Source organism: Pseudomonas sp. GW821-FHT07F01 (genome assembly GCF_059418825.1).
On sequence record NZ_JBWKQO010000004.1, the window covers coordinates 468,629 to 690,631 of the forward strand.

Below are 222,003 nucleotides of genomic sequence, written 5' to 3' on the forward strand. Positions count from 1 at the left end.
TCGGGGAGCCCTCTTACAAGGGCGATGACGGTACCGCCGAATTTGAATTCAACGGCATCAAGGGGACCTGGCAATGAGTCAACCAATCAAGCTGCAGGTGCCTATCGAAGCGCACGGTGAAACGCTGGTCGAGCTGACCCTGCGCCGCCCGACGGTGCAGGAGGTGCGGGCCATCAAGGCGCTGCCCTACAAGATCGACAAAAGCGAAGAGGTCGGTCTCGACATGGATGTCGCCGCCAAATACATCGCGGTGTGTGCAGGCATCCCGCCTTCGTCGGTCAACCAGTTGGATCTGGTCGATCTCAACGCTCTGAGCTGGGCGGTGGCCGGTTTTTTCATGACTGCGGCGTCCGCGCCATCGACGACCTGATCGCGCTGGCCTACGACCTGGCCTGGTTCTGGAAGATCGACCCCGAACAGATGATGGCCAGGCCTCTGGACCTCATTCTTGAATCGCTGAGCCACGCCCAGCGGATAAATCAATCCCAGCAGGTGCAGTGATGGCGGATAAGTTCCAGCTCAAGGCGTTGATCACGGGCGTTGACAAGCTGTCGCCAACGCTCACCGGGATCCGCAAGAACGTCGCGGGCTTTCGCAAACAGATGGAAAGCTCCGGCCTGGGCAAGATTGGTTTCCGGGATCTGCTGCAGGGCGGGGCATTCGCCGCGCCCTTTGTCGCTGGAGCGAAGGCGGCCATCGACTTTGAGTCGTCCATGGCGGACGTGCGCAAGGTGGTGGATTTCGACACCCCGGAACAGTTCAAACAGATGGGCCAGGATGTGCTCGGGATGTCTGAGCAGATGCCGATGGCGGCGAGCGGCATTGCCGCGATTGTTGCTGCGGGCGGTCAGGCGGGCTTTGCTCGGGAAGAGCTGAAGCAATTCGCTGAAGACGCGGTAAAGATGGGGGTTGCCTTTGATCAGACCGCCGACCAATCCGGCGACATGATGGCCAAGTGGCGAACCTCTTTCAAAATGACCCAGCCGGAAGTGGTCGCGCTGGCGGACAAGATCAACTATCTGAGCAACACCGGGCCTTCATCAGCGCAGCAGGTCGCGGACATCGTGACCCGCATCGGCGCGTTGGGTGGCATCGCTGGGCTTTCCTCGGGGCAGATCGCGGCCATGGGGGCCACCCTGGCGGGAGTGGGCGTGCCGAGCGAAGTCGCTGCAACAGGGATGAAGAACTTCATGCTCGCCCTGACCAAAGGCGGCGCGGCAACCAAGCAGCAATCACAGGCGTTCAAGTCGTTGCGACTCGACGTGAAGCAGGTAGCCAAGAGCATGCAGCAAGACGCTCAGGGCACGATTAAGGACGTTCTTGATCGCATCGCGAAGGTTGACCCAGCAAAGCAGGCAGGCTTGCTCACACAGCTTTTCGGCACTGAGTCGGTCTCGGCAATTGCCCCCATGCTGACCAACTTGGACCTGCTGAAAACCAGCTTTGCCGCGGTAGGCAAAGAGGGCAAGTTCGCCGGTTCGATGCAGCTTGAGTATGAGACGCGATCCAAGACGACGGCCAACGCCCTACAGCTGATGCAAAACAAGGTGACACGGTTGGGCATTGAGATTGGCAGCGTACTGTTGCCGCCGCTCAATGATGTCCTGACCACCCTCGGCCCGCTGATTTCTCAAGTGTCCGCTCTGGCAGCGGAGCATCCCGAGGTGATCAAGGGCGTTCTCGGGGCGGGTATTGCCTTTGGCGTCCTTCGCTTGGCGGTGTTGGCCAGTACGGTGGCCATGAAGGTGTTCGGCGCCGTGACGTCCATTTCTCCCGTGGGGCTGATTGTGCGGGGGATCGCGTTGGCGGCGGGGTTGTTGATCGCCAACTGGTCCACCGTCGGGCCTTATTTCCAGGCGCTGTGGGAGAAGATCAAGGGACCGGCAATGGTGTTGTGGGGCTGGTTTAAACAAGCCTTCGCCTTCACTCCGCTGGGCTTGGTGATCGAAAACTGGGGGCCGCTGACTGAGTTCTTCAAGGCCATCTGGGGTGTGTTGGTTGCGATCTCTGGCCCGGCCTGGGATCTCATAAAGCACATGTTTGATTGGTCACCGTTGGGGATCATCATCCAGAACTGGGAGCCGATCACCGCATGGTTCAAGGGGTTGTGGGAAAAAATCAAACCCATCATTGAGCCGATCCTGAACTTCATGGGCGCCGGGGAGGGTGGTGACGGAATCATCAAGACCGCGACCGACAAGGCCAACGCTTTCGCTGAAGAACAGCGCAAGCGCAATGCAGGCGAGGGCGGCGGTACCGGTGACTTCCTACGCTCGGACGCTGCGAAGGTCATGCAAGAGCGGCAATCGTTCTTGAACAAGACCCAGGGCGGGGCCAGTGCCGGCGATCTGTTGCGGGCGCCGGGCCAGGTGCCGCCACCAGGTAGCCTGCTGCAGCAGACTGCCGCAGCCAACGCCCAAAGCCTGAAGGGCCAGATCGATATCAACCTCAACGGGGCGCCGCCCGGATCCACGGTCGAAGAGTCGAAAACCAACCAGCGCGGCCTGAACATCAAGCCGAACGTTGGGCGGCGCACTGTCGGTGCAGAGAGGTAGCAGAATGGAAAGGACATGGCGCGACGAACTGCTGCCGGCGTCATTCAAGGGCATCAGCTTTCTGGTTGACCGGGCCGCGGTGCCGGTGGGCATGAAAGGCCAGCTGCATGAATTCCCCCAGCGTGATGAACCGTACTTTGAGCAGTTGGGCCGGCAGTCGCAGGTTCACGCCCTGACGGTGTGGATCATCGGTGACGACTGTTTCGAGCGGCGGGATAAGTTTCTTGAGGCAGTCCAGACCCGCGGCGCTGGTGAGCTGGTGCACCCCTGGCTTGGGCGAATGCAGGTCAAGGCCGGCGAATGTGAGATGAACCACAGCCGGCGCGAGGGTGGCCTGGTCGCCTTCGACGTGGTGTTTTATCCAGATAAGCCGCTGCAATTCCCGGCGGCCCGGGTCAACACCCAGCAGCAGGTGGTCAAGTCGTCGGAAGGTTTGCTGGACTCCGCGCTGGCCCGGTACAAGGCGGCAATGGCGAAAGTTGATCAGGCCCGCCTGGGCATCATCGGTTTGCGCAATAGCTTGTCGAGCGTTTACAGCGTGATTCAGCAGCAGTTCGCGCCGCTGGTGGGCCTGTTCACGAACCTCAGTGGTTTTGTGCAGTCGCTGATCAATTCGCCCGGTGCGCTGGGGGCGCTGTTCTCCAGCTACTTCAGCGACTTCACCGGCCTAGACTTCTCAAGCCCTGGATCCAGTTATCGCGGTTCCATTGCTTCAGCGACACAGCACAGCGAGGCGGTGACGGGCATCAACACAGTGAGCCAGGCTGCAGGGGCTGACACGAACGCAGCCGCACAGGCTACGGCTGACCTGGTGCAGGACGCACTGCTGGTGCAGGTGGCGCTGATCGTCAGCGAGATGCCGGTGGCGAGTCAGCCGATATCGAACGACTCCACACCATCAGTTGATCAGCAGGCTGTGCAGCCGGTTGAACGGCCCGAGGTGCCCGTGGCGGATGATGTCATTGAGCTGCGGGACAGCCTGAGCGAGGCGATCTATGAGGCCTCCCTCAAAGCGGACCCGCGGCACTATCAGGCCCTGACCAACCTTCGCCAGACGCTGGTGAAGCACCTGACCGCCGTCGCCCAGTCTGGCGTGCGGCTGGTGGAGATCACCCCCGCCGAAGCGCTGCCGGCCCTGGTGCTGGCTTACCGGCGCTTCGGCGACGCCACGCGGGCGGGGGAGGTGGTGCAGCGCAACCGCATTCAGCACCCCGGCTTTGTGCCGCCGGTCCCGCTCAAGATCGCTCGGGAGTAACCCATGCTCGATACACAGAACGTCGTCAGCCTCACGGTTGATGGTGTGGATTACAGCGGCTGGAAATCAGTGGAAATCTCGGCAGGGCTGGAGCGCCAGGCCCGGGACTTCAACCTCGGTATTACATGGAAGTGGGGCGATCAGAAGGTCGAGGTGCCGATAAAGCAGGGCGCAAAGTGTCAGGTTCGGATCGGTGATGACCTGGTGCTGACTGGCTGGGTGTTCGGTACGCCGATCAGCTATGACGACAAGCAGATCACTCGGTCGGTCACCGGGCGGTCGCTGCCGGCGGATCTGGTGGACTGCGCCGCGGTGAACAAGCCGGGGCAGTGGAACAGCCAGGGTGTGCTGTCGATCGTCAAGGCGCTGGCTGCGCCCTACAAGATCGCCGTGCGCAGCGAAATCCCTGAAAGCTCAAAGCTGTCCGACCACACCATTGAGCCCGGCGAGTCGGCGTTTGAGTCCATTGACCGACTACTGACGCTGTTCCGGGTGTTCTCTACGGATGACGCCCGCGGTAGGGCGGTGCTCGCCAAACCGGGCAGCGAGGGGCGGGCCTTCGATGCGCTGGCAGTGGGGCGGAACATCAAAGCCGGCGATGCTCCGCTCGACTTCTCTGGGGTGTATTCGGAGTACCAGGTGCTGGGACAAAAGACCGGTACCGATGAAGAGTTCGGCGAAGCAGCGGCGGAAGTGTCTGCCGAGGTTACGGACGAACGAACGACCCGACGGCGCGTGAAGATCATTCAGGAGTCTGGACAGGTCACCCAGGAGCTGGCCCAGGCCCGGGCCAACTGGGAGCGCAGCACACGGATGGGCAAGGCGCTTTCCGCGACCTATACGGTGCAGGGCTGGCGGCAGTCGAACGGCCAGCTGTGGAAGCACAACATGATCGTGCGTGTAGTGGATCCGATCATTGGCTTCGACCGCGACATGCTGATCGCCGAGATCACCTACAGCCTTAGCGACCAGGGCATGACCACGAAAATGCTGGTCGGCCCGCCGGATGGTTTCGAGCCCGAGCCGGACGACTCCCACAAGAACCGCAAGCTGAAGAAGGGCGGCAAGGGCGACAACTTCGAATACCTGATTCCCGCTGACTACGAGCCTAAAAAATGAGCCTGATGAAGATGCTTGCCCGCGGCACGGTGGTTCTGGCCGACGCGGCGAAGAAGCTGCAAACCCTGCAGGTGCGGCTGACGGCTGGAGAAGTGAAGGACAAGGTTGAACACTTCGAACCCTATGGCCTCACCAGCCACCCGCTGGCGGGCGCTGAGGTATTGACGGCGTTCCTCGGTGGGGATCGGTCCCATGGGGTGGTACTGGTGGCTTCAGATCGCCGGTACCGCGTGCAGGAGTTGAAGCCCGGCGAGGTCGCTATCTACAGCGACGAAGGCGACAAGGTGCACCTCAAGCGCGGACGGGTGATCGAGGTGGTCACCGAGACGCTGAACATCACCGCCAGTAGCGCCGTGAACATCGATACACCGCTGCTCACACAGACAGGGAAGATCGTTTCACAGGGGGACCAGATTGCCGGCGGGGTCAGCCAGATCAATCACGTTCACGGTGGAGTCATGCCTGGCCCGGGCCAGACAACCGCGCCTGTTCCAGGGGGCTGACGATGATCATATCGGGAACCCTTGAAACCTCGCTTGTTCGGGCGGTGGTGATCAGCCTGTTTACCTGGCGCCGCGCCGCGACCGATGACCCGATTGACGATGAAGAGCGCTTCGGCTGGTGGGGCGATAGCTTTCCGGCGGTGGTCGATGATCGGATCGGCTCCCGCCTCTGGTTGTTGCGCCGGGTAAAGCTCACCCGAGAAACCCAGCTCGATGCCGAGTTCTATGCCCGGGAGGCCCTGCAATGGCTGCTCGACGACGGCGAGGTCATTCGCATCGAGATCCGCAGTGAGCGGGCCACGGACAGCCGCCTGAACCTCGGTGTGATTCTGACCATCTCCACAGGCGAACGCCTGGAGATCCACCCAACAGAGCTATGGCAGGTGATATATGCCGTTTGAAACCCCCACGCTTCCCGTGTTGGTTAATCGCACGCAAAGCGACCTTGCCGGCGATGCATTGCGGCGCTCCGATGCTCAGGTGTTGGCCCGAACGCTGAGCGGTGCTGCCTTCGGCCTGTACGGTTACCTGGGCTGGATCGCCGAGCAGATTCTGCCGGACACGGCTGAAGTCGAAACGCTGGAGCGGATCGCCTCCCTTCGCCTCAATCAGCCAAGGAAAGCTGCTCAGCCGGCCCAAGGTATGGCCAGCTTTACCGCAGCTGCAGGCGCTGTGCTGGACGCTGACACCGTATTACAGGCCAGTGATGGCCGGGCCTACCGCGTCACTGCAGGGGTGACGACGGTTGCCGGTACCAACACGGCGGGGCTTGAGGCGGTGGACGCTGGAGCGCTGGGCAACGCGGACGCCGGCCTGGTGCTAAACCTCGTTCAGCCGGTCCAGGGAGTGGCGGACTCGTTCACTGTCCTGGCTCCCGGCCTGCTGGGCGGTGTGGCTCAGGAAAGCGTTGAGTCATTGCGGGCCCGAGTCATTCAGTCCTATCGCGTGATACCTCATGGCGGCTCGGCGGATGACTATGAAACCTGGGCGTTGGAATGCCCCGGCATTACCCGGGCCTGGACCAGGCGGCTGTACCTGGGGCCGGGCACCGTGGCGGTGTTTGTGATGCGCGATGACGATGCCGACCCGGTGCCAACGGTTGAACAGCTGGCCGAGGTGAAGCAGTACATCGAACCCCGGCGACCGGTAACGGCTGAGGTATATGTCTTGGCCCCCACGCGCAAATCGGTTGTGTACAGCATCCGGCTGAACCCGGATACCTCTGCAGTTAGGGCGGCCGTCGAGGCGCAGTTGCGTGACCTGCATGCGCGAGAGGCGGCCCTGGGTGAGCCCCTTTTGCTGACTCACATCGCCGAGGCCATCAGTGGATCCGCTGGTGAGTGGGACCACCAACTGGTGGCGCCGGTTACTGATGTAGCAGCCGAGCCTAACGAGCTGCTGACGTATGGGGGCTGCCTATGGCTGGCTTAAGAACGGCGCAGCAGTACCGTGCCCAACTCAGGGCGTTGCTCCCCGCGGGCCCGGCCTGGGAGCCTGAGCGCGTCCCCGAGTTGGCGTTAGTGCTGACCGGCTTGTCGCAGGAGCTGGCGCGCATCGAAGCCCGGGCCTTCGCCTTGCTGAATGAGATGGATGCCGGCGGCGTGAATGAACTGGTGCCTGACTGGGAGCGGGTGATGGGGCTTCCGGATCCCTGCATTGGGCTTGAACCGGTATTTGAGGACCGCCGTCTGGCAGTGCGCCAACGGCTGACGGCAGTCGGCGGGCAATCCTGTAGCTACTTCGTCGAGATCGCAGTGCGCCTCGGTTATCCCGAGGCCACCATCACGGAGCGCAGGGCTCCACGGTTTGGCCGCTCCCGATTTGGCTCCGCCCACTTCGGTACCTGGTCCGCTCAGTTTATGTGGACGCTCAACACGGGGCCGCGCCGCCGCCTGGGTCGGCGCTTCGGTGCCAGCTATTGGGGTGAGCGCTTCGGGGTCAACCCGAGCGGCGCCCTGGAGTGCGTCATTCGTCGCAGCGCCCCGGCGCATGCACTGGAATCAATCAATTATGGGGTGGGTGTGTAGATGGACTATCCGAAAAGCGTACCGAACGTGGGGCTGGTCAACGGCAAGTTTGTTGACGAGAACACCGCGACCGGGCAAGTCGGCTCGCTGATCCCGTCGAGCTGGGGCAATGCGGTAACTGATGAGCTGCTGAACGTCATTCAGGCCGGTGGTGAGCAGCCAGCAGAGAACGACAATGACCAGCTGTTGGCCGCGATCAAAGTCATTGTGCGGGACTCAATACCGCCGGAGAAGATCCGCACGACGCTTGCTGAGTACGGCATTACCGACGCTTATACCAAGTCGGTGACGTACACGAAAGCCGAGATCGAGGCGCTGTTGAAGAACATGTCAGCGCTGCCTGTGGGGGCGATGGTCCCGTTTCCAAAGGGGACTGTGCCGGCGGGCTTTCTGGAGGTTGATGGCAGCGTGCAGAGCGCGGCGACCTATCCCGACCTGGCGGCGTACCTGGGGACCACATTCAACCAGGGTAACGAAGGGACGGGGAACTTTCGGTTGCCTGATTCCCGGGGTGAGTTCCTGCGCGGCTGGGACCATGGGCGTGGGGTTGATGCCGGTCGGGGGCTTGGCAGCAAGCAGCTTGACGCGATGGAAATCATTACAGGTAACGTCGGGGGAGTGCGCAATGACACCGCTTCTGTAACTCCGAGCGGACCGTTTTTCACTGTCAGCGAAGCGGGCAATTTCGCGACCGGTCCTGGCCGCCTTACAAGTGTTGTGTTCGATTCCTCAAAAGTTGTTAGAACGGCAACCGAAACTCGACCGCGCAATCTGGCGGTTATGTGGTGCATCAAGGCGTGGAACGCCCCGATCAATCAAGGAAGCATCGATATTGCAGCTCTTGCCCCGTTGGCGGCTCAGGCTACTGAGATCAATCAGGGCACAGCAAAAGTCGCAACTACCGCGCAGATGCTTGATAGCGCGAACGACTTGGTCATGCCGACACCAAAGAAACTGCGGTGGGGGCTTTCCGTCAGTCTTGCTTCCAATGGGTACATTGCAGCGCCTTTCTGGCTTGGCGGCTGGGTTATTCAGTGGGGGACCACGGGCGCTGTAAGCCCTACTCCAGCAGTTGTGTCGTTTCCGATGGCGTTTCCCTCCGAAGCTTATGTCGCGTTGGCCATCGGATATCTCGGACAAACGAACGTCGGCGCGAATCAGGACGCGATCTACTCATTCGGGCTGTCAAAAAATGGTGTCAGCTTTAAGACATATGGTAGCTCCGTTGCAAACGGCGCCAAATACATCGCAATTGGAAGCTGAGGGAGTGCCGCATGCGCTTTTATAGCCAGACAACTCAAACGACTTATCTGCGTGGAATGCACGCGTCCATGCCTGCCGATGCAGTCGAAATCACTGATGAGCTTTACATGACGGTGATCGGGAACCCTCCGCCTGGAAAGGTCCGTGCCCACGATGATCAGGGCTTGCCGTATCTGATCGATGCGCCCGAAGTGGTGCTGGACCCGGCGACTCAGGAACGCGGGTGGCGCGATGCAGAGTTGGCATCTGTCATGTGGCTGCGCGAGCGGCACCGGGATCAACTTGAGATCGAGGCGCCGACGAGCATTGACGGCGAGCAGTTCAAGGAGCTGCTTGTGTACATGCAGGCCCTGCGCGACTGGCCGCAGTCGACGGACTTTCCTGATGTTCAGCACCGCCCTGCAGCGCCGCCCTGGATCGCTGAACAACTCGAGTAAACGCCCCGCACTGTCGGGGCGTTTTCATTTCTGACCAATGAGGTTTTCCTTATGCCCATCACAACGCAGCAGCTGCTACAGATCCTCCCCAACGCCGGCGCTAAAGCCGGCGTTTTTGTTCCTGCTCTCAACGCTGCAATGAGTAAGTACGCGATCATCACCCGCTTGCGCATGGCGGCGTTCATCGCGCAGATAGGCCACGAGTCCGGCCAACTGCTTTACGTGCGCGAGCTGGGCAGCGATCAGTACCTGAGCAAGTACGACACCGGCACCCTGGCCAAGCGCCTGGGCAACACCCTCGAAGCGGACGGCGACGGCCAGAAGTACCGAGGCAGGGGGCTGATCCAGATCACCGGCCGGGCCAACTATGAAGCCTGTAGCGAAGCTCTGTTCAGTGATGCTCGATTGCTCAACACCCCTGAGCTACTGGAAACCCCAGTCTATGCCGCGCTGTCGGCGGGTTGGTTCTGGCAGCGTGCGGGCCTGAACACCCTGGCCGACAGGGGCGATTTTCTCACGATCACCAAGCGCATAAACGGCGGAACCAACGGCCTGGCGGATCGCGAGGCGCTGTATGAGCGTGCATTGAAGGTGCTGGCGTGAGCGCCTGGCTGTTACGTGGCGGCCTGCTGGTGCTAGCACTTGCCTCTTACTGGGGGATTTATCAGCACGGACGGTCGATCGAGAGCGCAGAGTGGCAGGCGCGCTGGAATGCGCGTGACGCCGGTGATAAGCAGGCTTGGGCCATCGATGAGCGCGCAGAGCGCGACAAAGAACAGGATCGGCAGAACTCAATCAACAAGGCGGTGCAGGATGGACAACGGAAAATCGATAGTGCAATCGCTGACGCTGTTACCGCTCGCGCTGCTGCTGGGAGCCTGCAGCGGACCGTCGACGATCTCACCGAGCACCTCAAGCGTACGGCCAGCAGCAATTCCTGCACTGCCGCCGCAAGCGCGGCAGCAACCCGCACGGCCCTGGTGCTTGCCGACCTGTTCAAGCGCGCTGACAAACGAGCGGGAGATCTGGCAGCAGATGCTGATCAAAGCCGGACCAGGGGAGTGACGTGTGAACAGGCTTATGACGGCATTGCCAAGGGCTTGATCAGCCCTGGGCAATGACCGTCCTTAGATCTTCAGCACCTTCCATTCTTCGAGTCCGCGATCATCGTTGTATTCGTCAGTCATCGATTGTCTTGAGTGCCCGAGCAGGGTCATCGTGTCGACCCCTTGCTGACGATAGAGCCGCTCCGACAATGATCGGATTTCATGAAATGACGGTGGTTTTCGTTTCTCGCCCCAGTCCTTCCCGGGAAAGCACGTCCGTAATCCTTCTTTGAATGTATTGCTTAGATGTCCTGGGCAATAGCCTTTGCCGTCCTTCCTGCGCAATAGCGTGAGGCCAGGGGCGCCGCACTTTGCCATCCGCTCAAGCACACTTCCGAGCTGGAGGTCTGCTTTCTCTAGATAGAGACCTAGGGGGAGCGCGATACGCCTTCCTGTTTTTTGCTGACACACGCGGAGATGGTGGCCCACCACATCGGCGTGGCAGAGCCGGACGATATCTGCTCTGCGCTGGCTGCTCACCAGTGCCAGCTCAAGGGCAAGAGCGAACCAGGCCATGTTTGTGGCTCTGGCCCAGGCATGTATTGCCTGCCAGTGCTCAAGAGTGAGCCGCGATCGCGCCGGTCGCGTTTTCCAGAGCGAAATAGCCGCCGCCGGGTTGAAGTTGGTTTTACGCGCGATGATTCCTTCATTGAAGAGCTGAATTGCCTCAATTCGGACCCTCCGGCGCATGTACGGTTTTCCCGCATTCTCGAGCCCGCGAAGAATTAAAATTAGATCCAGCGGCTCGACGTCAGTTAATTGCTTGCTGCTCAGTGATAAACGGATATGGCGGATGTAGTTGATCCGGTTGCTGATGGTGATTTGTTTTAGGGGGAGGGCGCGAATTATGCGTTCGTATTCGTCGCACCATTCGCCAACAGTCAGCGGGCGTGCAGGTTCTTTCATCAGAAAGTCCAGTTAGACGGCGCGGGATGCGCTTAGAGCTGCCTGTTCGGCAGTAAGGTCTAGAGTGACACCGGTACTTTCTAAGCTACTTATTCAGTAGTCGGGCTGTTGCAGTGATTTTTTAAGCGGTAGACGGCTTGCGTGTCAACCACGCAGGGATTGTATCTCCAGCCTGTGAAGCAACAAGTGCCACATTGCGAAACTGATGTTTTGGCGCGTCGATGCCCCATCAGCAGCAGTGTACTTTCTGAAGTTCTGCGGGGTTACACCGACCAGCGCGGCAGCTTTCGCCCCGGATACGCCGGTTAAGCTACCTTCTCCCACAACGTGCCGCAGCTCCCAACTGCTAGGGGCGCGCCATTCGCTCGGATCATTTGTTAGCACTTCGTCAGGCAGAAGGCCGCAGATCCAAGAGCGCGCCGGAGCCTGGTGCTTTGCAATGATGACTGGGAAATCTGCGAGGAAGATATCGCGAGAGCGTCGGCGGTCTGAGCTTTGCAGCCAGAACTTAGAGCGATCATCGATCACGCCAGGGGTTAGCCCAAGATCGCCGACTACCGTAACTGACGCGACAGATTCTCCGCTGTCAAAGTCAACCAGGTGCACAACCGTAGGCGCGTGCTCGGATTCCATTTCGCGAGCGAACCGCTCGATGTCACCTTCGAACCGCTCGCGGACTTGGGCCTGGGTTGCAATGGCAGGCGCTGTGCGTTCGCCGATGTAGGCATGGCTGTAGTTCAATTCCCAGAGTGTGCATGGGGTACCGGCGAGATTGAGTTGCCGGCGCGGGAAGAAGGTAAAAGGGCCAGATTGAAACTCTGTGGAAGCCATGATTATTTGGCCTCGGCGATATAAGCGTTTACGTACGTGATTTTGTTCTGTACGTACTCTTTGCCAAGCCCGGTAACAACATAGCCAGCATCAACCTTTACCCACTGCTCGGGACGCTTGCCGCGACCTGGATTGTCGATGCTTTTAAAGCCGATCAGTTTATCGCCCTCTGAGCATTGGCCAGGACGTACAGCAATATGTAATTTGCCGCTCTCTGTTTCCTTGATGGTGCCCCACACTTCGCCATCATCTGCTTTGCGGGAATCGTACGAGTAAATAGTGGTAGTCATGATCGTCTCCGGTGGAGGTACAGCGCTAGCCTAATTGCCGTGCTGATAGCTCTACTATACATAGCGCGAATCGCGCTATCAATGGAGGCGGCGACCGTTCATCGGCTCGATCAAATCCGCACCGCGATTCCTGACGTTGCCGACGGCGGTGCTTACCCTAAACCATTCGAAGGCCTCGGCGGGCTCGCCCTGGTGCAATGCCATCTGTTCGGCGCGTTCCTTGGGCGTTGCAGGATCGAGCCATTCCCGGGCCAGGTCCGGGGCCAGGACCACCGGCCGGCGGTCGTGAATATCGACCATGCCGCCCTGTGCGTCGGCGGTGATGATCACAAAGCCGTCGTGCTCCCCGTGACCTTCGTCTGGATCCGGCAGTTGTCCAATTGAGGCGCAGAGGATGGGGGAGCGGTCCCGGTGCCGGATGAGGTAGGGCTGCTTCTTCGGTCCGCCTTCATCTACCCACTCAAACCAGTTATCGATCGGACATACGGCCCGGTGCGGCCAGATCTGGCGGAAGAACGGCCCGTGAGCCACTTTCTCGACTCTGGCATTGATCGGCGCGGCGCGGTCGGTGGCCCAGTGCGGCCGCCACCCCCAGCGCACGGCGTCGGCGTGTAGTTTGTCTTCGGCGACGTGGAAGAGGGCGAGCTGCATCGTCGGCGCGGCGTTGTAGCGCCCCAGGGGCTGATCACCGACGCTATTGATCAGGGCTCCGGGCATGTTCAGGGCTGCGACAAAGTCGTGAATGCCGCGGTACTGCGAAAGTCGTCCGCACATATGAGCGCCCTGGTGATCGGCCTGCGATCTCTAAACTGTAGACCGGTCCCCATCTCTGGCAACAAACCCGCGGCCATCGCAGACGGCGCAGTCTTCCCGCATCACGAACCGGTCAAGACAGGCTGAGCACTTCCTGAATGCCGCAGCGAGCAGAAGAGGGCGAGCGCGGCGGTAGGTTTCGAAGTCGTGATTCTCCAGGGCAATCAACGCTTGGTCCGCGAGGGTTCGGTATGCGTCCGGGTCCTCGATGTTCGCGTACTCGCGTCCGTTGATGCGTTGGCCAGTGATCTCCAGGTCATAAAGGCTGCCGTCGGCCGTTGTGATCGTCAGGCCGTCCATTGACCACACATCCGAATTGATTCGGAACACGAGCCGACGACTTTCTTTCTCATCGATCACCTGGGCTGCCCATTCCTCCGAGCCTTCCGGGTAATAGGTCCTTCCCCAGAGCTTACCCAACCGCGGCCCGCCGCCCCGAGGAACCAGGTCGTAGAAGGCGGACGATATGAATTCAGGTTCGCAATCGATCAGCGTCTCAACGGCGTGCCAGTACGCAGCGTTTGCGAGCTCATCCAGTTCGAACTTCTGAGCCTGATCGATGACCTCAGCATCGACCATGTCTTTGCTGATGGCCAGGCAGCCTTGACGGTAAGCCTCGGGGTAACTCATGCGGAGTTCGTGGTCGTCCAGGTGGCGGCGCCAGTGGGCAAGCCACTCAGCTTTAGGGGGGATACTCATGAGATCAGACTGCTATAACTGATGCTGTATATGCATACAGTAATTGACGTGTGTCTGTTGTGCGAATCGGGCCGACGAGCTGCTGATTGTTGGTCGTAGTTTAGGGCAAATTTAGGGCATAACCGGGGCCGCATTAGGCCGCAATGGGCCTATCAATGCTTTAGGTTTTGCCGTAATTGTTGGCCTAAAGCGGCCTGCAGTCCGATAGGAAGGGGTTCGAATCCCTATCTCTCCGCCATACAAATGAAAGCCCCGGAAATCATCGATTTCCGGGGCTTTTTTGTTGCTCGCAATCGGCCGCCCCGGGCCGTGCGCCCCCCTCGTTTTCCAGCAACGCCTTCTGCCGAACTGTTAGCGCCGGCGGAATCAGTGCGTCCTGCGTCCTGCGCCCGGTCGATTCGGCGTCGCGTGGCCAAATATCAATAGTCCACAATACTTTATGCTGTTATCGGCTATTGGATTGATATTCCAGGAAGTTGTTATTAGCGAATAACTTTAGTTTGTCTGTTGTTTAAGTTGGTTTCCCATTCCGAGAAATTTCCTGTTTCTCTGCGGGAGCATTCCCGGAAATCATGCTGTAGTGATCTTGATCCAAATAAATCGACTCTTCTATATGCTTGGTCGCTGCTGGCAGACCCGATCCGAACTTGTAGTTCAAGCCGGCCGGGATGCCGGGAACAAGCAGCATTAATTAACTTTTATAAGGTCAGGCAAATCCGTTCTTCCAGGCAGACGGCAGTATTATTGTCGGTTGCTTTCGGAGGGAAGTGTTTTGTTGTTGCTTCCTTATAATCATTTGGAAAAGGAAATCAGATGAAACGCAAGACTCTCTTGTCCATGGCAACTTCCGGGTTGATGCTGGCAGCATTGATTCCATCCTTTGCCCAGGCTACCGATGGCGTGGTGAAGTTCAGTGGCAGCATCTCTGACACCACCTGCGATATCAACGGCAAGGCCCCGGGCGAAGGTAACGAGACTAACGTTGAACTCGGTACTATCAAGCCTACTGTGTTTGACAAGATCGGTGCGAGGTCTCCACTGGTGCCGTTCGTACTGCAACTCTCGGGTGCCAACTGCACCGCTGGTAAGAAGGTCTCCATCGAGTTCGACCAACTCGGCAACGTCGACCCAGCCTCCGGCAACCTCAAGCTGATCGGTAGCAAGCCTGCAACGGGCGTGCAGATCGAGGTCTATAACGACCATGACACCACCCCGCAGAAAATCGTCCTGGGCCAAGCCGAGGCATCCCCGCAGATCGCTACGATCTCCACCGACAAGGAAGCAACCCTGAAGTACAAGGCCGCTTACGTATCTACTGAAGCCACCGTCGGTGCAGGTTCGGGCGTGTCCTACATTCGCTACACCCTTGCGTACCAATAACAGCAGTTAGTTATTAAGGGGCAGGTCATGACGCCGACAGCGCGTTTTGTTCATTCTCTCGTTATCGGTGTCATGTTCCTGGGGATACTGTCGGGGGGCGCGCATGCCGGGATAGTACTGGAAGGTACGCGCCTGGTTTATCCAGCAGAGGCTCGTGAAGTTACATTGAAGTTGAGTAACACCGGCTCTGTGGCCTTGTTGGCGCAAAGTTGGATCGACGAAGGCGATGCCAACAAGTCTCCTGAGGAAATCAAGGTTCCCTTTCTTCTGGCCCCAGCAGTCAGCCGGGTGGAAGCGGGAGGCTCGGCAATATTGCGTGTGTCTTATTCAAAAGAGCCCTTGGCAAAAGATCGCGAGTCATTGTTCTGGCTGAATGTACTGGAAACGCCACCACGGCGAAAACAGGACGAGAACGTATTGCAGTTTGCATTCAGGACTCGGATCAAGATTTTCTTCCGTCCTGAAAACTTGATTGGCAATGTGGGCATGGCTGGCGAAAAGCTCAAGTGGGAATTAAGTCGAGCAGGCGCTTCGCAAGTTCCGGTTATCAAAGTGTTCAACCCAACACCTTATTACGTGTCCTTCGGACGCATGGAAGTTGCTGTGTCAGGCCGTCGATTCGATTTGAAGCCAGGCATGGTCGCACCCTTCGGATATGAGTCTTTCCCCTGGCCGGCGAGCGCTCCGTCACAGCCGGCCAAGGCATCAATCGAATATGAGGTGATCGATGATTTCGGCGGCCGAGGCCAGCTGAAAAAGTCGCTTCTTTGACGGGGTGGCCTCATCACTTCTGCGGGCTTTTCAGTGGCTTGGTTTTCTTGAGGGGCAGGGGCTTCGTTATGTCGCGTATTCCGTGCCATCGGCATTTGCGTGCGAGCTGTTCTGGGCCTTCATCCGGCCGCAGACGGGTTCCGGCGACGCAGTCACTGTGTCTGGCGGCGATGCTGATGAGCAATTCCATGGTGCTGGTGGCCGACCAGGACGGCATTGCGCCGGCGACGGCAGAGGCCGCGGATACGGGCTCCAGCCAGGATGTGTTGTTCGACAGCCAGATGCTATTTCAAGGTAAGGGCACTCCCATCGATACCTCGCGCTTTCAACAACTGGGCTATGTCGCGCCCGGCACGTACTTGCTTGATGTGCTGGTGAGCAGTCAGTGGCGAGCGTTGCAGGAAATCCAGTTCCGCGCCAGCGATGACCCACAGGGCAGCCAGCCGTGCTACGACCGTTCGTTGTTGCAGCAGTTGGGTATCGACTTGAAAAAGACCGATGCGAGCCTGGGCACCCATTCCTCTCACCCTCTCATGGGCGATGGGCTGTTTTGCGGCGACCTTGGCAGCTACATCCCTGGCGCGACCACCCGCGTCAAAATTGCGGAACAGAAGATCGAGTTGTCGGTGCCGCAGCTTTTCCTGCAGCAGAACCTGTCGAAAACCTATGTCGATCCGGCGAGCTGGGATTACGGCGTGTCCGCGGCCACGCTCAACTACAACACCAGCCTGTTCAGTTCCCAGAGCAATGGGCGAAGCCAGACCGATGGCTATGCCGGGCTCAACCTGGGGCTCAACCTGGGTGACTGGCGTCTGCGTCACAGCGGTACCGCCACCTGGTCGCCGGAGGTGGGCGGCCATTATCAGCGCGGTTACATCTATGCCCAGACCGACCTGCCGGCCTGGCACTCGCAGTTGCTGGTGGGAGAGAGCGTGACCGAAGCCGATCTGTTCGACTCGGTATCGTTTCGCGGTGTCCGGCTGGCCAGCGACCCGCGCATGTTGCCCGAGAGCCAGCGCTACTACGCACCGCAGATCCGCGGCACGGCCAGCACCAATGCCAAGGTCTCGGTCTATCAGCGCGGCTACATGATCTATGAAACCTCCGTTGCACCGGGGCCGTTCGAGATTTCCGATCTGCAAGCGGCAAGCTTTGGTGGTGATCTGGACGTGACGGTCACCGAGGCCAACGGCCAGACCAGCCGCTTTACCGTACCTTTTGCCACCACCGTGCAAACCCTGCGCCCCGGCACCTCACGCTACAGCCTGACGGCGGGCAAGGTGGCGAACCCCGGGCTCGGTGGCAGCGAGCAATATGTGGCCCAGGGCACCCTGCACTACGGCCTGGATAACCAATTGACCGGTTATGCCGGCACGGCACTCACCGGCAGCTACATGTCGGCGTTGATCGGCAGCGCACTGAATACTTCCCTCGGGGCTTTTGGCCTGGACCTGACCCAGGCCCGAACCGAGCTGCCCCGGGGCGGCAGCATGCAGGGCCAAAGCGTGCGCCTGTCCTACAGCAAGAACCTGCCCAACAGCGGGACCAACTTCTCATTGCTGGCCTACCGCTATTCCACCAGCGGTTACCTGGGCCTGCATGACGCCATCAGCCTGCAGGACCACGTCAACCAGGGCGAGAGCGTCGACTCGTTCGCCCGGGTCCGTGACCGCCTGGATATCAACATCAACCAGCAACTGGGCGACGGCGCAGGGCAGCTCTATGCCACGGGCTCCAGCCTCCAGTACTGGAATCGCCAGGGCCAGACCCTGAACTTCGCCATGGGCTACAGCAACCAGTGGCGCGGTAACAGCTACTCCTTCATGGCTCAGCGCATGCGTGCTTCCAGCAGTGGTTCGCGGGCAGGCGCGGGGGCGGACAACACGTTTTTCAGCTTCAGCCTGTCGATTCCCCTGGGGCGGGAAGGGCGCCGGGGTACCACGATCAACAGCTACGCCAGCCACGACAAGCGTTCTGGCGCGCACTACACCAGCGGCATTTCCGGCGTACTGGACAAGGATGGCGACGCCACCTATGCGTTGTCCGCCGCCCATGACCAGCGCCAGGGCGAAACCTCGACCAACGCCAGCCTCAACTATTTCCTGCCCGAGGTTTCCCTGAGTTCGAGCTTTTCCCAGGGCCGCGACTATCGCCAGCAGTCTCTGGGGGCTTCCGGGGGCATGGTGCTGCATTCGGGTGGCTTGACCTTCGCCCAGACCCTGAGTGAAACCACGGGCCTGGTGCATGCTCCCGATGCCAAGGGCGCCCGGGTCGGCTATGCCGATACGCGGGTGGATGGAAGCGGCTATGCCGTGGTCTCCAGCCTGAGCCCCTATCAATTGAACACCGTGGACATCGACCCCACTGGCGTTGCCGACGACGTCGAGCTGCTGCTCAGCTCGCGCCATGTGGCGCCGGTGGCGGGGGCGGTGGTGATGCTTTCGTACCCGACCCGCAGGGCTCGTGCGGTGCTGATCGACAGCCAGCAGCCCGATGGCCAGCAGTTGCCGTTTGCTGCCGTGGCCGTCGATGCCCAGGACGGTGCCGAGCTGGGGGCGGTGGGCCAGGGCAGCCGCCTGGTGCTGCGTACCGAGCAGGACCAGGGCACGATTCGCGTGGAATGGGGCCAGGAGCCGGATCAGCAGTGCCTGATCGACTACCAGTTGCCGCCCCGCGATACGGCCTCCGCCACGGGCTATGTGGTGCTTCAGCGTCCCTGCCGGGCGATGCCGGCAGGTTCCGTAGAGGAGCGGCCTTGATGGGCCATCAAGGCGGATATCGCCGTCTTTGCTCCCTGCGTGGTTGCCGGTGGCTGCTGGGGCTGCTGGCCTTGTCCAGCGGCTGGGCCCAGGCCGACCTGTCGATTGTCGGCACACGGTTCATCTATTCCGCCGACAAGCCGGCCATCAGCATCCGGGTCGGCAATAGCGGCCGTGCGCCGATCCTGTTGCAGGCCTGGCTGGACAAGGGCGACGCCGAGGTCGACCCCAGCGCCCTGGTGGTGCCGTTCGTGCTGTCGCCACCCATCTCCCGGCTTGAGCCAAGGCAGAACGCAGCCCTGGTTCTGCGCTACAGCGGCGAGCCATTGCCCGGCGATCGGGAGTCGGTGTTCTGGATCAACTTTCTCGAAGTACCGCCCCTGGCGGCCGCGAAGGACGACTTGCTGCGGCTGGCATCGCGCATGCGCATGAAGCTGCTGTACCGCCCCCAGGGCTTGTCCGGCAAGGCTGACGAAGCGGTCCGCCAGTTGCGCTGGAGCCTTGTGGCGCCGGGGCAGGCTGGCGCTGCGCTGCTGGCCGGCAACCCGACCCCGTACTACGTGTCCTTCGCTGAGGTGGCGCTGGGCAGCGGCAATCGATCAATCACATTGCAGGGGATCACCGTGGAGCCCTTCGGCTCGGCGCGGATCGCCCTGCCCGATATGCAGGGAATTACCCCGGATCAGGCGGTGGTTCATTACCAAGTGGCAACTGACAGCGGGGAGACGCTGAGTGGAAGTGCGCGGATACAAGACTGAAGTTGCCTTGGGCAAGTCATCGAACAGCCTGCTTGCGGGGGGCCTTGAACGGCGCTGGCAGCGATTGTCCGGGGGCTGCCTGGGCTTGCTGCTGATGTTGCCCGCAGTGGCGGCTGCCGCGGTGTATGTGCCCAACGCCGGGCAGGCGATGCGCGACATCCAGGCCACGCAACCGGCCTTGCCGGAGCAGCCGGCACCGGAGCTGGACCTGCCGGCGAAGCCGCCGAGCGCCCCTGCCCAGGCTCCGGACACCTCCGGCATCCGCTTGCAGGTCAACGACTTCGTGATCGTCGGCAACCAGGTGTTCAGCAACGAGACGCTGCAAGCCCTGCTGGCGGACCTCAAGGGCCAGGAGCTGGACCTGAACCAGCTGCGCGCGGCCGCCGAGCGCCTGACGACCTATTACCAGAACCAGGGCTACATGCTGGCCCGGGCCTTCCTGCCGGCCCAGGACATCGAGGACGGCGTGGTGCGTATCGAGCTCATGGAAGGTCGCTACGGTCGTATTCAAGTAAACAACCAGTCCCGGGCCCTGAACTCGGTGATCACAGGCCCGCTGTCGTCACTGCACAGCGATACCGCGGTCCGCAGTGAAGATCTTGAACGCAGCCTGCTGCTGTTGAGCGACCTTCCCGGGGTCCGGGTCAAGGGCACTCTCAGTGCCGGCGAGCAGCGCGGCACCACCGACCTGCTGGTCAATGCGCAGCCCGGGCCCTGGGCCAGCGGCACCCTGGAAGCCGACAACTTCGGCGGCTACTACACCGGCGAATACCGCCTCGGGGGCAGCCTCAACCTCAACAACCCCTTGCGCCTGGGCGATCAGTTCAACCTGCGCCTGCTCGGCAGCGACGAGGACCAGCGCTACTACCGCGCCGCCTACAAGCTTCCCCTGGGCCCCTGGTCCACCAGTGTGGGCGTGGCCTATTCGCGGATGAACTACGAGTTGAGCCGGGACTTCGAGGTGCTGGAGGCCCACGGCCAGGCGAGCATCGGCAGTGTCTTCATCACTCAGCCGCTGATCCGCAGCCGCACCTTCGATCTCAGCGCCCAGTTGCAGTACGAGGACAAGCGCCTGCGCGACGACATCGACCTGTTCGAAGTCAGCAGCCAGAAGCATGTGGAACTGTGGAGCCTGAGCCTCAACGGCAACTCCCAGGACAGCCTGCTCGGCGGCGGGCAGAACTTCTTCTACCTCACCTACGGCAGTGGCCGGTTGAGCATCGACGACCCGATGGACCAGTGGCGCGACCATTTCACGGCCGGCACCAACGGTGGCTTTCAGAAGCTCAACCTCAATGCCGCGCGCCTGCAGTACCTGAGCCCGCGCTTTCAGCTCTATGGCCAGTTCAACGGCCAATGGTCCTCGACCAACCTGGACAGCTCGGAAAAATTCGGCATCGGCGGCCCCTTCGATGTGCGCGCCTATCCCCAGGGGACCAGCAGTGGCGACCAGGGCTGGCAGGCCAGCCTGGAACTGCGCTTTCTCCTGGCCCCGCGCTGGCAGCTCAAGGCGTTTGTCGATCACGGCGCGGTGCAGGTCAACAAGAGCCCCTGGATCCACGACGAGAACCGCCGCCAGTTGTCGGGCGCCGGTGTGGGTGCCAGTTGGAGCGGCCCATCGCAACAGATCAGCGTGACCAGTGCCTGGGCCCTGGACAACAACCAGGAGGGCAGCGGGCCCGAGCGCACGCCGCGGATCTGGGCCAGCGCGACACAGTATTTCTGAAGGCCGGCGTGTGCTTCGGAGGTGGTGCCGTCCTGCATAGGTTGCAGGGCGTTTATGAGTAGATAAGGAGTCAACGTGAATAAGGTTTATGCATTGGTGTGGAATCAGGCCCAGGGCTGCTGGAGTGTGACCGACGAGGGCGCACGCCGTCGTCGCCGCTCCGGAACACGCAAGGGCCTGGTGGTGATGGTGGCCGGGCTGCTGGGCATTGGTGTTCTGCCTGTGGCCTTCGCGTTGCCGACTGGAGGCACGGTGGTCTCCGGCACGGCGGACATCCTGACGTTCGACAATGGCAAGCAGATGTCGATCAACCAGCACACTGACAAGCTGATCACCAACTGGAACGACTTCAGCGTGAACCGTGGCCAGACGGTGACCTTCAGCCAGCCGACCAAGACCTCGGTGGCCCTGAACCGGGTGATTGGCGTCAATGGCAGTAACATCCAGGGGCAGATCAATGCCAACGGCCAGGTGTTCCTGATCAACCCCAACGGGGTGGTATTCGGCAACAACGCCCAGGTCAACGTCGGTGGCCTGGTGGCCTCGACCCAGAACATCACCGATGCCAACTTCACCGCCGGCAACTACAAGTTCGCCGGGACCTCGCAGGCTGAAGTCGTCAACAACGGCATGATTACCGCCACCGATGGCGGCAGCGTGGCGCTGATCGGCAAGACCGTGCGCAACGAAGGTGACATCAAGGCGCAGAAGGGCAGCGTGGCCCTGGGTGGCGGCAACGAGTTCACCGTCAGCTTCGACAGCAACAACCTGCTGGACCTGAAAGTCGATGCCGCGGCGATCGATGCGCTGGTCAGCAACGGCGGGCTGCTCAAGGCCGACGGCGGGCAGGTATTGATGACCGCCAAGAGCGCAGGCTCGATGCTGCAGACCGTGGTCAACAACCAGGGCGCCATCGAAGCCAACACCCTGTCGCGCAAGGCCGGCAAGATCACCCTGGACGGCGGTGACGTCGGCGTGGTCAACGTCGGCGGCTCGCTGAGCGCCAACGCACTGACTTCGATCGGTGATGGGGGCGTGGTGGAGACCAAGGGCGCCAACACCAAGGTGCAACTGGCCGCCCGGGTCAACACCCTGGCCACCAACGGCAGGGCCGGTACCTGGAAGATCAGTTCCACCGATGTCAATGTCAGCCCAACCTCCACTCCCGGCAGCAACAATGTCTATGCCGATACCCTGTCGCATAACCTGTCGACCACCAACGTCGAGTTGAGCAGCAAGTCCGGCAACGTTTCGATCGACGGTGACATCAACTGGACCAGCGGCAATCAATTGAGCGTCGTGTCGGCCCAGGACATCAATCTCAACAAAAAACTGACGGCTACTGGTGCAGGCGCCCGTATCGAGCTTCAGGCCGACCGGGACATCAAGCTCGACGGCGCGATAGCACTGACCGGTACCAACAGCAGCCTCGGCCTGGACTACGGCAACAGCTATGCCCTGGGCAAGAACGGCCAGGTCACCCTGTCCGGCAGCGGCGCCTCGTTCGATGTCAATAGTGACTTGTACACAGTGATCCAGAACGCTACGCAGTTGCAGGCGATCGGCACCAACCTCGGTGGCCTGTATGTACTGGGCAATGACATCAAGGGCACCGGCATCATCAAGACCATTGGTGGCAACAAACAGTTCAGCGGAATCTTCGAGGGCCTGGGCAACACCATCAGTGGTTTCACCGTCAATACCGATGGGCCTTACGGTGGTCTGTTCGGCCGATCATCCGGCAGTATCAGCAACCTCAAGCTGGCGTCGATGAGAATCAACGGCACCACCTCCAGCTCCGGCTTCGGAAAAATTGGTGGCTTGGTGGGCGAGAACACCGGCCTCATCGAAAACGTCAGTGGCATCAACCTGGCTGTGAACGCCAACAGTAATCAGACCAACTCTGTCGGTGGCCTGGTCGGCGTCAACGCTGGCGGCTCCATCAACCGTGGATCGGTGACCGGTACGGTGACAGGTAACGGCAACACCTTGGCCATGGGCGGCCTGGTAGGCGAAAACAATGTCGGTCGCGCTGGTGTGGGGACCATTACCAATAGCTCCACCGATGTGCAGGTGTTGGGCACCGTACAGCTCAGTGAAGTGGGTGGCATGGGCGGCCTGGTGGGGGTCAACAAGGGCGGGGAAATCAAGGGTTCTTCGAGTGCCGGCACGATCGGAACTGGTTTCCGCCCACCCGTTAACCCACCCGTTCGCCCACCTTACATAGACCCGAACCTGGGTGGGCTGGTGGGTTACAACCAAGGCGGCCAGATTGAGAACACCAGTTCCTCGGTCAATGTCTGGGGTTATGCCGCCAGCCGCATCGGTGGCCTGGTGGGGACCAACAGAAATGGCACCATCATCGACTCCAGCGCCAGTGGTGCGGTTACGGGGGCAACGTCCATGGCCGCAGGTGGCTTGGTGGGCTGGAACCAGAACAGCACGCTGACGAACGTCAAGGCCACTGGCACGGTCACTGACTCCACCGGCACCAACATTGGCGGGCTGGTGGGCAAGAACGAGGATAGCCGGATCGACACGGCGGAAACGAGCGGCAATGTGATCGGTGGCGCCAACAGCAATGTCGGCGGCCTTATCGGACACAACTTTGGTGGCAGCACTGAATATGTCGTGGCTCGTGGCAATGTCAGCGGCGGCAATATCAGTAATGTCGGCGGGTTGGTGGGTTACAACGACGGCGACCTGAGTTCGGCCGAGGCCAGCGGTAACGTCAGCGGCGGCGTCAACAGCAACGTTGGCGGTCTGGTGGGTACCAATGGCGATCTTGTCGATCACCGCATTAATAGCACATCGGCCAAAGGCGACGTGGTGGGCGGTAATCAGAGTTCGGTTGGCGGCCTGGTCGGTCAGAACAATTCGTACATCACCAACTCCCTGGCCGATGGTCAGGTGAGCGGTGGCGTCTCTGCCCGCCTGGGCGGATTGGTCGGCTTGAACATGGGCGACCTGCGTAGCTCCGTGGCCACCGGCAAGATCAACTTCGTTCCGCGCAACAATCAGACCTACGGTGGCCTGGTCGGGGTCAACTACGGAGACATGCGTTACAACGAGGCGCTGGAGCTGGCGAGCCAGGTACCAGCGGTTGGCCTGAATGAGGGCGATATCCGCAACTGATGACCGGTACCTGCTGATCTGAGGAATGGCAGTTCCTCCGGTGTGCCTGGCTGATGCCTGGCGCACCGGGTTCTGGCTGCTGACGGGCACCTGCTTGTCTCGTTCCTTGATGAGTTTTTAAGGGGGGCCGGAAGCCGCCGGCCACTTTTGGGTAATCCATCTCGTTTGTGCAGAACGCTGCTCTTGTCATGGGCGGCATCACCAAGGCGCAGACAGGGAGAAAGACAGATGATTCGCCAATGGCTGAGGCTTGTAGCCGATTGCAGACCGCTGCCCCTGTGGGTTCATGGCGTCATGCTCGCAGGGGTGCTTTGCGGCTGGGGCAGCGCGGATGCGCGAGCAGCTCTGTTGAACGGTTATGCCAGGGACTGCAGGGTCACCAGTGACACCAGTTCGCAATGGAGGCTGATCAACCCGTTGAACAGCAATACCCCGGTGGGCACCGTGTTGTGGGAACGTACGATCACCTTGCATACCAGTTTCAATCTTGCCATCTCCGGGAGTCCGCGAGAGCTTGTGACTGCCGGACATTGGAGCGGCGGTACGCCGCAGCCTTATGACGCCGCTCCTACCAATATCCAAGGCATAGGCCTTCGATTGGATGCTTTTCCGCGAGGAGGCAAGAGCATAAGAGTGGCTCAAGTCACCTTTCCCATAGCGCTGGAAAAAAATGACGACCTGGTCTACGAGAGCGGCTCAACCTCTCAGACCATGGTCACCCAGATTACTCAATCGCTGATCCTGACCGTGCCGCCGGATCAGTTGCCCACGGGCACCCTCAAAGTTACCCAGGTAGCAGGCTCGTCCTACCTGCAGTTGTATGCGTACGACCTGAAAAAAAACGAGTCGACCCTGGGGTCCCAATTGAGCGATCTCAGCGCACCGCTGACCGGCAGCTGCCGCAAGAGCCTGGTCATGGGCGGCCTGGACTTCAACATGGACATCGAGCTGCCCAAGACCTGTGTGGTGGAAGCCTACAAGGAGATCGGCGTGCGCCTGGGGCGCTTCTCCCTGGCGGACTTTCCCCAGGTCAATGCCACCTCGCCCGAGGTTCCCTTCAGCATCGGGTTGAGCCGCTGTTCGATGCAGGCCCGGCCTCGCATCAGCTTTATCGACAAGTCAGGGGGCTCTGCGGTCAAGGGCGTGCTGGGCCTGATCGACTCCACCACCCGCGGGTTCGGCATTGTCATGACCAATGGGCTGACCTCGGAGCGCATCGAGTACAGCGGCCAGAGCTACGAGATGCAGCGCATCGGCGATGGCGCAAGCATTCCCCTGCGAGCCAGCTACATCCGCATCGGCAATGACCAGGAGGTTCACGCCGGAGGGGCTGCCAACGGGGCTGCAGAGTTCACTTTTACCTTCCCATGATCGCGACCGCTCATTGAGCCGGGCCGTCCGTGGGCAAGTTCTACCCAACACCGTCGTCCAGTTTGAAGGCCTAGCGAGCGCTTCAGCGGCAGTGCCGTGCTGCAAAGGTTTGCAGTACGTAGATAAATCGATATGGAGTTTTCATGAACAAGATCTATGCATTGGTATGGAACCAGGCCCAGGGCTGCTGGAACGTCACTCACGAAGGCGCCCGGCGTCGGCGTGCCGGCTCCGGCAAGGGCCTGGTGGTGGCAGTTGCCAGTCTGTTGGCATTGACCGGGTTGCCTTCGGCGTTTGCCTTGCCCACGGGAGGGGAGGTGGTGTCCGGCAGTGCCGATTTCCATACCCAGGGCCAGCACATGTCCATCAATCAGCAGACGGACAAGCTGGTCACTCAGTGGAAGGATTTCAACGTGCAGAACGGTCAGTCGGTGACCTTCAACCAGCCCACCAGCACTTCGATCGCCCTGAACCGGGTCGTGGGTGTCAATGGCAGCCAGATTCACGGGCAGATCAATGCCAATGGCCGGGTGTTCCTGATCAACCCCAACGGCGTGGTGTTCGGCCAGGGCGCTCAGGTGAATGTCGGTGGCCTGGTGGCTTCGACCCGGGATATCAGCGATGCCGATTTCAAGGCCGGCAACTACAAGTTCGCCGGCACCTCGGCAGCCGAGGTGGTCAACCAGGGCTCCATCACTGCCGCTGACGGCGGTGGCGTGGCGCTGCTCGGGGCCAGGGTGACCAACCAGGGCACCATCAAGGCGCAGAACGGCCGTGTGGCGTTGGCCGCAGGCGATGGCTTCACCGTCAGCTTCGATGACAACCAACTGCTGGACCTGCATGTCGACAGCGCAGCGCTCGACGCGCTGGTGCACAACACCGGCACCGGCCTGCTCAAGGCCGATGGCGGGCAGGTGCTGATGACCGCCAAGAGCGCGGGCTCCGTGCTGCAGACGGTGGTCAATAACCAGGGGACCATTGAAGCCAATACCTTGTCGCAAAAAGCCGGTCGGATCACCCTGGACGGTGGTGATGTAGGGGTGGTCAGTGTCGATGGTTCGTTGCAGGCCAGCGCGCTAGGCGGCAAGGGCAATGGCGGGTTGATCGAGACCCGGGGCGCAACCACCCGCGTACTGCTACCGACCAAGGTCAGCACTCAGTCCCGGGATGGCCGGACAGGCACCTGGAAGATCACCAGCAACGAAGTCAAGGTGGGCTCCTTCTTCTCCGCCAACAGCAACACCGTCCATGCCGACACCGTGTCGCGCAATCTGGCCAAGACCAATATTGAACTGGCTAGTGGCAAAGGCGATGTAGCGGTGGAGAACGGGCTGCGCTGGTCCAGCGGTAACCAGTTGACCCTCTCCTCGGCCCAAGAAATCCGCCTGGATGATCGCCTGTCTGCCAGTGGTGCCAATGCCCGGGTGGAACTCAACGCCCAGGGGGACATCAAGCTCAATCGTCAGCTGACGCTGAGCGGCAGCAACAGCAGCCTCGGGCTGAACCATGGCGGCAACTTTGCGCTGGGCCAGAATGGCGGCGTCACCCTGTCCGGCAACGGCGCCCGCTTCGATGCCAACGGCGAAGCCTACAGCGTCATTCAAAACGCCACGCAGTTGCAGGCGATCGACCAGGATCTGGCGGGCCGCTACGTGCTGGGCAACTCCATCGACAGCAGCGCCCGCCTGAACTCCATCGGTGGGCAGCAAACCTTCAGCGGCGTCTTCGAGGGCCTGGGCAACACCCTCAGCGGTTTGACGGTCAACAGCAACGGCACCGACGGCGGGCTGTTCGCCAGTTCGTCCGGCAGCATCGGCAACCTCAAGCTGGCCTCGATGACCATCAACGGCGCCACGTCCACCACCGGTAGCAGTGCCGTCGGTGGCCTGGTGGGGCGCAACAGCGGGAAAATTGCCAACGTCAGTGCCAGCAAGCTGCAGGTGAATGCCAAGGGCGGGCAGGACAACATGGTCGGCGGGCTGGTGGGCAGCAACGCCGGCGGCTCCATCGATACTGCGTCAGTCACCGGTGTGGTGCTTGGCAACACCTTAACTTCGGCAGCCGGTGGCCTGGTGGGCCTGAACACGGGCTCAGTGATCCAGAGCAGTGCCGGTGTCGATGTCAGGGGCACCATGAACAGCCATGCTCTGGTGGGTATAGGCGGGTTGGTGGGTATCAACCAGAGCGGCTCGATCACTGACTCTTCAAGTTCGGGAGAGATTGGGTTGGGTGGCAGTCGTGACTACGCCTACCGGAACCTGGGTGGCCTGGTGGGTATCAACCAGGACGGCACCATAGTGGGCTCCCACGCCTCGGGCATGGTATTTGGGGGCGCTGGCAACAACGTGGGGGGGTTGGTCGGTTTCAACAACTCCAGCCGGATCACTGACTCGTCAGCCAGCGGATTGGTGATTGGTCTAGTGCTGAACACCTCTGGGGGGCTGGTGGGGCTCAATCAGAACAGCGTTCTGCACAACGTCAAGGCCAGCGGTGAGAACTATGGACAAAAGAGCTTTAACGTCGGCGGCCTGGTCGGAAAGAACGTGGACAGTGAAATCAGCGGTGCCGAAGCCTCGGGCATGGTAGCTGCCGTGGATTCCACCCATGTTGGCGGACTCATTGGGCACAACACTGGCGGTATCACCCAATACGCCGAGGCACAAGGCGATGTATACGGCGGCTCCAACAGCCATGTTGGCGGTCTGGTCGGCTACAACGCGGGTGATCTGCGCTCGGTCTCGGCCAGCGGAAGCGTCCGGGGCGAGAGTAACAGTGCTGTCGGCGGTCTGGTGGGTACTCATGCCAGTGGTCTCATCGATACTGCATCGGCCAAAGGGAGCGTCTATGGCGGCGTGCGTAGCAAGGTGGGTGGCCTGGTTGGAGAAAACCAATCCCGGGTCGTCAACTCCATCACCAGCAGCCACGTAAGTGGTGGTAGCTATGCGGTCCTTGGTGGTTTGGCGGGGGGCGACGGGGGAGAAATACGTCTGTCTTCCTCCTACGGCAACATCAAGAGCGTGGCGGGCAACTGATTAGGAGTCCCCGCTAGTACCGAGTATGTGCAGGTTCCAGGAGCGTCAGACCCATCCCCGACTTCCCTGGCATCTGCAGCTTCAACGCTGTTATCGACCAACAGGCCCCGCCCTGTTCAAGTAATAACGCCGCTTTCTCTGTACGAGAAAGCGGCGTGGCGTTCTTTATCCTGTTCTCTTTTTCTGGCGGCTGGCGGCAGTCAGCCGTTGCTGCTGACGGCTGATACGAGAGCTTGCAGACTGCGGATACACCTTGCCAACACAGTGTGTACCCGTAACTTCTAAATCGACAGAAGGTCGTGCGTCAGGACGCCGTCGGTTTGCCGGAGCTCAGGGGGGGGGCTCCCTGTCCTGACGCTTTTGATGAAAAAAACCTGCATCCATCGCGGATCAGGGGTTTTTTATGGCCTGCCTCAGACGCCCAGGCTTTCCAGGTCCCGTGCCAGCATCACCAGTTGGTGGGCCAGGGAGCTTTCGAGTTTTTCGCTGGACAGCTGGAAGCTCGGGGCGCCGCAGGTCAGGGCCATGATGCTGCCGTCGGCCAGGCGCAGTGGCACGCCGGCACCGTTGACGTTGCGGTCCCACTCGCCCAGTGACAGGCAGAAGCCGAACTCTTCGTATTCACGGAAGGAGTCTTCCAGGGATTTTTCCAGGGCAGGCCATTCATCCCCGAGTTTTTTCGCCACTTCCCCCAACAGGTGGTCACGCTCGATTTTCGGCGTGGCGGCCAGGTAGGCGCGCCCGGCGGCGCTGGTGGCCAGGGGCAGGCGCAGCCCGGGCTCCATGCGCAGGCTGGCGACTTCCGGCGGGCGGCTGCTGTCGACGTGGATCATCGACAGGCGATCGCGGCAAGTCAGGCTGACGGTGGTGTTGGTGCGGCGCGAGAACTCGTCCATGAACGGCTTGCCCAGCTGGCGCACCCGCAGGCTGGCGGAGTAAGCGTAGCCCAGGGCCAGTACCGCTGAATCCAGCTGGTACTTCTCCAGGTCCTGGTTGTACTTGAGGTAGCCCAGCTGCGTCAGGGTGTAGGTCAGGCGCGACACCGTGGGCTTGGGCAGGCCGGTGATACGCGCGATGTCCTGGTTGCCGCGTACCGCGTGACCGTGGGTAAAGGCCCGCAGGACTTCCAGGCCTCGGGCCAGGGCTTCGACGAACTTACGGTCTTTGGGCGCTTGTTCCGGGGAGTCGTTCGGGTCTTGCATGGGGTCTTCCGGTAGGGGCTGGTGCCGGGCGCAATGCCGGTTGACCACGCAGCGGATTCGTGGAAACAAAGGAAAAATGTTATCCCGGAACCGCCGCAATTGAAATCTGCGATTCCCTGACGAAACCCAATTCCGTTCCTGACGCCATCACCGGCCAATCAAGGGCACGCCATAACCTCAGTGGCTGCCGCGCGCAGGCGGCCGCGCTTGAACACCCCTTCGGCGCTGGCCAGCAGGCGGTCCTGGGCATCCAGCAGGTCGCAGCTGGCCATGAAGATCTTGGCCCCGCCGCCGCGCAGGCGGGCCACGGCCCGGACCTCGGTGGCCGGTGGGATCGCGGCCATGTAGTTGATGTTCAGGGACAGGGTCAGGGCCAGCCGCCACTGGGCGGGGTCGGCATGCCAGGTGCCGCTCATGCCCATGGCGGTGTCGGCCAGGGAGGCGATGACACCGCCGTGCAGATTGCCGGCCTGGTTGAGGTGATGAGGTTGGACGGTGACCGCGATGACGGTTTGCGCCTGCTGGTATTCCCGCAGGTTCAACCCGAGATGGGCCGCGAATCCGCTGAACAGGCCTTGCAGCATCGAAACTTCGGGTACGGCACTCATGGGCGATGGCTCTTGGGTCAGTCCCGGTCGGGTGTCCTGGAGGGCAGGTGTTCCCCGTGGCCAGGCAGCAGTGATTGTTCTGATTGTGTTTCGCAGGGCAAATGGCTCGTTGAAATGCAGGATGTCAGCGAATATTCTACTGGTCAATATGGAATGTTATTTCGCACAGCGGAATATAAGTGGTTGAAAATCACGCCCTGCATGGGGCAGGATCGACCCGGGGCGGTGGCCCATCAACGTGCGGCCTGGCTGGCCAGCCGGCACCGGATGACGCTGTCCATGGCTGTTCCCTCGATCATTCCCGGGCTTGAAGGAGTCTTCCATGTCCACCGCTCGTACCCAGCGCCCCCATCACCGTGTCTGGCCCAAGCGCCTGCCCCTGGCCTTGTCGGTGCCGGCCACCTCGCTCTGGTTCAACCTGGAGGTGGCGGCCCGGCGTTACCCGGACAAGGTCGCCTACCGGTTTTTCGGCCACACGCTGAGCTTTGCCCAGTTGCAGGCCGAGGCCCTGGCGCTGGCCGGCTGGTTGCAGGGCGAAGGGGTCGAGCCCGGTGACCGGGTGGCGCTGTACCTGCAGAACTGCCCGCAATTCATCGTCGCCTGCTACGCCATCCTGCGGGCCAATGCGGTGCTGGTGCCGATCAACCCGATGAACAAGGTGCAAGAGCTGAGCTACCAGCTCGGCAATGCCCAGGCGCGGGTACTGATCTGCGCCGCGGACCTGGCGCCCATCGCCCAGGCGGCGAATGCCAGCCTCGACCCCGAGCAGCGACTGCACCGGGTCCTGGTGACCCGCTACAGCGATGCCATGCCGGCGCCGGCGGACATGCACCCGGCGGAGGTCGCCAGCGCCGAGATCGATGCCTGGCTGCGCAGCGAGCCACCTCTGCCCGAGGGCTATCAGCGCTGGAACCAGGCCCTGGCCCAGGCACGTTGCCCCGGCCCGCACACTGCCCAGGCCGATGACCTGGCGCTGCTGCAATACACCTCGGGCACCACCGGCCATCCCAAGGGCTGCATGCACACCCATCGCAGCCTGATGAGCAACGCGGTCAGCGGCAGCTGGACCCAATCCACCGTGGAGTCGGTGGGCCTTGGGGTCGTGCCGTTCTTCCACATCACCGGCCTGGTGTGCTTTGTCCTGCGGGCGGTGTTCGACGCCACCAGTACGGTGATCATGCCGCGCTGGGATCGGGAACTGGCCGGGCGGCTGATCTCGCGGTACCGGGTGACCCACTGGACCTGCATCCCGACCATGGTCATCGACCTGTTCGCCAGCCCCCATTACCAGGACTTCGAACTGTCGAGCCTGGTGCATATCAACGGTGGCGGGGCGGCGATGCCCGAGGCGGTGGCGCAGCGCCTGCGCCAGGAGTTCGGCCTGACTTTTCTCGAAGGCTACGGCCTCACCGAAACCGCCGCCGCCAGCCATGGCAACCCCCCTGAGCGGGCCAAGCTGCAATGCCTGGGCATGCCGTTCTTTGGTGTCGATTCACGGGTCGTGGACCCGCGCACCCTGGAGGAACTTGCACCCGGCGAGGTGGGGGAAATCATCACCTCTGGCCCGATGCTGTTCAAAGGCTACTGGCGCAACCCTGAAGCTACCGAGGCGGCGTTCGTCGAGTTCGAGGGCAAGCGTTTCCTGCGCACCGGCGATCTGGGGCACATGGATGAGGAGGGCTATTTCTTTCTCACCGACCGCCTCAAGCGAATGATCAACAGCAGCGGCTTCAAGGTCTGGCCGGCGGAAGTGGAGGCGCTGCTGTTCAAGCACCCGGCGGTGCACGAAGCCTGTGTCATCGCCACCCGGGACGCCTACCGCGGGGAAAGCGTCAAGGCCCTGGTGGTGCTGCGCAGCGAGGCCCGGGGCCGCACCACCAGCGAAGAGATCATCGCCTGGGCGCGCGAGCACATGGCCGCCTACAAGGTGCCGCGGGTGCTGGAGTTCGTCGACAGCCTGCCCAAGTCCGGCTCCGGCAAGGTGATGTGGCGCGTGCTCCAGGATCGCGAGGCGACCCATAGCTGAAGAGTGATTTCCCAGGCGGGCCAACCCGCGACTGCGTCGGAGACGACAATGACTACAACAACAATAACGGTCCAGGATCCCCACGCCTCACCCGATCATGCCCGGCAGCTCGACACGCTGTACGCCAGGATCCGCTGGCGCCTGCTGCCGCTGTTGATGCTGTGCTACATGGTGGCCTTTCTGGACCGGGTGAACATCGGCTACGCCCAGTTGCAGATGAAGCAGACCCTGCCGTTCGGCGATGCGGTGTATGGCCTGGGGGCGGGGATCTTCTTCATCGGCTACTTCATCTTCGAGGTGCCCAGCAACCTGATGCTCAAGCGCAGCGGCGTGCGCAAGACCCTGTTAAGGATCATGTTCTGCTGGGGCCTGGTGGCCGCGGCGATGATGTTCGTCAGCACCCCGATGCAGTTCTACGTTCTGCGTTTTCTTTTGGGGGCCTTCGAGGCCGGGTTCTTCCCCGGGGTGATCCTGTATTTCACCTACTGGTTCCCGGCGCCGCGCCGGGGGCAGGTGATCGCCATCTTCATGACCGCCGCCGCGGTCGCCGGGCTGATTGCCGGGCCGGTCTCGGGCAGCATCCTCAAGTACCTGGACGGCGCGGTCGGCCTGCACGGCTGGCAATGGATGTTCATGATCCAGGGGCTGCCGGCCAGTGTCCTGGGGGTGGTGGCCTTTCTCTATCTGCAGGACAGCCCGGCCCGGGCCCGCTGGCTCAGCCCCGGGGAAAAGCGCCTGCTGGACGCCGACATGGCCCGGGATCTGGCGAACGCCCGGGACAAATCCCAGGACAGCCTGGCGCAGATGTTTCGCGACCCCAGGATCTACCTGCTGTCCACAGCCTATTTCATGTTCCTGGGCGCCACCTACATGCTGGTGTTCTGGATGCCGAGCCTGATCCAGGGCTGGGGCAGCAAGGACCTGTTGCAGGTCGGGCTGATCACCGCGATCCCCAATATCGTCGGGATCGTCGGCATGGTGCTGATCGGGCAGCACTCCGACAAGCACCGGGAGCGGCGCTGGCACTTCGTCGGCTGCATGGCCATCGCGGTGTTCGGCCTGGCGGTCACCACCTTGCTCAACGGCCACCTGCTGCTGTCGGTTACGGCCCTGGGTTTTGCCTACGTGGGGATCAAGGCCGGCACGCCGATCTTCTTCGCCCTGGTCAGCGAGTACCTGTCGGTGGCGGCCACCGCCGGGGGCATTGCCTTCATCAGCAGCCTGGGCAACCTCGGCCCGGCGGTCACACCCTGGCTCAACGGGGTGATCAACAGCCATACCGGCGGCCACGTGTCGAGCATGTACCTGGGGATTGTCATGTACCTGCTGGCGGGCGGGCTGGTACTGGTGACCGCGCGCATCGCCCGGGTGCCCAAGGTCGCTGCGGTCGTCGCCGAATCATGAACTACCCATTGGATTGCCCAGGAGCCCGAACATGAGCCTGCCGAAGATTCTCACCCAGCATTTGCGCCTGCCAGTGGTGGCCGCGCCGCTGTTCATCATTTCCACTCCCGAGCTGGTGATCGCCCAGTGCAAGGCCGGGATCGTCGGTTCCTTTCCGGCGTTGAACGCACGGCCGGCCGAGCGCCTGGGGGAGTGGATCGAGCAGATCACCCAGGCCCTGGCCGAGCACGACCGGCTGCACCCGCAGCGGCCCGCCGCGCCGTTTGCGGTGAACCAGATCGTCCACCGCTCCAATGACCGGCTGGAGCAGGACATGGCGGTCTGCGTGCAGCACAAGGTGCCGATCATCATCACCTCCCTGGGCGCGCGCCCCGAGATCAACCAGGCGGTGCACAGCTACGGCGGCATCGTGCTGCACGACGTGATCAACAACCGTTTCGCGCGCAAGGCCATCGACAAGGGCGCCGACGGCCTGATTGCCGTGGCGGCCGGCGCCGGAGGGCATGCGGGCACCCAGTCGCCGTTTGCCCTGGTGCAGGAAATCCGCCAATGGTTCGATGGCCCGCTGCTGCTTTCCGGGGCCATTGCCTCGGGGCGTTCGATCCTCGCGGCCCAGGCCCTGGGGGCGGACCTGGCCTACATCGGCTCGGCCTTTATCGCCACCCAGGAGGCCAACGCGGTGGCGGGCTACAAGCAGATGATCAGCCAGTCGACGGCCGAGGATATCGTCTACACCAACCTGATCACCGGGGTGCACGGCAATTACCTGAAGGCCTCGCTGGTGGCCGCGGGGCTGGACCCCGATGACCTGCCCAGCAGCGATCCCTCGCAAATGAACTTCGGCGCAGACAGGCACAAGCCCAAGGCCTGGAAGGAGATCTGGGGCTGCGGCCAGGGGATTGGCGTGGTTGACGGCGTACCGAGCGCCGGAGACTTGGTGGCGCGCCTGGGCAGGGAGTATCAGCAGGCCTGCCAGGAGCTGCGCACCCGGTTGCTGTAACGCGCAAGTGGGAAGGGGAGGCTGCCGGCAATGGCCGGCAGCGTCGTTTTCGCGATCTACCAGATCTTGTGGATGAGGCTCAGGGCGTGGCCGCGGTAGGCCAGGCTCTCCATGATCTCCAGGTAGCGGTTGTCGACCTCGGCCACGCCCTTGCCTGGCGCCGCGCTGATGCGGCGCCAGGCTTGGCTTGGGTTCAGCAGGGGGATTGAGCGCAGCGTCGGGCAAGGAAGGCGGCGACACCTGCTGCCCTTGCGACAGGCCCAGGTGGCCGCCCGGACCGCGATTCATGGGGCCTATTGCTTGCCCAGGGCGATGTAGCGTTGCAGGTGGTGATCCTCGTCCCCCAACTGATGGTCGATCATCACCAGCCGCTTGGCGTAATGGGCCAGAGGCAGCTCCCAGGTCATGCCGATGCCGCCGTGCAACTGGATGCATTCTTGCGCCACCAGGGTGCCGATGCGGCCGATGCTGACCTTGGCCGCTGACAGCGCGCGCTCGCGGTCCAGGCGATCGGCCTCCAGGGCCGAGGCGGCATTGATCACCGCCGAGCGCGCTTGTTCGATCTCCAGCAGCAGCACCGCCATGCGATGTTGCAGTGCCTGGAAACTGCCGATCGGGCGGCCGAACTGCTGGCGGGTGCGCAGGTAATCCAGGGTCGCCACTTTGGCCACTTCCATGGCGCCCAGGGCTTCGGCGCACAACGCCAGTACGCCGCGGCCAATGGCCCGCTCCAGGGTGGCATGGCCCTGGTGCAGGGTGCCCAGCAGGGCAGAGCCCGGCACAAGCAGCTGGTTCAGGCGCACCTGCGCCACGGGGCCGCCATCGAGGGTGGCGCTGCCGCGGATCTCCAGGCCCGGGGTGTCCCTGGGCACCAGGAACAGCGAAATGCCCTGGCTGTCGTCAATGGCCCCGGCGGTGCGGGCCGACACCACCAGCAACCCGGCCTGCTCGCCGTGCAGCACCAGGCTCTTGGTGCCATCCAGGCGCCAGCCGTCGGCCTGGGGTTCGGCGCGGCAGGCGACCCGGTTGAGTTCGTAGTGGCTGTCGGGTTCGTCATGGGCCAGGGCGGCGATCAGGCTGCCGTCGATGATCTGCGCCAGCTCGATCTTCTGCGTTTCGCTACCGGCGCTGGCGATGGCGTCCCCGGCCAGCACCGCGCTGCCCAGCAGCGGTTCCACCAGCAGCCCGCGGCCCACGGCCTCGAAGACCAGGGCCAGGTCGAAGCCACCGCCGCCGTAGCCACCGTCGGCTTCGCTGAACAGGGCGCCGATCACCCCCATCTCTGCCAACTGCTGCCAGATCCCGGAGTTGAAACCCTGGCCTGACTGCAGGCTCTGCTGGCGTTTTTCCAGGTTGTAGTGCTGGGCGATAAAGCGGTTCAAGCTGTCGCCGAGCATGCGCCGTTCTGCGCTGTGTTCGAAGTTCATGTGCGCACCCTCAGAGCCCGAGAATCATTTTCGAAATGATGTTTTTCTGGATTTCATTGGAGCCGCCGAAGATCGACAGCTTGCGATTGTTGAAGTACTGCGCCGCCGCGCTACTGGCGAAGGCCTGGCCCAGGTCCATCGCCCCAGTGTCGCCTTCGTCCTGCATGACCCGGGCGGCGGGGCCCATGGCCCGGCGCAGCAGAGCGGTGAGCTCCTGGCGGATTTCCGTGCCGCAGATCTTCAGCATCGAGCTTTCCGCGCCGGGCGCGCCGCCGCCGGCCACCGCTGCGATCACCCGCAGGTTGGTGGTCTTCATGTTCTCAAGGTCGATCTCGACCCGGGCCAGGCGTGCAGCGAACTGCGGGTCTTCCAGCAGCGGCCGGCCATTGCGGGTGCGCTGTGCTGCCACGCGCTTGAGGCGTTGCAGCGCGGCCATGGACAAGCCGACCCCGGCAATGTTGGTGCGCTCGTAGGTCAACAGGTACTTGGCACAGGTCCAGCCCTTGTTTTCCTCGCCCACCAGGTTGGCCACCGGCACCCGCACGTCGGTGAAAAACACCTCGTTGATCTCGTGGTCGCCTTCCAGGGTGATGATCGGACGCACCTCGACCCCGGGGCTGGCCATGTCGATCAGCAGGAAGCTGATGCCTTCCTGGGGCTTGGCCTCGCGGTCGGTGCGCACCAGGCAGAAAATCATGTTGGCGTGCTGGCCCAGGGTGGTCCAGGTCTTCTGGCCGTTGACCACATAGTGATCGCCGTCGCGCACCGCCGTGGTCTTGACCGCCGCCAGGTCCGAGCCGGCACCGGGTTCCGAATAGCCCTGGCACCACCAGTGGCGGCCGTCGAGGATGCGCGGCAGCCAGTAGTCCTGCTGCTGTGGGGTGCCGTACTTGATCAGCACCGGGCCCAGCATGTTGACCCCGAACGGCACGATGCGCGGCGCGTTGGCCAGGCCGCATTCGAGTTCGAAGATGAATTTCTCCACGGCGCTCCAGCCCGGCCCGCCAAAGGCCTCGGGCCAGTGGTTGGCCAGCCAGCCGCGGGTGTTGAGGGTCGAATGCCAATGCTCCATGTCGGCCTTGGACAGGCGTTCGCCATTGGCCACCTTGTCACTCAGTTCGCTGGGCAAGTGTTCGGCGAGGAAGGCCTGCACCTGATTGCGGAAGGCTTCTTCTTGGGGGGTGAAACTCAGGTCCATGTCGGCGTCCTCAATAGATTTCGAACAGCGCGGCGGCGCCCATGCCGCCGGCAATGCACATGCTGACCACGGCGTACTTGACCCCGCGGCGCCGACCTTCGAGCAGCACATGGCCGGCCAGGCGCGCACCGGTCATGCCGAACGGGTGGCCGAGGGCGATGGCCCCGCCGTTGACGTTCAGGCATTCATCGGCGATGCCCAGCCGCTGCTGGCAATAGAGCGCCTGGGAGGCGAAGGCTTCGTTGAGTTCCCAGAGGCCGATGTCGTCCACCTTGAGGCCGTGCCGGGCCAGCAGCCGGGGTACGGCGAACACCGGGCCGATGCCCATTTCGTCGGGTTCGCAACCGGCCACCGCCATGCCACGGAACACGCCCAGCGGTTGCAGGTTGGCGCGGGCCGCTTCACGGGCCTCCATCAGTACGCAAGCCGAGGCGCCGTCGGACAGTTGCGAGGCGTTGCCGGCGCTGATGAAGCGCTGCGGGCCCAGCACCGGTTCCAGTTTGGCCAGGGCCTCGTAAGTGCTCCCCGGGCGGTTGCAGGTGTCGGCGTCCACCGTGACCTGGTGCTGGCTGACCTCGCCGCTCTGCTTGTCGGTCACGGCCATGGTGGTGGTGCAGGGAATGATTTCCTCGCGGTAGTGCCCGGCCCGTTGCGCCGCTTCGGTCTTGTGCTGGCTGCGCAGCGAGAAACGGTCCTGGGCCTCGCGGCTGATGCCGTAGCGCGCGGCGACGATGTCCGCGGTCTCGATCATCGGCAGGAACAGCTCCGGCTTGTGCTGCACAAGCCAGGGATCGAGATCCGGGTCGTCGCTGCCGCGGCCGCGGATCTGCGAGATGCTTTCCACGCCACCGGCAATGATGGCGGGGGCGCCATCGACCACGATACGTCCGGCGGCCATGGCGATGGCCTGCAAGCCGGAGGCGCAGAAGCGGTTCACCGTGGTGCCGGCGATGCCGATGGGCAGGCCGGCGCGGACCACCGCCAGGCGCGCGACATTGCGCCCGGTGGTGCCTTCGCCGTAGCCACAACCGAGGATGGCGTCCTCGATCAGCCCCGGGTCGATGCCGGCCCGTTCCACGGCGGCGCGTACCGCGAAAGCGGCGAGGGTCGGGCCGGGAGTGATGTTGAATTCGCCGCGGTGGGCCTTGGTCAGGGGCGTGCGTGCGGTGGATACGATGACGGCTTCGCGCATGGCGCGTGCTCCTTGAGTCAATGGCTGTGGTTGAGGCTGTCGAAGTTCTCGCCGCGCTCCACCAACTGCTCCAGCAGTGGCGAGGCTTTCCAGAACAGCGGGTCTTGTTCGGCGAATTCGCGGATGTCCGCCAGCACCTGGGGCAGGCCGTACTGGTCGGCGTACTTGAGCGGGCCACCGCGATAGCGCGGGAAGCCGTAGCCATGGATAAAGGTGATGTCCACATCCAGGGGGCGCAGGGCGATGCCTTCGTGCACCACGTTGGCGCCTTCGTTGATCATCGCCGCCATGTAGCGCCGCAGGATCTCCGGGTTGCCGAAGGGGCGGGGCGTGATGCCGGCCCGGGCCCGCTCGGCCTCGATGACGGCCAGGACTTCCGGGTCCTGGGTGGCGCTGCGCGGGCCCTGGGCATAGAGGTAGTAGCCACGGCCGGTCTTTTGTCCGAACCAGCCGCGCTCGCACAGGCGGTCGGCAATCTGCACGTAGCGCGCGTTGGGATTGCGGGTGGCGGCCTTGCGTTTGCGCGTCGCCCAGCCGATGTCGCCGCCGGCCAGGTCGGCCACCTGGAAGGGCCCCATGGGGAAGCCGAAGTCGCGCAGGGCCTGGTCGATCTGATAGGGCGAAGCGCCGTCTTCCATCATGTAGTCCGCCGCCTGGCGGTAGACCGCGAGGATCCGGTTGCCGATGAAACCATCGCAGACCCCGGCACGCACCGGCACCTTGCGCAGTTTCTTCGCCAGTTCGAAGGCCGTGGTCACCACGTCCGGTGCGACCTTGGCCGGGACCACGATCTCCAGCAGCTTCATGATGTTGGCGGGGGAGAAGAAGTGCAGCCCGATGACATCGGCAGGCCGCGAGACGCTGTCGGCGATGGCGTTGAGGTCCAGGTAGGAGGTGTTGCTGGCCAGTACCGCGCCAGGTTTGCACACCCGGTCCAGTTCCTTGAACACCGCCTGCTTGGCGGCCATGTCCTCGAACACCGCTTCGATCACCAGGTCGGCCCGGGCCAGGTCCTGGTAGTCCAGGCTGGCGCGGAAGCGGGCCAGGGTCGCGGCCTTGCCGGCGGCATCCAGGCGGCCTTTTTCGATCAGCCCGTCATAGACCTTCTCGACGTTGCCCCGGCCGCGGTCCAGGGCCTGCTGGTCGCGCTCGATCATGGTGACCTGCAGGCCGGCGTCGAGGGCCGAGACAGCGATGCCGGCGCCCATGGTGCCGCCGCCGACCACGGCCACCTGTTCGATGGGGCGAGGCTGGGCGATGCGGGTTTCCGGGGCCTTGAGCACCTCGCGCTCGGCGAAAAAGGCATGTACCAGCCCGGCACGCTGCGGGCTGTCGAGGCATTCCTGGAACAGCCGGCGTTCTTCCTCCAGGCCTTGATCGAAGGGCCGGTCAAGGGCCGCCTCGACCGCACGAATGATGTTCTGCGGCGACAGCAGGCCCTTGGCCTTGTGCGTGAGCTGTTCGCGGGCGGCGTTGATCTGTTCGCGTTGCAGATGCTGATCGCCCAGGGCCCGGGCGTCCCGGGTGCGCCGCACGCCGGCATGGCTGTCCACCAGCTCGCGGGCATAGGCCAGGCCGGCAGCCAGGGCATCCTCACCCTCCGCCAGGCGGTCCACCACCCCCAGGTCGAGGGCCTCCCGGGCATTCAGGTGACGGCCGCTGAGCATCAGTTCCAGGGCCGCCCGGGCACCGATCAGGCGTGGCAGGCGCTGAGTGCCACCGGCCCCGGGCAGCAGGCCGAGCAGCACTTCCGGCAGGCCGAGGCGGGCGCTGCCCAGGGCCAGGCGGTAGTGGGCCGCCAGGGCCACTTCCAGGCCGCCTCCCAGTGCCACTCCCTGGATGGCCGCCACCACCGGTTTGGCGCTGTCCTCGATGCGCTTGACCACCGCTGGCAATGCCGGGGCCTGGGGCGTCTGGCCGAATTCGCGAATATCGGCGCCGCCACAGAAGTGGCGCCCGGCGCCGACCAGCAGGATGGCGGCCACCGTCGGATCGTCGGCGGCGCTGTCCATGGCGGCCAGCAGCCCGCGCCTGACCTCCACGCCAAGGGCGTTCACCGGCGGGTTGTCGAGGGTAAGGACCAGGATGTTGCCGTGCAGGGCGGATGCCACAGAGGGCTGGGCGGTGTCGCGACTCATTGCAGCAGTCTCCCGAGGAAAGGGCAGCGTGAGGCCGATGGTTGCCCAGGGGCTCCGGGCGCTGAACGGAAATCAGGATTGGATTCCGCTGTTTGAATCGGCTGGTGAAAATAATCCTGTCATCAATAAATTAGTGGGTCAATACGGAATTGTGTTTCGCAGTGCGGAATAAAAAGATTCTTTTTACTTGATTTAAGCCCTTGACTGCTTCAGAGACGTGAGGATGAATATTTGACATATTTGATTTGTGATCACATATTGCTGCCCACAAGAATCACAACACAGGTGTCACCCCCATGTCCGAAGGTCCTATCCCCCTGCCTACCTTGCGTCAGGTTTCTCGCGATACCTTGCAGGAACAGGTGTATCGACAGATTCGCGAAGCCTTGATGAGTGGCCGATTCCAGCCCGGCCAGAAACTGACCATTCGTGGCCTGGCCGAAGCCCTGGGTTCCAGCCCGATGCCGGTGCGCGAAGCCCTGCAGCGCTTGAGTGCGGAAAATGCCTTCGAGGTCACGGAAACCTCCCGCCTGCGGGTACGCATGATGACGGTGGAGCGCCTGCGGGAAATCCGTGATGCACGGGTGGCCCTGGAGGGGCTGCTGGCGGAAAAGGCCGTGCAGCATCTGCACAAGGCCGATATGCAGGAGATCGCCGATCTCTGCCGGCAGATGCAGAAGGCCGCCGACCAGGTGGATGTCTCCCGCTACCTGTGGACCAACTTCGCTTTCCACCGGCGCATCTATGCGGTGGCCCGGGCCGAACTGACCATGGCCGCCGTGGAGAACTTCTGGCTGCACATGGGCCCCTGCTTCGCCCTGGTGGCGCCGGACAAGGCCCACCTGCAACGTTCCATGGAAGCCCACAACCGAATCGTCGAGGCCCTGGTCGCCGGCGATGGCCCGGCGGCGCGAGCAGCGGTCACCGACGACATCATGCAGGCGGCGGATTCCCTGGGCCGCCTGCTGGCCAAGAGCGACGGTGCAGCCCTGCGCAAAGGAGGCCGGGCATGAGCATCCTTCAGCGTTTGCAGCCTTATCCGGGCTTGCGGGTGATGATTTCCGGTGGCGCGGCGGGCATCGGTGAAGTGCTGGCCGCTGCCTACCTTGAAGCCGGCGCCCAGGTGCATGTGTGCGATGTCAGCGAAGCGGCCCTGGCGGCCTTTCGCGATCGCTACCCCGAGGCCCTGGCAACCCGTACCGATGTCGCCGACCCGGCGCAGATCGAAGCCTTGTTCAAGCTTCAGGTGCAGCACTTCGGTGGCCTCGATGTGCTGGTCAACAACGCCGGCATTGCCGGGCCGACCGCGGGCATCGATGCCGTCAGCGATGCCGACTGGCAGCGCACCATCGATATCAACCTGACCGCGCAATACCGCTTCGCCCACCACGCGGTGCCCCTGCTCAAGGCCTCGGACAAGGCCCACCTGCTGCACATCGCCTCCGTGGCCGGGCGCCTGGGCTACGCCTGGCGCACGCCCTATGCCGCTACCAAATGGGCGATTGTCGGGTTGATGAAGTCTTTGGCGGCGGAGCTGGGTGCCAGCGATATCCGGGTCAACGCGCTGTTGCCGGGGATAGTCGAGGGGCCGCGGATGGAGGCGGTGATCCAGGCCCGGGCCGAACAGACCGGGGTACCGGTGGCGCAGATGCGCGAGCAGTACCTGGAGAAGATCTCCCTCAAGCGCATGGTCAGTGCCGAAGACGTGGCGGCCATGGCGCTGTTCCTCTGTTCGCCGGCGGCATGCAACGTCACTGGCCAGGCGATCAGCGTCGACGGCAACGTCGAATACCTCTAGCTCCCGCCGGCTGGCCGCGCCGGCGAGGACCGCCGGCGCTGAAACCTGTAGCGACACCCTGGGATTTTTTTCATCAAGAATAAAAGTCGGAGTACCGTCATGCCTGGAAAAACACCCGTCATCATCACTTGCGCCGTTACCGGTGCCATTCATACCCCGTCCATGTCGCCCCACCTGCCGGTCACGGCCGGGGAGATCGCCGCCGAGGCCATCGCCGCCGCGGAGGCCGGGGCGGCCATCGTCCACCTGCACGCCCGGGACCCGGAGGACGGCCGGCCGAGCCAGGACCCCGAGCTGTTCCGGCGCTTCCTGCCGCAGATCAAGGCCGCCTGCGACGTGGTGATCAACCTCACCACCGGCGGCGCGCCGACCATGGGTGTCGAGGAGCGCCTGCAACCGGTGCTGGAGTTCAAGCCGGAACTGGCCTCGCTGAACATGGGCTCGATGAACTTCGGCCTGTACGAAATGCTCAACCGCTTCACCGAGTTCAAGCACGACTGGGAGCGGCCGTACCTGGAGGAAAGCGACGACCGGATTTTCCGCAATACCTTCCGCGATATCGCCCATATCCTCAGCGCCTGTGCCGAGAACCGCACGCGCTTCGAGATCGAGTGCTACGACATCGGCCACCTCTACACCGCTGCGCATTTCCTGGAGCGCGGCCTGCTCAAGGCGCCGCTGTTCATCCAGTCGGTGTTCGGCCTGCGGGGCGGCATCGGCGGCCACCCCGAGGACCTGGCACACATGCGCCGCACCGCTGACCGGCTGTTCGGCGATGCCTATCACTGGTCGATCCTCGGCGCCGGGCGCAACCAGATTCCCCTGGCGACCATGGGCCTGGCCATGGGCAGCCATGCCCGGGTCGGCCTGGAGGACTCGCTGTGGGACGGCCCCGGCAAGCTGGCGGCGAGCAACGCCGACCAGGTACGACGCATCCGCAGCGTCATCGAGGCCCTGGGCGGCCGGGTGGCGACGGCGGACGAAGCCCGCACCCTGCTCGGGCTCAAGGGACGCGACCAGGTCGCCTTCTAAGCCCCGCAGGCCCGCTGCCGGCGCCTTCCGGGCGCTGGCGATCCCGCATAACAATTACAAAGGGATATGCCCATGAACACTGCAACCGCCGCGCCGCCCCGGGACCCGCAACAACTGACCCGGCTGATGTTCCTCAAGCTGATGCCGCTGCTGATCGCGGCCTATGTCCTGAGTTTTCTCGACCGCACCAATATCGCCCTGGCCAAGCATCAGCTGGATGTGGACCTGGGGATTTCCGCCGCGGCCTACGGGCTGGGGGCCGGACTGTTCTTCCTCACCTATGCGCTGTCCGAAGTGCCGAGCAACCTGATCATGCACAAGGTCGGCGCGCGCTTCTGGATCGCCCGGATCATGGTGACCTGGGGGCTGATCTCCGCCGCCATGGCTTTCGTCCAGGGCGAGACCTCCTTCTATGTGCTGCGCCTGCTGCTGGGGATCGCCGAGGCCGGGCTGTTTCCCGGGGTCATGCTGTACCTGACCTACTGGTTCGACCGCCAGCAGCGGGCCCGGGCCACCGGCTATTTCCTGCTGGGGGTGTGCCTGGCCAATATCATTGGCGGCCCGCTGGGCGCGGCGCTGATGAAGATGGACGGCCTTTTGGGCTGGCACGGCTGGCAGTGGATGTTCCTGCTCGAAGGCCTGCCGGCGGTGTTCTTCGCCTGGGTGGTATGGCGGCGCCTGCCGGACCGCCCGAGCCGTGCTCCCTGGCTGAGCGCCGAGGAAGCGGCGGCCATCGAACAGCGCCTGGCCCGGGAAGCCGACGAGGGCGCGAGGCAGGGCGGGCACTCGTTCCGGCAATGCTTCACGCCACAGATCCTGCTGGCGATCTTTGTCTACTTCTGCCATCAGATCACCATCTACACCGTGATCTTTTTCCTCCCCAGCATCATCGGCAAGTACGGCAACCTGAGCATCATGAGCGTTGGCCTTTTGACCTCGCTGCCCTGGATCGCCGCAGCCGTCGGGGCTATCGCCTTGCCCCGGCTGGCCAACAGCCCGCAACGCTCGCGGCGCCTGCTGGTCTGTGGCTTGCTGGTGATGGCGGCGGGGCTGTCGATCGCGGCGTTTTCCGGGCCGGTATTCAGCCTGCTGGGGTTCTGCGTGGCGGCGCTGATGTTCTTCGTGGTGCAGTCGATCATCTTCCTGTACCCGGCTTCACGGCTCAAAGGCGCGGCGTTGGCGGGTGGCCTGGGCTTCGTCAATTCCTGCGGGCTGCTGGGCGGTTTTGTCGGCCCTTCGGTGATGGGCGCGATCGAGATGAGCACCGGCAATGCCATGAATGGCCTCAAGGTGATTGCCCTGGTGCTGCTGGTGGCGGCATTGGCGGCACTGCGTTTGCGCCAGGGCCAGGAGGACCGCTGTGAGCAAAGGGCGAGTGGGCTGGCGAGAAACTCCGCCTGAGGTCTGCCCGGGGTTGGCGTCGCTTGGCAGATCTTGCCTGGACGCCAGCCCTCCGGCCTTTCTACACTGCTTCCCGTCTGGGGACCGGGGGCAACATCAATGAATCGCAATGAACTGCGCAAGGCCGATATCAACCTGATGGTGGTGTTCGAGGCGCTGATGCTTGAGCGCAATGTCACCCGGGTGGCGGAGAAGCTGTTCCTCGGCCAGCCCACCATCAGTTCCGCGCTCAACCGCCTGCGGGCGATGTTCAACGACCCGCTGTTCATTCGCGTCGGCCATCGCATGGAGCCCACGGCCCGTGCCGAGCAGATCATCCAGCACCTGTCGCCGGCCCTGGACGCACTGTCCTCGGCCCTGAGCCTGACCCACGATTTCGATCCCGCCAGCAGCACCATGACCTTTCGCATCGGCCTGTCCGACGACGTCGAGTTCGGCCTGCTGCCCCCCCTGCTGCGGGCTCTGCGCCAGGAAGCGCCGCAAGTGGTGGTCGTGGTGCAGCACGTGGACTACTGGCGGATTCCCGACCTGCTGGCGTCCGGCGATATCACCGTGGGCATCAGCCAGACCCGCGGCCTGCCGGCCAACGCCAAGCGCAAGCTGCTGCGGCATATCCAGCCCAGCGTGCTGCGGGCCGATGCCAGCGACACACCGCTGACCCTCGACGAGTACTGCGCGCGGCCCCATGTGCTGGTGTCCCACACCGCCAATGTCGCCGGCTTCGCCGATGAGTGGCTGGCGGAGATCGGCCGCACCCGCCAGGTCGTGTTGTCGGTGCCCCAGTACAGCTCGCTGCCGGCCCTGCTCGCCGGTACCAAGCTGATTGCCAGCCTGCCCGACTATGCCGCCGCCGCCATGGCCGCCTCGGGGCAGCTGTACTGCGAGCCGTTTCCGTTCAAGACCCCGACCCTGGACCTGTCCATGGTCTGGCTCAGCCATGTGGACACCGACCCCGCCGAACGCTGGCTGCGCTCGCGGCTGGAAGCCTTCATGAGCGAGCGGGCGCCCCTCGCGAGCTAATCGTGCCTTGCAGCCGCTGCCGCAGGCTGCGATGGACCGCGCAGCGGGCCCCAAACCTGCCCATGCGGTATGCCTGGCGGATCGGGTGGGCGGCCTTGCCAGTCCTGCGGACCGGGTCGCAGCCTGCGGCAGCGGCGACAGCGGCGCAGTGAACGGAGGCCGCCAGCTTGGCATAGGCACAGGGGGCTGCTTTGCTGTGTGGATCGTCTGTTGAAACATTGATCGGTGGAGTGTGCCCATGAGTCGTTCCCGTTCCCTGTTGCGTGGGCGTGGCAGCCACGACAGCGGCAAGGTTGGCATGGTCGAGCTGTTCTTCGACCTGGTGTTCGTGTTTGCCGTGACCCAACTGTCCCACTCCCTGCTGGCTCATCTGTCCCTGGGCGGAGCGCTGCAGGTGGCGTTGCTGATGGTGGCGGTGTGGTGGGTGTGGATCTTCACCTCGTGGATCACCAACTGGCTGGACCCGGAAGCCCTGCCGATCCGCCTCGGCCTGTTCGTGCTGATGGTGGCCGGGTTGCTGCTGTCCTCGTCGATTCCCCAGGCCTTCGGCGAGCGTGGGCTGCTGTTCGCCGGCGCCTATGTGTTCATGCAGGTGGGGCGCACCGCCTATTCACTGTGGGCAGTGCGCGGCGAGCCGCTGAACATGACCCGCAACTTCCAGCGGATCCTCTTGTGGCTGATGTTCTCGGGCGTTTTCTGGATCACCGGTGGCCTGCTCGAAGGCCCGCAGCGCCTGGCGTGCTGGGGGCTGGCCCTGGCCATCGAGGTGCTGTCGCCGTCGCTGTATTTCTGGGTGCCGGGGCTCGGCCGCTCGACCCTGGAAGACTGGAATGTCGAAGGCAACCACATGGCCGAGCGCTGCGCTCTGTTCGTGATCATCGCCCTGGGTGAATCCCTGCTGGTCACCGGCGCCACCTTCGCCGAGCTGGCCACCAGTGCCGAAGGGGTACTGGCTTTCGTGGTGGCGGTGCTGGGCAGCATTGCCATGTGGTGGGTGTATTTCGACAGCGGCGCCGAGCGTGCCCACCACCGCATCGCCCACTCCAGCGACCCGGGGCGCCAGGCGCGTATTGCCTACACCTACCTGCATGTGCTGATCGTCGCCGGGATCATCGTCAGTGCGGTGGCCGACGAACTGGTGCTGGTGCACCCGCAGCATGCCAGCCAGGCCGCGGTGCTGGTGATCGTCGGCGGGCCCTGGCTGTTCCTGCTCGGTTGCGCGCTGTTCAAGTGGGTGATGAACGAGCGGCCGTTGCCGCCGCTGTCGCACCTGGCCGGGCTCGCGGCCTTGCTGCTGTTGTTGCCCGCGGCCTGGAACCAGTGGTTTTCCGCCCTGGCGCTGGGCAGCCTGACCACCCTGGTGATGCTGCTGGTGGCGGCCTGGGAAACCCTGGCCCTGCGGGAAAGGGCGGCGTCCAGGCAATGAGGCTAACGGCTACTGCGGCGGCGTGGGGCGGGTTGTGTAGTATGGAGCGCCTTTTTACCCCTGACTGACCGGGAGCTTTGCCATGCCGCACCTGCATATGGAATACACCGCCAACCTGCCGCAACTGGACGTCGACAAGGCGCTGCTGCGACTCAATCATGGGCTGGTGGCGTCCGGGCAGTTCTCCGACGAGTTCGACATCAAGAGCCGCGCAGTCAAGGTCGAAGCGTTCCGGGTCGGCACCGGGATTGGCGAGCGCGGCTTTGTCCACGTCAAGCTGGCCTTGCTCAGCGGCCGCTCGCCAGAGATCAAGAAGCAGTTGTCCGAGAGCCTGCTGGCGGTGTTGCAGGATCTGGCGCCATGGCCGGCGGATGTCCAGGTGCAACTGTGCGTGGAGATCGTCGATATCGACCGCGCGTCCTACAGCAAGGCCGCCGTCGGCCGCTGAGGATCAGGCCAGCCCCTGCTCGGCGCAGACCTTGACTATCTGTTCACGGAACCAGGTCTGCGCGCTGTCCTGATCGGTGTGCTGGCTCCACTGCATGTCCAGGCTGAATCCCGGCAGGCCGCTGGGGGCCTCGCAATGGTTGAACACTGCCTCGTTGGCCAGCAGTGCCTGGATGCGCCGGGGCAGGGTGAGGAGGAAGTCGGTGCCGGTGATCATCTTCAGCGCTGCGCTGTAGCTGTTGGAGCGGGCGACGATCTGCCGCTTGTGGGCCTGGCGCGCCAGCCAGCCGTCCACCATGTTGCTGTCCGACGTCCAGGGCGTGGGAAACACGTGCCGCCGCTCGACGAACGACTGCAGGCTGAAGCGCGGTTCCCTGGGCGGGGTCGCACGCTTGTCGAAGACACACACCAGGTCGTCCTCCAGCAGCATCTGCGACTTGAAGTCGGCGTGGCGGCGATGGAAGTCGGGCCCGAAACAGATCACCAGGTCGACGCTGCCATCGCGCAGGTCCTCGGCGGGAATATCACTTTCCAGCTTCTGCACGTTGACTGTCACCGGCAGGTCGGCGTAGTCGAAGCCCTTGAGCAGGCGCGGCAGGATCAGCAGCTCGAAGTATTCCGGGGCACAGAGGTTGAAGGTCACGGCCTGGCGGGTCGGGTCGAAGGCCGGCACACCGCTGTGGCACAGGTTGATGCTCTCCAGGATCCTCAGCACGTGGTTGTACATGCTGGTGGCCTTGTAGGTCGGGCGCATGCCGGTGCGGGTGTTGATGAACAGTTCATCCTCGAAGCCGTTGCGCAGTTTCTTCAGGCAGTAGCTGACGGTCGACTGGCTGACGCAGAGGGTTTCCGAAACCCCGGTGACACTGCTTTGCTCGTACACCGCGATAAAGACCATGAGGTCCTGCATGTCGAGTTTTCTGAGCACATTGCTGATGAGCATCCGTTCCATCCCGCTGAGCACCTGGCGCCGGTGGCGCGCAAACCGGATCGATGCTAGCGGAACGATCGTCCTAATTAAATGCCCGGGGCGGGGATTCGCGGACAGCATCGGGACATAAATGTCCGATAACACGACCTGCGCAGTTTCGCGCACTGCAATGGTGCTTGTCCCGGGTAGATTTCAGGCCGCCGCGGCTGTCGGGCGGCTGCCGCGCACCAGGCCGAGCATGCCCAGGGCCACCAGCAGGGCGCCGAGCATTTCTGTCAACTGTGGCCCCTGGCCCAGCCACAACCAGTGGAACAGCGTGAGGAACAGGGTGCTCAGGTAGATGTAGGAAATCACCGTGGACGGGGCGATGACGCCGATGGCCCGATGCAGCAGCCAGAAGGTTGCCAGGGTGGCGAACAGCGCCAGGTACAGCAGCCACAGCAGGTCGTTGCCGCGCAGTAGCGCGGCACTGCGCCAGCCGCCACTGGCCAGGCTGGCGACAAACAGGAACAGCGATCCGAACAGCATGTTCCAGAAGGTCATGGCCGCCGGGCTGCGCCCTTGCAGGCTGCCGGCCTTGAAGCGCTGGCTCAGCGGCGAGTAGGCGGCCATGGCCAGGCAGCCCAGGGCGTAGATACCCATGGCGTACAGCGACGGCAATTGCCCTGGCGCGCCGCCCTTGAGGATCAGCAGCAGCGCCCCGGCCCCCGCCACCAGCATCGGCAGCAGGCGGCGCCGCTGGCCGCTGCCAGGCAGCAACCAGGCTTCGAACACCAGGGTCAGGAGCGGCACCAGGGTGAACAGGGTCCCGGTGTTGACCGCCGAGGTATAGCGCAGGGCTTCGAACAGCGAACCGAAATACAGCGCCAGCAGCAGGCCCAACAGCCCGTGGGCGCGCAAGCCGGCCAGGGTCATGGGCGCCGAACCCTTGAGCCACAACAGAGGCACGAACATCAGCGCCGAGAACAACAGGCGCAGGGCAGTCAGCAGCACCGGGTCGATGGCCTGGCTGACCTCGGCGGCGGCAAAGAACGAAGCGGCAATCAGCACCGCCCACAGCAGCATGCCGAGGTTGGCCTGGGTGAAGTTCACCGGGTTCATGATGGCCTCTCCCGGCTCAGCGGATGTGCTGGCGGTAATGCTTCGGATCGAAGCGCAGCGCCATGAGGATCATCACCAGCATCACCGCGGCCAGTGACCACCAGGCCCATTCGAAGCTGCCCAGCTGGTCGCGGATCATGCCCGCCAGCAACGGCGACAGCCCGGCAATCAGGTAGCCGATGCCCTGCACGAAAGCGGTCAGGCCACCGGCGCGGCGCGGGTCGCTGAGGTGGTCCAGGGAGACGATCAGGCTCATGGGAAACAGCCCGCCAATTCCCAGGCCCAGCAGGCACGGCCACAGCAGGCTGAGGTGTTTGGGGCTGAGGATCAGGCCGCAGAAGCCGGCGATGATCAGTACCAGCAGGGCCACCAGCACCAGGCGCCGGTCCTGGCTGCGGTTGGCGATGGCCGGGGTGACCAGCCCGGAAATCACCTCCATGGCGGTGAGAAAGCCCAGTAACAGGCCCGCGTTCTGCTCGCTCCAGCCGTTCTCCACGTAGTAGGGCGCCAGCCATGCCAGCACGCAGGTGTAGGAAGCGGTGCCGAGGCCGAAGAACACCGCCAGCAGCCAGGCCCGGCGATTACCGGCAAAGGACTCCCGTGCTCCACCTTTGCCCGGCAGCCTGGGCAGGGCCGCGCGCTGGGCGTACCAGAACACCAGGGCCAGCAGCGCCAGGGCGGCCCAGATCGCCAGGGCCAGGCGCCAACTGCCACTGTGGTTCATCACCAGGGGCGAGAACGACGCGGCCAGCGCTGCACCGCCCATGATCGAGGTGACGTACAGGCCCATGAACAACGAGACATTGTCGGCAAAGCGCGACTTGATCAGCGCCGGCAGCAGTGCCTGGATCAGGGCGATGCCGATGCCGGCCAGCACCGCGCTGAGAATCAGCTCGGCCGCCGAATCCATGAACAGCCGCGAGACCGTGGCCAGGCCGATGACCAGCAGCGACAGGACCACGGTGCGGTGCTCGCCCAGGCGCTGGCTGATGCCCATGCCGAAGAACATCGCCAGGCCCATGGCCATGACCGGCAGCATGGTCAGCAGGGAAGCCAGGCTGAAGCTCAAGGGGATATCGCCACGAATGCCCGACAGCAGCGGGCCGACGGCGGCCATCGACGGACGCAGATTGAGCGCCACCAGAATCACACTGACCATCAGCCAGAGTGCGGGGCGGGAAGTTGCACGAACGTTTTCCATGGTCGGACCTTCAACAAACAAGGACCCGATTAGGCGGCTCGGTCTGGAGTGGGGGCAAATCAGAAAGTCCGCGGTGTTATTTAAAAACTAAATAACACCGCGGACCTGTAGCCGCTGCCGCAGGCTGCGATCCGGGCCGCAGGGCCGCAAACCGGACGATACGCACGCCCGGCAGGCACCTACCGCTGGAGCAACCTGCAACCCGGGGTCAGAACGGCTTGGTCGGCAGGTACTTGCCGTCCAGGGTGATCACTGCGCGGGAACCGCCTTCCGGATCTTCGACCTTCTTGATGTCCAGCTTGAAGTTGATGGCGCTGATGATGCCGTCGCCGAACTGCTCGTGGACCAGGGCCTTGAGGGTCGAACCGTAGACCTGGAGCATTTCATAGAAGCGATACACGGTCGGGTCGGTGGGGATGCCGCCGGCGATGCTGCCGCGCAGGGGAATGCTCTGCAGCAGGCGGCTGGCGTCCTGGTCCAGGCCCAGCTTGTCGCACACCAGGTCGGCGGCGGTGGCCGGCAGGGCGTGCTGGCCCAGCAGGGCGGCGGTGACGAAAGCCAGGCTCAGCCCGGTGCCGTCGGTGAGGTCCTGCCACGACAGGTTCTTGCGCGCCTTGGCGTCGATGATGGTGTCGGCCAGGGCCAGGCGTGGAGCTTGGGCGAATTGGGATTGCAGCATGGGGTGACTCCTCTTGAGTGACGAAACGGGGGCTGCTCAGGCAGCGCTGGAAGCTTGGCTGGCCAGGGCACAGGTGTGCGGGTACTCGGCCAGGGAGACGAAACGCTGGGTGTTGCCGTCGAGGGCGACGATGGCGCCGCTCTCGATGTCATAGACCCAGCCATGCAGGTTGAGCCGGCCCTGCTCCAGGGCCAGGGCCACCGAAGGATGAGTCTTGAGGTTGGCCAGTTGGGCGATCACGTTGTCGCGCACCAGGGCGTCCAGGTGCTCGGCGGGCGAGGCGTGCTGGCGGGCGGCATTGATCACCTTGGCCGACTCGGCATGGCGCAGCCAGTTGGCTACGGCGGGCAGGTGGTCGAGGCACTTGCAGGTGGAAATGGCGGTCATCGCGCCGCAGTCGGAGTGGCCGCAGATGACGATGTCGCTCACGCCCAGCACTGCCACCGCGTATTCCACGGTGGCCGATACGCCGCCCGGCTCGGGGCCGTAGCTGGGCACGATGTTGCCGGCGTTGCGGATCACGAACAGGTCGCCGGGCTCTTGCTGGGTCAGCAGTTCGGGCACCACCCGGCTGTCGGAGCAGGTGACGAACAGGGTGCCGGGGTTCTGGGTGCTGGCCAGTTGCTTGAACAGTTCACTGCGTTGGGGAAAGGCTTCGCGCTGGAACTTGAGGAAGCCGTCGATGATGTTCTGCATGGGGTTTTCCTTGCGTCGCTGATGGGGCAAGGATGGAAGTTTTCAGCTATAGCGTCCAAGACCGGCTTGTTATGCTTTCCATAAGTACAGCCTATAGTTGGAATTCCCCATGCTGTTGCGTCACATCCGTTACCTGCTGGCCGTGGCCGAGCATTGCAACTTCACCCGGGCTGCCGAGGCGCTGCATGTGTCCCAGCCGACCCTGTCGCAACAGATCAAGCAGTTGGAGGAGGGCCTGGGGGCGCCGCTGTTCGACCGTTCCGGGCGCAGCGTGCGCCTCACCGATGCCGGCCAGGCCTATGTCGCCTATGCCCGCCGCGCCCTGCAGGACCTGGAGGCGGCCAGGCGGGCGATCCACGATGTGCAGGACCTGAGCCGCGGCTCGCTGCGCCTGGCACTGACCCCGACCTTTACCGCCTACCTGGCCGGGCCCTTGCTCAGCCGCTTTTACCGGCAGCACCCGGGAATCGGCCTGAGCATCGAGGAAATGACCCAGGACCGCCTGGAAGCGGCCCTGGCCGAAGACCGCCTGGACCTGGGTATCGCCTTCGCCGGCGAGCACTTGGCGGAGATCGAGAGTCAGGCGCTGTTCATCGAGACCCTGAGCCTGATGGTCGGCCCGCAGTATCCGCAGCCCGAGCGCCTGCCCTTGAGTGCCGAGGCCCTGGGCCGCCAGCCCCTGGTGCTGCTCAGCGCCGACTTCGCCACCCGCCGGCACATCGACCTGTATTGCCGGCAGCAGGGCATTGCCCCGCCCATCGCCGCCGAGGCCAATTCGGTCAGTGCGATTGTCGAGATGGTCCGGCGCGGGCAACTGGCGACCATCCTGCCCAGCTCCATTGCCCGGGAGCAGCCGGGGCTGCGCACCCTGGCCTTGCAGTCACCACCGGCGCCGCGCAGCGTGGTGCTGCTGGGGCGCAAGGGCGCCTATCGCAGCGCCGCCTGCCAGGCTTTCCGGCAGCTGCTGCTGGATCAGGACGAGGGCGCGGCCAGCCACTGATTGACCACCCGGTCGTAGGCGCCGGTGGCCTTGCTCAGGTGCAGCCATTGGTCGACGTAGCTTTTCCAGGCCACATCGTCCCGGGGCAGGAGAAAGGCCTTCTCGCTGTATTGCAGGTAGCGCTCGGGGTTGACTGCGCACAGCCCCGGCTTGTGCCGTTGCTGGAAGCGCGCCTCCGAGGCGTCGGTGATCATCACGTCGGCGCGGTGGGTCAGCAACTGATCGAAGATCGTCACGTTGTCGGCGAACAGGGTCAGGCTGGCCTTGGGCAGGTGGGCCCGGGCGAAGATTTCGTTGGTGCCGCCCGGTGGCTCGATCAGGCGCACCTCGGGCTGGTTGATCTGCTCCAGGGTCTGGTAGCGCTTGAGATCCTGGCAGCGCACCAGGGGGATCTTGCCGTCGATGCCCAGGGGCTGGCTGAAGAAGGCTTTTTTCTGCCGCTCCAGTGACACCGAAATACCGCCGACGGCGATGTCGCACTGTTGGCTCTGGAAGTCCGCCATCAGGCCTTTCCAGGTGGTGTTGACCCACTTCACCCGCACCCCGAGGCTCTCGGCCAGGGATTCGGCCAGGCTGATGTCGATGCCTTCGTAGTGGCCGTCGTCGCGCAGGTAGCTGTAGGGCTTGTAGTCGCCGGTGGTGCAGACCGTCAGGTGGCCGCGCTCGATCACCTGGTCCAGGTGCGAGGAGGGCTCCTGGGCGAAGCTCAGGGCTGGGGCGCTGAGGCCCAGCAGGGTACACAACAGCAGGCGCGGGAGCATGGAATCGTTCCTTGAGGGGCAGGGGGGGCGGAGCATTATTGGCGCCAGCCGCCGGCCAGGCAAGGCAAGTACCGGTGCTGGAAGGCGATGCGGGCTTTCGACCTTTTTTTCACGAATGGCACGTTAACCTGTGGCCCCTGGATTCCAAAAAGAGTTCGCCGTTCATGTCGTCCCATCCCCCACCGTCCATCGAACTTGAGTTCGCTCGGCGCTACGACCAGGAGCACGCGCGCGTCTGCCGCGAGCCCCGGCCAGCCGGGATCGGCGCGCGCCTGGCCGCCTGGCGCACGGCGCGCCTGGTACGTCACGCCCTGAAGGAAGCCGGCGAGCCGGGGCTGATCCTGGATGTGGCCTGTGGCGCCGGGCGCTACTGGCCGGTGCTGGGCGAGCACGGCAACCGGGTGATTCTGGCGGCGGACCCTTCCCAGGACATGTTGAACCATGCCCAGACCCACCACCCGGCCAGCCTGCTGAAACGGGTCAAGACCTTTCACAGCTCGGCGTTCAATATCGGCCTGTCGGCCAATGCGGTGGACTGCATCATCTGCATGCAACTCTTTGCCCACGTGACCCGGGGTGAGGATCGCCTGGCCCTGCTGCGCGAGTTCTTCCGGGTCAGCCGGGACACGGTGATCCTGGCCACGCGGATCGAACCGCTGTTGCAGATCGCCCGACCCGCTTCTGCCAGCTCCGGCATGCTGCCGCTGGCCAGCAAGGTGCAGCTGGAAGCGGAGTTCCGCGAAGCCGGTTTTGAAGTGCTCGACCATCGGGACCTGCTGCCCGGTTGGGCGCCTACGCGGGTCTATGTGCTGAGAAAACAGGGTTAGCCCAGAGTCTCGGACTATTCTTGCCCTCCGGCAGATGGTTTCTCACTTGCTCTTGTCGGGTGAATGCTCGGAAATCGCCGGAGGCGATATATACTGCGCGCCATTCTTCAAGGGAGAGCCGTGTGGCCATCGATATACATTGGATTCGCGACAACGATAGCCTCGGTCAGCTTTGCGCCCAGTGGCAGCAGTTGCCATTCGTCGCCCTCGACACCGAATTCATGCGGGTCGACACTTTCTATCCCATTGCCGCCCTGTTGCAGATTGGCGATGGGCAGCGCGCCTACCTGATTGACCCTTTGACCATCGACAACTGGCAACCACTGGCGGCCCTGCTGGAGAATCCGGCAGTGGTCAAGGTGGTGCACGCCTGCAGCGAGGACCTTGAAGTCCTGCTGCGCCTGACTGGCAGCCTGCCGGCGCCGTTGTTCGACACGCAACTGGCGGCCGCCTACCTGAACCTGGGTTTCTCCATGGGCTATTCGCGCCTGGTGCAGGAAGTCCTGGGCATCGACCTGCCCAAGGGCGAGACCCGTTCCGACTGGCTGCAGCGCCCGCTGTCGGAAACCCAGGTCAGCTACGCCGCCGAAGACGCCGTGCACCTGGCCCAGGTGTTCACCGAACTGCGGCCCAGGTTGTCCGAGGACAAGTACCGCTGGGTGCTGGAAGACGGCGCCGAGCTGGTGGCCAACCTGCGCCGCGAAGTGGACCCCTACGAGGTCTACCGCGAAGCCAAGCTGGCCTGGAAACTGTCCCGCGCCCAGCTGGCGGTCTTGCGTGAACTGTGTGCCTGGCGCGAGCGCGAGGCCCGTGCCCGCAACCTGCCGCGCAACCGTATCGTGCGCGAGCATGCCCTGTGGCCCCTGGCCAAGACCCAGCCGGACAACCTGTCGGCGCTGGCCAAGATCGAAGACATGCACCCGCGTACCGTGCGCCAGGACGGCGAGTTCCTCCTCGACCTGATCAAGCGCACCGCCAGCGTCGGCCCGGATCAATGGCCGCCGGCCGTGCCCGAACCCCTGCCGATCGAAGCCGCGGCCCTGCTCAAGCGCCTCAAGGCCGTGGGCCAGGCCCAGGCCGAGCGCCTGGGGATCGCCCCGGAAGTGATGCTGCGCAAGAAAACCCTGGAGAGCCTGCTCAAGAGCGGCTTCCCCAACGGGCCTTACCAATTGCCTGATTCGTTGCGTGGCTGGCGCCGCGAATTGATGGGCCAGGCGCTGCTGGACAGCCTGGCCACCGCCGGAGAACAGCCTTGAAACGTATCTGCTCCATCTACAAAAGCCCGCGCAAGAACGAGATGTACCTCTACGTGCTCAAAAGCGAGGCTCTGGAACGCGTGCCGGAAAACCTGCTGCTGGCCTTCGGCAAGCCGCAACATGCCTTCGACCTGGTGCTGAGCCCGGAGCGCAAGCTGTCCCGCGAGGACATCCACCAGGTGCTGGAAAACCTCGACAAGCAGGGCTACCACCTGCAGATGCCACCGGCAGAAGACGAGTACATCGAGCACTTGCCCGAAGAGCTGCTGCGTCGCAATGATCCGGTCTGACCTGTAGGCGCCCGGTCCCGGGCGTCCTTGTAAGTGCAACTGACTGACCTGGCAGCCGCCTTGATCGATGGAGCGATTCTCCGTCGGCGGCTGCCTGCACCGTTTTTTAAGGTTTGAGCCATGCGCGTTCTGATTGCCGAACACGATCACGCTGTTTATGCCCGCCTGTTGCGTCAGGCGGCCCCGGAGCTGGAAGTGCTGACCAGTGGCGACTCCGCCGAGCTGGCACGGTTGGCGGCGGATTGCCCGGTCTGGCTGGGGCAGCCGGACCTGCTGGCCACCCTGCTGCGCCAGGGGCACCAGCCCCAGTGGCTGCAGTCCACCTGGGCCGGCATTACCCCGCTGCTGGCCGACGGCCTGCCGCGGCACTACCGCCTGACCCGGGCCGTGGGCATCTTCGGCCAGGTGATGGCCGAGTACGTGCTGACCTACATCCTGGGCCATGAGCGCGAGGTGCTGGCGCGCCTGGTGAGCCAGGTCGAGCGCAAGTGGGACAACCGCCTGGGCCAGAGCCTGGTGGGGCGCAAGGTGCTGATCGTCGGCACCGGCGACATCGGCCAGAGCGTGGCGCAGTTCCTCCTGCCGTTTGGCGTGAAGCTGTACGGCATCGCCAGCCAGCCCCGGGAGCAGGCGCCCTTTATCGAAGTGGCCGGCCTGCAAGACCTGGGGCGCCTGGTGGGGGAGGTGGACTACGTGGTCAACCTGCTGCCCAACACCCCGAGCACCCACGACCTGTACGACGCGGCGCTGTTCAAGCAGTTCAAGCCCACGGGGTTGTTCATCAATGTTGGCCGGGGCGTGGCGGTGGTCGATGCGGACCTGGTGCAGGCCCTCAAGGATGGACATCTGGCGGGGGCGGTGATCGATGTCTGCCGCCAGGAGCCCTTGCCGCAACGGCATCCGTTCTGGACCGCCTGGGGCTTGCTGCTGACGGGCCACAGTTCGGCGCCGACCTCGCCGGAATTGATGGTGCAGTTGTTCGTCGACAACCTGCGGGCTTATCAGGCTGGGCAGGCCCTGCGCGGCGAAGTGGATTTCGCCCGGGGCTATTGAAACGTGCCTGAACGCAGGAGCGAGCTTGCTCGCGAAAGCCGCGCTTGCCAGGCATGCGCGGCAGCCTTCAGGGCTTCGCGAGCAAGCTCGCTCCTACAGAGGCGATCGCGGCTTTAGAGGCTGAAATCGCCTTCGGCCACGGTTTCGCTCAGGGGGCGACGCGGGCTTGGCTCTTCCCGGGCCTGGAGGTAGTCGGCCAGGGTCGACTTGTCTCCCAGCTTGCCCACGGCCACGGCGGCGTGCACGGCATAGCCTTCGGGGATCTTCAGTTCCTTGCGGGTCAGTTCCTGGTCGAAACCGGCCATGCCGTGGGTGTGCCAGCCACTGAGGCTGGCTTGCAGGGCCAGGTGGCCCCAGGCCGAACCGGTGTCGAAGGTGTGCCACAGGGCCGGGGTTTCCTCGCTGGCGCCGGGCACGGTGAAGGTGGTCTTGGAAATCACGATCACCAGGGCCGAAGCGTGTTGCGCCCAGCCACGGTTGAATTCGTTGAGCAGGCCGAGGAAGCGTTCCCAGTTCGGCGTGTCGCGGCGGGCATAGAGGAAGCGCCAGGGCTGCGAGTTGTAGGCCGAAGGCGCCCAGCGTGCGGCTTCGAAGAAGCTCAGCAGGGTTTCTTCGGGGATGCTTTCGCCGGTGAAGGCCCGGGGCGACCAGCGCTGGGTGAACTGCGGGTGGATGGCGTAGTCGGCAACGCGAGTGTTGGCGCTCATGGAAAAACTCCTGGCAGCATGTGAGATGAGTGGAATAAACCGGCAAGCGCAGATGAGCTGAGCGAAGGGGTATTCCTGACCCCGTGCGGTTTGCCGGGTGCAACGCGGTCAAGCGTTAATGGCACACGGACGCGGGTCGGTCCGAGGGGCAAAGCTACTGTGCCCATGGCCCGCTGACAAGTCCCGGCCTACCGACAGTCGCCAGCGCTTGGCCCGCCGGTTCTTCGGCACTAGACTGGCGGCCTTTTCACCCTCGGATATTGATGCTTGAGCCATGGCCGCCAAAGTCGAACCTTTCTGGATACGCAAAACCCTCGAACAACTCGACCAGGACGAATGGGAGTCGTTGTGCGATGGCTGCGGTCTGTGCTGCCTGCAAAAGCTTGAAGACGAGGACGACAACAGCGTCTATTACACGCGCATCGCCTGCAAGCTTTTGGACCTCAAGACCTGCCAGTGCAGCGATTACCCCAACCGCCGCGACTCGGTGCCCGACTGCATCCAGCTGACCCCGGGCAAGGCCGACGAATTCAAGTGGCTGCCCCCCACCTGCGGCTACCGCCTGGTGAGCGAGGGCAAGGACCTGCCCCTGTGGCACCACCTGGTGTGCGGCGACCGCGATGCGGTGCACCACGAACGTATTTCCCAGTCCGGCCGCATGCTCGCCGAAGGCAGCGTGGCGGAAGAGGATTGGGAGGATCATCTGATTTTCCGCGCAGGCTGAGGGTTCGCCGCGCCGGCTTCAAGGTTTCAATAGCAAGGAGAGGGTATGAGGGTGGGGGCGAAGCTGGCGCTGGCCGCTGCGATGCTGGCATTGAGCGCATCGGCGTTTGCGGCGAAGAAGGTCGATCTGGATTATCACGTGCGCTTCCTGCCCCAGAGCGATCAGGCCGAAGTGCGCCTGACCCTGGCCGACGGCGCGGCGCTGCGCAGCCTGGATTTCGATCTGGGCTCGACCGGCGACTACAGCGACTTCAAGGCCGACGGCCAATGGCAGGCCGCCCCCGCCGGTGCCGGCGGTCAGCGTGGGGTCTGGCGCCCGGCCAGCGGCAAGGCCAGCCTGAGCTACCGGGTACGCCTGAACCACAGCATCAAGAAGGGCAGCTATGACAGCCGCAGTACTGCCAACTGGGCCCTGATGCGCGGTGAAACCCTGGTGCCGCCGGCGCACCTGGACCAGCAGGACGGCATCGAGCTGGTGGCGCGCCTGGATTTCGAACTGCCCGCCGGGTGGAAGAGCATCGAGACCGCCTGGCCGCGGATCGGCAAGCACCGTTTTCGCATCGACAACCCCTCGCGGCTGTTCGACCGTCCCGCCGGCTGGATGCTCGCCGGCACCCTGGGCAGCCGCCGCACGCGCCTGGGGGAAACCGACGTCAGCGTGGTTTCGCCACTGGGCCAGGGCATGCGGCGCATGGATGTGCTGACCCTGCTGACCTTTGTCTGGCCGCAGGTGCAGGCGGTGTTTCCCCGCCAGCCGAGCAAGCTGTTGATCGTCGGCGCGGCCGATCCGATGTGGCGCGGCAGCCTGGCCGGGCGCGATTCACTGTTCCTGCACAGCCGCCTGCCGCTGGTCAGCGAGAGCGGCGCCAGCCCCTTGCTGCGGGAGCTGGTGCAATCTCTGGCACGGATCAACGACAGCCAGCGCAGCGACTGGATCAGTGAAGGGCTGGCGCAGTACTACGCCATCGAGCTGCTGCGCCGTGCCGGTGGCATCAGCGATGAACGTTACCAGGTGCTGGAGAAGCGCCTGGCCCGGGACGGCCACAAGGTCACCAGCCTGCGCGGCGAACAGGTGGACAGCGCCACAGTGGCCAAGGCGGTGTTGCTATTGCAGGAGCTGGATCGGGAGATTCGCCTCAAGACCCGCAACAAGCGCTCCCTGGACGATGTCCTGCAAGCGGCGATGCGCCTGGAACGCGTCAGCACCGCCGAATTCATCCAGCTCAGTGAAAGCGTGCTGGGCGAGTCCTCCAGGGTCCTCGACACCAGCCTGCTGCGCTGACCCGGCGCGGTTGGCCCCAGGCGTCCATGAGGACGCCCCGGCTTCAGGCCTTGGGCACCTTCACTTCATCATTGCTGGCGGCCTTGGCGTTGCGGCCGGCGGCTTCGGCATCGGCTTTCAGGTTGCGCAGCTCTTCTGCAGCGCGTTCGATCTTGTTGCGCACGTTGTTCATGTCCTGGCGGCTTTTCTCCAGCAGGCTTTTCGCCGAGCTGTGCCCGGTGATGCCCCGGGCCAGGGCCACGCCGCCGATGGCTACCTGGATCAGGCCGAATACGCCGCCACGGCGCAGGCCCTTGCCCATCATCACCACGCCGCCGGCCAGCGAGCCGATGCGCTCCCAGCCCTGGACATTCTGGGTAGGCTGGCTCTGGAACGGGGTCGATTCGATGGTTTGCAGCTGTTTGCGCTCGCTCATGATCTGTCTCCAAGGGCGGTAAGGGATACAAGGCTGACTGCACGAAGGCGTCACAGGTTCCCGGACAATGACCGGCGTGTGCTCAGAACTTGGGACCGGAGCGGGTGTTGTTGCCCTTGGCCAGGCGATCGTAGAGCACCACGTTGACTGTCGCTGCCAGGTTCATGCAACCGGTGGTGGGGATGTACACCACGTCCTCGCACCAGTCGCGGATCTCCTTGTCGAGGGAGCCGTCTTCCGGGCCGAAGATGTACAGGGCGCGATCCGGGTGGGTGTATTCGGGCAGTGGGCGGGCACCCTCGACCAGTTCCACGGCCACCGGTATGCAGCCCAGGGGGAGGATTTTCTTCAGGTCGTCGATGCCGATCAGCGGAATGTCCTGGTGGACCTTCTTGGTGTCGGTGACGAAGTCGCGGGCCCGCTCATAGCGCTTGCCGGTGTAGAACACCGAGGCGACGCCATAGCAGCCGGCGGCGCGCATCACCGAACCGACGTTCTCCGGTGACTTGGGGTTATACAAACCGATGCAACTGTACCTTTTGTTTGCCACGAACAAAGCGCCTTGGGGGAAAAGAGCGCGATTATACGGGGATTGCCCACGGCTCGGTGGTTTGTTGTGGCGAGGGAGCTTGCTCCCGACGCCGGCCAATGCAGTGTAGCGGGCCGGCCGGGGACACAGGGTTTACGGCTGCCTTGCCGCCGAACGGGAGCACGCTCGCTCGCCACAATATGCCCGGCGGCTGGTGCTTACTCCGGGTCTTTCTTCATCAACCCGGCCAGGGCGGCGAACGGGTTGTGGGTCGCCTTGGCGACTTTCGGGGTGCTCAGGGAGCCTTCGCCGAAGTACTGCTGGTCGGTGTAGCGCGAGTGCTCGTTATCGTGGCAGTACAGGCACAAGAGTTCCCAGTTGGAACCGTCCTGGGGGTTGTTGTCGTGGTTGTGATCGCGGTGGTGCACGGTCAACTCGCTCAGGCGCTTGCCGGAGAACTCCCGGGCGCAGCGGCCGCAGACATGGGGGTACATTTTCAGTGCCTTGTCGCGGTAGCCCATTTCCCGGTCGCGCTGGGCGTCGGCAAGGATACGGTCCAGCTTGGCGGTGTTGGACGGGGGAGTGGACGAACTCATGGGTTCACCTTTGTAGAAGGACTAATGACGGTAATGGACAAAGTTTAGCTCAGGCCTTGAGCTTCTCGGCAATCCAGATGGTGTGCCGGGTGCCGCGATTGCCATGGGCGAAGACCTGTACTTCCTCGGCCTTGAAGCCGGCCTTGCGCAGGCGCTCGGAGAACTGCCGGTCGGCGCTGGCCGACCACACCGCAAGAATGCCCTTGGGCCGCAGGGCCCGGGCGCAGGCGGCCAGGCCGGCGCTGGAGTAGAGCCAGCTGTTGGCTTTCTGGGTCAGGCCTTCGGGGCCGTTGTCGACGTCGAGCATGATCGCGTCGAAGCCCTGGGGCTCGGCCTGCAGGACCTTGGCCACGTCTTCCAGGCGGATCACCGTGCGCGGGTCCAGCAGCGGCCGGCCGGACTTTTCGCCGAGCGGGCCACGGTTCCATTCCACCACCCCGGGCACCAGCTCGGCGACCACCACCTCGGCGCTCTTGCCCAGGTGCTTGAGAGCCGCGGCCAGGGTGAAGCCCATGCCCAGGCCGCCGATCAGCACCCGCGAGTTCGGGCGCCCGGCGACCTTGCTGCAAGGGATCTGCGCCAGGGCGTCCTCGGAACCGTGCATGCGTGTGTTCATCAACTGGCCGCCGTCGCCGCCCTGGATCTTGATGACGAAATCCTCACCGTATTCGAACAGGCACAAGGCACCGCCGTTTTCAGGAATCGCAGTAGTGTCCAGCAGTACGAAACGTTTCATGGAGATCTCATTGAGGAAGGCAAAACGCCCCGGTTGGGAGTAGCCTGACGCCAGACAATAGCAATGGAGCCATTGATGAAGCGCACTATTCTAACGGTGATTGCCCAAGCGGCGCTCGCCCTCACCGCAGCCCTGGCGCTTGGTGCCGGCCCGGCTTTGGCCGACGAGCCGCAAAGCGCCCCGGTGGTGACCCCGGCGCCGACCCTCGGCACCCCGGGTACCGCGACCCCTACGCCTTATCCGCAAGTCACCCCGCCCAGCACGCCGAAAGCCGGCAGCAGTGGCAGCGCGCCCCTGCTGCCGCCGATCGACATGCCCAAGCCGCCCAAGGACCAGACCCTGCCGGGGCTGGAGCAGAACGACAGCAAACCCAAGGTTCAGGGTTGATGGATGTAGTGGGCGAGGGTACCCCGGGGCTCAGATCTGCTGCGCGAGCAACTGGCCGTCGGCCATGCGCAGCCGCTTTGACAGCGACACGGCCAGGGCGCGGATGATCTTGGCGGCGATCTTTGGCGCATCGTTGAGCATCTTCTCCAGGGAGTCCTTGCCCAGGTTGAGCAACTGGCAATGGCTGGCGGCCACGCAGGTAGCCGAACGTCGCTCGCCATCGAGCACCGCCATTTCGCCAAAGGCCCGGCCGCTGCGCAGGGTCGCGATGGTCAGGGGCTGGCCGTCGTGGTTGCGCTTTTGCACAGCTACCTGGCCGCTGTGGATGATGCACATGAAGCTGCCGGCATCGCCCTCATGAAAGATCGCTTCGCCCTCGGCGATGCTGCTGATGCTGAAGTAGCCGGCCGCAGCGTTGAAGTCGGCGGGCAACAACTGGTCGAACAGGCCGCAGTCCATCAGCCAGTCGCGGATCTCGTTGTTCAGTAAGGTGGGTTCGGACATGGGATCACGGTCTTTTTCTTGTGTCTGTTACACGGGCGCAGGCCCGGTCCGGCGGTTGCCGGCGGCGTTCTGGGTTAAGACAGGTACGCCGCCGGGAGTTCCTCAGGTCAGGCCCAGAATGTTCAGGATAAAGGCGTATTCGAGGGCTACGTCACGTAATCCCTGGTAACGCCCGCTCATGCCGCCATGGCCGGCCCCCAGCTCGGTCTTGAGCAGCAGCGGGTTGCCGTCGGTCCTGGTGGCCCGCAACCTGGCCACCCATTTGGCCGCTTCCCAGTACTGCACGCGGCTGTCGTTGTAGCCAGCGATCACCAGGAGCGCAGGGTAGGCCTGGGCGCGCACGTTCTCGTAGGGCGCGTAGGCCTTGATCCGTGCGTAGACCTCGGGCTCCTCGGGGTTGCCCCATTCGTCGTATTCGGTGACGGTCAGCGGCAGTTCCGGGTCGAGCATGGTGTTGAGCACATCGACGAAGGGCACTTCGGCGATGGCGACCTTGAACAGCTCGGGGCGCTGGTTGAGTACCGCGCCGATCAGCAGGCCGCCGGCGCTGCCGCCACTGATGGCCAACTGCTGGGCGCTGGTCAGGCCCTGGGCGATCAAGTGTTCGGCGCAGGCGATGAAGTCGCTGAAGGTGTTCTGCTTGTGTTCCTGCTTGCCGGCGCGGTACCAGGCCTCACCCAGCTCGCCGCCGCCGCGCACGTGGGCGATGGCAAAGGCCACGCCGCGATCGAGCAGGCTCAGGCGGGCGTGGGAGAACCAGGGGTCCAGGCTTTCGCCGTAGGCACCGTAGCCGTAGAGGTACAGCGGCGTCGGCTGGCCCAGGCAGTCGCGCTTGACCACCAGGCTGATGGGCACTTGGGTGCCGTCGGCGGCGGTGGCCCAGAGGCGCTGGCTGACGTAGGCCTCGGGGTCGAACGGGCCCAGTACCGGGGTTTCCTTCAGCACCTGCTGCTGGCCGTCGGCCAGTTGCAGCTGGCGCACCTGGGCCGGGCGGTTCAGGGCCTCGTAGCGCAGGCGGATGCGCTCGCTGGAAAACTCCAGGCTGTTCTGCACGTGCAGGCTGTAGGCCGCATCCGGCAGTTGCACGCGGTACACCGGCAGGTCCCGGGGGTGCACTTCGATGATCGGCAGGCCGCCTTCGCGCAGGCTCAGGGTCATGGCTGCGGCGTTGAGGGTCACGCCGTCGAGCATTACCTCGGGGTTGTGCGGCACCAGCAGTTGCCAGTCGTCCTGCTCGGGGATCGCGCCGTTGTCTTCTGCCTGGTAAAGGGCGAAGTTGATGCCGTCGCGGTTGCTGCGGATGAACCAGGTCCATTGGCCGTCCAGCAGGCCGTGGTCGACATCGTATTCATGGCCTTCGACCCGCGGCGCCAGGCAAGTGAACGGCAGCTGTGGCTGCGTGGCGTCCAGGGCCCAGGTCTCGCCGGTGGTCTTGCTGCCCAGGGACAGCAGCAGTTGGCGTTCGGAGCTGGAACGGTAGCAATGCAGGAAGAAGCGTCCGTCCGGCTCGTGGAACACTTCCTCGGCGGCGGTGCCATCCAGCCGGTAGCGCAACAGCTTGTGCGGGCGGTGGGTATCGTCCAGCTCGCCGAAGAACAGGGTCAGGCTGTCGTTGGCCCAGGTCATGCTGCCGTCGCAGTTGTCGAAGGACAGCTCGCTGACTTTGTCGCTGGCCAGCTCCTTGACGAACAGGGTGTAGATTTCCTCCCCAGTGGTGTCGAGGCTGTAGGCCAGGCGCTGGTGGTCGGGGCTGATACTGAAGGCCCCGAGGGAGAAGAAGCCGCCATTGGCCAGGGCGTTGGGGTCCAGCAGCAGTTGCTCGCGGCTTTCGTCCACCGTCAGGCTGTCGTCCGCCGGGCGCGGGCAGCGGTAGTGGCGGGCGTATTCGTCGCCGGCGGTGGTGCGGGTGTAGTACAGGTACGGGCCCCAGGGCGAGGGCAGGGACAGGTCGGTTTCGAGGATCCGCCCCTTGATCTCCTGGAACAGCGTTTCACGCAGGGGCCCCTGATGCGCCAACTGGGCGTCCAGGTAGCTGTTTTCAGCCTTCAGGTAATCGAGCACCGCGTCGGTGTCGCGTTCCTGCAGCCAGGCATACGGGTCAGCGCCTTCGGCCTTGTGGGCAATCGGGGCGCTGCTGTCGTTGGCGGTTAAGGGCATGGGTGGCTCTCGGGCGATGACAAATGAGGGCTGGGCAGACGGCGGTGCAGCCTGACACGGCAAAAGTCGTTATCATAAGCGCCTCTTTGCCTGCCTTGCCATGGACACCATGACCGAGAACGACTATCTGATCGCCTGGGGGCTCTATGCCTTCGCCGCCTTGGGCTGCCTGCTGGTGTGGATGCGCCTGACCCGCTGGATGTGGCGCTGGCTGCGCGAGCCGCTGCGAGTGCTGGTGGCGGTGCTGCTGTTCAGCCCGACCATCATCGACCCGGTCAAGGAAAAATTTGCCCCGGCCGTGGCCATCACCGCCCTGGATATAGCCTTCAAGGTCGGCAACAACGCCTGGCGTGCGGTATCCGACCTGTTCATGTACGGCATGATCGCCTTTGGCGTCTACCTGCTGTTCGTGCTGATCCGCTGGCCCATCGAGCGCGCGGCCAGGGAGCGCCGGGAACGCAACGAAGCGGCGAAAGCTGCCGCCAAGGCTGCCGAAGTGGAGGATGACCAGCCCTTCGGTGGCGCCGGCAATGACCGTTACGGCCGCCAGCCTGCAGCCGGAACCCCCCTGAATACGCGGGTCGAACCGCGTTTGTAACGCTGCCCCCGGCATTGAAGCGAGAGTCCGAGCATGTGTGAGTTGTTGGGCATGAGCGCCAATGTACCGACCGATATCGTCTTCAGCTTTACCGGGCTGATGCAGCGCGGCGGCCGCACCGGCCCCCATCGCGACGGCTGGGGCATCGCTTTCTATGAAGGCCGCGGCCTGCGCCTGTTCCAGGACCCGGCGGCCAGCAGCGAGTCGGAAGTGGCCAACCTGGTTCAGCGTTACCCGATCAAGAGCGAAGTGGTGATCGGCCATATCCGCCAGGCCAACGTCGGCAAGGTCTGCCTGGCCAACACTCATCCTTTTGTCCGCGAGCTGTGGGGCCGCAACTGGTGCTTTGCGCACAATGGCCAGTTGGCGGATTTCCAGCCCCAGGCCAGCTTCTACCGCCCGGTGGGCGATACCGACAGCGAAGCGGCTTTCTGTGACCTGCTGAACCGGGTGCGGGCGGCCTTTCCCGAGCCGGTGGAAATCGAGGAACTGCTGCCGACCCTGATCCAGGCCTGCAGCGAATACCGCAGCAAGGGCGTGTTCAACGGCCTGCTCAGCGACGGTGACTGGCTGTTCTGCTATTGCTCGACCAAACTGGCGCAGATCACCCGGCGCGCCCCATTCGGCCCGGCGCGGCTGAAGGATGTGGATGTGATCGTCGACTTCCAGGCCGAAACCACGCCCAACGACGTGGTCACGGTGATCGCCACTGAACCCTTGACCGAAAACGAAACCTGGACCCGCTACCAGCCGGGCCAGTGGAGCCTGTGGCGGCGCGGTGAATGCGTCAGCCATGGCCAGACCGAATAAGGACATCCCTATGTTGCTCAGTTATCTGCGGCTGGTGCTGTTCGCCGCCGGCCTGTTGATCGGTGTGCAAGTGCCGGGTTTCATCAGTGATTACGCCAAGCGCGTCGAGGCGCATCTGATCGAGTCGCAGCACAGCCTGCAGGGCTTCCAGGGCACCGCGCAGCAGTTCTTCAAGGGCGACATGAACGCCCTGGTGGCCCATTACCGGGCCAGCGACGATCCGGTGTTTCGCAGCGATGCCGAGAGCCTGAGCGGCTTGCTCAGCCGCCAGCTGGCCCTGGACAAGCAATACCAGGCGATGCAGGGGCCCTGGTACATCCGCCTGCTGCAAGTGGCCCTGGCCCCCGACCCGGAAATCCGCAAGGAAACCTGGGACGGCTACAGCTACCAGATCCTGCTGACCCCGGAAGCCATGATCTGGGGTATCAGTGGCGCCTTGCTGCTGTCCTTCGGCCTGGAATGCCTGTACCGGCTGATCGACTGGGTAGTGCTGGGCGGCAAGCGCCTGCGCCAGAGCCGCCCGATTGAAGAGCGCGACCTCAAAGGCCTCTGACCCCCTGTAGGAGCCGGCTTGCCGGCGAAGGGGGCCGCGTGGCTTGTGCCTGACTGAAGATCGCCTTCGCTGGCAAGCCAGCTCCTACGAGGGGGGCGATGGCGATGTTCACTGGGGTTCGCTGAGCACCAGGTAATCCGCGCCGACCTTCTGCCCATAGCGCTGCACCACGCGCTGGCACAGCTCGACTATGTCCTCCACCAATTCCACTCCCACCCGCCACGACACCACCACTTGCAGGTTCGGCGGGCGCTGTTCGATGGCCAGCAGGGTCAGTTCGCCCCGGGCCAGTTCCTCGCGCACCAGCACCGGCGGCAGGGCGCCGATGCCAAAGCCGTCCCGCAGCAGGCGGGTGATGGCCGACACCGAGTTGACGCAGTTGAGCCGCGGCGCCAGCACGCCGTTGGCCTGCATCAGGCTCAGCACCTGCTGGTGGGGCAGGGAGTTCTTCGAGTAGGTGACGATCCGTTCCCGGGCCAGCTCGGCGACGTTGGCGTAGTCGCGGTTGTAGATCGAGTTGCTGGCGGCGATCCAGCCCATGGGATAGCTGGCCAGTTCCAGGCTGCGGATGCTTTCCTGGCGCAGCAGGTCGGTTTGCAGCACCAGGTCCAGAAAGCCCTTTTGCAACTGTTCGCACAGGTTCAGCGACGTGTCGGCCACCAGCTCGATTTCCACCTGCGGGTAGTGGTCCATCATCTCCGCCACCAGGGGGCTGAGCCAGGTGTGGATCACCGTATCCATGACCCCGATGCGAACCCGCCCGACCTTGCTCGACGGCGCTTGGATGGACTGTTTCAGCACCTGCAGGGTGTCGAGCATCTGCTCGGCGTGCTCCAGCACCTTGACGCCTTCCGGGGTCAGGCTGACGCCCCGGGAGTCGCGCAGGAACAGCTTCACGCCCAGCTCGCCCTCCAGCACCGCGATGCGGCTGGAGATCGCCGCCTGGGTGGTAAAGAGTTTTTCCGCGGTGTGGCTGAAGCTCTTCAGCCGCGCGACCCAGACGAAGGTTTCGAGGAACTTGAGGTTCATGGGATCAACTTTTCTTATGCATAAGGGCAGTTTTTATTAGTTGGACGCAGTTGGCGCTCGAGCCGAAGAATGCGCCAACCCACGATATGCGTCGTCGGGGCCCAGAACAACACCAATAAATTACCCTGGAGATCGCCATGAGTGCGCCCGAAACACTGGCCGCCAAGGCCCCGCGCCGCGCCGGCCCGTTTGACTGGTACCGGGACATCAACCAGCAGGAGCGCCGGACATTCTGGAGCTGCAAGCTCGGTTATGGCCTGGATGGCATGGACACGCAGATGCTCAGTTTCGTGATCCCGACCCTGATCGCACTGTGGGGCATCACCTCCGCCGAAGCCGGGCTGATCCATACCAGTACCTTGCTGGCCTCCGCCCTGGGTGGCTGGATCGCCGGGATCCTCTCCGACCGCATTGGCCGGGTACGCACGTTGCAACTCACGGTCCTGTGGTTCGCATTCTTTACCTTTTTGTGTGGCCTGGCGCAGAACTACGAGCAGTTGCTGATCGCCCGGACCCTGATGGGCTTCGGCTTCGGTGGCGAGTGGACCGCCGGGGCGGTACTGATCGGCGAGGTGATCCGTGCCAAGAACCGTGGCAAAGCGGTGGGCATGGTGCAGTCCGGCTGGGCCCTGGGCTGGGGCATAACGGCGTTGCTATATGCGCTGCTGTTCTCCCTGCTGCCGCCGGAAGACGCCTGGCGCGGGCTGTTCCTGCTGGGCATCCTGCCGGCGATCTTCGTGATTTTCGTCCGCCGCCTGGTCAAGGACCCTGAGGTCTATCGCCAAACCCGGGCCCGGGAAGAGCCCAGCAACCCGGCCCGGTTCTACGAGATCTTCGCCCCGGGGATCCTCAGCACCACCCTGCGCGCATCGCTGTTGGCGGCGGGGGCCCAGGGCGGCTACTACGCCATCACTTTCTGGCTGCCGACCTTCCTCAAGACCGAGCGTGGCCTGAGCGTGCTGAGCACCGGCGGCTACCTGGCCATGGTGATCTTCGGCTCCTACATGGGCTATGTGATCAGCGCCTACCTGACCGATATTCTCGGGCGCAAGAAGAATTTCGTACTGTTCGCCGCCGGCTCTTTCACCATCGTCCTGCTCTATACGCAAATGCCGGTGAGCAACGCGGTGATGCTCTGGCTGGGCTTTCCCCTGGGCTTTTTCGCCTCGGGCATCTTCAGCGGCATGGGAGCGTTCCTCACCGAACTGTTCCCCACCCGCATCCGCGGTTCCGGCCAGGGATTCTGCTACAACAGCGGCCGGGCGCTGGCGGCGCTGTTCCCCCTGCTGATCGGCCTGCTCAGCCAGCATGTGCCACTGGGCGTGGCCATCGGCACCTTTGCCGCGGTGTCCTACGGCGTGGTGGTGCTGGCAGCCTTGAGCCTGCCGGAAACCCGCGGCAAGGAACTTGAGGCACGCTAACTGATAATCTGCGGGGCATTGCCAGCGCTGCCCCGCAGCGGACCCCTTATAAAAAACACAGGAACACTGACCATGAGCCGCCTGTTATTGAATTGCGACATCGGCGAAAGCTTTGGCAACTGGACCCTGGGCCTGGATGCCGAAGTCATGCCCTTTATCGACTGCGCCAACATCGCCTGCGGCTTCCATGCCGGCGACCCGGGCATCATGCGCAAGACCGTGGCCCTGGCCCTGGCCAATGGCGTGCGCATCGGTGCGCACCCGGCCTACCAGGACCTGGCCGGCTTCGGCCGCCGCTCCATGAGCTACTCGCCCGAGGAGATCCAGGACCTGCTGCACTACCAGGTCGGAGCACTGGACGGCATCTGCCGGGCCCAGGGTGGCCGGGTCGAGTACGTCAAACCCCATGGCGCGATGTACAACGACATGATGGCCAAGCCTGCGCAACTGCGGGCGGTGATCCAGGCCGTAGCAGCCTACGACCCGCAACTGCCGCTGATGCTCATGGCCACCCGCGACAACAGCGCGGCCCAGGCCCTGGGCGATGAGTACGGCGTGACCCTGTGGTTCGAAGCCTTTGCCGACCGCGCCTACGACAACGCCGGGCATCTGGTGTCGCGGCAGTTGCCGGGGGCGGTGCACCATGACGCGCAAACCATCCTCCAGCAGGCCCTGACCATCGCCCGCGGCGAGCCCCTGGCCGCCAGCGACGGCAGCGCCTTGCTGCTGCACGCCAACACACTGTGCGTGCATGGCGACAACGCCAGTTCGGTGGCGGCGGTGCAGCGCATTCGCGAGGCCCTGAACCAGCAGTCCGGCCTATGAAGCCACAGGTTGAAGTAGTTGCCATCGACTGCCTGATGGTGCGGCTGTTCGAGGTGATCGCCGAGGACAACATGCCCTGGATGCTGGCCGCCGCCGAAGGGCTGCGGCGGGCCTTCGGCGAGTCTCTGGTCGATCTGGTGCCGTCCTATACCACGCTGATGGTGCATTACGATTTGCTGGCCCTGAGCCCGTCCGAGGCCCGGCAGCGGATCGAGGTCGCCTTGACCGACCTGACGCCCGGCACCACCCAGGCCGGGCGCGAGCACGTGCTGCCGGTGTGGTACGACCTCAGTGTCGGGCCGGAACTGGTGCTGTTGTCCCGGCGCAGCGGGCTGTCGGTGGCCGAGGTGATCGAGCGTCACAGCCAGCGTGAGTATCAAGTGTTTGCCCTGGGCTTCGCTCCCGGGTTTGCCTTCATGGGGCTGGTGGAGGAGGCGCTCGCGGCGCCGCGGCTGAACACCCCGCGCAAGCGGGTGGCGGCGGGCAGTGTGGGGATCGCCGAACGGCAGACCGCGGCTTACCCGGTGGTATCACCCGGGGGCTGGAACCTGATCGGCCGCACCCCGAGCCGGTTGTTCGACCGCGAGCGCGACGGCTACAGCCTGATGCAACCGGGGGACCGGGTGCGCTTTGCCCCAGTGGAGCGGGCCGAGTTCCTGCGCCTGGGGGGCGATGACACGCCACTGGAGGTGCCGGCATGAGCCGACTGACGATCGAGGCCAGCACCCCGCTGTGCCTGCTGCAGGATGCCGGGCGCTTTGGCGTGCGCCACCTGGGCGTGACCCAGGGCGGGGCGCTGGACTGGGTGTCGATGTCCTGGGCCAACTGGCTGCTGGGCAATGCCCTGGATGCGCCGGTGGTGGAAATCACCCTGGGCGGTTTCACCCTGCAGGCCGAGGACTATTGCCTGCTGGCTTTGGCCGGGGCTGATCTTGGGGCCTATGTGGATGAGCGGCCTTTGACCCCGGGGCGCAGTTTCATCCTGCAAAAGGGCCAGCGGCTGCGATTCACCCAGCCATTTTCTGGGGCCCGGGCCTATCTGGCCGCCCCTGGCGGTTTCGACGCGCCCAAGGTGTTGGGCAGTTGCGCCAGTGTGTTGCGTGAAGCCCTGGGTGGCCCCGATGGTTATGGCCGCGCCCTGAGCGAGGGTGGGGTGTTGAGTTATTCGGGAGCTGGCGGTGCGCTCAAGAGCCTGTCGGCGGAGCAACTGCCGGATTGGCAATCCGCTGCACCGCTGGAGGTGATCCTGGGGGCGCAGATCGGCCAGTTCAGCGGTTTGAGCCTGTTCGATGCCTTCAATAGCAGTTGGAGCCTGGACAGCCGGGCCGACCGCATGGGCGCGCGCTTGCTCGGGCCGCCATTGCAGTACCAAGGCCGGCCGATGATTTCCGAGGGCATTCCCCTGGGGGCGATCCAGGTGCCGCCGGACGGCCAGCCGATCGTCCTGCTCAATGACCGGCAGACCATTGGCGGCTATCCGCGATTGGGAGCGTTGACGCCGCTATCACTGGCGCGGTTGGCGCAGTGCCTGCCGGGCAGCGAAGTGCGCCTGGCGCCGGTGGTGCAGGAAACGGCGCATCGGCAGCAGGTGGCGTTCCTGCGCCGGTTCGGGTGAGGGGCTGAAAGCTTCGCCGGCAAGCCGGCTCCTACATCGCCCTGTAGGAGCCAGCTTGCTGGCGAACGGGTTTATTTGGACAGGAAGCGCATGCCTTCTTCCAGGCCACGCAGGGTCAGGGGGTACATCTGGTCTTCGATCAACTCGCGAACGATATTGGTCGAAGCGGTATAGCCCCAGGTGTCCTTGGGATAGGGGTTGATCCAGATGAGCTTCTTGTACTTCTCCATGAAGCGCTGCATCCACACGTAGCCGGCTTCTTCGTTCCAGTGCTCCACGCTGCCGCCGGCCTGGGTGATTTCATAGGGCGCCATGGCGGCATCGCCGACGAAGATCACTTTGTAGTCGGCGCCGTACTTGTGCAGCAGGTCCTGGGTCGAGGTGCGCTCGGAGCCGCGGCGCATGTTGTTCTTCCACACCGACTCATAGATGAAGTTGTGGAAGTAGTAGTACTCCAGGTGCTTGAACTCGGTCTTGCAGGCCGAGAACAGTTCCTCACAGATCTTCACGTGGGCATCCATGGAACCGCCGATGTCGAACAGCAACAGCAACTTGATGCTGTTGCGCCGTTCCGGGCGCATCTGGATGTTCAGCAGCCCGGCATCCCGGGCGGTGTGGTCGATGGTGCCGTCGATGTCCAGCTCCTCCGCCGCACCCTGGCGCGCGAACTTGCGCAGCCGGCGCAGGGCCACCTTGATGTTGCGGGTGCCCAGTTCCACCGAGTCGTCGAGGTTCTTGTACTCGCGCTGGTCCCAGACTTTCACCGCCTTGCCCTGGCGCTTGCCGGCATCGCCGACGCGGATGCCTTCCGGGTTGAAGCCACCGGAGCCGAACGGGCTGGTGCCGCCGGTGCCGATCCACTTGTTGCCGCCGGCATGGCGTTCCTTCTGTTCTTCCAGGCGTTTCTTGAACTCTTCGATGAGTTTGTCCAGGCCGCCCAGGGACTGGATCTGCGCCCGCTCTTCATCCGTCAGCGAGCGCTCGAACTCCTTGCGCAGCCAATCCTCGGGGATCAGCGCCTGCAGGTGGTCGTCGAGTTTTTCCAGGCCGTTGAAGTAGGCGCCGAAGGCCCGGTCGAACTTGTCGAAATGCCGTTCGTCCTTCACCAGGATCGCCCGGGCGAGGTAGTAGAACTCGTCCATGTCGGCGAAGGTCACGCGCTGCTTGAGCGCGTTGATCAGGTCCAGCAGCTCGCGCACCGACACCGGCACCTTGGCCGCGCGCATTTCATTGAACAGGTTGAGCAGCATGGCATCAGCCTCTTAACGACTACCGCGACGGCTCATGAACGCCAGGCGTTCGAGCAATTGCACATCCTGCTCGTTCTTCACCAGGGCGCCGGCCAGGGGCGGGATGGCCTTGGTCGGATCGCGCTCGCGCAGCACCGCTTCGCCGATGTTGTCCGCCATCAGCAGCTTGAGCCAGTCCACCAGTTCCGAGGTCGAGGGCTTCTTCTTCAGGCCCGGCACTTTGCGCACATCGAAGAACACGTCCAGGGCTTCGCTGACCAGGTCCTTCTTGATGTCCGGGTAGTGCACATCGACGATCTTCTGCAGGGTGGTGCGGTCGGGGAAGGCGATGTAGTGGAAGAAGCAGCGACGCAGGAAGGCGTCCGGCAGCTCTTTCTCGTTGTTGGAGGTAATGATGATGATCGGCCGCTGCTTGGCCTTGATGGTCTCGTCGATCTCGTAGACGTAGAACTCCATCTTGTCGAGTTCCTGCAGCAGGTCGTTGGGGAACTCGATGTCGGCCTTGTCGATCTCGTCGATCAGCAGGATCACCCGCTCCTCGGATTCGAAGGCTTCCCACAGCTTGCCCTTCTTCAGGTAGTTGCGGATGTCGTGCACCTTGTCCACGCCCAGTTGCGAATCGCGCAGGCGGCTGACCGCGTCGTACTCGTACAGGCCCTGGTGGGCCTTGGTGGTGGACTTGATGTGCCAGGTGATCAGCTTGGCGCCGAAGGATTCGGCCAGTTGCTCGGCAAGCATGGTCTTGCCGGTGCCGGGTTCGCCCTTGACCAGCAGCGGACGCTCCAGGGTGATGGCGGCGTTGACTGCCAGCTTCAGGTCATCGGTGGCGACGTATGCGCTGGTGCCTTCGAACTTCATCTGCAATTCCTCGAACGGTGACGGCGAGCTGCCCGGGGCAGGTCGATTGAATGGAGAGTGATGGCGCGACTATAACGCGCTGCCCGGTCGACTGTGAACGTGGACGCCCCATTCAGTCTCTGAATGGAGCGTCACGGGGTGACTCAGTCAGGCGAGGGCTTGGGTTGTTCGTAACGGGCATTGAAGGCCTGGATGAAACCGTTGCGCAAGATCTGCAAAAACGCCTGGAATGCGCTGATATCTTGCTGGTGCACACTGCCGCTGAGTTCGACCCGGGTGGCGAACTGGTTCTTGCGCTGGTTCTTCAGGAGGTTTTCCCCGGCGCCCACCAGGGCCTCCCACACCGAGCGGAAAATGCTCTTGTTGCGGTTCTCCACGTCCTGCTGCCAGTTGAAGACTTCCACGTCCCGCAACAGCGGCTTGATATAGCCGTGCAACTGGCCCTTCTCGGCCTGGGCTTCGATCACCACGTCACCGTGCCCGGCATTGAAGTCGAACTTGCCGTAGGCCGAGGCGAAGTCGTTGAAGCGCTTGAGCTCGATATCCCGGGCCCGCAGGCGGAACTCGAAGTTCTCGAAGTTGCTCAAGGGGTCGAAGGTGGCGGTGCTTTCCATGGGCGCCTGGCCCTGGAGCAGGGCCTTGCCGTCGAAGCGCGCATCGCGCTTGCCCTGGGTGTCCACCACGTTGGTCAGGTTGTAGAAGCTGGCGTTGACCTGGGTCGCGCCGATGTTCACCGGCGGCTTGGAGCTGAAGTTGCGAAAGTGGATCTTGCCGTCATCGATCCGCACTTCGTCGAGGGTGATGGGCAGCAGCTTGCCCAGTTGGGCTCGCCAGTCGGTGCCCTCACCGGTCTGCGATGCCTGCTTGTCGGCCCCGCCGTCGACGAAGTTCAGCTCCGGCTGGATGAACTGCACCTTGGCCACTACCGCGTGGTCGTACCACAGCGAATGCCAGCTCACCGAGAGGTCGATCAGCGGCGCCTTGACGAAGGGCACCGGCACCTTGCCGCTGACCTTGACGATCTCCAGGCCATTGATGCGGTAGGCGCCGCGCCACAGGGCCAGGTCGATGTCGCTGATGCGTCCGCGGTAGTCGCCCATGTCCGCCAGCTTGTCGTTCAAGTAGTCGCGCACCAGGTAGGGCAGGGCGATATGCAGGGCCACCAGCAGCACCACCAGGCTTGCCAGGACCCACAGGGGCCAACGGTAACGAGCTTTCATGATCAGCAGCCTCCAGCCGTATACAGGCATTGACTGCGTCCGTTGGCAGACGTTCGAGTCAATGTTCCCGGGGTGGCCTGGGGCGCAGGTTCGGGGAACGCAGGAGCCGGGCCATGAACTCGGCGTCGCTGATGTGTCTCTTGCATAGGCACGACTGGCCCGGCTGGCCCGGGTGTTGCGCGACTGGACGCTCAAGGGCGCCAGGCATACCCTTGGGGACTTCTTCACTGCTGCATAAGGACCCAGCCATGAGCCGAATTTTTGCTGATAACGCCCATTCCATCGGCAATACGCCCTTGGTGCAGATCAACCGCATCGCCCCGCGCGGGGTGACCATCCTGGCCAAGATCGAAGGGCGCAACCCGGGCTATTCGGTGAAGTGCCGGATCGGCGCGAACATGATCTGGGACGCCGAAAGCAGCGGCAAGCTCAAGCCGGGCATGACCATCGTCGAGCCCACGTCGGGCAACACCGGGATCGGCCTGGCCTTCGTCGCCGCCGCCCGTGGCTACAAGCTGATGCTGACCATGCCGGCGTCCATGAGCATCGAGCGGCGCAAGGTGCTCAAGGCCCTGGGCGCCGAGCTGGTGCTCACCGAGCCGGCCAAGGGCATGAAGGGGGCGATCGAAAAGGCGGCGGAAATCGTTGCCAGCGACCCGGCCAGGTACTTCATGCCGCAGCAGTTCGATAACCCGGCCAACCCGGCGATCCACGAAAAGACCACCGGTCCGGAAATCTGGAACGATACCGACGGCGCTGTGGACGTGCTGGTGGCCGGGGTTGGCACAGGGGGCACCATCAGCGGTGTGTCGCGCTACATCAAGAAGACCCAGGGCAAGCCGATTCTCTCGGTGGCGGTGGAGCCGGCGACTTCTCCGGTGATCACCCAGAAACTCGCCGGTGAAGAGATCAAGCCCAGCCCCCACAAGATCCAGGGCATCGGCGCCGGTTTCGTGCCCGGGAACCTGGACCTGGCGATGGTCGACCGGGTGGAGCTGGTGACCGATGAAGAGTCCAAGGCCATGGCCCTGCGGCTGATGCAGGAAGAGGGCATCCTCTGCGGCATCTCCTGCGGCGCGGCGATGGCGGTGGCGGTACGCCTGGCGGAAACCCCGGAAATGCAGGGCAAGACCATCGTGGTGATCCTGCCGGACTCCGGTGAGCGCTACCTGTCGAGCATGCTTTTCAGCGACCTGTTCACCGAGCAGGAAAACCAGCAGTAAGCACGGATCAGGCATTCGCCCGCAGGAGCCGGCTTGCCGGCGAATGCTGACCCATATCAGGCCAGGGCCTGGCTGCTTATGCTACTTAACGCCTTTGTTGCATAACCGTTAACGCTGAATGTTGGGTTGTGCGGGTTTTTCCAGGGCCCAGGAGTGTTTATCATTGCCGGCTGCCAGGTCGGGTGAACGCTCCCCCTACAGGTGCCTATTTCCAAGGAGTCGTTGCATGAGCTTTTCCTTTACCGCCAAGGTCGCGGTGTTGTCGCTGTTCGTCGGCAGCATTCTCTACGTGCACCTGCGCGGCAAGGCGCGTCTGCCGGTACTGCGCCAGTTCGTCAACCATTCGGCGCTGTTCGCCCCCTATAACGCCCTGATGTACCTGTTCTCCGGGGTGCCTTCCAAGCCGTACCTGGACCGCAGCAAGTTTCCCGAGCTGGACATCCTGCGGGACAACTGGGAAGTGATCCGCGAAGAGGCCATGCACCTGTTCGACGAGGGTTACATCCGCGCCGCCGAGAAGAACAACGATGCCGGCTTCGGCTCGTTCTTCAAGAAGGGCTGGAAGCGCTTCTACCTCAAGTGGTACGACAAGCCGCTGCCCTCGGCCGAGGCCCTGTGCCCGAAGACCGTCGAGCTGGTGAGCGCGATCCCCAACGTCAAGGGCGCGATGTTCGCGCTGTTGCCCGGTGGCAGCCACCTCAACCCGCACCGCGATCCCTTCGCCGGTTCGCTGCGTTATCACCTGGGCCTGTCGACCCCCAACTCCGACGCCTGCCGGATCTTCGTCGATGGCCAGGAGTACGCCTGGCGCGACGGTGAAGACGTGATGTTCGACGAGACCTACGTGCATTGGGTGAAGAACGAAACCGAGATCACCCGGGTGATCCTGTTCTGCGACATCGAGCGTCCGCTGAGCAGCCGCCTGATGACCCGCATCAACCGTTGGGTCAGCGCCCAACTGGGCCGCGCCACCGCGCCGCAGAACCTGGACGACGAGCGTGTCGGCGGGATCAACCAGGCCTACGCCTGGAGCAAGCGCTTCAGCGACAGCTTCAGTGGCGTGGTCAAGCAGTGGAAGCGCCGCCATCCCAAGCTGTACCGCATCCTGCGCCCGGTGCTGGCAGTGGTGGTGCTGGTAGTTCTGTGGAAGTGGCTGTTCGGATAAATCTTGCAATGAATATCGGGCGCTGGTTATATTCGGCGTCCGATGAGTCCAGCGACTCAGGTTTTTCCTCTCTCGAGAACCATCAGTACATGGCCTTTTCCCTTCTCAACGCGGTAGTGGTTTCAGCGGTCAACGCTGGCGTCGTGCCGTGCGGGAATCAGCAGCCTGTGCAGATCGGTCATTACCCCCCACCTGTCAGTAGCACGCCGGTGTACGCAGTCGTATCACCGCCGGGCGTTGGCTTCTCGGGCTGATCAGCAACCGCTGCTGTTCCCTGCGCCCGCCTGAAAAAAACACTACTGAACTTCAGCCTCGGCTGAATTGGCTTCTTGCCTGATTACAGGTGGTTTTCATGTTGCTCATTTCAAAAAAGTCCGCGCTCGCGGCCGCTTCCACGAGCCTGTTCGTCCTGCTCTGGAGCAGTGGCGCCATCTTCTCCAAATGGGGCCTGGCCCACGCTTCACCCTTTGCCTTCCTGCTGTTGCGCTTCGTCATTGCCCTGATCGGCCTGATGCTGCTGGCGCCCCTGCTCAAGCTCAGGTTGCCCCGTGGGCGCCGGGCCATGGGCTTTGCCGTGGCCACCGGCCTGGTGCTGCTGGGGGCCTACCAGATCTTCTACATCCTGGCCCTGGACCTGAAGGTGACCCCCGGGGTCATGGCCACCATCATGGGGGTGCAGCCGATCCTCACGGTGGTGCTGATGGAGCGCCAGCGCTCCTGGAGCCGGCTGTTTGGCCTGAGCCTGGGGCTGGCCGGGCTGGTGATGGTGGTCTACCAGAGCATCGGCCTGGCGGGGATGTCCATCACCGGCATGCTGTGCGGGCTGCTGGCCCTGGTCAGCATGACCGCCGGTTCGATCATGCAGAAACGCATCACCGACAATCCCCTGGGCACGCTGCCGGTGCAGTACCTGGCAGGGCTGCTGCTGTGCGCGCTGTTCGTGCCGTTCCAGCCGTTTCACTTCGAGCACAGTGCAGGTTTCGTGATTCCACTGCTGTGGATGGGGCTGGTGGTGTCGGTGCTGGCCACGCTGTTGCTGTATCGGCTGATTGCCCAGGGCAACCTGGTGAATGTCACCAGCCTGTTCTACCTGGTGCCCGCGGTGACCGCGCTGATGGACTACCTGTTCTTCGGCAACCGCCTGGGGCTGCTGAGCCTGTTGGGCATGGGCCTGATCATCGTCGGGCTGGTGTTCGTGTTCCGCAAGCAGCCTTGACCGCCCTGGGCGGCGTGAGCTCTGCGCGCCGTCGCTGACGACACCGGCCGGGTGCAATGCCCGGTCGGTTGTTTTCCCTATTTATGGCATGAAGGGTCGACTTTTATGTCGAATGGTGGCCATATGGCATCATTGTCGAAAAGGTACTCGCCAACTGCATTGGGATAGGGCTTCAGCGCCGCGTGGGGCAGCTCGAAGAGTCGCCTGAGCAACGCTTGCAGGTGATTTTGATAACCAGTTGATTGGACTTCTTTTCTAATGCTTCCAAACAGTCCATCAGACTTTTCTCAAAATCTAAAGCCCGTACCTAGACTGACGATACAGTCCTTACACACAAGGAGAGTCAGGATGAACGTAGCGCTTGCTTCCACTGCTTTGAGTCTGTTCCTTGGGCTATCGGGCAGTTGCCTTGCCGCCACTCCCTCAGGGCAAGGCATCATCCGTTTTTACGGCAAGATCGTAGAGTCCAACTGCACCTCCAATGCTGCCAGCGATGGGCTGAACTTGCGGCAGTGCCCTCAGGGCTCGCGCGGGGGATCCATTGACGTTCGGCGGGTCGGCCCGCTGGCCAGCGCCAGCGGCCCGGGAAACTCCGTAGTCAAGGTCAAGCTCCTGGCCGACAGCGGGCGCGAGGGGCGCTATTACGACCAGCACTATGCCGTTATCGACCAGGCAGGCAAGGCCGTGACCTCGGGCGCCTACCTGATCACCCTGAGTGTTCCTTGAAGCCTGTTGGCCGCTCAAGGCACGGGCCTCAAGCCGTTACCTTCACCGCCGGCCTGAGCACCAGCCACAGCGCGGCGGCAATCAACGCGCCGCCATACAGGTGGGCCATGGACAGCGGCTCGTCCAGCAGCAACGCGCCCCACAGTACGCCGAATGGCGGGATCATGAAGGTCACGGTCATCGAACGCACCGGGCCGATGGCGCTGAGCAGGCGGAAATACAGCACGTAGGCAAACGCGGTGCAGCCCAGCCCCAGCCCCAAAAGCGATAGCCATACGCTCCAGCCACCCCAGCTGGGGGGCGGCTGGCTGATGGCGTTGTAGGCGAACAGCGGCAACAGCAGCAGGGTCGCTCCCAGCATGCTGCCCAGGGCCGACAGGCGGCTGTCCAGGCCGCCGGCCTGGTCCAGCCAGCGTCGGGCGAGGAACCCGGCGAAGCCGTAGCAGGTGGTGGCCATCAAGCAGGACAGGGCGCCCAGCAGCAGGTCTCGGTCGAAGGCCACGGGGCCGGCGCGGGTCAGGATGCCGACGCCGAGCAGGCCCAGGCAGACCCCGGCGAATTTGCTCGGGGTCAGGCGTTCATGGAAAAACAGGCCGCCGATCAACACCCCCATCAACGGCGTGGTGGCATTGAAGATCGCCGAGTAGCCGGCGGGCAGCACCTGGGCCGCCACCGAGTACATCGTCGCGGGTATCCCGGAGTTGATCACCCCGAGCAGCAGCACGGTCTTGAGCTTGCCGCGGAAGTTCCAGTCGACCCGCATCAACGCCAGCATCACCAGCAGCCCGATCGCGGCGATGGACACCCGGAAGAAGGCCGTGGGCACGCTGCCCAGTACCGGGGCGATGATGCGCATGAACAAGAAGCTCGCGCCCCAGATGGCGGCCAGCGACAGCAGGCGCAGCAGATCGACAGGTTTCACAGGAGGTTCCTTGGGTTCGGGGCGAGGGATCTTGCCCAGCGTGGCCGGGCATGGCAAACCTTATTGGCGCACGGGGCAAAGAAAACCCGCACCCCGATTGTTGCGTTCAATCCTGCGTTGCAGAGGCCTGGAGACAGAGCGACCGCCGGGTCATTTTTCGGCGTACGTCCCAACACAAAAATACGCTTCTCTTCACCTCGTTTCACTGGCTAAGCTCTGGCATCGTAAATTCCCGCAGAGGTCTCTTTATGTCGCAGTCATGGCCCGCCGCCGATATCGCTCGAATGATCCTCGATGGCTTCGACGACTACCGCGAGCACTTTCGCCAGATCACCGACGGTGCCCGGCAACGCTTCGAGCAGGCGCAGTGGCAGCAAGCGCAAAAGGCCTCGGCAGCGCGGATCAACCTGTATGAAGAGAAGGTGGGCGAGACCGTGGCGCGCCTGCACCAGGCCTTCAGCTCCGAGTCGCTGATGGATGTCAGCCAGTGGCCACTGGTGAAAAGCGCCTACATCAGCCTGATCGACCTGCGCTTTGACGATGAGCTGTCCGAGACCTGGTACAACTCGATCTTCTGCGGCCTGTTCAGCCACGACCTGATCAGCGACGGCTGCATGTTCATCCACACTACCCGGCCCAGCCTGCGCCGGGCCCGGGCCGCGCAGACCCGCAGCTACAAGCCCCAGGGCGAACTGGCGACGATGCTCGAACAGGTGTTCGCCGACTACCGCTTCAGCGAGGACTACGCCGACCTGCCGGGGGACCTGCGGCGCCTGGAGGCGCAATTGCGGGAGAACCTGCCGGACTGGGTGTGCAAGGACCCGGAACTGACCCTGGAACTGTTTTCCTCGGTGCTCTACCGCAACAAGGGTGCCTACCTGGTGGGGCGCATCTTCACCCATGAAGAACAGTGGCCGCTGGTGATCCCGCTGCTGCACCGCGAAGGTCGGGGGATCCAGATCGACGCGCTGATCACCGACGAGGCGGACGTCTCGATCATCTTTTCCTTCACCCGTTCCTACTTCATGGTGGACGTGCCGGTGCCGGCGGAATTCATCGGCTTCCTCAAGCGCATCCTGCCGGGCAAGCACATCGCCGAGCTGTACACCTCCATCGGTTTCTACAAGCACGGCAAGTCGGAGTTCTACCGTGCCCTGATCAACCACCTGGCCAGCACCGACGATCGCTTCATCATGGCCCCCGGGGTGCGCGGCATGGTCATGAGCGTGTTCACCCTGCCGGGCTTCAACACCGTGTTCAAGATCATCAAGGACCGCTTCTCGCCGTCGAAGAACGTCGACCGGGCCACGGTGATCGAGAAATACCGGCTGGTGAAAAGCGTGGATCGGGTGGGCCGCATGGCCGATACCCAGGAGTTCGCCGACTTCCGCTTCCCCCTGAGCAAGTTCGACCCGGCGTGCCTTGAGGAACTGCTGGAAGTGGCGCCCTCCACGGTGGCGGTGGAAGGCCAGACGGTACTGATCCGCCACTGCTGGACCGAGCGGCGCATGACCCCGCTCAACCTCTACCTGGAGCATGCCAACGAAGCCCAGGTGCGCGAGGCCCTGGAGGACTACGGCCTGGCGATCAAGCAGCTGGCGGCGGCCAACATCTTCCCCGGCGACATGCTGCTGAAGAACTTCGGCGTCACCCGCCATGGCCGGGTGGTGTTCTATGACTACGATGAAATCTGCTTCCTCACCGAAGCCAACTTCCGCCACATTCCGGCCCCCCGTACCCCGGAAGATGAAATGGCTTCCGAACCCTGGTATTCCATCGGCCCCCACGACGTGTTTCCCGAGGAGTTCCCGCCGTTCCTGTTCGCCGATGCCGGCCAGCGCAAGCTGTTCGACCAGCTGCACGGCGAGCTGTACAACGCCGATTACTGGAAGGGCCTGCAGGAGGCCATCCGCGCCGGCAAGGTGATCGATGTCTTCCCTTACCGGCGCCAAGGCCTGGAAGACGAATAAATAGACGTGCAGGAGCCGGTTTGCCGGCGAGGGCGCCCTCACTGGCCCCTTCGCCGACAAGCCGGCTCCTACGTATTGCATGGACTTTTCTGCGACAATCGCGCCCTGCCTAAATAGACGACCCTTGCGTACCTGATGACTGACGAATCGCCTGCAATCGACCAACTGCTGAAAAACCTCGATCAAGCCATGCTCGGCGACCGTCACCGGTTGCGCCGGCAGTTGCTCGAACTGCGCAAGAAGCCCGACGAGGCCAAGCTCGCCCAGTGGCTGGAGCGCATGCAGGCTTCCTGCAACCTGGTGACGGCGCGTCGCCAGAGCGTGCCGCAGATCCGCTATGACGACAGCCTGCCGATTGCCGCCAAGCGCGACGAGATCAAGGAGGCGCTGCTCAAGCATCAGGTGCTGATCATTGCCGGCGAGACCGGCTCGGGCAAGACCACCCAGTTGCCGAAGATCTGCCTGGAAATCGGTCGTGGCCAGCATGGCCTGATCGGCCATACCCAGCCCCGGCGGATTGCCGCCCGCAGCGTGGCCAGCCGGGTCGCCGAAGAGCTGGCCACGCCCCTGGGCTCGCTGGTGGGCTACCAGGTGCGCTTCGAGGACCAGAGCGATTCCAGCACCCTGATCAAGCTGATGACCGACGGCATCCTGCTGGCGGAAACCCAGAACGATCGCTACCTGGAACGCTACGACACGATCATCGTCGACGAGGCCCACGAGCGCAGCCTGAACATCGACTTCCTCCTCGGCTACCTCAAGACCCTGCTGCCGCGGCGCCCGGACCTGAAGGTCATCATCACCTCGGCGACCATCGACCTTGAGCGCTTCTCCAAGCACTTCGATAACGCGCCGATCGTCGAGGTCTCCGGCCGTACCTTCCCGGTGGAAACCTGGTATCGCCCGTTGACCCTGGAACAGGACGAGGAGGGCAACCGGGTCGAGGACGACCTCACGGTGGACCAGGCGATCCTCGCCACCCTGGATGAAATCGCCGCCCATGAACGCAGTGAAAGGCGCAGCCCCGGGGATGTGCTGGTGTTCCTGCCCGGCGAGCGGGAGATCCGCGACGCCGCGGAGATGCTGCGCAAGGCCCAGCTCAAGCACACCGAGATCCTGCCGCTGTACGCGCGCCTGTCGCCGGCCGAACAGCAGCGCATCTTCCAGTCCCACCCGGGCCGCCGCGTGGTGCTGGCCACCAACGTCGCCGAAACCTCGCTGACCGTGCCGGGCATCCGCTACGTGATCGACAGCGGCACTGCGCGCATCAGCCGCTACAGCTACCGGGCCAAGGTCCAGCGCCTGCCCATCGAGGCGATTTCCCAGGCCAGCGCCAACCAGCGCAAGGGCCGTTGCGGCCGGGTCGAACCGGGGATCTGCGTACGCCTGTACAGCGAGGAAGATTTCCTCGGCCGGCCGGAATTCACCGACCCGGAGATCCTGCGTACCAACCTGGCGGCGGTGATCCTGCAGATGCTGCACCTGCGCCTGGGGGAAATCACCGCCTTCCCGTTTATCGAGCCGCCGGATGGCAAGGCCATCAGCGACGGTTTCAACCTGCTGCAGGAACTCTCGGCAGTCGACCGCAACAGCCAGCTGACACCACTGGGCCGGCAACTGGCGCGCCTGCCGGTGGATCCGCGCATGGGCCGCATGCTGCTGGAAGCGGCCAAGCTCGGCAGCCTCCAGGAAGTGCTGATCGTCGCCAGCGCCATGTCGATCCAGGACCCCCGCGAGCGTCCGCCGGAGCGCCAGCAGGCCGCCGACCAGGCCCACGCCCAGTGGAAGGACGTGGATTCGGACTTCGCCGGGCTGGTCAACCTGTGGCGCGGCTTCGAAGAACAGCGCCAGGCCCTCACCGCCAGCCCGCTGCGCAACTGGTGCCGCAAGAATTTCCTGAACTACCTGCGCCTGCGCGAGTGGCGTGATTCGCACCGGCAATTGAGCCTGATCTGCCGCGACCTGCAACTGAGCCTGAACAAGGAGCCGGCGGACTACCCGAAACTGCACAAGGCGGTGCTGGTAGGCCTGCTCAGCCAGATCGGCCAGAAGACCGAAGACGGCGACTACCTGGGGGCCCGCCAGCGGCGCTTCTGGATCCACCCGTCCTCGGGCCTGGGCAAGAAGCGCCCGCAATGGCTGATGACCGCCGAGCTGGTGGAAACCACCAAGCTCTATGCGCGCATGGTGGCCAGGATCGAGCCGGACTGGATCGAGCCCCTGGCCGGCCATCTGGTGAAGAAGAACCACTTCGAGCCCCATTGGGAGAAGAAGCGCGGCCAGGTAGTGGCCTACGAGCAGATCACCCTGTTCGGCCTGATCGTGGTCGGCCGCCGGCCAGTGCATTACGGCCCGGTGGACCCGGTGGTGTCCCGCGAGCTGTTCATCCGCGAGGCCCTGGTGCGTGGCGAAATCCAGTCCAAGGCCAAGTGCCTGAGCGCCAACACCCAGTTGCTGGAACAGCTCGATGCGCTGGAGGCCAAGGCCCGGCGCCGCGACATCCTGGCCGACGAGGAAACCCTGTTCGCCTTCTACGACGCGCGCCTGCCAGCGGAGATCCACCAGACCGCGACCTTCGACAGTTGGTACCGGGTGCACAGCCAGAAGAACCCGCAGTTGTTGATCATGCGCGAGGAAGACGTGCTGGCCCGCGAGGCCAGCGAGGTCACCGCCAAGCAGTACCCGGACACCCTGCATATCGGCGACCTGGAACTGGCCCTGAGTTACCACTTCGAACCCAACCATCCCCGGGACGGCGTGACCCTGCGGGTGCCGGCGCCGCTGCTGCCGGCACTGCCCGCCGAACGCCTGGAATGGCTGGTGCCGGGGCTGATCGAGGCCAAGTGCATCGCCCTGGTGCGCAACCTGCCCAAGGCCCTGCGCAAGAACTTCGTGCCGGTGCCGGACTTCGTCAAGGCCGCCCTGCAGCGCATGGTCTTCGCCGAGGGCTCCTTGCCCCAGGCCCTGGGCCGCGAGCTGCTGCGCATGACCGGTGCCCGGGTCAGCGACGAGGCCTGGAGCGAAGCCGAACAACAGGTGGAAAGCCACCTGCGGATGAACCTGGAAATCGTCGACGCCCAGGGCAAGTTCCTCGGCGAAGGCCGCGACCTGGCCGAACTGACCGCGCGTTTCGCCGAAGCCAGCCAGGCTGCCCTGGCGGTGCCGCAGACTGCCAAGAGCCAGCAACCGGTGCAAGCCAAGGTATTTGCCGCGGTGGCGGAAAAGACCCAGCAGAAGATCGCCGGGCTGTCGATGACGGTGTACCCGGCCCTGGTGGAGGAGGCGGGTACGGTCAAGGAAGGGCGCTTCTCCACCGCTGCCGAGGCCGAGTTCCAGCATCGCCGGGCCTTGCAGCGCCTGCTGTTGCAGCAACTGGCCGAGCCGGCCAAGTTCCTGCGGGGCAAGTTGCCGGGCCTTACCGAGCTGGGCCTGCTGTACCGCGAACTGGGCCGGGTCGATGCGCTGGTGGAGGACATTCTCCTGGCCAGCCTCGACAGTTGCATTCTTGAAGGCGAGGCCGTGCTGCCTCGGGATGGCGCGGGCCTGGCCTCCCTGGCCGAGCGCAAGCGTGGTGCCTGGACCGAGCACGCCGAGCGCCTGGCACGCCTGACCCTGGAGATCCTCAAGCTCTGGCACGGCCTGCAAAAGCGCTTCAAGGGCAAGATCGACCTGGCCCAGGCCGTGGCCCTCAACGACATCAAGGCCCAGCTGGCGAACCTGGTGTACCCGGGCTTTGTCCGGGAAACCCCGGCCCTGTGGCTCAAGGAACTGCCGCGTTACCTCAAGGCCGTGGAACTGCGCTTCGAGAAACTCGGCAGCCAGGTGCAGAAGGACCGGGTCTGGAGCAGCGAGCTCACGGGCCTGTGGAGCCAGTACCAGACCCGGGCCCAGAAGCATGCCCAGGAAGGCAAGCGCGACCCGCAGCTGGAGCTGTACCGCTGGTGGCTGGAGGAGTACCGGGTGTCCCTGTTCGCCCAGCAGTTGGGGACCAAGGTGCCGATTTCCGACAAGCGCCTGAGCAAGCAGTGGAGCCTGGTCGACGCCTGATCTAAAGCCCTTCGCAGGCGCTGGCGTGCCAGCGAAAGCGCCGCCAGGGGCGGCACAGGGTTGACTCCGTCGATCTTGCAGTTGCGGCGAAATGGCGGAGGTTATGGCAAACTCCGCCGTCATAAATGCCGGCCCCGGCTTTCTGCATCGCAGGCAGCCTGGGCGGATCGGAATAAAGCGATGCCAGAAACGGCTCCCTTGGCGGGAGTCGTCCCTTTACGGTTTGGCACGTGAGTGCCAATACCTTCTGCCTCAACACATTAGAGGAACGACCGTGCACAACGTCGTCATCAGCGGCACCGGCCTGTTTACCCCGGCCAACAGCATCTCCAACGAAGAGCTGGTGGAATCGTTCAATACCTACGTCCACCAGTTCAACAGTGACAACGCTGCCGCCATCGAGCGCGGCGAAGTGCAGGCCCTGACCGAATCCAACGCTGCCTTCATCGAAAAGGCCTCGGGCATCAAGAGCCGCTTCGTCATGGACAAGGACGGCATCCTCGACCCGCAGCGCATGGCTCCACGCCTGCCGGAACGCTCCAACGACGAATGGTCGGTACTCTGCCAGATGGCCGTGGCCGCCGCCGAGCAAGCCCTGCAGCGGGCCGGCAAGACTGCCGCCGACATCGACGGGGTGATCGTCGCCTGCTCCAACCTGCAGCGCGCCTACCCGGCCATCGCCATCGAAGTCCAGGCCGCACTGGGCATCCAGGGTTTTGGCTTCGACATGAACGTGGCCTGCTCCTCGGCGACCTTCGGCATCCAGGCGGCCTGCAACAGCGTGCAACTGGGCCAGGCCCGGGCGATCCTGATGGTCAACCCGGAAGTCTGCACCGGGCACCTGAACTTCCGTGACCGCGACAGCCACTTCATCTTCGGCGACGCCGCCACTGCGGTGGTCATCGAGCGAGCCGACCTGGCCACCTCCGAGCACCAGTTCGACATCGTCAGCACCAAGCTGCTGACCCAGTTCTCCAACAACATCCGCAACAACTTCGGCTTCCTCAACCGCGCCGCGGAAGAGGGTATCGGTGCCCGCGACAAGCTGTTCGTCCAGGAAGGCCGCAAGGTATTTCGCGATGTATGCCCGATGGTGGCCGAGCTGATCGCTGCACACCTGGAAGAAAACCAGCTCAACGTCAGCGACGTGAAGCGCTTCTGGCTGCACCAGGCCAACCTCAGCATGAACCACCTGATCGTCAAGAAACTCCTGGGCCGCGAAGCCTCGGTGGAAGAAGCGCCGGTGATTCTCGACACCTACGCCAACACCAGTTCGGCGGGTTCGGTGATTGCCTTCCACAAGTACCAGGACGACCTGGCCAGCGGTTCCCTGGCCGTGCTCAGCTCCTTTGGCGCCGGTTATTCGATCGGTAGCGTGTTGCTGCGCAAGCGTTGATCCAGGGTTGGGGTGTGGCGTCGGGCGGGATTGGCGCGTCACACCCCCTCAAACCTGCATGATTGAACGAGGCACGAATGGCCGCTGCTGATGACACGCAACTGCTAGAGCGCCTGTTGGCGGGCGAACAAAAGGCTTACAAGGAACTGGTCGGCACCTACCAGAGCGCCATGCGCGCCGTGGCCTACGCCATTGTCGGCAACCGCCACGCCGACGAAGTGGTACAGGACGCCTGGCTGTCGGTGGTGCGCAACCTGGCGGGTTTCCAGGGGCGTTCCAGCCTCAAGACCTGGCTGCTGACCATCACCGCCAACGCGGCCAAGAGCCGCTACAAGCAGAACCGCCGGGAAGTGTTGCTCGACGATCTGCCGGCGCCCCATGGCACCGTGGGTGATGAGCGTTTCTCCTCCAGCGATGGTCACTGGCTGGTGGCGCCTTTCGCCTGGCACGAAGACACCCCGGAAGCCCTGCTGACCGAGTCCGAACTGCGTGACTGCCTGGAGCACACCTTGCTCAGCCTGTCGGAGTTGCAGAGCAGTGTCCTGCTGTTGCGCGAACGCCAGGGCCTGGAGCTGGAAGAGATCTGTAACCTTTTGGGGCTCACGCTCTCCAATGTCCGGGTACTGCTGCACCGGGCGCGTCTGAAGGTCTTCGCCACCGTGGAGCATTTTGAGGAAACCGGCCAATGCTGACCTGCAAGGAACAAGTGGCACGATCCAGCGATTATCTCGATGGCCAGTTGAGCTTTCGCGAGCGCTTGATGGTGCGCCATCATCTGTTGTTCTGCCCCAACTGCCGGCGTTTCATTCGCCAGATGCGCCTGCTCCAGGCCACCTTGCGGGTGCTTCCGGAGCCGCCCCTGGAGGGTCTCGACGAACTGGCCGAGCGTCTGGCCGCCGAGCGCCAGAACCACCGCTGATCCTGCCTCCCCCCATGGCTCGGTAGCCGCTGTCGAGCCCCGGCGAGGCTGCGAAAAGGCCCGCAGGGCCTTGCTTGACGGTCTCCCGTCGAACCTCCAGCGCCCTCAGGACCGCGGCGTCTCCTACGGAGCCGTTCTCCGCCTCGCCGGGGCTCGACGACTACAGACACCACATGAAACTGTCATCCGATCAAAGGTGACAGTGTTCTGGTGTCCCCCTATTCCCCCGCAAAACCCAGGGCAAAGGCTCTAGTACAGGCTTTTTGCCTTATTTCATTTCGAAGTAAAAAAGTTCCCCTGTAATCAAATCTTTATCTATCAGCAACCCGGCTGAAATAACCCCTCGCCAAGATTCCCACCCAACACCAGCGGGCCAACCCCGCGTGTTTTCCAACGCTACAGACCACCAATTAGGGGAACTCTTCGATGATCCGTAAGCACTTCGCCGGTTTTGCCGCCAGCGCCCTGGCCTTGGCAGTAACCGCCCAGGCTTTCGCTGGCACCGTCACCACCGACGGCGCCGATATCGTAGTCAAAACCAAGGGCGGCCTTGAGGTTGCTACCACCGACTCCGCGTTCAGCTTCAAGCTGGGCGGTCGTCTGCAAGCCGACTATGGCCGTTTCGACGGGTTCTACACCAAGAATGGTGACAGCGGCGACGGCGCGTACTTCCGCCGCGCCTATCTGGAATTGGGCGGCACCGCCTACAAGGATTGGAAATACCAGATCAACTACGACTTCTCCCACAACTCGGGCACCGCCGATGACGGTTACTTCGACGAGGCGTCCATCTCCTACGTCGGCTTCAAGCCGGTGACCCTGCGCGCCGGCCGCTTCGACGAAGACTTCGGCCTGGAGAAGGCCACCAGTTCCAAGTGGGTTACCGCCATGGAGCGTAACGCCGCCTACGAGCTGGCCGACTGGGTCAACTCCCACGAGAACGGCATGGGCCTGCAGGCCAGCTCGGTGGTCGCCGACATGGCCTACCTGTCCGGCAGCGTGGCGGCCAAGGACATCAACGACAAGGACGGCGACAGCGTCAAGCAGTTCAACGCCCGTGCCGTGTTCGCCCCGATGCACGAGACCGGCAACGTCCTGCACTTCGGTCTGGACTTTGCCAGCCGTGATGTGAGCGACACCGCTTTCGACTCGCGGATCCGCCCACGCCTGGGCGTGCGTGGTATCGCCACCAACGGCGGCAACGATGCCGGCACCAACGGCAACCGTGCCACCTTCGGCGGCGGCGCCGGCCTCAACGCGTCGAGCCAGACGGCCGTTGGCGCCTATGACAATGACCGGGTGTTCGGCGGTGAATTCGCCTTCGCCACCGGCCCGTTCTCGGCCCAGGCGGAATACCTGACCCGCAAGCTGCAGGCCGACAGCAACGCCTACAAGGACGTCAAGGCCACCGGTTTCTACGGCCAACTGGCCTATACCCTGACCGGCGAGGCCCGGGTGTACAAACTCGACGGCGCCAAGTTCGACACCATCAAGCCCGAGAACAAGCAGTACGGTGCCTGGGAAGTGTTCTACCGCTACGACAACATCAAGGTCGATGACAAGAACGTCGTAGCCGCCACCGCCACCCGTGACGTCGGCGATGCCAAGGCCACCATGAACACCATCGGGGTCAACTGGTACGCCAACGAGGCGATCAAGATTTCCGCCAACTACATCAAGGTCAACACCGACAAGATCACCAACAACGTTGGCGATGACAGCGGCGATGCCCTCGTAGCCCGTGTGCAGTACGTGTTCTAACGCTGTTGCAACACCCAGGTAGAGCTCTTTCTCATCCGTTATAGCTCCTCTCGTTTTAACCCCGCCCCGGCGGGGTTTTTTTTGCCGGCTGCACGGGCGCCTCTCAAGGGCAGGCGGTTTCGTGCAGGTACAGCCACTGCGCCGCATCGCCCTGCACGCGAATGATCGCCAGGGACAGGCGCGCGCTTTCGACCTGGCCCAGGCGGTGGGTTTCCTTGTAGTGGATCGCCGCGCTCTGGCCTTCCTGCCACACACAGCGCACCTGGCTGATGCTGATTTCCAGACCGGGGCGTTGGCCCAGGCCTTCGCGAAACAGCTGTTCCACCTGCTCGCGGCCGACCATGGCGCCGCCGGTGGTGACCATCTGGAAGTCTTCGGCGAACAGCCCCAGCAAGGGATCGATGCAGGCCTCGGCATCCCCGCGCTGGTTGGTGAAGACGCTGTGAATCAGTTGGTGAATCCAGTGCACGCTGTATTGCGCCTGTCTAGCGATCGAGTTGGGCATGGGAGGCCTCGGGTGGTGGGAGTCGGTTCAGGGTCAACAGGGGTAGCAGGCCGGCTGCGGCGGCCAGCAAAAGGCTCAGGTGGTAGGCGCCGGTGACGCCCCGATAACCCAGCAGCAGGTTGTAGAGCATCAACAGCAAGGCCGCGCCGAGGCTGAAGGCCATCTGCCGGTTGATGTTCCAGATCACGCTGGCCTTGTGCGTATCGGCGCCGTCGAAGTCCAGCAGGGCGGTGGTCTGCGCGGTATTGGCACCGGCGCCGCCGCCCAGGCCCATCAGCAGGTAGGCCAGGCTGATCAGGGGCAGATCGGCCAGCGAATCGACCCCGTACAGGCTGGCGATGCCGGCGCTGTGCAGCACCAGGGCGATGGCGAACAGCCGTGCGGCGCCCAGGCGATTGTACAAACGTCCGCAGGCGAGCATCGCCAGCAGTGCGCCGGCGGCATACAGCAGCATGAACATGCCGCTGTGCTGGGCGCTCAGGTGCAGGCTCTCCTGAAGGAAGAACAGGCTCAGCAGATTGACCCCGGTGAAGACCCCGGGGATCGCGTGATAGATAGCCACCGACAGGCCCAGGCGCGGATTTTTCAGCAGCCGCAGTTCGACGATGGGCCGGGCGCAGGCCCGACAGTGACGCCGGTAGCACTCGGCCAATAGCAGGCCGGCAACCAGGCCCGGTGCGGCCTGATGGGCCGGGTAGCCGCTGCCGTACAGCGACATGCCGAGCAACAGGCAGCCCAGGCTCGCAGTCACCAGCAGCAGGCCGCGCAGGTCCGGGCGCGGCGGTGGCGCCGAGCGCTCGGCGTTGATCCAGCACCAGGACAGCAACGCCGCCAGCAGCGACAGCGGCAGGCTGGCGAAGAACACCCAGCGCCAGGAACTGTGGTCGACAATGGCCCCACCCACCGTGGGCGACAGCGCTGGCGCCAGTAGCGCCACGGCCATCACCAGGGTGGAGATCCGCGCCCGTTGCGTGCCCTGGAACAGGTTGAAGGTCAGTGCCTGCCCCAGGGGAATCAGCAGGCCGCCGGCCATGCCCTGGACCAGCCGCCAGAACACCAGTGGCATGAAGCTGTCGGCCAGCCCGCACATCAGCCCGGCAACGCTGAACAGCAGCATCGAGGCGCAGAGCACCTGGCGGTTGCCGAAACGCGCCGCGAGCCAGGTGCTGATGGCGATCACCAGGGTCAGGCCGAGGATGTAGGCATTGGCGACCCAGGCCACGGCGGCGCTGGACACTTGCAGTTGGGCGGCGATAGTGGGCAGGGCCACCGCCGACATGAAAATGTTGACGCAGTCGATGAAGAATCCGAGAAGGAATACCACCGCCACTTTGTATCTGTAAGTCATGCCGTCTCCCTTTTGGCGCGCAGCTTAGGGAGCTTGGGGGCAGGGTGTCGAGGTGCCTATACTTGACGCATTGTTTAATAGGATTTGACAATGAGCGAAAATTTTCACGGCCAGCTGCACCGGGTACAGACCTTTCTTGCGGTGGTGGACTTCGGCTCATACACCCGCGCCGCGCAGTACCTGGGCATCAGCAAGGCCATGGCCAGCCTGCACATAAAGGCCCTGGAGCAAGCGCTGGCGAGCACCTTGCTGATCCGCACCACGCGGCAGGTGACACTGACCGAGACCGGCCAGGCCCTCTACGACGAGTTCAAGGGGATTGTCGCCAATATCGACACCGCCTTCGACAATGTGCTGCACGGGCGCGACCGGGTCAGTGGCAAGTTGCGCATCAGCTCCACGGCGGAGTATGCCGAGACGTTCGTGTTGCCGATCCTGCCGTTGTTCACCGCGCGTTATCCCGAGGTGCGCCTGAGTTATCACTTCAACTCGTCGTTGAATGATCTGGTGGCGGAAAAGCTCGACCTGGTGATCCGCCTCGGGCACCTGGCGGACTCGGGGTTCAAGGGGCGCCAGCTGGCGGACTACGCCATTGTCCTGGTGGCCAGCCCGGCGCTGCTCAAGGACCGGCAGGTGACGCAGCCTGAAGAGCTCGATGCCTGGCCCTGGATTGGCAACAGCAACCTGGGCGGGCCGCCGGGCTGGACCTTCAGCCATCCGCGCCGTGGCGAGGTGGAGGTCAAGGTCAGCCCCGGGCACGAGTCCAACTCGGCGACGGCGATTCGCGCCATGGCCCTGGCCGGCCTGGGGCTGGCGGTGCTGCCGGAGTGGATGGTCCTCGATGATCTGGGCAACGGGCGGCTGGTGCGGGTATTGCCCGAGTACCGGCTGGCCACGCAGCCGGTGCATGTGCTGTTTCCCAACAGTGCGCACCTGCCGCGCAAGTCCCGGGTGTTCATCGACTTTCTGGCGGAGCGCCTGGGGCGCTAGCGCTGCGGCGGTTTCGGTGAACCCGGGGATGGAGGATACTCCCCGGGTTGTTCGATCTGAATTCCGGGGACCCCGATGCCGCTGCAATCCTTGAACAGCCTGTCCGCCGTCGATCCTGCGCAATGGGATGGCCTGCTCAAGGACGGGCAACCCTTTGTGCGCCACGCCTTTCTCAGTGCCCTGGAAGACAGCGGCAGCCTTGGCCCGCGCTCTGGCTGGCAGGCCGAGCACCTGCTGCATGTCGAAGACGGTCGGCTGCTGGCGGCGCTGCCCAGCTATCGCAAATGGCATTCCTACGGCGAATACGTGTTCGATCATGGCTGGGCCGATGCCTGCGACCGGGCCGGAATCGACTACTACCCCAAGCTGCTGACGGCGGTGCCGTTCAGCCCGGTGAGCGGCGCCCGGGTGCTGGCAGCGACCCAGGCAGATGCGCTCGAACTGCTGAAAAGCCTGCCCGGCTACCTGGAGATCGAAGGGCTTTCCAGTGCCCATATCAACTTCACCGACGATTTCAGCGACGCGGCCCTGGAGCAGCAACCGGGCTGGCTGCAGCGCCTGGGCTGCCAGTTTCACTGGCAGAACCGTGGCTACCGGGACTTTCAGGATTTCCTCGATGCCCTGAGCTCGCGCAAGCGCAAGCAGATGCGCAAGGAGCGCGAGCAGGTGGCGGGGCAGGGCATTGATTTCCAGTGGCTCGAAGGCCATGAACTGGACCAGGCGCAGTGGGATTTCGTCTATGCCTGCTACGCCAACACCTACGCGGTGCGGCGCCAGTCACCCTACCTGACCCGAGCATTTTTCAGCCTGCTGGCCGAGCGTATGCCCGAAGCGATCCGCGTGGTCCTGGCCAAGCAGGGCGGGCGCCCGGTGGCCATGGCCTTCAGCCTGGTGGGCGGCGACAGTTTCTATGGGCGCTACTGGGGTTGCCTGGCGGAGTTCGACCGCCTGCATTTCGAGACCTGTTTCTACCAGGGCATGGAGTACGCCATCGCCCAGGGGCTGCAGCGCTTCGACGCCGGCGCCCAGGGCGAACACAAGCTGATTCGCGGCTTCGAACCGGTGCTCACCCGCTCCTGGCACTACCTGCGCCATCCCGGGCTGAAGGCTGCGGTGAAGGATTTCCTGCAACAGGAACAGGCCGGAATCCGCGCCTATGCGCAAGAGGCGAGGGACGCCTTGCCCTATCGGCAGGCGTGACCCTCGCCGGCGTTGCTCAGCCGTCTTCCTTGCCCAGCCAGCGATAGACCACACCGCCGATCACTGCGCCAAGGATCGGCGCCAGCCAGAACATCCACAGCTGCTGCAACGCCCAGCCGCCGACGATCAGCGCCGGTCCGGTGCTGCGGGCCGGGTTGACCGAGGTGTTGGTGACCGGGATCGAGATCAGGTGAATCAGGGTCAGGGCCAGGCCGATGGCGATGGGCGCCAGCCCCGCCGGGGCGCGTTTGTCGGTGGCACCGAGGATGATCACCACGAACATCAAGGTCATCACCAACTCACAGACAAAACCCGCGGCCATGGAATAGCCCCCGGGGGAGTGTGCGCCATAGCCGTTGGACGCCAGCCCCGAGGCCAGTTCGAACCCCGGCTTGCCGCTGGCGATGAAATACAGCAGCGCCGCGGCGATCACTCCGCCGATCACCTGCGCGACGATATAGGCCGGCAGTTCCCTGGCCGGAAAGCGTCCACCCACCACCAGCCCGACGGACACCGCGGGGTTCAAGTGGCAACCGGAGATATGGCCGATGGCGAAGGCCATGGTCAGCACCGTCAGGCCGAAGGCCAGGGCGACCCCGAGCAGGCCGATACCGACGTTGGGAAAGGCCGCCGCCAGCACGGCGCTGCCGCAACCGCCCAGGACCAGCCAGAACGTACCGAGCAATTCGGTGACAGAACGTTTGAACAAAGACATGAGAGAGTCCTTGATAGGTCAACCTATCAACGCGATACAACTGTTATGCATCCCGCAGGTTAACTACAGGTTCCGCTCCGGAACCTAGGCTGAGTACAGCAGGCTTTCGGCGCAATTCCACTCGCCCATGAAAAACGCCAGGGCCCCCTGAAACCGGGGGCTCTGGCGCATTGTGCGGCAACTTTCTGTAGCTGATTAGCACCCTGTAGCCGCTGCCGCAGGACTCGCAAGGCGGCCGCCGCGTTTTACCAGACGAACCGCGAACTCCGGTTCTACGGCCCCTGCGGGGCCGATCGCAGCCTGCGGCAGCGGCTACAGAGGCTCAGTCGATGCCGACGAAGCCTCCGGTCTGGTGCTGCCACAGGCGCGCATACAGGCCGCCGTGGGCCAGCAGTTCGGCGTGGGTACCGGTCTCGGCGATGCGCCCCTGTTCCAGGACCACCAGGCGGTCCATGCGGGCGATGGTGGAGAGGCGGTGGGCGATGGCGATCACGGTCTTGCCTTGCATCAGGGTCTCCAGGCTTTCCTGGATCGCCGCTTCCACTTCCGAGTCCAGGGCCGAGGTGGCTTCGTCCATGATCAGGATCGGCGCATCCTTGAGCAGCACCCGGGCAATGGCGATGCGCTGGCGCTGGCCGCCGGACAACTTGACCCCGCGCTCGCCGACATGGGCGTCGAAGCCGGTGCGGCCCTGGGCGTCGGACAACAACGGGATGAACTCGTCGGCACGAGCCTTGCGCACTGCTTCCCAGAGTTCCTCGTCGGTGGCGTCGGGGCGGCCGTAGAGCAGGTTGTCGCGGATCGAGCGGTGCAGCAGCGAGGTGTCCTGGGTGATCATGCCGATGCGTTCGCGCAGGCTTTCCTGGGTTACCCCGGCGATGTCCTGGCCGTCGATGAGGATCTTGCCACCCTGCAGGTCGTAGAGGCGCAGCAGCAGGTTGACCAGGGTTGACTTGCCGGCCCCGGACGGGCCGATCAGGCCGATCTTCTCCCCCGGGCGGATCTCCAGGTTGAGGTCGCTGATGACCCGGTTGGCCTTGCCGTAGTGGAACTCCACATGTTCGAAACGCACGCCGCCCTGGGCCACCGCCAGCTTCGGTGCCTGCTCGCGGTCGGTGAGTTGCAGGGGCTGGGCGATGGTCTTCAGGCCGTCCTCGACCATGCCGATGTTTTCGAAGATGCCGTTGATCACCCACATGATCCAGCCGGACATGTTGACGATGCGGATCACCAGCCCGGTGGCCAGGGCAATGGCCCCGGCGCTGATCAGCGACTGGCTCCACAACCACAGGGCCAGGCCGGTGGTGCCGGCGATCAGCAGGCCGTTGAGGCTGGTGATGGTCACGTCCATGGCGGTAACCACGCGCCCGGCCAGCTGGCTCTTTTCGGTCTGCTCGGCGATCGCCTCGCGGGCGTAGCTCTGCTCGAAGTGGGTGTGGGCGAAGAGCTTGAGGGTGGTGATGTTGGTGTAGCCGTCGACGATTCGCCCCATCAGCTTGGAGCGGGCGTCGGAGGCGTCCACCGAGCGCTTCTGGATGCGTGGCACGAAGTAGCGCATGGCACCGATGAAGCCGGCGATCCACAGCAGCAGCGGGATCATCAGGCGCCAGTCGGCGTCGGCGAACAGCACCAGGGAACCGATGGCGTAGATGGTCACGTGCCACAGGGCATCGATCACCTGCACCGAGGAGTCCTGCAGCGAATAGCCGGTCTGCATGATGCGCTGGGCGATGCGCCCGGCGAAGTCGTTCTGGAAGAAGTTCAGGCTCTGGCGCAGCACGTAGCTGTGGTTCTGCCAGCGGATCAGGCTGGTCATGCCAGGGTTGATGGTCTGGTGCATCAGGAGGTCGTGCAGGCCCACCATCAGGGGCCGGAACAGCAGCGCCACCACCGCCATCCAGGCCAGTTCCAGGCCGTGGTCGGTGAACACCTGGACGCTGGGGGTGCCCTGGGCCAGGTCGATGATGGTGCTCAGGTAGCTGAACAGCGACACCTCGATCAGGGCCACGAACAGGCCCACCACCAGCAGGGCGACGAAGCTCGGCCAGACTTGCTTGATGTAGTGGAAGTAGAAGGGCAGGACCCGGTTGGGCGGGGTGGCGCTGGGAGCGTCGCGGAAGATGTCGATCAGTTGTTCAAAACGACGAAAGAGCATGGGGTCTGAAGCCCGGGGTACGGGCTCTCCTGTGCAGAAAACGGACGGGGCGCCGGGTAGGGCGCCGCCGTCGGGACAGGCTGCGAAGTATCAGTCGATACGCTTGGCCGACTTGATCAGTACCGGGTCGATCGGCACGTTCTGCATGCCCTGCTTGGTGGTGGTCTGGGAGTTGACGATCTGGTCCACCACGTCCATGCCGCTCACCACCTTGGCGAATACGGCGTAGCCGGCATCGCGGCCCGGGTCGAGGAAGGCGTTGTCGGCGACGTTGATGAAGAACTGGCTGGTGGCCGAGTTGGGGTTCGAGGTACGGGCCATGGACAGGGTGCCACGCACGTTATGCAGGCCGTTGGAGGCTTCGTTCTTGATCGGGTCGCGGGTGTCTTTCTGCACCATCTGCGCGGTGAAGCCACCGCCCTGGACCATGAACCCCGGGATCACCCGGTGGAAGATGGTGTTGGTGTAGAAGCCGCTGTCGACGTAGTCGAGGAAGTTCTTGCTGGAGATCGGTGCCTTGACCGGGTCCAGTTCCACTTCGATCTTGCCGAAGCTGGTGTCCAGCAGGACGTGGGGCGCCTTGGCCGGTTGCGCGGCCATCAGGTTGGCCGCGAAGAGTACGGAGCCGGCGACGAGGGCGATTTTTTTCAGCATGGGTCAGTGATCCTGGGTGGTGGTGTCGACTGTGGTCATGAAGTCCAGCAGGGTTTGGTTGAAGCGCTGCGGCTGGTCCAGCGGCGTGGCGTGTCGGGAGTCCTCGATCACCACCAGCCGCGCGTCCGGCAGCAGTTTGACATAAGCCTCCTTGAGCGCCACCGGGGTGTAGTCGCGGTCGGCGCTGACGACCAGGGTTGGACAGGTGATTCGTGACAGACGTTCCTGAACCCCCCAACCGACGATGGCGTCGAAGCTGGCGAGATAAGCACGTTTGTCGTTTTTTGCCCAGCGCTCGGCCATCTTCTGCCGCAGCTCGCCCTGCTCCGGCTTGGGAAACAGCCGCGGGCCCAGGGCCTTGCCGATGGCGCTCGGGCTCAGCACCCGGGCCAGGCTCCAGCGCTTGAACCACTGCCAGTAGTCGTTGGCGCTGCGCAGCTTGACCTCGGGGCCGCTGTTGACGATGCACAGGCTCTTGAGCAACTGCGGCTGGTCCACCCCCAGCTGGAAGCCGATCATGCCGCCCATGGACAGCCCGACGTAGTGGGCCGGGCCCAGGTTCAGGTGCTCGATCAGCGCCACGATGTCGGCGGTGAAGCCTTTGATGCTGTAGCGCTCCCGGGGCTTGTCGGAGCGCCCGTGGCCGCGGATGTCCGGGACGATCAGCCGATAGCGGGCCGAGAGCGCGGGGATCTGTTTTTCCCAGTCCAGGGCGCTGGAACCCAGGCCATGGACCAGCAGCAGGGGGTCGCCCCGGCCGTATTCCTCGTAGTGCAGGGTGCAACCTTCATGCTCGAAATAGGCCATGGCAGAACTCCTGTTCTGGTGGGTGGGGCGTCAGGCTTGCTCGGGGGCGGCAAAGGGCGCATCCAGGGGCGCGGTGTCGAAGGTGCGCAGCAGCTCCACGAGGATCTGCGTCGCCGGGCCCAGGGGTTTGTCCTTGTTGGAGTAAAGGTAGAAGGTCGGGTGGCGGCTGCCGCCCTGGTCCAGGGGCAGGACCTTGAGCAGGCCTTCGCGCAGCTCGCGCTCGATCAGGTGCCGGGGCAGCCAGGCAAAGCCCAGGCCGCTGCCGACGAAGGTCGCGGCGGTGGCCAGGCTGCCCACGGTCCAGCGCTGTTCGGCGCCGAGCCAGCCGACATCGCGCGGTTGCTGGCGGCCGGAGTCGCGGATCACCACTTGCAACTGGCTTTCCAGGTCCTGGAAGTGCAGTTCCCGCTGCAGGCGGTGCAGGGCGTGTTCCGGGTGGGCCACGGCGACGAACTCCACCGAGCTCATCTCGGTACCCAGGTAGCCGGGAATGTTGAAGCCGCTGATGGCCAGGTCGGCCACCCCTTCGAGCAGCACTTCCTCGACCCCGGACAGCACTTCCTCGCGCAGGCGCACGCGGCAGCCACGGCTTTGCGGCATAAAGGCGGTCAGGGCGCGTACCAGGCGCGCGTTGGGGTAGGCAGCGTCCACCACCAGCCGCACTTCGGCTTCCCAGCCCTGTTCCATATGGTGGGCCAGGTCTTCCAGCTGGCTGGCCTGCTTGACCAGTTGCCGGGAGCGGCGCAGCAACACGCCGCCGGCTTCGGTGAGCACTGCCTTGCGGCCGTCGATGCGCAGCAGCGGCACGCCGAGCTGGTCCTGCATGCGGGCCACGGTGTAGCTGACCGAGGACTGGGACCGGTGCAGCGCTTCGGCGGCCTGGGCGAAACCGCCGTGGTCGACCACCGCCTGCAGGGTGCGCCATTGATCCAGGGTCACGCGGGGCGCTTTCATGAGGGGCTCCTCTTGTCCTAAGCTGGCGCTCCTTACTGGAGACTGCCGAATGAGAAAATTCTGTTGTGTGTTGCTGGCTCTGTTGCCCTTGAGCGCCTGGGCCTATCCCATCGAAGTCGAGAAGCAGCTCAATGGCCAGAGCATCGATTACACGGCCTATGACACCGATGAAGACATCGGCTCCATCCAGTTGAACAACTACGGCAAGAGCGATGCGCTGTGCTCGGTGGTGTTTCGCAATGGCCCCGAAGCGCCGCGCACCCGCAAGGTGGAAGTCGCCGCAGGGCAGAGCAAGAACGTTACCGCCAAGTTCAATCGCAAGATCATCAAGCTGCGCCTGGACCTGACCTGCCAGGCCAAATGATCGAAGTGGGCCCGGCCCGGCCGGTTGCTGCAGGGCTGGCTCCGCTTATAAACGAATTTGTTGATTGGTTATAGCAGTTATTTGCGCTTTTTCATCGATATCACTCTGTTTAATCTGCGCTCCATCGACTTACGCATACCCCGATGGAGATTTGTGCCATGTCCCGCGTCCTGATCATTGAAAGCAGTGCCCGCCAGCAGGATTCCGTATCCCGCCAGTTGACCCAGACCTTTATCCAGCAATGGCAAGCCGCCCACCCGGGTGATTCGATCACGGTACGCGACCTGGCCCGCAACCCGGTGCCGCACCTGGATGCCAACCTGCTGGGGGGCTGGATGAAACCCGCCGAGCAGCGCAGCGCCGCCGAGCAGGACTCCCTGCAACGCTCCAATGAATTGACCGAGGAATTGCTGGCCGCCGACGTCCTGGTCATGGCCGCGCCGATGTACAACTTCGCCATTCCCAGCACCCTCAAGGCCTGGCTCGACCACGTACTGCGCGCCGGGGTGACCTTCAAGTACACCGACACCGGGCCCCAGGGCCTGCTCACCGGCAAGCGTGCCTACGTGCTTACTGCCCGCGGCGGTATCTACGCCGGCAGCACCGCGGACCACCAGGAACCCTACCTGCGCCAGGTGATGGGCTTTATCGGCATCCACGATGTGGAGTTCATCCACGCCGAAGGCCTGAACCTGGGGGGCGATTTCCACGAGAAGGGCCTGAACCAGGCCAATGCCAAGCTGGCCCAGGTGGCCTGAGCCGCGATTCTTGAGCCCAGGCGCCGCTCAGCGAAGGGCAGGGCGGCGCCGTTAATCCGCAGATAATCCACCGGTGTTCAAGTAGCGCCTGCGCATCCCCCTTCAAGCCGGTTCGCGCATCGAACCTCCCTTTGTACTGGTTGCTCCTTCAGTACCGACGCCCGATTGCACGCCTAGCGAGATCGGGCTTTTTTTTGCCCGGGATTTCATCTGAGGGGGCAAAACCGCTATCGTCGCCGCCATTCAAGACGAGGCGAACATGGGCTATCTACTTTTTGTCACGCTGATCCAGGCGTTTTCCTTCAGCCTGATCGGCGAATACCTGGCCGGGCATGTCGACAGTTACTTCGCGGTGCTGGTGCGGGTGCTGCTGGCGGGGCTGGTGTTCATTCCACTGACCCGCTGGCGCCGGGTGGCCCCGGCCTTCATGCGCGGCATGCTGCTGATCGGTGCGCTGCAGTTCGGCATCACCTACGTGTGCCTGTACCTGAGCTTTCGCGTGCTGACGGTGCCGGAAGTACTGCTGTTCACCATCCTCACGCCGTTGCATGTGACCCTGATCGAAGACGCCCTGAACCGGCGCTTCAACCCCTGGGGCCTGCTGGCGGCGCTGGTGGCGGTGGCAGGCGCGGTGGTGATCCGCTACGACAGCGTCAACCCGGACTTCTTCATGGGCTTCTTGCTGCTGCAACTGGCCAACTTCACCTATGCCGCCGGGCAAGTGCTGTACAAGCATCTGGTAGCGCGCTACCCCAGCGACGAGCCGCACTACCGGCGCTTCGGCTACTTCTACCTGGGGGCGCTGCTGGTGGTGTTGCCGGCGTTCCTGCTGTTCGGCAAGGCCCACTACCTGCCCGACGCGCCGCTGCAATGGGCGGTGCTGCTGTTCCTCGGCCTGGTGTCCACGGCCCTGGGCATGTACTGGTGGAACAAGGGCGCGTGCCTGGTGACCGGCGCCACCCTGGCGGTGATGAACAACCTGCATGTGCCGGTGGGGCTGTTGATCAACCTGCTGATCTGGAACCAGCACGAAGACCTGGGGCGGCTGTTGCTGGGCGGGTTGGTGATTCTGGGGGCGGTGTGGATCAGCCGCCGCGGCGCGGCACCGCGCCTGACGACCTAACCTGTAGGAGCCGGCTTGCCGGCGAAAGGGCCCGCAAGCGTTGCGTCTGGCCGGCCAACGCCTTCGCTGGCAAGCCAGCTCCTACCGGGTTACAGAGCCTGCTTCTCTACTGTCGGTACATGGCTGGCACCCAGCACCGCCGGCAGCAGGCCGGCCCGCAGGTCGGTGCCGCTGGGCTGCTGGTACAGGTTCAGGCCGAATTCCGGCATCACCGCCAGCAGGTAATCGAAGATATCCCCCTGGATGCGCTCGTAATCCACCCACGCGGTGGTGCGGGTGAAGCAGTAGATCTCCAGGGGAATGCCCTGGGCCGTGGTCTGCATCTGGCGCACCATGCAGGTCATGTTCGGCTGGATTTCCGGGTGGCTCTTCAGGTACGCCAGGGCATAGGCGCGAAAGGTGCCGATATTGGTCATGCGCCGGCGGTTGGCCGACAGCGCGGCGACGTTGCCCTGGGCTTCGTTCCAGCTTTTGAGCTCGGACTGCTTGCGCCCGATGTAGTCGGTGAGCAGGCGCACCTTGCTCAGGCGCACCTCTTCGTCGTCATGCAGGAAGCGCACGCCGCTGGCGTCGATGTACAGGCTGCGCTTGATCCGCCGGCCGCCGGACTGCTGCATGCCGCGCCAGTTCTTGAACGATTCGCTCATCAACCGCCAGGTGGGGATGGAGACAATGGTCTTGTCGAAGTTCTGCACCTTGACCGTGTGCAGGGTGATGTCCACCACGTCGCCGTCAGCGCCGACCTGGGGCATTTCGATCCAGTCGCCGACCCGCAGCATGTCGTTGCTGGTCAACTGTACGCTGGCCACGAAGGACAGCAGGGTGTCCTTGTAGACCAACAGGATCACCGCCGACATGGCGCCCAGGCCCGACAGCAGCAACAGCGGCGAGCGGTCGATCAGGGTGGCGACGATGATGATCGCGCCAAACACGTACAACACCATTTTCGCCAACTGCACATAGCCCTTGATCGAGCGGGTGCGGGCGTGTTCGGTGCGCGCGTAGATGTCCAGCAGGGCATTGAGCAGGGCGCTCAGGGCCAGGAGCTGGAACAGGATGGTGAAGGCCATGGCCAGGTTGCCGAGGAACAGCAGGCTGGTCTTGCTCAGCTCCGGTACCAGGTGCAGGCCGAACTGGATCACCAGGGATGGAGTCATCTGTGCCAGGCGGTGGAATACCTTGTTGTGGCGCAGGTCGTTGAGCCAGTGCAGGGCCGGCTGGCGGCCCAGCAGCTTGACCGCGTGCAGCACCAGGTAGCGTGCCACTCGTCCGACCAGCAGGGCGACCACCAGTAACAGGGCCAGGCCGATGCCGGCGTGCAGGAGAGGGTGTTGGTCGAGTGCTCCCCAGAGATCCTGGGTATTGAGCCAGAGCTGTTTGAAATCCATGGGCTAAAACGATTCTTCTATAAGGCACAGGAGGGGGGATTAGAGCATTTAACCCTGGGAAAGTTACGGTTAAGGACAAATCGGTTAACAAAAAACCAACTCTTTGCCACCGTTTGCACAAAGAAACTCGGCCTTCGCGCTCGAAACCGGTACCCTATGCAGCTGTTTTTTTGCATATCTTCGAGGTAGCACCCGTGTTTTCCCAATTCGCCCTGCACGAACGCCTGCTCAAAGCCGTGGCCGAGCTTAAATTTGTCGAGCCGACGCCGGTGCAAGCAGCGGCTATTCCGCTCGCGCTGCAAGGGCGTGACCTGCGGGTGACGGCACAGACCGGTAGCGGCAAGACCGCGGCTTTTGTCCTGCCGATCCTCAATCGCCTGATCGGCCCGGCGAAGATCCGCGTCAGCATCAAGACCCTGATCCTGCTGCCGACTCGGGAACTGGCCCAGCAGACTCTCAAGGAAGTCGAGCGTTTCTCCCAGTTCACCTTCATCAAGTCGGGCCTGATCACCGGTGGTGAAGACTTCAAGGTCCAGGCTGCCATGCTGCGCAAGGTGCCGGACATCCTCATCGGCACTCCGGGGCGCATGCTGGAGCAACTCAACGCCGGCAACCTGGATTTGAAGGAAGTCGAAGTGCTGGTGCTCGACGAAGCCGACCGCATGCTCGACATGGGCTTTGCCGAAGACGTGCAGCGCCTGGTGGACGAATGCCCGAACCGCCAGCAGACCATGCTGTTCTCCGCCACCACTGGCGGCTCCGGCCTGCGGGAAATGGTCGCCAAGGTCCTCAACAACCCTGAGCACCTGCAACTCAACAGCGTCAGCCAGCTGAACGAAACCACCCGTCAGCAGATCATCACCGCCGACCACAACCAGCACAAAGAACAGATCGTCAACTGGCTGCTGGCCAACGAGACCTACCAGAAGGCCATCGTCTTCACCAACACCCGGGCCATGGCCGACCGCATCTACGGCCGCCTGGTGGCCCAGGACTACAAGGCTTTCGTCCTGCACGGTGAAAAGGACCAGAAGGACCGCAAGCTGGCCATCGACCGCCTGAAGCAGGGCGGGGTGAAGATCCTCGTGGCCACTGACGTCGCTGCCCGCGGCCTGGACGTTGACGGCCTGGACCTGGTGATCAACTTCGACATGCCGCGCAGCGGCGACGAATACGTGCACCGCATCGGCCGCACCGGCCGTGCCGGCAACGATGGCCTGGCCATCTCGCTGATCTGCCACGGCGACTGGAACCTGATGTCGAGCATCGAGCGCTACCTCAAGCAGAGCTTCGAGCGCCGCACCATCAAGGAAGTCAAAGGCACCTACAGCGGGCCGAAGAAGGTCAAGGCCTCCGGCAAGGCGGTGGGCGTGAAGAAGAAAAAGACCGACGCCAAGGGCGACAAGAAAAAGGCCGTGGCCAAGGCCCCGACCAAGCGCAAGACCGCCAATCGGCCCAAGAGCGACAGCCTGGTCAGCCAGGATGGCCTGGCGCCGCTCAAGCGCCGCAAGCCACAGGCCCCCGCCGCTGAATAAGCCTGGCGCCTGATGCAGATGAAAAGCCCGGACCTGGTCCGGGCTTTTTGCTTTGCGGGTGTCAGCTCTCGGCCTTTTTCTCGGCAGTGGCCAGTTCCTTGAGCCGCTGGTCGATCAACTGGCAATTGTCCGGCAGGTCCTTGCTGGAGGTGCTCAGGTCCATCTTCTGCAGTTCGGCGTTGATCTCCTTGGCCTTGGCCGGGTTCTGCTCGGTGATCTTGCTGACTTCCTGGGCCAGCTGTTCGCGCTTGGCGGTGGCTTCGTCCGGGGTGCAGGCCCAGGTGGGCAGGGCGAACAGCAGGCTGCTGGCGAGGGTAAGAATGCTCAGGTTCTTCATGGCGTAGGCCTCGTGATTCGGAACGGGCAGTCATCCGGTTGAGGCAGCGGAGGCAGGGAAAGTTCAGTTGGATTGAGCCGGTGGCCGCGGCTTTGATTGCCGTGCCTGATCAGGAATTCTTACTCGGTAATTCAGATGGATCTGATTTGCCGGCGCCGCCGATAGCTCTAGCATCCGGCCTTGTAGCAGGGCGCGTGCCCCGCAAAACCAGCCATCCATCGACGATGCTCGCGCTTAATTGACGCCAGAATGGTGGCACATTAACATCGCGCGCCCTTTCTCTACCCTTGCTGCCGTTTCGAAGGACCGAATATGTCTCTCTCCACCCTCGGGATGAGGTTGTGCTGTGCCTTGTCCTGCTTGCTGCTGGTCACTGCGCCGCCCAGCGCCACTGCCGCGCCGTTGCCGGGCCCGGCTTTCAACCCCGGCGACCAGGACCTGATCCGCGACCGCCAGAACCGCCTGCTGGAAGAACAGCAGCGGCGCCTCGAAGAACTCAAGGACCTGCCCGGCAAGAGCGCCGCGCCTGTAGCGCCCACGGCGCCGGCCGACAGCCGCTGCTTCCCGATCAAGGACATCCAGCTCAAGGGCGCCGACTCGCTGTCGGCTGCCGAGCGCGAGCGCCTGCTCCAGCCCTACATCGGCCAGTGCCTGGGGGTAGCGCAGCTCAATGAACTGCTCAAGGTCATCACCGACCGCTATATCGAAAAAGGCCTGGTCACCAGCCGTGCCTACCTGCCGCAGCAAGACCTCTCCAGCGGCCACCTGCAAGTGCTGGTGGTGGAAGGCAAGCTCGAAGGGCTCAAGGCCGCCGAAGACAGCAAGCTCAGTGCCCGTGAGCTGAACATGGCCTTCCCCGGCAGTAGCGGTGAGCTGCTCAACCTGCGGCAGATCGAACAGATGGTGGACCAGCTCAACCGCCTGCCGTCGAACCAGGCGCAGATGGAACTGGCCCCGGGCCAGGCCGTGGGCGGCAGCGAGGTCTTGGTCAAGAACAACGCGCAAAAGCCCTGGCGCGTTGGCCTATCACGCAGCAACGAGGGCCAGAAGAGCACCGGCGAGCAGCAGTGGGGCAGCTCCTTCGAATGGGACAGCCCCCTGGGGCTGGCCGACCAACTGGTGCTGCGCGGCGGCCACGACGCCGTCAGCGACCACCAGAAAACCTCGCGCAACGCCATGCTCTACTACAACCTGCCGTTTGGATGGTGGAACCTCAGCTACAGCTACAGCCAGAGCGAATACCGTTCCCTGGCCCAGGCCGTGGGCTTCAACTTCAAGCAGACCGGCGACAGCCAGAACCACCAGTTGCGCCTGGAGCGGGTGATCCATCGCGACGCCCTCAGCAAAACCTCGCTCAATACCGGCCTGAGCTATCTGCGCACCAACAACTACATCGAAGACAGCAAACTGAGCAACAGCAGCAACCGCCTCAGCGAGGCGCAGTTCGGTATCAACCATGGCCGGCGCATCGGCAGCGGTTTTCTCAACCTCGACCTGGGGCTGCAGGACGGCATCGGCGCCTTCGATGCGCAGCGTGAAAACCAGCGCGACCGTTTCGGCAACCGCCAGGCCAACGCCCGTTATCGCAAGTACAGCGCCACCGCCAGCTACCTGCAGCCGTTCAAACTGGGGGAAGAATCCCTGGTGTTCAGCAGCCTGGTCACCGGCCAGCGCAGCGAGGATGTGCTGTTCAGTTCGCAACGCATGAGCCTGGGCAGCCAGTCCTCGATCCGCGGCTACAAGGACCAGAGCCTCAATGGCGACAGCGGCTACTACTGGCGCAACGACCTGCGCTGGACTCGTCCGGTGGGCTGGGACTGGCTGCGCCCGGTGTTCGCCGAATACGGCACGGGGCTGGGCTATGACTTCGGCGCGATCCGCAACGACCGCTACAACGCCGAGCAGCATGGCCGGGTCTCCAGCGACTCCATCGAATTCTTCGCCCGGGGCAAGCACCTTGCCGCCAGCGTGACCTTTGCCCATTCCCTCGAACGGCCCGAAGCCCTGAGTGAACGGGAAGCCCCGATCTATTTCCGCCTGGACCTGTTCCTTTAACTCCGCTCTTTGCCCGAGATATACGACATGGACGCTCGTCAGTTCGCCTTTCTGGCCCGCCAGCCTTCCGCCACCCTGCAAGCGCGGGATACGTTCTGGGGGCTGTCCAAACGCGGTCTGGCGTTCATCTTGGCCAACGTGATGTTCTGGCAGCCCGTGGTGGCGATGGCCGACGGCATCGTGGTCAACGGCAGCGGCACAACACTGGGACAGGCCGGCAATGGCGTGCCCATCGTCAACATTGCCACGCCCAATGGCAGCGGCCTGTCGCACAACAAGTTCAGCGACTACAACGTCGGCCAGCAGGGGCTGATCCTCAACAACGCCACCGGCCGCACCCAGGAAACCCAACTGGGCGGGATCATTCTCGGCAACTCCAACCTGGGTGGCCGCGCGGCCAATGTGATCCTCAACGAGGTCAACGGCGGCAGCCCCAGCCAGCTCAAGGGCTACACCGAAGTGGCCGGGCAAGCGGCCCATGTCATCGTCGCCAACCCCTACGGCGTGACCTGCAACGGCTGCGGCTTCATCAACACCCCCAAGGCCACCCTGACCACCGGCAAGCCGGTGATCGAGAACGGCCAGGTCCAGCGTTACCAGGTGGACCAGGGCAGCGTCGCCATCGAGGGCGCGGGCCTCAACGCGAGCAATATCGACCAGTTCGAAATCATCACCCGCAGCGCCAAGATCAACGCCGAGATCCAGGCCCGGCACCTGGCGGTGATCGCCGGGGCCAACGACGTCGACGCCAAGACCTTGAATGCCACGGCCCGCACCGCCAACCCGGCGGATGCACCGCAACTGGCCATCGACTCATCAGCCCTGGGCGGCATGTACGCCGGGGCCATCAAACTGGTGGGCACCGAGGCCGGGGTGGGGGTGAAGCTCGACGGCAAGCTGATTGCCAGTGGCGGTGATATCCAACTGGATGCCAACGGCCAGTTGCGCATGGCGGACGCCACTGCCGAGAAGGGCGCGGTGGCGATCAAGGCCGGCAGCCTGGAGGCCCAGGGCGCGGTCTACGCCGGCAGCGAGCTCAAGGTGCAGACCCGGGGCGACCTGAGCAGCCAGAAAACCCTCGCCGCCCGCGACAGCATCCAGCTGGACAGCGGTGGCCAACTGAGCAACCAGGGCATCATCGAAGCCGGGGTCAATGCCGATAACTCTCGCAACGCCAACGGCGATATCAGCCTCAACGCCCGGGATCTCGACAACCGCGGCAAGAGCATTGTCGCCAGCCGCGACCTGACCCTGAACACGGCACAGATCCTGGACAACCGAGGCGGCACCCTGAGCGGGCAGCGCCAGGTGACGGTCAGTGCCGGGACTCTGGATAACAGCCGTCAGGGCAAGCTGCTGAGCGCCGAGCGCCTGCAACTCGATGCCGAGCAAGTGCGCAACGGCCAGGGCGGCCTGATCAAGAGCCAGCAGTCCCTCAATGCCACCCTGGGCCACCTGGGCAACAGCGGTGGCGAGCTGTCGAGCCAGGGCAGCAGCACCCTGGTACTGGCCGGCATGGACAACCTCACCGGCGTGGTACTGGCGCAACAGACCCTGGAGATAACCGGTACGGCAGAACTGGACAACCAGGGCGGCCTGCTCTCGGGCTGGCAGGGCCTGACCCTCAATGGCACGGGCTTGAACAACAGCAACAAAGGCACCGTTTCCAGCCTCAAAGGCGGTGTCGAGGTCACCCTCAGCGACGCCTTGAACAACAGCCAGGGCGGCGCCTTGGTCAGCCAGCAGGCCCTGGACGTCAAGGCCGCGAGCCTCGACAACAGCCTCAAGGGCATGATCTCCAGCGCGGGTGCACAGAGCCTCAAACTCAGCGACCGGCTGGACAACAGCCAGGGCGGTTCCATCGACAGCGCCGCCACCCTGACCCTGCAGGCCATGGCCCTGGGCAACCAGGGCGGCACAGTCAACGCCACCGGCGACCTGGAATTCATCGGCAGTGACCTGGACAACAGCCACGGCACCTTCACCGGCAAGCAGGGCGTCACCCTCGACCTGCTGGGACACTTGATCAACAACCAGGGCACCCTGTCTGCCGCTGGCCCTTTGCTGCTCAAGCGCAGCACTAAGGTTGAGAACCAGGGCGGCGAACTTTCCAGCCAGCAGTGGCTGCGGCTGTTCACCGAACACTTGGACAACCGGCAGAAGGGCCGGGTCGCGGCCAATGAGTCGGTGTTGATCAGCGCCAGTGGCGAAGTGCAGAACAGCGATGGCGGAGAGATCCTCAGCCGCGAAGCCGACCTGCAACTCAATGCCGAGCGTCTGGACAGCGCCAAGGGCCTGTTGCAGGCCAAGACCAACCTGGGCCTCGATGTGGCGGCCGACGCCGGCAACCAAGGCGGACAAGTGATTGCCCAGCAGGGCGACCTGACGCTCAAGGCGGGCCACCTCGACAACAGGGCCGGCAAGGTGTCCGCCCTCAACGGCGACGCCACCCTGGAAACCGCGGCCGATGGCCGCCTCGACAACCGCGACGGCGCGCTCTTCGCCCAGCAGGCTCTGCATATCAGCGCCAAGGACCTGGACAACAGGGCCGGCCAGATCAGCGCCCGGCAGATCGAGCTGGAGCTCGCTGGTGCCCTGGACAACCGCCAGGGCCTGATCGAAAGCGGCAGTACCCTGGCCACCGCTGCTGCCAGCCTGGACAACCAGCGCGGGCAACTGCGGGCCCTGGGCCTGGCCAGCAAGACCCGGTTCAGCATCGCTGGCACCTTCGACAACCGCGACGGCTCCCTGGAAACCGCCAACAACGACCTGGCCTTCGACGCCGGCGGCTTCAACAACCGCGGCGGCAGCCTGCTGCACAGCGGCAGTGGCGTGTTCGGCATCTCCATGGCCAACCTCGAAGACGTCGGCGGCCGCCTGAAGACCGCCGGCCAACTGACCCTGGAAGCCGAGCGCTGGACCAACAGCAGTGCAATCCAAGCCGACCGGTTGCTGGTCAAGGTCGACCACCTGACCCAGACCGCCGATGGCCAGCTCCTGGCGGGCACCGGCCTGACCGGCAGCGGCAGCCACTGGAGCAATGACGGCCTGATCGGCAGTGACGCCGCGCTCAACCTCGACCTGAACGGCAGCTACAGCGGCAAGGGGCGCCTGAGCAGCATTGGTCAACTGGACCTGCATGCCGCCCAACTGGACCTGGCGGACAGCGCCAGCATCGCCGGTGGCGCCAATGGCACCCTGAAGATCGACGGTGCGCTGAACAGCGCCGGGCGTATCACCGCCAGCCAGAAGCTGCTGCTGAATGCCGCCAGCATCCACAACCTCGGCACCCTGGGCAGCGGCGAAGACCTGAGCCTCAACGCCGCCACCCTGGTCAACGACCATGGCCTGATCTCCAGCGGCGGCAATATGCAGTTGCTGACCAACAGTTTCACCAACCGCTACGCCCAGGTGTACAGCCTGGGTGCCGCGCTGATCGCCAAGGACGACCAGCAAGCCAGGGCCGACCTGCTGGACAACCGCTCCGGGGATATCGAAAGCCTGGGCAAGCTGACCATCGCCGCCAGCACCCTCAACAACGTCATGGACGTGCTGCAGTACACCGAGCACGAAAAGAGTGCCGCCAGCATCACCCGCCTGTCCTGCACCCTGATTCCCGTCGCCGGCTGCGACGACCGCGGCGGTGGCCGCATCAACGGCCTGTGGGAAGTGGCCGAGACCGACCGCCTGCGGGTGACCAACAGCAGCGCCGCCGCCAGCCTCAACAGCGGCGCCGACCTGCAGATCGACACCCAGACCCTGACCAACACCAGCAGCCTGATTACCGCGGCCGGCGACATCAACATCAAGGCCGAGACCGTCCACAACCAGGGCCTGCAACCCCAGGAAATCACCACCCTGCGGCGCTACTGGAGCTTCGTCAACGAAACCGGCACCGCCGCAGCCCTAGCCGCCGCGTTCAACGTCCGCAACAACCCGACGCCTTCGAGCAGCTTCGCCTCCGACCTCAGCGCCTTCATTGCCTGGACCGGGGTGATGCTGTCCTCCAGCAGCAAGGTGGTGGACGGCGACCAATCCTTCGCCGCCACCATCCAGGCCGGTGGCAAGGTCAACCTCAAGGCTGACCAGACCCTCGACAACAGCGTGATCCGCTCCTTCTACGAGTACGTCGGCGCCGGCAAGACCCTGACCGACACCGGCGTTGGCAACGGCTACTCGACGCCGATCCGGATCAACCCGCAACTGCCCCCGGAACTGGCCCAGCAACAGGTCAACCCCCTGGAGCTGCCGGGCTTCACCCTGCCCACCGGCGGCAACGGCCTGTTCCGCCTCAGCGGCCAGGGCAGCACCCTGGCCCAGGCCCCGACGCCTGCGCAGATCGCCGGCCTGCCGGACGCCGCGAGCCTGTCCCGGCCGCACAAGTACCTGATCGAAACCAACCCGGCGCTGACCAACCTCAAGCAGTTCATGAGCTCGGACTACCTGCTGTCCAACCTGGGCTACAACCCCGATGAAAGCGCCAAGCGCCTGGGGGACGGTTTCTACGAACAGAAACTCATCCAGCAAGCCATGGTGGCCCGCACCGGCCAGCGCTTTATCGACGGCCAGGACAGCAACGAAAAGCTCTTCAAGCACCTGATGGACAACGCCCTCCAGAGCAAGCAACAGCTTGACCTGTCGGTGGGCGTGACCCTGACCTCCGAGCAAGTCGCCGCCCTGACCCACGACATCGTCTGGCTGGAAAGCCATGAAGTGAACGGCGAACAGGTGCTGGTGCCAGTGCTGTACCTGGCACAGGCTAACAACCGCCTGGCGCCAAACGGCTCCCTGATCGCGGGCAAGGACGTGAGCCTGATTGCCGGCAAGGACTTGAACAACGTCGGCACCCTGCGCGCGGCCAATGACCTGTCGGCGGTGGCGGGGGAGAACCTGGTCAATAGTGGGTTGGCGGAGGCGGGCAAGGGCCTGAATCTGACGGCGGGCAAGGATCTGCTGAACAAGGCCGGTGGTGTTGTCGCTGGGCGCGATGTGGCCTTGACGGCAACTGATGGGGACGTGGTTAACGAGCGCACTTTGACCTCGCACCAAAGTAATAAGGATTCGTTCGCGCAGCAGCGGGATTTTGTCGACAGTGCTGCACGGATTGAGGCCGCGAATAACCTCACCATCAATGCGGGACGCGATTTCAATAACAGCGCGGGAGTCCTAAAGAGCGTCGCAGATACCCGCATCACCGCTGGCCGTGATGTCAGCCTGACGGCTGTGGAGCAGGTGGTCGGCAATCAGCTGAACGCCAACTACCGTGACAAAAGTGTCACCCAGCATGGTTCGACACTTGAGGCAGGTCGCGACCTGTCCATCAGTGCTGGTCGCGATATCACGGCGATTGCCAGCCAAATTGAGGCCAAGCGTGATGTGTCGATGTCGGCTAAAGAAAACCTGACATTGGCTTCTGCTGCGAATGAGCAGCACTGGTTCAGCCAGACCAAGAGCTTCAAGGGGCAGGAGGATCATGTTCAGCAGGTGGGCACCACCTTGGTTGCCGGCGGCAATGTGGCGCTCAAGGCCGGTGAGGATCTTGCGCTGACGGCCAGTCGGGTGACGGCGGGGGATGAGGCGTATCTCTATGCGGGCGGTGATGTGAACCTCAGCGCTGGGCAGAACAGCGACTACAGCTATTACCGCAAGACCAAGACCAGCAGTTCCGGGTTGTCCAGCAGCCAAAAAACACGGATTGATAGCAGCAACTCCATCACTCAACAGGGCTCTTCCGTCAGTGGTGATACGGTGGTCATCCGCGCCGGCCAGGATATTGGCGCGACCGCCAGCGATATTGTCTCCACCCACTCCACCAGCCTGGTTGCAGGACGCAATGTCGAGATCGATAGTGCCACCGAAACCTACGAGCAAAGCCATTCGACATCGAAGAAAAAGTCCGGCTTGTTGAGCAGTGGCGGGATTGGTTTCACCCTGGGTTCAACTAGCGCTCAGAACACCTCGTCCAGCACCACCGAAAACGCCAAGGCCAGCACCATTGGCAGTGTGCTGGGCAACGTCGATATCCAGGCCGGCAAGGACCTGACTCTTAAAGGTTCCGACGTCATCGCGGGCAAGGACATCAGTCTCGTCGGGCAGAACGTCAGCATCCTCGCGGCGGAAAATCACAACAAGAGCGAGCAAACCTCCAAGACCAAGACCAGCGGCCTGACCCTGGCGCTGTCCGGAACCGTCGGCAGTGCTGTCGACGCCGCGTACCAGACCACCAAGCAAGCCAGGGAGGAGGACGATAGCCGCCTTTCTGCCCTGCAAGGCATCAAGGCTGGCCTGACTGGTGTTCAGGCCTGGCAAGCGGCCCAACAGGGCGGCGGGATGAACGGCGATAACATTGGCCAGTTCGTCGGTATCAGCATTTCCCTGGGCTCGCAGCAGTCCAGTTCCAAGCAGACTCAGGAGCAGGTGGTCAGTCAGGGCAGTAGCCTGACCAGTGGCAACAACCTCTCCATTGTGGCTGCCGGTAGCGGTACCGCTGGGGCAGATGGCGACATTCGCGTGCAAGGCAGCCAACTCAAGGCGGGCAATAACGTGCTGCTGGCCGCTGAGCGTGACATCCAGCTTGAGGCCGCGGCCAACCGGCAAAAGCTTGATGGCAAGAACAGCAGCAGCGGCGGTGCCATTGGCGTCAGCTTGGGCGTTGGCCCCAACGGCGCAGGCCTGAGTATCTTCGCCAACGGCAACAAGGGTGTGGGCAAGGAAAAGGGCACCGGCACCACCTGGACCGAGACCACCCTGGACGCCGGTAACCAGGCGAGCCTGATCAGTGGGCGGGACGCCGTTCTCAAGGGTGCGCAAGTCAATGCGGACAAGATCACGGCCAAGGTCGGGCGCGACCTCACGCTGCAAAGCCTGCAAGACACCGACGACTACAAGTCCAAGCAGAGCAATGTCAGCGGCGGTGCCAGCTTCACGTTCGGCACGATGACCGGCAGCGCTTCGGTCAGCGTCAGCCAGAGCAAGATCGACTCCAAGTACCAGAGCGTGCAGGAACAGACCGGGTTGTTCGCCGGCAAGGGCGGCTATCAGGTTGAAGTGGGCAAGCACACCCAGCTGGATGGCAGCGTCATCGCCAGCACCGCAGAAACCGACAAAAACCGCCTGAGCACGGGCACCCTGGGCTGGAGCGACCTCAAGAACGAGGCCGAATACAAAAGCCAGATGCAGAGCGCCAGCGTCAGCAGCGGTAACGGCGGTGCTGATGGCTTCACCAGCAACATGCCCAGCGGCATGTTGATCGCCTACAACCACGGCGGCAGTGCCAGCGGCACCACCTCATCGGCAATCTCCAACGGCACTTTGGACATTCGTGATCCAGGCCAGCAGAAGCAGGACGTTGCCACCCTCAGCCGCGACGTCGAACACGCCAACGGCAGCATCAGCCCGATCTTCGACAAGGAGAAGGAGCAGAAGCGCCTGCGGGAGGTGCAGCTAATTGGCGAGATTGGCACTCAGGTGACGGACATTGTTCGGACCGAGGGGCAGTTGAAGGCCGATCAAGAGGCGAGCAAGGAGCTTGAAGAGAAAGGTATTTATCGACCAGGAAGCAATGCCAGCAAAGAGGAGGTAGAGAAGTACCAGACGAAGCTGATTGCTACTGATGCCTATCAGCAGATCATGGGCAAATACGGTACGGGTGGTGATTACCAGCGAGTAGCCCAAGCCGTCACCGCCGCCCTGCAAGGATTGGCGGGTGGTGACATCGGTTCGGCTCTGGCCGGCGCCTCGGCGCCCTACCTGGCGAATATCATCAAGCGCACAGCAGGTGATAACGACTCTGCGCGGATCATGGCGCAAGCGGTACTGGGGGCGGTAGTTGCACAGGTTCAAGGCAACTCGGCTGCTGCCGGCGCGGCGGGTGCCGCCACCGGTGAGCTGATTGCTGCGCAGTTGTACCCGAATCGAAGTCGCGATCAACTGACTGAAGCCGAGAAGCAGACGATCTCGGCGCTGTCGTCATTGGCTGCAGGTTTTGTGGGGGGGGCTGTCGGCGGTGATTTTGCCGGGGCAGTGACCGGTGCCCAATCCGGTAGAAACGCCTCAGAGAACAATGAACTGGGCAGCCGCGCGATTGCTGAAAAGAGCTATAACGATTTTGCTAAGCAAAGCTGTGATGGGCTGCCTGCGGACATATGCCGTTCAAACTACAGTAAAAAGCTCATGGGCGAGGGCGGTAATGTTCTCGTAGGTGGCGTGGCGATTGTGGGAGGCGCCGGTGCCGTAGTAACGCTTGGTCCGGAAATTCTGGCTGCCTGTGGACTCAGTCCGGCTCTTTGCACGGAGCTTGGTTTGGTGGCGGCTGAGCTGCCCTTTGGTGCTGCGACGGCTGGTGGTGCTGCGTTGGGTGTGGGCGGATTTGGTAGTGTTGCGGCTAAGGAGATGGCTGCGGCAGCTGAAGCGGCAAGTTCCGCAGGTGCCAGGCTTCCGAAGAATCTGAATATAAGCTCCCTGGACGACATAGTTGATAAGGCAATTAATCCGGCAGTGGTTCGTGATAGCTTGTTGCCATATGTACGAGGGGGAGATACAACCAGCTTGTCAGTAGCTACAGGCGCTGTTGAGATCAATGGTGAGGTGAATTACTTACTATCTGTAAGTGGAAAATCCTGGAAAGGCGATGCTCCAAAAACTGTGGAAATAGGAGGGGCTCAATACCAAGTGATTGTAGCTGACAGTGGGGTTGTTCCAAGCGTTTCAAATGGAGCGAATGGATCTACCAATTTTAATCATGCTGAACAAAAAATAATGAGCTATTTGCAACAGTTTTACTCTGGGCAGAAAGTTAAAGTTTCAATCGGGGTGCAGAACACTTCAGCAGCCAAGCCAGGTATGTGTAGTGGATGTTCGGTGACGAGTAAAATTTTTGCTGAAAATAACCCTCTTTTTGATGTGAGGTTTTTTCAGGGTACTTCGGGAGTTAATCCATGATTGGTGAATTTGTTAGATCTTTTGTAAGTGAAGACCTTCTTGAGGGGGATATTGTTTTTTTGGGTTATAGTCTAGATGAGCTGGAGAAACTCAAAAGGCTTTACGATATCCGTATCAATGGTCAACTACAGTCATTTTTACTTGAAATGGGGCGAAGTGATGGTGGGTTGATTGGGGACTCATTCATCCAGTTGTATCGCCCGTCTTGGAGAGTACGTACTCATTTGCTTTTTCAGGTTAACTTCTTGAGTCAGATGCAAGAATCCGGGCATTATGAGTTTCTGAATAAGCCATTTGTCTTAGCCTGGGTTTCTGAGACTCAGTACTATTTTATTCAGACTTTAATGGATGATGATGCAGTTTATCATTACGACTCCAATGTAGAGAGTGTAGTAAAAACCGAATGGGACCTGCGTGGCTTGTTGAAAATGTTGATGTGTGCAAACGACGGCGATATTAAAGGTGGGGTTGTTGGTGATTTGTTAGAGATCTGAGATTGATAAGAATTTTAAGAAAGATCGAGGTTAGGCTGCCCCAAGAACGAGGCCGAATACAAAAGCCAGATGCAGAGCGCCAGCGTCAGCAGCGGTAACGGCGGTGCTGATGGCTTCACCCGCAACATGCCCAGCGGCATGTTGATCGCCTACAACCACGGCGGCAGTGCCAGCGGCGCCACCTCATCGGCAATCTCCAACGGCACTTTGGACATTCGTGATCCAGGCCAGCAGAAGCAGGACGTTGCCACCCTCAGCCGCGACGTCGAACACGCCAATGGCAGCATCAGCCCGATCTTCGACAAGGAGAAGGAGCAGAAGCGCCTGCGAGAGGTGAAGTTGATTGGCGAGATTGGCACTCAGGTAACGGACATTGTTCGGACCGAAGGTCAGCTTAAGGCTGATAAAGACGCGAGTGATGAGCTGGAGAAACTAGGAATCCATCGACCTGGGAAAAATGCCAGCAAAGAGGATGTTGAAAACTACCAGAAGCAGTTGATTGCCACTGATGCGTACAAGCAGGTTATGGGCAAGTACGGTACGGGTGGTGACTATCAGCGCGTCGCGCAAGCGGTAACGGCGGCCCTGCAAGGGCTGGCAGGCGGGGATATTGGCTCTGCTCTGGCTGGCGCCTCGGCACCGTACCTGGCGCAGTTGATCAAGAAAACCACAGGTGACAATCCAGCCCTCAACACAATGGCTCACGCGGTGCTGGGAGCTGCCATTGCCCAGGCCCAAGGTAACTCGGCAATAGCGGGCGCAGCAGGTGCTGCAGGTGGAGAGCTGGCTGCTCGATTGATCACCCAGCAGCTGTATGGCACCAGCGATACCAGCACCCTCAGTGAAGAACAAAAGCAGACAGTGGCTGCGCTATCGACGTTAGCCGCTGGGCTTGCGGGGGGAATTGCGAAAGGTGATAGCGCGGGTGCTATTGCGGGTGCCGGGGCTGGTAAGAATGCTGTGGAGAACAACTTATTAGCGAATAAGTACGGCGTTGAAAAGTTGAATGAAGCCAGCTTGGTAGCGCTTCATGAAAAACTGATGGCCGCAAAAGTCGGCGATATGAATGACTTGCAGGAGAAGTTTTCTGCTTGTGCTGGGGATGGTGGTTGTGAGCGTGCGGTGCGCAATGAGTACCGGCAGCGAGAAAAAGAGTCTGGAGAAAACCTGGTTGCGTTGTATCAGGCAGGGGGACTAAGCCAAGAGGAGCTGAATCTCCTTTTTGGAAAATATGCACGCATCATGATGGAGGGTGCGAAAGAAGGGCAATTAAATTCGGGTTGGGGCGGGATTCTTGGGAGTATATACACCCTCAACGGAAATGACTGGACTCCCATTGGAGCCATCAGCAACCCGTATCTGGCTATAGTCAGAAGCAGTGAGCAGATTTCCGAGTGGAAAAAAGCAGGGTTTAAGCGACGAAAAGATTCGTGAGTTATCTCTTAAGGATGGTGTTATCAGTTCGGTCCTGGCACCCGTGGATGTTAATGGTGTTACGAACTTACTAAATAACGGCGCATCGAAGGAGGAGCTCGTCCAGTTCGCCATGATTGCCGCTTTTGGCAGGGTGGCCAGTGGTAGCAGTAAGCTTTCAAAGGTTACAGACGGATCGGGTGGGGCTGCGGGGCAAGCTGCAAAAGGTAAACTACGAATAGATCCAAATGGAAGTTTCTTTCAGTCAGAGATAAACTCTGCATACTATATGGCTGCTCAAGGTAAAAAGTTGAGCTGCGTCGTCCTGTTGGTACGAGAGCAGAAGGGAAAATTTCAGATCTTCTAGTCGATGGTGTGAGCTATGATGTATATACCCCTACAACGGGTAATGCGGACCGAATAATTTCTGCGATAGCAAAGAAAAATACGCAAGCTGAGGGGGTTGTTCTAGATTTATCTAGAGGCACCGTTACCAGAGAGCAGTTGGGAGATGTTCTGCGGAGAGTTAATGGTACAGGGGCGAAAAAAATCAATGATATCGTTATCATAGGTAAGTGAAATGCCATCAATGCTCTGTAAATGTGGTAATAAGTTAAGTTTTGGTGAGATACCGAATCCAATTGAATGGCTTTTGATTTCAGATGAGAACTTTGACAAGTTCCAAGGGCGGGTGGATTTGGAGGCGATTTATCGAGAGATGAATAGTGCTCTCAAGTGTTCTCGTTGTGGAAGATTATGGGTGTTTTGGAACGGCTTTAATTCTGCCCCAGTGTCATATGCCCAAGAATAGTTAGTTATTCTCAGTGAAATCGTGGCAAAAGGAACTGGTACTTCTGTAATTTCCTGAAAATGAAGTGTTTCCTTTGAGAACGGAAAGACATTTGAAAGTTTGAGTGCTTCGAAGCAACAAGGACTGAAAGCTACTCAAAATCTTGCCTATGACGTCCATGTACCCTTGGAGGTAAGCAAAAAAGGCATATCTGGCTTGCCTACTGCTGAATTCAACGTTCAAGGGTTTGGGAAGGTTGACGTTTACGCGCCAAATAATTTGAACCCTAAGACTATTTCTCGAGAGATTGAGAAGAAAGTTGTTCAAGGGCAGGCAAATTCAGTGGTGGTGGTCGTTCCTGAGAGTTTTAGCAAAGTAGATATGTATAAGTCTGCTGCTGCAGCTTTTGGGAAAAACAAAGGGGGGGAACCAATTCCTCTGAAGCAAGTGATTTTCTCTCAGGGGGAAAAACTATTCAGTTAGATAGGCAAGCTATTAATAGCCTGTTAGGGAGGTAAAAGTGTCTAAAGTTCTATGTAGATGCTCCCATGTCATTAGCTTGGTTAGCTCTCCTACTTCAGATGAGTTCACTCTTGTTTCAAATAAGCTACTGTATGATTTGGCGGAGCAGGCTGATAAAGGAAGAGTTCCTTTTGATGAATTTTTTGATCGTATAGATGCAACTGGCAAAGATGTTATTATTTGCCCTGTATGCGCTCGGATTTGGATAAAAAAGGATGAAGGGCCAGAATATTGGCCTTACCTTGAAGAAAAGGAATGAAAATCTCCCCGGCTAGCTGGGGAGATTTCTATGTTTCACTCCTATTCTTACTGACCTCAATTCTAATCTTCTGATTGACCTCAAATCCCGCCTGCTGCAACCAATGCCTACGTAATGGAAGCGGGGGAACAAGTCGGTACTGGGGATACTCGGTGCCACTCAACGGCGGGTAGAAATCGGCTGCGATGGTGGCGAAACGTTCAGTTTTGGGCAGGGCTGCCCTATGATCGGCCTTAGCCATATTCAGCTCCTGTTTAGCTGCTTGTGGTTAGCGGGTCTTGGGTGTTAGAGCACTCAAGGCCCGCGTCTTTTTTGCAGGGCTAACGGGTCAGCGTCTGCAAATGTTTTTTGATCAGGAAGGCATCGAGCAACGTCTTGACCACCTTCTTGTCTTCTTCGGGTATCTGCTCGACTTCCTGAAACTGCCGCAACAATTCCCGATCCTCGAACTTAGCCTTGGCCGCGTCATCGCTTGCTCCTTCCAGCAGGTAATCGCTGCTGACATCCAGGGCATCGGCCAGACGCTTCTAAAGTGTCGCCGCTGGGCCGTGAAGTTCCACGTTCGTAGCGGCCAATGTGGGTGTAGTGCAGTTCAGCCAGTTGCCCCAGTTCGGTTTGGGACAGGTTTTTCTGCTTGCGAAGGCTGCGTAGCCGTTCGGCAAAGCCAGTGATGTTCTCGGCCATATCCAGCGTCTCGGTCTCATAAAGCATTACGGATAGAGCCATCTTCCATTACGCCATGCGCCGACGCTGGAATGTGATGAGCTGAAGCGGGCGCCGCAGGTGGAGAGTTGGCTGCTCGATTGATCACCCAGCAGCTGTATGGCACCAGCGATACCAGCTCCCTCAGTGAAGAACAAAAGCAGACAGTGGCTGCGCTATCAACGTTAGCCGCTGGGCTTGCGGGGGGAATTGCGAAAGGCGATAGCGCGGGTGCTATTGCGGGGGCCGGAGCTGGCAAGAATGCTGTGGAGAACAACTTATTAGCGAATAAGTACGGCGTTGAGAGGTTGAATGAAACCAGCTTGGTAGCGCTTCATGAAAAACTGGTGGCCGCAAAAATCGGCGGTATGAATGACTTGCAGGAGAAGTTTTCTGCTTGTGCTGGGGATGGTGGTTGTGAGCGTGCGGTGCGCAATGAGTACCGGCAGCGAGAAAAAGAGTCTGGAGAAAACCTGGTTGCGTTGTATCAGGCAGGGGGACTCAGCCAAGAGGAGCTGAATCTCCTTTTTGGGAAATATGCACGCATCATGATGGAGGGTGCGAAAGAAGGGCAATTAAATTCGGGTTGGGGCGGGATTCTTGGGAATATTTACACCCTCAACGGAAATGACTGGACTCCCATTGGAACCATCAGCAACCCGTATCTGGCTATAGTCAGAAGCAGTGAGCAGATTTCCGAGTGGAAAAAACAGGGTTTAAGTGACGAAAAAATTCGCGAGTTATCTCTTAAGGATGGTGTGATTAGCTCGGTTCTCGCTCCATTAGATATCAATGGTGTTACGAACCTACTCAATAATGGTGCTTCAAAGGAAGAACTTGTAAAGTTTGCCATGATTACCGCTTTTGGTAGAACAGTAGGCGGAAATAGTAAGCTCCCAAAAAATAATGGTTTTTTTACTCCTGAAGCTCCTGTGAGCGTTTCTAAGTCTCATAGTGTGGATACGATAACCGGCTCTACAAGATTTGGTGCTGGAGATAGAAATACTCCCAAAACGGTTGCGATAGGTGGAATTGATTTGAGAGTCGATATTGCGGAGATCAACTCTGGAAAAGCTACTCTTCTGAGTGGTGGGGATATTTTGACTTCTTCAGGAAGGGTCTATGGGACACACCCTGGAAGCTCAACTATTTTTCCGAGGACGGGGCCTGGACTTGTGTAGTTGTCGCAAGCGGAATTTGGAATCTACACAGATATGGTTAAAAATGGTGGCCTTCAAGGTGGAGCGCAAAAAGCATTTGAAGGGATGTTGAAGGGTGGCAACCCTGGATTGAGTGAAGCCTCTCGTCAAAAACTAATAGACTTGTTCAGTAGCAGAAAATGAATATTTCAATATTTGAAGTGTCGATCAGAAAAGAACTCCATATAAGAGAGGTTTCGGCTGCGCTTACGTTTTTTTTTGAGTTGTCGGATTTGAATGTTTTAAGTGTCGATGCTTTTTGGGCGTTGTCAGAGATCGAGCGGGAGGGATCTATCGGAATTAGGCTGGAATACAATGGCGTAGGTTATAGGACGTTGGCTATATTCTATTGCTATTTTGAAGTTGTTGATGAGGTTCTGGCTGGGTTTGCGAAATATCTCGCTGAAAACTTTGGGATAGAAGTTGCCGTCGGTGATTACCTTCATAAGGCTGATGTGGTTAATGATAGGTTTATTGTTTTTCAAGCCGATGGGAGTAGAAAGTTTGGCTTTGAGAAAGGCGATAGTGACGGATTTGATGTTGATGTTGTCGACTAGTCCTGAGAAGGGGCAGCGTGCGCGAGCTAATGAAGAAGAGTGATGTTGTAAGTGGTTTTTTGAAAATTATGATGTGTGCATGCGGCGGCTATATTGATGCTGAATTAAATCTGAGGTTGTTGGTGATTTGTTAGGGGGCTGAGCTGATAAGGAACTTAAGAAAAATCGAGGTAAGGCTGCCACGAATGCGGAAGACCGGAGTTGAAAGTGCGGGCGTCTCTGGCAGAGCGCCCGCAGCGGTTGGCTAAAGGAGGTGGATTTATAATGCCCCTGTCTGCTTATGCGAATAGCTGCCCTTGCATCCGTCGCCCTGCCACATCCATCAAATCACACCCATCGCGCAGCAAAATGCTGCACACCAGCGGCAGTTCCTGCAGTACCACTGCACCTTTGGGCGCTTCATCAGAAATCGCGAAGTTCTCCAGCAATTGAGTCACGGCGCGAATGCGATACGCCGCTGCATCGTGCAGGACGTCAATGGGGGCTTGGGTATCGATCAGCAGTGAGGGAGTGTTGCAGTCGTGGCCGGTAATCGGCATGTATCTGTTCATGTGTAGACCTCTGTTTGACTGGCTGAATGCCTACACCCGTTGTCGCCAAACAAGAGGGTGACGGCTGTACGCAGGTTGGCGAACCGACCACAGAGGTAAAGTTGGCAGATCCTGAGATCTCTCGCGCACAGCCGTCATAGAACTGCGTGTGCGGACGCAAAATAGCTGCAAGCTGGATCTTTTGCATTCCCTCTGTAAATCAGGTCGCCAAACCCGGTCGTTCTTTCAACGCTCCCTCGACTATATCCAGCGTTCCTCCCTGTCCTTTAAGCCTCATTCCTACTGGATTGTCTGCTTCTGCTGTAAGGCAATTCCTAATTTGTCGAGAGGACCTGTTCAAGCCGGTCCGCCGCGATTTTCCTGGCTTACAATGCCGCCGCTTATCGCCATGCCACAGGTGGTTTTCAGGTGGCGGTGCGTTGTTGAAAACCTTCTCAAGGAAGATCCGTCATGCGTCTGTTGTCTCTGCTCTTCACCCTCGCTTTGCTCGCCGGTTGCGCCTCCACCCCGGACTATTACATCTCGCCCAAACCGGTACGGATTCCCGCCAACGCGACTTATTGGATCGACACTTTCAAACTGCAACTGGTCGGCGAGAGTGAGCGCTTTCTGCCCGAGGACAAGTTGCGTCAGCAACTGGGCATGGAGTTGATCCGGCAGTTGGGCAATGCCAATCGCTACGCCGCCACCAAGGACAGTGCCGACTACCTGCTGGATGTAGATGCGGTGTACAAGCGCCGCCTCAGTGATTCCCAGGGCGGGCTGGTGTCGATGGTCGTCGATGACAATACGATCCTTGCCAGTGTCGACTTTGGCTACAAGGTGCAGGTCAAGCGCGACGGCGCCGAGGTGTTGCATTTCGCCCAGGAGCGCGATGGTTTGCAGCCTGCCGGGGCCATGGGCCAGTTGCGCAATATGAAGACCATGTTGGGGGCGATCACCAACAGCGGTAATTCGGATGTGGAGAACTTCTACATTCGTGCTCTGCCGAGGTTCATCGTTCGCGATATCACGGCCATTCCTTCTCGTTGAGTGAGTGTGTGGGGGGATTGTAGGAGCGAGCTTGCTCGCGATGAGCGCCAGGGCGTCGCGTTCTTTCAGTAGCGGCGCGTTATCGTTGGTGTTGTTCGCGAGCGAGCTCGATCCTACAGGGGGATCAACGTGCTTTTTGGGTTATAGCTTTTTCACCGGAATGCAGATCTCACACTCCAGCTCCCCGGTCTTGACGTCGTAGAAGGCATCCGCCGGGTAGCGTTCGAAGGCCGGGCGCGGGTCGAATTGCAGGCCGCTCTTGGGCAGCCAGTCGCGGCACAGTTCGATCCAGGCGTCGGCGATAGCCGGGCCCAGGCCGCGGTAGTGGGCCACGGCGTAGAGGCCGCCGGGCAGGGTGGTGACGACCGCGGGGGCGCTGGCCTTGAAGTCTTCGGGCACTTCCACGCAGGCGTCGTAGCGGCATTTGTCGGCGGGGGTGAGGTCCGGGTCGTCGTGGCCGATGCCGTAGCGCACGCGGTTGAAAAGTTGATGTTCGAGCATCCATGGCGCTGCGGTTTCGCGCCAGAAAACACCAATGCCCGGGCCGTAGGCGCCGATGTAGCGCAGGTAGGCCACGCGGGTGGCGGGTAGTTGCTGCAGGGTGACCTTCATCGCGGTTTCCTTCAGGTGAATGAAGGCGTCAGGATCGTCGAAGGCGGGGATGTGGGTCTGATCAGGATTGCGCAATTCACGCAGGCGGCGTTCGCGGATGTCGTCCAGGCGGCGGTGCCAGCGTTTGGGCTCGGTATCGCGCCAGGTGCTGGGGGAGACCGAGAAGTGCTGTTTGAAGGCCCGGGAAAATGCCTCGCCGGAGCCGAAGCCGACTTCCAGGGCAATTTCCAGCACTGAGGCCGAGGGGCGGCTGGCCATGAGGTAGGCGCCGCAGGCCAGGCGTCGGCGGCGCAGGTAGGCACCCAGGGGCTCGCCGACCCAGGCGCTGAACAGGCGGTGGAAGTGGTAGGGCGAGAAATGTGCGACCCGCGCCAGGTCCGCCAGCTCCAGGGGTTGGTCCAGGTGTTGGTCGATATGCTCCAGCACCCGGCTCATGCGCAGGGTGTATTCGTGGAGGCTGTGATAGGCGGCGCTCATGTCTACAGCTTAGTTGGCTGGGTGGGTCGTCACAGTCTGCCGCAGATTTGTGCCGTTTGTGAGTGCGATTCGCCGGCAAGCTGGCTCCTGCGGCAGGTTCTGCCGGCGAACAGGTTCTCAATCGTCACAACAGCAACTGCTGCTCTTGCCCTGGGGCGTTGCCTGGTAGCGATCGTGGTGCCGGACCCAGCCCATGATCTGCTCTTCGTTGCGCCCCTTGGGCGTCAGGTCGAGGAAGTTGTAGGCCCCCAGCAACAGGTCCAGCCCGCGGGCATAGGTGGAATAGGTGTGGAATATCTCACCTTGCGGGTTGCGGTAGAAGACGCTGAGCCCGGGCAACTCCTGCTCATTACCACTGGCCTGTTCGTAGTTGTAGCTGGCAGTGCCCTGGGCCAGTTGCTCGGCGCTGAGGCTGACGCCGAAGTCCTGGTTGAAGTCGTCGCCGGCGCTGGAATACCAATCGAAATGCCAACCCATGCGCTGGCGAAAGGCCTGGAACTCGGCATAAGGGGCGTGGGAGATGGCCACCAGCGCTACATCGTGGTGGGCCAGGTGCTGGTTGGCGCCATCGAAGTGGTCGGCGACGAACGAGCAGCCCTTGCAGCCTTCCTCCCAACCTTCGGCAAACATGAAGTGGTAGACCAGCAGTTGGCTGTGGTCGCCAAACAGATCGGCCAGGCCCAGCGGGCCATCGGGGCCATGAAACTGATAGGGCTTGTCGATTTTTACCCAGGGCAGCGCCCGGCGTTCGGCGCTGAGCTGGTCGCGCTGGCGGGTAAAGGCCTTTTCGTGGATCAGGTGCTGTTTGCGGGCTTGCAGCCATTGTTCCCGGGAGACCACGGGATGCTCGGTAACGGACATGACATCTCTCCTCAAGGCAGTGGGGGCGATGGGTCTTACACACGCTAGTCGTTTGGCGCTGGAGTGGATCGACAAACCGCCCAGCGGTTTTCCGATCAGGGGGCGGCGGCCTGGGGTGGATTTCCTGAACGGCTGAATGGCCTGCCGGTCACAACGTGTGAAGGCATTTCATTCTCTTGTCTGGAGGTTGAATCAGGATGACGACTTATAACTGGGATCTGATCGAACGACTGCTGCACGAAGTGCAGAACGGCGCCGGCCACAGCTTCACTCCGCGACCCTATGCCGAGCAGCATGCGGCGGCCAAGGCGGCGGAAGGCGAGCCCACCGGCAATCTGGATGACCTGAAAGTCACCGCCACCGAGTACGAAAAGTTACTGCTGGACCGTGGCTTTATCGAAAGCCGGCCGGAAGAGGAGGGCGGCAATGGCGAGAACTTCGTGCTCACGCCCCGTGGTTCCAGCCTGCTGTGCCTGATTGACAGCAGCATCCCGGGCAATGATCACCCGCGCCAGGTGCTGGATGAGCAGGCCGATGCGCTGGATTCGGCGACCTTCGATCAGGTGGCCTCCAAGGCCCAGATCGCCTAGGTTGCGCCTAGCCCTGGCGGGCGTTCTGCAGGCATTTGAGCTCGGCGAAGTCCTTGCGCACTCCGTCGATTTTCTTCAGCAGGCGCTGGCGCTGGGCCGGGGTGCTTTGTGCCATCAGGTCCACCAGCAGGCTGCGTGCGGCCTGTTCGGTGTGGGCGTACGCTTGGCGATAGTCCGGCGTCCATAAGCTCTCGCGGTGTACCAGCAATTGCTCGATACGTTGTGGGAAATCGCTGTTTTGCCGTTGCTCCACGGCCGCGCTGAATTGCGCCTGCCAGTGGGCTCGGTTGGCGATCCACTGCTGGTTCTGCTCGCCCAGGCTGCTGGACCATTGTTCCACCCGTTGCTGCTGGCTCGGGCTTAGGGAGCCGAGCCAGGCGTTCAGGCGCTTGCTCATGCGTTGGCTGCGCTGCTCTATCTGTTGCGCCAAAGGCGGCTTGAGGTATTGCTCCTGGTGTTCCTGCAGGTCCTTGGCGAAGGCGGAATTCATCTCTTTGACTTGCTGGTCGTTCAGACCCTGGAGCAGCTCCACGGCGGACGGGGTGATCTGCTGGGCGGTTTCGGCGATGGCTTGCTTGGCTTCCCGGGTGCGCTCTTGCAAGCCCTGGTCGCTGACCTGGTTGTTCTGCACCATCAGTTGCAGGCGGTCGAGCCAGTCCAGGTAACCTGGGAGCTGGGTGGTGCAATGCCAGCTCAGGTGCTGCTGCAGGCGCTGGTTGAACCAGCTCTTCTGCTCGCTGTTCATGTCCAGGTAGTCGTTGAGGTTCCAGGGAATGATCACATCCAGGTTGCGATAGGCCAGGCCGACCCGGCTACAGGCGCCCAGCAGCAGGCTGATGATCAGGAGCGGAATGAGGAGGTGCCAGCGGCGCGCCATGTTCGAGTCCTTGCGAGTGCGGGTTGCTGTATCTGAACCCTGAAGGCGCCTCGCAGTTCAGACGTTCAGTAGAACGCCCGTTCGGCCTTGAAGGTGAGCAGGCCGTCGCATTGCGGGTTATGCCCGGAGTAGGCGCTGCAGTCGTTGCCGCTGAGGCTGGAGTCACTGTAGATCAGGTTCAGGTCGATCCCCAGCCAGGGGCGCGAGAGCTTGATCGACCAGTCATTGAAGCCGGCCACGTAGCCGCCGTCGGCGATCGAGACGCCATTGTTCAGTTGATGGGTGGTGTATTTGACGCTGACGCCAATGCCGAACGGTACGTTGCCGCCCAGGTCAGCGAACAGGGTGCTGTTGCGTTTGTCCGGGTCATTGCTGAAGGCCGCGCCGAAGCGGCTACCGAGCAGGGTCAGGCCGCCGTAGAATTCCTGGCTGTCCTGGGTCCGCAACTGCGGGTAGTTGTAGTGGATCATTCCCAGTTCGTAGCCCAGGGTCTGGTCGAAGGGCTGCTTGAAGCCCAGGTAGGAATCCACCTCCAGTTTGCTGGAGGGGCTCAGGCCCATGCTGGGGGCCCACTGGCCGGCATACCAGCCACTGTCGTGGCTCAGGTCGAGGCCGCCGTGGAACGAGCCGCTGGAAGACGGCTTGACCAGGCCCTGGGCCATGCTGCGGCTGGGGCTGGTGCCCAGCTTGAGGTCGAAATCCCCCAGCTCGCGCTGGAAGATTTGCCCATGGGCAATGGGGCAGGCCAACAGCAGGCTGCAGGCCAGCAACGCGGATTTGAGCATGCAGCACTCCCTGAACTGCGCGGAGCGACAACCTGAAAGGCGGCTGAAACGATTGATCTAGAGGGGGTAAAGGATACCGGCGAATGCCATTGGCTGAAGGCCGTTCGTCGATTTGCTGGTAGTGGGGAGGAGAGCGGGTGCCAGTCCTAGCGCTTTGGGGGCAAAGCGCTAAGGGACCAGGATAATGCGCGGGGGAGTTACTTCTTGCCCAGGCTGATCTGCTTGGACGGGCCGAAAGTCTGGCCGCTGACGCCTTTGGCGATCTGCTGGATTTCGCCGCCCGATTTCAGGAACGCTGCGATCTGTTCGTTGATCGATTCACTGGTTTCAACGGCGGGAGCTGGTTTTGCTTTGCTGTTGGAGGCTTTTACTCGCATGGCGGCCATTTAACCTTTCGGGAAAATTAATTTGGCCAGGCATCTTATCAGAAATACTTGACAATTGCTTGGTAAATATCCCCTGGAACAGAAAGGCGCTTCCTGCTGTTTTTCCTAAGTTTATTTTTCGGATATTTTCCTAAGTCGCTGTTTTAACTAAGGACCCATCGAAAAAAATGCCCTCTCGCTGTGCTCCGCAAAGGCTCTATGCACGGCTGTTTGCCTGACGAGCGGCCGGTTGAGCGCTGGGAACGCCAGAAAAATCAAGGATTTCGTGGCCGGCGATTCAGGAGCGTCAACGCAGGCCTGGAAAACAGGTAGAATGCCGCCCACGCAATGAGGGTATTGGAAATGGCTTTAGTCGGGCGCTACAACAGTTTGCAAGTGGTTAAACACACTAACTTTGGTTTGTATCTGGACGGTGGGGCGGACGGCGAAATATTGCTGCCCAATCGTTATATCCCCAAGGACATTCCCAGTGAAGATGAAGACTGGCTGAATGTTTTTGTTTACTTGGACAGTGCTGACAAGTTAATCGCAACTACCGAAAAGCCGAAAGTTCAAGTTGGTGAGTTCGCCAGTCTTAAAGTCGTCGAAGTTAACAGTATCGGGGTGTTCCTGGACTGGGGGCTGCCCAAGGATCTGCTGCTGCCGTACTCCGAGGAAAAGCGCCAGATGAACGCCGGCGAATACTGCGTGGTGCATGTCTACCTGGACAAGCACACTCGCCGTATCACCGCCACGGCCCGTCTGGACCGCTACCTGGACAAGACGCCGGCCAACTACAAGGCCGGCCAGGAAGTCGACTTGCTGGTGGCCGAGTCCACCGACATGGGCTTCAAGGCCATCATCAACAACAAGCACTGGGGCCTGATCCACAAGAACGAAGTGTTCAAGTTCCTGCGCTCGGGGATGCAAGAGAAAGGTTTCATCAAGGAAGTGCGCGCCGACGGCAAGATCAGCCTGAGTCTGCAACCTGTCGGTGAACAGGCGGCCACCAGCCTGAACTCGAAGATCCTCGCCAAGTTGCGGGAAAACGATGGCTCGCTGGCGGTCAGCGACAAGAGCGACCCGGCCTTGATCAGCAGTTTGTTCGGGGTTAGCAAGGGCAACTTCAAGAAGGCCATCGGTGCCCTCTACAAGCAGGGCCAGATTGTCATTCACGCGGATCGTATCGAGCTAAGCTGAGACTCACTTCACGCGGCGGGCGAGGCTTATGAAAACCACGCTGGTTGCCTGGCTCGCCACCTTGCTGGCGTTCCTGCTACTCGACGCGCTCTGGCTGGGGCTGATGATGGGCGAGACCTACCGGGCCCAGTTGGGGGCGCTGCTGCTGGAACAGCCACGGCTGTTGCCGGCAGCGCTGTTCTACCTCCTCTACGTTAGCGGTTGCCTGCTGTTCGCCGTGCGGCCCGCCCTGCAGCAGGGCGGCTGGCGCCGGGCTGCGTGCCTGGGGGCGCTGCTCGGGCTGGTGGCCTACGGCACTTATGACCTGAGCAACTGGGCGACCTTGCAGGGCTGGTCGGCTTCCCTGGCGCTGCTGGACATGGCCTGGGGCATGCTGGCCAGTGCCCTGGCCTGCAGTTTCGGCGTCTTCTGTGCCTGCCGCTGGGCGCCTGGCGCAAACGGCGGGAACTAGGTCTGCTCCAGGGGACCCGTCAGGCGCGGCGGCAGTTCTTTATTTCGGGTAGGGGTCATGTCATTGAATCAATGTGAGGTACGGCGGTGAGCATCGAACGGCGCAACGCCGATGGGTTTGCCCTGCAGGTGATGTTGGGGCTGTGCCTGATCTGGGGCGTGCAGCAGGTGATGATCAAGTGGGCCGCGGCGGACATCGCGCCCATCATGCAGGCGGCAGCCCGTTCGGGGATCTCGGCGCTGCTGGTGGCTGTACTGATGTGCTGGAAAGGCGGCTGGTCCCAGGTTTCCAGTACCTGGCGCGGCGGCTTGCTGGCCGGCGCTCTGTTCGGCCTGGAGTTCCTGTTTATCGCCGAAGGCCTGAAGCTCACCAGTGCCGCGCACATGTCGGTGTTTCTCTACACCGCACCGATCTTCACCGCCCTTGGGGTCAATTGGCTGTTGCCCAGCGAACGCTTGCGGCCCTTGCAATGGTTGGGGATCGTCCTGGCCTTTATCGGCATCAGCATTGCCTTTGCCGGCGGGATCTCCCTGGACAACCTGGACCGGCGCATGCTCCTGGGCGACATTCTGGGACTGCTGGCGGGGCTGGCCTGGGGCGCGACCACAGTGGTGGTGCGGGCTTCGCGGCTGTCCGAGGCGCCGGCGACCCTAACCCTGTTCTATCAGTTGATCGTCGGTTTCGTCGGCCTGTTGCTGATCGCCGTGCTCAGCGGCCAGGTGACCCAGGTCAGCCTGACGCCGGTAGCGGTGGCCAGCGTGTTGTTCCAGGGGCTGGTGGTATCGTTCTTCAGCTACCTGACCTGGTTCTGGCTGCTGCGGCGTTATCTGGCGGCGAACCTGGCAGTGTTTTCCTTCATGACCCCGATGTTCGGCGTGACCTTCGGCGTGCTGTTACTGGACGAGCCCTTGAGCCTCAACTTCGTGCTGGGGGCAATGCTGGTGCTGCTGGGTATTACCTTCGTCAGCGCCGAACAGTGGCTGCGGCGGCGGATCCAGCGCTTGTTGTAGCCCGCGCTTCACGAGACGACCGCACAGCGCTGTGCCCTTGGTCGCAGTTGCCAGAGCAGGCTGGCGCCGATCAGCAAGCCGCAGCCCGCCACCACCAGCGCCAGTTGCAGGTCGCCGCTGAAGTGGCTGCTCAGGGCGGCCAGCAACGGGCCGCTCAACTGGCCCACGGCAAAGCAGGCAGTGAGCAGGCCGGCGTTGCGCTGGGCCGACTGCGGCGCCAGTTCCCGGGAGCGCTGCATCACCAACTGCATGCAGGCCAGGAACGGCGTGCCGCACAGCAACACGCCCAATACCAGCCCCAGGCCACTGCCCAGCAGGCAGGCAAAGACCCCGGCGGCCTGCAGCCACAAGGTCGCCATCAGCCATTGCCGGGTGCTGTGTGGGGTGTGCCGACGCAGGCTGGCCAGGGCCACGCCCACGGCCGCGGCCAGGCCGAAACCGGGCCAGAACAGGTCGGCCTGCCACTGGCCCTGGAAGCGCGCATTGGCCATCTGCGAAAGGAAGGTCGCGGGGATGATGTAGCCCACGCCATACAGGGCGTAGACCAGCCCCAGGCGCGCCACGCTGTGCTCAGTGGCGCAGGCGCTCTGCGTTTCGCCACTGGGGCGCGCCGAGGCCGGGGGCAGGATCGGCAGGATCACCAGCAGCATCAACAAGGCGACCGCGGCATACAGCAGCCACAGGTTGGCCGAGCTTTGCCCCAGAAGATTGGAGCCCAGGGCCAGTAGCCCGGTGAGCATGATGCCCAGCCCCGGGCCGGCGAACACCAGGGCCCCGAGGCGTGGCCGGCCCGCCGCCTGGGCCAGGGGTTGGCTCAGGGCCGTGATCATCACCAGCACCCAGGCGCTGGCCACCCCGGTGCCGAAGCGCAGCAGCAGGTGCGGCCAGAAGCCCTGGGCCCAGAACGAGGCCAGGGTCAGCAGCACGCACAGCCACAAGCCGCCCAGCAGGCGCAGGCGCACCTGGGCCGGACGCCGGGCGAACATGGCGTCCAGGGCTCCGAGGAAATAGCCCAGGTAATTGGCGGCGGCAATCAGCCCGGCGGCGGTCAGGTCGACCTGGCCTTCGCTGATCAGGTGCGGCAGTTGCGGGGTCAGGGCGAAGCGGCCAATGCCCATGGCCATCATCAGGGCAATGAAGCTGGCGAGCAGGCGGAGCAGGGGAGACATGGTCGGCTTTCCATCGATGGGGACAATGACCGTCAGGCTAGGACTGATTGACTTTCTTTAAAAATGAATAATATTGAGTAACTTGTTCAGTTTTGGAGAAAGTCATGGAGTTCAGCCAATTGCGCATCTTCCAGGCCGTGGCCGAGGAAGGCTCCATCACTCGCGCCGCCGAGCGCCTGCACCGAGTGCCGTCGAACCTCTCGACCCGGCTCAAGCAACTGGAGGAGCAACTGGGGGTCGAACTGTTCCTGCGCGAGCGTCAGCGCCTGCAGTTGTCGCCGGCGGGCAAGGTGCTGCTGGATTACGCCGCGCGCCTGTTCGCCTTGCACGATGAGGCCCATGCCGCGGTGCAGGGCGGTCAGCCGGCCGGGGAGTTTGTCCTGGGCACCATGTACAGCACCGCGGCGATTCACTTGCCTGCGTTGCTGGCGCGTTATCACCGGGCTTATCCGGCGGTGAACCTGCAGGTGCAGTCCGGGCCCAGCGGCGAGTTGCTCGAAGGCTTGCTCACCGGGCGCCTGGATGCAGCCCTGGTGGACGGGCCGCTGGAGCTGGCAGGCCTGGATGGCGTGCCCCTGTGCGACGAGACCCTGGTACTGATCAGCGAAGCCGAGCATCCGCCGGTGCGTACGGCCCGGGACGTTGAGGGCCGTGCGGTGTTCACCTTTCGCCAGGGCTGCTCCTATCGCATGCGTCTGGAATCCTGGTTTGCCCACTACCACGCCGCGATGGGGCGGGCCATGGAGATCGAGTCCTATCAGGGCATGCTGGCCTGTGTGATCGCCGGTTCCGGGGTGGCGCTGATGGCTCAGTCGATGCTCGACAGCCTGCCGGGGCGCGAAAGCGTGGCGGTGCATGCCCTGGCCGAGCCTTTTGCCCGTGCCACTACCTGGCTGATGTGGCGCAAGGGCATGGTCGGGGCCAACCTCAATGCCTGGATCGAGCTGCAACAGGGCGCTGGCGTGCAGCTTGCGCAGCAGGCGCGGGCCCATGCTTGAGCACCCGATGGCCATTGGCTTTAATCCAGTAACAGTTCATTGCCATTGCGCAGCAGCGCGCTGGAAAAGATAGGGCTATTATCTGCTTGAGGCGGCGCAGTATCGCCGCTCGGCACGACCCTGAGGGGGCACTATGAAAGACAAACTGCAAAGCTGGCTGCACGACCTTGGCGTCGCACTGGGCCTGATCGAGCCACCGCTGCAACCGGTGCCGATTCCTACCGACGAAGAGCTGCGGCGCCGTCAACAACGTCGTCGCTGAAGCAGAGGCGAGAGCGGAGTGCAGGCTCCGGCTCTCGCGGATGTCTTCTAGCCGGCAGTCGCTGGGCCACAGGCCTGGGGCAATCGGGTCAATCCTGGTTTTGCCGGGCCTTTTCCAATAACCATTGCACCAGGTCATCCACCCTTTCCAGCTGCCCTAGCGCTCGCTGCTCTTCACGGGGCAAGACACCCAGGTCGAACCTGTCCTCCAGGCGCCACAGCAGCGCCTCGATATCATCCCTGTCCAGCCCCAGTTTCAGAGAGACCGCTCTGGTCATCGAAATCCACAGGCTCATCCAGCCAGTGGCGAATGAGCAGGTGCACCGCCGCGCGCGCTTGGGCCCGATTCATCTGCGTTGCTCCCGATACGACAGCAGGTCAGGCGGGACGGGCAGCGTCGGCGCGGGTCTTTTCCAGGATGAACAGGCTCAGCTCGCTGATGCTGCTGATTCGATACAGGTCGCGGTCGGGATCCAGGCGAATGTTGAACTCTCGCTCCAGGCTGTGCAGCAGGGCCTTGAGGTCCAGGGAGTAGGTGTCGTGTTCGCGGGCCTGGCAGGGCGGGGTTGGCCACTTCTGGGCCATTTGTGCATCGATGGCATGACGGATGCTTTGCTGGATGGAGAAACGGTCCATAAACACCTCGGGGCAGGGAGAGGCTCTTATTGTTTTATGACCCCATCCAAGGGTGAAGCGATAGCGTGCACTGAGGCGGCCAGCGATCCTTGTACTGTTTTCCTGCGGGAACAGTCGTCGCTGGATCTGAGTACAGCACAGGTTTTTTTCCGGCGGGGTAACCATTCGTCCATTCATGGTCCTGACGAAAATGGCTGAGGGCTTTGCCCTTTTGCCAGGCGAAAAAAAACGGGTGCGGCCACCGACGCCGCACCCGTCGAAGAAAAGCTTCAGACCTCCGGCTTCACGTCAGATTGCGTTGGCCAGGGGCGCAGGGCGCCGGGAAGCCAGGCTCACCACCACGAAACTCACCAGGCCCACGGCCAGGCTGTAGTAGATCGGTGTGTTGGCATCCAGGCCGTCCTTGAACATGAAGGCCAGAGCCGTGACGAAGCCCAGGCCCATGCTGGCGATAGCGCCGGCAGTGGTGGCGCGTTTCCAGAAAATGGCGCCGATCAGCGGGATCAGCATGCCGCCCACCAACAGGTTGTAGGCCAGGGTCAGGGCGCTGATCACGTCGTTGACCACCAGGGCAATGCCCAGCACCACGATGCCGGTGAGGAAGGTGAACAGGCGGTTGATCCCCAGGCTCGATTGCTTGCCGCCGCGCAGCCTTGGCAGCAGGTCTTCGGTCAGGGTGGTGGAGGCGGCCAGCAGGCCGGCGCTGGCAGTGGACATCATGGCGGCCAGCGCCGCAGCGATCACCAGGCCACGGATACCGTCCGGCAGCGAGGCTTTGACGATGGCGGCAAAGGCGTTGTTGACGTTGTCCAGGTCCGGCAGCAGAACATGGGCGGCCATGCCGATCAGGGCGCAGGCCAGGCCGTAGAGGATGCAGTAGAAGCCCGCCAGGGTGCCGGCGTATTGCGCGACTTTCTCGGTCTTGGCGGTGAACACCCGTTGCCAGATGTCCTGGCCAATCAGGATGCCGAAGAAGTAGATCATGAAGTAGGTGATGATGGTGTCCCAGCCGATGGCGGTGAAGCTGAAACTGGACGCTGGCAGCTTGGCCACCAACTCATCCCAACCGCCTACGCGGTACAGGCAGATCGGCAACAGGATGAACATCAGGCCCACGGTCTTGATCACGAACTGGACGATGTCGGTCAGAGTCAGCGACCACATGCCGCCGATCGCCGAGTACACCACCACCACGCCGCCGCCCAGCAAAACCGAAACCCAGAACGGCAGGCCGAACAGCACTTGCAGAACGGTGCCGATGGCGAGGATCGAAGTCACCCCGATCATCAGCGCGTAGGCCAGCATGATCACTGCGCTGGCCTGGCGGGCCATGGGGTTGTAACGCTTCTCCAGCACCTGGGTGACGGTGAAGATGCGCAGCTTGAGCAGCGGCTTGGCCAGCAGCAGGTTCAGGGCAATGATCCCCGCCCCCAGGGCGGCGCACAGCCAGAAACCGGAAATGCCGTGGACATAGCCCAGGCGCACGGTGCCGACAGTGGAGGCACCGCCCAGGACCGTGGCGGCCATGGTGCCCATGTACAGGGTCGGCCCCAGGTTGCGGCCGGCCACCAGGTAGTCCTCGTGGGTCTTGGCCTTGCGCATGCCGTAGTAGCCGAGTACGAGCATGCCGGCGGCATAGATGAGTACGACAAATAGATCTAAAGCCATGGTGGCGTGTCTCCGATTATCTTTTTTATGTGAAACAAACGGTTCATGCAGGTGCTGGCTGCTCAGCGAAGGCGGGGTCAAGTCTTGTGCAAGACCCAGGGGCTCTATCGCGAGGCCGGCCGCTCCAGGAGGTTATCCGGGCAGTAGCGCGCGACTTGCCAGCAGCCCGCTGGTACAGCGGCTGGCCATGCTGGAGTGCGCAGTTTCGAGAGTGGCGATGGCGGTGCTGGCCAGGCCGGGGGGCAGGCGAAACAGGTCGCAAGGCCTGGTGTCGCGCTGGTGCTCGAGGATCTGTCCGATCCTGTTGGTTGCGATGTTGCTAGGGTTTTTTTCTTTGTTGTTATTCATGATCTGCTCCGATCACATTGGCTAAGGGGGTGGCAGCCCTTCCGGCACAGCGGACAAATGGTTGTGACAGGCCAGCCAGAGGCCTTGTTGTTTTGTGCGAGACCCAATGGTTTCGCGTTCCTGGCTGAAGTCTTGCTCCCCTTGCATGCGCAGCTTCGTGGCTACGTCATGAGTCAATCCGGCGCCGTCCCCTTGTGGGCGGACGACGGCGTTGTCCGGGATGCGTCACCGCACCTCGGAACCATCCTTGGCCCCTCATCGGCCCGGCTAATGCCTGGCAGGCATTGCGCAACAGCAGCCGAGGACGGGGTAAAGATGAAGCGGGTAGTACCGCTTTGCGCCGCAAACGGTCTGGCGGCGCGCAGCATGTGCTGAGTCTCAGCGATGGGCGACGCCAGGCAGTACGCAGAGCATTTCGTACAGCAGGTTGGCGCCCAGCAGCGAGGTATTGCCGGTGGTGTCATAAGGCGGCGAAACCTCCACCAGGTCGCAGCCCACCAGGTCCAGGCCCTGGCAGCCACGGACAATCTCGATGGCCTGGATGGTGGTCAGGCCACCGATTTCCGGGGTACCGGTGCCTGGGGCCCAGGCCGGGTCGATGCCGTCGATGTCGAAGCTCAGGTACACCGGGCCGTTGCCGACTTTCTCGCGGACTTCGGCCATCAAGGGCTCCAGGGATTTGTGCCAGCATTCTTCGGCCTGGACCACGCGAAAGCCCTGCTTGCGGCTCCAGTTGAAGTCTTCGGCGGTGTAGCCCTGGGCGCGCAGGCCGATCTGCACCACGCGGTCGCAGTCCAGCAGGCCTTCTTCCACGGCGCGGCGGAAGGTGGTGCCGTGGGCGATCTTCTCACCGAACATGTGGTCGTTGACATCGGCGTGGGCATCGATGTGCACCAGCCCGACCTTGCCGTGTTTCTTGTGGATGGCCCGCAGGATCGGCAGGGTGATGGTGTGGTCGCCGCCCAGGGTCAGGGGAATCACGTTGTGTTCGAGGATGCCGTCATAGGCTTCTTCGATGATGCGCACCGCGTCCAGCAGGTTGAAGGTGTTGATCGCTACGTCGCCGATGTCGGCCACCGACAGCGAGTCGAACGGGGCAGCACCGGTGGCCATGTTGTAAGGGCGGATCATGACTGATTCGGCACGGATTTCCCGCGGGCCGAAACGGGTGCCGGCACGCAGCGAGGTGCCGATGTCCAGGGGCACGCCGACGAACGCAGCATCCAGGCCGGCAGCGGATTGCAGATGGGGAAGACGCATCATGGTGGCGATGCCGCCGAAGCGCGGCATTTCGTTGCCGCCCAGTGGTTGGTGGAGAATCTTGTCCACGGGATAGGCCTCATCGTTGTTTTATATTTATGGGGTCGACGGCGCAGCGAATCCTGCCCGAGCAACCGAGTAGGGCCGATTCTGCGAAATGTAGTGCGGGGAAAGAATCGCTACGAACAAATACTTAGTTCAGATTTTTCTAAACTAATGGCCGATGGCGCGCTAGACTCCCGCGCTGCTCCCCAGGCCCTTGGTGGCGAGGGAGCTTGCTCCCGTCCGGTGGTGCAGCCACCGTTATCCGGGTTGCAGGGTTGGATTGAAAGCGGGCATGGAGGCCATCGGGATTGCTTTGCCGCTCGGCGAGAACCCGCACCCTCGCCGCAGGGACGTTGTCGTTTTGCCTGTTATCGGAGCCTGTCATGGCCAACGCTTTACCTGATCTGAAACTATTGCGCATCTTCGTCAGCGTGGTGCGGCATCAGGGGTTTGCCAACGCCCAGCACGAACTCAATCTTTCCACCTCGGCCATCAGCACCTACATGAGCCAGCTGGAGGCATCCCTGGGCCTGGTACTCTGCCACCGTGGCCGGGGCGGTTTCAGCCTGACCAGCAAGGGCGAGCTGTTCCACCAGGAAACCCTGCGCCTGCTGGGCGAGCTGGAAGGTTTCGAACAGTACGCCGCAGCCCTCAAGGGCGAGCTTCGCGGGACCTTGAACCTGGGGGTGATCGACTCCACGGTGAGCGATAAGGCCCTGCCGTTCGCCGAGGCCATCGGCGCCTACAGCCAGGAGCATCCGGCGGTGCACCTGCACCTGTCGGTGATGAGCCCCCACGAGTTGCAGCTGGGGGTGCAGGACAATCGCCTGGACCTGGCCATCGGTGCTTTTTCCACGCGCATGAGCGGCCTGGTGTACATGCCGCTGTACCGCGAGCAGCATTGGCTGTATTGCAGCAACCGCCACCCGCTGTACAGCGAGCGGCGCATTCCCGAGCAGGTGATCACCCAGCAACGCATGGTCGGCCGCGGCTACTGGAGCCAGGCCGAACTGGCCCGGCACGGCTTCAAGCACAGTGCGGCGACGGTGGAGAGCATGGAGGCGCAGTTGATCCTGGTGCTGTCCGGCGCCTACATCGGCTACCTGCCGGAACATTACGCCCAGGCCTGGGCGGACAAGGGCGACTTGCGGGTGCTGCTGCCGGCAACCTTTGGCTACCAGGCGCCGTTCTCCATGATCATGCGTCGCGGACGCGGTCGAGAGCCGCTGATCCAGACCTTTCGCGACCTGCTCAAGGCGCAGCTCAACCAGTCATAAGGAGGTCCCATGTCTCGAGCACGCTGCGAGCGTTGCCTGCGCCCTGCGGGCCATTGTCTGTGCCCGCTGATTCCGCAGCTACCCAGCCGTACCCGAGTGCTGTTGTTACAGCATCCCAGTGAGGTCAATCATGCCTTGAACACCGCACGTCTGGCGGCGCTGGGGCTGAACAACGCCGAACTGGTGGTGGGGGAGGTGTTCGAGGAGCTGCCGGCGTTGCTCGACCAGCCCGGATATCGAGCATGCCTGCTGTTCCCGGCGGATGATGCCCGGCCATTGCAGGCCTATGCCGAGACGGATGCACCGCTGCTGCTGGTGGTGCCCGACGGCACCTGGCGCAAGGCGCGCAAGTTGCTGCACCTCAATCCGTTGCTGGCGGCGCTGCCAAGGGTGACCCTGGCGACTGGGGTGGAGTCTCGCTATCGCCTGCGCAAGGCCCCGGGGCCGGGAGCCTTGTCCACTGTGGAAGCGATCGTTCAGGCATTGCAGGTACTTGAAGCTCCTGCTTCGTTCGAGCCGCTGTTGCGGCCTTTCGAGGCCCTGATCGAAGGGCAGATTGCCGCGATGGGCGAAGACACCTACCAGCGCAACCACGCCAAATCCTGACCGCTCCCGAATCTGGAGCCGCTGCCGCAGGCGGCGATGGTGCGCGGTGGCCCCGCTCTTGCCGGCCACCCCACAAACCTTCAGGAGCGCCGCAGGGTCTTCTGCCGCAGGATATAGAGACTCACCAGCACTGCGCTGGTCAGCATGAAGCCCCGGGCCCAGGGCGATGGCACCAGATAGCAGGAGAAACCGATGCTCAACCACATCAGGCCGATGGCGTAGACCTTGCCCTTGAGCGGAATGCCGTTGCCGTCGAGATAGTCGCGGATCCACGGACCCAGGCGCGGGTGTTGCACCAGCCATTGGTAGAAGCGTGGCGAGCTACGGGCAAAGCAGGCGGCTGCCAGCAGCAGGAAAGGCGTGGTAGGCAATACAGGAAGGAAGATACCCACTACCCCCAGCGCTACGCTCGACCAGCCGATGGCCAGCAGAACGTAACGCCATAGCAGGGGGCGTTGGCCTATGGGCTTGGCCATAGGCAACGACTCAGTGGTGGCGCGGCTTGAGCAGTGCAGGTTTTTCGTCGGGGGCGTTGCACAGCAGGTACAGCGCGGTCAGCGCTTCCGGGATCTGCACGATCATGTCGTCCATCAGGTTGGCATCGCTGGCGATGTCGGAGAACTCCGGCTGTTCGTCGAACAGGCCGGAACCCACCATGATCGGCAGCAGCATCTCGCTGACTTCTTCCTCGGCGGTTTCGAACCAGGCCGCTTCACGCAGGAACACGCCTTCCATGAAGCCGATGCACCAGCCGCGCAGGTCGGAGTCGTCCGGGTCCTCGCCCAGGTCGAGTTCGCAGGGCAGCTCGAATTCTTCGTCGGAAGCCAGTTGGCGGGCGATGTGCGCCTTGAGGGCCAGCAGGGTCGACTCGATGGCTTCGCGTTCGGCGTCGTCACGGTAGTGCGGCTCTTCGGCGAACAGGGCGTCGATCCATTCACGGTCCGGAACGCTTTCCGAGCAGATGGACAGCGCGGTCAGGTAGCCGTGAGCGGCCACGTAGTCCAGCGCCTCGTCGTGCAGATCATCTGCATCGAGGAAGACTTGCAGGCGGGTTAGTTGCTCAGCGAAGGACATTGACGGCTACCTTGGGGAATAAACGATGCTGAATTCTAGGCTTTCTTGCGCGCTCAAGCCAGCCGCGGTGCCGATTTGAGCGGTTCTAAAGGTTACCAGCGGTCCATTGTCGGTGCCCTCTGCCGGGAAGGGGTCGGGTATACTCGCGCGTTTTGTGATGCCCTGCAGGCTGGCCGTCTGTTCCGGACAAGTCCGCTAACGCAAATGTCGGTGAAGCGTGCCGGCTTTTCGTCCAGTCTGCCCCCAGGGATTTCAGCGATTTTTGGAGTTTTTCATGCTCGAACAGGCTCAACGCGTCCTCAAGGACATCTTCGGCTACGACAGTTTCCGTGGTCGCCAAGGTGCGATCATTGAGCGCGTGGCCAGCGGCGGCGATGCCTTGGTACTGATGCCCACCGGCGGCGGCAAGTCGCTGTGTTTCCAGGTCCCGGCGCTACTTCGCGAAGGGCTGGCGGTAGTGGTTTCGCCGCTGATCGCGCTGATGGACGACCAGGTTGCGACCCTGGAGGAACTCGGTGTCGCGGCGGCAGCCTTGAACTCCACCCTCAGCGCCGAGCAGCAGCGTGACCTGGCCGCGCGCATCCGGCGCGGCGAAGTGAAGATGCTCTACCTGGCCCCCGAGCGCCTGGTCCAGCCGCGCATGCTGGCGTTTCTGCAGAGCTTGGAAATCGCCTTGTTCGCGATTGATGAAGCCCACTGTGTGTCCCAGTGGGGCCACGACTTCCGCCCCGAATACCTGCAATTGGGGCAGCTGGCGGAAATGTTCCCCCAGGTGCCGCGCATTGCCCTGACTGCCACGGCTGACAAGCGCACCCGGGAAGAGATCGTCAATCGCCTGCACCTGCAGGATGCCGAGCGTTTTCTCTCCAGCTTCGACCGGCCGAACATCTTCTATCGCATCGTGCCCAAGGAGCAGCCACGCAAGCAGTTGCAGGCCTTCCTCAACGAGCGGCGCAGCGATGCCGGGATCGTCTATTGCCTGTCGCGCAAAAAGGTCGACGAAGTGGCTGCATTTCTCTGCGAGCAGGGTTTCACCGCGCTGCCCTACCATGCCGGGTTGCCCAATGAGCTGCGGGCCTATCACCAGAAGCGCTTCCTCAATGAAGAAGGCCTGATCATGGTGGCCACCATTGCCTTCGGCATGGGCATCGACAAGCCCAACGTGCGCTTCGTGGCCCACATGGACTTGCCCAAGTCGCTGGAAGCCTACTACCAGGAGACCGGTCGCGCCGGTCGTGACGGCCTGCCGGCAGACGCCTGGATGGCTTACGGGCTGCAGGACGTGCTGATGCTCAAGCAGATGCTGCAGAACTCCGAGGGCGACGAGCGCCACAAGCGTCTTGAGCAGCACAAGCTCGATGCGATGCTGGCCCTGTGCGAGGAAACTCGTTGCCGGCGCCAGACCCTGCTGGCCTATTTCGATGAAGACATGCCGCAACCCTGCGGTCACTGCGACAACTGCGTCGATGGGGTACAGACCTGGGACGCCACCGAGCCGGCACGCCAGGCGCTGTCGGCGATCTATCGCACTGGCCAGCGCTACGGTGTCGGTCACCTGGTGGATGTGCTGCTGGGCAAGGACACGGAAAAGGTCCGCAGTTTCGGCCATCAGCACCTGTCGGTATTTGGTGTCGGCAAGGCCCGCAGCGAAGGCGAATGGCGCTCGCTGTTCCGCCAGCTGGTGGCCCGCGGCCTGGCCGACATCGATCTGGAAGGTTATGGCGGCCTGCGCCTGAGCGACAGCTGCCGCCCGCTGCTCAAGGGCGAAGTGACCCTGGAGTTGCGTCGTGATCTCAAGCCGCAAACCACCCCCAAGAGCAGCACCAGCCAGGCCAGCCAGCTGGTACGGGGCGAGGAGCGCGAGCAGTGGGAGGCGCTGCGGGCCCTGCGACGCAAGCTGGCGGAAGAACATGGGGTGCCGCCTTATGTCATTTTCCCTGATTCCACCTTGCTCGAAATGCTCCGCAGCCAGCCCGGCTCCATGGCCGAAATGGCCGAGGTCAGCGGCGTGGGTGCGCGCAAGCTGGAGCGTTATGGCGCAGCCTTCCTCGAAGTCCTCGGCGGCGGTGTCGAGGCGCCGAAAGTGGTTGCCGACCTGCGCCATGAACTGATTACTCTGGCTCGCGCGGGGATGACTCCGGTGCAGATCGCCGGCCAGTTGCAGTGCACGGAAAAGAACGTCTACACCCTGCTCGCCGAAGCCATCGGCAAGCAGCAGCTGTCGCTGGAGCAGGCCCTGGACTTGCCGGAAGACCTGCTGGGAGAGATCCAGGATGCGTTCCTCGACGGCGAGGGCGAGTTGCCGCCAGTAGCCGAGGTTATCCCGGTGTTTGCCGGAAGGGTGCCGGAAGGGGTGCTGTATTGCGTACGTGCGGCCTTGGAGTCGGAGTTTGAAATGTGAAGGGGTGCGTCAATGTTGTAACGATTCAGTCCCTTACAGGCCTTGCCTCCGGGCAAGGGGCATGCTTAGCTGACTAATAATTAGTTTTTCTTTATTTTCAGTCTGATCATGAGTGTTTTATGCCGTTAACCGATGAACACCGTTTTGGTATGCAGCTGGCGCATATGTCTCGCGGCTGGCGTGCCGAACTGGACCGCCGCCTGGCGGGGCTCGGCCTGTCCCAGGCCCGCTGGCTGGTGCTGTTGCATTTGGCCCGCTTCGAAGAGGCGCCCACTCAGCGCGAGCTGGCGCAAAGCGTCGGCGTAGAAGGGCCGACCCTGGCCCGGCTGCTGGACAGCCTGGAAACCCAGGGCCTGGTTCAGCGCCAGTCGGTGGTGGAAGATCGCCGGGCGAAGAAAATCGTTCTCTGTCCGTCCGCCCGGCCCTTGATCGAACAGATCGAAACCATCGCCACCGCCCTGCGTCATGAGCTGTTCGTTGGCGTTGACGAAGAAGACCTGCGGGTCTGCATTCGCGTTCATGAGCGCATCCTGGCCAATCTGGAAAAATCCTGACGCCTTCAACCGGGGTTGCCTGACCCCGGTTTGTCTTGTTCCTCTGCCATTCTGAATTCAAGCCTGCTGCGCCCAGGGGCGTTTTTTGCGTGCCTGTCAAAAGGTCTGGCCCAGATTCAGTGACAGGGCTTTCTGGTTGTCGTCGTTGAAGCCGTAGCTGAAGTTCAGCGGCCCCAGCGGCGTGTCGAAGCCGAGAAAGATGCTTGCCGCGTTGATGTAGCCGCTGTCGAAGGCATTGTCGTTGTTCCACACCCGGCCCCGCTCCAGCGAGCCTCCCAGGTACAGTGGAAAGTCCAGGGGCAGATAGGAGCGCGGTGTCAGGCGACGGAAGTACACGGCGCGAGCCAGGCTGATGTTCTGCCCGGAGAGGGCGTCCTGACGGAAACCGGACAGTTGTCGAGCTCCACCGAGCAGGAAGCTGGACGTCACCACGTCGGCGTTGTCCAGGGTCCGGCCATAGCGACCGCCCAGGACAAAGGTATTGGGGCCGCTGCTCAGCGCCTTGTCCAGCTTGAACTCCCACTGCCGGTAGCGATTGTCCGAACCCAGGCTCGGTTCGAACTGGCGCAGGCTCAGCTTGATGTCTTCGCCGGAGTGAGGAAAGTAGACGTTGTCCAGCGAGTCGAAGGAGTACTGCAACTGGTAGTAGCCTTCGTTGAAGTTTTCGCTGGGCAGGTTATGGTCGCCGATGCGCACATCGGCCTTGCCCCAGGCCTCGCCGACGCCGAAACGCACTTCGCCGCTGTTGCCGATCTGGCGCCCTAGGTTGAGCCCGAAACCGTAGCGTTCCACGCGATATTCGGCGATCGGGTCGTTGTCCAGCACCGCCTCGACGTTCTGCGCTTCGGCGGCGATGAAGGGCGCAATGAAGTAGCGTGAACCGGCATCCAGTGGCTGGTAGAACTCGCTGTAGAGTTCCTGCTGATCACCGATCTGCACCCGGGTCAGCCATTCTGCACCCAGGCTGTTGATGCCGTTCATGCGGTAGCTGGCGCCGATATTGAACGCGCTGTCGCCACGCATGTCATCGGACAGGTTCAGCCCCAGGCGCAGGTAGTCGGTACCACTGCGCTTGCCCCGGGCGCTGATCACCAGGGTGTTGTCCTGCCCCTTGTGGGCTACGCGATACTGCACCTGTTCGAAGAAATCCAGGCCGTACAGGGTGCCCATGTCGGTTTCCAGGCGGCCCAGGTCCAGCGGCTCGCCGATGCGCTGGCGGATGTAGTAGCGGATCACTTCGTCGCTGACCTTGGAGTCGTTTTCCACCTTGATCGCGCTGATGATCGGCGTGCGCTGGCTGGGCTGGCGCGCAGCGGTCAGTTCGGCATCCAGCGCATGGGCCGGACGCAGACGGGCCAGGCGCGCGTCGAGGATGCGGGTGGCGCGGTAGCCGGCGTCGATCATTTCCTGGGCCCGGCCAAAGTCGGTAACGCCAAAGCTCGACAGCGCTGGCTGGATCAGCACGTCGTCCTTGTGCAGTGCCGCAAGTTGCACCTCCGAGTTGCGCCGGGTCATCAGGGTGATGGACTGGTTGAGCACGTCGACCACGGTATTGAGTTGCTTGCGCGAACGCAGCGGTGTGCCGATGTCCACCACGATGGCGATGTCGACTCCCATGTCCCGCGCCACGTCCAGGGGAATGTTATCGGTCATGCCGCCGTCCACCAGCAGACGGCCATCCAGTTCCACCGGTGCGAAGACCGCCGGGATCGACATGCTGGCGCGGATCACCTGGGGCAGGTGGCCCTTGCGAAACACCACTTTCTCGCCGCTGGCGATATCGGTGGCCACGGCCCGGAAGGGGATCGGCAGCTTGTCGAAGTCACGGGTATCGCTGGCGTGGGCCAGCTTGCTTTCCAGCAGCAGTGCCAGGTTCTGTCCCTGGATCACCCCCAGCGGCAGGCCCAGGCTGCCATCGTCGCGGAAGCTGAGCTTCTGCTTGACCAGAAAATCCCGGTCGTCTTGCTTGCGCCGGAACGGCACGTCTTCCCGGGGCGGGGCATCGGACAAGGCCTGTCGCCAGTCGATGTTCAGCGCAAGCTTTTCCAGCTCGTCGATCTTGTAGCCCGAGGCATACAGCCCGCCGATCACCGCGCCCATGCTGGTGCCGGCGATGGCGTCGATGCGGATGCCCTGTTCCTCCAGGGCCTTGAGCACCCCGATGTGGGCCAGGCCGCGGGCGGCGCCCCCAGACAGCACCAGGCCGATTTTCGGTAGTGGCGCTTCGGCAGATTGAGCGAGCAAGGGCAGCAGGCAGAGGAACAGGCAGGACAGCAGGCGGCGCATTACGGTTCTCGGGGCGGGCGATAAAGCCGGCTATTATAACGACGCCCTTGAATCCAGGAGTCGGCCGTACCATGACTGAACGTAAACCCGAAGTGATCATCACCTATTGCACCCAATGCCAGTGGCTACTGCGGGCGGCGTGGCTGGCCCAGGAGCTGTTGAGCACCTTCAGCGACGACCTGGGCAAGGTGTCCCTGGAGCCGGCAACCGGCGGGGCTTTTCGCATCACCTGCGATGGCGTGCAGATCTGGGAGCGCAAGGCCGATGGTGGCTTTCCCGAGGCCAAGGTGCTGAAGCAGCGGGTTCGCGACCAGATAGACCCCGAGCGCGACCTGGGCCACAACGACCGTACTCAGTGAGAGCCGGCTTCAGCCGTGGCTGCCTTGCTGCCCGAACCCGCCGACAGGCGGCTTGAAACCACGATGGCAACGATGATCAAGGCCCCACCGAACAACATGCGCAGGGTCGGGTTTTCGCCGAACAGCAACCAGGCCACGGTAATTCCGTAGACCGGTTCCAGGGCAAACACCACCGCTGCGGTGCGCGCCTTGATCACTGCCAGGCTGGCGACAAACAGGCTGTGGGCCAGACCGGTGCAGAAAATTCCCAGCAGGCTGATCCACAGCCAGTCCATGGCCCGCACCTGACCAAGCTCGGGAGCCGCCACCGGCAACAGGCACAGGGCGACCACCACGTTTTGACAGAGCGCTGCCTGCACCGCGGGGATCCGCCCGGAGCTGGCACGGTTGTTCAGTGACAGCAGCGAAAACAGCAGGCCCGAGCCCACGGCCCAGAGCAGGCCGGTGGTGGCCTGGCTGGCCAGGTCGAAGTCCGGGGTCACCAGCACCAGGCCGATGCTGACCAGCAGCACCAACAGCATTTCGTTGAAGCGGATCCGCTCGCGGAAGATCAGGCCTTCGAGAATCACCGTGAACGCCGGGAAACTGGCAAAGCCCAGGGTCGCGATAGCCACCCCCGCGACCTTCACCGCCACGAAGAAACTCACCCAGTGCCCGGCCAGCAGCAGGCCGCTGAGCAGCAGGCGCCGCCAATCGGTGGCGGCAAGTTTCTGCCAGGGGGTGTTGCTCGCCAGGCGGGCGAAGACACCCAGGGCGAGCACGGCAAAGGCTGCACGGCCGAAGACGATGACCGCGGGCGAAGCGGCGGCGAGCTTACCGAATACACCGGTCAGGCCGAACATCAGGGCACCGATATGCAAGGCGCCAAGGGCGGTACGCGGAGTCATTTTTATCCTTAACCACAAGACGGGCAGTAATGGCCTTAGGCGGCAATGGGCTCAGTCTACGGGTGGGGCGGCCTGTTGGTCTGTCGCGATCCTGGCGTTTTTTGTCGAGGGACTAGCGTCTGCCCCTTGGCGCAGTTGGCGCGGCGAGTGGCCGTACTGCCGCAGTATCGCCGCGGCAAAGGCACTCTGGGAGCTGTAACCCACGCGGCTGGCGATTTCGCCCATGGGCAAGGTCGATCCGCGCAACAGTTCCAGGGCCATGTGCAAGCGCCGGCGTCGCACGTATTCCATGGGGCTGGCCCCGCACTCGGCGATGAACCGTGCATGCAGGCGGGCAGCGGACAGCCCGGCGATACGGGCCAGGTCGGCCACCTGCAAGGGGTGGGCGGCGTGATGATCGATATGGGCATTCAGGGCGGCATAGGGCAGGCGGCGCTCGCGGGGCTGGCTGTCGGCGCGATGATTGAGGCTGGCCAGCAGCAAGACCGCGCCTTGCTGGGCAATCAAGGGGTCGTCCACCGGGCTGTCCGCCAGCCAGTTGACCAGGCGGCTCTGGCTCGGCCCCAGGACCTGGTGTCGGGGCGCATCGAGCAAACGCCGACTTGCCTCTGCATGTTCCCCCAACGATTGCTGAACCCAGTGTTCGCCGGGTATGTCCAGCACCAGGCAATGGCTGCCGCTGGGGCTGCCGCAGACATGCCGGGCGCCGGCCGGCACCACCACGAAGCTCTGCTGCTGCACCTGGCTGCCCTGGCCTTCGACTTCGAAATCGAGCTGGCCACGCAGGCCGAACACCAGTTGCGCATGTTCATGGCTGTGGGCGATCAGGTCATGGGTGTAGTGGCGCAGGGTGAGGATAGATCCCATCACGGTCTCCTTGGCAGGCGGCCAGTCTACACCGGCGGTCGGGCGTTTCGCGCTGTCATCGCACTGCCGCATTTGTGTCATGGGCTATTAATCGCTGGGGCGCAAGCTCGCAAAAAATCCAGGAGAGCGTCCATGACCCATGCCGAACTCGCCAAGCCCAGCTGCAAGCAACGGGTGCGGACCCTGTGGATTTCAGATGTGCACCTGGGTACCCGGGATTGCCAGGCCGAACACCTGGCACGCTTTCTCAAGGCCTATCACGCCGATCGCATCTATCTGGTGGGCGACATCATCGATGGTTGGAAGCTGCGCGGCGGCATGTACTGGCCCCAGGCCCATACCAACGTGATCCGGCGCCTGCTGACCATGAGCAAGCGTGGTACCGAGGTGATCTACGTCACCGGCAACCACGACGAATTCCTGCGGCGCTACTCCAGGCTGATTCTCGGCAATATCCAACTGGTGGACGAGGCGGTACATGTCACTGCGGACGGGCGTCATCTGCTGGTGATCCACGGCGATCAGTTCGATGTGATTACCCGCTATCACCGCTGGCTGGCCTTTCTCGGCGACTCGGCCTACGAATTCACTCTGACCCTCAACCGCTGGCTCAACCACTGGCGGGCGCGTTATGGCTATGGGTACTGGTCGCTGTCGGCCTACCTCAAGCACAAGGTCAAGACGGCGGTGAGCTTCATCAGCGATTTCGAGGAAGCCATTGCCCACGAATGCGTCAAGCGCGAGTTGCACGGGGTGGTCTGTGGCCATATTCACCATGCCGAGATCCGCAAGGTGGGCGAGGTGGATTACCTCAATTGCGGTGACTGGGTGGAGTCCTGCACGGCCCTGATCGAGCACTGGGACGGCAGCATCGAACTCTATCGCCTGGCCGAGGCCCAGGCCCGTGAGGCCCTGCTCAAGGCTGAGCGGATGAAAGTCGCGGAGCCGGCCTGAGCCCTGGGCCGAACACGGTTTTTCAGGCCGGGCTGGCCTGCTCCATGGCCGCCTTGTACAGCGACTGCCGGGGCTGGGCGAACAGCCGTTGCAGCATGGGCTCGAAGAAGCTCAGGGGCAGGCTCTCGTAGGCCGGATCGAAGGCGGCGGCGTCGTACTTGGCGCAGAACTCGGCGGTGTACTGGTACAGCGGGTGGTCACTGAACTGCTCGCGCAGGTGGCGATCCATGCCCAGGTGATGGAAGAAGTAGTAACCCTGGAAGATCCCGTGCTTCTCCACCATCCACAGGTTTTCCGGGCTGACAAAGGGCTTGAGAATGGCGGCGGCGATATCCGGATGGTTATAGGAACCCAGGGTATCGCCAATGTCGTGGAGCAGGGCGCAGACCACGTATTCCTCGTCGCGCCCGTCATGCCAGGCGCGGCTGGCGGTCTGCAGCGAATGGGTCAGGCGGTCCACCGGGAAGCCGCCGAAGTCGCCTTCCAGCAATTGCAGGTGGGCCAGGATGCGTGTCGGCAACTGCTTGGCGTAGGCACTGAAATCCGCGGCGATGATCGCCCAGTCCTCCTGGGTGCCGTCCTGCATATGGGTAAAGCGCGCATGGGTGTTCATCGGCCATCCTCTTGTTGTCATGGGGCGGGTCTGCAAGGCCTGGCCCTGTGGGGAGCCGCTGGCGGCCCTGGGGTCTAGAAGGGCACCTTGCCGAGGATCATGTCGCGGTACATGACGAAGTCCCCCAGCAGGCTGTACAGCGGATGCTGGAAGGTGGCCGGGCGGTTTTTCTCGAAGAAGAAATGCCCGACCCAGGCGAAGCCATAGCCGGCTATCGGCAACACCAGCAGCAGCCACCAGGCGCCTTTGCCGATGGCCAGGGCGAGGATGAAGATCACCAGGCTGGTGCCGATGAAGTGCAGGCGTCGGCAGGTGCTGTCGCTGTGCTCGCTCAGGTAGTAGGGGTAGAACTCGGCGAAGCTGTTGAACTGTCGGATGTTTTCCATGGCCGCGATCTCTGTGTCTGTTGTTCTGTCGGCGGATGTTCGGCGGGGAGCTTATTTGAGTCTAGAGTCCTTGGCGGCGCAGGCCAGTGACAATAGGCGCCACTTTAGTATCCTTGGGAAATTGGCCGTAGCATGCGGCTCATCATGTAAGAACCCCTCATGAGCGAACGAACGACTTCTGCAAGCTGGACCCTGGGAATCGTCAAGGCCCTGGAGATGGACGGCCTGGATTGCCGGGCCCTGTTCAAGCAGCTGGGGCTCGACTACGGTGCCCTGGAAGATCCCGACGCGCGCTTCACACAGGACTCCATGACCCGGCTCTGGCAGCGCGCCGTCGAGCTTTCCGGCAACCCGGCGATCGGCCTGAACATGGGCAAGGTGGTGCGTCCTGCGTCTTTTCACGTGGCCGGGTATGCATTGATGTCGAGTCGTACCCTGGCGGAGGGGTTTCAGCGGCTGGTGCGTTATCAGCGGATCATTGCCGAAAGCGCTGACTTGAGTTTCCGCCTTCTTCCCGAGGGCTATGCACTGATCCTGACGGTGCATGGCGACCATCTACCGCCCACCCGGCAAAGTGCCGAGGCTTCGCTGGCCTGCGCCCTGGCCTTGTGCGGCTGGCTGACGGGGCGCGCGTTGCAGCCGCGCAAGGTGTTGCTGCAGGGCGAGCAGCCCGGTGACCTGCAACCCTACAAGGACATGTTCCACGCGCCCCTGGTGTTTGCCGCGCCCTTTGATGCGCTGATCTTCGAGCGTGCCGACATGGAGGCCACGCTGCCCACCGCCAACGAGGCCATGGCCCTGCTGCACGATCGTTTCGCCGGCGAATACCTGGCGCGCTTCTCCGAAAGCCGGGTGACCCACAAGGCGCGGCAGGTCTTGTGTCGCCTGCTGCCCCAGGGGGAGCCCAAGCGCGAAATGGTGGCGCAGACGCTGCACCTGTCCCAGCGCACCTTGCAGCGGCGCCTGCAGGAAGAGGGCACCAGCTTCCAGGCGCTGCTGGATGACACCCGCCGGGAACTGGCAGAGCAGTACCTGGCGCAGCCGCGCATGACCTTGCTGGAAATTGCCTACTTGCTGGGGTTTGCCGACCCGAGCAACTTCTTCCGTGCATTCCGCCGCTGGTTCGATGCCACGCCCGGTGAGTACCGGGCGCGGTTACAGGCCGCGCCGGCCCCGGTCAATGACGCCAGAATGCCGGAATACACAACACGAACACCGTGATGATTTCCAGCCGGCCCAGGAGCATGCCCAGGGACAGGATCCACTTGGCGGCGTCCGGCAGGGTCGAGAAGTTGCCGGCCGGGCCGATGGTTTCGCCCAGGCCCGGGCCCACGCCCGACACGGTGCTGGCGGCACCGGTGAGGGCGGTCATCCAGTCCAGGCCCAGCAGCGACAGGGCCAGGGCGATCATGCAGATGGTGATGGCGAAGAAGAACGAGAAGGTCAGGATCGAGCGGACGATTTCTTCGTCCAGGCGATGGCCGTTGTACTTCTGCTTGATCACCGCCCTCGGGTGAATCAGTTGATTGAGGTTGGCCTTGAGCAGGATGTAGGCGACCTGGAAGCGGAAGATCTTGATCCCGCCGGCAGTGGAGCCGGAACAGCCGCCGACAAACCCCAGGTAAAAGAACAGCATCAGTGAGAAATTGCCCCACAGGCTGTAGTCGCCCAGGGCGAAGCCGGTGGTGGTGACCACCGACGTCACGTTCAGCGCCACGTGGCGCAGGGCCTCGAGCCAGTGCAGGTTGGTGGTCCACCAGTACCAGGTGCCGAGTACCAGCCAGGTCACCAGCAGCAGCCCGAGCAGGCCCTGGACCTGCTGATCCTTGATCAGCGCCCGGCGGTTGCCACGCAAAGTGGCCACATAGAGGGTGAAGGGCAGGCTGCCGAGGATCATCACCACCACCGCCACCCAGTGCACCGCCGGTTGTTTCCAGTGGGCCAGGGAATCGTCCGAGGTGGAGAAACCGCCGGTGGAGATCGCCGACATGGCGTGGTTGATGGCATCGAACACGTTCATCCCGGCCCACCAGAACGCCAGGCTGCCGAAGATGGTAATGCCCACGTAGGTGGCGACGATCAGCCGGGCGACCATGTGCGAGCGCGGCATGACCTTTTCCGAGCGGTCCGAGGATTCGGTCTGGAACAGGCGCATACCACCGATACGCAGCAACGGCAGGATCGCCACCGCCATGCCGATGAAGCCGATGCCCCCCAGCCAGTGCAGCATCGAACGCCAGATCAGGATCCCAGGCGACATGCTGTCCAGGCCGCTGAGCACCGTGGCGCCGGTGGCGGTGATGCCGGACATGCTTTCAAAGAACGAGTCGGTGTAGCTGATGTGCTGGGTCAGCAGGAATGGCAGGGCGGCAAAGATGCACACCACCAGCCAACTGGAGACGGTCAGCAGGTACATGTCGCGGGGGCGCAGATGAACGTGCTCGGGGCGCCCGGGGATCACCAGGGCCAGGCCGGCGATAAAGGTGATCATGCTGGCCCAGAGGAAGGACGGCAGGTCGCCGGTACGTTCGAAGACCACCAGGGTCGCCATCGGCACCACCATGGCGATCGCCAGGGTGATGAGGAAGATGCCGATGATGAAACCAATGATCCTTAAGGTCGGCAACGCCATGTGTTCCGCTCGGGCTGGTAGATGAAGGGCGCCCATTCTACCTGCGGGGCAGGGCATGTAAACCGGCACCCGGCCGGCAGATCCCGCTAGAATGGCCGGACATTTTTTTCAGGAGGTGGCCGATGGAGGCTCTCGACGCTTTGCTCAACCGTGTTTCCGTGCCGCGCCTGGTGGAGCCCGCGCCTAGCGCCGCGCAGCGCGAAGCCTTGTTCGCCGCCGCCCTGCGCGCGCCGGATCATGGCCAGTTGCGCCCCTGGCGGTTCCTTACCGTCGAAGGTGCGGCACGCGAGCAGTTGGGCGAGTTGCTGGTGGAGGCGGTACAGCTGCAGGGCGGCGAAGTGACCCAGGCGGCCCTGGACAAGGCCCGGGCCATGCCCCTGCGCGCACCACTGGTGGTTGTGGTGGTCGCCCGTTTGCAGGAGCACTTCAAGGTGCCCAGGAGCGAGCAGTTGCTGGCAGCGGGCTGCGCGGCCCACGGTATCCTGCTGGCGGCCTACGCCCAGGGGATCGGCGCGGTGTGGCGTACTGGCGAGTTGTCCTACTCGCCCCATGTAGCCAAGGGCCTGGGCCTGGAGGACGGCGAAGAGATCATTGCCTTCCTGTATCTTGGCACGCCGCTGAATGAGCCGCGGATCGCCCCCAAGGTCGATACCGCCGAGTTCGTCAGCGCCTGGACTGCCAAGGCCTGATTTTCCTCTTCTAACGCTGTTTACCTCGCGGGCAAGCCCGCTGTTGCCGGACCCGGCGGCAGCGGCTTGCCCGCGTTGCGTTCAGGCCTGCACCACGGCGCCGGGGACCAGGGGCAGTTCCAGGGTGGCGATGAATCCGCCCTGAGGGTGGTTGGCCAGCAGCAGGCTGCCACCGTGACGCTCTGCGGCGCGGCGGGCGATGGCCAGCCCCAGGCCATGGCCCGGAGCGCTTTGCCCCGGGGCGCGGAAGAAGGGCTCTCCCAGCTGGCTCAAGTGCTCGGCTTCTACGCCGGGTCCATGATCGCGCACGCTGATCTGGATCTTCTCGCCCTGGCGTTGGGCCGTGACTTCGATCGCTTGCCCGGCGGGGTTGAAGCGCTGAGCGTTGCGCAGCAGGTTGTCCACTGCCCGCTCCAGCATGGTCGGCCAACCGCGCAGGTGCAGCTGTGGCGGGGCGGTTATCAGCACCGGCTGTTCCGGGCAGGCCAGTTGCGCGTCTTTCTGCACGGCGACCAGCAAGGCGTTGAGGTCCACTTCTTCGGCGCTGGCGTTGTCCGCATCGACCCGGGCCAACACCAGAATCTCGCTGATCAGCGCTTCCAGGCGGTCACATTCGCGGGTCAGCCGCGGCCAGAGCTTTTCCCGTTCTTCGGGGGCGGCCCGTTCCGCCAATGCCAGGGCGATGCGCAGGCGGGCCAGGGGCGAGCGCAGTTCGTGGGACACGTCCCGCAGCAGTTGGCGCTGGCTGCCGATCAGGCTCTGCAGGCGCGAGCCCATGCGGTTGAAGTCCCGGGCCAGTACACCGAATTCGTCGCGGCGGTTGGACAGGCGCGCCAGGCTGTTCTGCTGGTAGGTGGCCTGGCCCAGGTCGTGTACCGCGCCGCGCAGGCGGCTCAGGGGACGAGTGATGGACAGGGTGACCAGGAGGCTGAACAGGGTCAGCACCACCAGGGCGATGGCCAGGGCGCTGAGGGGCCAGGTCAGGCTGTCGCGGTGCCAGGCGTCCAGTTCCGGATGGGGGATGCGATAGATGAACAGGTAGGTGTCGCCGGTTTTCGGGCTGGTGTACTCCGCTGTCAGGCGGCGCCAGGGCAGGTGCCGGTCGTCATTGTTCTGCCGGGCTTCGAAGGCCGCGGCGCGGCGCGGGAAGGTGCCGCGAACCACCGGGTCGCCGCTCTCGTTGAGCACCTGGACATCGATGTGGTACTGGCGCTTGCGCTGCTGGAGGATGTCCTGGGCAGCGTCCTCGCCCTGGTTCTCGTAGGTCTGTGTCCATTCCTCGGTCAGGCTGTTGAGGCCGGGGTGACGGCTGAGGATCCAGGCATCCTGGTTGAGCATGTGCCCGAGCAGGATCGACAGCCCTGCAACCAGGGTGATGGCCAGCCAGAAGCTGGCCAGGATGCGCCAGAACAATGAACGCACAGGAACTCCTCGAACGCGAAAACCCAGTGGGGGGAGGCCACTGGGCTGGGGGTGGACGCTAGCGCATTATTGCGCTTTTTGCGGTTGCTGCGCTTTCCAGGCCTTGAACTCGGCCCATTCGGCGCGACGCTCCTCTTGTTTCTTGACGATGGCGTCAAACTCTTTCTGCTGCTCTGGCTTGAGCAGGGCGCGGATATCGGCCTGGGTCTTCTGGTGCTTGGCGGTCAGCTCATCCTTCATGGCTTTCTGGTCGGCCGGCGAGAGTTTCTCCAGGTACTTTTCCACCACGGCCTTGCGGTCGTGCATTTGCTCGCCCATCAGCTTGCCGATCTGCTGGCGCTGTTCGCGGCTCAGGTCCAGTTGGCTGAAAGGGCCTTTGCCGCGCATGTGCTCGCTGTGCCGAGGGCCGTCCATGGGGCCCATCGGGCCGTGACCTTCCGGCATGGCCATGGCCACGGTTGGCAGGGCGGCGGCGAACATCAGAGCGATCAGGGTCTTGCGCATGGTGTGTCTCCTTGTCTCATTCCCGGTAAGTTCCGGATGAGTTCAGGTTACCCAGATCAAGGTCAGCGGCAGTCAGCGGAGGGTAAAGCTTGGGTAAAGAAGGTATTTCACGGCCCTGACATATCTGCCAGGGCACATCGGGATCAGAGGCTGTAGTAGTAGCCGCGGCTGCGCAGGGCGACGATCCGTGGACGGCCGTCGGGGTGCGGGCCGATCTTCTTGCGCAGGTTACTGACATGCATGTCCAGGCTACGGTCATACAGGGTCAGCTTGCGGCCCAGGGCGATCTGCGCCAGCTCCTGCTTGTCCAGGGGCTCGCCCGGTTGCTTGAGCAGGGCTTCGAGCAGGCGGCTTTCGGAAACGGTCAGGGTAATGTCCTGCTCGTCGATGTTGACCACACCGCGCAGCGGGCTGAAGCACAGGTCGCCCAGTTCCATCTGGCTGGAGGCCGCCACCGGATGGCTGCGGCGCAGTACGGCACGCAGGCGGGCGGTGAGTTCACGGGGGTCGCAGGGCTTGGCCAGGTAATCGTCGGCACCCAGTTCCAGGCCGAGGATGCGATCCAGGGGTTCGCCACGAGCCGAGAGCATCAGCACCGGCAGGTCGGGGTGCTCATTGCGCAGTTGCTTGAGCAGCTCCAGGCCGCTGCCGTCGGGCAGCATCACGTCCAGTACCACCGCTGACGGCGCCGTTTCGGCCAGGGCGCGACGGGCGCTCAGGCCATCGTGGCAGGCCCGCACCAGAAAACCTTCCTGGCTCAGCCAGCTGCTCAGGAGCTCGCACAGCTCCTGGTCATCATCAATCAGTAACAGGTCGCTCATGAATCTCTCAATTTAGCCATTGTCGACGCTTGCGATGCCCGCCACTGGCGAAGATCCCGCAGAGCAGGGCCAGCAGGGCCACGCCGCCGCCGGTGACGAACCACTGCTGTTGATCGGTCAACAGGCGGGGTGCCGGGTTGGCCTGGGCCTCTTTGAGTTGCAGCTTGAGGCGCTGGTTCTCCTGGCGCAAGCGGGTCAGTTGGGGGCTTTCCCGTTCGGCATCGGTATTTTGCAATTGTTTGCTCAGTTCATCGCGCAGGCGCTCGCTTTCTTTCAAGCGTTGCTGCAACTCGGTGATCTGACTGCCGGCGCTCAGGGACAGCGGCGTGGAATGGCCGGTGTCCTGGGTTTCCTCGGCAAGGGCTGGAGCCCCGATCGACAACATGACCAACAGCAGGCACAGCGGACCTTGGCGCATCGAAACTCCTGATTCCAATCGAGTGTTGGGCAGGTTGTCGGCAGTCAAACGAGAATAATGAGCGATTGAGAGCGCGATGAACCGCGAAGGTTCATCGCACCCGGGAGGATTTACGGCATCGATTGCTTGAACGGCTTGACCAGTACATGGGCGTAGACGCCGCAGGTCACGAACGGGTCGGCGTCGGCCCAGGCCTGGGCGGCGCTCAGGGAGTCGAACTCGGCGACGATCAGGCTGCCGCTGAAACCGGCCGCGCCCGGGTCATTGCTGTCGATCGCCGGGTGCGGGCCGGCGAGTACCACGCGCCCCTGATCCTTGAGCACTTGCAGCCGCTCCAGGTGCGCCGGCCGGTTGGCCAGGCGTTTTTCCAGGGAGTTGGCGACGTCTGTGGCAATGATTGCGTAAAGCATGTCAGTCCTCGGTTTTCGGGGTGGTGGGATCGGCGTCATGCAGGTGGCGCGAGAGGTAGATACCCTGGCCCACCAGGAACAATACGGTCATGCCCAGGCTGCCGAAGACCTTGAAGTCGACCCAGATGCTCTGGAAGGTGAAGGCGACAAACAGGTTGGCGGCGCCGCAGAACAGGAAGAAGGCGATCCAGGCGATGTTCAAGCGGGTCCATACCGGGTCTGGCAACGTCAGGGCGTGGCCCATGATGCGCTTGATCAGCAGGCGGTCGCCGACGAAGTGGCTGCCGATGAAGGCCAGGGCGAACAGCCAGTTGACCACCGGAGCTTTCCATTTGAGGAAGGTTTCGCTGTGGAAGGCCAGGGTCAGGCTGCCGAAGACCAGGCAGGCGATCAGGGTCAGCCACTGGCTTTTTTCCAGCTTGCGCTGGGAGATGAACAGGGCGCCATACACCACCAGTGAACTGATGATCAGCACCGCTGTGGCGCTGTAGATGCCGCCCAGGGTGACTTCGTGACCGGCAAGGTCGACGACGCGGGGATCAATTTTATAGACGATGAAAAACAGGAACAGCGGGATGAAGTCGATGAATTGTTTCACAGTGGCAGCCAGAAGCAGGATGTCCCGGCATAATAACAAACATCCTTGGTAGCGAAAGCGCCAGCTGACTTGAGGTTTTATCGTCCTGTGAATGTTGATTTGCACTGCCATAGCACGGCCTCCGACGGCGCCCTGGCGCCCGCGGTTCTGGTTGCGCGTGCGTACGAGAGAGGCGTGCGAATCCTGTCCCTGACCGACCACGACACCCTCGAGGGGCTGGACGAAGCGCGCCAGGCGGCGCAGCAACTGGGCATGCAGCTGGTCAATGGCGTCGAGCTTTCCTGCACCTGGGGCGGCGCCACTATCCATGTGCTGGGCTACGGCTTCGATACCCAGGCCCCGGCTTTGGTGCAAGCCATCGAAAAGCTCCACGAAGGCCGCTGGCTGCGTTCGGAGGAGATCAGCCGCAAGCTGGCCCTCAAGGGCATGCCGGGAGCGCTGGAAGGCGCCCGGGCGATCCAGCAGGAACTGGGAGACAGTGGCAATGCACCGGCGCGGCCGCACTTTGCCGACTACCTGGTGCGTGCCGGTTTCGTGAAGGATCGCGCCGAGGCGTTTCGCAAATGGCTGGGGGCCGGCAAGCTGGGGGACGTCAAGCAGCACTGGCCGACCCTGGAAGAAACCGTCGGCACACTGCGGGCCGCGGGGGCCTGGGTCAGCCTGGCCCATCCCTGGCATTACGATTTCACCCGCAGCAAGCGTCGCCGCTTGATTGCCGACTATATTCAAGCCGGTGGTCATGCTATCGAAGTGGTCAATGGCCACCAACCTGCAGAGCAAGTGGGCAGTTTGGCTATCCTTGCTCGTGAATTCGGACTGCTGGTCAGCGCTGGCAGTGACTTTCATGGCCCTGGAGGCTGGTCCGAGATTGGTGAGTATCGCCCGGTCCCGGAAGACCTGCCGCCCCTTTGGTGTCGGTTCAAACATGAGCCAATTATTGCCGCCTGAACAGGTAGAGACAGTGAGTCAATTTTTCCAGATCCACCCGGAAAACCCCCAGCCACGCCTGATCAAACAGGCCGTCGAGATCATTCGCGGCGGCGGTGTGGTGATCTATCCCACGGATTCGTCCTACGCCGTCGCCTGCCAGATGGGCGACAAGGGCGCAATCGAACGGGTTCGACGCCTGCGCCAGCTGGACGACAAGCACAACTTCGCGCTGATCTGCAGCGACCTTTCGCAGTTGGGCCTGTTCGCCAAGATCGACACGGGCACTTTCCGTCTGCTCAAGGCCCATGTGCCGGGGCCCTACACCTTCATTCTCAACGCCACCCGGGAAGTGCCGCGCCTGCTGCTGCACCCCAAGCGCCGGACCATCGGCCTGCGGGTGCCGAGCAACCCGATCGCCCTGGCGCTGCTGGCCGAGCTGGGCGAGCCGCTGATGAGCGTCAGCCTGATCATGCCCGGTGATACCGAGGCCCTGAGCGACCCCTACGAGATGCGCCAGTTGCTGGAGCACCAGGTGGACCTGATCATCGATGGCGGTTTCGGCAGCACCGAGTCGTCCACGGTGATCAACCTCGCCGACGGCGAGCCGGAAGTGATCCGCGTCGGTTGCGGCGACCCCGCGCCGTTCATGGCCGAGGCCTAGATGTCCGCAGTGGAAACCGTCGACGACCAGGCCGGCGCCCAGCAGGAGCTGCCCTTCGCCATGGTCTACGGCCAGGCGGTCATGGAAATGCCCCTGGACCTGTACATCCCCCCGGATGCCCTGGAAGTCTTTCTCGAAGCCTTCGAAGGCCCGCTGGACCTGCTGCTGTACCTGATCCGCAAGCAGAACATCAACATCCTCGACATCCCGGTGGCGGAGATCACCCGCCAGTACATGGGTTATGTGGAGCTGATGCAGTCGGTGCGCCTGGAACTGGCCGCCGAGTACCTGGTGATGGCGGCAATGCTTGCCGAGATCAAGTCGCGCATGCTCCTGCCGCGCTCAGCCGAGGTCGAGGAAGAAGAGGACGATCCGCGGGCCGAACTGATCCGCCGCCTGCAGGAATACGAGCGCTTCAAGGCGGCCGCCGAGGGCATCGACGGCCTGAGCCGGGTCGGTCGCGATGTGCTGGTGCCCAAGCTCGACGCCCCGGAGGCCCGGGCGCGCAAGCTGCTGCCGGATGTGGCCCTGGAAGAGTTGCTGATGTCCATGGCCGAGGTGCTGCGCCGTGGCGACATGTTCGAAAGCCATCAGGTGAGCCGCGAGGCGCTGTCCACCCGCGAGCGCATGAGCGATGTGCTGGAGCGGCTCAAGGGCGGCGGTTTCGTGCCCTTTGTCGAGCTGTTCACCGCCGAGGAAGGGCGCCTGGGGGTGGTGGTGACCTTCATGGCGATCCTCGAACTGGTCAAGGAATCCCTGGTCGAGCTGGTGCAGAATGAGCCCTTTGCGGTCATCCACGTACGGGCGCGAGCCGAATAACGAGCTTAAATCATGAACCTGAATGAACCCCGCGAGCTGGCGCCCCTGCTCGAAGCCTTTCTGTTGGCCTCGGGAAAACCCCAGTCCCTGGAACGCCTGTTCGAGCTCTTCGAAGAAGCCGAGCGGCCGGACCCGGCGGTCTTCAAGAAAGCCCTGGCCCTGCTCGGCAAGTCCTGCGAAGGGCGGGCCTTCGAGCTCAAGGAAGTGGCCTCCGGCTATCGCCTGCAGATCCGCGAGAAGTTCGCGCCCTGGGTCGGCCGCCTGTGGGAAGAGCGCCCACAGCGTTACTCGCGCGCCATGCTGGAAACCATGGCCCTGATCGCCTATCGCCAACCCATCACCCGGGGCGAGATCGAGGACGTGCGTGGCGTGGCGGTCAACAGCCATATCGTCAAGACCTTGCTGGAACGTGAGTGGATCCGCGTGGTGGGGTATCGCGACGTGCCGGGCAAGCCGGCGATGTTCGCTACCACCAAGGCGTTTCTCGATCACTTCAACCTGAAGAACCTCGACGACCTGCCACCTTTGGCGGAACTGCGGGAGATCGAGGCCGAGCCGGTACTGGAATTCGACGACGCGCCGGTGCCCGAGCACCTGCAACAACTGGCCGATGCCAGCGCCGAGCCGGAGGAACCCAAGGAAGAAACCAGCTTCCATACCCTGCTGCTGGAGCTGGACTCCATGGAGGAGGGGATCAAGACCGACTTCGAAGACTTGCACCGTGATGGTGTGGTGGAACCGGAGCAGGGAGGAGTGCAAGAGCCGGTGCCGGATCTCCCGCAGGAGGAGGCCCGGACCGAATCTGAGTTCCTCGCCGATGAGCCCGATGAATTCCCGGTCGAACCCGAGGACCGGCCGCCGGTCGAAGCAGAGGATGATGTGCTGGGCGTGGCCGAGGCCCGGGCCAAGTTGCTCGCCGCAGTAGCCGCACTGGAGCCTGCTACGCCGCAGTTGAGCGAGGAAGAGGCCGAAGCCCTGGCCCTGGCCGAAGCCATCGAAAACGAACGCCGCCTGCTGGACGATTGACCTTGTAGTCGCTGGCCGGCTCGGCGCATGGCTGGCGGTTTTTTTCGCCGGCAAGCCGGCTCCTACAGAGGTGATGGATGAGTTCTGCCAAGGATCCCTGCATCAGCGTGTGCAAGTTCAGCGATGACATCTGCATCGGCTGCGGGCGCAGCAAGCGTGAGATCAAGACCTGGAAGAAGCTCGACAAGGCCGAGCGCCGTCAAGTGCTGGCTGAAGCCGCCATGCGCCTGCTGCAATTGCGCGCCACCGGCCGGCGGAAAAAGTCCTGAGGGGCGACTTATCAACTAGTCTGTGATGCGCAACCGCCGCCATGAGCGTATGATTCGCGACCCTTTGGCGATCCCTTCGCCACAGACCCTGTTTTCCACCCTTCAGGCCGCTCAAGCCTGAAGCGACACACCGGGAGGTGCCCAGATGAGCGATACCGATCAGAACGACCAGGAAATCCGTCCAGCCGGCGAAAAACTGCAGAAAGTCCTCGCCCGCATCGGCGTCGGCTCGCGCCGCGATGTCGAGTCCTGGATCAGCCAGGGCCGGATCAAGGTCAACGGCAAAGAGGCCACCCTGGGCCTGCGCGTCGACCTGCATGACGCCATTTCCATCGATGGCAAGGTGATCAAGCGCGAAGAGGCCGCCGAATCGGTGCGCCGCGTGATCATGTACAACAAGCCCGACGGCGAGATCTGCACCCGCGACGACCCGGAAGGCCGCCCGACCGTGTTCGACAAGCTGCCGCGTCCGCGCGAAGGCCGCTGGATCAACATTGGCCGCCTGGACATCAACACCACCGGTCTTTTGATGTTCACCACCGACGGTGAGCTGGCCAACCGCCTGATGCACCCCTCCTATGAGATGGACCGTGAGTACGCAGTGCGTGTGCGTGGCGAGGTCGACGACGAGATGATCGAGCGCCTCAAGGCCGGCGTCATGCTCGAAGACGGTCCGGCCAAGTTCACTGACATTCAGCAGGCGCCCGGTGGCGAAGGTTTCAACCACTGGTACCACTGCGTGGTGATGGAAGGTCGCAACCGTGAAGTGCGCCGCTTGTGGGAATCCCAGGGCCTGGTGGTCAGCCGCCTGAAGCGCGTGCGCTTCGGTCCGGTGTTCCTCAACTCCGACCTGCCCATGGGCCGCTGGCGCGAAATGAGCCAGTACGAAGTCGATGTGCTCAGCGCCGAAGTCGGCCTGACGCCGGTGGCCATGCCGCAGCTCAATGCCAAGTCCAAGGACAAGCTGGAGCGCATGCAGCGCAAATCCTCGCGTCCGGTGGGCAAGAGCGAGCGCGTGCGCACCCTGCGTCCGGCCAATGGCAGCGCGGCCACCCCGCGTGTTTCCCGCGAGCCGCAGATCGAAGGCGAGCGTCCTGGCCGCAAGCCGGCTGCCCGTCCGGATGGCGAGCGTGGCTCCCGTGCTCCGCGTCCGGCTACTGGCCGCGGCACTCCGGTGGCCGACCGCCCGGCGGACACCAAGCGTCCGGCCAAGCCGGCGCCCAAGTCCAAGCGCCCAAGCCTGGTGCTGGACAAGGACGCACCTTCCGGCAAGCGCCGTGGCGCCCCGGCCGGTTCCGGCCAGCGTCCCGGTTTTGGTCGCCGCAAGCCGGAGTGATTCCCGGCCTGCCGACAAAAACGCCAACCTCCGGGTTGGCGTTTTTTTTTTGCCTGCAACTGCGCAGGAGCCGGCTTGCCGGCGAACCAGGCCGCCCGGCTTGCGCAGGCTGATAGCGGCCTTCGCTTGCCAGCTCCTACGCTAGAAGGCGAACTGGCCGTCGAACACAGGCTTGTCATCCACCGCCAGCACTCCGGAACTGAAGATCAGGTCCAGGTGATGGCTGCCTTTGGCGCCGCCCCCCAGGCCCAGGTGCAGGCCGCAATGGCGCTCTTCGAAGCCGGAGTTGCGCCCGTAGAGGGACCTGATGCCCTCGTTGGTGCCGATTCCCAGTTCCTCTATGCGCCGGTTGGACGGGTTGGCATCCAGGTACTTGTTGAAGTCATTGGCCAGCCCCGGCACCTCGGTGGCCACCCGGCTGATGCTGGAGTTCTCGATCCACAGTTCCAGCGGTGCTTTCAGCACCCCGTACTTGCGGGCGAAAGGGATGGTGCTGAGGAAGGTGCCGAGAAACTTCACATGGCCGTTGATGGCATCGCTGTGGGTGGCGATTTCCCCCGGTGCCAGGTCGTAGTTGCCGACGCCGTTGATGTCGGTCCATTTCTTCACGCTGTTCAAGGGCGCTTCGAAATATGAGCCCTGAAGGTCGCTGAAGCTCAGGGTGGTGGCCTGGGACAGGCGGCGGATCAGAGTGGCGTTGAGGTCGGCAATGCGTTGCGGTTCGACGCTGAAGGTGTCGTAGAAGTACTCGCCGTAATCCTTGAACAGCAGGGACTTCTTCCAGTGCTCGGCCATCAGCCCATGCAGTGGCCGCAGGAACTCCGGGCCGTCGGGGCGTGGCTGGGGCAGGGTCGAGGAGTCGTAGAAGAAGATGTACAGGTCACAGTCGATGATGGCCTGGGCAAGGGTCGCCGCCGGCTCCTGGTCCAGGCGCAGGGCGCTGACCGTCAGTGGGGTGGCCTGGCGCGACTGTTCGAGGATAGCGCTGACCATGGCCTGGTACTCGGCGGTGTGGCCGATCACCACCCTGGAGGGCTGGGCGCCGCTCAAGGCCGGATGCCGCTCGAGGTAGTACAGGAAATGGCGGATGGCGCGGGTCTGGTCCATAAAACCTCCCTGGAGGACAAAGGTGACCGGCGCAGGCACCAGGCCTGCACCGGTCTGGGCGCCTTACATCGGCCACATGGCGGTGCCGAATGGCACCACCGCGTCAGCCTGCATCATTTCCACTGCTGCTTCATGGGTGGCGGCTTCGAACCAGTCGTCCAGTTGCAGTTCGGTTTCCAGGTCTTGTTCCAGTGCTTGCATGGTGTCTCTCCTAGATACAGTGCGTGTAAGCAGTCCATTGGCGGAGCAGTTGAACAGCGGAGAACGGGAAGGTTGCTGGGCCGCTCATCCACTCCCGGAACTTGTCGGCTGGCTGAGCCGGCAAGTGGCTGGAAACCTAGTCCAGGGCATTTTGAAGTGCAAAAAAATAATTAGATTATTTTCTGCTGAACTTTATTTTCTATTTTTAGGTGAAATATTTATTCCCAGAAAACAAAAAGCTAAGGCTTTTCCGCTTGTCGGGCGGTCTGGGTGTCAATTTGCAGTCGGTTCGCCAGTTGATCTGGTTTGGCAATTTATCGTTACGCCTCGTAAAGAAAAAATTACGAAATGCGCCGTGATCCGCCTGTAATCCGCGGTGATGGATGTGCTGTAAGGAAAAGCTGCCGGCAGTTGTTCAGGAAAGCCACCGCCGAGGCTCTAGCCCGCTTGTTCCGGGGCGCCAAGGCAGGTGAGATGCACACCTGCCTGCGTACAGGTGCATAACAAGAAGGAGGCGCAATGAACGCCGTAACCGATTTTCACCCACACCCTTCGATGGGCGATGGCCTTCGCTCATTCATCGACGACCCCACTCGGTCCGTCCACTTTCGCGCCGCCGATGCCGAGCATCGGGCTGGCCCCGCAGGATTCCGGTTACCGGCACGCTGATAAAGCGGTGTCTGGCGGCAGGGAGTCAGGGGTGTACAATGCGCGGCGTTTTAACTGTGACCCAACTGCGTACCCGCGCATTTTGCGCCTGAAACGTGCTTTCCAGACCGCTTGCGAGGCGCTGAAGAGCTCGCTGCAAGGCCAATAAACTCAAGGTTATCCACCTTGTTCACTCCGCCGCGTCACGAGCGTGGTGGGTTCGATTTCGTCACAGATAAAAACAAACAGGTGACGCATGACCGTTAAAAGAACGCTGAACTTCTGGTGCCTGCGCTGGGGTTTGATCCGCGCCGCTTAAGCCTTTACCGGGCGGCAACGTCTGACACACATTACCTTGCGTGAGAGCCTTTTCATGAGTGGACAAAACTCGCATTCGGGCGAGCTGAAACGCGGCCTGAAGAATCGCCATATTCAACTGATCGCCCTGGGCGGCGCGATTGGTACCGGTTTGTTCCTGGGGTCGGCCGGGGTGCTCAAGTCCGCCGGCCCGTCGATGATCCTCGGTTATGCCATCTGCGGTTTCATCGCTTTCATGATCATGCGCCAGCTCGGCGAGATGATCGTCGAGGAGCCGGTGGCCGGCTCCTTCAGCCACTTTGCCCATAAATACTGGGGCGGCTTTGCCGGTTTCCTCTCGGGCTGGAACTGCTGGATCCTCTATATCCTGGTGGGCATGTCGGAGCTGACCGCGGTCGGCAAGTATGTGCACTACTGGTGGCCGGACGTCCCGACCTGGGCCTCGGCAGCCGTGTTCTTCGTCATGATCAACGCCATCAACCTGGCCAACGTCAAGGTCTTCGGCGAGGCCGAGTTCTGGTTCGCCATCATCAAGGTGGTCGCCATCGTCGGCATGATCGCCCTGGGCAGCTACCTGCTGGTCAGTGGCCACGGCGGCCCGCAGGCCTCGGTGAGCAACCTGTGGTCCCACGGCGGCTTCTTCCCCAATGGGGTCAGCGGCCTGGTGATGGCCATGGCAATCATCATGTTCTCCTTCGGCGGCCTGGAAATGCTCGGTTTCACTGCAGCGGAAGCCGACAAGCCGAAGACCGTGATCCCCAAGGCGATCAACCAGGTGATCTATCGCATCCTGATTTTCTACATCGGCGCCCTGGTGGTGCTGCTGTCGCTGACGCCGTGGGACACCCTGCTGGTGACCCTGAACGCTTCCGGCGATGCCTACAGCGGCAGCCCGTTCGTCCAGGTGTTCTCGATGCTGGGCAGCAACACCGCGGCGCACATCCTCAACTTCGTGGTCCTGACCGCGGCGCTGTCGGTGTACAACAGCGGCACCTATTGCAACAGCCGCATGCTCCTGGGCATGGCCGAGCAGGGCGATGCGCCCAAGGCCCTGGCCAAGATCGACAAGCGCGGCGTGCCGGTGATGTCGATCCTCGCTTCGGCGCTGGTGACCTTCGTCGCCGTGGTGCTCAACTACCTGATTCCGCAGCACGCCCTGGAGCTGCTGATGTCCCTGGTGGTGGCGACCCTGGTGATCAACTGGGCGATGATCAGCTACTCGCACTTCAAGTTCCGCCAGCACATGGAGCGTACCGGCCAGACCTCGCTGTTCAAGGCGCTGTGGTACCCCTACGGCAACTACGTCTGCCTGGCGTTCGTGGTGTTCATCCTGGGCATCATGCTGATGATTCCGGGCATCCAGATCTCGGTGTACGCGATCCCGGTGTGGGTGGTGTTCATGTGGGTCTGCTACTGCATCAAGAACAAGCGCAGTGCCCAGCACGCGCTGCAGGCAGCCAGTGCTTCGCTGAAGTAAGCGCGGCCCTGGCAACGACTAACCCGGCTCCGGCCGGGTTTTTCATGGCCGTGATTTTTGTCGGGGGCTGAGATCGCTTTCGCGGGCAAGCCGGCTCCTACGGTGTGCCTGCCCGCTGTAGGGGGCTGGCTTGCCAGCGAAGAGACCCGCAAGAGCGTGGGGAATGGGGGTATCCTATGCGCCCTGAAGACGGATTCCTGTTCCATGCTGGTGATTTCCAACAACGTGCATCTGCCGGATGCCGAGATCGAGCTGACCGCCATCCGTGCCCAGGGCGCCGGTGGGCAGAACGTCAACAAGGTGTCCAGCGCGGTGCACCTGCGCTTCGACATTCCGGCTTCGTCCCTGCCTCCGTTCTACAAGGAGCGCCTGCTGGCGCTGCGCGACAGCCGCATCACCAGTGACGGCGTGATCATCCTCAAGGCCCAGCAGTACCGCACCCAGGAGCAGAACCGCGCCGATGCCCTGGAGCGCCTCACCGAGCTGATTCTCAGCGCCGTCAAGGTGGAGAAGAAGCGCCGCCCGACCAAGCCGACCCTGGGTTCGAAGAAGCGCCGCCTGGAGACCAAGGCCAAGCGCGGCAGCATCAAGGCCGGGCGCGGCAAAGTGGACTTCTAGCGCGCCTCGCGTTCCTGGCGCAGCTTGGGCGCCTGGTGGTACAGGTACAGGCTCAGCACCAGGCCGGTGCAGGCAGCGATGGCGGCGAACAGGAAGATCGAGGCAAAGCCGAAACCGGCAGCAATCGCCCCCGCCAGCGGGCCGGTGATGCCCAGCGACAGGTCGATGAACAGCGAGTAGGCCCCCACTGCCGCGCCGCGGCTGGAGGCTGGCACCAGGTTCACTGCTTCCACCCCCAGGGCCGGGAATACCAGGGAGAAGCCGAAGCCGCTCAGGGCTGCGCCGGCCAGGGCCCAATTGGCATCCGGGGCCAGCCACAGCAGCAACAGGCCGAGGGTTTCCACCGACAGGCAGGCAATCGCCACGCGAAAGCCGCCGAGGCGGTTGATCAGGTTGCCGAACAGCAGTCGCGCGCCGATGAAGCTGGCACCGAACAGGCTCAGGCACAGTACGGCGTTGTCCCAGTGCCGGGTGGCGTAGTACAGGGTGATGAAGGTGGCGATGGTGCCAAAGCCGATGGAGCCCAGGGCCAGGCCGCAGCCGTGGGGAAATACCTTGCCCAGCACGTGGATGAACGGCAAGCGCTCGCCGGCAACGATCGGCGCGGCGAGTTTCGGCCAGGCCAGCAGCAGGCCGAGCAGCGCCAGCAGGATGATGCTCGCTCCCATGCTCCACAGCCCCAGCCGGCTTACCAGCCACACCCCCAGCGGCGCGCCAATGGCCAGGGCGCCGTAGCTGGCGATGCCGTTCCAGGAAATCACCTTGGCGGTATTCTGCGCCCCGACCCGGCCGATGCCCCAGCCGATGGAGCCCGAGCCCACCAGGCTTTCCGCGCTGCCCAGGACCAGGCGGCCGATCAGCAAGCTGATCAGGCTCAGGGTCGGCAGGTTGTGCAGCCAGGCCGAAAGCAGCATGAACACCCCGCTCAAGCCGCAGCCGGCCAGGCCGTACATCACCGCGCGCTTGCTGCCCAGATTGTCGATGATGCGCCCGGCATAGGGCCGGCTGAGCAGGGTGGCCAGGTATTGCACGCTGATCACCAGGCCGGCGATCACCGCGCCAAAGCCCAGTTCGCTGTGCACGTAGCCCGGCAGCACCGCCAGCGGAATGCCGATATTCAGGTAGCCGATAAAGGTGAACAGGACGATGGAGACGACGTGCAGCGTGACCGTCAAGGGGCGCTGGGTATCTGGCATGGGGATCGGACCACTGCGACAGCTCAATAGATAGGCTGCTTATGATACCGATGTGCAGGGAGGGGTTGTGGGGGAAATCGATGTGTTGTTCAGATTTTTACCTGGCCGGAGTCGGTTCAGGCGTCATTGTTGCCCAGCAACCGGGTGGTGACCAAGGCGGCCAGGGCATTTTCCTGGGTGCCGAAGCGGGCCAGCAGAGCGGCCTGTTTTTCTTCGCTGAGGCGATTCCACACGTCGATCATCTGTTCGGCAGTGCCGATCAGCACGCTGGCTTGGGTTTCGCTGAAGGATTCGGTCATGGTGCGGCGGGGCTCGGGAGGAGGGTTTCAGGCGGTGTGGAAAGCGCTTGAGTAGCGCTTTCCACACGGTCTGGTTACAGCTTTCAGTCTTCGCTGTCGGCCTTGCGGCTGTCGGCGGCTTCTTGCACTACAGGCTTGTCGGCACTGGCTTGTGGCGGAGTTGTCTGCTCAGTTTCGTGCAGGCTTGGGAAGGGGAGATTCGGGATCTCATGCATGTCGTTGCTCCTCGCAAAGTCTGTTTTTTAAATCGCTGGGTAGATCCGCGCTTTTAAAAAGCCTGGGCAGGATACAGCAGTACAAATGACAGAAAGATTTTTATTTCCCCTCGGTCGAGGGTTATTCGTCAGGTTCTGGGTGCTTTGGCCGCGCATGAAACGGCATGTGCGGGCCGGCGATGGCGGCCCGGTGCAGCGCCGCATAAGGCGTTGCAACGGGCCTGTTGCCTAGGGTTGTGGCGGGTTGACGATGATCTTGCCGATCATCTGTGGGTGCAGCACGCAGAAGTACTGATAGATGCCGGGGGTATCGAACTGGTAGGAAAAACTGTCGTTGGTGTCCAGTGCGGCGGAACGGAACAGCTTGTGGGTCTCGGTCACCGTGTGCGGTATCTGGTCGTCATTGACCCAGGTGACCCGGGTGCCCGCGGTGATTTGCACATCCTGGGGGTTGTACATGAACGCGCGGATATCGATCTTCACCTCCTGGGCCCAGGCCGGCGTCGCCAGGCAACCCAGAAGCAGCAGCGTGAGCAATGTCTTCATCGCACGAGGACCTCAGGCCAGAGTGGAGTCGAGCAGGGCCAGGGGGTGCTCGCCCTGGGTTGCGCGAACATCGGTGATGCCCAGGTAATTGCGCAACTGGTCGGCAGCCACGGTCATCGGCCCGGGGTTGGCCGCGGCACCGGGGGCTGGTTGCGGGTAGGCCGTGCCGCGAGCGGTGTGGAAGGTGATGTTGCCCTCGACTTTCTGGATGACCTGGTGGATATGGCCGTTGAGGACAGTCACCGAGCCGAAGCGGCGCAGCAGGGCGATGGCCTGGTCGCCGTCCTCCGTGCCCCAGCCCCAGGGCTGATAGATGGTCCACAGCGGGATATGGGTGAAGACTACGATCGGCGTGCTGCTGGCCACTGCCCGCAGGTCGTCCGCCAGCCAGGTCAGTTGCTCGGCGCCCAGGGTGGCTTCATGGCCGGGTTGCAGGTTGAAGACATTCACCAGGGCAATGAAGTGCACACCCTGCTGGTCGAAGCTGTACCAGCCGTTCCCGCGGGTGCCCTTGCCATAGCGCTGCAGGTAAAGCTGGCCGCCGCCTTCATCCAGGGTGTCATGCTCGCCCGGCACATAGTGCACGGTGGAGGGCAGGCCCTTGAGCAACTGGGCGGCGGTGTCGAACTCTTCGGCCCGGGACAGGTGGGTGATGTCCCCGGTATGGAGGATCAGTGCGGGCCGTCTGGGTAGGGCAATGACCTTGTCGATGGCCACTTGCAGGGTCTTCACCGGTTCCGGGTTGGCTTCCTTGTTGAAGCCGATATGCGAGTCGCTGATCTGTACGAAGTGAAAGCTGCTGTTCAGTGCGGTGGGGTCGCTTGGCTGGCCTGCCTGGTCCAGGGCAAAGGCCCGCGGGATCCCTCCGCTCAAGGCCCAGATGACGCCGGCGCCGGCCCAGGCCGAGCACTTGAGCAAAGTGCGTCGGTCGGGGTTCTGCGGGCTGTCGGTGGCTCGGGTGTGCGATGTGGCATGGGTATCCATGGTGCGCCCTCGGTAGCGGTCTACAGTGATGGGTCTCACATCTGTAAAACCGTGCGGTGCGGGGCTTTATTCCAGGAAAGAAGTTTTTTATTTCGGGAATAAAACGCCGGCTTTCACCGTTATAGGGTGCAAAGGAGACGGAGCCACCATGACGCGATTCGAGGAACTGTTCCTGCCGCATCTGAATGCGGCCTATAACCTCGCGCGTTGGCTGACTGATAACGACAGCGCGGCCCAGGACGTGGTTCAGGAAAGCGCGTTTCGCGCAGTGAAGTTCCTCCATCGTTTCGACGGCAGCAACGCCAAGGCCTGGTTCCTGACCATAGTGCGCAACGAAAGCTACAACTGGCTCAAGGCATCGGCACGCCAGGGCGCGGTGGCTTTCGACGAGACCTGTGGCGAAGACGATCCGGCCCTGGCCGATGGACGAACACCGGAGTGGCAACTGATCCAGGGGCAGGAGGTGGAGCAGTTGCAGCAGGCGCTCCTGGCTCTGGCTCCGGTGTTTCGTGAGGTGATAGTGCTCAAGGAGTTGGAAGATATGCCCTACAAGGACATTGCGAAGATCGTTGATATCCCCCTGGGAACGGTCATGTCGCGTCTTGCCAGGGCACGTTCCATGCTCCGGCTGCAACTGCAGAAGTCCCGGCCATGATCAACGATATCGACTGCAAGACCTGTAGGGCGTGGCTGCATGGCTACCTAGACAACGAGTTGGAAGCCAATGCCGCTGCCGAGGTGGCCGAGCACCTACGCCACTGTGCCGAATGTGCTCGGGAATATGCCGACGCCCGGCGTCTGGTGGCACAGCTCAAGGCTCACATGTCCTATCACCAGGCGCCGGTAGGCTTGGCCCAGCGTCTGCTGGCCAGCATCGACGCACCTGCCTCGCCTCCTGCGGGGTTGTTCCAGCGCTGGCTGGGAGGTGGCGGCTGGCGCTGGCTGGCCCCGGGATTTTCGAGCCTGGCGCTGGCCCTGGCCCTGGTGTTCTACCTGGCAGCGCCCTCTGTCGAGCGGCCATGGCTGGATGAGGCAGTGTCCAGTCATGTGCGTTCGCTGATGGTTGATCACTTGAATGACGTGGTGTCCTCGGACCGGCACACGGTCAAGCCCTGGTTCACCGGCAAGCTGGATTTTGCCCCGCCGGTCTTCGACTTCAGTCAGCAGGGCTATCCGCTGCTGGGCGGGCGCCTGGACTACCTGCAGCAGCAAAGTTCGGCGGCCCTGACCTATGGTCATGGGCGGCACTTGATCAACCTGTTCATCCTGCCCACGGCGGATGCCGATGCAGCAGCGCAAAACCTCTCCTTGCGCGGCTATAACCTGGTGGCATGGCGGCGCAATCACCTGCGCTTCATCCTGGTGTCCGACCTCGAGCAGAGCGAGCTGGCGGCGTTGGGGCAGTTGATTCAGAAAGATCTTTGAGGCGGGGCGTTGTTGCGAGGGTGGGGCCAGGGCTTGCGAACTGGGGCAGCTAGCCCAGCCTCGGCACCGCAGTGCAGAGGCCGGGCTTGCCGGTAGGGGAGGGATCAGCCCTTGCAGACGCTGGCGATGGCGCTAGCCAGCAAGTCCAGGCGCGTGGCGTCGATTCCGGCCACGTTGGCGCGGCCGGAGCTGACCATGTACACGCTGTGGTGGTCACGCAGTTCCTGGACCTGGGCAGGGCTCAGGCCGGTGTAGGAGAACATTCCCCGTTGCACGCCGATATGCGCGAAACGTTCGGCCAGGCCGTAAGGCTGCAAGGCCTCCAGCAGGCCGGCGCGTAGTTGCGCGATCCGCAGGCGCATGGCTTCCACTTCGTCGGCCCAGAGGCTTTTCAGCTCCGGGTCGCCGAGGATGGTGGCGACCACCGCCGCGCCGTGATCCGGTGGCGTGGACCACAGGTTACGGGCGATATGGGCCAGTTGGCTGCGCACATCGAGCAGTTTCTCTGCGTCCTGGGTGCAGACGATCAAAGCGCCGGTCCGGTCGCGGTACAGGCCGAAGTTCTTCGAGCAGGAGCTGGTGATCAGCACTTCCGGCAGTTCGGCGGCGAACAGCCGCACTGCCCAGGCATCCTGCTCCAGGCCGTCGCCGAAGCCCTGGTAGGCGAAGTCGATCAGCGGCAGCAGCTTGCGGCTGCGTACCACGTCCAGCACGCGTTGCCAGTCGGCGTGGCCGAGGTCGAAGCCGGTGGGGTTGTGGCAGCAGGCGTGCAGCAGCACCACGTCGCCCTCGGGCACTTGGTTCAGGGTCGCCAGCATGGCTTCGACGTCCAGGCGGTTGTCGCTGCCCACATAGGGGTAGTGACTGACCTTGACCCCGGCCGCGGCAAAGATGGTCTCGTGGATCGGCCAGGTCGGGTTGCTCAGCCACACGCCACGGCCCGGCAGGCAGTGGGCGATGAAGTCGGCACTCAGGCGCAGGGCGCCAGTGCCGCCCGGGGTCTGCGTGGCGCCGGCACGCTGGGTGGCGATCAGTTTCGAATCGCTGCCCAGTACCAGTTCATTGATCACCTTGCCGAAGGCCGCGTCGCCATGGCCGCCGATGTAGATCTTGGTGTCCTGGCTGTCCACCAGGCGCTGTTCGGCCAGCTTCACCGAGCGCGGGATCGGCGTCAGGCCCTGGGAGTCCTTGTAGACCCCCACGCCGAGGTCGAACTTGCGCGGGTTGGGATCGTTGGCGTAGGCCCCCATCAGGCCGAGAATCGGGTCGCCGGGAACCCGGCCGATGGCGTCGAAGTGCATTACTTGCGTCCTTCTGCGGTCTTGGCCACTTCATCGGTGCGGGCTGCCATGATGAAGTCGTTGCGGTGCAGGCCCTTGATCGAGTGGCTCCACCAGGTCACGGTGACCTTGCCCCACTCGGTGAGCAGGCCCGGGTGGTGGCCTTCGGCCTCGGAGATCTCGCCCATGGCGTTGGTGAAGGCCAGGGCAAATTTGAAGTTCTTGAACAGGAAGACTTTCTCCAGCTGCATCACGCCATCGCGAACTTCGATGTTCCAGTCAGGGATCTGCTTGATCAGTACCGGCAGTTCTTCGTCGCTGACTTGAGGAGCATCGGCACGGCAGGCTTCGCAATGGGCTTGGTTCAGAGCGGTCATGGTGGGTTCCCAGGATTCAATTCTTGTTGGAAGTTACTATCTTTCGCAGCGGCTCGCGAGTGCGGGCCGCTCAGGCCGCCTTGGGTTTTGGCGGAAACTTGGGGGCGTGCAGGCCCAGCTGCATGCCTTGGTGGACCAGGGCCATGATGTCTTCGTGGGCCAGGTCGAACAGGCGCTTGAGGTTGGGCAGGGTGAAATAGATCGGCTGCAGGATGTCGATGCGATACGGCGTGCGCATGGCTTCCAGCGGGTCGAAGGCCTGGTGTTCCGGCTCTTCGGACAGGCTGTACACGGTCTCCTTGGGCGAGGACAGGATGCCGCCGCCATAGATGCGCCGCCCGGCCGGGGTGTCCACCAGGCCGAACTCGATGGTCATCCAGTACAGACGCGCCAGGTACACCCGCTCTTCCTTGGTGGCTTGCAGGCCGAGCTTGCCGTAGGTGTGGGTGAATTCGGCGAACCAGGGGTTGGTCAGCAGCGGGCAGTGGCCAAAGATCTCGTGGAAGATGTCCGGCTCTTGCAGGTAGTCGAGTTCTTCGCGGGTGCGAATGAAGGTCGCCACGGGAAAGCGCTTGCTGGCCAGCAGCTCGAAGAAGGTCTGGAAGGGGATCAGCGCCGGTACCCGGGCCACTTGCCAGCCGGTGGTTTCACCCAGGACCTTGTTGATTTCGCCCAGTTGCGGAATACGGTCGTGGGGCAAGCCGAGCTTGTCGATGCCGTCCAGGTATTCCTGGCACGCACGACCCTCGATCACTTTCAACTGGCGTGTGATCAGGGTGTTCCACACCGCGTGCTCTTCGGGTGGATAGTCGATAAAACCTTGCGCGTCGGGCTCGCGGGCCACGTACTGCGTCTGCTTCATGCTGCTCTCCTGCCAGGGGATGCGTTCTTGTTATGTGTGACCCCAGTGATACCCGAGGGTGCGACGCTTTGCAGCAGGTGGCCGGTGCGGGTAGAGGGCTGTCGTGCACCAATTTGTAAAGTAAACGTTACGAATCTGGCGGGGTCTCCACCCTGTGGTGGGTTTTCAGGTTTGAAAAAGCGGTTTGCTGTCACATAATCTTGACGATTATCTGCGCCATCCTGCAGAAAGTTTGTAAAACCCGATGCCATAAGCGTCGGTTTTCGGCGTTTATGCCTTTCACTGTCAGTCCCAGGGCCTTCCTTCTATGCGTATCAAAGTTCACTGCCAGAATCGCATCGGCATCCTGCGCGACATTCTCAACCTGCTGGTGGAATACGGGATCAACGTGGCCCGTGGCGAGGTGGGGGGCGAGCATGGCAATGCCATCTATCTGCACTGCCCGAACCTGATCAACCTGCAATTCCAGGCGCTGCGCCCCAAGTTCGAGTCCATCGCCGGGGTGTTTGGCGTCAAGCGAGTCGGGTTGATGCCCAGCGAGCGCCGGCACATGGAGCTCAATGCGCTGTTGGGGGCTCTGGAGTTCCCGGTGCTGTCCATCGACATGGGCGGCTCCATCGTGGCGGCGAACCGGGCCGCAGCGCAGTTGCTCGGGGTGCGGGTGGACGAGGTGCCGGGCATTCCCCTGTCGCGCTACGCCGAAGACTTCGACCTGCCGGAACTGGTGCGGGCCAACCAGTCGCGGATCAACGGGTTGCGGGTCAAGGTCAGGGGGGATGTGTTCCTGGCGGACATCGCGCCGCTGCAATCGGAACATGACGACAGCGAAGCCATGGCCGGCGCGGTATTGACCTTGCACCGGGCGGATCGCGTTGGCGAGCGCATCTACAACGTGCGCAAGCAGGAGCTGCGGGGCTTCGACAGCATCTTCCAGAGTTCGAAAGTCATGGCGGCGGTGGTGCGTGAGGCGCGGCGCATGGCACCGCTGGATGCGCCGCTGCTGATCGAGGGCGAGACCGGGACCGGCAAGGAGCTGCTGGCCCGTGCCTGTCACCTGGCCAGCCCGCGCGGGCAGTCGCCGCTGATGGCCCTGAACTGCGCCGGGTTGCCGGAGTCCATGGCCGAGACCGAGCTGTTCGGCTACGGCCCCGGCGCCTTCGAGGGGGCTCGGGCAGAGGGCAAGCTGGGGCTGCTGGAGCTGACCGCCGGTGGCACCCTGTTTCTCGACGGGGTAGGGGAGATGAGCCCGCGCTTGCAGGTCAAGCTGCTGCGCTTCCTGCAGGATGGCTGCTTCCGCCGGGTCGGCAGCGATGAAGAGGTGTACCTGGATGTGCGGGTGATCTGCGCGACCCAAGTGGATCTTTCCGAGTTGTGCGCCAGGGGCGAGTTCCGCCAGGACCTCTATCACCGGTTGAATGTGCTGTCTCTGCACATTCCGCCATTGCGCGAATGCCTCGACGGCCTGACCCCCCTGGTGGAGCACTTTCTCGACCAGGCCAGCCGGCAGATCGGTTGCCCGTTGCCGCGTCTGGCGCCGGCGGCCATGGAACGCCTCAGTCACTACCACTGGCCGGGCAATGTGCGGCAACTGGAGAACGTGCTGTTTCAGGCGGTTTCCCTGTGCGATGGCGGTACGGTCAAGACCGAGCACATCCGGCTGCCGGACTATGGTGCGCGCCAGCCGCTTGGCGATTTCTCCCTGGAGGGTGGCCTGGAACAGATTGTCGGGCGCTTTGAAAAGGCCGTGCTCGAGAGTCTGTACGCCGAGCACCCCAGTAGCCGTCAGCTGGGCAAGCGGCTGGGGGTTTCCCACACCACCATCGCCAACAAACTGCGCGAATACGAGGTCGGCAAGAATGCCGGCGACAATCCCTAGGCTTGTATCCGGGCCGTTACTTGCCGGTAGCGGCATAAGACCGCCGTTTTTCCGTCTTCTGCCAACGCTGTTTTTTCCTCTGTAATCAGGCAAAGCCTTGCCCCGCCTGGGGATCACCACTGCGTGAAAAAGTTGGTGCGCTTATTGCTTATGGCTTCGCAGTACAGCGGTGGGCGGCAAACGTCCGGCAGACAGAGGAAAGACTGTGGACAAGTACCTTTATGTGGCAATGACCGGCGCCAGCCAGAATGCACTGGCGCAAAAGGCTCATGCCAACAATCTGGCGAACATCTCTACCAATGGTTTTCAGCGCGACCTGGAGCAGGCCCGTGCGATGCCGGTATTTGGTGACAGCTTTCCGGCGCGCGCCTTTGCCATGAGCGAGCGCCCGGCAACGGATTTCAGTGCCGGCTCGATGGTGGAGACCGGTCGTGACCTGGACGTGGCCGTCAGCGGCAACGGCTGGATCGCCGTGCAGAGCCCCGACGGCAGCGAAAGCTATGTGCGTACCGGCAGTTTGAATGTCGACGCCCTGGGTGTGCTGCGCGCCGGCAACGGTATGCCGGTGATGGGCAACGGCGGCCCGATCGCAGTGCCACCCGAGCAGAAGATCGAAGTTGGCCAGGACGGCACCATCAGTATCCGTGCCATGGGCGAGGGCCCGCGAGTCATGGCCGAGGTCGACCGCATCAAGCTGGTCAACCCGGACATCAAGAACCTCACCAAAGGCCTGGACGGCTCGATCAAGACCAAGGACGGCCAGCCGGCACCCGCCGACGCCAACGTCCAGCTGGTCTCGGGTTTCCTTGAGTCGAGCAACGTCAACGCCGTGCAGGAAATGACCGCGGTGCTGGCCCTGTCCCGGCAGTTCGAATTGCACGTGAAGATGATGAACAGCGCCAAAGAAGACGACCAGGCCATGGCTCGGGTCTTGCAGATCAGCTAATTACCAGTATCTAGCGCCGTAAAACAGGCGCGAGAGGAGAAATCAATGCTTCCGGCTCTATGGGTTGCCAAAACCGGTCTGTCCGCCCAGGACACCAACCTGACCGTCATTTCCAACAACCTGGCGAACGTCTCGACCACGGGCTTCAAACGTGATCGTGCCGAGTTCCAGGATCTGCTGTACCAGATCAAGCGTCAGCCGGGGGCCCAGTCCACCCAGGACAGCGAGCTGCCAACCGGCCTGCAGGTCGGTACCGGTGTGCGCATTGTCGGCACCCAGAAGAACTTCACCGCCGGCAGCCTGCAGACCACCGAGCAGCCTCTGGACCTGGCCATCAACGGCCGCGGTTTCTTCCAGATCCTGCAGCCCGATGGCACCACGGCCTACACCCGTGACGGTACTTTCCACCTGAACTCCGACGGCCAGATCGTCACCGCCAGCGGTTTTGCCCTGGAGCCTGCGGTTGTCGTGCCCAACGATGCGCAGACCTTCACCGTAGGCCAGGACGGCACCGTGTCCATCACCATTGCCGGCAACCCGGCGTCCCAGGTGATCGGCAACCTGCAAACCGCCGACTTCATCAACCCGGCAGGCCTGCAGGCCCAGGGCAACAACCTGTTCCTGGAAACCGCCGCCAGTGGCGCGCCGCAGATCGGTACCCCGGGCCTCAACGGTTTCGGCACCACACTGCAGAACACTCTGGAAGCCTCCAACGTCAGCACCGTTGAGGAGATGGTCAACATGATCACCACTCAGCGCGCTTACGAGATGAACTCCAAGGTGATCTCCACCGCGGACCAGATGCTCTCGTTCATTACGCAGAAGCTGTAATCAAGTCTTGAGGTCGCCACGGGTCTGAAGTGGCGCACCGGCAACATCGTGAGGAAGGGTCATGAATCGGTTTATTTGTGTTCTAGCGCTGAGTGGGAGTGCCGTGCTCGCGGGCTGTGTCGCCCCGCCGCCCAAGCCCAATGACCCTTACTACGCGCCGGTGCTGCCGCGTACGCCGCTGCCTTCCGCGTCCAACAACGGTTCGATCTACCAGGCCGGCTTCGAGCAGAACCTGTACAGCGACCGCAAGGCGTTCCGGGTCGGTGACATCATCACCATCACCCTGAACGAGCGGACCAACGCCAGCAAGGGTGCCAACTCGGCGCTGACCAAGACCAGTTCCAACAGCATTGGCCTGACCTCGCTGTTCGGTGCCGTGCCCAACACCAACAACCCGCTGGGCGACGGCGACCTGACCCTGAATGCCGGCTACAGCGGCAATCGCGCCACCAAGGGCGACAGCAAGGCGGCCCAGAGCAATAGCCTGACCGGTTCGATCACCGTGACCGTGGCCGACGTACTGCCCAACGGCATCATCGCGGTGCGTGGCGAGAAGTGGATGACCCTCAACACCGGCGATGAGCTGGTGCGGATTGCAGGCCTGGTACGGGCGGACGACATCGCCACCGACAACACCGTGTCCTCGACCCGGGTCGCGGATGCACGCATCACCTATTCGGGCACCGGCTCGTTTGCCGATGCCAACCAGCCTGGCTGGTTCGACCGTTTCTTCCTCAGCCCGCTGTTCCCTTTCTAGGTGATGAAAAGACTCATGCTCAATTTCAAGCACCTGATGGCGGCGGCGTTGTTGCTGTCCACTTCCCTTGGCGTCCAGGCCGAGCGGTTGAAGGACATCGCCAGCATTTCCGGCGTGCGTTCCAACCAATTGATCGGCTATGGCCTGGTGGTCGGGCTTAACGGTACCGGCGACCAGACTACCCAGACGCCTTTCACCTTGCAGACCTTCAACAACATGCTGTCGCAGTTCGGCATCAAGGTGCCGGCCGGCTCCGGCAACGTGCAGTTGAAGAACGTCGCGGCGGTGTCGGTGAGTGCCGATCTGCCGGCGTTCGCCAAGCCGGGCCAGCAGGTGGATATCACCGTGTCCTCCATTGGTAACTCCAAGAGCCTGCGCGGCGGCACCTTGCTGCTGACGCCGCTCAAGGGCATCGACGGCAACGTCTACGCCATCGCCCAGGGCAACCTGGTGGTGGGTGGTTTCGATGCCGAAGGACGCGACGGTTCGAAGATCACCGTCAACGTACCGTCGGCCGGGCGGATTCCTGGTGGCGCCTCGGTCGAGCGTGCCGTGCCCAGTGGTTTCAACCAGGGCAATAGCCTGACCCTGAACCTCAACCGTTCGGATTTCACCACCGCCAAGCGCATCGTCGACAAGATCAACGACATGCTCGGCCCAGGCGTGGCTCAAGCCATCGACGGTGGCTCGATCCGGGTGACTGCACCCCTGGACCCAAGCCAGCGTGTGGACTACCTGTCGATCCTGGAGAACCTGGAGATCGATCCGGGGCAGGCGGTGGCCAAGGTCATCATCAACTCCCGTACCGGCACCATCGTCATTGGCCAGAACGTCAAGGTCTCGCCGGCGGCGGTGACCCACGGCAGCCTGACCGTGACCATTACCGAAGACCCGATCGTCAGCCAGCCCGGCCCTCTGTCCAATGGCCAGACCGCGGTGGTGCCCCGCTCGCGGGTCAATGCTCAGCAGGAAGCCAAGCCGATGTTCAAGTTCGGCCCGGGCACCACTCTGGATGAGATCGTCCGGGCGGTGAACCAGGTGGGCGCGGCGCCAGGCGACTTGATGGCCATCCTTGAAGCCTTGAAACAGGCCGGCGCCTTGCAGGCCGACCTGATCGTGATTTGAGGTGAGCGCCATGGATATTCGTAAGAGCGGACTGATTGGCAGCGGCGATTCCGGGTCTTACTCCGACCTCAACCGCCTGCAGCAACTGAAGGTCGGCGACAAGGACGGCGAAGCCAACGTGCGCAAAGTGGCGCAGGAGTTCGAGTCGCTGTTTCTCAATGAAATGCTCAAGTCCATGCGCAAGGCCACTGACGTCATAGGCCAGGACAACCCGCTCAATACCCCGGCCGCCAAGCAGTACCAGGACATGTATGACCAGCAGTTGGCGGTGTCCCTGTCTCGCGAGGGTGGCGGTATCGGCCTGGCCAATGTGCTGATGCGCCAGATGATGAAGAACAAGCCGGCTCATCCGAATGCGGCCACCACGACTTTGCCGGCCGCGGCGCCGGTGGCGACTCCGACGCCGATCGCTGCCGGTACCACGGCCCAGGATGGTCCGTTGAGCCGGGTCAACGGCCAGCGCCCGATGTGGGCTTCGCGGGCCCACGATCCTTTGCGCACGAGCGTGGCGCATAACGACATGGTGCTGCTCAACCAGCGGCGTCTGTCCCTGCCCAGCAAGCTCACCGATCGCCTGTTGACCGGCATCGTGCCGTCGGCCGGTGCCGTCGAGGGCGGCGCACAGAACGCCGCGCCGACCCGCAACAGCCCGGCCGCCGATGCCGTGCTGCGGGGCGAGTGGCGGGTCAATCAGGGCTACGCCGCGTCCCAGGGCAAGATGCGGGTCTATGGCCGGGCCATGGCCCAGCCGCCGCTGGCACCGGCCAAGCGTGCCTTCAGTTCCGCCGACGACTTCGTCGCCACCATGCTGCCGATGGCGCAGCAGGCGGCCCAGCGTATCGGGATCGATCCGCGCTACCTGGTGGCCCAGGCCGCCCTGGAAACCGGCTGGGGCAAATCGGTGATGCGCCAGCAGGATGGCAGCAGCAGCCACAACCTGTTCGGCATCAAGGCCGGCAGCAGTTGGCAGGGTGCACAGGCCCGGGCGATCACCAGCGAGTTCCGCAACGGGCAGATGGTCAAGGAGACGGCGGCGTTCCGTTCCTACGATTCCTATCAGGACAGCTTCCACGATCTGGTGACCTTGTTGCAGAGCAACAATCGCTATCAAGAAGTGCTGAAGGTGGCCGATAAACCAGAACAGTTTGTTCGCGAGTTGCAAAAAGCCGGGTATGCAACGGACCCGGATTACGCAAGCAAGATTTCGCAGATAGCCAAGCAGATGAAGAATTACCAGAACTACGCTGCGGCTGGCGTTTCCACGAATTTATAAGGTCTGAATCATGAGTTTGCTCAATATCGGGATGTCGGGGCTGGCCGCCAGCCAAACGTCGTTGATGACCACGGGTAACAACATTGCCAACGCCGACACCGCCGGGTACTCGCGTCAGCAGACCGTGCAGGGCACCAAGGCCTCCAGCCAGAATGGCAACGTCTTCATCGGCACCGGCACCACCCTGGCGGACGTGCGCCGGGTCTATAACAGCTTCCTCGATGCCCAGTTGCGCACCGCCACCTCGCTCAACAGCGATGCCGCGGCGTTCCAGGGGCAGATCAGTCCGATCGACCAATTGCTGTCGGACAGCGGCACCGGCATGACCGGCGCCCTGACCAAGTTCTTCGCCTCGGTGCAGAACCTCAACGCCAAGCCTACCGACGAGGCTTCCCGGCAGTTGCTGCTCAGCGACACCCAGGCCCTGAGCAACCGTTTCAACTCGGTATCCAGCCAGCTCAACCAGCAGAACACCAATATCAACGGCAACCTGGCGAACATGGCGGACCAGGTCAACAAGCTGGCCAACACCGTGGCCCAGCTCAACCAGAAGATTTCCGAGCTGTCGACCAACGGCAACGGCATGCCCAACGATCTGCTCGATGCGCGTAATGAAACCGTGCGCCAGCTTTCGACCTTCATCGGCGTGCAGGTCTCGGAGCGTGGCTCCAGCGTCGACCTGTACCTGGGCAGCGGCCAGCCGCTGGTCATGGGTAACTCGGCCAATACCCTGGAAGTGGTGCAGGGCAAGAACGACCCGAGCCGCTCCGCGCTGCAGTTGAACCGGGGCTCGAGCAGCATCGACATCACCAACCTCACCACCGGTGGCGAGATCGGCGGCCTGCTGCGCTACCGCAGCGAAGTGCTGGATCCGGCGATGAACGAGCTGGGCCGCGTAGCCCTCGTGGTCGCCGACCAGATGAACAGCCTGATGGCTCAAGGCATCGACAAGAACGGTGATTTCGGCGGCAACCTGTTCAACGACATCAACAGTGCCCGGATGATCAGCCAGCGCAGCATTGGCAGTGCCACCAACAGCGCAGGCTCGGGCAACTTCGATGTCACCATCAAGGACACCGGCAAGCTGAGCACCAGCGACTACACCGTGACCTTCAGCAGTGCCACCGACTACAGCGTCAAGCGTTCCGATGGCACCGACATGGGCAGCTTCAGCACCACCACCAGCCCGGCACCGGTGATCGATGGCTTCTCGCTGAAACTCAATGGTACGGTCGGTGCCGGTGACAGCTTCAAGATCACCCCGACCCGCAATGCCGCTACCACCATCCAGACCGAAATGACCGACCCCAAGCGCCTGGCCCTCGCGGCTCCGCTGAAGGCCGAGCTGGCTGCCGGGCTCAAGAGCTCCCTGAGCATTTCCGCGCAGCCTTCCTTGAGCGTGCCGATCGACAACTACGACGCCGCAGCCAAGCTTGAGATGCAGACCGCAATCAAGAATTCGGGCCCGGTCAAAGTGGTGTTCAATGCGCCGGCAGGCGGCAGCCAGAGCTACGACTATTTCGATGCCAAGGGCAACAAGATGGGCAGCGGCTCCATCGTTCCCGGGCAGACCAACACCCTCAACCTGCAGATCAACATGCTGGATGCCAGCGGTGCGCCGATCACCGACGGCGGCACGCCACCGGTGACCAAGACGTTCGGCGTGCAGATGACCGTGGCCGGCGCTCCCGCCGCCGGCGACAGCATGAACATCTCGGTGAACGGCGCCGGCTCTTCGGACAACCGCAACGGCCTGGCGCTGGCCGGTTTGCAGAGCAAGCAGACAGTCGATACAGGTTCTGCCAGCAAAGGCATCACCCTGGTGGATGCCTACGGCAAGCTGATCGAGAACGTCGGCGCCAAGGCCAGTCAGGGCAGCCTCGACAGCGCCGCTACCGGCACCATCCTGGCTAACGCCAAGGGCGCCCGGGACTCGCTGTCCGGGGTCAACCTGGATGATGAGACCGGCAACCTGGTCAAGTTCCAGCAGTACTACACAGCGTCGTCGCAGATCATCAAGGCTGCGCAGGAAACCTTCAGCACGCTGATCAACAGCCTTTAAGGAGTCGTAGCCCATGCGCATTTCCACCTCCCAGTTTTACGAGTCCTCGGCTACCAACTACCAGAAGAACTTTTCCAAAGTGGTCCAGAGCAGCGAAGAGGCCAGCAGCCTGGTTCGCGTCAAGACCGCTGCCGACGATCCGGTAGGTGCCGCGCGCCTGCTGCAGCTGGGCCAACAGGCTTCGTTGCTGGACCAGTACAAGACCAACACCAACTCGATCAAGGCCTCCCTGGGCCAGACCGAATCGGTGATGACCAGCATCAACAACGTGCTGGCCCGCGCCAAGGAACTGGCCTCCGGTGCCGGCAACGCCGGTTACACCGACGCCGACCGCCAGGCCAATGCTTCGGAACTGGGGCAGATCGAAGAGCAGTTGCTGAGCCTGATGAACTCCCAGGACGAAAACGGCAAGTACATCTTCGGTGGCTCCAAGGATGATGTTCCGCCGTTCAGCCGCAACTCCGATGGCACCTACAGCTACAACGGTGACCAGAGCAGCCTGCAACTGCCGGTCGGCGACACCATGATGATGGCCGCCAACAGCACCGGTTGGGACGTGTTCCAGCAGGCACTGAACACCAGCCGCAGCCAGGTCACCATGACCGCGCCAGCCGTGGATGACGGGCGGATTTCCCTGTCCAACGGCCAGGTGGCCAACAACGGTGCCTACAACAGCCAGTTCCGCAGCGGCGAGCCTTACACCGTGTCCTTCGTATCGGGCACCCAGCTGAAGATCGTCGACGGCAGTGGCAACGATGTAACGGCCGAGGCCAGTCAGGGTGGTGTTTTCGGCACTACACCGAACCAGACCGTGAGCTTCCGTGGGGTCGACCTGAGCCTGAACGTCAACCTCAAGTCCGGCGACGACGCCAACGCCGTGCTGCCTGGGCATACCTTCACCCTGGGCTCCAAGCCGGACACCTTCAATGTGGCGCGCTCTCCGGGCAACCCGAGCATGACTCAGGTCTCGAACACCAGCATTACCGATCCGGTGGCCTACAACTCCACCTTCCCCAGTGGTTCGGCGATCCTCAAGTTCACCAGCGCTACCAATTTCGATCTGTACGCTGCGCCACTGACCGCTGATAGCAAGCCGGTGTCCTCGGGCGTGGTCGGGCCGGGCAACGTCGCCACCGCGGCAGGCGTGAGCTTCACCCTGACCGGCGCGCCTTCTCCGGCGGCCAACGATCAGTTCAGTGTGTCGGTCAATACCCACGAGACCCAGAACATACTGGATACCGTGAGCCAGCTGAAAAACGCCTTGAACACGCCGACCGCCGGCAACACCCTGGCGACCCAGAAGCAACTGGCCGACCTCGCCTCGGGGATGGCCAACCTGGCCAGTGGCATCGACCAGTTGTCCATCGGTATCAGTTCGGTGGGTGGTCGTGGTTCGGCCCTGGACACCCAGAGCGAAATCAACGAAAGCCTGGCGGCTGCCAACACCAAGACCCGCTCGGCCATCAGCGACTCCGATCCGGCCGAAGTGATGACCCGCCTGACCCTGCAACAGACCATGCTGCAAGCCTCGCAGCTGGCCTTCAGCAAGATTGCCCAACTGGGTCTGTTCAACAAGGTCTGAGTGCGTGGCGTTCGGGCTGGCGCCCGGACGCCGCGATCTTCGAGCAGCCAGCCGTCTTTTTTAAGCGGTCTTGCAGCCCTGGCATCACTGGCCAGGGCTCGCCGCTCGAGAGTTTCCCGCCGTGAGCCAAGCCCCTCTAGTCAGCATCGTCATTCCCGCCTTCAACCCACGCTTTTTCAGCCAGGCTCTGGAAAGTGCCTTGGCGCAGACCTATCAGCCACTGGAGATCGTTGTTTGCGACGACAGTGCCGGCGATGAAATCCAGCAGATTGCCGAGAGCTTCGTCGAGCCGGTGCACCCTGTGCGTTATCTGCGCAACCCGCAGCGCCTTGGATTGCAGAAGAATATCCTGCGCTGCGTCGAGGAGGCTCGCGGTGAGCTGATCAAGGTCCTGTGTGACGACGATCGGCTGTTCGCTCCGAGTATCGCCCTGCAAGCTCCGGTGCTGCTCGATAACCCCGATGTCAGTCTGGTGTGTGCGTTGCGGGTGTTCAGTGATGCAGGGAATTTCATCCTGCCGTCGCGAGTCGATAACTGTCGCTTCACCCATGACAATGCGGTGCTCAAGGGCGATGACATGCTGGCGATCTTCGAGAGCACGCCGCGCAATTTCCTCGGTAACTTCAGTTCCGCGCTGATGCGTCGTGCCGATGTGCTGGAGCTGCTTCCGGCGTTGATCCAGGAAGGCGCCGGTTTTGTTGCGCTACTGGATTTTGCCCTGTTCATCTGTCTGATGCGTCGCGGCAATCTGGCGGCGCAGGTGACAGTATTAGGTTGCGAGCGACTTTATTCTGGGCGTCTGAGTAATACGCCGGAAATGCTCAAACTGGCGAAGAATGAGTGGACCTGGTTGGTGCAGATGCTGGCCGCGCGCAGCGGTGAATCGGCGCCGGCGGCGGGGTGGGTGCGTTATGTCGATCTGTCGCGGGCAGCCGAGCAGCCGCGTAACTGGCAAGAGCTTTGCGTGACCCGTGTGCTGGGTAATCGCAGTACGGTGGTCGATGGTCGGGTCGGTGGCGAGAGCATCAGCTACGAGGGCTTCTATCGGGAATGGCTGTCAGTGCGCAAATTCTCGGCGGTGGAACAGCGACTGATGCCTCAGCGCATCGACAGCTGGCCGCGACGGGTGCAGTTGGTAGTGGTGGTTCTTGATTTCGAAGACGATAGCGAAGCGCTTGCGCGGACCCTGGACAGCATCGATGCTCAGTTGTACGCCTCTGCGGCGGTGCTGGTGTTGTCGAGGGGCGAAGCCCTAGTGGCAGAGCGAGAGCGAGTCCTGCTCCAGCCGTTGCGCGAGGACTGGGTGCAACAGCTTAATGAATTGATACCGCAGTTGGAGGGAGGGGATTGGTTTTATCTGCTGCAGGCCGGTGACCGCTTGCAGCAGTCGGCGCTACTGATCCTTGCCGAGCGCATTGCCAATACTCCGGCCATGCTGTGTGCCTATAGCGATGAAGGTGCGCTGGTTGAAGGCGAGTCGTCGGAGCCGGTGTTCAAACCCGACTTCAATCTCGACCTGATGCGCTCCTATCCCTATGTCGGCCGCGCCCTGGCTTTTTCTCGCGCGCACTTCATGGTCGAGGGCGGTTTTGATCCGGCCCGTGGTGAGCTGGCGCCCCATGATCTGCTGTGGCGGATGGTGGAGACCGCTGGGCCACAGACTATCGAGCATATTGCCGATATCCAGTTGGAGTCCGAGTTGAGCTTTGCCCAGTGGTTGTCACGGCCCCAGGTGATTGAGGGCAGTGAAGGGCTGGTGGCAGCGCATCTGCAGCGGATTGGCGTGGAGCACCGGATTGTTCATGACGATCTGCCCTTGCTCAATCGTATTGACTATCTGCATGGTAGCCGGCCACTGGTGTCGATTCTTCTGCCGTGCGGCGACTCTCTGGCGACGTTGCAGCGCTGTGTCGAAAGCCTGATCGAGCAGACTGCCTATAGCCACTACGAGATTGTGCTGGTGGATGCCGGCAGCCGCGATCCTGCGATGACGGATTGGTTGGCGGCCATGGCTCAGTTGGGCGGCGCAATGCTACGGGTCCTGCCTTATACCGGTCCGAACAACCATGCCGCGCTGATCAACAGTGCGGCGAGCCAGGCTCGTGGCGACTACCTGTTGCTGCTTGATCCGAGGGCGTTGATCTGTAGCGGCGACTGGCTGGATGAGTTGCTCAATCAGGCTCAGCGTCCTGAGGTGGGGGTTGTTGGTGCGCGTCTGTTGGATGTCGACGGTTGCATTCTCCAGGCCGGTCAGGTGCTGGGGATGGCTGGGCCAGCAAGCTCGCCCTTTGTCGGCGAAGCCATGGGGGCTCGTGGTTACATGCAGCGGTTGCAGGTGGTGCAGAACTGGAGTGCGGTTAGTGGCGATTGCCTGATGGTACGCAAGGAGGTCTTCGATAGCCTGGGCGGTCTGGATGAGCAGGCATTCGCGGGCGAGCTCGGAGAAACCGATCTGTGCCTGCGAATCGACCGCGACGGCTATCTGGTGGTCTGGACGCCGTACGCCAGCCTGATTCTGACGCCGGCCTCCGTCGTCAGTGATGACCGTGAACAGCAGCAGGCACATGATGCCGAGCAGGAGCGCTTCTATCGGCAGTGGATGCCCAAGGTTGCGCGCGATCCGGCCTATAACCCGGCTTTAAGCCTGGGTTACTCCAGCTTCAGCCTGGAGCCTTCGTTGCGCAACAACTGGAATCCGTTCTGCAGTCGGGCGTTGCCGTTGATCCTGGGGCTGCCAGTCAACAGTTCTGCAGTGGGGCATTACAGGGTGACGGGGCCGCTGACGGCATTGGAGGAAGCAGGACGGGTGATTGGTCGAGTGGCCTACGAGTCGCCGTCCACGGTAGAGATCGAGCGTCTGTCGCCGGATACCATCATCCTGCAGTGCCGGTATAGCGATGGCGCGGCCAGTGACATTCTGCGGATGAAAAAGTACTCCAGTGCCCTGCGGGTTTTCGAGCTCGATGACTACATCGTCAGTGCGCCGAAGAAAAACACCCATGCCCGTAACAAGCCTGTGAACACCGAGCAGATGCTGCGCGAGGGGATTGGCCTGTGCGATCGCGTAGTGGTGACTACCCAGCCTCTGGCCGATGCGTTGTCGAGTATGCACAGCGATATCCGCGTGGTGCCCAACATGCTGGCGCTCGACCCCTGGGCCAGCTTGACCAGTCGTCGTGGCACCTCCCGCAAGCCACGGGTGGGCTGGGGCGGTGGCACCAGCCATACCGGAGACCTGGAGATCATTGCCGAGGTGGTGCGCGAGCTGGCCAACGAGGTCGAGTGGGTGTTCTTCGGAATGTGTCCCGATGCCTTGCGTCCCTACGTGCATGAGTTTCATTCGGTGACCAGCCTGCAGAATTATCCGTTCAAGCTGGCCAGCCTGAACCTGGATCTGGCGCTGGCGCCCCTGGAGTTCCATATCTTCAACGACTGCAAGAGCAATCTGCGGCTCTTGGAATATGGTGCCTGCGGTTACCCGGTGATCTGCACCGATACCGAGGCCTATCGCGGTTTCCTGCCGTGCACCAAGGTCCGCAGCAACAGTACCGAGGAATGGTTGCAGGCGATCCGCATGCACCTGTCCGACCCGGCTGCCAGCTATCGCATGGGGGATGAGCTGCGCGAGGCGGTGCATCGCGACTTCATGCTGCGCGACGACAACCTGCGGCATTGGTTGTGGGGGTGGTTGCCGGATTGATCGGATCAGGGCTCGTGATCGCCCCGTCGCGAGCCGGTTTTCCCCATCGTCGCCCTGTCGGGGCGGCTGTATGTATCGTCCTCTGCCGTGCCCCAAGCGCCGCTCGCGTAATTGGCGCACTTCCTGCAAGTCCTCTTCATATCGCCATAAAACCTTCACTGCAACGTGGTGCAAGGTAGCCGTTGGCTGCGAATGAATCTTTGCGTCTGGCGCTAAACCAGGCCTCAAGAGGGCTGATTCAGCCCACGAAGAGCAAGAGGACAGTGATGAAAGCAGTAATTCTGGCGGGTGGGCTGGGTACGCGAATCAGCGAGGAGTCTCACCTCAAGCCCAAGCCCATGATCGAAATCGGTGGCAAGCCAATTCTTTGGCACATCATGAAGCAGTATTCCGCCCACGGGATTCATGACTTCGTGATTTGCCTGGGCTACAAGGGCTACGCGATCAAGGACTTCTTCGCCAACTACTTTCTGCACACCTCGGATGTGACCTTCGACATGCGTAACAACCGCATGGATGTGCATCAGAACTACAGCGAGCCCTGGAGCGTGACGCTGATCGACACCGGGGAGGAAACCATGACCGGTGGGCGCCTGCGCCGCGCCGCGCGCTACCTGCAGGATGAGCCGGCGTTTTGCTTCACCTACGGTGATGGCGTGTCTGATTTGAATATCCGCGCGCTCTTGGACTTCCACCAGGCCCACGGCAAGTTGGCGACCGTGACCTCGGTGCAGCCGCCGGGTCGCTACGGTGCCCTGGAGCGAAGCGGCGACCAGGTGCTGGGCTTCACGGAAAAACCCCGGGGCGATGGTGGCTGGATCAACGGCGGCTTTTTTGTCCTGTCGCCCAAGGTGCTGAGTTACATCGACGGTGATCATGTCAGTTGGGAGGCCGATCCTCTGGAGCGCCTGGCCAAGGAAGGGCAACTGCACGCCTTTGAACACGGCGGTTTCTGGCAGCCCATGGACACCTTGCGGGACAAGAATCATCTAGAGCAGCTATGGCAGAGTGGGGAGGCCCCATGGAAGCAATGGGACTGAGCCCGGCGTTCTGGCAGGGCAAGCGCGTCTTGCTCACCGGCCACACCGGCTTCAAGGGCAGTTGGTTGGCCCTGTGGTTGCAGAGCCTGGGAGCCGAAGTCACGGGCTTTGCCCTGGCCCCTTCGACCACGCCGAGCCTGTTCGAGTTGGCCCGGGTGGCTGAGGGCCTCAATGATCAGCGCGGAGACCTGCGAGACCTGGGCGCCTTGCTCGAGCTGATCGCCGAGACCCAGCCGGAAATCGTCCTGCACCTGGCGGCCCAGCCCTTGGTGCGAGAGGGGTATCGCGACCCTTTGGGCACCTATTCCAGCAACGTCATGGGTACCCTCAACCTGCTCGAGGCGATTCGCCAGGCTGGCGGTGTGCGCGCCTGTGTTCTGGTGACCACCGACAAGGTTTACGCCAACCAGGAGTGGCTGTGGCCCTACCGGGAAAACGAAGCCCTGGGCGGTCATGATCCCTACAGCAGTAGCAAGGCCTGCTGCGAGTTACTGGCGCAGTCCTACGCTGCTTCGTTCTTTGCCCCCGAGCGTCATGCCGAGCACGGCCTGGCCTTGGCCACGGCGCGGGCCGGCAATGTCCTGGGTGGCGGCGACTTCGCCCCTGAGCGGTTGATTCCCGATGTGCTTCAGGCCTGGTTGGCGGGGGAGCCGGTGACCTTGCGTTATCCCAAGGCGGTGCGCCCTTGGCAGCATGCCCTGGAACCCCTGGCGGGCTACCTGCAACTGGCCGCAGGCTTGTACGAGCAGGGACCTGCGTTCAACGGTGCGTGGAACTTCGGACCGGGCGAGGCGGACATGTGCAGCGTCGGCGAGGTGGTGGAGTTGCTGGCTCAGCGCTGGCCCGATTCCCCGGGGCTGCGTGTCGAGCCCAGTGATCTGCACGAGGCCGGGCTGCTACGACTGGACAGCAGTCGCGCCCGCCAGCACTTGGCATGGCAGCCGCGCTGGTCGTTGCGACAATGCCTGGAGCACACCTTGGACTGGCACCTGGCCTGGCGCGCAGGGGAAGACATGCGCGCGGTCAGTCTCAACCAATTGAATCTCTACAAGGAACGAGCATGAATGAAGTCAAACTCCAGGCATTGCGCCTGGAAGGGCTTTATCTGGTCCAGCAAAAGGTCTTCAGTGACGAGCGCGGACGGTTCGCCCGACTGTTTTGCCAGACTCGCCTGACCCTGGAAGGACGCTCCTTCGATATTCGCCAGATCAACCACTCGCGCACTTCGGAGTGCGGCAGTGTGCGAGGCCTGCACTTCCAGCAGGCCGGGTTTGCCGAAGCCAAGCTGATTACCTGCCTGCGGGGAGCGATCTGGGACGTGGCGGTTGACTTGCGTCCCGAGTCGCCGACCTTCCTGCAATGGCATGCCGAAGAGCTGCGTGCCAATGATGGACGCAGCCTGCTGATTCCCCGTGGTTTTGCCCACGGCTTTCAGGCTCTCGAAGATGACAGTGAAGTGCTGTACTTCACCGACGCTGACTACGCCCCGGAGCATGAAGCCGGTCTGTCGGTGAGCGATCCGGCCCTTGCCATTAACTGGCCGCTTCCGGTGCGAAACCTGTCGGCCAAGGACGCTTGCCATCCGCTACTGAACGCACAGTTCCCGGGCGTGCGCCTGTGAGGTTGCCGGCCATGAAGGTGCTGGTCACCGGTGCCACCGGCTTTGTCGGCCAGCACTTGGTGAGCGCCTTGCTGGAGCGGGGGTTTGCGGTGCGCGCAGTAGCCCGCCGGCGTGAGCCCGCCGAGCGCTTGCCCTGGTTCGCGGCGGTGGAGTTTGTCGAAGCCGACGTGCATGCCGCCGACCTCGACGTGACCGTGTTGACCGCCGGGATTGACGCCCTGGCTCACCTGGCCTGGCCCGGGTTGCCGAACTATCAAGCCTTGAGCCACTTTGAGCGCACCCTGCCGGCGGACTACGGTTTTATCAAGCAGGTGGTGCAAAGCGGTGTACGGCAAGTGCTGGTCACCGGTACTTGCTTTGAGTACGGCCTGCAAAACGGTGCGTTGAGCGAAGAAACGGTGCCGCAGCCCGTCACGCCCTACGGGTTGGCCAAAAATACCCTGCGCCTGTTCCTTGAAGCCCTGCAGCGCGAACAGCCGTTCACGCTGCAGTGGGCGCGCCTGTTCTACCTACACGGTGCGGGACAGAACCCCAAGAGCCTCCTGGCCAGCCTGGATCGGGCCATCGACGCCGGTGATGCGGTGTTCGACATGTCGGCAGGCGATCAGTTGCGCGATTACCTAGCCATCGAAGCGGCGGCCCAGTGGCTGGCACGCCTATTGGCCCAGCGCGAGGTGACCGGGGTGATCAACTGTTGCAGCGGCCAGCCGGTTTCCCTGCGGGCCTTGGTGGAACAGCGGGCCCGGCAACGTCACTCGAATATTGCCTTGAACCTAGGGCACTACCCTTACGCCGCCCACGAACCCCTGGCGTTCTGGGGCGTGAACCAGCGTTTGCAGCGCTTGGCAGGAGACGCCCATGAGGCATGAGTTGTATCGCGCCACCGGTTTGCCGGTGTTGCAGAATCGCACTTTCGCCACGGCCGAACAGGCTAGGACTTCAGGCCACGCCGATATCGTGTTGGTGCAGGACGCCGATAGCGGCTTGATCTTCAATCAGGCCTTTGATGCCGACAAGCTCAGCTACGACAGTGACTATCAGAACGAGCAGGCCCACTCGGGCCAGTTCCAGCGGCACTTGCAGGATGTCGAGGGCGTGATCGCCCGGCATTTTAAAAACCGCAAGCTGATTGAAGTGGGCTGCGGCAAGGGATATTTCCTCGAGATGCTGCGCGATCGCGGCTACTCGATCACTGGCATCGACCCCTCCTATGAGGGCGACAACCCGGAGGTGATCAAGGCGCCGTTCACCCGTGAACTGGGACTGGCCGCTGATGCCATCGTGTTGCGCCATGTGCTGGAGCACATCAGCCATCCTGTGGGGTTCCTTGATGAAATTGCCAAGGCCAACCAGGGGGGGCAGATCTACATCGAGGTGCCGTGTTTCGACTGGATACTCGAACACCGTGCCTGGTTCGATGTGTTTTACGAGCACGTGAATTATTTCCGCCTTGAGGATCTGCGCCGGATGTTCGGTACCGTGCATGAGGCCGGGCATCTGTTTGGCGGCCAATACCTGTATGTGGTGGCGGATCTGGGCAGCTTGCAGTCGCGTTTGCAGGCGCCGGTTCAGCCCCTGCAGATGCCAGCCGATTTCACCGCCAGCATCGAATCCGCCAAGCGTATCATCCAGGCCGCTCCACAAACCGGCACCGGCATCTGGGGGGCGTCCTCCAAGGGCGTGATCTATTCGCTGTTCCTGCAACGGGCAGGCGTAGCGGTAGATCAAGTGGTGGATATCAATCCGGCCAAGCAAGGCCGTTACTTGCCACTGAGCGGCATGCGAGTGTCATCACCGCAAGAGGCCATGGAAGCATTGCCCGTGGGCGCCAATCTGTTCGTGATGAACTCCAACTACCTCGAAGAAATCAAGCGCATGACCGATGGCCGTTATGTCTATCACGCCGTCGATAGCGCTTCATTCAGCTAATTTGTCAGTGAGAATCGAACATGACCGAGAAAAACGTCATCCAAGCGTTTGAAGAAGAATGCCAGGCACAGATCAGTGCTCAGGGCCAGGATGAGAAGCTCAAGGGCCTGGCCCGTGATTTTTTCAATGAGTCCGCGGAGCACAAATACAGCTATCACTTCTCCTGGATGGGGCGGCCGATCATTCAGTTGCCCCAGGACATGATGGCGATGCAGGAGATCATCTGGCGGGTCAAGCCGGACCTGGTGATCGAATGTGGTATCGCCCATGGCGGTTCGATCATCTACTACGCCTCGCTGCTGGAATTGCAGGGGCATGGTGAAGTGCTGGGCATCGACCTGGATATCCGCGCCCACAACCGTGAAGCCATCGAGCAGCATCCGATGAGCAAGCGCATTCGCATGATCGAAGGTTCGAGCATCGATCCGGTCATCGCCGAGCAGGTTCGCGCTGCCGCGCAGGGCAAGAAGGTCATTCTGGTCCTGGACTCCAACCACACTCACGATCACGTGCTCGAAGAGCTGCGCTTGTATGCGCCGCTGGTGTCGGTCGACAGCTATTGCGTGGTCATGGATACCGTGGTCGAGGACATGCCGCCGACCTTCTTCCCTGATCGCCCATGGGGGCCAGGGGACAACCCGAAAACCGCGGTCTGGGCCTATCTGAAAGAGAACGCTGACTTCGAGATCGACTACCAGATGCAGAACAAGTTGCTGATCACCGTAGCGCCGGATGGTTACCTGCGTCGGGTTCGCTGAATATCAATGGTTGCAGGTTCCGGGCGCTTGGCCGGTTGTGGGGAAGGGCATATGTGGGTTGAAGACAAAGCAATGAACAGTAGCGCAGCGCCGATGAGCGAACGTTTCACTCTGGTGGTGATGACCCACAATCGCAAGGCGTTCCTGCAACGCACCTTGCAGTACTACAGCACCTATCCCTGCTCGATCCTGGTTCTGGATTCTTCCCAGGAGGCGGACGAGACTCTGGCCGAGCGCTATCCCGAGGTCGACTACCGGCATCTGCCGCAGTTCGGCTACAAGGGCCTGCAGGACAAGCTGACTTACGGTGTCAACCTGGTCAGCACGCCTTACATGGCGTTCGCTGCCGACGACGACTTCCTGATTCATGATGCCCTGAATGCATCGGTGGAGTTTCTTGAGGCCAATCCGGACTACGGTCTGTGCCATGGCTACGGGATGATGTACCTGGCTCGGGCTGCAGAAACCAACTACTACCGTCGAGATTGCCGGGTGATCGAGGATTATGCGTCCGACGATCCCCAGGATCGGGTCATGAGTTTCATGGGGCAGTTCTTGCCTCCGTTCTATGCCGTGACGCGCACCGACCTGCTGCGCCAGTGGTATAACCGGCTGCCGCCCGAAGTGAGTTTCGAGTGGCAGGAAATCGGCCACTGTTTCTATCTCCTGGCTTGTGCCAAGGCTCGGATCCTGCCGATTCCCTATGCCGTGCGCGAGGTCAATTATGGCGCTTCCGAGCACAATACCAACGTCTTGACGGTGCTGACGTTCAAGGACGCCAGGTCGGTGCAGCAGCGTGAAGACTTTGCCGCGTTTCTTGCTACGCTGCCCAGCGGTTTCAGTGGCCGGGATCAGCAGCAGGTGAAGCAGATTGCCCTGGACAGTTTTGCGGCCATGGCCGAGTGCCTGCTTGCTGGACGCTCCCTCAGGGGTACGATGATTTTCCGTTCGGCCTGGGTCGAGGTGGGCGGTGAGCCGGTACGTTCCTTCGGCCCCGAGCAGTTTGTCGAAATGCCGTTCTACAACAAGCCGATGTTCGATCTTTTGACCCAGTTCGAGTTCCTCATGCACGCCATGCCGGCGGGACGGGTCCAGCTCAAAGAGCTCGAAGGCGTGCTGTTGCGTCAGGAAGAACTGATGCGGGTGCATTCCAACGACACTGTGCAGACCGTGCGCAGTCGTCTGTGGGAAGCCCTGACCTTGAACCTGTTCAACCGCGAGGTGGTCAAGCGCCTGGCCGAGTCGATGCGGGAGAGCGACGAGCCGGAGGAGGCCAGCAAGCTACAAGTCTGGGCCGAGCGGCTTGATTCGGTGCCTGGGCCGGACAGTCGTGCGCTGTTCAATGGCACTGAATCGGGACGTCTGCTCAGTTGGCTGGAGGCGCGTTCGCCGGAGCCGGCGCAGTTGAATGCCATCAATGCTCACCTGGCACGCCATGCCGGCGGCCCTCAAGTGCAGATCCTGCTGCTCGATCTCGACGCCGACATGGTCAAGCTGCAAGCCAGCCTTGACAGCCTGGTGGCTAGCCATTTCAAGGCCTTCAAGCTGGTGGTGCTGACCACCGGCGACTTGCCGGCCACCACCAGCGCTCAGGATACCTTGCACTTCGTCAAGGTCACTGAGAGCAACTATGTAGAGCGGATCAATCAGGCCCTGGCTCAGTCCCGTGCCGACTGGGTACTGCTGGCCGAGGCCGGTGACCAGTTCACTGCCAGCGGCCTGCTGCGGGCCAGCCTCGAGCTGCTGGGCGCCGAAGGTATTCGTGCGGTTGCGATGGATGAAGTACAGCGCCGTAGTGATTTCACCCTGAGCCCGGTGTTCCGCCCGGGGTTTAACCTTGACCAGTTGCAAAGCGCGCCGGGATTGATGGCTCGGCACTGGCTGCTGCAGCGCGAAGCTCTGATGCAGATCGGCGGTTTTTCCAGCGATCTCAAGCAGGCGTTGGAGTTCGATGTGCTGCTGCGATTGATCCAGGAGGGTGGCCTTGCTGGTCTGGCCCACCTGGCCGAACCACTGTTGATCTGCCGTGCTCCGGCAGATGACGCCGGCACCGAGGAGCGGCAGGTGCTGACCCGCCACCTGGCGGCACGGGGCTATCGCGCCCAGGTCAGTTCGGCGCAGCCGGGCACTTACCAGATCGACTATCAACATGCCGAACGGCCTCTGGTTTCCATCATCCTGGCAAGCCAGGATAATTTTGCCGAGTTGCAACGTTGCCTGGTCAGCGTACTGCAGCGCACCCGCTACCAGCGCTACGAAGTACTGATCGCCGAGAACCATAGCCAGAACGCCGAGCTCGACAGCTGGCTGGCTAGCCTGGAGCGCCAGGGTGATCGTATTCGTGTGCTGCGCAGCGAACAGCGCTTGAGTGTCTCGGCCCTGCACAACGCCGCGTGTCGTGAGGCCAAGGGCGAGTACCTGGTGCTGCTATCGTCGGATGCCGAGGTGGTCAACGCCAACTGGATCGAGAGCTTGCTCAATCAGGCCCAGCGCCCCGAGGCCGGGGTGGTTGGTGCACGATTGGTCAATGAGCGCGGCATGACCACCCAGGCGGGCCTGATCCTCGGCCTCAATGGTCATCTGGGCGCCGCCTTCGCTGGAGAGGCCAAGGATGCTCCGGGCTACATGAACAGCCTCTGGGTGGAGAAGAACTACTCGGCGGTATCCGGCGTCTGCCTGATGATCGCCAAGGCGTTGTTCGAGGCCGTAGGTGGTTTGGACGAGGAGCATTTCGACCAGGCCTTCGCCGATGTCGACCTGTGCCTGAAGGTGGCCGATTCCGGTTATCTCACCGTCCTGACTCCGCAAGCGCAGGTCATGCATCCCGGCACCCTGGCGCAAGATCCACAGGCCTTGGCAGCCCTGAAAGACAAATGGGCGGCGCGCTTTGCGCAGGATACGGCCTACAACCAGAACCTGGCGTTGACTGGCAAGGGCTTTGCGCTGGGGGCCGCGAGCGCGGTGAACTGGAACCAGTTGCTGGGATAAGGAATCAGTGATGTTCAACGGCAAATCCATTTTCATTTCCGGTGGCACCGGCTCCTTCGGGCGCAACTTCATTCGGCGCCTGCTGGAGCAGTATCAGCCCAAGCGAGTCGTGGTGTTTTCCCGTGATGAGCTCAAGCAGTACGAGATGCAGCAGACCTTCAATGCGCCCTGCATGCGTTACTTCCTCGGTGATGTTCGCGATGCCGAGCGCTTGCGCCAGGCGATGCGTGGTATCGACTATGTGGTGCATGCCGCGGCGCTGAAACAGGTGCCGGCGGCTGAATACAACCCTACGGAATGCATTCGCACCAACGTCAATGGCGCTGAAAACATCATTGCTGCGGCCATCGACAACGGGGTACAGAAGGTCGTTGCCTTGTCCACCGACAAGGCTGCGAGCCCGATCAACCTGTATGGCGCCACCAAGCTGCTGTCGGACAAGCTGTTCGTGGCGGCGAACAACATCGCGGGTGAGCAGGCCACTCGATTTGCCGTGGTGCGCTATGGCAACGTTGCAGGTTCCCGAGGCTCAGTGGTGCCGTTCTTCAGCCAGCTGATTGCCAAGGGTGCAACGGAGCTGCCCATTACCGATGAGCGCATGACCCGCTTCTGGATCACCCTGGACCACGGGGTGCAATTTGTTCTGGACAGCTTCGCGCGGATGCACGGCGGGGAGATTTTCGTGCCGAAGATTCCGTCGATCCGCATCGTCGATCTGGCCTTGGGGATGGCCGCGCACTTGCCACACAAGCAGGTGGGAATTCGTCCGGGAGAGAAGCTCCATGAGTTGATGGTGCCTCTGGATGATGCGCGCATGACCCTGGAGTTCGACGATCACTACACGATCCAGCCCTCCATCCGCTTTACCAGCGTCAACGTTGATTTTGCCGTGGACGGCAAGGGCGAGCGGGGCGTTTCTGTGGCCGAGGATTTCGAGTATCGCTCCGATACCAATCCGGAGTTTCTGTCGGTCGGGCAGATAGCCGAACTGCACACCGGGATCGCACCATGATTCCCTATGGTCGCCAAAGCCTTGACCAGGAGGATATCGATGCCGTGCTGGGGGTCTTGCACTCCGACTGGTTGACCCAGGGGCCAACAATCGAGTCTTTCGAGCAGGCAATGGCGACCGTCTGCAAGGCAGCCTATGGCGTAGCGGTGTGCAACGCCACTGCCGCCTTGCATATTGCTTGCCTGGCGGCGGGCCTGGGGCCGGGCGATAGGTTATGGACCACTCCTAACACGTTCCTCGCGTCGGCCAACTGTGGTCGTTACTGTGGTGCGGATGTGGACTTTGTCGATATTGATCCGCGGACCTGGAACCTCGACGCCGAGGCATTGGCCCTCAAGCTGCAAGCGGCCGAGGCCAGCGGGGCATTGCCCAAGGTGGTGATCGCGGTGGCGTTCTCGGGGCAGAGCTGTGATATGCGACGCCTGGCGGAACTGGCCGAGCGTTATGCCTTCACCTTGATCGAGGATGCCTCCCACGCGGTGGGCGCCAGCTATGCGGGGCGTCCGGTAGGCTGTGGAGAGTTCGCTGCGATGACGGTGTTCAGCTTTCATCCGGTGAAGATCATCACCAGTGCCGAAGGTGGAATGGTCATGACCAATAACCCGGAGCTGGCGGATCATCTGCGTCGTCTGCGTAGCCATGGCATGACCCGCGACCCGGCGCAGATGGTGGGCCAGAGCCATGGCCCATGGTATTACCAGCAGGTCGAACTGGGCTTCAACTACCGCATGACCGATCTTCAGGCGGCGCTCGGGCGTTCGCAGTTGAATAAGCTACCGGGCTTTTTGCAACGCCGGCGTTATCTTGCAGAGCGTTATCAGCATCTGTTGCAGGGCCTGCCGTTGAGCCTGCCCCAGGCTCAACCTGATGCTCACTCGGCCTGGCACCTGTATGTCGTGCGCTTGCAACTCCAGCACATCAAGCACTCGCACCGTGAGGTCTTCGAGGGGCTGCGCAAGGCTGGGATCGGAGTCAACCTGCATTACATCCCAGTGCACCTGCAACCCTACTACCGGGATCTGGGTTTTGCTGAGGGTGATTTCCCCGAGGCGGAGCGTTATTACGCCCAGGCCGTCAGCTTGCCGATGTATCCCGGACTGACGGATGACCAGCAGGACTATGTTGTACAGCAATTGCGACATTGGATTCAGGAGCTGTAGCGCCATGAGCTCGATCGCGATTATCCCCGCCCGAGGTGGCAGCAAGCGAATTGCGAGGAAGAACCTCAAGCCCTTCGATGGCGTGCCGATGCTCGCCCGTTCTATCGATAAGGCGCTGGGTTCGGGGTTGTTCCAGCGCGTGGTGGTCAGCACCGACGATCCCGAGATCGCCGAGCTGGCCATTGCCTGTGGCGCAGAGGTGCCTTTTGTCCGACCGCAGGCTCTGGCGGATGACTTCACCGGCACTGCGGCGGTGATCGTGCATGCCTTGCAAGCGTTGCGGGAGCTGGGGCAGCAATTCGAATATGCCTGTTGCATCTATGCCACCGCCCCCCTGTTGCAACTGCGTTTTTTGCGCCAGGGGCTGGCGTTGCTGGAGCAGCATCAGGACAGGTCGTTTGCCTTTTCGGTGTGCAGTTTTGGTTTTCCGGTGCAACGGGCGCTGACGCTAGACGAGCAGGGCGCTCTGGGCGCGCTGTATCCGGAGTTCAGTCAGGCCCGCTCCCAGGATTTGCCCGTGGCCTATCAGGATGCGGCGCAGTTCTATTGGGGTAGAAGCCAGGCCTGGCTGGAGGGGGAGGCGTTGTTCTCTTCTCGCAGCTTGCCGGTGATCCTGCCGCGTCACCTGGTTCAGGATATCGACACTGAAGAGGATTGGCGGCGGGCGCAATACCTGTACGCCGCGCTCAAGGCCGCAGGAGAGCTGGAGTGAGGGTGCTGATCCGGGCTGACGCCTCGCCGGCGATCGGCAGCGGCCACGTGGCCCGCTGCCTGACCCTGGCTCAGGTGTTGCGCCAGCAGGGGGCCGAAGTTGCATTCGCCTGCCGTCGCCTGCCCGGCAATCGCTTGGCGGCCCTGCAAGCTGAAGGTTTTCCGACCTTTGCACTGCCTGAGTTCTATACCGATGAGAATCCTCGGTTGGGTATCGAAGCGCCCTTGCCCTGGCAGGCCGATATCGCGGCACTGCAGGAAGCCCTGGTAGATCAGCCGGCCTTCGACTGGGTGCTGGTGGATCACTATGGCCTTGATCATCAGTGGCAAAGCGCCGCTCGCCGATGGGCGCCGCGGATCGCCGCGATCGATGATCTGGCCAACCGCCGGCATGCCGCAGATCTGTTGCTGGACCAGAACTTCAGTGGTTCGGCCGAGGCGTATGCCGGGTTGTACGGCACGCAGTGCCGGACCTTGTTCGGGCCGCACTTTGCCTTGCTGCGTGAGGAGTTCCGGCGCCCTCCGATCCTGATTCGGCCGCAGGCCCAGCGGCTGCTGGTGAACTTTGGAGGTTTCGATGCTGCCGGCCAGACCCATAAGGCGATGCTGGCGCTGGCGGACTTGCATGAACTGCAGGTGGATTTTGTTGCTGGCAGTGGCAACCCGGATTGGCAGGCCATGCAGGTGCTGGCAGCCGACCGGCCGAACTGGCACCTGCACAGTTATGTGAACGACTTCGCTGGGTTGCTGGCCGAAGCAGACCTGTGCCTGGGGGCCGGGGGCGGTACCAGTTGGGAGCGTGCAGTGCTGGGCGTGCCTACGTTGTGCATCACCGTGGCCGGCAATCAGCAGGCCAATGCCCGGCTGTTGGCTGAAGCGGGTGCCCACTTGTACCTAGGGCCTTGTGAGCAGGTGGAAGTCGGACAACTGCGCGATGCCGTGAAGCTCATGCTGGGCAACCCTGGATTGCGCCACAGCCTGGCTGCTCGTGCCCGGAAACTGGTCGATGGCCTGGGCTCGCAGCGGGTGGCCGCGGCGCTGTTTGCGGCGGCAGTTCGTCTGCGACCGGCGACCCTCGACGATGCCCGGCTGCTATTTGACGGGCGCAATAGTGATCTGGTCAGGCGCTGGTCGCAGCAGCCCGAGGCCATCGACTGGTCGAGCCATGTGCAGTGGCTGGAGGCCTGTCTGAGCGACCCACAGTGTTTGCTGCTGATCGCCGAGTTGCCAGATGGCCCTCTGGGAATGCTGCGTTATGACCGGGAGGGAGGGCAGGCCGAGGTGTCGATCTACCTGTTCGCCGGACGCTTGGGGCTAGGCTGGGGGCAGGTTCTACTGGAGCAGGGGGAGGCCTGCCTGCTGCGCCATTGGCCCGATGTGCAGCGCCTGCGGGCACAGGTCCTGTCGAATAACCAAGTGTCGCTGAGTTTGTTTCGCCGGGCTGGCTATCGCCAAGGCGCCTGCGAATTCACCCGTATGTTGAAGGAACATCTGGATGACTAGTTTCAAGATTGGCTCGCGCTTCGTGGGCGCCGGCCATGGGCCGTTGATCATTGCGGAGATGAGCGGCAACCATAACCAGTCGCTGGATGTGGCCTTGCAGATTGTCGAGGCAGCGGCCAGGGCCGGTGCCCATGCACTGAAGTTGCAGACCTATACCGCCGACACCATGACGCTGGACCTCGCTCAGGGCGAGTTCTTCATCAAGGACCCGGACAGCCTCTGGGCCGGATCATCGCTCTACCAGCTGTACCAACAGGCCCACACACCCTGGGAATGGCATCAGCCGATCTTTGCCCGGGCCAAGGCCCTGGGCATGCTGGCCTTCTCCACGCCATTCGATGAGAGCGCCGTGGATTTCCTGGAAAGCCTCGACGTTCCGGCCTACAAGATCGCCAGTTTTGAAAACACCGACCTGCCTTTGATTCGCCGGGTGGCCGCTACCGGCAAGCCGCTGATCATTTCCACTGGCATGGCCAGCATTGCCGAGCTGGACGAAAGTGTCCGGGCTGCACGACAGGCGGGTTGCCGCGATCTGGTGCTGCTCAAGTGCACCAGCACCTATCCTGCATCACCGACCAACAGCAATCTGCTGACCATTCCTCATCTGCGGGAGCTGTTCGGCTGTGAGGTGGGCTTGTCCGATCACAGCATGGGTGTCGGTGTGTCCGTGGCGGCGGTGGCGCTAGGTGCCACAGTGATCGAGAAACATTTCACCCTGGATCGAGCTGCCGGTGGGGTCGACGCCAGCTTCTCCCTGGAGCCTGCAGAGATGGCCAGCCTGGTGCTGGAAACCGAGCGGGCCTGGCAGGCCATGGGGCAGGTCAGCTATGGCGCCACCCAGGCCGAGAGCAAATCACTGGTTTACCGCCGGTCGCTGTATGTCACCCAAGACATGCAGGCCGGAGAGCTGTTCAGCGCCGACAACGTGCGGGCCATCCGTCCCGGGCTGGGGCTCGCTCCCAAGCACTATGACGCCCTGCTTGGCCGTCGCGCGCGCCAGGCCCTCAAGCGCGGCACCGCGCTGGACTGGGCATTCGTCGAGTAGCCCTTTGTATGGCAGTTTCGGCAAAATAGCGTGACCTGTGAGTCATAACGTGCATCTTCACTGTATTGTATCGCCCGGGAAGATGGCGCCAGCCCTGTGTGACAGGTCCAGTGATAGCCCTTGGTTCTTCCCGATACCGCCGTGTTTCGGCGCAAGTATCTGTGTTTTTTCGGCAGCCCCTGCTCGGTCATCGCGCGGGGGTATTGAGCTGTTTATTATTGGGAAGCCGTAATGATTGGCATAAAAAGCATTGCGAGCTACGTGCCTGTAGCCGGCGTGGACAATTACGCACAAGGTGCAAAATTCGCCAAGGATGAAGAGTTCATCCTGGGCAAGATCGGTTCGGCCTTCCTGCCGCGCAAAGACGCCGGGCAAGAAACCTCCGATCTGTGTGTCGAAGCAGTCAATGCATTGTTTGCCGCTAACCCGGAACTCAAGCGCGAAGCCATCGATGTGTTGATCGTGGTTACCCAGAACGGTGACGAAGAAGGTTTGCCTCACACCGCGGCGATCGTACAGGACAAACTGGGCCTGCCCACCACCGTCGCGGCCTTTGATATTTCCCTGGGTTGCTCCGGGTACGTCTACGGCATCTATGCCATCAAGGGGTTCATGGAAGCTGCTGGCCTGAAGAATGGCCTGCTGGTCACCGCTGACCCTTACTCGAAGATTGTCGATCCCGAAGATCGCAATACCACCATGCTGTTCGGTGACGCCGCCACGGCCACCTGGCTGGGCGAGGACGCCACCTGGCAGCTGGGCAAGGCCAAGTTCGGTACCGATGGTTCGGGGGCTCCGCACCTGAAGGTCACCGATGGTGTGTTCTTCATGAACGGCCGCCAGGTGTTCAACTTCGCTCTGCTGAAAGTGCCGGCACACCTGCACGAGTTGCTGGATGAGTCGGGGCTGAAGTCTGACGATATCGATGCCTTCTGCATTCACCAGGGCAGCGCGGCGATCGTCGATGCGGTGGCCCGGCGTTTCGAAGGCAACCCCGACAAGTTCATCAAGGACATGGTGGAGACCGGCAATACCGTGTCCTCCAGCATTCCGCTGCTGCTGGAAAAGCACATGTTCGATTCCAGTTGGAAGCGCGTTGCCCTCAGTGGCTTCGGCGTTGGTCTGTCCTGGGGATCGGCCATCATCTACCGCTCCTGAGTTTCAGCTCGCAGCGGCACAGATAGCGCTCAAGGTGTAATCTTGAGCGCTATTTTTTTGCACGAGTGATAAGCGAGGCGGCATGAGCGACAGCTTTGAACACAACGCCCGGGTGATTGGTGAGCGCTGGCCGGCGCTGCTGGCACGGGTGCAGGCTGAGGATGCTGCTGTGCTGCAGGCGGATCTGGTGGAAGGCCTTGGCTCGACCCTGAGCATTGGCGGGGTCCAGCTGACCAGTCGCCATGATCGCAGTCGCGAGGCTCAGGTCCAGGCCGCCAGCCTGCCTGAGGCGGCGGTATTGCATCTTTACGGCTGTGGCTTGGGTGACCTGCAAATGGCGTTGCTGCAGCGGCCGGGGCTGGAGCGTCTGTATGTGCACATTCTCAATGGCGCACTGTTCAAGCTGGTGCTGCAACTGCTGGAACAGCAGGCCTGGCTGGCTGATCCGCGGGTCGAGTTGTTGTATGCCGGCGACCTGCCGGAGATTGCATTGCCGTTTTTCGCCCTGCCGGCCGAGCTGGTGCTGGCCGATGACTACAACGCGAAGATCCGCGATCGGTTGATCAGCGAGACTCATCTTTCCTTCAATAATCGTTTGTTTGCCGCAGATACAGCGGATATCGCCGAGCGCCTGGCTGCCATTGAGCCTTGGGTGGGGATGGATCGCGATATTGCCGAGCTGTTTGATCGCCATCCCGGGAGCGAAGTCTTTGTTATCGCTACGGGGCCGAGCCTGGAGCATCACTATGCGGCATTGCGCGCCGTGTCCGGCCAGGCGCAGCGGCCGCTGCTGATCTGTGTCGATACGGCATACCAGCCGCTGCTCAAAGAGGGCATCCGGGTGGACCTGGTGGTGAGTGTCGACCAGCGAATTTCCACCCGGCACCTGCCTGCTCAAGGCAGTGACTGCACCGCTCTGGTGTATATGCCGCTGGCGGACCCGCAGGTACTCGAGGGCTGGCTCGGGCCGCGGTATGTGGCGTATTCCGCCAGCCCGGTGTTCCAGGCATTGCGCCAGCGCATACCCCGGGCACAGCTGCATGCCGGTGGCAGCGTGATTCATCCGGCCGTGGATCTGGCGGTGAAGATGGGAGGGCGACGGATCACCCTGTTTGGTGCGGACTTCGCGTTCCCCATGAACCGTACCCATGCCGGTTGGCATGACGGCGATCTTGGCCCGCAACTCGGCGCGGCCCGACACTGGGTGCTGGGTGGGCATGGGCAGCGAGTCAAGACCCAGCTTAATTTCCGCAGCTACCTGTGCGAACTGGAGCGCTATATCAGCAGTCAGCCTGAGGTGGCGTTTTTCAATACCAGTCGTGATGGCGCGATGATCCTCGGTACCACCTTTCACCCGGATTTTGCTCAATGAATCAGCTAGAGCCTGTGTTTTTCCGAGCCAGAGAGGTCGCCGATCTGTTTCGTCTGGGGCGTGATGTCGAGGCGGTGGGTGTCATGGTTGAGCTGTTCGATCCCATCCAATCGTTGGTGGACGGAGCTGCACCGCCTGTCCAGCAGGACTGGGCGCAATTGCTGACCCTGATGCTGGCATGCCAGGAAGGGCAAAACTGGTTGGGGTTGGCCGACTATCTGGAGTACGAACTGCTGGACTGGTTGCAGGCCGAGTTTGGCGGATGAGTGGTGCGACAGGCTGGACGAGTGTTTTGGGTGGGGATTTTCTGGCGTCAGTTTTTCGTTTGGTGTCGGCTTAACCCCTTGTTTTCCAAGGGATGGCCGGGTGATGGCAAATATTTTTGAAAAAGCCCTAAAGCAACTTGCATTACCGACGATAACTATTACGAAGGTTCTCTAGGCCATTACCCGGCGGTTGCCAGGGCCGGAAGCCGCAGTACCCAACCAACGAGGAATTCGTCATGGCTTTAACAGTAAACACTAACGTCACGTCGTTGAACGTTCAGAAAAACCTGAACCGCGCTTCCGACGCTCTGTCGACTTCGATGACTCGCCTGTCTTCCGGCCTGAAGATCAACAGCGCAAAAGACGACGCCGCCGGCCTGCAGATCGCTACCCGCATGACTTCGCAGATCCGTGGTCAGACCATGGCGATCAAAAACGCCAACGACGGTATCTCCATCGCCCAGACCGCTGAAGGCGCGATGCAAGAATCCACCAACATCCTGCAGCGTATGCGTGAACTGGCTGTTCAGTCGCGAAACGACTCCAACGGTACTCAAGACCGTGTTGCTCTGAACAAAGAATTCGGTCAGATGTCGGACGAGCTGACTCGTATCGCCAAGTCGACCAACCTGAACGGCAAGAACCTGATCGACGGTACTGCTGGTACCATGACCTTCCAGGTTGGTTCCAACACTGGTGCTACCAACCAGATCACCATCACTCTGGCCAGCGGCTTCGACGCTGCAACCCTGAGCGTGGATTCCGCGACCATCGCCATCACCGGTACTGACAGCACCACTGCTGAAGCCAGCACCAAAGCCGCTATGGACGCTATCGACAAGGCGCTGCAGACCATCAACTCCAGCCGTGCCGACCTCGGTGCTGCCCAGAACCGTCTGACCAGCACCATCTCCAACCTGCAGAACATCAACGAAAACGCCAGTGCTGCACTGGGTCGCGTACAAGATACCGACTTCGCTGCTGAAACTGCCCAGCTGACCAAGCAGCAGACTCTGCAACAAGCTTCGACCGCAGTTCTGGCCCAGGCCAACCAACTGCCATCCGCTGTACTGAAACTGCTTCAGTAATAGCTGGCTAAGCTTTGGCGGGGGAGTGCGCTGGTCGTGCTCTCTCGCTTTTTTACTTTAAGAGGTGATGGACATGGATATGAGCGTGAAGCTGAACTTGTCTTATCCAGCGGCCAAGCCGGTGACGCCTGTCGCTGACAAGCCCGTGGAGAAGCCTCGAGAGGTCGTTCCTGCAGTTGCCAAAACCGCAGCTCAGGACAGTAAGAAAGAAGCTCGGACCGAGCAGGAAAAGTTGAAAATGGCCGTTCAGGAAATTGAAAAGTTCGTCCAGTCGGTCAAGCGCAATCTAGAATTCTCGATCGACGAGCCTTCCGGAAAGGTCGTGGTCAAAGTCATTGCCAGTGATTCGGGTGAAGTGGTTCGCCAGATCCCCAATGAAGAAGTGCTGAAACTGGCCAATAGCTTGAATGATGCGAGTAGTCTGTTGTTCAGTGCCAAGGCCTGACAGCTGGCATGAAAATTGTTGCTGGTTACGTTTGAGCGCTGTTGTGGTCAAAAGACTGGCGGCACACTGAAGGGAGAGACACATGGCAAGTCCAATTCTACCGGGTACCGGCCTGGGTTCCGGCCTCGACACCGGTGCTATCGTCAAGGCGCTGGTAGCTGCTGACAAGGCGGCCAAGCAAGGCCAGATCGATCGCGCGACCACCACCAATAGCGCCAGCATTTCTGGTATCGGGACATTGCAGTCGTTGTTGTCGACCTTCCAGAGCACGCTGTCGGTTGCTGGGCTGGGAAGCTCTGTGAATCCCGCCTTTGCCGGTTTCGCTGCGACCTCCAGCGACAGCAAGACCGTAGACGCCACTGCAGACAACTATGCGGTTGCCGGCAAATACTCGGTTACCGTCAAAAATCTTGCAACTTCGTCAAAAGTGGCTAGTGCGGCTTTTAGCGGAGGAAATACCAGTGCCATTCCGAGTGGTACGTTAAACATCACTCAAAATGGCATTAACTACCCGTTGACCGTCGGCGCCAATGCGACGCTGCAATCGGTGCGTGACTCGATCAACGCCGATTCGAAGATGAACATGGCCGGGCTCAGCGCGAACATCGTGACCGACTCGTTCGGTTCGCGACTGGTGATCGGCTCCGAAAAAACCGGTGCGGGCACCGATATTTCTGTCAGCGGTATTGCTGGTTTGGAGATCGATGGCACTCAGCCGATGTCGAGTGATACCAATCCGCCTTCCGCCGCCTCATCCGGTAATATCGGTGGGCTGGCCAAGGACGCGGTTTTCAGCGTCGACGGCATGCAACTGACCAGCAAGACCAATACAGTCACGCAGGCCATTTCCGGTCTTAAGCTTAATCTGATTGCGCCAACCACCACGCCGATCACCGTGACAGTTGCCACAAACACTGAGGGTCTTAAAACCTCGATCCAGAAGTTTGTCGACGCCTATAACGCCGTGGCCAACGGCATTACTACGCTGACCAAGCCTTCCCTGGATGACAGTGGCAACCCGACCATCCCGGCACAGCTCACTGGTGACTCGCTGCCTCGTTCGATTCTGGCGGCTATTCGTGCACCACTGTCCGAAACGGGCGCCGGCGACAAGTTGACAGTGCTGGCGCAGTTGGGGATCACCACCAACCAGAAGACCGGTGCACTGGATTTCGACGACAAGAAATTCACGGCTGCCATGACCGACAAGAAGCTCGGTGGTGAAGTGCAGAAGCTGTTTACCGGCGATGGTACCAACCCGGGCCTGCTGGAACGCATGACTAACGCGATCAAGCCGTTTACCCAGGGCGTGGGTAGCATGACCGAGGGGATCCTGACCACTCGTACCAAGACCCTGGACATGACCAAGAAAAAGCTCAGCGATCAACAGGATGCCCTGGATCGTCGGGTGGCTACCCTGACAGCGGTACTGACCAAGAAGTACAACGACATGGACACCCTGGTGGGCAAGCTGAAGGCCACCGCCAGTAACATCACGTCTATGTTTGAGGCCTTGACCGCCCAGCAAAAAGGCTGATATTCACTCAGCGCCAAAAGCCCGGCAGCGTTTTTCAGCGCTCCGGGCTTTTGTATTTGGCCTAAAGTTTTTTGACGTTGCGTCGATATATTGCTTATACGAACCCTTGAGTTTTGAAGAGGTATTACATGAATCCGATGTTAGCCCTTCGGCAGTACCAGAAGATCGGTGCGCAGGCGCAGACCTCCGAAGCCAGTCCCCACCGTCTGGTGCAGATGCTGATGGAAGGCGGCCTGGATCGTATCGCTCAGGCCAAGGGGGCGATCGAGCGCAAGGATATCGCCAACAAAGGCATATTCATCAGCAAGGCCATCGGCATCATTGGTGGTCTGCGTGAAGGCCTGGACCTGGAAAACTCCCTGGATACCCTGGGGGATCTGGACAGTCTGTATACCTACATGATGAAGCGCCTGGCTGAAGCCAATATCAAGACCGATCCGAAGATTCTCGATGAGGTCGCCGATCTGCTGCGTACGGTCAAGGATGGCTGGGATGCCATTGCCGCACCGGGTCCGCAGTTTTAAGGAGGAACACCATGAGTGCTGTCCTGCAACGCATTGAAGAAACCCGTGAGGCGCTGGTCGGCGCCCTGGCCGAGCGCAACTGGCAAGCCATTGGCGAGCTGGACCTGGCGTGCCGTTCATGCATGGAGGACGTGCTCAGCGAGGCTGAGGTCGACGAGGCGGCACTGCGCGACAATCTGGAGGAGTTGTTGGGGGTCTACCGGCAACTGCTTGAGGTGGCAACAGGGGAGCGCCAGGCGATAGTCGACGAGATGTCGCAGATCCAGCAAGCACAGAACGCGGCAAAGGTTTACCATTTGTTCGGTTGATGTTGAGTTAATCCCGAATACTGCGCGCCATAAATTTGACTGTGCACGCTTTTTTGACTTAACTAGTGGCTGTTTTCAGATTTCAGGCGTCTATAAGGCAGAAAATGCCTACAAGCGCGTCTAGCTTGCCCCTTATCTGGGCATTGAGTTGACTAGGGAAGTTGCTATTGCATGTGGCGTGAAACCAAAATTCTGCTGATCGATGACGATAGCGTGCGCCGCCGCGACCTGGCGGTGATTTTAAATTTTCTTGGCGAAGAAAATTTACCCTGCGGTAGCCATGACTGGCAGCAGGCTGTCGGCTCTTTGTCGTCAAGTCGCGAAGTAATTTGCGTCCTCATCGGGACCGTAAATGCTCCTGGTGCACTTCTGGGCCTGTTAAAGACACTCTCAACCTGGGATGAGTTCCTTCCAGTGCTGTTGATGGGCGAAAATTCTTCCATTGATCTGCCTGAAGACCAGCGTCGTCGTGTGCTTTCCACCCTGGAAATGCCTCCCAGCTACAGCAAATTGCTGGACTCCCTGCACCGGGCCCAGGTCTATCGTGAAATGTACGATCAGGCCCGTGAGCGCGGTCGTCACCGTGAACCCAATCTTTTCCGCAGCCTGGTAGGCACCAGTCGCGCCATCCAGCATGTGCGCCAGATGATGCAGCAGGTGGCGGATACCGACGCCAGCGTGCTGATCCTTGGCGAGTCGGGAACAGGCAAGGAAGTGGTAGCGCGCAACCTGCACTATCACTCCAAGCGGCGCGACGCGCCTTTCGTGCCGGTCAATTGCGGCGCCATTCCGGCAGAGCTGCTGGAAAGTGAGCTGTTTGGCCATGAAAAGGGCGCGTTCACCGGTGCTATCACCAGTCGTGCCGGACGTTTCGAGCTGGCTAATGGCGGCACCCTGTTCCTCGACGAAATCGGCGATATGCCACTGCCGATGCAGGTCAAGTTGTTGCGGGTGCTGCAGGAGCGCACGTTCGAGCGCGTGGGCAGCAACAAGACCCAGGGTGTTGATGTGCGAATCATCGCTGCCACCCATAAGAATCTGGAAAGCATGATCGAGGTAGGCAGCTTCCGTGAGGATCTGTACTACCGCCTCAACGTGTTCCCCATTGAAATGGCGCCGCTGCGTGAGCGAGTGGAAGACATTCCGCTGCTGATGAATGAGCTGATTTCGCGAATGGAGCACGAGAAGCGCGGTTCTATCCGCTTCAACTCTGCCGCCATCATGTCGCTGTGCCGGCATGGCTGGCCGGGTAACGTTCGTGAGCTGGCCAACCTGGTGGAACGCATGGCGATCATGCATCCCTATGGTGTGATTGGCGTCGTCGAGTTGCCGAAGAAGTTCCGCTATGTGGATGACGAAGACGAGCAGTTGGTGGACAGCCTGCGCAGCGATCTGGAAGAGCGCGTAGCGATCAACGGTCACGCGCCAGACTTCGCCGCCACGGCCATGCTGCCGCCGGAAGGCCTGGACCTGAAGGACTACCTCGGCAGCCTGGAGCAAGGGCTGATCCAGCAGGCGCTGGACGACGCCAATGGCATCGTGGCGCGGGCCGCAGAGCGTTTGCGTATCCGTCGCACCACCCTGGTGGAGAAGATGCGCAAGTACGGTATGAGCCGTCGTGAAGGTGATGAACAGGCGGATGATTGACGCCGGTTTTTCAAGTCTTTGAAAACTGGGTGGTTTTTTTTAGGCACGGGTATTGCTAAGTCTCTTGCAACGTTCCGTTTAACTGACGGTCAGCCACGCGAGAGTGCACGATGCCCCAAGCCGCCCAGATGTCTCCTGCCCCTGATGCACAGGGGCAATCGTCGTCCGTAGAGCAGGCAAGCCGGCTAGGTCTTGAGCAGGCCTTCGCCTTGTTCAACCAGATGTCGAGCCAACTTACTGACTCCTACAGCATGCTTGAGGCCCGGGTGACCGAGCTCAAGGGCGAGTTGGCGGTGGTCAGCGCCCAGCGCATGCAGGAGCTGGCGGAAAAGGAGCGTCTGGCCAATCGTCTGCAGAACCTGCTGGACCTGTTGCCGGGCGGGGTCATCGTGATTGATGGTCATGGCATCGTCACCGAGGCCAACCCGGCAGCCTGCGAGCTGCTGGGGCTGCCGCTGGAAGGGCAGTTGTGGCGCAACATCATCGCCCGCAGCTTTGCCCCTCGCGAAGACGATGGCCATGAAATTTCCCTGCGCGACGGTCGACGCCTGTCGATTGCCACGCGCTCGCTGGATGCCGAGCCCGGGCAGTTGGTGCTGCTCAATGACTTGACTGAAACCCGTCATCTGCAAGACCAGTTGGCCCGTCATGAGCGTCTGTCCTCCCTGGGCAAGATGGTTGCCTCCCTGGCTCACCAGATCCGCACGCCGCTGTCGGCGGCCCTGCTGTACGCCAGCCATCTCACGGAGCAGGAACTGCCGGTCGCTACCCATCAGCGCTTTGCCGGGCGGCTCAAGGAGCGTTTGCACGAGCTGGAACATCAAGTGCGCGACATGCTGGTGTTCGCCCGTGGCGAATTGCCCCTGACCGATCGCCTGACGCCCAAGTCGCTGTTGCAGTCGTTGCAGGCCGCGGCCCTGACCCATGTGCAGGACGTTGCCGTGCGCTGGCAGTGCGATAGCCACCACGGTGAGTTGCTGTGCAATCGCGACACTCTGGTGGGTGCCTTGCTCAATCTGATCGAGAACGCGGTGCAGGCCAGTGCCGGCGCGGCGCGACTCAAGGTGCACCTGTACAGCCGCGGCGACACCTTGCGGCTGTGCATCAGTGACAGTGGCAGTGGTATCGACGCCGCGGTCCTGGAGCGCCTGGGAGAGCCGTTCTTCACCACCAAGGCCAATGGAACCGGGCTGGGCCTGACGGTGGTCAAGGCGGTAGCCCGTGCTCATCAGGGAGAATTGTCGCTGCGCTCGCGTCCTGGGCGCGGTACTTGTGCGCTGGTGACACTGCCTCTGTTCTCCAGCGTGCATGGAGTGGAGTGAAGGTAATGGCAATCAAGGTTCTACTGGTTGAAGACGACCGCGCATTGCGCGAGGCCCTGGCGGATACCCTGCTGCTGGCCGGTCATGACTACAAGGCTGTCGGCAGTGCTGAGGAAGCATTGGAAGCGGTGGCCTTCGAGCCCTTCAGCCTGGTGGTCAGCGACGTCAACATGCCGGGCATGGATGGTCATCAATTGCTTGGCCTGCTGCGAGCCCGCCAGCCACAACTGCCGGTGTTGCTGATGACTGCCCATGGCGCCGTCGAGCGTGCCGTGGACGCCATGCGCCAGGGGGCGGCCGATTATCTGGTCAAGCCTTTCGAGCCGCGGGCCCTGCTGGACCTGGTGGCGCGCCATGCCTTGGGCAGCCTGGGTGTTGGCGAGGATGAGGGGCCTGTGGCCTTCGAACCAGCCAGCGCTCAGTTGCTGGAGCTGGCGGCGCGGGTGGCCCGCAGTGACTCCACGGTGCTGATTTCCGGTGAATCCGGCACTGGCAAGGAGGTGCTGGCGCGCTATATCCATCAGCATTCCCATCGAGTCAATCAGCCGTTTATCGCCATCAACTGCGCGGCCATCCCGGACAACATGCTCGAAGCCACTTTGTTCGGGCACGAAAAGGGCTCTTTCACAGGGGCCATCGCTGCCCAGCCCGGCAAGTTCGAGCAGGCCGATGGCGGCACCATCCTGCTGGACGAGATTTCCGAAATGCCTCTGGGCTTGCAGGCCAAGCTGCTGCGGGTCTTGCAGGAGCGCGAAGTGGAGCGGGTTGGTGCGCGCAAGCCGATCACCCTGGATATCCGCGTGGTTGCCACCACCAACCGCGATCTGGCGGGGGAGGTGGCGGCCGGCCGTTTCCGCGAGGACTTGTATTACCGTTTGTCGGTATTTCCTCTGGCCTGGAAGCCGTTGCGCGAGCGTACCGCCGATATCCTGCCGCTGGCCGAGCGCCTGCTGGCCAAGCACGTCAATAAAATGAAGCACGCGGCGGCCAGGCTATCGGCCAAGGCCCAGGAGTGCCTGCTGGTCTATCCATGGCCAGGCAACGTTAGAGAACTGGACAACGCATTGCAGCGCGCATTGATCCTGCAGCAGGGGGGCTTGATCCAGCCGGAAGATTTCTGTCTTGCCGGCCCTGTGGCTTGTGCTCCGCTGCCGGCGCTGGCGCCCGTGGTGCAGATGGCAGCGCGTGGCACGGCTGCCGAGGTGGAGGTGCCGGCTCAAGAATCCGGCGGCCTGGGCGATGACCTGCGGCGCCGGGAGTTTCAGATGATCATCGATACCCTGCGCTCCGAGCGCGGGCGACGCAAGGAGGCCGCGGAACGCCTGGGTATCAGCCCGCGGACCTTGCGCTACAAGTTGGCGCAGATGCGCGATGCTGGAATGGACGTCGAGGCCTATCTGTTCGCGACCTGATCTGTGAGAGGCAAGCCCGGGATGGGCTTTTGTCGATAAGGGCCATGGAGCTGGCACCCTTGTTGCTAACACCTCACTAACCGCTGAGTGAGCGTCAAAAAATTGCGGGTCGTCAGAGAGAGTAGACCATGAGCCAAGGTGTTGAATTTAATCGGTTGATGCTGGATATGCGTGCCATGCAGATGGACGCAATGTCGCAGCCTAAATCCGCCGCGGTGGCAGAAGTCAGCGGCAGCAGCTTTGCTGACATGCTTGGCCAGGCCGTGAACAAGGTCAATGACACTCAGCAGGCGTCCAATCAGCTGTCCAGTGCCTTTGAAATTGGCAAGAGCGGTGTCGATCTGACGGACGTGATGATTTCCTCGCAAAAGGCCAGCGTGTCTTTTCAAGCCTTGACCCAGGTTCGCAACAAGCTGGTTCAAGCGTATCAAGACATCATGCAGATGCCGGTTTAAGGACGAGATTGAGTCATGGCAGAAGCAGTCGCCGATAACGTACCGGCCAAGGCCGCCCCGATCGACGGTAAACCGCCGCTGTTCGGTTTGTCCTTCCTGGAAAACCTGTCCCAGATGACCATGCTGCGTCAGGTCGGCCTGTTGGTGGGCCTGGCCGCCAGCGTGGCGATTGGTTTTGCCGTGGTGCTGTGGTCCCAGCAACCCGATTACCGGCCGCTGTACGGCAGCCTGGCGGGTATGGACGCCAAGCAGGTCATGGATACCCTGGCCTCTGCCGACATTCCTTACACCGTAGAGCCCAATTCCGGCGCCTTGCTGGTCAAGGCCGATGACCTGTCCCGAGCCCGCCTGAAGCTGGCCGCGGCTGGCGTAGCGCCGGGTGACGGCAACGTCGGTTTCGAGATCCTCGATAAAGAGCAGGGCCTGGGTACCAGTCAGTTCATGGAAGCGACCCGTTACCGTCGCGGCCTGGAGGGCGAGCTGGCTCGCACCATCTCCAGCCTGAACAACGTCAAGGGCGCCCGGGTGCACCTGGCGATTCCCAAAAGCTCGGTGTTCGTGCGTGATGAACGCAAGCCCAGCGCCTCGGTCCTGGTAGAACTCTACTCCGGCCGTTCCCTGGAGCCCGGCCAGGTCATGGCCATCGTCAACCTGGTGGCGACCAGTGTTCCCGAGCTGAACAAGTCCCAGGTCACCGTGGTCGATCAGAAGGGCAACCTGTTGTCCGACCAGGCGGAAAACTCCGCACTGACCATGGCTGGCAAGCAGTTCGACTACAGCCGCCGCCTGGAAGGCATGCTGACCCAGCGGGTGCACAACATCCTGCAACCGGTGCTGGGCAACGATCGCTACAAGGCTGAAGTCTCGGCGGACGTCGACTTCAGTGCCGTGGAATCCACCTCCGAACAGTTCAACCCCGACCAGCCGGCCCTGCGCAGCGAGCAGTCGGTGAATGAGCAGCGCTCCAGCAGCAACGGCCCGCAAGGCGTGCCGGGTGCTCTGAGCAACCAGCCGCCAGCGCCGGCCTCTGCGCCACAAACCACCGGTGGCGCCACTGCCGCCGCCGGCATGGTGCAACCGGGCCAGCCACTGCTGGACGCCAACGGCCAACAGATCATGGACCCGGCCACCGGCCAGCCGATGCTGGCGCCGTACCCGTCGGACAAGCGTCAACAATCCACCAAGAACTTCGAGCTCGATCGCTCCATCAGCCATACCAAGCAGCAGCAGGGTCGCCTGAATCGTCTGTCGGTAGCGGTAGTGGTGGACGACCAGGTCAAGGTCAACCCGGCCAATGGAGAAACCAGCCGAGCGCCGTGGAGCGCCGACGAATTGGCGCGTTTCACCCGTCTGGTGCAGGACGCCGTGGGCTTCGATGCCAGCCGTGGCGACAGCGTCAGCGTGATCAACGTGCCGTTCTCCGCCGAACGCGGGGAAGTGATCGCCGATATTCCGTTCTACTCGCAGCCCTGGTTCTGGGACATCGTCAAGCAAGTGCTCGGCGTGCTGTTCATCCTGGTGCTGGTGTTCGGCGTGTTGCGTCCGGTGCTCAACAACATCACTGGCGGCGGCAAGAACAAAGAACTGGCAGGCCTGGGCAGTGACGTCGAGCTGGGCGGCATGGGCGGCCTGGACGGTGAGTTGGGCAACGACCGCGTGAGCCTCGGCGGCCCGCAGAGCATTCTGCTGCCGAGCCCGAGCGAGGGTTATGACGCTCAGTTGAACGCAATCAAGAGTCTGGTGGCTGAAGATCCGGGTCGAGTGGCTCAGGTCGTGAAAGAGTGGATTAACGCAGATGAGTGATAACCGAGCCGCTACCGCCAAACTGACCCGGGTCGACAAAGCCGCGATCCTGCTGCTGTCCCTGGGTTCTACCGATGCTGCGCAAGTGTTGCGCCACATGGGCCCCAAAGAGGTCCAGCGGGTGGGCGTGGCCATGGCGCAAATGGGTAACGTGCACCGTGAGCAGGTCGAACAGGTGATGAGCGAGTTCGTCGACATTGTCGGCGACCAGACCAGCCTCGGCGTCGGTTCCGATGACTACGTGCGCAAGATGCTCACCCAGGCCCTGGGCGAAGACAAGGCCAACGGCCTGATCGACCGTATTCTGCTGGGTGGCAACACCAGCGGCCTGGACAGCCTGAAGTGGATGGAGCCGCGGGCCGTTGCCGACGTGATCCGCTACGAGCACCCGCAGATCCAGGCCATCGTGGTGGCCTACCTCGATCCTGACCAGGCCGGCGAAGTGCTCGGCAACTTCGACCACAAGGCGCGCCTGGACATCATCTTGCGGGTTTCCTCGCTCAACACCGTGCAACCCGCGGCGCTCAAGGAACTCAACCAGATTCTCGAGAAGCAGTTCTCCGGCAACTCCAACGCATCGCGGACCACCCTGGGTGGTATCAAGCGTGCAGCCGACATCATGAACTTCCTCGACAGCTCGATCGAAGGCCAACTGATGGATTCGATCCGCGAAGTGGACGAAGACCTGTCGGGCCAGATCGAAGACCTGATGTTCGTCTTCAACAACCTCGCCGATGTCGACGATCGCGGCATCCAGGCGCTGCTGCGCGAAGTCTCTTCCGACGTGCTGGTGCTGGCTCTCAAGGGCTCGGACGAAGGGGTCAAGGAAAAGATCTTCAAGAACATGTCCAAGCGTGCGGCGGAACTGCTGCGCGACGACCTGGAAGCCAAGGGCCCGGTTCGCGTCAGCGATGTGGAAACCGCGCAGAAGGAAATCCTCACCATTGCCCGCCGTATGGCCGAAGCCGGAGAAATCGTTCTCGGCGGGAAGGGCGGCGAAGAAATGATCTAAGGTCGCTTTATGTCGTCCAGCAGTGATGAGTCCCAAAGCGAGCTGATTCGCGCCCGGGACGTCGAGGGTTTTGACGTCTGGGCGCTGCCCAGTTTCGATCCCGAGCCGCCCGAGCCTGAGCCCGAGCCGGAAGAGGTGCAGGAGGAGATCGAGGAAGTGCCGCTGGAGGAAGTCCAGCCGCTGACCCTTGAAGAGCTCGAGAGCATCCGCCAGGAAGCCTATAACGAAGGGTTCGCCACCGGCGAGAAAGAGGGCTTTCACAGCACCACCCTCAAAGTGCGCCAGGAAGCCGAAGTGGCACTGAGCGCCAAGTTGCAGGCGCTCGAGCAACTGATGGCCAACCTGTTCGAGCCCATTGCCGAGCAGGACACCCAGATTGAAAAGACCCTGGTGGAGCTGGTGCGGCATATCACCCGCCAGGTGATCCAGCGCGAGCTGGCGATGGACTCCACGCAGATCGAACATGTCATGCGCGAAGCGCTCAAGCTGCTGCCCCTGGGCGTCGGTAATGTGCGCCTGTACGTCAATCCGCAGGATTTCGAGCAGGTCAAAAGCCTGCGCGAGCGCCATGAGGAAAGCTGGCGCATCGTCGAGGACGAAGCGCTGCTGCCCGGCGGTTGCCGGGTCGAGACCGAGTACAGCCGTATCGACGCCAGCATGGAAACCCGGATCGCCCAGGCCATGGACCAGCTGTACGACCAGTTGCACGAACAATCGCTGCATCCGGCAGCGGCGGACCTTGGCCTGGACCTGGGGCCATTGACGCCGTCGGCGCCGCAGAGCGACATCGCCGACCCCGCTATTGACCCTGACGCCGCACACGAGCCAGCGGACCCTAGCAATGCGCCTTGAACGCACCAGCTTCGGCAAGCGCCTGGGGGGCTATGCCCAGGCCATCAGCCTGCCGGGCCAGCCGATCCTTGAGGGCCGCCTGCTGCGCATGGTCGGCCTGACACTGGAGGCCGAAGGCTTACGCGCGGCCATGGGCACCCGGTGCATGGTGATCAACGATGACAGCTACCACCCGGTCAAGGTCGAAGCCGAGGTCATGGGGTTCTCCGGGAGCAAGGTATTCCTGATGCCAGTGGGCAGCGTGGCCGGGATTGCTCCGGGCGCGCGCGTGGTGCCCCTGGCCGACACCGGCCGTTTGCCCATGGGCATGAGTATGCTCGGGCGTGTGCTGGACGGCGCCGGTAGGGCGCTGGATGGCAAGGGTGCGATGCGTGCCGAAGACTGGGTGCCGATGGACGGCCCCACCATCAACCCGCTCAAGCGCGACCCCATCAGCCAGCCGCTGGATGTGGGTATTCGCAGCATCAACGGTTTATTGACGGTAGGTCGCGGTCAGCGTCTCGGCCTGTTCGCCGGTACCGGCGTGGGCAAGAGTGTGCTGCTGGGCATGATGACCCGCTTCACCGAGGCCGACATCATTGTGGTCGGGCTGATCGGCGAGCGGGGACGTGAGGTCAAGGAGTTCATCGAGCACATCCTGGGTGAGGAAGGCCTCAAGCGTTCGGTGGTGGTGGCCTCGCCAGCGGATGATGCTCCGCTGATGCGTCTGCGGGCGGCGATGTACTGCACGCGGATCGCCGAATATTTTCGCGACAAGGGCAAGAACGTCCTGTTGCTGATGGATTCCCTGACACGTTTCGCCCAGGCCCAGCGGGAAATCGCCCTGGCCATCGGCGAGCCGCCGGCCACCAAGGGTTATCCGCCTTCGGTGTTCGCCAAGCTGCCCAAACTGGTGGAGCGTGCCGGCAATGCCGAGGCCGGCGGCGGTTCGATCACCGCCTTCTACACGGTCTTGTCCGAAGGCGACGACCAGCAGGACCCGATCGCCGACTCGGCGCGGGGCGTGCTCGACGGGCATATCGTGCTGTCCAGGCGCCTGGCGGAAGAGGGGCACTACCCGGCCATCGACATCGAGGCTTCCATCAGTCGGGTCATGCCGGCGGTGATCAGCCCTGACAACATGGCGCGGGCGCAGTACTTCAAACAGCTGTGGTCGCGTTACCAGCAGGCCCGGGACCTGATCAGCGTCGGTGCCTATGTGGCCGGCGGCGACCGGGATACCGATACGGCCATTTCCCTGCATCCGGCCATGGTTGCGTACCTGCGCCAGGGGCTCAATGACAACATCAGCCTGGGCCATAGCCAGACCCACCTGGAAATGCTTTTCGCTCCGGCAGCGGGCGGGTAACCGGCCATGGCTGATAGCCGTGCCGCGCGCCTGGCGCCGGTGGTGGACATGGCAGAGAGTGCCGAGCGCACGGCCGCCCAGCGCCTGGAGTACTTTCACGGCCAGGTGCGTGTGGCCGAGAGCAAGCTGGGGGACCTGGAGCGTTTTCGTGGCGACTACCAGGAACAGTGGGTCGAGCGCGGCAAGTTGGGGGTCAGTGGCCACTGGCTGATGAACTACCAGTACTTTCTCAGCCAGCTGGATACCGCCGTCGGTCAGCAGCGACAGAGCCTGGCCTGGCACCAGAACAACCTCGATCGCGCCCGGGAGGCCTGGCAGCAGGCCTATGCCCGGGTCGAGGGGCTGCGCAAGCTGGTGCAGCGCTATATCGACGAGGCGCGGGCGCTTGAGGACAAGCGTGAGCAGAAGTTGCTGGATGAACTTTCCCAACGCTTGCCTCGTCAGAGCCCATACTGATGGTGCTCATTTGCCCCGTGCGGGTTGTCCCCCCGGCGAGTGGGTGCTAAACCTTTTAGACGTCGTCAATGACAAGGAAGCAGTCACATGTCGGTCGTTACAGAAATATCCCCGGACGGGCAAAAACTCACGATCTCCATCAGAGGCCGTTTCGATTTCGGACGCCACCAGGAGTTTCGCGAATCCTACGAGCGACTCAACCGGACACCGGAGTCCATCGTGGTGGACCTCAAGGAAGCCACCTATCTCGACAGTTCGGCCCTGGGCATGCTGCTGTTGCTGCGTGACCACGCCGGCGGCGACAACGCCGATGTCCGGGTAATCAACAGCAACTCGGATGTGCGCAAGATCCTCGCCATCTCCAACTTCGACAAGCTTTTCGACATCAGTTGACCGGTATGCGGTCGATGCTCGAGCCCCTGTGTGTGCTGATCGCCGAAGATGGCGCAGCGGACCGCATGCTGCTGTCCAGCATCATCCGGCGCCAGGGGCATCAGGTGCTGGCGGCAAGCAACGGCGCCGAGGCGGTGCAGCTGTTTCAGCAACAGCGCCCGCACATCGTGCTGATGGATGCATTGATGCCGGTGATGGACGGTTTCGAGGCTGCCCGGCAGATCAAGGCCCTGGCTGGCGAGACCCTGGTGCCGATCATCTTTCTCACCTCCTTGAGCGGCGGCGAGGCCCTGGCCCGCTGCCTGGAAGCGGGTGGCGACGACTTTCTGGCCAAGCCTTACAACCCGGTGGTGCTGGGTGCCAAGATCAACGCCATGGACCGCCTGCGCCGTCTGCAAGAGACCGTGCTGCACCAGCGTGACCAGATCACTCGCCACCACGACTACCTGCTCAACGAGCAGCGGGTGGCCAAGGCGGTGTTCGACAAGGTCGCCCATGCCGGCTGCCTGGATGCGCCGAATATCCGTTACCTGCAATCGCCCTATGCCCTGTTCAATGGCGACCTGTTGTTGGCGGCCTACACCCCGGCCGGAGACATGCACGTACTGCTGGGGGATTTCACCGGCCATGGGCTGCCTGCGGCGGTAGGCGCCATGCCGCTGGCGGAGGTGTTCTACGGCATGACCGCCAAGGGCTACGGCCTGCCGGAAACCCTGCGGGAGATGAATGCCAAGCTCAAGCGCATCCTGCCCGTGGACATGTTCTGCTGTGCCACCCTGCTGTGCCTGAGTTCCCAGCGGCGGGCGGTGGAGGTGTGGAACGGCGGCATGCCCGAAGGGTATCTGTATCGGCACGCCAGCGGCGCACGCACGCCGCTGGTGGCTCGCCACTTGCCCCTGGGTGTGTTGAGCGCCGAGGCCTTCGAGGACAGTACCGAAGTGTTTTCCATGGCGCCGGGAGACAGGGTGTTCCTGTTGTCGGATGGGGTAATCGATACCTGTAACACCGAGGAGCAACTGTTTGGCGTCGAGCGATTGCACCAGGTGTTTGCCGCCAATCGCCAGGAAGATCAGCTGTTCGAGGAGATCCGGCAGGCCCTGGAGCGCTTTGGCGGCAGTGCCCGGGATGATGTGAGCATGGTCGAGGTGGGGTTGCCGGAGTTTCCCCGGTTGGCGCCGCCGGCTCTGGTGTACTCCGACAGTGGCCAGTCCTGCCCGCTGGACTGGTCGGTGAGTTTCGAGTTTCGGGCTGCCACCCTCAAGCGTTTCAATCCCTTGCCCTATCTGCTGCAACTGTTGCTTGAGGTGCATGGCCTGCGCTCCCAGAGCGGGGCGCTGTACAGCGTTTTGGCAGAGCTCTACTCCAATGCCCTGGAACATGGCGTGCTCAAGCTCGACTCGCGGCTCAAGCGCGATGCCGAGGGGTTCACCCGCTATTACCGCGAACGCTCGACCCGGCTTGCGCAGTTGCAGGAGGGCTTTGTCCGGGTGCATCTGCAAGTGCAGCCCCTGGAAGCGGGAGGGCGCCTGGTGGTGCGCGTCGAGGACAGTGGCGAGGGCTTCGATGTGGCTGCGGTCCTGGCGCGGCCCAATGATATGGAGCGTCTGTCGGGGCGTGGCGTCAGTCTGATCCGGCAGATGAGCCAGCAGGCCGTGTGGGCGGATGATGGGCGCAGTGTCTGCGTGGAGTTTTCTTGGGAGGCTCTGGCATAATTCCCGGGTTCTTGATCAAGGAGTGAACAAGTGGCTGAGATTCATCTGGACCACACGGTGCTCAATGCTTTGCAAGAGGTCATGGAGGATGAATATCCCGTCCTGCTGGATACCTTCGTCTGCGATTCCGAGGAGCGTGTGCGGTTGCTGCATAAGTCCGAGGATACGATTTTGCTGGTAGCCACCGCCCACAGCCTCAAGGGCAGCAGCAGCAACATGGGCGCGACCCGCCTGGCCGAACTCTGTCATCAG

The 222,003-nt window shown here is 62.5% G+C and carries 215 protein-coding genes and 1 pseudogene (2 of these 216 only partly in view); 139 read left to right on the plus strand and 77 right to left on the minus strand.

Annotated features, from left to right (window positions below; translation table 11 throughout):
* The 13 genes from AC07R1_RS16600 to AC07R1_RS16660 all read left to right on the plus strand — a co-directional run.
* A protein-coding gene (locus AC07R1_RS16600) for a phage tail tube protein (RefSeq protein ID WP_077934303.1) crosses the window boundary here: on the plus strand, positions 1 to 77 show its final stretch. 271 nt of this gene lie to the left of the window's left edge; only the last 77 of its 348 coding nucleotides appear in the window; its start codon lies beyond the left edge, outside the window; its stop codon occupies positions 75 to 77.
* Positions 74 to 370, plus strand: a complete 297-nt coding sequence (locus tag AC07R1_RS16605; RefSeq protein ID WP_210693386.1) for a phage tail assembly protein — start codon at positions 74 to 76, stop codon at positions 368 to 370. The genes AC07R1_RS16600 and AC07R1_RS16605 overlap by 4 nt, the downstream gene beginning before the upstream one ends.
* Before the next feature lie 130 nt (positions 371 to 500).
* Positions 501 to 2,555 (plus strand): phage tail tape measure protein, encoded by a 2,055-nt coding sequence (locus tag AC07R1_RS16610; protein WP_495110737.1) that lies wholly within the window; start codon positions 501 to 503, stop codon positions 2,553 to 2,555.
* A 4-nt stretch (positions 2,556 to 2,559) separates the two neighbouring features.
* Positions 2,560 to 3,810, plus strand: coding sequence for a DNA circularization protein (locus tag AC07R1_RS16615; protein WP_495110738.1), 1,251 nt, complete (start codon positions 2,560 to 2,562; stop codon positions 3,808 to 3,810).
* Between the two features lie 3 nt (positions 3,811 to 3,813).
* Positions 3,814 to 4,929: a phage baseplate assembly protein gene (locus AC07R1_RS16620; RefSeq protein ID WP_495110739.1), complete on the plus strand. Its 1,116-nt coding sequence runs from the start codon at positions 3,814 to 3,816 to the stop codon at positions 4,927 to 4,929.
* Positions 4,926 to 5,432 (plus strand): phage baseplate assembly protein V, encoded by a 507-nt coding sequence (locus tag AC07R1_RS16625; RefSeq protein WP_495110740.1) that lies wholly within the window; start codon positions 4,926 to 4,928, stop codon positions 5,430 to 5,432. Before AC07R1_RS16620 ends, AC07R1_RS16625 begins: the two co-directional genes overlap by 4 nt.
* Before the next feature lie 2 nt (positions 5,433 to 5,434).
* Entirely contained in the window at positions 5,435 to 5,833 is a 399-nt protein-coding gene (locus AC07R1_RS16630; protein WP_025128913.1) for a phage GP46 family protein, read from the plus strand.
* Positions 5,823 to 6,863: a baseplate J/gp47 family protein gene (locus AC07R1_RS16635; RefSeq protein WP_495110741.1), complete on the plus strand. Its 1,041-nt coding sequence runs from the start codon at positions 5,823 to 5,825 to the stop codon at positions 6,861 to 6,863. The genes AC07R1_RS16630 and AC07R1_RS16635 overlap by 11 nt, the downstream gene beginning before the upstream one ends.
* Positions 6,851 to 7,459 carry a YmfQ family protein gene (locus tag AC07R1_RS16640; protein ID WP_495110742.1) on the plus strand — a complete coding sequence of 203 codons (609 nt, stop codon included), beginning with the start codon at positions 6,851 to 6,853 and terminating at the stop codon, positions 7,457 to 7,459. Before AC07R1_RS16635 ends, AC07R1_RS16640 begins: the two co-directional genes overlap by 13 nt.
* Positions 7,460 to 8,722, plus strand: coding sequence for a phage tail protein (locus tag AC07R1_RS16645; protein ID WP_495110743.1), 1,263 nt, complete (start codon positions 7,460 to 7,462; stop codon positions 8,720 to 8,722).
* Between the two features lie 11 nt (positions 8,723 to 8,733).
* Positions 8,734 to 9,159, plus strand: coding sequence for a phage tail assembly chaperone (locus tag AC07R1_RS16650; RefSeq protein ID WP_495110744.1), 426 nt, complete (start codon positions 8,734 to 8,736; stop codon positions 9,157 to 9,159).
* A 51-nt stretch (positions 9,160 to 9,210) separates the two neighbouring features.
* Positions 9,211 to 9,762, plus strand: a complete 552-nt coding sequence (locus tag AC07R1_RS16655) for a glycoside hydrolase family 19 protein (protein WP_495110745.1) — start codon at positions 9,211 to 9,213, stop codon at positions 9,760 to 9,762.
* Complete coding sequence (locus tag AC07R1_RS16660; RefSeq protein ID WP_495110746.1) at positions 9,759 to 10,280, plus strand: DUF2514 family protein; 522 nt, start codon at positions 9,759 to 9,761, stop codon at positions 10,278 to 10,280. The genes AC07R1_RS16655 and AC07R1_RS16660 overlap by 4 nt, the downstream gene beginning before the upstream one ends.
* Positions 10,281 to 10,286: 6 nt before the next feature.
* Here AC07R1_RS16660 and AC07R1_RS16665 read toward each other — a convergent pair whose 3' ends face one another.
* From AC07R1_RS16665 to AC07R1_RS16685, 5 genes are all read right to left on the minus strand, one after another.
* Complete coding sequence (locus tag AC07R1_RS16665) at positions 10,287 to 11,171, minus strand: tyrosine-type recombinase/integrase (protein WP_495110747.1); 885 nt, start codon at positions 11,169 to 11,171, stop codon at positions 10,287 to 10,289.
* Between the two features lie 144 nt (positions 11,172 to 11,315).
* Positions 11,316 to 12,002, minus strand: coding sequence for a hypothetical protein (locus AC07R1_RS16670; RefSeq protein WP_495110748.1), 687 nt, complete (start codon positions 12,000 to 12,002; stop codon positions 11,316 to 11,318).
* A gap of 2 nt (positions 12,003 to 12,004) precedes the next feature.
* Positions 12,005 to 12,292, minus strand: coding sequence for a hypothetical protein (locus AC07R1_RS16675; protein ID WP_495110749.1), 288 nt, complete (start codon positions 12,290 to 12,292; stop codon positions 12,005 to 12,007).
* A 78-nt stretch (positions 12,293 to 12,370) separates the two neighbouring features.
* Positions 12,371 to 13,066: an SOS response-associated peptidase family protein gene (locus AC07R1_RS16680; protein WP_495110750.1), complete on the minus strand. Its 696-nt coding sequence runs from the start codon at positions 13,064 to 13,066 to the stop codon at positions 12,371 to 12,373.
* 30 nt (positions 13,067 to 13,096) lie between these two features.
* Positions 13,097 to 13,735 (minus strand): hypothetical protein, encoded by a 639-nt coding sequence (locus AC07R1_RS16685; protein WP_401260653.1) that lies wholly within the window; start codon positions 13,733 to 13,735, stop codon positions 13,097 to 13,099.
* Between the two features lie 882 nt (positions 13,736 to 14,617).
* Between AC07R1_RS16685 and AC07R1_RS16690 the strand changes: the two genes are divergently transcribed.
* From AC07R1_RS16690 to AC07R1_RS16725, 8 genes are all read left to right on the plus strand, one after another.
* A complete protein-coding gene (locus tag AC07R1_RS16690; RefSeq protein ID WP_047284339.1) occupies positions 14,618 to 15,184 on the plus strand; it encodes a fimbrial protein in 567 nt (188 codons plus the stop codon).
* Between the two features lie 27 nt (positions 15,185 to 15,211).
* Positions 15,212 to 15,955: a fimbrial biogenesis chaperone gene (locus AC07R1_RS16695; RefSeq protein ID WP_495110751.1), complete on the plus strand. Its 744-nt coding sequence runs from the start codon at positions 15,212 to 15,214 to the stop codon at positions 15,953 to 15,955.
* Positions 15,956 to 16,131: 176 nt separating this feature from the next.
* Entirely contained in the window at positions 16,132 to 18,714 is a 2,583-nt protein-coding gene (locus AC07R1_RS16700; protein WP_019095804.1) for a fimbria/pilus outer membrane usher protein, read from the plus strand.
* A complete protein-coding gene (locus AC07R1_RS16705) occupies positions 18,714 to 19,472 on the plus strand; it encodes a fimbria/pilus periplasmic chaperone (RefSeq protein ID WP_492617647.1) in 759 nt (252 codons plus the stop codon). The genes AC07R1_RS16700 and AC07R1_RS16705 overlap by 1 nt, the downstream gene beginning before the upstream one ends.
* Positions 19,447 to 21,198, plus strand: coding sequence for a ShlB/FhaC/HecB family hemolysin secretion/activation protein (locus tag AC07R1_RS16710; RefSeq protein ID WP_495110752.1), 1,752 nt, complete (start codon positions 19,447 to 19,449; stop codon positions 21,196 to 21,198). The genes AC07R1_RS16705 and AC07R1_RS16710 overlap by 26 nt, the downstream gene beginning before the upstream one ends.
* A 75-nt stretch (positions 21,199 to 21,273) precedes the next feature.
* Complete coding sequence (locus AC07R1_RS16715; protein WP_495110753.1) at positions 21,274 to 24,333, plus strand: two-partner secretion domain-containing protein; 3,060 nt, start codon at positions 21,274 to 21,276, stop codon at positions 24,331 to 24,333.
* A gap of 633 nt (positions 24,334 to 24,966) precedes the next feature.
* Positions 24,967 to 25,704, plus strand: coding sequence for a fimbrial protein (locus tag AC07R1_RS16720; RefSeq protein ID WP_495110754.1), 738 nt, complete (start codon positions 24,967 to 24,969; stop codon positions 25,702 to 25,704).
* Positions 25,705 to 25,847: 143 nt separating this feature from the next.
* The gene (locus AC07R1_RS16725) at positions 25,848 to 28,736 is read left to right on the plus strand and encodes a two-partner secretion domain-containing protein (protein ID WP_495110755.1); all 2,889 of its coding nucleotides are present in this window, start codon (positions 25,848 to 25,850) and stop codon (positions 28,734 to 28,736) included.
* Between the two features lie 413 nt (positions 28,737 to 29,149).
* On the opposite strand, the gene AC07R1_RS16730 is transcribed toward AC07R1_RS16725, so the two are convergent.
* The gene (locus AC07R1_RS16730; RefSeq protein ID WP_015634531.1) at positions 29,150 to 29,938 is read right to left on the minus strand and encodes an IclR family transcriptional regulator; all 789 of its coding nucleotides are present in this window, start codon (positions 29,936 to 29,938) and stop codon (positions 29,150 to 29,152) included.
* 158 nt (positions 29,939 to 30,096) lie between these two features.
* The gene (locus AC07R1_RS16735) at positions 30,097 to 30,546 is read right to left on the minus strand and encodes a PaaI family thioesterase (RefSeq protein ID WP_019093300.1); all 450 of its coding nucleotides are present in this window, start codon (positions 30,544 to 30,546) and stop codon (positions 30,097 to 30,099) included.
* Between the two features lie 322 nt (positions 30,547 to 30,868).
* Here AC07R1_RS16735 and AC07R1_RS16740 point away from each other — a divergent pair, with 322 nt between their 5' ends.
* From AC07R1_RS16740 to AC07R1_RS16750, 3 genes are read left to right on the plus strand one after another with little or no spacing between them, the layout of a single operon-like run.
* Positions 30,869 to 32,572, plus strand: coding sequence for a long-chain fatty acid--CoA ligase (locus tag AC07R1_RS16740; RefSeq protein WP_495110756.1), 1,704 nt, complete (start codon positions 30,869 to 30,871; stop codon positions 32,570 to 32,572).
* Between the two features lie 48 nt (positions 32,573 to 32,620).
* Positions 32,621 to 33,976, plus strand: a complete 1,356-nt coding sequence (locus tag AC07R1_RS16745; protein ID WP_495110757.1) for an MFS transporter — start codon at positions 32,621 to 32,623, stop codon at positions 33,974 to 33,976.
* 31 nt (positions 33,977 to 34,007) lie between these two features.
* A complete protein-coding gene (locus AC07R1_RS16750; protein ID WP_342402860.1) occupies positions 34,008 to 34,976 on the plus strand; it encodes an NAD(P)H-dependent flavin oxidoreductase in 969 nt (322 codons plus the stop codon).
* Between the two features lie 293 nt (positions 34,977 to 35,269).
* On the opposite strand, the gene AC07R1_RS16755 is transcribed toward AC07R1_RS16750, so the two are convergent.
* Genes AC07R1_RS16755 through AC07R1_RS16770 form a run of 4 tightly spaced genes read right to left on the minus strand, consistent with a single transcriptional unit; the run spans position 35,270 to position 40,931 of the window.
* Complete coding sequence (locus AC07R1_RS16755; RefSeq protein ID WP_047284350.1) at positions 35,270 to 36,403, minus strand: acyl-CoA dehydrogenase family protein; 1,134 nt, start codon at positions 36,401 to 36,403, stop codon at positions 35,270 to 35,272.
* Positions 36,404 to 36,413: 10 nt separating this feature from the next.
* Positions 36,414 to 37,601: an acyl-CoA dehydrogenase family protein gene (locus AC07R1_RS16760; protein WP_265577975.1), complete on the minus strand. Its 1,188-nt coding sequence runs from the start codon at positions 37,599 to 37,601 to the stop codon at positions 36,414 to 36,416.
* A gap of 10 nt (positions 37,602 to 37,611) precedes the next feature.
* The gene (locus AC07R1_RS16765; RefSeq protein ID WP_015634539.1) at positions 37,612 to 38,793 is read right to left on the minus strand and encodes an acetyl-CoA C-acyltransferase; all 1,182 of its coding nucleotides are present in this window, start codon (positions 38,791 to 38,793) and stop codon (positions 37,612 to 37,614) included.
* Between the two features lie 17 nt (positions 38,794 to 38,810).
* Positions 38,811 to 40,931 (minus strand): 3-hydroxyacyl-CoA dehydrogenase NAD-binding domain-containing protein, encoded by a 2,121-nt coding sequence (locus tag AC07R1_RS16770; RefSeq protein ID WP_495110758.1) that lies wholly within the window; start codon positions 40,929 to 40,931, stop codon positions 38,811 to 38,813.
* Positions 40,932 to 41,227: 296 nt separating this feature from the next.
* Between AC07R1_RS16770 and AC07R1_RS16775 the strand changes: the two genes are divergently transcribed.
* The 7 genes from AC07R1_RS16775 (at position 41,228) to AC07R1_RS16805 (ending at position 48,056) form a co-directional block, all read left to right on the plus strand.
* On the plus strand, positions 41,228 to 41,944 hold the full coding sequence (locus AC07R1_RS16775) for a GntR family transcriptional regulator (protein WP_495110759.1): 717 nt from the start codon (positions 41,228 to 41,230) through the stop codon (positions 41,942 to 41,944).
* A complete protein-coding gene (locus tag AC07R1_RS16780; RefSeq protein ID WP_011059819.1) occupies positions 41,941 to 42,729 on the plus strand; it encodes an SDR family oxidoreductase in 789 nt (262 codons plus the stop codon). The genes AC07R1_RS16775 and AC07R1_RS16780 overlap by 4 nt, the downstream gene beginning before the upstream one ends.
* 99 nt (positions 42,730 to 42,828) lie before the next feature.
* Entirely contained in the window at positions 42,829 to 43,761 is a 933-nt protein-coding gene (gene kce / locus AC07R1_RS16785) for a 3,5-dioxohexanoate:acetyl-CoA acetone transferase (RefSeq protein ID WP_011059820.1), read from the plus strand.
* A gap of 72 nt (positions 43,762 to 43,833) precedes the next feature.
* The gene (locus tag AC07R1_RS16790) at positions 43,834 to 45,162 is read left to right on the plus strand and encodes an MFS transporter (RefSeq protein WP_495110760.1); all 1,329 of its coding nucleotides are present in this window, start codon (positions 43,834 to 43,836) and stop codon (positions 45,160 to 45,162) included.
* Positions 45,163 to 45,261: 99 nt separating this feature from the next.
* Positions 45,262 to 46,182, plus strand: a complete 921-nt coding sequence (locus AC07R1_RS16795) for a LysR substrate-binding domain-containing protein (protein WP_011059822.1) — start codon at positions 45,262 to 45,264, stop codon at positions 46,180 to 46,182.
* A gap of 238 nt (positions 46,183 to 46,420) precedes the next feature.
* Positions 46,421 to 47,608 carry a low temperature requirement protein A gene (locus AC07R1_RS16800; RefSeq protein WP_015634542.1) on the plus strand — a complete coding sequence of 396 codons (1,188 nt, stop codon included), beginning with the start codon at positions 46,421 to 46,423 and terminating at the stop codon, positions 47,606 to 47,608.
* 82 nt (positions 47,609 to 47,690) lie between these two features.
* On the plus strand, positions 47,691 to 48,056 hold the full coding sequence (locus AC07R1_RS16805; RefSeq protein ID WP_123473808.1) for a 5-carboxymethyl-2-hydroxymuconate Delta-isomerase: 366 nt from the start codon (positions 47,691 to 47,693) through the stop codon (positions 48,054 to 48,056).
* Between the two features lie 3 nt (positions 48,057 to 48,059).
* Here AC07R1_RS16805 and AC07R1_RS16810 read toward each other — a convergent pair whose 3' ends face one another.
* The 5 genes from AC07R1_RS16810 to AC07R1_RS16830 all read right to left on the minus strand — a co-directional run bounded on the left by AC07R1_RS16810 (position 48,060) and on the right by AC07R1_RS16830 (position 52,663).
* Positions 48,060 to 48,998 carry a LysR family transcriptional regulator gene (locus AC07R1_RS16810; protein WP_011059825.1) on the minus strand — a complete coding sequence of 313 codons (939 nt, stop codon included), beginning with the start codon at positions 48,996 to 48,998 and terminating at the stop codon, positions 48,060 to 48,062.
* A 180-nt stretch (positions 48,999 to 49,178) separates the two neighbouring features.
* A complete protein-coding gene (locus AC07R1_RS16815; protein ID WP_072443275.1) occupies positions 49,179 to 50,087 on the minus strand; it encodes a DMT family transporter in 909 nt (302 codons plus the stop codon).
* Between the two features lie 16 nt (positions 50,088 to 50,103).
* Entirely contained in the window at positions 50,104 to 51,288 is a 1,185-nt protein-coding gene (locus AC07R1_RS16820) for a cyanate transporter (RefSeq protein WP_019093310.1), read from the minus strand.
* A gap of 208 nt (positions 51,289 to 51,496) precedes the next feature.
* A complete protein-coding gene (gene cynS, locus AC07R1_RS16825; RefSeq protein WP_011059828.1) occupies positions 51,497 to 51,967 on the minus strand; it encodes a cyanase in 471 nt (156 codons plus the stop codon).
* Positions 51,968 to 52,003: 36 nt separating this feature from the next.
* Positions 52,004 to 52,663 (minus strand): carbonic anhydrase, encoded by a 660-nt coding sequence (locus AC07R1_RS16830; protein ID WP_011059829.1) that lies wholly within the window; start codon positions 52,661 to 52,663, stop codon positions 52,004 to 52,006.
* A gap of 109 nt (positions 52,664 to 52,772) precedes the next feature.
* Here AC07R1_RS16830 and cynR point away from each other — a divergent pair, with 109 nt between their 5' ends.
* Positions 52,773 to 53,663, plus strand: a complete 891-nt coding sequence (cynR, locus tag AC07R1_RS16835) for a transcriptional regulator CynR (protein WP_011059830.1) — start codon at positions 52,773 to 52,775, stop codon at positions 53,661 to 53,663.
* Here cynR and AC07R1_RS16840 read toward each other — a convergent pair.
* Positions 53,636 to 54,424, minus strand: a complete 789-nt coding sequence (locus AC07R1_RS16840; RefSeq protein ID WP_011059831.1) for a transporter substrate-binding domain-containing protein — start codon at positions 54,422 to 54,424, stop codon at positions 53,636 to 53,638. The genes cynR and AC07R1_RS16840 overlap by 28 nt on opposite strands.
* A gap of 164 nt (positions 54,425 to 54,588) precedes the next feature.
* Between AC07R1_RS16840 and AC07R1_RS16845 the strand changes: the two genes are divergently transcribed.
* The 4 genes from AC07R1_RS16845 (at position 54,589) to AC07R1_RS16860 (ending at position 57,850) form a co-directional block, all read left to right on the plus strand.
* Entirely contained in the window at positions 54,589 to 55,251 is a 663-nt protein-coding gene (locus AC07R1_RS16845; RefSeq protein ID WP_495110761.1) for a class I SAM-dependent methyltransferase, read from the plus strand.
* A gap of 122 nt (positions 55,252 to 55,373) precedes the next feature.
* Positions 55,374 to 56,507, plus strand: a complete 1,134-nt coding sequence (gene rnd, locus AC07R1_RS16850) for a ribonuclease D (protein WP_011059833.1) — start codon at positions 55,374 to 55,376, stop codon at positions 56,505 to 56,507.
* Complete coding sequence (locus AC07R1_RS16855; RefSeq protein WP_011059834.1) at positions 56,504 to 56,797, plus strand: YcgL domain-containing protein; 294 nt, start codon at positions 56,504 to 56,506, stop codon at positions 56,795 to 56,797. Before rnd ends, AC07R1_RS16855 begins: the two co-directional genes overlap by 4 nt.
* Positions 56,798 to 56,917: 120 nt before the next feature.
* Positions 56,918 to 57,850, plus strand: coding sequence for a D-2-hydroxyacid dehydrogenase (locus tag AC07R1_RS16860; protein ID WP_011059835.1), 933 nt, complete (start codon positions 56,918 to 56,920; stop codon positions 57,848 to 57,850).
* 113 nt (positions 57,851 to 57,963) lie between these two features.
* On the opposite strand, the gene AC07R1_RS16865 is transcribed toward AC07R1_RS16860, so the two are convergent.
* A complete protein-coding gene (locus AC07R1_RS16865) occupies positions 57,964 to 58,557 on the minus strand; it encodes a nitroreductase family protein (protein ID WP_011059836.1) in 594 nt (197 codons plus the stop codon).
* 274 nt (positions 58,558 to 58,831) lie between these two features.
* Between AC07R1_RS16865 and AC07R1_RS16870 the strand changes: the two genes are divergently transcribed.
* Together AC07R1_RS16870 and AC07R1_RS16875 are read left to right on the plus strand one after the other, a co-directional pair.
* Complete coding sequence (locus AC07R1_RS16870) at positions 58,832 to 59,281, plus strand: YcgN family cysteine cluster protein (RefSeq protein WP_015634549.1); 450 nt, start codon at positions 58,832 to 58,834, stop codon at positions 59,279 to 59,281.
* Positions 59,282 to 59,326: 45 nt separating this feature from the next.
* Positions 59,327 to 60,562, plus strand: coding sequence for a hypothetical protein (locus tag AC07R1_RS16875; protein ID WP_401018528.1), 1,236 nt, complete (start codon positions 59,327 to 59,329; stop codon positions 60,560 to 60,562).
* A 43-nt stretch (positions 60,563 to 60,605) separates the two neighbouring features.
* On the opposite strand, the gene AC07R1_RS16880 is transcribed toward AC07R1_RS16875, so the two are convergent.
* The 4 genes from AC07R1_RS16880 to AC07R1_RS16895 all read right to left on the minus strand — a co-directional run bounded on the left by AC07R1_RS16880 (position 60,606) and on the right by AC07R1_RS16895 (position 62,838).
* Positions 60,606 to 60,977, minus strand: a complete 372-nt coding sequence (locus AC07R1_RS16880) for a YgaP family membrane protein (protein WP_011059839.1) — start codon at positions 60,975 to 60,977, stop codon at positions 60,606 to 60,608.
* Between the two features lie 82 nt (positions 60,978 to 61,059).
* Positions 61,060 to 61,527 (minus strand): RNA methyltransferase, encoded by a 468-nt coding sequence (locus tag AC07R1_RS16885; protein WP_011059840.1) that lies wholly within the window; start codon positions 61,525 to 61,527, stop codon positions 61,060 to 61,062.
* A gap of 197 nt (positions 61,528 to 61,724) precedes the next feature.
* Entirely contained in the window at positions 61,725 to 62,102 is a 378-nt protein-coding gene (locus AC07R1_RS16890; RefSeq protein WP_011059841.1) for a YajD family HNH nuclease, read from the minus strand.
* A 49-nt stretch (positions 62,103 to 62,151) separates the two neighbouring features.
* Positions 62,152 to 62,838, minus strand: coding sequence for a spermidine synthase (locus AC07R1_RS16895; protein WP_015634551.1), 687 nt, complete (start codon positions 62,836 to 62,838; stop codon positions 62,152 to 62,154).
* 75 nt (positions 62,839 to 62,913) lie between these two features.
* Here AC07R1_RS16895 and AC07R1_RS16900 point away from each other — a divergent pair, with 75 nt between their 5' ends.
* On the plus strand, positions 62,914 to 63,225 hold the full coding sequence (locus AC07R1_RS16900; RefSeq protein ID WP_011059843.1) for a hypothetical protein: 312 nt from the start codon (positions 62,914 to 62,916) through the stop codon (positions 63,223 to 63,225).
* A 30-nt stretch (positions 63,226 to 63,255) separates the two neighbouring features.
* Here the strand turns inward: AC07R1_RS16900 and AC07R1_RS16905 are convergent, their stop codons facing one another.
* Together AC07R1_RS16905 and AC07R1_RS16910 are read right to left on the minus strand one after the other, a co-directional pair.
* Positions 63,256 to 63,729 carry a cyclic nucleotide-binding domain-containing protein gene (locus AC07R1_RS16905; protein ID WP_011059844.1) on the minus strand — a complete coding sequence of 158 codons (474 nt, stop codon included), beginning with the start codon at positions 63,727 to 63,729 and terminating at the stop codon, positions 63,256 to 63,258.
* A gap of 102 nt (positions 63,730 to 63,831) precedes the next feature.
* A complete protein-coding gene (locus AC07R1_RS16910) occupies positions 63,832 to 65,886 on the minus strand; it encodes a S9 family peptidase (protein ID WP_495110762.1) in 2,055 nt (684 codons plus the stop codon).
* A 100-nt stretch (positions 65,887 to 65,986) separates the two neighbouring features.
* Here AC07R1_RS16910 and AC07R1_RS16915 point away from each other — a divergent pair, with 100 nt between their 5' ends.
* From AC07R1_RS16915 to AC07R1_RS16925, 3 genes are read left to right on the plus strand one after another with little or no spacing between them, the layout of a single operon-like run.
* Positions 65,987 to 66,484, plus strand: coding sequence for a hypothetical protein (locus AC07R1_RS16915; RefSeq protein WP_011059846.1), 498 nt, complete (start codon positions 65,987 to 65,989; stop codon positions 66,482 to 66,484).
* A gap of 33 nt (positions 66,485 to 66,517) precedes the next feature.
* The gene (locus AC07R1_RS16920; protein ID WP_011059847.1) at positions 66,518 to 67,294 is read left to right on the plus strand and encodes a class II glutamine amidotransferase; all 777 of its coding nucleotides are present in this window, start codon (positions 66,518 to 66,520) and stop codon (positions 67,292 to 67,294) included.
* Between the two features lie 10 nt (positions 67,295 to 67,304).
* A complete protein-coding gene (locus AC07R1_RS16925) occupies positions 67,305 to 67,847 on the plus strand; it encodes a DUF2937 family protein (protein WP_011059848.1) in 543 nt (180 codons plus the stop codon).
* A gap of 108 nt (positions 67,848 to 67,955) precedes the next feature.
* On the opposite strand, the gene AC07R1_RS16930 is transcribed toward AC07R1_RS16925, so the two are convergent.
* Positions 67,956 to 68,876, minus strand: coding sequence for a LysR family transcriptional regulator (locus tag AC07R1_RS16930; protein WP_053156822.1), 921 nt, complete (start codon positions 68,874 to 68,876; stop codon positions 67,956 to 67,958).
* A gap of 137 nt (positions 68,877 to 69,013) precedes the next feature.
* On the opposite strand from AC07R1_RS16930, the gene AC07R1_RS16935 reads away from it, so the two are divergent.
* The 4 genes from AC07R1_RS16935 to AC07R1_RS16950 all read left to right on the plus strand — a co-directional run bounded on the left by AC07R1_RS16935 (position 69,014) and on the right by AC07R1_RS16950 (position 72,737).
* Entirely contained in the window at positions 69,014 to 70,297 is a 1,284-nt protein-coding gene (locus AC07R1_RS16935; protein WP_495110763.1) for an MFS transporter, read from the plus strand.
* A gap of 72 nt (positions 70,298 to 70,369) precedes the next feature.
* The gene (locus AC07R1_RS16940) at positions 70,370 to 71,122 is read left to right on the plus strand and encodes a 5-oxoprolinase subunit PxpA (RefSeq protein ID WP_011059851.1); all 753 of its coding nucleotides are present in this window, start codon (positions 70,370 to 70,372) and stop codon (positions 71,120 to 71,122) included.
* On the plus strand, positions 71,119 to 71,823 hold the full coding sequence (gene pxpB / locus AC07R1_RS16945) for a 5-oxoprolinase subunit PxpB (protein ID WP_077933550.1): 705 nt from the start codon (positions 71,119 to 71,121) through the stop codon (positions 71,821 to 71,823). Before AC07R1_RS16940 ends, pxpB begins: the two co-directional genes overlap by 4 nt.
* Positions 71,820 to 72,737 carry a 5-oxoprolinase subunit C family protein gene (locus AC07R1_RS16950; RefSeq protein WP_265577987.1) on the plus strand — a complete coding sequence of 306 codons (918 nt, stop codon included), beginning with the start codon at positions 71,820 to 71,822 and terminating at the stop codon, positions 72,735 to 72,737. Before pxpB ends, AC07R1_RS16950 begins: the two co-directional genes overlap by 4 nt.
* 71 nt (positions 72,738 to 72,808) lie before the next feature.
* Here AC07R1_RS16950 and AC07R1_RS16955 read toward each other — a convergent pair whose 3' ends face one another.
* The 3 genes from AC07R1_RS16955 to AC07R1_RS16965 form a co-directional block, all read right to left on the minus strand.
* On the minus strand, positions 72,809 to 73,987 hold the full coding sequence (locus AC07R1_RS16955) for a vWA domain-containing protein (protein ID WP_011059854.1): 1,179 nt from the start codon (positions 73,985 to 73,987) through the stop codon (positions 72,809 to 72,811).
* Positions 73,988 to 73,999: 12 nt separating this feature from the next.
* Positions 74,000 to 74,845 (minus strand): AAA family ATPase, encoded by an 846-nt coding sequence (locus tag AC07R1_RS16960; protein ID WP_011059855.1) that lies wholly within the window; start codon positions 74,843 to 74,845, stop codon positions 74,000 to 74,002.
* A 143-nt stretch (positions 74,846 to 74,988) separates the two neighbouring features.
* Complete coding sequence (locus tag AC07R1_RS16965) at positions 74,989 to 76,065, minus strand: DUF748 domain-containing protein (protein WP_053156838.1); 1,077 nt, start codon at positions 76,063 to 76,065, stop codon at positions 74,989 to 74,991.
* Between the two features lie 248 nt (positions 76,066 to 76,313).
* Here AC07R1_RS16965 and cysK point away from each other — a divergent pair, with 248 nt between their 5' ends.
* The 4 genes from cysK (at position 76,314) to AC07R1_RS16985 (ending at position 80,395) form a co-directional block, all read left to right on the plus strand.
* Positions 76,314 to 77,288: a cysteine synthase A gene (gene cysK, locus AC07R1_RS16970; RefSeq protein ID WP_320334678.1), complete on the plus strand. Its 975-nt coding sequence runs from the start codon at positions 76,314 to 76,316 to the stop codon at positions 77,286 to 77,288.
* A gap of 226 nt (positions 77,289 to 77,514) precedes the next feature.
* Entirely contained in the window at positions 77,515 to 78,453 is a 939-nt protein-coding gene (locus tag AC07R1_RS16975; RefSeq protein WP_011059858.1) for an aspartyl/asparaginyl beta-hydroxylase domain-containing protein, read from the plus strand.
* A 352-nt stretch (positions 78,454 to 78,805) separates the two neighbouring features.
* Positions 78,806 to 79,669, plus strand: a complete 864-nt coding sequence (locus AC07R1_RS16980) for a DMT family transporter (RefSeq protein WP_015634560.1) — start codon at positions 78,806 to 78,808, stop codon at positions 79,667 to 79,669.
* 348 nt (positions 79,670 to 80,017) lie between these two features.
* On the plus strand, positions 80,018 to 80,395 hold the full coding sequence (locus tag AC07R1_RS16985; protein ID WP_053156843.1) for a hypothetical protein: 378 nt from the start codon (positions 80,018 to 80,020) through the stop codon (positions 80,393 to 80,395).
* A gap of 28 nt (positions 80,396 to 80,423) precedes the next feature.
* Here the strand turns inward: AC07R1_RS16985 and AC07R1_RS16990 are convergent, their stop codons facing one another.
* Positions 80,424 to 81,317 carry a DMT family transporter gene (locus AC07R1_RS16990; RefSeq protein WP_495110764.1) on the minus strand — a complete coding sequence of 298 codons (894 nt, stop codon included), beginning with the start codon at positions 81,315 to 81,317 and terminating at the stop codon, positions 80,424 to 80,426.
* A 248-nt stretch (positions 81,318 to 81,565) separates the two neighbouring features.
* On the opposite strand from AC07R1_RS16990, the gene aceK reads away from it, so the two are divergent.
* From aceK to AC07R1_RS17020, 6 genes are all read left to right on the plus strand, one after another.
* Positions 81,566 to 83,287 (plus strand): bifunctional isocitrate dehydrogenase kinase/phosphatase, encoded by a 1,722-nt coding sequence (gene aceK, locus AC07R1_RS16995; RefSeq protein ID WP_053149632.1) that lies wholly within the window; start codon positions 81,566 to 81,568, stop codon positions 83,285 to 83,287.
* Positions 83,288 to 83,422: 135 nt separating this feature from the next.
* Positions 83,423 to 87,334: an ATP-dependent RNA helicase HrpA gene (hrpA, locus tag AC07R1_RS17000; protein ID WP_019093328.1), complete on the plus strand. Its 3,912-nt coding sequence runs from the start codon at positions 83,423 to 83,425 to the stop codon at positions 87,332 to 87,334.
* Between the two features lie 274 nt (positions 87,335 to 87,608).
* Complete coding sequence (locus AC07R1_RS17005) at positions 87,609 to 88,730, plus strand: beta-ketoacyl-ACP synthase III (protein WP_019093329.1); 1,122 nt, start codon at positions 87,609 to 87,611, stop codon at positions 88,728 to 88,730.
* Positions 88,731 to 88,807: 77 nt separating this feature from the next.
* Positions 88,808 to 89,422: an RNA polymerase sigma factor gene (locus AC07R1_RS17010; RefSeq protein WP_011059871.1), complete on the plus strand. Its 615-nt coding sequence runs from the start codon at positions 88,808 to 88,810 to the stop codon at positions 89,420 to 89,422.
* On the plus strand, positions 89,416 to 89,649 hold the full coding sequence (locus AC07R1_RS17015) for an anti-sigma factor family protein (protein ID WP_011059872.1): 234 nt from the start codon (positions 89,416 to 89,418) through the stop codon (positions 89,647 to 89,649). Before AC07R1_RS17010 ends, AC07R1_RS17015 begins: the two co-directional genes overlap by 7 nt.
* Before the next feature lie 426 nt (positions 89,650 to 90,075).
* The gene (locus AC07R1_RS17020) at positions 90,076 to 91,410 is read left to right on the plus strand and encodes an OprO/OprP family phosphate-selective porin (RefSeq protein ID WP_011059873.1); all 1,335 of its coding nucleotides are present in this window, start codon (positions 90,076 to 90,078) and stop codon (positions 91,408 to 91,410) included.
* A 103-nt stretch (positions 91,411 to 91,513) separates the two neighbouring features.
* On the opposite strand, the gene AC07R1_RS17025 is transcribed toward AC07R1_RS17020, so the two are convergent.
* Together AC07R1_RS17025 and AC07R1_RS17030 are read right to left on the minus strand one after the other, a co-directional pair.
* Complete coding sequence (locus AC07R1_RS17025; protein ID WP_026019998.1) at positions 91,514 to 91,915, minus strand: nuclear transport factor 2 family protein; 402 nt, start codon at positions 91,913 to 91,915, stop codon at positions 91,514 to 91,516.
* Positions 91,896 to 93,263 (minus strand): MFS transporter, encoded by a 1,368-nt coding sequence (locus AC07R1_RS17030; RefSeq protein WP_019093330.1) that lies wholly within the window; start codon positions 93,261 to 93,263, stop codon positions 91,896 to 91,898. Before AC07R1_RS17030 ends, AC07R1_RS17025 begins: the two co-directional genes overlap by 20 nt.
* A 90-nt stretch (positions 93,264 to 93,353) precedes the next feature.
* Between AC07R1_RS17030 and AC07R1_RS17035 the strand changes: the two genes are divergently transcribed.
* A complete protein-coding gene (locus AC07R1_RS17035; RefSeq protein ID WP_495110765.1) occupies positions 93,354 to 94,253 on the plus strand; it encodes a LysR family transcriptional regulator in 900 nt (299 codons plus the stop codon).
* 75 nt (positions 94,254 to 94,328) lie between these two features.
* Positions 94,329 to 95,453 (plus strand): GNAT family N-acetyltransferase, encoded by a 1,125-nt coding sequence (locus AC07R1_RS17040; RefSeq protein WP_011059877.1) that lies wholly within the window; start codon positions 94,329 to 94,331, stop codon positions 95,451 to 95,453.
* 16 nt (positions 95,454 to 95,469) lie between these two features.
* Here AC07R1_RS17040 and aqpZ read toward each other — a convergent pair whose 3' ends face one another.
* From aqpZ to AC07R1_RS17065, 5 genes are all read right to left on the minus strand, one after another.
* Positions 95,470 to 96,168, minus strand: coding sequence for an aquaporin Z (gene aqpZ, locus AC07R1_RS17045; RefSeq protein ID WP_011059878.1), 699 nt, complete (start codon positions 96,166 to 96,168; stop codon positions 95,470 to 95,472).
* A gap of 322 nt (positions 96,169 to 96,490) precedes the next feature.
* On the minus strand, positions 96,491 to 98,323 hold the full coding sequence (locus AC07R1_RS17050; RefSeq protein ID WP_015634574.1) for an ABC transporter ATP-binding protein: 1,833 nt from the start codon (positions 98,321 to 98,323) through the stop codon (positions 96,491 to 96,493).
* A gap of 90 nt (positions 98,324 to 98,413) precedes the next feature.
* Complete coding sequence (locus AC07R1_RS17055; RefSeq protein ID WP_011059880.1) at positions 98,414 to 98,977, minus strand: peptidylprolyl isomerase A; 564 nt, start codon at positions 98,975 to 98,977, stop codon at positions 98,414 to 98,416.
* 3 nt (positions 98,978 to 98,980) lie between these two features.
* Entirely contained in the window at positions 98,981 to 99,784 is an 804-nt protein-coding gene (locus AC07R1_RS17060; protein WP_207239882.1) for an alpha/beta fold hydrolase, read from the minus strand.
* A gap of 30 nt (positions 99,785 to 99,814) precedes the next feature.
* The gene (locus AC07R1_RS17065; RefSeq protein ID WP_011059882.1) at positions 99,815 to 100,738 is read right to left on the minus strand and encodes a PA3225 family LysR-type transcriptional regulator; all 924 of its coding nucleotides are present in this window, start codon (positions 100,736 to 100,738) and stop codon (positions 99,815 to 99,817) included.
* 49 nt (positions 100,739 to 100,787) lie between these two features.
* Here AC07R1_RS17065 and AC07R1_RS17070 point away from each other — a divergent pair, with 49 nt between their 5' ends.
* The 3 genes from AC07R1_RS17070 to AC07R1_RS17080 all read left to right on the plus strand — a co-directional run bounded on the left by AC07R1_RS17070 (position 100,788) and on the right by AC07R1_RS17080 (position 102,983).
* Positions 100,788 to 101,102 carry a hypothetical protein gene (locus AC07R1_RS17070; protein ID WP_011059883.1) on the plus strand — a complete coding sequence of 105 codons (315 nt, stop codon included), beginning with the start codon at positions 100,788 to 100,790 and terminating at the stop codon, positions 101,100 to 101,102.
* Between the two features lie 158 nt (positions 101,103 to 101,260).
* On the plus strand, positions 101,261 to 101,860 hold the full coding sequence (locus AC07R1_RS17075) for an FMN-dependent NADH-azoreductase (RefSeq protein ID WP_011059884.1): 600 nt from the start codon (positions 101,261 to 101,263) through the stop codon (positions 101,858 to 101,860).
* Positions 101,861 to 102,119: 259 nt separating this feature from the next.
* Positions 102,120 to 102,983 (plus strand): EamA/DMT transporter family protein, encoded by an 864-nt coding sequence (locus tag AC07R1_RS17080; protein ID WP_495110766.1) that lies wholly within the window; start codon positions 102,120 to 102,122, stop codon positions 102,981 to 102,983.
* Between the two features lie 89 nt (positions 102,984 to 103,072).
* Here the strand turns inward: AC07R1_RS17080 and AC07R1_RS17085 are convergent, their stop codons facing one another.
* Positions 103,073 to 104,371, minus strand: a complete 1,299-nt coding sequence (locus tag AC07R1_RS17085; protein WP_011059886.1) for a mechanosensitive ion channel family protein — start codon at positions 104,369 to 104,371, stop codon at positions 103,073 to 103,075.
* A gap of 194 nt (positions 104,372 to 104,565) precedes the next feature.
* Here AC07R1_RS17085 and AC07R1_RS17090 point away from each other — a divergent pair, with 194 nt between their 5' ends.
* Complete coding sequence (locus AC07R1_RS17090) at positions 104,566 to 105,906, plus strand: DEAD/DEAH box helicase (protein ID WP_011059887.1); 1,341 nt, start codon at positions 104,566 to 104,568, stop codon at positions 105,904 to 105,906.
* A gap of 61 nt (positions 105,907 to 105,967) precedes the next feature.
* Here the strand turns inward: AC07R1_RS17090 and AC07R1_RS17095 are convergent, their stop codons facing one another.
* Complete coding sequence (locus AC07R1_RS17095) at positions 105,968 to 106,243, minus strand: hypothetical protein (protein WP_011059888.1); 276 nt, start codon at positions 106,241 to 106,243, stop codon at positions 105,968 to 105,970.
* A 312-nt stretch (positions 106,244 to 106,555) separates the two neighbouring features.
* On the opposite strand from AC07R1_RS17095, the gene AC07R1_RS17100 reads away from it, so the two are divergent.
* The 8 genes from AC07R1_RS17100 (at position 106,556) to AC07R1_RS17135 (ending at position 120,716) form a co-directional block, all read left to right on the plus strand.
* Positions 106,556 to 108,298: a ShlB/FhaC/HecB family hemolysin secretion/activation protein gene (locus AC07R1_RS17100; RefSeq protein ID WP_495110767.1), complete on the plus strand. Its 1,743-nt coding sequence runs from the start codon at positions 106,556 to 106,558 to the stop codon at positions 108,296 to 108,298.
* Between the two features lie 27 nt (positions 108,299 to 108,325).
* Complete coding sequence (locus AC07R1_RS17105) at positions 108,326 to 117,238, plus strand: hemagglutinin repeat-containing protein (protein WP_495110768.1); 8,913 nt, start codon at positions 108,326 to 108,328, stop codon at positions 117,236 to 117,238.
* Positions 117,235 to 117,732, plus strand: coding sequence for an SMI1/KNR4 family protein (locus AC07R1_RS17110; RefSeq protein WP_495110769.1), 498 nt, complete (start codon positions 117,235 to 117,237; stop codon positions 117,730 to 117,732). The genes AC07R1_RS17105 and AC07R1_RS17110 overlap by 4 nt, the downstream gene beginning before the upstream one ends.
* A gap of 69 nt (positions 117,733 to 117,801) precedes the next feature.
* Positions 117,802 to 119,166 (plus strand): VENN motif pre-toxin domain-containing protein, encoded by a 1,365-nt coding sequence (locus tag AC07R1_RS17115; protein WP_495110770.1) that lies wholly within the window; start codon positions 117,802 to 117,804, stop codon positions 119,164 to 119,166.
* Between the two features lie 330 nt (positions 119,167 to 119,496).
* Positions 119,497 to 119,724 carry a CdiA C-terminal domain-containing protein gene (locus AC07R1_RS17120; RefSeq protein WP_495110808.1) on the plus strand — a complete coding sequence of 76 codons (228 nt, stop codon included), beginning with the start codon at positions 119,497 to 119,499 and terminating at the stop codon, positions 119,722 to 119,724.
* Between the two features lie 10 nt (positions 119,725 to 119,734).
* Entirely contained in the window at positions 119,735 to 119,956 is a 222-nt protein-coding gene (locus AC07R1_RS17125; RefSeq protein ID WP_492585424.1) for a DUF8617 domain-containing protein, read from the plus strand.
* Positions 119,957 to 120,055: 99 nt separating this feature from the next.
* Positions 120,056 to 120,418 (plus strand): hypothetical protein, encoded by a 363-nt coding sequence (locus tag AC07R1_RS17130; RefSeq protein WP_495110771.1) that lies wholly within the window; start codon positions 120,056 to 120,058, stop codon positions 120,416 to 120,418.
* Positions 120,419 to 120,455: 37 nt separating this feature from the next.
* Positions 120,456 to 120,716: a DUF8617 domain-containing protein gene (locus tag AC07R1_RS17135; protein ID WP_495110772.1), complete on the plus strand. Its 261-nt coding sequence runs from the start codon at positions 120,456 to 120,458 to the stop codon at positions 120,714 to 120,716.
* A gap of 28 nt (positions 120,717 to 120,744) precedes the next feature.
* Here the strand turns inward: AC07R1_RS17135 and AC07R1_RS17140 are convergent, their stop codons facing one another.
* Both AC07R1_RS17140 and AC07R1_RS17145 read right to left on the minus strand, forming a co-directional pair.
* Positions 120,745 to 120,957, minus strand: a complete 213-nt coding sequence (locus AC07R1_RS17140; protein ID WP_495110773.1) for a SymE family type I addiction module toxin — start codon at positions 120,955 to 120,957, stop codon at positions 120,745 to 120,747.
* A 224-nt stretch (positions 120,958 to 121,181) separates the two neighbouring features.
* On the minus strand, positions 121,182 to 121,442 hold the full coding sequence (locus AC07R1_RS17145) for a helix-turn-helix domain-containing protein (RefSeq protein ID WP_495110774.1): 261 nt from the start codon (positions 121,440 to 121,442) through the stop codon (positions 121,182 to 121,184).
* Between the two features lie 65 nt (positions 121,443 to 121,507).
* Between AC07R1_RS17145 and AC07R1_RS17150 the strand changes: the two genes are divergently transcribed.
* Both AC07R1_RS17150 and AC07R1_RS17155 read left to right on the plus strand, forming a co-directional pair.
* Positions 121,508 to 122,599, plus strand: coding sequence for a VENN motif pre-toxin domain-containing protein (locus AC07R1_RS17150; protein WP_495110775.1), 1,092 nt, complete (start codon positions 121,508 to 121,510; stop codon positions 122,597 to 122,599).
* A gap of 158 nt (positions 122,600 to 122,757) precedes the next feature.
* The gene (locus AC07R1_RS17155) at positions 122,758 to 123,174 is read left to right on the plus strand and encodes a hypothetical protein (protein WP_495110776.1); all 417 of its coding nucleotides are present in this window, start codon (positions 122,758 to 122,760) and stop codon (positions 123,172 to 123,174) included.
* Positions 123,175 to 123,452: 278 nt separating this feature from the next.
* Here the strand turns inward: AC07R1_RS17155 and AC07R1_RS17160 are convergent, their stop codons facing one another.
* Complete coding sequence (locus AC07R1_RS17160) at positions 123,453 to 123,725, minus strand: hypothetical protein (RefSeq protein ID WP_495110777.1); 273 nt, start codon at positions 123,723 to 123,725, stop codon at positions 123,453 to 123,455.
* A 450-nt stretch (positions 123,726 to 124,175) separates the two neighbouring features.
* Between AC07R1_RS17160 and AC07R1_RS17165 the strand changes: the two genes are divergently transcribed.
* Positions 124,176 to 124,757 (plus strand): hypothetical protein, encoded by a 582-nt coding sequence (locus tag AC07R1_RS17165; protein WP_276495267.1) that lies wholly within the window; start codon positions 124,176 to 124,178, stop codon positions 124,755 to 124,757.
* 141 nt (positions 124,758 to 124,898) lie between these two features.
* Here the strand turns inward: AC07R1_RS17165 and AC07R1_RS17170 are convergent, their stop codons facing one another.
* Together AC07R1_RS17170 and AC07R1_RS17175 are read right to left on the minus strand one after the other, a co-directional pair.
* Positions 124,899 to 125,846, minus strand: a complete 948-nt coding sequence (locus AC07R1_RS17170) for an AraC family transcriptional regulator (protein ID WP_011059897.1) — start codon at positions 125,844 to 125,846, stop codon at positions 124,899 to 124,901.
* A 117-nt stretch (positions 125,847 to 125,963) separates the two neighbouring features.
* Entirely contained in the window at positions 125,964 to 126,707 is a 744-nt protein-coding gene (locus tag AC07R1_RS17175; RefSeq protein WP_015634583.1) for a DUF899 domain-containing protein, read from the minus strand.
* A 197-nt stretch (positions 126,708 to 126,904) separates the two neighbouring features.
* On the opposite strand from AC07R1_RS17175, the gene AC07R1_RS17180 reads away from it, so the two are divergent.
* A complete protein-coding gene (locus AC07R1_RS17180) occupies positions 126,905 to 127,297 on the plus strand; it encodes a hypothetical protein (protein WP_041116598.1) in 393 nt (130 codons plus the stop codon).
* A 7-nt stretch (positions 127,298 to 127,304) separates the two neighbouring features.
* Here AC07R1_RS17180 and AC07R1_RS17185 read toward each other — a convergent pair whose 3' ends face one another.
* From AC07R1_RS17185 to AC07R1_RS17195, 3 genes are all read right to left on the minus strand, one after another.
* Complete coding sequence (locus AC07R1_RS17185; RefSeq protein ID WP_041116600.1) at positions 127,305 to 128,174, minus strand: DUF6279 family lipoprotein; 870 nt, start codon at positions 128,172 to 128,174, stop codon at positions 127,305 to 127,307.
* A gap of 65 nt (positions 128,175 to 128,239) precedes the next feature.
* Positions 128,240 to 128,959: a TorF family putative porin gene (locus AC07R1_RS17190; protein WP_065363342.1), complete on the minus strand. Its 720-nt coding sequence runs from the start codon at positions 128,957 to 128,959 to the stop codon at positions 128,240 to 128,242.
* A gap of 197 nt (positions 128,960 to 129,156) precedes the next feature.
* Positions 129,157 to 129,345, minus strand: coding sequence for a PFL_1563 family small protein (locus AC07R1_RS17195; RefSeq protein WP_016962619.1), 189 nt, complete (start codon positions 129,343 to 129,345; stop codon positions 129,157 to 129,159).
* A 342-nt stretch (positions 129,346 to 129,687) separates the two neighbouring features.
* Between AC07R1_RS17195 and AC07R1_RS17200 the strand changes: the two genes are divergently transcribed.
* From AC07R1_RS17200 to AC07R1_RS17210, 3 genes are all read left to right on the plus strand, one after another.
* A complete protein-coding gene (locus AC07R1_RS17200) occupies positions 129,688 to 130,524 on the plus strand; it encodes a CvfB family protein (protein WP_026020046.1) in 837 nt (278 codons plus the stop codon).
* Between the two features lie 28 nt (positions 130,525 to 130,552).
* On the plus strand, positions 130,553 to 130,975 hold the full coding sequence (locus AC07R1_RS17205; protein WP_053149681.1) for a DUF2177 family protein: 423 nt from the start codon (positions 130,553 to 130,555) through the stop codon (positions 130,973 to 130,975).
* An 86-nt stretch (positions 130,976 to 131,061) separates the two neighbouring features.
* Positions 131,062 to 131,985: a DMT family transporter gene (locus AC07R1_RS17210; RefSeq protein ID WP_053150154.1), complete on the plus strand. Its 924-nt coding sequence runs from the start codon at positions 131,062 to 131,064 to the stop codon at positions 131,983 to 131,985.
* Between the two features lie 8 nt (positions 131,986 to 131,993).
* Here the strand turns inward: AC07R1_RS17210 and AC07R1_RS17215 are convergent, their stop codons facing one another.
* On the minus strand, positions 131,994 to 133,154 hold the full coding sequence (locus AC07R1_RS17215) for a YbfB/YjiJ family MFS transporter (RefSeq protein ID WP_011059906.1): 1,161 nt from the start codon (positions 133,152 to 133,154) through the stop codon (positions 131,994 to 131,996).
* 104 nt (positions 133,155 to 133,258) lie between these two features.
* Here AC07R1_RS17215 and ptrR point away from each other — a divergent pair, with 104 nt between their 5' ends.
* Together ptrR and AC07R1_RS17225 are read left to right on the plus strand one after the other, a co-directional pair.
* A complete protein-coding gene (gene ptrR, locus AC07R1_RS17220; protein ID WP_495110778.1) occupies positions 133,259 to 134,152 on the plus strand; it encodes a putrescine utilization regulator PtrR in 894 nt (297 codons plus the stop codon).
* Between the two features lie 133 nt (positions 134,153 to 134,285).
* The gene (locus AC07R1_RS17225; protein ID WP_011059908.1) at positions 134,286 to 134,414 is read left to right on the plus strand and encodes a PA1414 family protein; all 129 of its coding nucleotides are present in this window, start codon (positions 134,286 to 134,288) and stop codon (positions 134,412 to 134,414) included.
* A gap of 88 nt (positions 134,415 to 134,502) precedes the next feature.
* On the opposite strand, the gene AC07R1_RS17230 is transcribed toward AC07R1_RS17225, so the two are convergent.
* The 6 genes and pseudogenes from AC07R1_RS17230 to speB form a co-directional block, all read right to left on the minus strand.
* The gene (locus AC07R1_RS17230) at positions 134,503 to 134,691 is read right to left on the minus strand and encodes a hypothetical protein (RefSeq protein WP_495110779.1); all 189 of its coding nucleotides are present in this window, start codon (positions 134,689 to 134,691) and stop codon (positions 134,503 to 134,505) included.
* A gap of 100 nt (positions 134,692 to 134,791) precedes the next feature.
* Positions 134,792 to 135,049: an acyl carrier protein gene (locus AC07R1_RS17235; RefSeq protein ID WP_019093736.1), complete on the minus strand. Its 258-nt coding sequence runs from the start codon at positions 135,047 to 135,049 to the stop codon at positions 134,792 to 134,794.
* A 288-nt stretch (positions 135,050 to 135,337) separates the two neighbouring features.
* Positions 135,338 to 136,717: a sodium:solute symporter family protein gene (locus AC07R1_RS17240; protein ID WP_011059911.1), complete on the minus strand. Its 1,380-nt coding sequence runs from the start codon at positions 136,715 to 136,717 to the stop codon at positions 135,338 to 135,340.
* Between the two features lie 132 nt (positions 136,718 to 136,849).
* Positions 136,850 to 137,065: a hypothetical protein gene (locus AC07R1_RS17245; protein WP_019093738.1), complete on the minus strand. Its 216-nt coding sequence runs from the start codon at positions 137,063 to 137,065 to the stop codon at positions 136,850 to 136,852.
* Positions 137,066 to 137,086: 21 nt separating this feature from the next.
* Positions 137,087 to 137,278: pseudogene (locus tag AC07R1_RS17250) on the minus strand (DUF4440 domain-containing protein); the annotation flags it as partial.
* A 165-nt stretch (positions 137,279 to 137,443) separates the two neighbouring features.
* The gene (speB, locus tag AC07R1_RS17255) at positions 137,444 to 138,394 is read right to left on the minus strand and encodes an agmatinase (protein WP_011059912.1); all 951 of its coding nucleotides are present in this window, start codon (positions 138,392 to 138,394) and stop codon (positions 137,444 to 137,446) included.
* Between the two features lie 359 nt (positions 138,395 to 138,753).
* Here speB and AC07R1_RS17260 point away from each other — a divergent pair, with 359 nt between their 5' ends.
* Both AC07R1_RS17260 and AC07R1_RS17265 read left to right on the plus strand, forming a co-directional pair.
* Positions 138,754 to 139,647: a LysR family transcriptional regulator gene (locus AC07R1_RS17260; protein ID WP_011059913.1), complete on the plus strand. Its 894-nt coding sequence runs from the start codon at positions 138,754 to 138,756 to the stop codon at positions 139,645 to 139,647.
* A 9-nt stretch (positions 139,648 to 139,656) separates the two neighbouring features.
* Complete coding sequence (locus AC07R1_RS17265) at positions 139,657 to 140,253, plus strand: tRNA-uridine aminocarboxypropyltransferase (protein WP_015634594.1); 597 nt, start codon at positions 139,657 to 139,659, stop codon at positions 140,251 to 140,253.
* Between the two features lie 80 nt (positions 140,254 to 140,333).
* On the opposite strand, the gene AC07R1_RS17270 is transcribed toward AC07R1_RS17265, so the two are convergent.
* Both AC07R1_RS17270 and AC07R1_RS17275 read right to left on the minus strand, forming a co-directional pair.
* A complete protein-coding gene (locus tag AC07R1_RS17270) occupies positions 140,334 to 140,729 on the minus strand; it encodes a YbaN family protein (protein ID WP_011059915.1) in 396 nt (131 codons plus the stop codon).
* A gap of 10 nt (positions 140,730 to 140,739) precedes the next feature.
* The gene (locus AC07R1_RS17275) at positions 140,740 to 141,327 is read right to left on the minus strand and encodes a UPF0149 family protein (protein ID WP_011059916.1); all 588 of its coding nucleotides are present in this window, start codon (positions 141,325 to 141,327) and stop codon (positions 140,740 to 140,742) included.
* 274 nt (positions 141,328 to 141,601) lie between these two features.
* Between AC07R1_RS17275 and recQ the strand changes: the two genes are divergently transcribed.
* Both recQ and AC07R1_RS17285 read left to right on the plus strand, forming a co-directional pair.
* Complete coding sequence (gene recQ / locus AC07R1_RS17280) at positions 141,602 to 143,728, plus strand: DNA helicase RecQ (protein WP_011059917.1); 2,127 nt, start codon at positions 141,602 to 141,604, stop codon at positions 143,726 to 143,728.
* Positions 143,729 to 143,847: 119 nt separating this feature from the next.
* Complete coding sequence (locus AC07R1_RS17285) at positions 143,848 to 144,282, plus strand: MarR family transcriptional regulator (protein WP_011059918.1); 435 nt, start codon at positions 143,848 to 143,850, stop codon at positions 144,280 to 144,282.
* 96 nt (positions 144,283 to 144,378) lie between these two features.
* On the opposite strand, the gene AC07R1_RS17290 is transcribed toward AC07R1_RS17285, so the two are convergent.
* On the minus strand, positions 144,379 to 146,568 hold the full coding sequence (locus tag AC07R1_RS17290; protein WP_495110780.1) for a patatin-like phospholipase family protein: 2,190 nt from the start codon (positions 146,566 to 146,568) through the stop codon (positions 144,379 to 144,381).
* A 71-nt stretch (positions 146,569 to 146,639) separates the two neighbouring features.
* On the opposite strand from AC07R1_RS17290, the gene AC07R1_RS17295 reads away from it, so the two are divergent.
* A complete protein-coding gene (locus tag AC07R1_RS17295) occupies positions 146,640 to 146,927 on the plus strand; it encodes an Rdx family protein (RefSeq protein ID WP_011059920.1) in 288 nt (95 codons plus the stop codon).
* Here AC07R1_RS17295 and AC07R1_RS17300 read toward each other — a convergent pair.
* Positions 146,921 to 147,814: a DMT family transporter gene (locus AC07R1_RS17300; protein ID WP_011059921.1), complete on the minus strand. Its 894-nt coding sequence runs from the start codon at positions 147,812 to 147,814 to the stop codon at positions 146,921 to 146,923. The two genes, AC07R1_RS17295 and AC07R1_RS17300, sit on opposite strands and share 7 nt — an antisense overlap.
* A gap of 51 nt (positions 147,815 to 147,865) precedes the next feature.
* A complete protein-coding gene (locus tag AC07R1_RS17305; protein ID WP_015634598.1) occupies positions 147,866 to 148,681 on the minus strand; it encodes a helix-turn-helix transcriptional regulator in 816 nt (271 codons plus the stop codon).
* A 132-nt stretch (positions 148,682 to 148,813) separates the two neighbouring features.
* On the opposite strand from AC07R1_RS17305, the gene AC07R1_RS17310 reads away from it, so the two are divergent.
* Entirely contained in the window at positions 148,814 to 149,635 is an 822-nt protein-coding gene (locus AC07R1_RS17310) for a UDP-2,3-diacylglucosamine diphosphatase (protein WP_495110781.1), read from the plus strand.
* 22 nt (positions 149,636 to 149,657) lie between these two features.
* Here the strand turns inward: AC07R1_RS17310 and AC07R1_RS17315 are convergent, their stop codons facing one another.
* Positions 149,658 to 150,248: an HD domain-containing protein gene (locus AC07R1_RS17315; protein ID WP_015634600.1), complete on the minus strand. Its 591-nt coding sequence runs from the start codon at positions 150,246 to 150,248 to the stop codon at positions 149,658 to 149,660.
* 74 nt (positions 150,249 to 150,322) lie between these two features.
* Positions 150,323 to 150,634 carry an Mpo1-like protein gene (locus tag AC07R1_RS17320; RefSeq protein WP_011059925.1) on the minus strand — a complete coding sequence of 104 codons (312 nt, stop codon included), beginning with the start codon at positions 150,632 to 150,634 and terminating at the stop codon, positions 150,323 to 150,325.
* A 159-nt stretch (positions 150,635 to 150,793) separates the two neighbouring features.
* Between AC07R1_RS17320 and AC07R1_RS17325 the strand changes: the two genes are divergently transcribed.
* Positions 150,794 to 151,855 carry an AraC family transcriptional regulator gene (locus AC07R1_RS17325; protein WP_011059926.1) on the plus strand — a complete coding sequence of 354 codons (1,062 nt, stop codon included), beginning with the start codon at positions 150,794 to 150,796 and terminating at the stop codon, positions 151,853 to 151,855.
* On the opposite strand, the gene AC07R1_RS17330 is transcribed toward AC07R1_RS17325, so the two are convergent.
* A complete protein-coding gene (locus AC07R1_RS17330; protein ID WP_011059927.1) occupies positions 151,812 to 153,266 on the minus strand; it encodes a TrkH family potassium uptake protein in 1,455 nt (484 codons plus the stop codon). The genes AC07R1_RS17325 and AC07R1_RS17330 overlap by 44 nt on opposite strands.
* A gap of 122 nt (positions 153,267 to 153,388) precedes the next feature.
* Here AC07R1_RS17330 and AC07R1_RS17335 point away from each other — a divergent pair, with 122 nt between their 5' ends.
* Positions 153,389 to 153,955, plus strand: a complete 567-nt coding sequence (locus tag AC07R1_RS17335) for a nitroreductase family protein (protein WP_011059928.1) — start codon at positions 153,389 to 153,391, stop codon at positions 153,953 to 153,955.
* 81 nt (positions 153,956 to 154,036) lie between these two features.
* On the opposite strand, the gene AC07R1_RS17340 is transcribed toward AC07R1_RS17335, so the two are convergent.
* From AC07R1_RS17340 to AC07R1_RS17365, 6 genes are all read right to left on the minus strand, one after another.
* The gene (locus AC07R1_RS17340; protein WP_011059929.1) at positions 154,037 to 155,377 is read right to left on the minus strand and encodes a sensor histidine kinase; all 1,341 of its coding nucleotides are present in this window, start codon (positions 155,375 to 155,377) and stop codon (positions 154,037 to 154,039) included.
* Between the two features lie 66 nt (positions 155,378 to 155,443).
* A complete protein-coding gene (locus AC07R1_RS17345; RefSeq protein WP_015634603.1) occupies positions 155,444 to 155,881 on the minus strand; it encodes a Spy/CpxP family protein refolding chaperone in 438 nt (145 codons plus the stop codon).
* 143 nt (positions 155,882 to 156,024) lie between these two features.
* Entirely contained in the window at positions 156,025 to 156,702 is a 678-nt protein-coding gene (locus AC07R1_RS17350; RefSeq protein WP_011059931.1) for a response regulator transcription factor, read from the minus strand.
* Between the two features lie 7 nt (positions 156,703 to 156,709).
* Positions 156,710 to 157,120 (minus strand): SH3 domain-containing protein, encoded by a 411-nt coding sequence (locus AC07R1_RS17355; protein ID WP_019093743.1) that lies wholly within the window; start codon positions 157,118 to 157,120, stop codon positions 156,710 to 156,712.
* A gap of 110 nt (positions 157,121 to 157,230) precedes the next feature.
* Complete coding sequence (locus tag AC07R1_RS17360) at positions 157,231 to 157,530, minus strand: YciI family protein (RefSeq protein WP_011059932.1); 300 nt, start codon at positions 157,528 to 157,530, stop codon at positions 157,231 to 157,233.
* A 1-nt stretch (position 157,531) separates the two neighbouring features.
* Positions 157,532 to 158,128: a septation protein A gene (locus tag AC07R1_RS17365; RefSeq protein WP_011059933.1), complete on the minus strand. Its 597-nt coding sequence runs from the start codon at positions 158,126 to 158,128 to the stop codon at positions 157,532 to 157,534.
* Positions 158,129 to 158,215: 87 nt separating this feature from the next.
* On the opposite strand from AC07R1_RS17365, the gene AC07R1_RS17370 reads away from it, so the two are divergent.
* The 6 genes from AC07R1_RS17370 (at position 158,216) to rluB (ending at position 163,169) form a co-directional block, all read left to right on the plus strand.
* The gene (locus AC07R1_RS17370; RefSeq protein WP_011059934.1) at positions 158,216 to 159,076 is read left to right on the plus strand and encodes a PHP domain-containing protein; all 861 of its coding nucleotides are present in this window, start codon (positions 158,216 to 158,218) and stop codon (positions 159,074 to 159,076) included.
* A gap of 13 nt (positions 159,077 to 159,089) precedes the next feature.
* Positions 159,090 to 159,719, plus strand: a complete 630-nt coding sequence (locus tag AC07R1_RS17375; RefSeq protein WP_011059935.1) for an L-threonylcarbamoyladenylate synthase — start codon at positions 159,090 to 159,092, stop codon at positions 159,717 to 159,719.
* Positions 159,720 to 160,538, plus strand: a complete 819-nt coding sequence (locus AC07R1_RS17380; protein WP_077933579.1) for a segregation and condensation protein A — start codon at positions 159,720 to 159,722, stop codon at positions 160,536 to 160,538.
* Between the two features lie 12 nt (positions 160,539 to 160,550).
* Entirely contained in the window at positions 160,551 to 161,564 is a 1,014-nt protein-coding gene (gene scpB / locus AC07R1_RS17385; protein ID WP_019093745.1) for an SMC-Scp complex subunit ScpB, read from the plus strand.
* Between the two features lie 77 nt (positions 161,565 to 161,641).
* Entirely contained in the window at positions 161,642 to 161,833 is a 192-nt protein-coding gene (locus AC07R1_RS17390) for a DUF1289 domain-containing protein (protein ID WP_053149705.1), read from the plus strand.
* Between the two features lie 145 nt (positions 161,834 to 161,978).
* A complete protein-coding gene (rluB, locus tag AC07R1_RS17395) occupies positions 161,979 to 163,169 on the plus strand; it encodes a 23S rRNA pseudouridine(2605) synthase RluB (protein ID WP_015634611.1) in 1,191 nt (396 codons plus the stop codon).
* 141 nt (positions 163,170 to 163,310) lie between these two features.
* On the opposite strand, the gene AC07R1_RS17400 is transcribed toward rluB, so the two are convergent.
* Positions 163,311 to 164,276, minus strand: a complete 966-nt coding sequence (locus AC07R1_RS17400) for a CgnE/CgnB domain-containing protein (protein ID WP_125062207.1) — start codon at positions 164,274 to 164,276, stop codon at positions 163,311 to 163,313.
* A 63-nt stretch (positions 164,277 to 164,339) separates the two neighbouring features.
* Positions 164,340 to 164,477, minus strand: coding sequence for a hypothetical protein (locus AC07R1_RS17405; protein ID WP_011059941.1), 138 nt, complete (start codon positions 164,475 to 164,477; stop codon positions 164,340 to 164,342).
* Between the two features lie 49 nt (positions 164,478 to 164,526).
* Here AC07R1_RS17405 and AC07R1_RS17410 point away from each other — a divergent pair, with 49 nt between their 5' ends.
* The 3 genes from AC07R1_RS17410 to arfB all read left to right on the plus strand — a co-directional run bounded on the left by AC07R1_RS17410 (position 164,527) and on the right by arfB (position 167,538).
* Positions 164,527 to 164,847, plus strand: a complete 321-nt coding sequence (locus AC07R1_RS17410) for a hypothetical protein (protein WP_401401403.1) — start codon at positions 164,527 to 164,529, stop codon at positions 164,845 to 164,847.
* Positions 164,848 to 165,498: 651 nt separating this feature from the next.
* Positions 165,499 to 166,920: an amino acid permease gene (locus AC07R1_RS17415; protein WP_011059942.1), complete on the plus strand. Its 1,422-nt coding sequence runs from the start codon at positions 165,499 to 165,501 to the stop codon at positions 166,918 to 166,920.
* 204 nt (positions 166,921 to 167,124) lie between these two features.
* Positions 167,125 to 167,538, plus strand: coding sequence for an alternative ribosome rescue aminoacyl-tRNA hydrolase ArfB (arfB, locus tag AC07R1_RS17420; protein WP_065363350.1), 414 nt, complete (start codon positions 167,125 to 167,127; stop codon positions 167,536 to 167,538).
* Here arfB and AC07R1_RS17425 read toward each other — a convergent pair.
* The 5 genes from AC07R1_RS17425 to AC07R1_RS17445 form a co-directional block, all read right to left on the minus strand.
* Positions 167,535 to 168,734 (minus strand): MFS transporter, encoded by a 1,200-nt coding sequence (locus AC07R1_RS17425; protein WP_011059944.1) that lies wholly within the window; start codon positions 168,732 to 168,734, stop codon positions 167,535 to 167,537. The two genes, arfB and AC07R1_RS17425, sit on opposite strands and share 4 nt — an antisense overlap.
* Positions 168,735 to 168,850: 116 nt before the next feature.
* Positions 168,851 to 169,033 carry a hypothetical protein gene (locus AC07R1_RS17430; protein ID WP_011059945.1) on the minus strand — a complete coding sequence of 61 codons (183 nt, stop codon included), beginning with the start codon at positions 169,031 to 169,033 and terminating at the stop codon, positions 168,851 to 168,853.
* A gap of 83 nt (positions 169,034 to 169,116) precedes the next feature.
* On the minus strand, positions 169,117 to 169,248 hold the full coding sequence (locus tag AC07R1_RS17435) for a hypothetical protein (protein ID WP_015634613.1): 132 nt from the start codon (positions 169,246 to 169,248) through the stop codon (positions 169,117 to 169,119).
* 228 nt (positions 169,249 to 169,476) lie between these two features.
* On the minus strand, positions 169,477 to 169,794 hold the full coding sequence (locus AC07R1_RS17440; RefSeq protein ID WP_065363351.1) for a plastocyanin/azurin family copper-binding protein: 318 nt from the start codon (positions 169,792 to 169,794) through the stop codon (positions 169,477 to 169,479).
* Positions 169,795 to 169,806: 12 nt separating this feature from the next.
* On the minus strand, positions 169,807 to 170,778 hold the full coding sequence (locus AC07R1_RS17445) for a metallophosphoesterase family protein (protein WP_401333326.1): 972 nt from the start codon (positions 170,776 to 170,778) through the stop codon (positions 169,807 to 169,809).
* Positions 170,779 to 170,926: 148 nt separating this feature from the next.
* Here AC07R1_RS17445 and AC07R1_RS17450 point away from each other — a divergent pair, with 148 nt between their 5' ends.
* The gene (locus AC07R1_RS17450) at positions 170,927 to 171,433 is read left to right on the plus strand and encodes a sigma-70 family RNA polymerase sigma factor (RefSeq protein ID WP_065363353.1); all 507 of its coding nucleotides are present in this window, start codon (positions 170,927 to 170,929) and stop codon (positions 171,431 to 171,433) included.
* Positions 171,433 to 172,203 carry an anti-sigma factor family protein gene (locus tag AC07R1_RS17455; protein WP_495110809.1) on the plus strand — a complete coding sequence of 257 codons (771 nt, stop codon included), beginning with the start codon at positions 171,433 to 171,435 and terminating at the stop codon, positions 172,201 to 172,203. Before AC07R1_RS17450 ends, AC07R1_RS17455 begins: the two co-directional genes overlap by 1 nt.
* Positions 172,204 to 172,307: 104 nt before the next feature.
* Here the strand turns inward: AC07R1_RS17455 and AC07R1_RS17460 are convergent, their stop codons facing one another.
* From AC07R1_RS17460 to phhA, 3 genes are all read right to left on the minus strand, one after another.
* A complete protein-coding gene (locus AC07R1_RS17460) occupies positions 172,308 to 173,504 on the minus strand; it encodes an amino acid aminotransferase (RefSeq protein ID WP_495110782.1) in 1,197 nt (398 codons plus the stop codon).
* Positions 173,504 to 173,860 carry a 4a-hydroxytetrahydrobiopterin dehydratase gene (locus AC07R1_RS17465; RefSeq protein ID WP_007930096.1) on the minus strand — a complete coding sequence of 119 codons (357 nt, stop codon included), beginning with the start codon at positions 173,858 to 173,860 and terminating at the stop codon, positions 173,504 to 173,506. Before AC07R1_RS17465 ends, AC07R1_RS17460 begins: the two co-directional genes overlap by 1 nt.
* 70 nt (positions 173,861 to 173,930) lie before the next feature.
* Positions 173,931 to 174,722 carry a phenylalanine 4-monooxygenase gene (gene phhA, locus AC07R1_RS17470; RefSeq protein ID WP_011059947.1) on the minus strand — a complete coding sequence of 264 codons (792 nt, stop codon included), beginning with the start codon at positions 174,720 to 174,722 and terminating at the stop codon, positions 173,931 to 173,933.
* 307 nt (positions 174,723 to 175,029) lie between these two features.
* On the opposite strand from phhA, the gene AC07R1_RS17475 reads away from it, so the two are divergent.
* The 41 genes from AC07R1_RS17475 to AC07R1_RS17675 all read left to right on the plus strand — a co-directional run.
* Entirely contained in the window at positions 175,030 to 176,598 is a 1,569-nt protein-coding gene (locus AC07R1_RS17475) for a sigma-54-dependent phenylalanine hydroxylase transcriptional regulator PhhR (protein ID WP_047284476.1), read from the plus strand.
* A gap of 205 nt (positions 176,599 to 176,803) precedes the next feature.
* Entirely contained in the window at positions 176,804 to 177,544 is a 741-nt protein-coding gene (gene flgF, locus AC07R1_RS17480) for a flagellar basal-body rod protein FlgF (RefSeq protein WP_041116646.1), read from the plus strand.
* A gap of 45 nt (positions 177,545 to 177,589) precedes the next feature.
* Positions 177,590 to 178,375: a flagellar basal-body rod protein FlgG gene (gene flgG / locus AC07R1_RS17485; RefSeq protein ID WP_011059950.1), complete on the plus strand. Its 786-nt coding sequence runs from the start codon at positions 177,590 to 177,592 to the stop codon at positions 178,373 to 178,375.
* A 61-nt stretch (positions 178,376 to 178,436) separates the two neighbouring features.
* Positions 178,437 to 179,132, plus strand: a complete 696-nt coding sequence (flgH, locus tag AC07R1_RS17490; RefSeq protein WP_011059951.1) for a flagellar basal body L-ring protein FlgH — start codon at positions 178,437 to 178,439, stop codon at positions 179,130 to 179,132.
* A gap of 15 nt (positions 179,133 to 179,147) precedes the next feature.
* Positions 179,148 to 180,257, plus strand: a complete 1,110-nt coding sequence (locus tag AC07R1_RS17495) for a flagellar basal body P-ring protein FlgI (RefSeq protein WP_011059952.1) — start codon at positions 179,148 to 179,150, stop codon at positions 180,255 to 180,257.
* A gap of 10 nt (positions 180,258 to 180,267) precedes the next feature.
* Positions 180,268 to 181,530, plus strand: a complete 1,263-nt coding sequence (gene flgJ, locus AC07R1_RS17500) for a flagellar assembly peptidoglycan hydrolase FlgJ (protein WP_011059953.1) — start codon at positions 180,268 to 180,270, stop codon at positions 181,528 to 181,530.
* A gap of 10 nt (positions 181,531 to 181,540) precedes the next feature.
* Positions 181,541 to 183,592: a flagellar hook-associated protein FlgK gene (gene flgK / locus AC07R1_RS17505; protein WP_011059954.1), complete on the plus strand. Its 2,052-nt coding sequence runs from the start codon at positions 181,541 to 181,543 to the stop codon at positions 183,590 to 183,592.
* Positions 183,593 to 183,605: 13 nt separating this feature from the next.
* The gene (locus tag AC07R1_RS17510; protein ID WP_236183576.1) at positions 183,606 to 185,174 is read left to right on the plus strand and encodes a flagellar hook-associated protein 3; all 1,569 of its coding nucleotides are present in this window, start codon (positions 183,606 to 183,608) and stop codon (positions 185,172 to 185,174) included.
* Positions 185,175 to 185,295: 121 nt separating this feature from the next.
* Positions 185,296 to 188,874, plus strand: a complete 3,579-nt coding sequence (locus tag AC07R1_RS17515; protein ID WP_495110783.1) for a glycosyltransferase — start codon at positions 185,296 to 185,298, stop codon at positions 188,872 to 188,874.
* A 266-nt stretch (positions 188,875 to 189,140) separates the two neighbouring features.
* Complete coding sequence (rfbF, locus tag AC07R1_RS17520) at positions 189,141 to 189,914, plus strand: glucose-1-phosphate cytidylyltransferase (protein ID WP_183000571.1); 774 nt, start codon at positions 189,141 to 189,143, stop codon at positions 189,912 to 189,914.
* Positions 189,896 to 190,978 carry a CDP-glucose 4,6-dehydratase gene (gene rfbG / locus AC07R1_RS17525; RefSeq protein WP_047336041.1) on the plus strand — a complete coding sequence of 361 codons (1,083 nt, stop codon included), beginning with the start codon at positions 189,896 to 189,898 and terminating at the stop codon, positions 190,976 to 190,978. Before rfbF ends, rfbG begins: the two co-directional genes overlap by 19 nt.
* Entirely contained in the window at positions 190,975 to 191,535 is a 561-nt protein-coding gene (gene rfbC / locus AC07R1_RS17530) for a dTDP-4-dehydrorhamnose 3,5-epimerase (RefSeq protein ID WP_047336042.1), read from the plus strand. Before rfbG ends, rfbC begins: the two co-directional genes overlap by 4 nt.
* Positions 191,536 to 191,546: 11 nt before the next feature.
* The gene (locus AC07R1_RS17535) at positions 191,547 to 192,404 is read left to right on the plus strand and encodes an NAD-dependent epimerase/dehydratase family protein (protein WP_232644382.1); all 858 of its coding nucleotides are present in this window, start codon (positions 191,547 to 191,549) and stop codon (positions 192,402 to 192,404) included.
* Positions 192,394 to 193,464 (plus strand): class I SAM-dependent methyltransferase, encoded by a 1,071-nt coding sequence (locus AC07R1_RS17540; RefSeq protein WP_047336043.1) that lies wholly within the window; start codon positions 192,394 to 192,396, stop codon positions 193,462 to 193,464. Before AC07R1_RS17535 ends, AC07R1_RS17540 begins: the two co-directional genes overlap by 11 nt.
* A gap of 20 nt (positions 193,465 to 193,484) precedes the next feature.
* Positions 193,485 to 194,222, plus strand: a complete 738-nt coding sequence (locus AC07R1_RS17545; protein ID WP_047284504.1) for a cephalosporin hydroxylase family protein — start codon at positions 193,485 to 193,487, stop codon at positions 194,220 to 194,222.
* Between the two features lie 51 nt (positions 194,223 to 194,273).
* Positions 194,274 to 197,210, plus strand: coding sequence for a TIGR00180 family glycosyltransferase (locus tag AC07R1_RS17550; RefSeq protein ID WP_495110784.1), 2,937 nt, complete (start codon positions 194,274 to 194,276; stop codon positions 197,208 to 197,210).
* A 10-nt stretch (positions 197,211 to 197,220) separates the two neighbouring features.
* Complete coding sequence (pseB, locus tag AC07R1_RS17555) at positions 197,221 to 198,222, plus strand: UDP-N-acetylglucosamine 4,6-dehydratase (inverting) (RefSeq protein ID WP_183000575.1); 1,002 nt, start codon at positions 197,221 to 197,223, stop codon at positions 198,220 to 198,222.
* Positions 198,219 to 199,382 carry a UDP-4-amino-4,6-dideoxy-N-acetyl-beta-L-altrosamine transaminase gene (gene pseC, locus AC07R1_RS17560; protein ID WP_495110785.1) on the plus strand — a complete coding sequence of 388 codons (1,164 nt, stop codon included), beginning with the start codon at positions 198,219 to 198,221 and terminating at the stop codon, positions 199,380 to 199,382. The genes pseB and pseC overlap by 4 nt, the downstream gene beginning before the upstream one ends.
* A gap of 4 nt (positions 199,383 to 199,386) precedes the next feature.
* Entirely contained in the window at positions 199,387 to 200,094 is a 708-nt protein-coding gene (gene pseF, locus AC07R1_RS17565) for a pseudaminic acid cytidylyltransferase (RefSeq protein WP_015634623.1), read from the plus strand.
* Complete coding sequence (gene pseG / locus AC07R1_RS17570) at positions 200,091 to 201,596, plus strand: UDP-2,4-diacetamido-2,4,6-trideoxy-beta-L-altropyranose hydrolase (protein ID WP_495110786.1); 1,506 nt, start codon at positions 200,091 to 200,093, stop codon at positions 201,594 to 201,596. Before pseF ends, pseG begins: the two co-directional genes overlap by 4 nt.
* Entirely contained in the window at positions 201,589 to 202,641 is a 1,053-nt protein-coding gene (gene pseI / locus AC07R1_RS17575; RefSeq protein WP_053156932.1) for a pseudaminic acid synthase, read from the plus strand. Before pseG ends, pseI begins: the two co-directional genes overlap by 8 nt.
* 231 nt (positions 202,642 to 202,872) lie before the next feature.
* Positions 202,873 to 203,799 (plus strand): ketoacyl-ACP synthase III, encoded by a 927-nt coding sequence (locus AC07R1_RS17580; RefSeq protein WP_011059962.1) that lies wholly within the window; start codon positions 202,873 to 202,875, stop codon positions 203,797 to 203,799.
* An 82-nt stretch (positions 203,800 to 203,881) separates the two neighbouring features.
* The gene (locus AC07R1_RS17585) at positions 203,882 to 205,171 is read left to right on the plus strand and encodes a motility associated factor glycosyltransferase family protein (RefSeq protein ID WP_495110787.1); all 1,290 of its coding nucleotides are present in this window, start codon (positions 203,882 to 203,884) and stop codon (positions 205,169 to 205,171) included.
* On the plus strand, positions 205,168 to 205,437 hold the full coding sequence (locus AC07R1_RS17590) for a hypothetical protein (protein WP_495110788.1): 270 nt from the start codon (positions 205,168 to 205,170) through the stop codon (positions 205,435 to 205,437). The genes AC07R1_RS17585 and AC07R1_RS17590 overlap by 4 nt, the downstream gene beginning before the upstream one ends.
* Positions 205,438 to 205,673: 236 nt before the next feature.
* Entirely contained in the window at positions 205,674 to 206,525 is an 852-nt protein-coding gene (locus AC07R1_RS17595; protein ID WP_183000580.1) for a flagellin domain-containing protein, read from the plus strand.
* 73 nt (positions 206,526 to 206,598) lie between these two features.
* Positions 206,599 to 206,970, plus strand: coding sequence for a flagellar protein FlaG (locus tag AC07R1_RS17600; protein WP_015634628.1), 372 nt, complete (start codon positions 206,599 to 206,601; stop codon positions 206,968 to 206,970).
* An 82-nt stretch (positions 206,971 to 207,052) separates the two neighbouring features.
* Positions 207,053 to 208,507, plus strand: a complete 1,455-nt coding sequence (fliD, locus tag AC07R1_RS17605; RefSeq protein ID WP_495110789.1) for a flagellar filament capping protein FliD — start codon at positions 207,053 to 207,055, stop codon at positions 208,505 to 208,507.
* 128 nt (positions 208,508 to 208,635) lie between these two features.
* Positions 208,636 to 209,031 carry a flagellar export chaperone FliS gene (gene fliS / locus AC07R1_RS17610; RefSeq protein ID WP_011059968.1) on the plus strand — a complete coding sequence of 132 codons (396 nt, stop codon included), beginning with the start codon at positions 208,636 to 208,638 and terminating at the stop codon, positions 209,029 to 209,031.
* A gap of 11 nt (positions 209,032 to 209,042) precedes the next feature.
* Positions 209,043 to 209,339: a flagellar protein FliT gene (gene fliT, locus AC07R1_RS17615; protein ID WP_011059969.1), complete on the plus strand. Its 297-nt coding sequence runs from the start codon at positions 209,043 to 209,045 to the stop codon at positions 209,337 to 209,339.
* Positions 209,340 to 209,510: 171 nt separating this feature from the next.
* Complete coding sequence (locus tag AC07R1_RS17620) at positions 209,511 to 210,986, plus strand: sigma-54 dependent transcriptional regulator (RefSeq protein WP_011059970.1); 1,476 nt, start codon at positions 209,511 to 209,513, stop codon at positions 210,984 to 210,986.
* A 128-nt stretch (positions 210,987 to 211,114) separates the two neighbouring features.
* On the plus strand, positions 211,115 to 212,308 hold the full coding sequence (locus tag AC07R1_RS17625; RefSeq protein ID WP_161467054.1) for a sensor histidine kinase: 1,194 nt from the start codon (positions 211,115 to 211,117) through the stop codon (positions 212,306 to 212,308).
* Between the two features lie 5 nt (positions 212,309 to 212,313).
* Complete coding sequence (locus AC07R1_RS17630; protein WP_495110790.1) at positions 212,314 to 213,720, plus strand: sigma-54-dependent transcriptional regulator; 1,407 nt, start codon at positions 212,314 to 212,316, stop codon at positions 213,718 to 213,720.
* A 128-nt stretch (positions 213,721 to 213,848) separates the two neighbouring features.
* Positions 213,849 to 214,175 carry a flagellar hook-basal body complex protein FliE gene (gene fliE, locus AC07R1_RS17635; protein ID WP_011059973.1) on the plus strand — a complete coding sequence of 109 codons (327 nt, stop codon included), beginning with the start codon at positions 213,849 to 213,851 and terminating at the stop codon, positions 214,173 to 214,175.
* Positions 214,176 to 214,190: 15 nt separating this feature from the next.
* On the plus strand, positions 214,191 to 215,978 hold the full coding sequence (fliF, locus tag AC07R1_RS17640) for a flagellar basal-body MS-ring/collar protein FliF (RefSeq protein WP_011059974.1): 1,788 nt from the start codon (positions 214,191 to 214,193) through the stop codon (positions 215,976 to 215,978).
* Complete coding sequence (gene fliG / locus AC07R1_RS17645) at positions 215,971 to 216,990, plus strand: flagellar motor switch protein FliG (RefSeq protein ID WP_011059975.1); 1,020 nt, start codon at positions 215,971 to 215,973, stop codon at positions 216,988 to 216,990. Before fliF ends, fliG begins: the two co-directional genes overlap by 8 nt.
* A 9-nt stretch (positions 216,991 to 216,999) precedes the next feature.
* Positions 217,000 to 217,842: a flagellar assembly protein FliH gene (gene fliH / locus AC07R1_RS17650; protein WP_495110791.1), complete on the plus strand. Its 843-nt coding sequence runs from the start codon at positions 217,000 to 217,002 to the stop codon at positions 217,840 to 217,842.
* Positions 217,832 to 219,190: a flagellar protein export ATPase FliI gene (gene fliI, locus AC07R1_RS17655; protein WP_015634633.1), complete on the plus strand. Its 1,359-nt coding sequence runs from the start codon at positions 217,832 to 217,834 to the stop codon at positions 219,188 to 219,190. Before fliH ends, fliI begins: the two co-directional genes overlap by 11 nt.
* Positions 219,191 to 219,196: 6 nt before the next feature.
* Entirely contained in the window at positions 219,197 to 219,646 is a 450-nt protein-coding gene (gene fliJ / locus AC07R1_RS17660) for a flagellar export protein FliJ (RefSeq protein ID WP_011059978.1), read from the plus strand.
* A gap of 87 nt (positions 219,647 to 219,733) precedes the next feature.
* The gene (locus tag AC07R1_RS17665; protein WP_011059979.1) at positions 219,734 to 220,039 is read left to right on the plus strand and encodes an STAS domain-containing protein; all 306 of its coding nucleotides are present in this window, start codon (positions 219,734 to 219,736) and stop codon (positions 220,037 to 220,039) included.
* Positions 220,040 to 220,044: 5 nt separating this feature from the next.
* Complete coding sequence (locus tag AC07R1_RS17670) at positions 220,045 to 221,751, plus strand: fused response regulator/phosphatase (RefSeq protein WP_103289648.1); 1,707 nt, start codon at positions 220,045 to 220,047, stop codon at positions 221,749 to 221,751.
* 30 nt (positions 221,752 to 221,781) lie between these two features.
* Positions 221,782 to 222,003, plus strand: partial view of an Hpt domain-containing protein gene (locus AC07R1_RS17675; protein ID WP_011059981.1) — the 5' portion only. Its footprint extends 123 nt past the window's final position; 222 of the gene's 345 nt are visible here — the first part of the coding sequence; its start codon is at positions 221,782 to 221,784; the stop codon falls past the right edge of the window.

What these genes read in the sequence shown, in the direction of transcription:
- AC07R1_RS16605 (WP_210693386.1), top strand. Translation starts at nt 74, where the DNA reads ATGAGTCAACCAATCAAGCTGCAGGTGCCTATCGAAGCGCACGGTGAA.
- AC07R1_RS16610 (WP_495110737.1), top strand. Translation starts at nt 501, where the DNA reads ATGGCGGATAAGTTCCAGCTCAAGGCGTTGATCACGGGCGTTGACAAG.
- AC07R1_RS16615 (WP_495110738.1), top strand. Translation starts at nt 2,560, where the DNA reads ATGGAAAGGACATGGCGCGACGAACTGCTGCCGGCGTCATTCAAGGGC.
- AC07R1_RS16620 (WP_495110739.1), top strand. Translation starts at nt 3,814, where the DNA reads ATGCTCGATACACAGAACGTCGTCAGCCTCACGGTTGATGGTGTGGAT.
- AC07R1_RS16625 (WP_495110740.1), top strand. Translation starts at nt 4,926, where the DNA reads ATGAGCCTGATGAAGATGCTTGCCCGCGGCACGGTGGTTCTGGCCGAC.
- AC07R1_RS16630 (WP_025128913.1), top strand. Translation starts at nt 5,435, where the DNA reads ATGATCATATCGGGAACCCTTGAAACCTCGCTTGTTCGGGCGGTGGTG.
- AC07R1_RS16635 (WP_495110741.1), top strand. Translation starts at nt 5,823, where the DNA reads ATGCCGTTTGAAACCCCCACGCTTCCCGTGTTGGTTAATCGCACGCAA.
- AC07R1_RS16640 (WP_495110742.1), top strand. Translation starts at nt 6,851, where the DNA reads ATGGCTGGCTTAAGAACGGCGCAGCAGTACCGTGCCCAACTCAGGGCG.
- AC07R1_RS16645 (WP_495110743.1), top strand. Translation starts at nt 7,460, where the DNA reads ATGGACTATCCGAAAAGCGTACCGAACGTGGGGCTGGTCAACGGCAAG.
- AC07R1_RS16650 (WP_495110744.1), top strand. Translation starts at nt 8,734, where the DNA reads ATGCGCTTTTATAGCCAGACAACTCAAACGACTTATCTGCGTGGAATG.
- AC07R1_RS16655 (WP_495110745.1), top strand. Translation starts at nt 9,211, where the DNA reads ATGCCCATCACAACGCAGCAGCTGCTACAGATCCTCCCCAACGCCGGC.
- AC07R1_RS16665 (WP_495110747.1), bottom strand. Translation starts at nt 11,171, where the DNA reads ATGAAAGAACCTGCACGCCCGCTGACTGTTGGCGAATGGTGCGACGAA.
- AC07R1_RS16670 (WP_495110748.1), bottom strand. Translation starts at nt 12,002, where the DNA reads ATGGCTTCCACAGAGTTTCAATCTGGCCCTTTTACCTTCTTCCCGCGC.
- AC07R1_RS16675 (WP_495110749.1), bottom strand. Translation starts at nt 12,292, where the DNA reads ATGACTACCACTATTTACTCGTACGATTCCCGCAAAGCAGATGATGGC.
- AC07R1_RS16680 (WP_495110750.1), bottom strand. Translation starts at nt 13,066, where the DNA reads ATGTGCGGACGACTTTCGCAGTACCGCGGCATTCACGACTTTGTCGCA.
- AC07R1_RS16685 (WP_401260653.1), bottom strand. Translation starts at nt 13,735, where the DNA reads ATGAGTTACCCCGAGGCTTACCGTCAAGGCTGCCTGGCCATCAGCAAA.
- AC07R1_RS16690 (WP_047284339.1), top strand. Translation starts at nt 14,618, where the DNA reads ATGAAACGCAAGACTCTCTTGTCCATGGCAACTTCCGGGTTGATGCTG.
- AC07R1_RS16695 (WP_495110751.1), top strand. Translation starts at nt 15,212, where the DNA reads ATGACGCCGACAGCGCGTTTTGTTCATTCTCTCGTTATCGGTGTCATG.
- AC07R1_RS16700 (WP_019095804.1), top strand. Translation starts at nt 16,132, where the DNA reads ATGAGCAATTCCATGGTGCTGGTGGCCGACCAGGACGGCATTGCGCCG.
- AC07R1_RS16705 (WP_492617647.1), top strand. Translation starts at nt 18,714, where the DNA reads ATGGGCCATCAAGGCGGATATCGCCGTCTTTGCTCCCTGCGTGGTTGC.
- AC07R1_RS16725 (WP_495110755.1), top strand. Translation starts at nt 25,848, where the DNA reads ATGAACAAGATCTATGCATTGGTATGGAACCAGGCCCAGGGCTGCTGG.
- AC07R1_RS16730 (WP_015634531.1), bottom strand. Translation starts at nt 29,938, where the DNA reads ATGCAAGACCCGAACGACTCCCCGGAACAAGCGCCCAAAGACCGTAAG.
- AC07R1_RS16735 (WP_019093300.1), bottom strand. Translation starts at nt 30,546, where the DNA reads ATGAGTGCCGTACCCGAAGTTTCGATGCTGCAAGGCCTGTTCAGCGGA.
- AC07R1_RS16740 (WP_495110756.1), top strand. Translation starts at nt 30,869, where the DNA reads ATGTCCACCGCTCGTACCCAGCGCCCCCATCACCGTGTCTGGCCCAAG.
- AC07R1_RS16745 (WP_495110757.1), top strand. Translation starts at nt 32,621, where the DNA reads ATGACTACAACAACAATAACGGTCCAGGATCCCCACGCCTCACCCGAT.
- AC07R1_RS16750 (WP_342402860.1), top strand. Translation starts at nt 34,008, where the DNA reads ATGAGCCTGCCGAAGATTCTCACCCAGCATTTGCGCCTGCCAGTGGTG.
- AC07R1_RS16755 (WP_047284350.1), bottom strand. Translation starts at nt 36,403, where the DNA reads ATGAACTTCGAACACAGCGCAGAACGGCGCATGCTCGGCGACAGCTTG.
- AC07R1_RS16760 (WP_265577975.1), bottom strand. Translation starts at nt 37,601, where the DNA reads ATGGACCTGAGTTTCACCCCCCAAGAAGAAGCCTTCCGCAATCAGGTG.
- AC07R1_RS16765 (WP_015634539.1), bottom strand. Translation starts at nt 38,793, where the DNA reads ATGCGCGAAGCCGTCATCGTATCCACCGCACGCACGCCCCTGACCAAG.
- AC07R1_RS16770 (WP_495110758.1), bottom strand. Translation starts at nt 40,931, where the DNA reads ATGAGTCGCGACACCGCCCAGCCCTCTGTGGCATCCGCCCTGCACGGC.
- AC07R1_RS16775 (WP_495110759.1), top strand. Translation starts at nt 41,228, where the DNA reads ATGTCCGAAGGTCCTATCCCCCTGCCTACCTTGCGTCAGGTTTCTCGC.
- AC07R1_RS16780 (WP_011059819.1), top strand. Translation starts at nt 41,941, where the DNA reads ATGAGCATCCTTCAGCGTTTGCAGCCTTATCCGGGCTTGCGGGTGATG.
- kce (WP_011059820.1), top strand. Translation starts at nt 42,829, where the DNA reads ATGCCTGGAAAAACACCCGTCATCATCACTTGCGCCGTTACCGGTGCC.
- AC07R1_RS16790 (WP_495110760.1), top strand. Translation starts at nt 43,834, where the DNA reads ATGAACACTGCAACCGCCGCGCCGCCCCGGGACCCGCAACAACTGACC.
- AC07R1_RS16795 (WP_011059822.1), top strand. Translation starts at nt 45,262, where the DNA reads ATGAATCGCAATGAACTGCGCAAGGCCGATATCAACCTGATGGTGGTG.
- AC07R1_RS16800 (WP_015634542.1), top strand. Translation starts at nt 46,421, where the DNA reads ATGAGTCGTTCCCGTTCCCTGTTGCGTGGGCGTGGCAGCCACGACAGC.
- AC07R1_RS16805 (WP_123473808.1), top strand. Translation starts at nt 47,691, where the DNA reads ATGCCGCACCTGCATATGGAATACACCGCCAACCTGCCGCAACTGGAC.
- AC07R1_RS16810 (WP_011059825.1), bottom strand. Translation starts at nt 48,998, where the DNA reads ATGCTCATCAGCAATGTGCTCAGAAAACTCGACATGCAGGACCTCATG.
- AC07R1_RS16815 (WP_072443275.1), bottom strand. Translation starts at nt 50,087, where the DNA reads ATGAACCCGGTGAACTTCACCCAGGCCAACCTCGGCATGCTGCTGTGG.
- AC07R1_RS16820 (WP_019093310.1), bottom strand. Translation starts at nt 51,288, where the DNA reads ATGGAAAACGTTCGTGCAACTTCCCGCCCCGCACTCTGGCTGATGGTC.
- cynS (WP_011059828.1), bottom strand. Translation starts at nt 51,967, where the DNA reads ATGCTGCAATCCCAATTCGCCCAAGCTCCACGCCTGGCCCTGGCCGAC.
- AC07R1_RS16830 (WP_011059829.1), bottom strand. Translation starts at nt 52,663, where the DNA reads ATGCAGAACATCATCGACGGCTTCCTCAAGTTCCAGCGCGAAGCCTTT.
- cynR (WP_011059830.1), top strand. Translation starts at nt 52,773, where the DNA reads ATGCTGTTGCGTCACATCCGTTACCTGCTGGCCGTGGCCGAGCATTGC.
- AC07R1_RS16840 (WP_011059831.1), bottom strand. Translation starts at nt 54,424, where the DNA reads ATGCTCCCGCGCCTGCTGTTGTGTACCCTGCTGGGCCTCAGCGCCCCA.
- AC07R1_RS16845 (WP_495110761.1), top strand. Translation starts at nt 54,589, where the DNA reads ATGTCGTCCCATCCCCCACCGTCCATCGAACTTGAGTTCGCTCGGCGC.
- AC07R1_RS16860 (WP_011059835.1), top strand. Translation starts at nt 56,918, where the DNA reads ATGCGCGTTCTGATTGCCGAACACGATCACGCTGTTTATGCCCGCCTG.
- AC07R1_RS16865 (WP_011059836.1), bottom strand. Translation starts at nt 58,557, where the DNA reads ATGAGCGCCAACACTCGCGTTGCCGACTACGCCATCCACCCGCAGTTC.
- AC07R1_RS16870 (WP_015634549.1), top strand. Translation starts at nt 58,832, where the DNA reads ATGGCCGCCAAAGTCGAACCTTTCTGGATACGCAAAACCCTCGAACAA.
- AC07R1_RS16875 (WP_401018528.1), top strand. Translation starts at nt 59,327, where the DNA reads ATGAGGGTGGGGGCGAAGCTGGCGCTGGCCGCTGCGATGCTGGCATTG.
- AC07R1_RS16880 (WP_011059839.1), bottom strand. Translation starts at nt 60,977, where the DNA reads ATGAGCGAGCGCAAACAGCTGCAAACCATCGAATCGACCCCGTTCCAG.
- AC07R1_RS16890 (WP_011059841.1), bottom strand. Translation starts at nt 62,102, where the DNA reads ATGAGTTCGTCCACTCCCCCGTCCAACACCGCCAAGCTGGACCGTATC.
- AC07R1_RS16895 (WP_015634551.1), bottom strand. Translation starts at nt 62,838, where the DNA reads ATGAAACGTTTCGTACTGCTGGACACTACTGCGATTCCTGAAAACGGC.
- AC07R1_RS16900 (WP_011059843.1), top strand. Translation starts at nt 62,914, where the DNA reads ATGAAGCGCACTATTCTAACGGTGATTGCCCAAGCGGCGCTCGCCCTC.
- AC07R1_RS16905 (WP_011059844.1), bottom strand. Translation starts at nt 63,729, where the DNA reads ATGTCCGAACCCACCTTACTGAACAACGAGATCCGCGACTGGCTGATG.
- AC07R1_RS16910 (WP_495110762.1), bottom strand. Translation starts at nt 65,886, where the DNA reads ATGCCCTTAACCGCCAACGACAGCAGCGCCCCGATTGCCCACAAGGCC.
- AC07R1_RS16915 (WP_011059846.1), top strand. Translation starts at nt 65,987, where the DNA reads ATGGACACCATGACCGAGAACGACTATCTGATCGCCTGGGGGCTCTAT.
- AC07R1_RS16920 (WP_011059847.1), top strand. Translation starts at nt 66,518, where the DNA reads ATGTGTGAGTTGTTGGGCATGAGCGCCAATGTACCGACCGATATCGTC.
- AC07R1_RS16925 (WP_011059848.1), top strand. Translation starts at nt 67,305, where the DNA reads ATGTTGCTCAGTTATCTGCGGCTGGTGCTGTTCGCCGCCGGCCTGTTG.
- AC07R1_RS16930 (WP_053156822.1), bottom strand. Translation starts at nt 68,876, where the DNA reads ATGAACCTCAAGTTCCTCGAAACCTTCGTCTGGGTCGCGCGGCTGAAG.
- AC07R1_RS16935 (WP_495110763.1), top strand. Translation starts at nt 69,014, where the DNA reads ATGAGTGCGCCCGAAACACTGGCCGCCAAGGCCCCGCGCCGCGCCGGC.
- AC07R1_RS16940 (WP_011059851.1), top strand. Translation starts at nt 70,370, where the DNA reads ATGAGCCGCCTGTTATTGAATTGCGACATCGGCGAAAGCTTTGGCAAC.
- pxpB (WP_077933550.1), top strand. Translation starts at nt 71,119, where the DNA reads ATGAAGCCACAGGTTGAAGTAGTTGCCATCGACTGCCTGATGGTGCGG.
- AC07R1_RS16950 (WP_265577987.1), top strand. Translation starts at nt 71,820, where the DNA reads ATGAGCCGACTGACGATCGAGGCCAGCACCCCGCTGTGCCTGCTGCAG.
- AC07R1_RS16955 (WP_011059854.1), bottom strand. Translation starts at nt 73,987, where the DNA reads ATGCTGCTCAACCTGTTCAATGAAATGCGCGCGGCCAAGGTGCCGGTG.
- AC07R1_RS16960 (WP_011059855.1), bottom strand. Translation starts at nt 74,845, where the DNA reads ATGAAGTTCGAAGGCACCAGCGCATACGTCGCCACCGATGACCTGAAG.
- AC07R1_RS16965 (WP_053156838.1), bottom strand. Translation starts at nt 76,065, where the DNA reads ATGAAAGCTCGTTACCGTTGGCCCCTGTGGGTCCTGGCAAGCCTGGTG.
- cysK (WP_320334678.1), top strand. Translation starts at nt 76,314, where the DNA reads ATGAGCCGAATTTTTGCTGATAACGCCCATTCCATCGGCAATACGCCC.
- AC07R1_RS16975 (WP_011059858.1), top strand. Translation starts at nt 77,515, where the DNA reads ATGAGCTTTTCCTTTACCGCCAAGGTCGCGGTGTTGTCGCTGTTCGTC.
- AC07R1_RS16980 (WP_015634560.1), top strand. Translation starts at nt 78,806, where the DNA reads ATGTTGCTCATTTCAAAAAAGTCCGCGCTCGCGGCCGCTTCCACGAGC.
- AC07R1_RS16985 (WP_053156843.1), top strand. Translation starts at nt 80,018, where the DNA reads ATGAACGTAGCGCTTGCTTCCACTGCTTTGAGTCTGTTCCTTGGGCTA.
- aceK (WP_053149632.1), top strand. Translation starts at nt 81,566, where the DNA reads ATGTCGCAGTCATGGCCCGCCGCCGATATCGCTCGAATGATCCTCGAT.
- hrpA (WP_019093328.1), top strand. Translation starts at nt 83,423, where the DNA reads ATGACTGACGAATCGCCTGCAATCGACCAACTGCTGAAAAACCTCGAT.
- AC07R1_RS17010 (WP_011059871.1), top strand. Translation starts at nt 88,808, where the DNA reads ATGGCCGCTGCTGATGACACGCAACTGCTAGAGCGCCTGTTGGCGGGC.
- AC07R1_RS17015 (WP_011059872.1), top strand. Translation starts at nt 89,416, where the DNA reads ATGCTGACCTGCAAGGAACAAGTGGCACGATCCAGCGATTATCTCGAT.
- AC07R1_RS17020 (WP_011059873.1), top strand. Translation starts at nt 90,076, where the DNA reads ATGATCCGTAAGCACTTCGCCGGTTTTGCCGCCAGCGCCCTGGCCTTG.
- AC07R1_RS17025 (WP_026019998.1), bottom strand. Translation starts at nt 91,915, where the DNA reads ATGCCCAACTCGATCGCTAGACAGGCGCAATACAGCGTGCACTGGATT.
- AC07R1_RS17030 (WP_019093330.1), bottom strand. Translation starts at nt 93,263, where the DNA reads ATGACTTACAGATACAAAGTGGCGGTGGTATTCCTTCTCGGATTCTTC.
- AC07R1_RS17035 (WP_495110765.1), top strand. Translation starts at nt 93,354, where the DNA reads ATGAGCGAAAATTTTCACGGCCAGCTGCACCGGGTACAGACCTTTCTT.
- AC07R1_RS17040 (WP_011059877.1), top strand. Translation starts at nt 94,329, where the DNA reads ATGCCGCTGCAATCCTTGAACAGCCTGTCCGCCGTCGATCCTGCGCAA.
- aqpZ (WP_011059878.1), bottom strand. Translation starts at nt 96,168, where the DNA reads ATGTCTTTGTTCAAACGTTCTGTCACCGAATTGCTCGGTACGTTCTGG.
- AC07R1_RS17050 (WP_015634574.1), bottom strand. Translation starts at nt 98,323, where the DNA reads ATGCTCTTTCGTCGTTTTGAACAACTGATCGACATCTTCCGCGACGCT.
- AC07R1_RS17055 (WP_011059880.1), bottom strand. Translation starts at nt 98,977, where the DNA reads ATGCTGAAAAAAATCGCCCTCGTCGCCGGCTCCGTACTCTTCGCGGCC.
- AC07R1_RS17060 (WP_207239882.1), bottom strand. Translation starts at nt 99,784, where the DNA reads ATGGCCTATTTCGAGCATGAAGGTTGCACCCTGCACTACGAGGAATAC.
- AC07R1_RS17065 (WP_011059882.1), bottom strand. Translation starts at nt 100,738, where the DNA reads ATGAAAGCGCCCCGCGTGACCCTGGATCAATGGCGCACCCTGCAGGCG.
- AC07R1_RS17070 (WP_011059883.1), top strand. Translation starts at nt 100,788, where the DNA reads ATGAGAAAATTCTGTTGTGTGTTGCTGGCTCTGTTGCCCTTGAGCGCC.
- AC07R1_RS17075 (WP_011059884.1), top strand. Translation starts at nt 101,261, where the DNA reads ATGTCCCGCGTCCTGATCATTGAAAGCAGTGCCCGCCAGCAGGATTCC.
- AC07R1_RS17080 (WP_495110766.1), top strand. Translation starts at nt 102,120, where the DNA reads ATGGGCTATCTACTTTTTGTCACGCTGATCCAGGCGTTTTCCTTCAGC.
- AC07R1_RS17085 (WP_011059886.1), bottom strand. Translation starts at nt 104,371, where the DNA reads ATGGATTTCAAACAGCTCTGGCTCAATACCCAGGATCTCTGGGGAGCA.
- AC07R1_RS17095 (WP_011059888.1), bottom strand. Translation starts at nt 106,243, where the DNA reads ATGAAGAACCTGAGCATTCTTACCCTCGCCAGCAGCCTGCTGTTCGCC.
- AC07R1_RS17100 (WP_495110767.1), top strand. Translation starts at nt 106,556, where the DNA reads ATGTCTCTCTCCACCCTCGGGATGAGGTTGTGCTGTGCCTTGTCCTGC.
- AC07R1_RS17105 (WP_495110768.1), top strand. Translation starts at nt 108,326, where the DNA reads ATGGACGCTCGTCAGTTCGCCTTTCTGGCCCGCCAGCCTTCCGCCACC.
- AC07R1_RS17110 (WP_495110769.1), top strand. Translation starts at nt 117,235, where the DNA reads ATGATTGGTGAATTTGTTAGATCTTTTGTAAGTGAAGACCTTCTTGAG.
- AC07R1_RS17115 (WP_495110770.1), top strand. Translation starts at nt 117,802, where the DNA reads ATGCAGAGCGCCAGCGTCAGCAGCGGTAACGGCGGTGCTGATGGCTTC.
- AC07R1_RS17125 (WP_492585424.1), top strand. Translation starts at nt 119,735, where the DNA reads ATGCTCTGTAAATGTGGTAATAAGTTAAGTTTTGGTGAGATACCGAAT.
- AC07R1_RS17140 (WP_495110773.1), bottom strand. Translation starts at nt 120,957, where the DNA reads ATGGCTAAGGCCGATCATAGGGCAGCCCTGCCCAAAACTGAACGTTTC.
- AC07R1_RS17145 (WP_495110774.1), bottom strand. Translation starts at nt 121,442, where the DNA reads ATGGCTCTATCCGTAATGCTTTATGAGACCGAGACGCTGGATATGGCC.
- AC07R1_RS17155 (WP_495110776.1), top strand. Translation starts at nt 122,758, where the DNA reads ATGAATATTTCAATATTTGAAGTGTCGATCAGAAAAGAACTCCATATA.
- AC07R1_RS17160 (WP_495110777.1), bottom strand. Translation starts at nt 123,725, where the DNA reads ATGAACAGATACATGCCGATTACCGGCCACGACTGCAACACTCCCTCA.
- AC07R1_RS17165 (WP_276495267.1), top strand. Translation starts at nt 124,176, where the DNA reads ATGCGTCTGTTGTCTCTGCTCTTCACCCTCGCTTTGCTCGCCGGTTGC.
- AC07R1_RS17170 (WP_011059897.1), bottom strand. Translation starts at nt 125,846, where the DNA reads ATGAGCGCCGCCTATCACAGCCTCCACGAATACACCCTGCGCATGAGC.
- AC07R1_RS17175 (WP_015634583.1), bottom strand. Translation starts at nt 126,707, where the DNA reads ATGTCCGTTACCGAGCATCCCGTGGTCTCCCGGGAACAATGGCTGCAA.
- AC07R1_RS17180 (WP_041116598.1), top strand. Translation starts at nt 126,905, where the DNA reads ATGACGACTTATAACTGGGATCTGATCGAACGACTGCTGCACGAAGTG.
- AC07R1_RS17185 (WP_041116600.1), bottom strand. Translation starts at nt 128,174, where the DNA reads ATGGCGCGCCGCTGGCACCTCCTCATTCCGCTCCTGATCATCAGCCTG.
- AC07R1_RS17190 (WP_065363342.1), bottom strand. Translation starts at nt 128,959, where the DNA reads ATGCTCAAATCCGCGTTGCTGGCCTGCAGCCTGCTGTTGGCCTGCCCC.
- AC07R1_RS17195 (WP_016962619.1), bottom strand. Translation starts at nt 129,345, where the DNA reads ATGGCCGCCATGCGAGTAAAAGCCTCCAACAGCAAAGCAAAACCAGCT.
- AC07R1_RS17200 (WP_026020046.1), top strand. Translation starts at nt 129,688, where the DNA reads ATGGCTTTAGTCGGGCGCTACAACAGTTTGCAAGTGGTTAAACACACT.
- AC07R1_RS17205 (WP_053149681.1), top strand. Translation starts at nt 130,553, where the DNA reads ATGAAAACCACGCTGGTTGCCTGGCTCGCCACCTTGCTGGCGTTCCTG.
- AC07R1_RS17215 (WP_011059906.1), bottom strand. Translation starts at nt 133,154, where the DNA reads ATGTCTCCCCTGCTCCGCCTGCTCGCCAGCTTCATTGCCCTGATGATG.
- ptrR (WP_495110778.1), top strand. Translation starts at nt 133,259, where the DNA reads ATGGAGTTCAGCCAATTGCGCATCTTCCAGGCCGTGGCCGAGGAAGGC.
- AC07R1_RS17225 (WP_011059908.1), top strand. Translation starts at nt 134,286, where the DNA reads ATGAAAGACAAACTGCAAAGCTGGCTGCACGACCTTGGCGTCGCACTG.
- AC07R1_RS17230 (WP_495110779.1), bottom strand. Translation starts at nt 134,691, where the DNA reads ATGACCAGAGCGGTCTCTCTGAAACTGGGGCTGGACAGGGATGATATC.
- AC07R1_RS17235 (WP_019093736.1), bottom strand. Translation starts at nt 135,049, where the DNA reads ATGGACCGTTTCTCCATCCAGCAAAGCATCCGTCATGCCATCGATGCA.
- AC07R1_RS17240 (WP_011059911.1), bottom strand. Translation starts at nt 136,717, where the DNA reads ATGGCTTTAGATCTATTTGTCGTACTCATCTATGCCGCCGGCATGCTC.
- AC07R1_RS17245 (WP_019093738.1), bottom strand. Translation starts at nt 137,065, where the DNA reads ATGAATAACAACAAAGAAAAAAACCCTAGCAACATCGCAACCAACAGG.
- AC07R1_RS17260 (WP_011059913.1), top strand. Translation starts at nt 138,754, where the DNA reads ATGGCCAACGCTTTACCTGATCTGAAACTATTGCGCATCTTCGTCAGC.
- AC07R1_RS17265 (WP_015634594.1), top strand. Translation starts at nt 139,657, where the DNA reads ATGTCTCGAGCACGCTGCGAGCGTTGCCTGCGCCCTGCGGGCCATTGT.
- AC07R1_RS17270 (WP_011059915.1), bottom strand. Translation starts at nt 140,729, where the DNA reads ATGGCCAAGCCCATAGGCCAACGCCCCCTGCTATGGCGTTACGTTCTG.
- AC07R1_RS17275 (WP_011059916.1), bottom strand. Translation starts at nt 141,327, where the DNA reads ATGTCCTTCGCTGAGCAACTAACCCGCCTGCAAGTCTTCCTCGATGCA.
- recQ (WP_011059917.1), top strand. Translation starts at nt 141,602, where the DNA reads ATGCTCGAACAGGCTCAACGCGTCCTCAAGGACATCTTCGGCTACGAC.
- AC07R1_RS17285 (WP_011059918.1), top strand. Translation starts at nt 143,848, where the DNA reads ATGCCGTTAACCGATGAACACCGTTTTGGTATGCAGCTGGCGCATATG.
- AC07R1_RS17290 (WP_495110780.1), bottom strand. Translation starts at nt 146,568, where the DNA reads ATGCGCCGCCTGCTGTCCTGCCTGTTCCTCTGCCTGCTGCCCTTGCTC.
- AC07R1_RS17295 (WP_011059920.1), top strand. Translation starts at nt 146,640, where the DNA reads ATGACTGAACGTAAACCCGAAGTGATCATCACCTATTGCACCCAATGC.
- AC07R1_RS17300 (WP_011059921.1), bottom strand. Translation starts at nt 147,814, where the DNA reads ATGACTCCGCGTACCGCCCTTGGCGCCTTGCATATCGGTGCCCTGATG.
- AC07R1_RS17305 (WP_015634598.1), bottom strand. Translation starts at nt 148,681, where the DNA reads ATGGGATCTATCCTCACCCTGCGCCACTACACCCATGACCTGATCGCC.
- AC07R1_RS17310 (WP_495110781.1), top strand. Translation starts at nt 148,814, where the DNA reads ATGACCCATGCCGAACTCGCCAAGCCCAGCTGCAAGCAACGGGTGCGG.
- AC07R1_RS17315 (WP_015634600.1), bottom strand. Translation starts at nt 150,248, where the DNA reads ATGAACACCCATGCGCGCTTTACCCATATGCAGGACGGCACCCAGGAG.
- AC07R1_RS17320 (WP_011059925.1), bottom strand. Translation starts at nt 150,634, where the DNA reads ATGGAAAACATCCGACAGTTCAACAGCTTCGCCGAGTTCTACCCCTAC.
- AC07R1_RS17325 (WP_011059926.1), top strand. Translation starts at nt 150,794, where the DNA reads ATGAGCGAACGAACGACTTCTGCAAGCTGGACCCTGGGAATCGTCAAG.
- AC07R1_RS17330 (WP_011059927.1), bottom strand. Translation starts at nt 153,266, where the DNA reads ATGGCGTTGCCGACCTTAAGGATCATTGGTTTCATCATCGGCATCTTC.
- AC07R1_RS17335 (WP_011059928.1), top strand. Translation starts at nt 153,389, where the DNA reads ATGGAGGCTCTCGACGCTTTGCTCAACCGTGTTTCCGTGCCGCGCCTG.
- AC07R1_RS17345 (WP_015634603.1), bottom strand. Translation starts at nt 155,881, where the DNA reads ATGCGCAAGACCCTGATCGCTCTGATGTTCGCCGCCGCCCTGCCAACC.
- AC07R1_RS17350 (WP_011059931.1), bottom strand. Translation starts at nt 156,702, where the DNA reads ATGAGCGACCTGTTACTGATTGATGATGACCAGGAGCTGTGCGAGCTC.
- AC07R1_RS17355 (WP_019093743.1), bottom strand. Translation starts at nt 157,120, where the DNA reads ATGCGCCAAGGTCCGCTGTGCCTGCTGTTGGTCATGTTGTCGATCGGG.
- AC07R1_RS17360 (WP_011059932.1), bottom strand. Translation starts at nt 157,530, where the DNA reads ATGCTTTACGCAATCATTGCCACAGACGTCGCCAACTCCCTGGAAAAA.
- AC07R1_RS17380 (WP_077933579.1), top strand. Translation starts at nt 159,720, where the DNA reads ATGTCCGCAGTGGAAACCGTCGACGACCAGGCCGGCGCCCAGCAGGAG.
- scpB (WP_019093745.1), top strand. Translation starts at nt 160,551, where the DNA reads ATGAACCTGAATGAACCCCGCGAGCTGGCGCCCCTGCTCGAAGCCTTT.
- AC07R1_RS17390 (WP_053149705.1), top strand. Translation starts at nt 161,642, where the DNA reads ATGAGTTCTGCCAAGGATCCCTGCATCAGCGTGTGCAAGTTCAGCGAT.
- rluB (WP_015634611.1), top strand. Translation starts at nt 161,979, where the DNA reads ATGAGCGATACCGATCAGAACGACCAGGAAATCCGTCCAGCCGGCGAA.
- AC07R1_RS17400 (WP_125062207.1), bottom strand. Translation starts at nt 164,276, where the DNA reads ATGGACCAGACCCGCGCCATCCGCCATTTCCTGTACTACCTCGAGCGG.
- AC07R1_RS17405 (WP_011059941.1), bottom strand. Translation starts at nt 164,477, where the DNA reads ATGCAAGCACTGGAACAAGACCTGGAAACCGAACTGCAACTGGACGAC.
- AC07R1_RS17415 (WP_011059942.1), top strand. Translation starts at nt 165,499, where the DNA reads ATGAGTGGACAAAACTCGCATTCGGGCGAGCTGAAACGCGGCCTGAAG.
- arfB (WP_065363350.1), top strand. Translation starts at nt 167,125, where the DNA reads ATGCTGGTGATTTCCAACAACGTGCATCTGCCGGATGCCGAGATCGAG.
- AC07R1_RS17425 (WP_011059944.1), bottom strand. Translation starts at nt 168,734, where the DNA reads ATGCCAGATACCCAGCGCCCCTTGACGGTCACGCTGCACGTCGTCTCC.
- AC07R1_RS17430 (WP_011059945.1), bottom strand. Translation starts at nt 169,033, where the DNA reads ATGACCGAATCCTTCAGCGAAACCCAAGCCAGCGTGCTGATCGGCACT.
- AC07R1_RS17435 (WP_015634613.1), bottom strand. Translation starts at nt 169,248, where the DNA reads ATGCATGAGATCCCGAATCTCCCCTTCCCAAGCCTGCACGAAACTGAG.
- AC07R1_RS17440 (WP_065363351.1), bottom strand. Translation starts at nt 169,794, where the DNA reads ATGAAGACATTGCTCACGCTGCTGCTTCTGGGTTGCCTGGCGACGCCG.
- AC07R1_RS17445 (WP_401333326.1), bottom strand. Translation starts at nt 170,778, where the DNA reads ATGGATACCCATGCCACATCGCACACCCGAGCCACCGACAGCCCGCAG.
- AC07R1_RS17450 (WP_065363353.1), top strand. Translation starts at nt 170,927, where the DNA reads ATGACGCGATTCGAGGAACTGTTCCTGCCGCATCTGAATGCGGCCTAT.
- AC07R1_RS17460 (WP_495110782.1), bottom strand. Translation starts at nt 173,504, where the DNA reads ATGCACTTCGACGCCATCGGCCGGGTTCCCGGCGACCCGATTCTCGGC.
- AC07R1_RS17465 (WP_007930096.1), bottom strand. Translation starts at nt 173,860, where the DNA reads ATGACCGCTCTGAACCAAGCCCATTGCGAAGCCTGCCGTGCCGATGCT.
- phhA (WP_011059947.1), bottom strand. Translation starts at nt 174,722, where the DNA reads ATGAAGCAGACGCAGTACGTGGCCCGCGAGCCCGACGCGCAAGGTTTT.
- AC07R1_RS17475 (WP_047284476.1), top strand. Translation starts at nt 175,030, where the DNA reads ATGCGTATCAAAGTTCACTGCCAGAATCGCATCGGCATCCTGCGCGAC.
- flgG (WP_011059950.1), top strand. Translation starts at nt 177,590, where the DNA reads ATGCTTCCGGCTCTATGGGTTGCCAAAACCGGTCTGTCCGCCCAGGAC.
- flgH (WP_011059951.1), top strand. Translation starts at nt 178,437, where the DNA reads ATGAATCGGTTTATTTGTGTTCTAGCGCTGAGTGGGAGTGCCGTGCTC.
- AC07R1_RS17495 (WP_011059952.1), top strand. Translation starts at nt 179,148, where the DNA reads ATGCTCAATTTCAAGCACCTGATGGCGGCGGCGTTGTTGCTGTCCACT.
- flgJ (WP_011059953.1), top strand. Translation starts at nt 180,268, where the DNA reads ATGGATATTCGTAAGAGCGGACTGATTGGCAGCGGCGATTCCGGGTCT.
- flgK (WP_011059954.1), top strand. Translation starts at nt 181,541, where the DNA reads ATGAGTTTGCTCAATATCGGGATGTCGGGGCTGGCCGCCAGCCAAACG.
- AC07R1_RS17510 (WP_236183576.1), top strand. Translation starts at nt 183,606, where the DNA reads ATGCGCATTTCCACCTCCCAGTTTTACGAGTCCTCGGCTACCAACTAC.
- rfbF (WP_183000571.1), top strand. Translation starts at nt 189,141, where the DNA reads ATGAAAGCAGTAATTCTGGCGGGTGGGCTGGGTACGCGAATCAGCGAG.
- rfbG (WP_047336041.1), top strand. Translation starts at nt 189,896, where the DNA reads ATGGAAGCAATGGGACTGAGCCCGGCGTTCTGGCAGGGCAAGCGCGTC.
- rfbC (WP_047336042.1), top strand. Translation starts at nt 190,975, where the DNA reads ATGAATGAAGTCAAACTCCAGGCATTGCGCCTGGAAGGGCTTTATCTG.
- AC07R1_RS17535 (WP_232644382.1), top strand. Translation starts at nt 191,547, where the DNA reads ATGAAGGTGCTGGTCACCGGTGCCACCGGCTTTGTCGGCCAGCACTTG.
- AC07R1_RS17540 (WP_047336043.1), top strand. Translation starts at nt 192,394, where the DNA reads ATGAGGCATGAGTTGTATCGCGCCACCGGTTTGCCGGTGTTGCAGAAT.
- AC07R1_RS17545 (WP_047284504.1), top strand. Translation starts at nt 193,485, where the DNA reads ATGACCGAGAAAAACGTCATCCAAGCGTTTGAAGAAGAATGCCAGGCA.
- AC07R1_RS17550 (WP_495110784.1), top strand. Translation starts at nt 194,274, where the DNA reads ATGTGGGTTGAAGACAAAGCAATGAACAGTAGCGCAGCGCCGATGAGC.
- pseB (WP_183000575.1), top strand. Translation starts at nt 197,221, where the DNA reads ATGTTCAACGGCAAATCCATTTTCATTTCCGGTGGCACCGGCTCCTTC.
- pseC (WP_495110785.1), top strand. Translation starts at nt 198,219, where the DNA reads ATGATTCCCTATGGTCGCCAAAGCCTTGACCAGGAGGATATCGATGCC.
- pseF (WP_015634623.1), top strand. Translation starts at nt 199,387, where the DNA reads ATGAGCTCGATCGCGATTATCCCCGCCCGAGGTGGCAGCAAGCGAATT.
- pseI (WP_053156932.1), top strand. Translation starts at nt 201,589, where the DNA reads ATGACTAGTTTCAAGATTGGCTCGCGCTTCGTGGGCGCCGGCCATGGG.
- AC07R1_RS17580 (WP_011059962.1), top strand. Translation starts at nt 202,873, where the DNA reads ATGATTGGCATAAAAAGCATTGCGAGCTACGTGCCTGTAGCCGGCGTG.
- AC07R1_RS17585 (WP_495110787.1), top strand. Translation starts at nt 203,882, where the DNA reads ATGAGCGACAGCTTTGAACACAACGCCCGGGTGATTGGTGAGCGCTGG.
- AC07R1_RS17590 (WP_495110788.1), top strand. Translation starts at nt 205,168, where the DNA reads ATGAATCAGCTAGAGCCTGTGTTTTTCCGAGCCAGAGAGGTCGCCGAT.
- AC07R1_RS17595 (WP_183000580.1), top strand. Translation starts at nt 205,674, where the DNA reads ATGGCTTTAACAGTAAACACTAACGTCACGTCGTTGAACGTTCAGAAA.
- AC07R1_RS17600 (WP_015634628.1), top strand. Translation starts at nt 206,599, where the DNA reads ATGGATATGAGCGTGAAGCTGAACTTGTCTTATCCAGCGGCCAAGCCG.
- fliD (WP_495110789.1), top strand. Translation starts at nt 207,053, where the DNA reads ATGGCAAGTCCAATTCTACCGGGTACCGGCCTGGGTTCCGGCCTCGAC.
- fliS (WP_011059968.1), top strand. Translation starts at nt 208,636, where the DNA reads ATGAATCCGATGTTAGCCCTTCGGCAGTACCAGAAGATCGGTGCGCAG.
- fliT (WP_011059969.1), top strand. Translation starts at nt 209,043, where the DNA reads ATGAGTGCTGTCCTGCAACGCATTGAAGAAACCCGTGAGGCGCTGGTC.
- AC07R1_RS17620 (WP_011059970.1), top strand. Translation starts at nt 209,511, where the DNA reads ATGTGGCGTGAAACCAAAATTCTGCTGATCGATGACGATAGCGTGCGC.
- AC07R1_RS17625 (WP_161467054.1), top strand. Translation starts at nt 211,115, where the DNA reads ATGTCTCCTGCCCCTGATGCACAGGGGCAATCGTCGTCCGTAGAGCAG.
- AC07R1_RS17630 (WP_495110790.1), top strand. Translation starts at nt 212,314, where the DNA reads ATGGCAATCAAGGTTCTACTGGTTGAAGACGACCGCGCATTGCGCGAG.
- fliE (WP_011059973.1), top strand. Translation starts at nt 213,849, where the DNA reads ATGAGCCAAGGTGTTGAATTTAATCGGTTGATGCTGGATATGCGTGCC.
- fliF (WP_011059974.1), top strand. Translation starts at nt 214,191, where the DNA reads ATGGCAGAAGCAGTCGCCGATAACGTACCGGCCAAGGCCGCCCCGATC.
- fliG (WP_011059975.1), top strand. Translation starts at nt 215,971, where the DNA reads ATGAGTGATAACCGAGCCGCTACCGCCAAACTGACCCGGGTCGACAAA.
- fliH (WP_495110791.1), top strand. Translation starts at nt 217,000, where the DNA reads ATGTCGTCCAGCAGTGATGAGTCCCAAAGCGAGCTGATTCGCGCCCGG.
- fliI (WP_015634633.1), top strand. Translation starts at nt 217,832, where the DNA reads ATGCGCCTTGAACGCACCAGCTTCGGCAAGCGCCTGGGGGGCTATGCC.
- fliJ (WP_011059978.1), top strand. Translation starts at nt 219,197, where the DNA reads ATGGCTGATAGCCGTGCCGCGCGCCTGGCGCCGGTGGTGGACATGGCA.
- AC07R1_RS17665 (WP_011059979.1), top strand. Translation starts at nt 219,734, where the DNA reads ATGTCGGTCGTTACAGAAATATCCCCGGACGGGCAAAAACTCACGATC.
- AC07R1_RS17670 (WP_103289648.1), top strand. Translation starts at nt 220,045, where the DNA reads ATGCGGTCGATGCTCGAGCCCCTGTGTGTGCTGATCGCCGAAGATGGC.